The organism is Streptococcus sp. AS14, from assembly GCF_000286495.1.
In the GTDB taxonomy this organism is placed as follows: domain Bacteria; phylum Bacillota; class Bacilli; order Lactobacillales; family Streptococcaceae; genus Streptococcus; species Streptococcus sanguinis_P.
Window position 1 is genome coordinate 57672 of record NZ_ALKI01000018.1, and the last position, 230686, is coordinate 288357.

Below are 230686 nucleotides of genomic sequence, written 5' to 3' on the forward strand. Positions count from 1 at the left end.
ACGAGGTCAGCATCCGCACAGTCTGCATAAGTAGCTGCATAGATTTTTTTAGGTGAAGTGAAGGCAAGGGCATGACTAAGGTCTTCAGCATCACCGACAGCTTTTTCAAATAATTGAGGAATTTCAATGATACCAAGTTCTTGAGCAATACCTTGGGTTACAAGAGCAAATGCGTAAGATGAACCTACAGCACCGTCACCGACAAGGATGACTTTTTTATGTTGTTTAGTAGCAGTCATTTCTAAACATCTCCTTATTTTTTTAGGGAAGATTTCCCATACACATTCATTCTACCACTTTTGACATATTTTGTCACGGTCAACTTGTATATCTAGCGATGTAAACGTTTTTACAAACGGTTCAAAATACTGAAAAATTAAAGAAAATGTGGTATAATATAGGATAGTTCAATATGAAAGAAAGGCATTTTTTAATGCAAGACAGAAACTTAGTAAATGTTAATCTGACTAGTGAAATGAAGACTAGTTTCATCGATTACGCAATGAGTGTTATCGTGGCTCGGGCACTTCCAGATGTTCGTGATGGTCTCAAACCAGTTCACCGTCGGATTCTCTATGGTATGAATGAGCTGGGTGTGACGCCTGAAAAGCCTCACAAGAAATCAGCTCGTATCACAGGGGATGTCATGGGTAAGTATCACCCGCATGGTGACTCCTCTATTTATGAAGCGATGGTGCGGATGGCTCAATGGTGGAGCTATCGCTATATGCTTGTAGATGGCCATGGAAACTTCGGTTCTATGGACGGAGACGGAGCCGCTGCTCAGCGTTATACAGAAGCACGAATGAGCAAGATTGCTCTGGAGATGCTTCGTGATATTAATAAAAATACTGTTGATTATATTGACAACTATGATGCCAGTGAGAGAGAGCCTGTAGTTCTTCCTGCTCGCTTCCCTAACTTGCTTGTAAACGGTGCGACAGGGATTGCAGTTGGGATGGCAACCAATATCCCACCGCATAATCTTGGTGAGTCTATTGATGCAGTTAAGCTTGTCATGGACAATCCGGAAGCATCCACTCGCGATATCATGGAAGTCCTTCCTGGACCAGATTTTCCTACAGGTGCACTGGTTATGGGTAAGTCTGGTATTCACCGGGCTTATGAAACAGGGAAGGGTTCGATTGTTCTTCGTTCTCGCACTGAAATCGAAGAGATGAAAAATGGCCGAGAGCGAATTGTCGTAACTGAGTTCCCTTACATGGTTAATAAGACTAAGGTCCATGAGCATATTGTTCGCCTAGTGCAGGAAAAACGTATTGACGGTATCACAGCTGTTCGAGATGAGTCCAACCGTGAAGGGGTACGTTTTGTTATTGAGGTTCGTCGTGATGCCTCTGCACATGTCATTCTAAATAACCTTTTCAAACTGACTCAGATGCAGACCAATTTCAGCTTCAATATGCTGGCTATTCAAAATGGTGTGCCGAAGATTCTGTCTCTTCGTGAGATTTTGTTGGCTTATATTGAGCACCAAAAGGAAGTGGTGACTCGACGGACGGCTTTTGATAAAGAAAAGGCGGAAGCTCGAGCTCACATCTTGGCTGGTTTGCTGATTGCGTTGGATCATATTGATGAAGTAATTCGCATTATCCGTAATAGCGAGACGGACGCAGAGGCCCAAGCTGAATTGATGGCTAAGTTTGAGCTGTCTGAGCGCCAGAGTCAGGCTATCCTCGATATGCGTCTGCGTCGTCTGACTGGTTTGGAACGTGATAAGATTCAGTCAGAGTACGATGAGCTGATTGCTTTGATTGCGGACTTGGCTGATATCTTGGCTAAGCCAGAGCGCGTTATCGCTATTATCAAGGAAGAGTTAGATGAGGTCAAACGTAAATTTGCGGATGACCGCCGAACTGAGCTGATGGTAGGAGAAGTTCTTTCTCTTGAAGATGAAGATTTGATTGAGGAAGCGGATGTTTTGATTACCCTGTCTAATAAAGGCTATATCAAACGTCTGAATCAGACTGAGTTTACCGCTCAGAAACGTGGTGGTCGAGGTGTTCAAGGAACTGGTGTCAAAGATGATGACTTCGTCAAAGAGCTGGTTTCAACGAGTACTCACGATAGACTGCTCTTCTTTACAAATAAAGGTCGAGTTTATCGTCTCAAAGGATATGAAATCCCTGAGTATGGTCGGACAGCTAAAGGCTTGCCAGTAGTCAATCTCTTGAAGCTCGATGAAGGAGAGACTATTCAGACTATTATTAATGTCCAGCAAGACCGCAGTGATGATTCCTACCTCTTCTTTACTACTCGTCATGGGGTGGTCAAACGGACCAGTGTAACAGAATTTGCTAATATTCGTCAGAATGGTCTCAAGGCTTTGAATTTGAAGGATGAAGACGAGTTAATCAATGTCTTTCTGACAGACGGTGCTGCAGACGTTATTATTGGTACTAAGTTTGGTTATTCTGTCCGCTTCAATGAGAAAGCTGTCCGAAGCATGAGCCGTATAGCGACTGGTGTTCGCGGAGTTAATCTTCGAGATGGTGACCAGGTCGTTGGAGCTGGTGTGATTGCTGAGGGAGACGAAGTGCTTGTTATTACCGAAAAAGGCTACGGTAAGCGAACTCTTGCTAGCGAGTATCCAACCAAGGGCCGTGGCGGTAAAGGGATTAAAACAGCCAATATCACTGATAAGAACGGACCTCTTGCTGGTCTGATGACTGTTACTGGCGAGGAAGATTTGATGATTATCACTAATACTGGTGTCATCATTCGGACCAGTGTGGCTAATATTTCTCAGACCGGTCGCTCAACTATGGGAGTTAAGGTCATGCGTCTGGACCAAAATGCACAGATTGTCACCTTTACAAGCGTCGAAGCAGACGATAAGGAAGATGTAGAAGAGGAAGAAAACGAATCGTAAAAGAGGACCTCTATATGGTACAAGGAAAAAGAAGTCGAAAAAGAAAACAAAGAAGTAAAAGAAATATTTTTATCAATATTGTTGCGACCTTATTAATTATTGTGGCCCTTGGCTTAATCTTTAATGCGCAAATCCGAAACATGATTATGGTTTGGCATACCAACCAATATCAGGTCAGCAAGGTTTCTAAAGACTCTATTGATAAAAATAAAAATGCCGAAACTAGCTTTGATTTTAATAAGGTAGAGTCACTTTCTACAGAAGCAGTTATCAATGCTCAGTGGAAAGCTCAGCAACTGCCTGTTATCGGAGGCATCTCTATTCCAGAAGTATCCATGAACTTGCCGATCTTCAAAGGACTGGATAATGCTGGATTGTATTATGGTGCTGGTACGATGAAAGAGACTCAGCAGATGGGGCAGGGAAATTATGCCTTGGCTAGCCACCATGTCTTTGGCATCACAGGGGCTAGTAACATGCTCTTTTCCCCACTAGATCGGGCTAAGGCTGGTATGAAGATCTATATCACTGATAAAGAGCATGTCTATACTTATGTAATCACTAGTGTTGAAACGGTAACTCCAGATCGAACGGATTTGATTGAGGATACCGAAGGCGTTACAGAGATTACTTTGGTTACTTGTGAGGATGCTGCAGCAACCAATCGAACGATTGTCAAGGGAACGTTAGAAGGCTCTGTCGAGTATGACAAGGCTCCTAAGGATGTTCTTGAATCTTTCAGTAAGTCCTATAATCAAATGCAGATTTAAAGGCAAGAGACTAAAAAAATTTCACTCCAAAGGTTAGAAAGAACTCTAACTTTTGGAGTTTTTTTATATCAATTCTTGCTGATTTTGACTCTTTTTCCGAATAATAAGGTAAGGAGGTTTCTATGTATAGCATTTCATTTCAAGATGATATTAGCATGATGCCGCGGGAGCGTTTGATGAGAGAAGGGGCTGAAAAACTCAGTAACCAAGAGCTTCTATCAATTTTCCTCAGGACAGGCAACAAAAAAGAAACTGTTTTTCAAGTTTCTCAAAGAATTTTATCATCGATTTCCAGTTTGAACGATCTTAAGTATTTAACTTTGCAGGAATTGCAGACTATTTCTGGAATCGGTCCGATTAAGGCTGTGGAGCTGCAGGCCATTATCGAATTAGGACGTCGGATTAACCGAGCAGAGGTTCTGCAGAAAGAGCAGATTATGGGCAGTCAAAAATTAGCCCGGAAGATGCAGCAGGAATTGGGAGATATGAGGCAGGAGTGCTTGGTTGCTATTTATCTTAATAGTCAAAATCAAATTCTGCACCAGCAGACTATTTTTATGGGGACTGTCAGCAGAAGCATTGCTGAGCCGAGAGAAATTCTCCACTACGCTCTTAAGCATCTGGCGACATCTATCATACTGGTACACAATCATCCATCAGGCTCAGTCGTTCCTAGTAGAAACGACGATGAGGTGACCCAGCATATGAAAGAAGCATGTGAGATGATGGGTTTGGTCCTTTTGGATCATTTGATTGTGTCCAAGTCCAACTACTATAGCTATCGAGAGGAGACAGATATGATATAATTTGGTTTACTTGAATATAAAAAAACTTCTATTCGTGTAGAACAGAAGTTTATCTAGGAATAGAGGTTTTTAAAGAATATTGACAACATAATCAAACAGAGCTAAGTCTCCTTCTCTGGAGCCAAACAAGAACTCTGGGTGCCATTGGACGCCAAGGAAAGGACTGCCGTCAGTAGAAGTGATGGCTTCAATAATCTTATCGCGAGGATCATAGGCGATGACTTCTAGGCCAGCAGCTAAATCCTTGATACTTTGGTGGTGGAAGGAGTTGATTTCAGATGCTGGTCCATAGATTTCGTGCAGAATAGAACCGTTCTTGGTCACCATGCTTTGAGTTGTGTACTCAGCAGAGCTATCTTGCCAATGATCTTCAATATCTTGATGAAGAGTGCCACCTAGGGCTACATTATAAAGTTGGGTTCCGCGGCAGACGGTGAAGATAGGTTTATTTTGACGGCGAGCTTCCTTGATTAAAGCTAATTCAAAAATGTCCCGTTTGAGTAGATAATCATCGCTGTCAATGGCTTTTTCTTCTCCATAGAATTGCGGACATACATTCTGACCGCCTGTGATGATTAATTTGTCGACAATGGAAATATACTGTTTAGCCATTTCTTCATCACCGATTGGCAAAATCATTGGAATTCCGCCAACTTCTTTGACACCCTCAACGAATCCTGTCGCTGTATAGCTTATATGGATGAAGTGATCGTCTGGGATTTCTCTTTCATTTCCGGTTATTCCAATAATAGGTTTACTCATAGAGTGTTTAATACCTCTTTCAAATTAATAATCATTTTTTCTCATGAAGTAGAGCAAAGTCTGCAGTTCGCTAGTCAGGTCAACATACTGGACGACCACATCCTTAGGCAGGGATAGGTTTACAGGTGAGAAACAGAGAATGCCCTTGACACCAGCCTGAACTAAGATAGATGCGACTTCTTGAGCTTTTACGCTAGGTACAGTTAGGATGGCAGTTTGCACATTTCCTGACTGTATTTTTTCTTTGATTTGGGAAATTCCATAGATAGGAATCCCATCGCTGGTTGTGCTGCCAACTTCTGGATGGTCATCTGTGTCAAAAGCCATTACAACCTTCATTTTATTGCGCTCATGAAAACGATAGTGCAGCAGAGCCCGCCCCATATTACCAACACCAACAATCATGACATTGGTAATAGCATTGTCGTTTAAGAGGTCAGCAAAAAAGTTCATCAATTTCTTGACATCATAACCAAATCCTCTGCGGCCAAGTTCACCGAAATAAGAAAAATCTCGTCTGACAGTAGCAGAGTCAATACCAATGGCTTCTGCAATTTGTTTGGAGTTTGCTTTTTCGATCTTCTCAGCATTAAAACGTTTAAAAATACGATAGTAGAGCGAAAGCCTTTTAGCAGTAGCTCGGGGAATTGTAGTATTTTTTTCAGTTTTCACAAAATCACAACCTTTCTAATTCTATTTTATAGGAAGTTTGTGAAAAAATCAACTAATTAAGGATGTTTAATGCACTAAAAAAGAAAAGAGTTAACGTTTAAGTTATGTTGCAGTTGCGAAGAGATTAGTCCTAATAGGGAGTTAAGTCTAACTGGTACATCTGGCGGTACAAGTCTCCAATTAGCCCTGCAAAAGGCAGCTGGTGTCCCTTATACGTAACAGAAAGCACCTTGAGCGAGTCAGGAACCGTAACGCAGCCAGAGAAGGCTAGAAGAAATTCATCGAAATCTTCATAGGTAAGTGTTCGTTTTACCTTATATGAGTCCAAATAGGTCAGTTCAACCATCGTTAATCCTTTCCTTTGGTTCGATTAGTCATTTGATATTTTCAAGAGTTCTAAGCAGAAGTCAAGCTTGTTTGGTTTTTTAAAGAGTCTAAATCAAAAAAGCAAAATTGCGAGAATCTTGCTTATTGTGGTGTCTTTTCAAAAATATTTCTTTCAACCAAGCTATCCATCAAGAAATAAAATTTTTGCTGGATAATGTGATGGTCTTCTGATTTGAAAATATTGACCAAGCGCAGGCCTGATTTGTCAGTGATATTGATTTTGAAACCATTCAAATCTTTATTGACGATGATTTTCAGCAGAAAACCATTTCCGCTGTTGGGAACAGATTCCAGCAGACGAGAGAGTTCATAGTTGCCAACCTTGCTTTCAGCGAATGTATTGTCGCGCAAGGTAAATTTCTTGACATTTGGGTGAAGTGAATAGGTATATTCGCAGTTTGCTAAGCTAACAGATGTTTGAAAGGCCATCTTATCCTCCTAAAATTTCTTTTAATTTCTTTGTAAATGATTGAATCTCTTGCAAAGTCGTTTGGTCCGAAGTACTGATTCGAATAGACTCATGCAAGCGGTTGGAATCCTTGCCGTACATAGCCTGCAAAACATGACTGGGTTGTATAGCTCCGGCTGTGCAGGCTGATCCTGTTGAAATGGAAAAGCCATTTAAATCCATTTGAAGCAGAAGTAGATCATTCTTTTGATTGGGAAATCCCAAATTGATGACGTAAGGCAAGCTGGGCTGACTTTCATTTAAGTAAAAGTCAATGTCTGATAAGTCAGCAAGTAAGCTGTCTTTTAAGTCTTGCGCATGCGCTAGATTTTCCTCAAGATGTTCCGTGCTATCTGACAGAGCCGCCGCCATACCTGTGATAGAGATTAGATTTTCAGTTCCGGCCCGGTGTTTTTCTTCCTGGTCGCCACCGTGCATGAAATTGTCAAAATCCATCTTCTTGGCATAAAGGAAGCCAACGCCTTTGGGACCATGAAACTTATGCGCTGAAGCAGAGAGAAAGTCAATCCTTAGCTCGTCAGGGTAGATGGGAAGTTTACCAATTGCTTGGACAGCATCAACGTGAAAAGCAGCAGGATGTTCTTGCAGTAATTCACCAATTTCCTTAATGGGGAGCATGGCACCTGTCTCGTTATTAACCGCCATGACGGACACAAGAATAGTATCAGGCCTAAGAGCCTTCTTAATATCCTCCGCCCGAATCTGACCATCCACCGGCTGAACAAAAGTAGCTTCGAAGAAGAATTTATCTACTAGGTACTCCACCACTTCTAAGACAGCATGGTGTTCAATAGCAGTGGTCACAATATGCTTTCCTCGGTTCTGGTGACGAAGGGCATAGCCTTTGATAGCAGTATTATTGCTTTCAGTGCCGCCTGAAGTAAAAATAATCTTATTGCTTTGAGTATGCAGAGATTGAGCAATATCCTCACGCGCCTGTCTAAGGAGTTTACTAGCTTCTCGGCCATGACTATGCGTACTGGAAGGATTCCCGAAGACAGTCATCGTCTTGGTCATTGCTTGGATTGCAGCGGGCGACAAAGCAGTTGTAGCGGCATTATCTAAATAAATCACTCCGGTTACCTTATTTCTTTTGATAGGCAAAGAGTGGGCTGACTGGTTTTCTTTCTTGGATGCGGACAATGGCATCACCAATCAGTTCACTTGCTGTAATGTAGTGGAGATTCTTAGGTGTTTTTTCTTTGGTATCAACAGAGTCAGTTACAAGAATTTCCCTGATAGGAGAATTATCTAGCAATTCCGCAGCTTTATCCGCAAAGAGACCATGACTGGATACAGCATAGATTTCGACTGCGCCTTCGCGACAGACAATTTTAGCTGCTTCAGAGAAAGTCCGACCGGTATTTAAAATGTCGTCAATCAGAATAGCTTTCTTGCCCTCGACATCTCCAATGATATATCCCTCAGAGCGACCCGCCTCATCTTCGCCATAATCAATGATAGCGATAGGAGCATCCAGATATTCAGCCAGATTGCGGGCGCGTTTTACACCAGAGTTTTTAGGGCTGACGACAACGACATCATCGCCAGTAAGCCCCATGTTGCAGTAGTGTTTGGCAAAGAGTGGGATAGTGAAGAGGTTATCAACTGGGATATCAAAGAATCCTTGGACCTGCACGGCATGAAGATCCAGAGAAATCACACGATCTACTCCAGCTCCGACAAGCATGTTGGCAACCAGTTTAGCTGTGATTGGCTCGCGAGGGGCAGCAGTCCGATCCTGACGGGCATAACCAAAATAAGGCATCACAACATTAATCGTGTTGGCACTTGCACGCTTGCAGGCATCCACCATAATCAAGAGTTCCATCAAGTGATTATTGACAGGGAAACTAGTAGACTGAATGATGTATATATCATAGCCACGGACACTTTCTTCAATGTTAATCTGAATCTCGCCGTCCGAGAATTGGCGGGAGGAAAGTTTTCCCAAAGGAACCCCAGCAGCCTCAGCGATTTTTTCAGCTATGGAATGATTGGAGTTGAGGGAAAAAAGCTTCATATTTTTTTTATCTGACATGAGTTGGACCGTCCTCTTTTTGTGTCATTTCTATAATCTAATGCTCCATGAAATTTATATTTCAATAGTCTTTAGATTGCTACCTTTTATTTTACCAAAAAAATTAGATTATTTCAGCTATTTTGTGGTCGTTGATTTACAAGTTTTCAGAAAATCTTGCTATCTTGCTCTTACTAGGTTTGTAGTCGATGCAGTGCTGTTTTAGGAAGTTGAGGAAATTTTCTTTTCCTTTTTCGAAATCTTCAACTTCGACTTCGAGTTCGAAGTCTGTTTTGCCCAAGTAGTGACTCTCATCCAGAGCAAGCAGACCGATTTCGTCTTCTTTTTCATAGCGGATAGTCTCTAGAGAGCCTAAAACTTTAAAGTCTTGAACGGGAAGTCCTTTTTGAAGCAGCGTCTCTAAAAGCTCTCCCGTAGGAAATTCATTGTTCTGCAAAATATTTTCAGTTTCTTCTGGTGTCAAGTTCTGATTGAGTTCCAAGGCTCCGACTTCTTGAGGAATCTTGAGCGTCAGCTCTGCTTCGCGATGGTTAAAAGTCCGTACTCGAAAAGCCATGTGAGCGTGTCGGATACTCTGCTGGTCTGACTCGATATAGTAGTTGGTCTGGTAAACGGGAGTGATGTCTGCAAACAACTGGAGCAAACGGTCGTGCTCTTCTTTTGTCAGCATGGTTTTGAATTCAATTTCTAAGTGATTCATTTTCATATCCTTTTCTTTTTTTTGAAAGCGATTTATGTTATAATAACAGTTGTGTTTATTTTATACAAAAAATAATGATATGACAAGGTAAGTGTATGACAATAGAATGGGAAGAGTTTTTAGACCCCTATATTCAAGCGGTTGGAGAGCTGAAAATTAAGTTGCGTGGAGTGCGAAAGCAATACCGCAAGCAGCAGCGTCATTCCCCGATTGAGTTTGTGACCGGGCGTGTCAAGCCGATTGAGAGCATTAAAGAAAAGATGATTCTGCGAGGCATTCGCGAGGAAAATATCGAGCAGGAGATGCAGGATATCGCTGGCTTACGAGTTATGGTCCAATTTGTCGATGATGTGGATGAAGTTTTAGAAGTCCTGCGAAACCGGACCGATATGCGCATTGTCCAGGAGCGAGATTACATCAAAAACAAAAAAGCCAGTGGCTATCGGAGCTATCATGTAATCATAGAGTATCCAGTTGATACGATTAATGGTCATAGGCTTATTCTGGCTGAAATTCAGATTCGCACCCTTTCGATGAATTTTTGGGCTACGATTGAGCATTCTTTGAATTACAAGTATAAAGGAGAATTTCCCGAGGAAATCAAATGCCGCTTGGAAACCACAGCTAATCTTGCTTATCAGCTGGACGAGGAGATGGGTGCTATCCGTGACGCTATCCAGGAGGCTCAGGCCCTCTTTGACCCTCTTCACCGCAAGTTAAATGACGGTGTGGGAAATAGTGATGATACAGATGAAGAATACAGATAAAAAAATAGCGATTATACGCAATCGGAAAAGACAGAGTGAACAAGTTTATCAGGATTTGAAGCAGAAGCTGAAACAGAGCGGCTTTATTTTAACTCCTAAGAATCCCGACATCGTGATTTCGGTAGGTGGTGACGGCATGTTGTTGTCGGCTTTTCATATGTATGAAGAACAGCTGGATCGGGTCCGCTTTGTCGGTGTGCATACAGGACATCTCGGATTCTATACGGACTACCGTGATTTTGAACTAGATAAGCTGGTAGAAAATCTCAAATTAGATTCCGGTGCTCAGGTTTCTTATCCAATTTTAAATGTCAAAATTACTTTTGAAAATGGTGATACACGCATCATTCGTGCTTTGAACGAAGCAACAATCAAGCGCTCGGATCGGACTATGGTAGCCGATGTCATTATCAATCGGGTTCATTTCGAGCGTTTCCGAGGAGATGGGATTTCCGTTTCGACTCCGACTGGCAGTACAGCCTATAACAAATCTCTGGGCGGAGCCGTATTGCATCCGACAATCGAAGCCTTGCAAGTAACAGAAATTGCCAGTCTCAACAATCGGGTTTATCGGACGTTGGGCTCATCGGTCATTGTTCCCAAAAAGGATAAGATTGAGTTAGTGCCGACCCGCAGTGACTATCACACTATCGCGGTTGATAATCAGACTTTCTCTTTCAAAAATATTGTCCGCATTGAGTATCAGATTGACAATCATAAGATACATTTTGTGGCTTCGCCAAGCCATACCAGCTTTTGGAATCGTGTCAGAGACTCCTTTATTGGAGAGTGCCAGGAATGAGGTTTGAGTTTATTGCCGACGAACATGTCAAGGTGAAGACTTTTTTGAAGCGGCATGAGATTTCCAAAGGCCTCTTGGCTAAGATAAAATTTTCCGGCGGAAACATTCTCGTCAATCATCAGCCTAAGAACGCTGTTTTTCTCTTGGATATTGGCGATAGGGTAACGATTGATATCCCGTCTGAAAAGGGATTTGAAAGTCTGAAGGCTGTTGATAAGGACTTGTCTGTCATCTATGAAGATGAGCATTTCTTGATTTTGGATAAGCCGGCAGGGGTGGCCAGCATTCCCAGTGTTAACCATTCCAATACTATGGCTAATTTCGTCAAGGCTTACTATATTCGTCAGGGCTATGAAAACCAGCAGGTGCATATCGTGACGCGTCTGGATAAGGATACAAGTGGGCTCATGCTCTTTGCCAAGCATGGCTATGCTCATGCTAGATTGGACAAGCAGCTGCAGAAAAAGCTGATAGAAAAACGCTATTACGCTCTGGTTAGGGGTAGTGGACTCTTAGAAGAACAAGGCGAGATTATTGCTCCGATTGGGCGAAACCCTGAGAGTATCATTACAAGGCTCGTGACAAAGAATGGCAAGTATGCCCATACCAGTTACAAGGTCATAGAGCGATTTGGAGATGTCTATTTGGTTGATATTCATCTGCATACCGGGCGGACTCATCAGATCCGCGTTCACTTTTCACATATTGGCTTTCCGCTTTTGGGTGATGACCTTTATGGAGGGAGTTTGGAGCACAGAATAGAGCGTCAGGCTTTACATTGTCATTCTTTGAAATTTTATAATCCTTTTAGCGGACAGGAAGTTGATCGTGCAAGTCCTTTGCCGGAAGATTTTAAACAAGTTATCGAGAAATTAAAAGCTAAATAGATAAAGGAGTGTTAAGAAGCATGAAAATTTTTGACTCAATTCGTGAAGCCTTGAAGGATAAGGAAGTAAAGATTGTCTTGCCAGAGGGGGAAGAACCGCGTATTCTGCAGGCGACTAAACTATTGGTAAAAGAAACCAGTATTACACCAGTTCTTTTGGGTAATCCTGATAAAATCCGTATTTATCTAGAAATTGAAGGAATAAAAGAAGGGTATCAGGTTATTGATCCTTCAAACTGTTCTTGCTTTGAGGAAATGGTAGAAGCTTTTGTTGAGCGTCGTAAAGGGAAAATCACAGCAGACGAAGCACGCCAGTTGCTCAAAGAAGACGTCAACTACTTTGGTGTCATGTTGGTTTATCTTGGTAAAGTCCAAGGAATGGTATCTGGCGCGATTCACTCCACTGCAGCGACTGTTCGGCCGGCTCTACAAATTATCAAGACTCTGCCTTGGGTTTCTCGCACTTCCGGAGCCTTCCTTATGGTGCGTGATGACGAACGCTACATTTTCAGTGACTGTGCCATCAATATCGATCCAGATGCCAATATCTTGGCAGAGATTGCTGTTAACTCAGCCCTAACAGCGCAGATTTTCGGTATCGATCCTAAAGTTGCTATGCTCAGCTATTCGACCAAGGGCTCTGGTTTCGGAGAAAAGGTTGATAAGGTAGTAGAGGCAACTAAGCTAGCTCGGGAAATGCGTCCAGACTTGGTTATCGATGGTGAATTGCAGTTTGATGCAGCTTTCGTTCCTGCAACAGCAGAGCTGAAAGCACCTGGCAGCCCGGTGGCTGGTCAAGCGACCGTCTTTGTCTTCCCAAGTATTGAGGCTGGTAATATCAGCTACAAGATGGCAGAGCGTTTGGGTGGCTTTTCAGCAGTAGGACCTATCCTGCAGGGCCTTAACCATCCAGTTAATGACCTTTCCCGAGGATGTAATGCGGATGATGTTTATAAGCTGACTTTGATTACAGCCAGTCAGGCTGTCGGTCATTATTAAACGATAAGAAACAATTGGAGGGCATAAGCTCTTCAATTTTTCTTGCCTTATGCTATACTAGATTTATGTTAGATTTGAAAGAATACGGAATTGAGATGTGGGAGGTAGATAAAATTGCCTCTTTTAGAGAGAAATTATTAACTTGGTATGATGAAAATAAACGTGACCTGCCTTGGCGCAGAACAAATAATCCTTATCATATCTGGGTTTCCGAGATTATGCTGCAACAGACTCGGGTAGATACGGTGATTCCTTACTATGAAAGTTTTCTAGACTGGTTCCCGACAGTAGCTGACTTAGCACAGGCGCCAGAGGATAGACTGCTCAAGGCTTGGGAAGGGTTGGGTTATTATTCGCGGGTGCGAAATATGCAAAAAGCAGCCCAGCAGATAATGACAGATTTCGCTGGAAAATTTCCTGATAGCTATGAAGGAATTGCTAGCCTCAAAGGAATTGGGCCTTATACGGCTGGCGCCATTGCTAGTATCGCCTTTGGTCTAGCTGAGCCCGCGGTGGATGGCAATGTCATGCGGGTGCTGAGTCGATTGTTTGAAGTTGATTTAGATATCGGTCACCCCAGCAATCGAAAGGTATTTCAGGATATGATGGAGATTCTGATTGATCCAGACAGACCTGGAGATTTCAATCAGGCACTGATGGATCTGGGGTCAGATATCGAAGCTCCTGTTAATCCTCGTCCAGAAGACAGTCCTGTAAAAGAGTTCAGCGCAGCCTATTTACACGGAACAATGGATAAATATCCAATTAAAGCACCTAAAAAGAAGCCAGTTCCAGTCTATCTGCAAGGCTTGATTATCGAAAACGATCAGGGACAATTTTTGCTTGAAAAGAATGAGGCTGCTGGCTTGTTATCAGGTTTTTGGCATTTTCCATTGATTGAAATCGAGGAATTTCAAACTGAAAATCAGATGTCCCTCTTTGAGGTGGCAGAAAATCAGCCCAGTCTTGACTTGTCACCTCAAGAAAGCTTTGAGCAGGATTATGATTTGATTGTTGACTGGCAGCAGCAGCCCTTTTCAAAAGTGCAACATGTTTTCAGCCATCGCAAGTGGCATATCCAGCTGGCTTATGGCCGAGTTAAAGATAGCCAGCACGCAGCGGAGGGAGAGGTCTTGTGGCTTCATCCAGAAGACTTTGGCAATTACCCCTTTGCCAAACCCCAGCAGAAGATGTGGGAGGCTTTTCAGAAAGTTAGAAATTAATAAAAAATCTGAGACCCTTTTTGTCTCAGATTTTTGAATTGAATCAATTTTATAAGTTTGCAAAAGCTTTAATCTCATCTGCAGTCATAGAAGAATCACAACGAACAGAGACTTGGCCGTCTTGAACATGAACAAAACCAGGAACCGTCGGAATGCTATATTCAGAGCGGAAGGTTTGCAGTTTCTCTAATTCGCTGGCTTCTTCGCTATTGATAAAGAAAATATGTGCCTTAGTGTCAGCGACAACGCCAGCAAGAGTAGCAGCGAATTTACGGCAGTAAGGGCAAGTTTTGCGACCGACGAAGAAAGTTGCAGTCTCTTTGTCAGCAATCGCTTGACGAGCACGGTCAACAGTTGTAATTTCTAGGTCTTTAATATTTTGAGCAAATTGTTCCATAAATGATCCTCATTTCTTTTGATAAAACTAGTATGCCATAAAAAGCAGAAAAATGCTTGATTTGGAAACGAAAAACCAGAGAATGTGAAATTCATCCTCTGGTTGATTGGTTGATAGTGTTATTTTACTTGATAAAGGCATTAATCTCTGCTTCAATAGCAGCAATTTTTGCTTGAGCATCTTCATTACTATCACCGACAACGGCAATGTAGAACTTGATTTTTGGTTCTGTTCCAGATGGGCGGACAGCAATCCAAGAACCGTCAGCCAAGGTGTATTTCAGCACATCGCTTGGAGGAGTTGTCAGAGCTGTAACAGTACCATCAGCAGCGGTAGAAGTCTGCGCCTTAAAGTCTTCAGTAACAGAAATAGCAGTAGCGTTGAAATCTTTTGGACCATTGTCACGGAACTTAGCCATGATAGCCTTGATTTGCTCAGCTCCATCAACACCAGACAAGGTCACAGAGATAGTCTTTTCAGCAAAGTAACCATACTCTTTGTAGATTTCTTCAATACCGTCAGCCAGAGTCAAGCCACGTGAGCGGTAGTAGGCAGCAAGCTCAGCCACGACCAAAACAGCTTGGATAGCGTCTTTATCACGTACAAATGGCTTAATCAGATAGCCGAAGCTTTCTTCAAATCCCATCATGTAGGTGTGGTTGTGTTTTTCTTCGAATTCTTGAATCTTTTCAGCGATAAATTTGAAACCAGTCAAGACATTGAACATGGTTGCGCCATAGCTTTCAGCAATCTTAGTCACCAGGTCAGTAGAAACGATAGACTTGCAGAGAGCAGCGTTAGCTGGCAGAGTTCCAGCGTTCTTATGAGCTTCCAAGATGTATTTAGCCATGATAGCTCCGATTTGGTTACCTGAAAGATTGAGATAGCTACCGTCTTTTTGTAGAACTTCTACACCGACACGGTCAGCATCTGGGTCAGTTGCAACCAAGACATCTGCACCAACCTTACGGCCTAATTCCTCAGCCAAGGAAAAGGCTGCTTGGCTTTCAGGGTTTGGAGACTTAACAGTAGAGAAGTCAGGATCAGCTACAGCTTGAGCTTCAACAACTTCTACAGAATCAAATCCAGCTTGAGCCAAAGCGCGACGAGCCAACATTTCACCAGTACCGTGCAGAGGAGTGTAGACAATCTTCATGTCCTTACCGTATTCATCAATCAGTTTTTGGTTGATATTGACATCTTTAACTTCCTTGAGGTATTCAGCATCAATAGCATCGCCAATCACTTCAATCAAGCCAGAAGCTTTTTCAGCTTCAACATCAGCGACCTCAATAGCAAAAGGATTTTCAATAGCACGGATGTAGTCAGTCAATGCATCCGCATCATGCGGAGGCATTTGTCCGCCGTCTTCACCATATACCTTGTAGCCATTAAATGGAGCAGGGTTGTGGCTGGCTGTAATCATGATACCAGCAAAAGTTCCTAAATGACGTACCGCAAATGAAAGTTCTGGAGTTGGGCGCAGACTTTCAAAGACATAGGACTTGATGCCGTGCTTAGCTAAAACAGCAGCAGATTCAAAGGCAAATTCTGGTGAGAAATGACGGGAGTCGTAAGCAATCGCGACACCGCGTTTTTTGAACTCATCACCTTTTTCTTCAATCAAGCGAGCCAAACCTTCAGTTGCCTGACGGACAACATAAATATTAATACGGTTGGTACCAGCGCCTATCAAACCACGCATACCAGCAGTACCAAACTCAAGATTGGTGTAAAAGGCATCTTCCTTAGTTTTTTCGTCCATACTGTTCAAGTCTTGACGAAGATAGTCAGGAAGTTCAGCATAATCAAGCCATTTTTTGAAGTTATCTTGATAAGTCATAGGTGGAGTCTCCTTTATTTTTGAAATGAAGAGATGGAAATTTTAGTAAAAAATCCTGCTCTTAAATTTTCTTAATCGCTTTCATTGTAGCATATTTTCATTAATTTTGAAAGAGGTTACCTAGAAAACGATGAAATACTTTTCAAGCTATCGTTTCAAGGATTTCAGAATATTAGAGCAGAATTGCAGTATAAAAAAGACCAAAGCAAGGCTTGGTCCAGAAAACTAACTCATCATCATTTTTTGGCTTTTTCAAGCGCAGGAATGATAGTTGCTGTCAAAATCGCAGAAATGATTAACTCGGCAATGGAATTTGCTGATAGAATCACAGCCAGAAGTGCTTTGATATCACCTTGGTATACATTTGCAAAGAGAAAGAAGATACCGCCCAAGACGAAGATGGTATTAGTGGCAGAACCAACGGAGCCTGCTAGAATCAAGCCGGCTTTATTTTTCATTGCTTTATATACGAAATAAGGAGTGATACCGATGAGAATGCGAGGCACCATTGCAACAAGAAGCGAAGAAAGGCTTCCATTTGGTACAAAAGGACTAAAGAGATAGCTGGTTGGCAGCAGCACCAAGGTATTGGTAACAACGCTGATACATCCCATGAGGCCACCTAGAACAGCTCCGACTTTAGGGCCATAGAGGATACTGGCGATAATCACTGGAATGTGAATAATCGTAGGTTTAATCGGTACTGGAAGTAAGTTGAAAATGACTGAGCTGAGCAGGTGCAGTACCAACATAATGGCAAAGAAAATAGCAATTTGAGCAATTTTAGATTGTTTTTTCATAAATAAGTTCCTTTACTGTATCAATAATTGTATCAATTTCAGCTAGAGCACCTGTCCCCTGATCGCCACAGGCTAGAACAGCTTCGCGCGGTTGGATAATCTTCCATCCAAAAAGCTGCAGATGCTCCAAATTGTGCTGGGTTAGTGGATTTTCAAACATCTTAGTGTTCATAGCTGGAGCCAAAACTTTCTTGGTATGAGGCGGCAGAGCCAGAGCAGTAGCAGTCACCATATTATCAGCTAAACCGTTGGCTAGTTTAGCGATGGAATTGGCTGTTGCAGGCGCAAGCAGAAAGAGGTCAGACTCTTTAGCGATATCAATGTGATTGACCTTGCTAGGGTCAGGTTCTTGCATAATATCAATGGCAACTGGTCTTTGTGACAAGACCTGCAGGGTCAGCGGTGTGATAAATTCTGTTGCAGCATCTGTCATGAGGACAGCAACTTCAAAATTCTCTTTCTTTAGACGGCTAGTGATGTCAGCAGCCTTGTAAGCTGATATGCTGCCGCTGACGGCTAAGGTAATCTGTGTCATCATTTACCTCCTTATGGACTATGGATATGCAGGTAGAGGAGCTGAGCAATTTCTTCTTTGGATTGAGCTTGAGTCACAGTTTCTTTTCCGACAAGATAGGCTTTGTGCTCCTTACTAGAAATCTCTGTCAAATCATTGGCGACAATGATTTCTGCCTGATTTTTTATGAGAGTGGCTCTTGCGGTCTTGAATAACTCTTCCTTAGAAACATCAACCAAGAGTTTGAAGCCAATCAAGCGAATATCTGGCTTCCATTTTTTTACCAGACTGATGATTTTCGGAGTCTTTTTGAGAAAAAGGACTTGAACATCATCCTGAGAAGAAATCTTACTTTCTGAGTTAGTCTTATTCAGAAATTCAGTCATGTCAGAGCTAGCTGCTACAGCTTCCAAACCAGTCATGTAGACGGGTGTGTAGTCTGAGACAGCCATTGCATGAATCAATGCATCATGTGTGTGAACGAGCGGCTCCAAGTTTTCAAGCAGTTCTGCAACATTTTCAATCTGGATAATGGTAAGATTGGGGTGAGCAGCAGGGAGAACAGCCGTGGGAGTCGTCACCAGAGTCACCTGATCGCCCTTGTCTAGGAAAGTTTCAGTTATGATTTTGCCAAGCCAGCCTGTCGAATGATTGGTAATAGAGCGGACACGGTCGATTTTCTCGCTGGTCCCGCCAGAAGTAATCAATATGTTCATAGCACTATTTTACAAGAAAAAAGAAATTTAGTAAAATAATTCTAATTGCAGAGTGTCACAGCGGAAAAATTTCTCTAAAATCTTATATTTCAGAGGACAGGAATTTCTAATTTTTTGTTTTTCCCGAACATTAAAATATTTTTAGAGCTTAATCATGTTGATTTTGCTCTTTTTTGTTATAATCTTTATATTAATTGACAGAGGAGTTCTTGATGAAAACAGATATTGAAATTGCTCAAAGTGTTGAATTGCAGCCTATTGTGGATGTGGTGAAAAAAGTCGACATCGACTATGACGACTTAGAACTATATGGTAAGTATAAGGCTAAGCTTAGCTTTAATAAAATTCGTGAGGTTGAAAAAAATCCTGTTGGTAAACTGATTTTGGTAACGGCAATCAATCCGACACCTGCTGGAGAAGGAAAGTCTACCATTACCATTGGACTAGCAGATGCGCTCAATAAAATTGGCAAGAAAACTATGATTGCTATCCGGGAACCATCTCTAGGGCCTGTGATGGGTATAAAAGGAGGCGCAGCTGGTGGTGGTCACGCGCAGGTTCTACCGATGGAAGACATTAACTTGCATTTTACTGGTGATATGCATGCCATCACGACAGCCAATAATGCCCTGTCAGCTCTTATCGATAATCATCTTCATCAGGGAAATGCACTGGGAATCGATCAACGCCGCATTATCTGGAAGCGGGTGGTTGACCTAAATGACCGAGCTCTTCGCCATGTGACCGTTGGCTTAGGAAGTCCAGTTAATGGTATTCCGCGAGAAGATGGTTTTGACATTACGGTTGCATCTGAAATTATGGCGATTCTTTGCCTAGCTACGGATATTGAAGATTTGAAAAAGCGCTTGGCTAACATTGTCATCGGTTATCGCTATGACCGCTCACCAGTCTATGTTCGTGACCTTGAGGTAGAAGGAGCCTTGGCTTTAGTCTTGAAAGATGCGATTAAGCCAAATCTAGTTCAGACTATTTACGGGACACCAGCCTTTGTTCATGGCGGTCCTTTTGCCAATATCGCCCACGGATGTAATTCTGTCTTAGCGACTAGTACAGCGCTGCGCTTGGCTGATTATACGGTGACTGAAGCAGGGTTTGGTGCGGACCTTGGTGCTGAGAAATTCTTAGATATTAAAACTCCAAACTTACCGACTTCTCCAGATGCAGTCGTAATCGTTGCAACCTTGCGCGCCCTCAAGATGAATGGTGGAGTAGCTAAGGATGCACTTACAGAAGAGAATATTGAGGCGGTACGAGCTGGCTTTGCCAATCTCAAACGTCACGTTGAAAATATCCGCAAGTTCGGTATCCCAGTAGTAGTGGCCATCAATGAATTTGTATCTGACACGGAAGCTGAAATTGCTGCTCTTAAGGAACTTTGTGCAGAAATTAAGGTACCCGTTGAGCTTGCTAGTGTATGGGCTGATGGCGCTCAAGGTGGTGTAGCTCTAGCTGAAACTGTTGTCAAAACTATTGACGAAAAACCAGCGCATTACACTCGCCTCTATGACAATGACCTCTCTATTGAAGAAAAAATAGAGAAAATTGTCACAGAAATCTATCGTGGTTCAAAGGTGAACTTTGAGAAAAAAGCGCAGACTCAGATTAGCGAAATTGTCAAAAACGGTTGGGACAAGCTGCCAATCTGCATGGCCAAAACACAGTATAGTTTTTCAGACAATCCTGCTGCTCTGGGTGCGCCAGAAAACTTTGAAATCACCATTCGTGAATTGGTTCCAAAACTTGGAGCAGGCTTTATTGTGGCTTTGACAGGAGATGTCATGACCATGCCAGGATTGCCAAAACGTCCTGCAGCACTCAATATGGATGTGGCGACAGATGGCACAGCGATTGGTCTATTTTGATCTTGGTTTAAAAGGCTCTTTACGAGCTTTTTTTGGTATAATAATGAAAATATGAAGAATATGGACTGATTATGGATATCCGATTAGCTAAGCCATCAGATGCGAGATCTTTGTTAGATATATACGCGCCTTATGTAGAAAATACAGCCATTACTTTTGAATATGAAGTTCCGACTATTGAGGTTTTTGCAACTAGGATTGAGAGAACATTGGGAAAATATCCTTATTTGGTAGCTGAAGAAGATGGTGCTATCTTAGGTTATGCCTACGCTTCAACTTATTATGCGCGTGCAGCCTATGATTGGGCGGTGGAATTATCCGTCTATGTCAGTCAAGATGCTAGAGGAAAAGGAGTCGGCAGTAAGCTTTATGATGAACTTGAAGACCTGTTAGATCAGATGGGATATATGCATTTTCTAGCCTGTATTTCTCTGCCTAACGAAGATAGCATTGCTTTTCATACTAAGCGAGGCTATCAGCAGGTGGCGCATTTCCCTAAAATTGGCTATAAATTTAACCGTTGGCATGACATTGTTTGGCTGCAAAAGTCCTTAGACAAGCAAGCTGGACCAATTAAATTTTTAAAAGAAATGGAGTGGAAATGATGAAAAAGAAACATTTATTAATAATTCTTCTAAGTATTGCCCTTTTGATTTTGAGCGGCTGTCAGGCCGTTGAAAATTGGTTTAAAAATGCCAAAGAGGAATGGATTGGTTTAGAGATGACGGTTCGCACCTATGATGAGAATTCCCAACTCATAGACCAGATGTCGGGCAAGTCCCTATCCATCTCGCGTAACGAGGAGTTTGATTCAGTTGATGCGGAAGGAAATTCCAAGGAAGATTCTTCTGTGCTCAAAATCACCTTGGGTAAGTATGAGATTGACCATGTGGGCTCTTCCTTAATTGCAGAAGAAAAAGGCTTGAAAGATGTCTTTGCTCAATATCAAAAGACTGCAGATGTTGAGGAGAATAGCCATTCTGTCCCTGTTTTAAATCGAATGATTTCAGCTTTTAAAAACGACTTTACCGGAAAGAAAAAGGTTATTCTGATTCGCTCTCAAAACGGAACTCCGCTGGCTGCCTATGCTGGAGACCGTGTCTCTCTTGATAAGTCAGATGCTCCTAAAACCTCTGAATTGCTGATTGACGGCAAGCGCCTCGTGATTTACCGCTGTGACTACACTATTTATGACCGTGAATTGCTGGAGTAAACTATGGATGTAGAGGAATTAGAAAAAGAGTTAAAAGCTGTAGCTAACCCAGATGATGCGGTGGCTATGAAAGCCTATATGAAAAATAAATTTGAGTTTCTAGGAGTCAAGACTCCGGCCAGACGGAAGCTCACAAAGGCTTTTTTCAAACAGCAGACTGACTCCGTTATTGACTGGGATTTTATAAATGAAACTTGGAGTAATTCTTATCGAGAATTACAGTATGCTGCGCTAGATTATCTGGAAAGTCGCAAGAAACTATTGACTCCATCTGACTTGCCACGTTTGAAGAAGCTGGCTCAAACAAAATCTTGGTGGGATACCATAGACTTTTTGGACCGCTTGGTCGGATCAATCATTGCTCGATTCCCAGAAACCAAAGAGATTATTTTAGCTTGGAGTTGTGATGAGGATATCTGGCTGCGGCGCTTGGCCATTGACCATCAACTACTGCGAAAAGAGGAAACTGATACTGAACTGTTAGAAAAGATTTTAGTGAATAATTTAGGTAAATCAGAATTCTTCATTAACAAGGTTATCGGCTGGGCGCTGAGAGATTATTCTAAAACCAATCCAGACTGGGTCAGAGATTTCATAGAACGGCATCAGACAAAAATGGCTGCGCTTAGTATTCGAGAGGGAAGTAAGTATTTATGAAACATGTTTATTTAAAATATCTGGAAGAGAAGGATTACTCAGTTTGGCTGGAAGGATTTTCAAATAGACTACCATCCCAATCACCGTTTGATGACGGGCTTTTAGATATGACAATTTGTACAGAAAGTTGGTTTGCGGATTTGGTGGCAAAGCACCGCGATTTTCGAGAAAAAGATCAGCAGTATATTTGGGGAATTTACGATGCAAAAAGCGGAAAACATGTAGGTATGGTTAATTTATTTGTGCTAGCTAGAGACGATTTCCAATGGGCGGAAATAGGTTATACGATACATAATCAATTTTGGCGTCAGGGCTACGCCAGAGCTATGTTAGAAGAACTCAAGAAAGTTAGTCGCGAACTAGGATTTCATCGTTTAGAAGCACATGTTGATCTACAGAACATCCCTTCGCAAAAATTACTAGAGCAAGCTGATTTCTATCTTGAAGGAGTACGGAAACAATTCCAAAAAGAAGGGCAGGAGTGGAAGGATAGACAAGTTTTTGTTTATATTTTAGATTAAATACCTTGACAAAACGGAAAAAGATAAGGTAAACTATATCTCGTGCGATGAGTTGATATGCAGTTTTTCTGCAAATTGAAGCATGGGAGGTCATAACGCAGGAGCGGATCTTGATCAGTTGTGTGAACCTGCTGATCACACGAAAGTGCCCTTATCCCCAGTCTACGGATTGGGGATTTTCTATTGCTCTTGACGAAACGAGTCCGCAGGAGGAAATTGAGTCATAGAACAGTGGATGCAGTTTTGTTCGCAAGAACAAAAACTGTAAACCTTGAAAGCTTTCTTAGACAGGCAAGATCGTTAGTCGTAGCCGAGCTTAGAGACATTGATACTGAGACGGTCAACGTTGTGAGTGCTATTGCTCTTGATGAAACAACTTCGCAGAAGGCAGTTGAGTCCTAGAGCAGTGCGTAAATGCAGTTTATCTAAAATATCAAACATTTATTCTTTAGAACCATTTGCATTTTTCCCTAAAAATAGTATAATACTAACAATACAAAATTTTTTGAAAATTCAGAGAGGTTATCGCATGGGATATACAGTTGCTGTAGTAGGTGCCACTGGTGCCGTTGGATCTCAAATGATTAAAATGCTGGAAGAATCTAGCCTTCCAATTGATAAAATACGCTATCTGGCGTCTGCTCGTTCAGCTGGAAAAGTTCTCCAATTCAAGGGACAAGACATTACTATCGAAGAGACGACCGAGACAGCTTTTGAAGGTGTAGATATTGCTCTCTTCTCAGCTGGTGGTTCTACCTCAGCAAAATACGCTCCTTACGCAGTCAAAGCTGGAGCAGTAGTGGTTGATAATACCTCTTATTTCCGTCAAAATCCTGATGTTCCTCTGGTTGTTCCAGAAGTCAACGCCCATGCCTTAGATCAGCACAAGGGAATTATCGCTTGCCCTAACTGCTCGACAATTCAGATGATGGTAGCTTTAGAGCCTGTTCGTCAGCAATGGGGGTTGGAGCGCATCATTGTGTCTACCTATCAAGCTGTTTCTGGTGCAGGTATGGGAGCCATTCTTGAAACTCAAGCTCAATTACGCTCTGTTCTCAATGATGGTGTAAATCCTAAGGATGCAGAAGCCAACATCCTACCATGTGGCGGCGATAAAAAACATTATCCTATTGCCTTTAATGCCTTACCTCAGATTGATGTCTTTACAGATAACGACTATACTTACGAAGAGATGAAGATGACTAAGGAAACGAAGAAAATCATGGAAGATGATTCTATTGCTGTTTCTGCGACATGTGTCCGTCTTCCTATTTTGTCTGCTCACTCAGAGTCTGTCTACATCGAGACTAAGGAAGTTGCACCTATTGACCAGGTAAAAGCAGCAATCGCAGCTTTTCCAGGTGCTGTTCTGGAAGATGATGTAGCTCATCAGGTTTATCCGCAAGCAATCAATGCGGTTGGTAAGAAAGAAACCTTTGTTGGCCGGATTCGTAAGGATCTTGATGCAGAAAAAGGAATCCATATGTGGGTTGTTTCAGACAATCTTCTTAAAGGAGCAGCTTGGAATTCTGTTCAAATCGCAGAGACACTGCATGAGCGTGGTTTAGTTCGTCCGACAGCAGAAGTTGTTTTTGAATTAAAATAAAGTGACCAAGGAAACTTGACAGTACAGGGTTGAATAATCGTTCTTTCAACCCTCTTTTCGTATAATAAAGAGAGGTAAGTTTATGGCGTATGCGGATCTGAAAAACTGTAAAATCATCACAGCTTTTATTACTCCTTTTCATGAAGATGGTTCCATCAATTTTGAAGCTATTCCAGACTTGATTGAGCACCTTTTGGCGCATCATACGGATGGGATTTTGCTGGCTGGAACAACTGCTGAAAGTCCAACCCTGACTCACGATGAAGAGTTGGAATTATTTGCGGCTGTTCAAAAGGTTGTCAAGGGGCGCGTCCCTTTGATTGCGGGTGTTGGTACCAATGAAACGCGCGACTCTATCGAATTCGTCAAAGAAGTAGATGCATTTGGTGGTTTTGCGGCTGGTCTGGCAATTGTTCCCTATTACAATAAACCTTCTCAGGAAGGGATGTATCAGCACTTTAAAGCCATTGCGGATGCTTCAAACCTGCCTATCATTATCTACAATATACCTGGCCGGGTAGTAGTTGAGATGACACCTGAGACTATGCTGAGATTAGCAGAACATCCAAATATTATCGGCGTTAAAGAATGTACCAGTCTGGCGAATATGGCCTATCTGATCGAACATCGTCCAGAGGGGTTTCTGATTTACACTGGTGAGGATGGTGATGCCTTTCATGCTATGAATCTGGGGGCTGATGGAGTTATTTCAGTTGCTTCTCACACAAACGGTGATGAAATGTTTGCAATGCTGGATGCTATTGAGCACAATGACATCAAAAAAGCAGCAGCTATCCAACGGAAATTCATCCCTAAAGTCAATGCTCTTTTCTCTTACCCAAGCCCTGCCCCTGTCAAGGCAGTCCTTAATTACTTGGGCTTTGCGGCAGGCCCAACTCGCTTACCGCTTGTGCCTGCGCCCGAAGAAGATGCCAAACGCATTATCAAGGTCGTGGTAGATGGCGACTATCAAGCAACCAAAGAGACGGTTAAAGGTGTCCTGAGACCAGATTATTGATTGATAAAACTGAAAGAAATATTTCTAGAAAGGATTGCCCAGAGCGGTCCTTTTTCATATGGTCTTTTAAGGCTAAAAAAATGGAAGCATCCTTTGAAAAATATTGGAAAAAATTATATAATGTAAAGGTATGGTCTGACTTTGAGATTTCTTTTGGAGCAGACTATAGACAACTGGACTGGCAGCAGTCATGTTAGAGACATACATTAGATTAGAAATATATAATATAAAAGGAGTTTTTTATGCAAGTTATTAAACGGAGTGGTGAGGTTGTAGAATTTGACCCAGATAAAATCTATCAAGCGGTTTTAAAGGCAGCGCAGACTGTCTATGTGTTGACAGATGATTTGCGTCAGAATTTAGCGCAGGTTACAAAGAAAGTCGCTCTGGATTTGGAAGAAGCTAAGGTTGAACGTGCGACGATTAGCATGATCCAATCCATGGTTGAAAGCCGCCTCTTGGGTGCAGGTTATATTACCATTGCAGAGCATTATATCTCCTATCGCTTGCAGCGCGATTTAGAGCGCAACGGCTATGGAGATCATATCGCTGTGCATCTGCATTTTGAACAAGTAAGATAAAGTTAAAAAGGCCCAATAGGGCTTTTTTTACTCTTGAGGTAGAGAAGATCACTTTAGCATTCATCCGCTTAAATTCTAGAAATATGTTAAAATAGGTAAAGATATAAAATTTTATCAATGATATTCGTTGAAAGGATAAATTATGGCAACGATTCAATGGTTTCCGGGGCATATGTCCAAGGCACGGAGACAGGTACAGGAAAATATTAAGTTTGTTGATTTTGTGACGATACTGGTAGATGCGAGACTTCCTTTATCTAGTCAGAATCCTATGCTGACTAAGATTGTGGGCGATAAACCTAAGCTTCTGATTTTAAACAAAGCTGATTTGGCTGACTCTGTTCGTATTAAAGAATGGCAGAGCTATTTTGAAAGCCAAGGGATTCCGACCTTATCTATTAATTCCAAAGAACAATCTGCTGTTAAAAAAGTTACAGACGCAGCTAAGAATCTTATGGCTGATAAATTGGCGCGTCAGAAGGAGAGAGGAATTCGCATCGAAACCTTGCGTACCATGATAATCGGTATTCCCAATGCTGGCAAATCGACCCTCATGAATCGCTTGGCTGGTAAGAAAATCGCTGTTGTAGGGAATAAGCCAGGTGTTACCAAGGGTCAGCAATGGCTCAAGTCAAATAAAGACTTGGAAATCTTGGATACACCAGGGATTCTCTGGCCTAAGTTTGAAGATGAGACGGTTGCTCTCAAGCTCGCCCTGACTGGAGCTATTAAGGATAATCTGCTGCCTATGGATGAGGTGACGATTTTCGGCCTTAATTATTTTAAGGAGCATTATCCTGAGGAGCTGACAGCACGCTTCAAGCAGCTTGATCTAAGTCAGGAAGCACCTGAAATGATTATGGATATGACCCAGAAACTCGGCTTCCGCGATGACTACGATCGTTTTTACAGCATTTTTGTCAAAGATGTCCGCGATGGCAAGTTAGGTCGTTATTGTTTGGATACGGTTGGAGAACTAGATGGCAACGATTAAAGAAATCCAGCAACGTTTAGAGTTAGTGACAGATTTGACTGATCCTTTTCTGGCCGAAGCAGCTAATGACCAGCGGAGCGGAGTTCAAAAGGCGATTGAAAAGCGTAAAAGAGCCATTCAGGCGGAGCTAGACGAGGATTTGCGTCTGGAGCAGATGTTACGGTATGAAAAAGAGCTTTATCAAGCCGGCTATCGGGCGATCGCTGGGATTGATGAGGTCGGTCGTGGTCCTCTAGCTGGACCAGTTGTCGCTGCAGCTGTAATCTTACCTCCAGGATGTAAAATTAAGGGGCTCAACGACAGTAAGAAGATTCCTAAGAAAAAGCACCAAGAAATCTATCAAGCAGTCATGGATAAAGCCTTGGCAGTCGGTATTGGCCTGATGGACAATGAGATTATTGATCAAGTCAATATCTACGAAGCGACCAAGCTTGCTATGAAAGAGGCTTTGTCTAAATTGAGTCTCAAGCCGGATTATCTGCTGATTGATGCCATGAAACTGGATGTTGAGATTCCGCAAGAGTCCATCATCAAAGGTGATGCTAACTCTCTGTCTATTGCAGCGGCCAGTATTGTAGCGAAGGTTACTCGGGATAAGCTGATGACAGACTACGACAAGGAATTTCCTGGCTATGATTTTGCGCAAAATGCCGGTTATGGGACTAAAAGTCATTTGCAAGGATTGGAACGAAACGGCGTAACTCCTATTCATCGCAAGACATTTGAACCCGTAAAATCAATGTGTGAATAAACATGAAAAGGAGGATGCCATGCAAAGCGAATACGAAAAAATGATTGCTGGAGAGATTTACCGACCACAAGATGAAGATTTAAGAAAAATTAGAGCCCGATCCAAAGAATTTCAATATCGTTTTAACCAAGAGCAAGACAGCGACAAGAGAAGTGCTATTATCAAAGAATGGTTTGGCAGTACGGGAAATAATCTTGCTATGAAGCCAGATTTGGTTTGCGACTACGGAATTAACATTCATTTAGGAGAAAATTTTTGTTCTAACTGGAACCTGACTATGCTGGACGTTTGCCCGATTCGCATCGGAGACAATGCCCTGCTCGGTCCTAATTGCCAGTTTCTGACACCTCTTCATCCGCTTGATCCAGTGGAAAGGAATTCCGGAATTGAGTACGGAGCACCAATCACTATTGGTGATAATTTCTGGGCTGGCGGAGGTGTGACGATTCTGCCGGGCGTGACACTAGGGGATAATGTCGTAGTCGGAGCAGGAGCGGTTGTGACCAAGTCTTTTGGTGATAATGTAGTCTTGGCTGGCAATCCTGCTAAGATTATTAAGGAAATCCCTGTTCATAAAGAATAAAAGATGTGTTAAAGGCGATAGGCATAGAAACCAGCTATTGACAACATCAAATTTAATAGAATCGTAAAGAAGGAACTGTACTGCAGTTCTTTTTTTGAACTTTTTTACGAATAAGAAAGTGAGGTGAAAAAATGAATAATTTTGAAATTTATAAATTGAAAAAAGCTGGTTTGACCAATCATCAGGTTTTAAATGTTTTGAGATACGCCGAGAGTAAAGATGGCAAGCTTTCTCTGCGAGATAAGGCTGTCGTATCTGAGTGCCGCAATCCTGCCCTCTTTATAGAGAAATACAAGAGGCTTGATTTACCAGCTTTGAAGGAAGAATTTGAACTTTTTCCATCCTTTTCTATCTTGGATGATATCTACCCTTGGGATTTATGCGAGATTTACGATGCACCGACTTTGTTATTTTATCAGGGAAATCTAAATCTACTAGAATTGCCCAAGGCTGCAGTCGTTGGCAGTCGAGACAGCAGCAAGCAAGGAAATGCCTCTGTACAAAAGATTATCAAAGAGCTAAACAATGAGTTGGTTATCGTCAGTGGCCTAGCTCGTGGAGTAGATACGGCGGCCCATATGGCTGCCCTGCAAAACGGAGGTCAGACAATTGCTGTCATCGGAACGGGATTAGATGTCTTCTATCCCAAGGCCAACAAAAAACTACAAGCTTACATTGGCAAAAATCATTTATTGCTGACGGAGTATGGTCCAGGTGAACAGCCTTTGAAATTTCACTTTCCAGAGCGGAATCGTATTATCGCCGGTCTATGTCGAGGCGTCATCGTGGCAGAAGCCAAGATGCGCTCAGGCAGTTTGATTACCTGTGAGCGAGCCATGGAAGAAGGGCGAGACGTCTTTGCTATTCCGGGGTCAATTTTAGATGGAAAATCTGACGGTTGCCATCATTTGATCCAAGAGGGTGCAAAGTGCATTACATCAGGCTCTGACGTTCTTTCTGAGTTTGATTTTTAAAACAAGTTTTCCTATAAGAAAAGTTAGCAGTTGACATCTATCAAAAAATAGTTTAAACTCTATGAGATTTATTTCTTATAGAAGGTGTCTAAATTGGTAACAAAAACAAAGAAAAAGTCTACGACCAAGAAAAATCTTGTCATTGTAGAGTCGCCTGCTAAGGCAAAAACAATAGAAAAATATCTGGGACGAAACTACAAGGTTCTGGCCAGTGTCGGGCATATTCGTGACCTAAAAAAGTCTACTATGTCCATTGATTTTGAGAACAACTATGAGCCGCAATACATCAATATTCGTGGTAAAGGTCCGTTAATTAATGACTTGAAAAAAGAAGCGAAGAAAGCTAAGCAAGTCTTTCTAGCAAGTGACCCGGACCGCGAAGGAGAAGCTATTTCTTGGCATCTGGCCCACATTCTGAATCTGGATGAGAAAGAGAAAAACCGTGTCGTCTTTAATGAAATCACCAAAGATGCAGTCAAGAATGCTTTTAAAGAACCGCGCCAGATTGATATGGATTTGGTCGATGCGCAGCAGGCTCGCCGAGTTCTGGATCGCTTGGTTGGTTATTCCATTTCTCCTATTCTATGGAAGAAAGTCAAAAAAGGTCTGTCAGCTGGTCGGGTGCAGTCTGTCGCCCTCAAGCTGATTATCGACCGGGAAAATGAAATCAATGCCTTCAAACCAGAAGAATACTGGACGATTGACGGAACCTTCAAGAAAGGAACTCGTCAGTTTCAGGCCAGCTTCTACGGTATGAATGGTAAAAAGATGAAGCTGTCTAACAACGACGAGGTCAAAAACGTCCTTTCTCACCTCAAGGGTGATGACTTTATAGTCGACAGCGTCGAAAAGAAAGAGCGTCGACGCAATGCTCCGCTGCCCTATACGACTTCCTCTATGCAGCAGGATGCCGCAAATAAGATTAATTTCCGGACTCGTAAGACCATGATGGTGGCTCAGCAGCTCTATGAAGGGATTAACATCGGTTCTGGCGTACAAGGTCTGATTACGTATATGCGTACTGACTCGACTCGTATCAGTCCAGTAGCGCAGAATGAAGCAGCAAGCTTTATCACGGATAAATTTGGCGCTAAATATTCTAAACATGGCAGCAAGGCCAAAAACGCTTCTGGCGCTCAAGATGCTCACGAAGCCATTCGTCCTTCCAGCGTTTTCAATACTCCAGAAAGCATCGCAAAGTATCTGGATAAGGATCAGCTTAAGCTCTATACGCTGATTTGGAACCGCTTTGTAGCCAGCCAAATGACAGCAGCAGTCTTTGATACTATGAATGTTAAGTTGGGGCAAAATGGTGTCCAATTTGCCGCCAATGGCAGTCAGGTCAAGTTCGATGGCTATCTGGCTATTTACAACGACTCTGATAAGAATAAAATGCTGCCGGATATGGAAAAGGGGGATACCGTCAAACGTGTCAATACCAATCCAGAACAGCACTTTACCCAGCCGCCTGCTCGTTATTCTGAAGCGACTCTCATCAAGACTTTAGAAGAAAATGGTGTTGGTCGTCCGTCTACCTATGCACCGACCATTGAAACTATTCAGAAACGATATTACGTTAAGCTGGTTTCCAAGCGCTTTGAGCCGACGGAATTAGGTGAGATTGTCAATTCATTGATTGTCGAATTCTTCCCAGGCATCGTAAATGTGAAATTTACAGCCGAAATGGAAGCAAAATTGGATGATGTAGAAGTTGGCAAAGAGCAGTGGCAGAAAGTTATTGACGAGTTTTATCGACCTTTTGAAAAGGAAGTCGCTAAAGCCGAGACTGAAATGGAGAAAATCCAAATCAAGGATGAACCGGCTGGTTTTGACTGTGAGGTCTGTGGCAGTCCCATGGTCATCAAGTTGGGGAGATTTGGCAAGTTCTACGCCTGCAGTAATTTCCCAGACTGCCGTCACACTCAAGCTATCGTCAAGGAAATCGGCGTGACCTGTCCACAGTGCCAGAAAGGTCAAGTTATCGAGCGTAAGACTAAGCGAAATCGCATTTTTTATGGCTGTGATCGTTATCCTGACTGTGATTTCACATCTTGGGACAAGCCAGTCGGTCGGAACTGTCCAAAATGCGACCATTATCTGATCGAAAAGAAAGTTCGTGGTGGCGGCAAGCAAGTGGTCTGCAGCAATGGTGATTACGAAGAAGAAAAAGTGAAATAGTTATTTTTACATAATTTATATTATGTAAAATGTTTTTTCTGAAGAAGAGGTGCAGCTTTATGACAGATAAATTTGCAGAATTTCTAAAAATCGCGTCTCAACTGAACAAGATGGGAATTATTCCACTGCTAATGGGCTCCTTGGGGCTGGAGCAGGTTACTTGTCAGGACTGGCAGGCGCGGGATATTGATATTCATGTTCACGGTGATGAACGTGGCTGGGAAGCACCAGACGAAGAACGTATTTATGATATGGACAAGATTGAGCCTATGATGGAGTGCTTGGGCTATCGCTTAGTCGATTTGCACGAGCATGAATTTCAAAAAGAAGACTTATCTATTGAATTTGGAGTCATGGAAACCTTGGAGGCATTTTCAGGTGTGCCGCTAGAGAAGCTGTCTCGAAGAGAAGTAGAAGGTGTTCAGTTTCTACTGCCGACTGCGGAGCAATTTTTAGCTATCTACCGCGCTTCTTCCCAAGATTCTTACCGAAATGATAATAACAATCATAAGGATTTTGCTAAGATTGCTTATTTGGAAAAAATGACAAAATGATAGACATTCAGGAATTCTCCTGTCTGTCTTTTTTACTATCTTTTTGTTATAATGGTCAGAGTGAAAATCTAGAAATATCCAAGGGAGAGTATCATGTCATCATCCTATATCAATGTTATCGGTGCTGGTCTGGCTGGCAGTGAAGCAGCTTACCAGATTGCCAAGCGTGGCATCCCAGTCAAACTCTATGAAATGCGGGGTGTTAAGTCAACACCTCAGCACAAAACTGCAGACTTTGCAGAACTGGTCTGCTCTAACTCTCTGCGAGGAGATGCGCTGACCAATGCAGTCGGTCTGCTCAAGGAAGAAATGCGACGATTGGACTCGGTTATTTTAAAATCTGCAGAAGCGACTCGGGTGCCAGCAGGTGGTGCTCTAGCGGTTGATAGAGAAGGTTTTTCGCAGCTGGTAACGGAGCTAGTGACCAATCATCCATTGATTGAGGTCATTCGTGAAGAAATCACCGAAATTCCGGAGGATGCCATCACAGTTATTGCGACAGGGCCCTTGACCAGCGATGCTTTGGCGGAAAAAATTCACTCGCTCAATGGAGGCGACGGTTTTTATTTCTACGACGCAGCAGCGCCAATTATTGATGTTAATACCATTGATATGACCAAGGTCTATCTCAAATCCCGCTATGATAAGGGCGAAGCTGCCTATCTCAATGCACCTATGACTAAGCAAGAATTTATGGATTTCCATGATGCTTTGGTCAATGCTGAGGAAGCACCGCTCAATTCCTTTGAGAAGGAAAAATACTTTGAAGGCTGTATGCCAATTGAAGTCATGGCTAAGCGAGGGATTAAAACTATGCTTTATGGACCGATGAAGCCAGTTGGTTTGGAATATCCAGATGACTATCAAGGTCCTCGAGATGGTGAATATAAGACGCCATACGCTGTTGTGCAGCTTCGTCAGGACAATGCAGCAGGCAGTCTTTACAACATTGTCGGCTTCCAGACTCATCTCAAGTGGGGCGAGCAAAAGCGGGTCTTTCAGATGATTCCTGGTCTTGAGAATGCAGAATTTGTCCGTTATGGTGTTATGCATCGAAACTCCTATATGGACTCTCCAAATCTGCTTGAACAGACTTTCCGGTCTAAGAAACAGCCAAATCTTTTCTTTGCAGGTCAAATGACTGGAGTTGAAGGGTACGTAGAGTCAGCTGCTTCAGGTCTAGTTGCTGGTATCAATGCCGCTCGACTCTTCAAAGGAGAAGAAGCACTTGTTTTTCCAGAAACAACAGCTATCGGCAGCCTGCCTCACTATGTTACCCATGCTGACAGCAAGCATTTCCAACCCATGAATGTCAATTTTGGCATTATCAAAGAGCTGGACGGCCCTCGAATTCGTGACAAGAAAGAACGCTATGAGAAAATTGCTGTGCGAGCCTTGCAGGATTTACAGCCTTATTTGGATAAATAATCTATTTTCTATCATTATCTAATAAAAATCATCAAAAAGTTAGGAAATTCCTAACTTTTTTGCTTAATTTGTGATATAATAAATAAAAATTTTGAAAATAGAAAGTTTTCTGAAAATGAATAAATCCTATTTTTACCTTGAAATGAAGACACATGAGTTGGTCGTTCCTTATACTAAACAAAAACGCCGTGTCCGCATATTGCTTCCAAAGAACTATAGTCAGGACACAAATAAGACGTATCCGGTCGTTTATTTTCACGACGGCCAAAACGTTCTCTATAGCAAGGAGTCTTTCAGCGGCCATTCGTGGAAGGTGATTCCGACAATCAAGCGTAATCCAGACATTGAAAAAATGATTGTCGTGGCTATTGATAACGATGGTCAACGACGGATGAATGAATACGCAGCTTGGAAGTTCCAAGAGTCCAATATTCCCGGAATTCAGTTTGGCGGCAAGGGAACGGAGTATGCGGAGTTTGTCATGGAAGTCGTCAAGCCTTTTATCGACCAGCATTATCGGACCAAGTCGGATCGGCTGCATACAGCCATGATTGGGTCCTCTCTTGGGGGAAATATTAGCCAGTTTATCGGCGTTGAATACCAAGATCAGATTGGCTGTCTGGGCATCTTTTCATCAGCCAATTGGCTGCATCAGGAAGCTTTTGACCGTTATATTGAGAGAAAAACACTTCAGGCAGACCAGCGAATTTTCATTTATGTTGGTACAGAAGAGGCTGACGATACAGATAAGACATTGATGGCTGGCAACATCAAGCAGGCCTATATCAATTCATCGCTCAGCTATTTCCGACAGCTACTTGTGTCTGGAGTAGATTTGGCCAATATCCAGATTAAGATCCAGTCTGGAGCTATTCACAATGAAATCGCTTGGGCAGAGCACTTGCCAGACTGTTTCCGTTTTATCAGCGAGAAATGGTAATCTAGTCAAACAGTGAGAAAGAGGTAGAAACTATGCATGTAGAATTTTTAAGTCATTGGAGCGGCAATCTAGGCCGTGAAATGTATGTCAATCGCTATGGACATGCTGGACTCCCGATTATAGTCTTCGCATCATCAGGCGGCAGCCATAATGAGTATGCTGATTTTGGCATGATTGAAGCCTGTGCAGGTTTTATTGAGGCTGGTAAAGTCCAGTTTTTCACTCTCAGCAGCGTTGATAGCGAGAGTTGGTTGGCGGACTGGAAGCACCCACACGACCGAGCAGAAATGCATCGTGCCTATGAGCGTTATGTCATTGAAGAGGCGATTCCTTTCGTCAAGCATAAGACAGGTTGGTTTGACCCTATGATGACGACAGGCTGCTCTATGGGTGCTTATCATGCCCTTAATTTCTTCCTGCAGCATCCGGATGTTTTCAATAAAGTGATTGCCCTCAGTGGTGTCTATGATGCACGTTTCTTTGTCGGTGACAATTTGAATGACGAAGTCATTTATCAAAACTCACCAGCTGACTATATCTGGAACCAAAATGATGGCTGGTTTATTGACCGCTATCGACAGGCTGATATTATCGTTTGTACTGGCTTGGGCGACTGGGAGCAGGATGGCCTTCCTTCCTTCTACACGCTGAAAGAAGCTTTTGAGCATAAGAATATTCCAGCTTGGTTTGCTGAATGGGGCCATGATGTTTCCCATGACTGGATTTGGTGGCGTAAGCAAATGCCTTATTTCCTTAATGAACTCAATCTTTAAAGGAGGTTTCCTATGAATTATATCGTTATTTCTCCCTACTATCCGCAAAATTTTCAGCAGTTTACCGTGGAACTGGCTAACAAAGGAATCACTGTTCTGGGAATTGGTCAGGAGCCTTATGACCAGCTAGACCAGCCTTTGAAGGATTCATTGACTGAATACTTCAGAGTAGAAAATCTTGAAAATCTTGACGAAGTGAAAAGAGCTGTTGCCTTTCTCTTCTACAAGCATGGACCTATCGATCGGATTGAGTCTCATAATGAATACTGGCTGGAACTGGACGCTGAGTTGCGTGAGCAATTCAATGTATTTGGAGCAAAACCAAAAGACTTGAAAAAGACCAAGTTTAAATCAGAAATGAAGAAACTCTTTAAAAAAGCAGGCGTTCCAGTTGTACCGGGCCAGATTGTCAATACAGAAGCTGGGGCTGATTTGGCTGTCAAGAAACTTGGTCTGCCTTTGATTGCCAAGCCTGATAATGGAGTGGGGGCAGCTGCGACCTTTAAATTGGAAACAGCAGAAGATGTTGAACGTTTCAAGCAAGAATGGGATCACCAGACAGCTTATTTCTTTGAAAAGTTTGTCCAGTCTGGCGAGATTTGTACCTTTGATGGTTTGGTAGATAAGGACGGTCAGATCGTCTTTTCAACCACCTTTGACTATGCCCATACACCACTGGATTTGATGATCTATAAGATGGACAATTCCTATTACGTTCTCAAGGATATGGATCCAAAACTGCGTGCTTATGGAGAAGCGATTGTCAAAATCTTCGGTATGAAAGAACGCTTTTTCCATATTGAGTTCTTCCGCGAAGGTGATGATTATGTAGCCATTGAGTACAATAACCGTCCAGCAGGTGGCTTTACCATTGATGTCTATAATTTCGCCCACTCAATCGATCTTTACAGAGGCTATGCAGCGATTGTAGCAGGAGAGCCTTTCCCAGCTGCCCACATGGAGCCGCTGTATTGTCTGGCAACATCACGCCGTGCATCAACGAACTATGCTTACCCTGAGGCTGACTTGCTGGAGAAATACAGAGATAATTTCAAAGTTAAGAAAGACATGCCAGCTGCATTTGCGGAGCTGCAAGGTGACTACCTCTATATGCTAACAACACCAAGCCGTGAGCAGATGGAGCAGATGATTGCAGATTTTGCTAAACAGGCGGACTAATCAAAAGCATGCTCCGCTATTATTTTCGTATAACAGTTTCAAAGTAGTAAAAACTACTCTAGCACAAAAAGTTTGTGAAATTTCTATTTTGGCATCGAAAACCAGTTTATCCAATGGATTGACTGGTTTTTCTTTGTGAAATGCAAGTGAGCAAAAGTTTTGACAGTGCTTACAGCTTTAGATAGAATTAAATAGAAGAATTATGCTTAGAAAGGCAAAAAAATGGCAACTTTAGATAAAAATCTTTTGTTAGAGATGTTCCGTAAGATGGAAGAAATCCGTCGCATGGACTTAAAAATTGCTCAACTTGTAAAAAAAGGAAAGGTTCCTGGGATGACTCACTTCTCAGTAGGTGAGGAAGCAGCCAATGTCGGTGCTATGCTGGCCTTAAATGAGGATGATTTGCTGACTTCTAATCACCGGGGACACGGTCAAGCTATCGCCAAAGGAATCAACCTCAACGAAATGATGGCTGAAATCCTTGGTAAATACACTGGAACCTGTAAAGGAAAAGGCGGCTCTATGCACATTGCGGACCTAGATGCTGGAAATCTTGGTGCTAATGGTATCGTAGGTGGTGGCATGGGAATTGCTGTCGGAGCAGCTCTGACCCAGCAAATGCAGAAGACAGGTAAGATTGTTGTCTGCTTCTTTGGTGATGGTGCTACCAATGAGGGCGTCTTCCACGAAGCAGTCAACATGGCTTCTATCTGGAATCTACCAGTAATTTTCTATTGCATCAATAACGGCTATGGTATTTCTGCCGACATCAAGAAAATGACCAATGTAGAGCACATCCACGAGCGCAGCGCAGCTTATGGCATTCCAGGAATGTTCATCGAAGATGGCAATAATGTTTTGGATGTCTATGAAGGCTTCCAAAAAGCTGTAGAGCATGTTCGCAGTGGTAAAGGACCTGTCTTGATTGAGAGTGTGACTTATCGTTGGTTGGGACACTCTTCTTCCGACCCAGGTAAATACCGTACTCGTGAAGAAGTAGAAGAATGGAAGAAAAAAGATCCAATCGAAAATCTTCGTAAATACTTGCTGGAAAACAAGATTGCAAGCGAGGAAGAGCTGGAAGCTATCCAAGCTGGAGTCAAAGAAGCAGTAGAAGCATCTGTGAAGTTCGCAGAAGAAAGCCCATTCCCACCGCTTGAATCTGCCTTTGAAGATATTTACGCAGACTAAAGAGAGGAGAAAAAGAAAATGGAAACTAAAACTATGTCTTTTCGTGATACCATCATCCTCGCTATGTCTGAGGAAATGCGTCGCGATGAAAATGTACTCTTGATGGGAGAAGATGTCGGAGTCTTTGGTGGAGATTTCGGAACATCTGTTGGTATGCTGGAAGAGTTCGGGCCAGAGCGTGTACGTGACTGTCCGATTTCAGAAGCAGCTATTTCTGGAGCAGCAGCTGGAGCAGCTATGACAGGGCTGCGTCCAATCGTAGACATGACCTTTATGGACTTCTCTGTAATCGCCATGGATGCTATTGTAAACCAAGCCGCTAAAACGCGCTATATGTTTGGCGGAAAAGGGCAGGTGCCAATGACTGTCCGCTGTGCAGCAGGTAATGGAGTTGGCTCAGCGGCTCAGCACTCGCAGTCTTTGGAATCTTGGTTTACCCACATTCCAGGTCTTAAGGTTGTGGCACCGGGAACTCCAGCTGACATGAAGGGACTTCTCAAGGCTTCTATCCGAGACAACAACCCAGTCATTATCCTGGAATACAAGTCTGAATTTAACCAAAAAGGTGAAGTGCCACTGGATCCTGAGTATGTAATCCCACTTGGTGTTGGTGAAATCAAAAAAGAAGGTACCGATGTAACAGTTGTTACCTACGGAAAAATGCTTCGCCGTGTCATGCAGGCAGCGGAAGAATTGGCAGAAGAAGGCATCTCTGTAGAAGTGGTCGACCCACGTACATTGGTGCCGCTTGATAAAGATATTATCATCAATTCTGTTAAGAAGACTGGTAAGGTTGTTCTGGTTAATGATGCCCACAAAACAAGTGGCTATATCGGAGAGATTTCAGCGATTATTTCTGAGTCTGAAGCATTTGACTATCTAGATGCTCCAATCCGCCGCTGTGCAGGTGAAGATGTGCCAATGCCTTACGCACAAAACTTGGAAAACGCGATGATTCCGACTGTTGAAAGCATCAAAGACGCTATTCGGAAGACATATCATAAAGAATAAGGTATAATAAAGAAAAGGCTTTCTTATGGATTAGATTACATAAAATAGTTTATGTAATCTAATCTTGTGTAGAGGGTCAAAGTAACTAAAATTTTACTAATTGCAGACAATCGTTATTCGGACCGATTTTATCCGATGAACGAATTAGTAGGTCTACAAGGTTGGTCGCAGATAGCGGTAACTATAATAACTTTAGATACATTTGTATCCAAGTTACTTGTAGAGTTGCAACAGGAGAGAGTCGAATCGATAATATTCGACGAACGACTTAGTAAGTCTACTAGGTTGGCTGCCTGATAGCAGCAACCGAAGTAACTTGAGTTACGTTTTGTATCCAAGTTACTTGTAGAGTTGAACATGGGCTAAAGTCTGTGTGAAAAAGATAAACTTTTCTAGAAACGAAAATTTCTTCGTTAAGTTTTCTATTTTCACTTTGATTTTTAACGCCTTAGTATCATGTAATTGAATTCGGACGGAGGACTGCGAAAAAAAGATAGATTTCCTTGTGTTCATCGAACACAGCGTCAATCTCCTATTTTTTCATTGTCCTCTGCGTCCTTAATATCTTATAATAGAATTGGAGAGGTCATGGCTGATGATAAGCTAAGAGCGACTCCTGCGGCTAGAAAGTTAGCGGATGATTTGGGAATCAACCTCTATGATGTTTCTGGCTCAGGCGCAAACGGTCGTGTCCACAAAGAAGACGTGGAAACTTATAAAGATACAAACGTGGTGCGTATTTCACCACTGGCAAAACGAATTGCCCAAGAACACAATATTGCTTGGCAAGAGATTCAAGGAACTGGCCATCGTGGCAAGATTATGAAGAAAGATGTTCTTGCTTTCTTGCCTGAGAATGTTGAGAGCGATACAATCAAATCTCCTGCTCAAATTGAAAAAGTGGAAGAAGTACCTGATAATGTCACTCCTTATGGTGAGATTGAGCGTATTCCAATGACGCCGATGCGGAAGGTCATTGCTCAGCGAATGGTAGAATCTTACCTGACGGCGCCGACATTCACCCTCAACTATGATGTTGATATGACAGAAATGCTGGCCTTGCGTAAAAAAGTGCTGGATCCAATCATAGAAGCAACTGGCAAAAAAGTAACTGTCACAGACCTGCTTTCGCTGGCTGTTGTGAAGACTTTGATGAAACATCCTTATCTCAATTCGACCTTGACAGAGGATGGCAAGACCATTATCACACACAACTATGTCAACCTTTCAATGGCAGTCGGTATGGATAATGGCTTGATGACACCAGTTGTCTATAATGCAGAAAAAATGAGCCTATCAGAGCTTGTGGTAGCCTTTAAAGATGTAATCGGACGTACTTTGGAAGGCAAGTTAGCTCCGAGCGAGCTGCAAAACTCAACTTTCACAATCAGTAACTTAGGTATGTTTGGCGTTCAGTCCTTTGGTCCAATTATCAATCAACCAAACTCTGCTATCTTAGGTGTGAGCTCAACAGTGGAAAAACCTGTCGTTGTTAATGGCGAAATTGTTATTCGTCCAATTATGAGTCTGGGCTTGACCATTGACCACCGTGTAGTTGACGGAATGGCTGGAGCTAAGTTTATGAAGGACTTGAAGGCTTTGATTGAAGACCCAATTTCAATGTTGGTATAAAATTTTCTTTGCTAGTTTAAAAAGTAAAGAAACAAAACACTCAGCAAGTGAAAAAACTAAATTAGAAAAGGAAAGAAAAATGGCTTTAGAAGTAATTATGCCAAAAGCCGGCGTGGATATGACCGAAGGGCAGATTGTCCAATGGAATAAGAAAGTCGGCGAATTTGTCAAAGAAGGGGAAATCCTTCTGGAAATCATGACTGACAAGGTCAGCATGGAATTGGAAGCTGAAGAAGACGGCTACCTGATTGCCATTCTCAAAGGTGACGGAGAAACTGTTCCGGTAACGGAAGTCATCGGTTACTTGGGAGAAGAAGGAGAAAACATCCCAACCGCTGGCGGATCTGCATCTGCGGAAGCACCAGCTCCTACAACAGCGGCAGTAAGTACAGATGATGATAAGAGTGATGATGCTTACGATATCGTTGTTATCGGTGGCGGACCTGCTGGTTATGTAGCGGCTATCAAAGCAGCCCAGCTGGGTGGCAAGATTGCCTTGGTTGAGAAGTCTGAGCTCGGCGGAACCTGCCTGAACCGTGGCTGTATCCCTACTAAGACTTACCTGCACAATGCTGAAATCATTGAAAGCCTTGGCCACGCTGCTAACCGCGGTATCATCATCGAAAATCCAAGCTTCTCAGTGGACATGGACAAGGTTTTGGAAACCAAAAACAAGGTTGTCAATACACTCGTTGGCGGTGTTGCTGGCCTTCTTCGCAGCTATGGCGTAGATGTTCATAAAGGAATTGGTACCATTACTAAAGACAAGAATGTTTTGGTTAATGGTTCAGAATTGCTTGAAACCAAGAAAATCATCCTTGCTGGTGGTTCAAAAGTCAGCAAAATCAATGTCCCAGGTATGGAATCATCTCTCGTTATGACTAGTGATGATATTCTGGAAATGAACGAAGTGCCTGAAAATCTTGTAATTATCGGCGGTGGTGTTGTCGGTATTGAGCTTGGACAAGCCTTCATGACATTTGGCTCAAAAGTTACCGTTATCGAAATGATGGACCGCATTGTACCAGCTATGGATGCGGAAGTTTCTAAAAACCTTCGCCTCATCTTGGAGCGTAAGGGCATGACAATTCTAACTGAAACTAAGTTGGAAGAAATCATCGAAGAAAACGGCAAACTTCGTATCAAAGTTGAAGGAAAGGAAGATATCCTCGCAGATAAGGCTCTGCTGTCTATCGGACGCGTGCCAGACCTAGAAGGCATTGGTGAGGTTGAGTTCGAACTGGATCGCGGCCGTATCAAGGTCAATGAGTACATGGAAACTTCTGTTCCAGGTATTTACGCACCAGGAGATATCAATGGTACTAAGATGCTGGCTCATGCAGCCTTCCGTATGGGTGAAGTCGCTGCTGAAAATGCTCTGAAAGGTAACCACCATATTGCTAAACTCAATCTGACACCTGCAGCTATCTACACCTTGCCAGAAGTAGCAGCAGTAGGTTTAACAGAAGAGCAAGCTCGTGAGAAATACGATGTAGCAATTGGTAAGTTTAACTTCGCTGCTAACGGTCGTGCTATTGCTTCAGACGCAGCTCAAGGCTTCGTTAAAGTCATTGCTGACAAGAAGTATGGTGAAGTGCTCGGTGTTCATATCATCGGTCCTGCAGCTGCAGAATTGATCAACGAAGCATCAACCATCATCGAAATGGAAATCACCGTAGAAGAGATGCTTAAGACTATTCACGGTCACCCAACCTTCTCAGAAGTTATGTACGAAGCTTTTGCAGACGTACTGGGGTTAGCAGTTCACTCACCTAAGAAAAAATAATTTAAAAGATAGATTAGACTGGACATAAATCATTGTTCCAGTCTCTATCGTATAAAGAGGTAGCTTATGAAATACATTGTTAACTACTCAAATGATACAGCTTTTAATATTGCTCTGGAAGAATATGCTTTCAAACACCTCTTAGATGAGGATGAAATTTTCCTGCTGTGGATTAACAAACCCTCTATCATAGTGGGACGTCACCAAAATACCATCGAAGAAATCAACCGTGATTATGTTCGTGAGCATGGCATTGAGGTCGTACGTCGTATCAGTGGCGGTGGAGCTGTCTATCATGATCTGAACAACCTCAACTACACCATTATCTCCAAGGAAAACGAAGATCGTGCCTTTGACTTCAAGAGTTTTTCTACGCCGGTTATTAATACCTTGGCAGAGCTTGGGGTAAAGGCTGAATTTACTGGACGTAATGACCTGGAAATTGACGGTAAGAAGTTCTGTGGCAATGCTCAGGCCTATATTAACGGCCGTATCATGCACCATGGTTGCTTACTCTTTGATGTTGATTTGTCTGTCTTGGCCAATGCGCTTAAGGTTTCTAAAGACAAGTTCGAATCAAAAGGGGTTAAATCTGTCCGTGCACGCGTGACAAATATTGTCAACGAATTGCCAGAAAAGATTACTGTCGAAGAATTCCGTGACCTGCTTCTGGACTATATGAAGAAAGAGTATCCAGAAATGACAGAATATGTCTTCTCTGAGAAAGAACTAGAAGAAATCAAGCAAATCAGAGATAGCAAGTTTGGAACTTGGGACTGGAACTATGGTAAATCACCTGAATACAATGTCCGCCGTGGCACCAAGTTTACCAGCGGTAAGGTAGAAATCTTTGCCAATGTTGTTGAATCTAAGATTCAGGATATTAAAATCTATGGAGACTTCTTTGGTATTGAAGACGTAGCAGCAGTAGAGGATGTGCTGCGCGGTGTTAAATACGAGCGTGAAGATGTACTTAAAGCTCTTGAAAGGATTGATATTAGCCGTTACTTTGCTGGGATAAGCAGAGAAGAGATTGCCGAAGCTATCGTCGGTTAAAATATGACATAAAGAAAACCAAGCTCTCGAAGAGTTTGGTTTTTCATGTAAACAGTATATTTCAAATCAACAACATTCTTACGTTTCCTTAACCAGCTAGTTTTCTCTAGGCTTTATCTAACAGATATGATAAAATGATAGGGAATTAGAGAAAGGGGTGCCTTGATGCAGAAAGTCCCAGTAGAAAGCCTTGGTCTGTTTGAGCAGTTGGACCGCACAGTTGTAGCTTTTCTGAAGAAAAAACCATCTCCTAATCCAGACAATTTTTATGTTAGCATATCTCCAGAAGATTATGAGAAAAAGAAAGAAGAATTTGAAAAATCAGGCTATCAAGCTGTGAAATTACCGCTTGGCATGGCGTTGGATAATGTTATTCAGCAACCTTCTTTCCAAAACCTAGTCATTGGCGGGCTCTACATGGTAGATGTTTTCGTTCCCAAGGAAGACCTGATGCCCTTGAAGGATCTTGTAGACAGCTTTTGTATCATGTTTGCAGCAGCTAATAATCGAATAGAGAATATCAAGGCTTACGATCTGATGAAGAGTAAAACGGTCTATTTTATCGGAAAACTCTTCACGGATAATCCTCAGCCAGGCGATGAAGTTAGCTTCGAAGGGCTGAATAGAGAGACAGCAGAAGGCTCCTACGAAGCAGTCAAATGTTTCCTAACTAGAGAAAGCGCTGAAAAGTACAACTCCAAGAATCGACCTGTCACAGCAGCAAATCTGGAGCATCTCAAGCACTTCTGGGGCAGACCGCTTATTATTGAACCTCATCGGAACTATTGGATTGAATTTTTATAAAAGAAAGAGCGAAGCATCTAAACTAGATTTTCGCTCTTTTGTTGTTATTGCTGTCTCTGTTGTTACATATTTTAAATTATGTAATATTATAATTTATCCAAAGCATTCTTTTGCTCATCATTGACAATATGGGTGTAGAGGTCCGTTACCTGAGTGCTAGCATGCCCTAGCTGATGACTTACGAGAACTTGAGATTTGGTTGCATCATATAAGCGTGTAGCAAGCGTATGGCGGAGTTTGTGAGGAGTCACTCGCACTTTGAAGTCCTCAGAATACTTGGCCACCATTTTTTCAACACTAGAAGCATCAATTCTATTAGGAGTGCCACGGTATTCAGTCAAAAAGAAGGCTGTATCAGTCTTTTCGGCCTTGTATCGTTTGCTTCGAATACTCAGGTACTCCTCTAAATAGGACTTGGCAAAAGCAGCAACATTGACAGAGTCCCTTTTTCCGCCTTTTCTTGTCACTTCAATGACCATCATTTTGAGATTGATGTCTTTCAGATCCAGATTAACAGCTTCAGACAGACGAACGCCAGAGGCTAGTAGCAAGGCAATAATGGCTAGATCACGTTCCTTGTTCTTGTTGAAGGAGGACAGAGCTCGATTAGAGAGTTTCTTGGGGTACTCCGTATCAATATACTGGAGAAATTCTTCTGTCTCATCCCCTAAAAAGAGCTTCTGCTTAATATTCTCTGCACGGGCTGCCAGAGTTTCCTTTTTCTTCTTAGTAGCAACTTTTTTCATCACATTTCGATAGAAGTAAGGCTCGCCCTGTTCGTTTTCGACTTCCTCAGTCAAATATTTGTAGAGGCTAGATAAAGCCGAAAGAGTCCGGTTAATGGTTGTCTGGGAAACACCATTTTGAGTTGTATTGGCATTGAGAAGCGGCCGCTCGCGCAGATAAAGAATGAAGGCTTCCATGTCTTTTTTGGTCATATTTTCCAAGATTGAGAGAGGAATCTCAGCAATATGCGAAGCATCCGTGATACCAGATTCTAGCATCCAGTTAAAAAAGCGATCATATTCTTTGAGATATTCGTATAAGGTTGTAAAACTATAAGGCACCGCCAGCTTAGACTGGTAATATTCCAGAATGTACCAGGGCATAGTGGCTTTGAGTCTATCAATTCTTTCTAATAACAGTTCACGTCTCATCACATTTCTCCGTTTTTTCTATAATGGTAGTATAGCATATCTAGATATATTTTTCAAGAAAATTATAGTTTTTCGGAAAGATGACAGAGGGAAGTAAGCAATCTAACTTTAATACAAAAAAGATAATAAAAACAAGACAGAGTTTAGTTTCTCAACTCTATCTTGTTTTACCTAAAACTTATTCTTCTAATTTGATTTTTTTAAAATAATCCAGTTGCCATTTTTGTGTTGCCTGAGCTGTTTTATTTAAATTTGTGCACCAGGACGGATAAAACCGCATAGCCATCTTTCCTTTACAATCCTTTGTAGAAAGAATTTTTTTACTAATAGCCACCCCTTTGGGAATTATAAATATACCGCAATGACAGTCGTCAATAACGACAATAACTAGTTCATCACCCAAGTCTCTATCAGTATAAGGAATATTCTTGTTGTTTTGGTCTTTTTTCCAAAAGACTGTAAAGTAGCCTTCTTTTTTGGGTGTTTTCTTTGCCAAACGGCATCTTTTATATTCTTGATTATCCTTTGGCTTAATTAAAATGCTTTCATAGTCTTCGTTCCATTTTTCATTTACCAGATCAAAGTCACCATAATACCTATAAAGAATGTCTGTCATTTTCATTCTTTTATTGCCTTTCTGATTTTTACTAAAATTAAATTATGTAAAATATTTACTAGAATAAAAACTCCCTAATCAAATCAACTACCTGTTCATTTTGCGGCAAGGAAGAATGATGGGCGTCCTTGCCTACGATGACGACCTCTCTGTGTGAAGCGATTTTTCCTTTGTAAATCAAACTCCCAGCCTCTACACTGCTTTTATGGACAATTCCGTCGCCATCTCGGAAAAAGATTCCCAAAATTGACAAATGCTCCAGCTTCTTAGGCAGTTTTTCCTGGTTGTCTACAAAGTCAACTAACATCGCAACTCGATGATTGAGATTTTTCTTGTTCAGATTATAAGGACTGCCGATAGTCAGGAGCTTTTCCATCTCTAGCCCAGAATGGTTTGCAAGGTATTGCTGCAGGAATAATGTATAAACTAGACCACCGTTAGAATGTCCAAGCGCCTTAAAGCTGTTAAAAGAATACTTCTCTCGCAAGGCAGTCAAGACAGCGTCAAACATTGCTGCTTGATTCTTGATATTTTCATAACCATCGCGATTATTTTGAAAGCCAACTACAAAAATGGGATTTCTATCCTTTCGCTTCAAATGCCCTCGGTAAGTTATATGCCCGTCATTCCAAATTTTAATACGGAGCAAACTATGATGCGGATGCTGATTACGATTGAGTTTTTTAACCATTCGATTAAATCGATTCTCTGTCGCCGAACTACCTGGAATCATGATAATAGGATGTATTTTGACCTTGCTGGCAGGTAGATGAGAAATAGGGTGGGAAGGCAGCTTATTCAATAATTTTTGAAAGGTTTTAGCAAGTCGATGAATGCATCGAGTAAAAAAAGGCTTCATTATAGTCTCCGTATCTGAATCTGATGTTTCCAAAAACAAGCCACATAAAACTTAGTTATGCGACTTGTTTTTTTGTTATTACTTCCGCTTCTTCTTGTTTTTCTTCATTTGCTTGGCCATCTTGTTCATGCTGCGGCGCATCAGGAACTCTCCAGCCTTGCCCTTGAGTCCGCCGCCAAACATTTGGCTCATATCCGGCATGCCGGATCCTCCTAAGCCTGACATATCTGGCATACCGCCTTGACCCATCATGCCTTCTAGAGCTGACATGTCGGGCATTCCTCCGCCGCCAGGCATGTTCTTAGGCATATTGTTTGGATTGAGCCCCATTTGCTTCATCATCTTGCTCATATCGCCTGACAGAACGCCCTGCATCATCTGCTTAGCTTGATTGAAGTCTTTGATAAATTTATTGACATCGACGAAGCTGTTACCTGAACCATTGGCAATCCGACGGCGACGGCTAGGACTCAGCAAGTCAGGATTTTCCCGCTCAGCTGGTGTCATAGAGGATACGATGGCACGCTTGCGAGCAATTTCTTTCTCATCTACTTTGATATTCTTGAGAGCAGGATTATTGGCCATACCTGGAATCAGCTTGAGCAAGTCTTCCATAGGTCCCATGCCTTGTACCTGATCCAGCTGATCAATGAAGTCATTGAAATCAAAGGTGTTTTCCCGCATCTTTTCAGCCATTTCAAGCGATTTTTTCTCATCGTATTCCTGAGAGGCTTTTTCGATCAGAGTCAGCATGTCCCCCATGCCCAGAATCCGACTGGACATGCGGTCTGGGTGGAAGGTTTCGATATCAGTAATCTTTTCACCGGTACCAGTAAATTTAATAGGCTTACCAGTAATCTGACGGACAGACAGGGCTGCACCACCACGGGTATCGCCATCAATCTTAGTCAGGATAACCCCGGTCACCTCCAGTTGACTGTTAAATTCTCGAGCGACATTAGCCGCCTCCTGACCAATCATGGCATCTACAACCAAGAGGATTTCATTCGGATTAGCCAGCGCTTTGACATCTGACAGCTCCTGCATGAGCTTTTCGTCAATCTGAAGGCGCCCAGCCGTATCAATCAGGACATAGTCATTGTGGTTTGCTTTGGCTTGCTCCAAACCCTGACGGACAATCTCAACTGCTGGAACTTCCGTGCCTAAAGCAAAGACAGGAACATCAATTTGCTGTCCAAGTGTTTTCAGCTGATCAATAGCCGCCGGACGGTAAATATCCGCCGCAATCATGAGAGGACGAGCATTTTCTTCTTTCTTGAGCTTATTAGCAAGCTTTCCAGCAAAGGTGGTCTTACCAGCCCCTTGCAGACCAACCATCATGATAATAGTTGGAATCTTTGGTGACTTGATAATCTCAGCAGTATCAGAACCCAGAATAGTTGTCAGCTCTTCGTCAACAATCTTGATAATCTGTTGCGCTGGATTGAGGGTGTCGATAACTTCATGGCCGACAGCTCGCTCACGGACTTTCTTGATAAAGTCTTTGACAACTGGCAGGGCAACATCGGCTTCTAAAAGGGCCAAACGAATCTCTTTGGTTGCTTCCTGAACATCGCTTTCTGAGATTTTTCCTTTTCTGCGCAGATTTTTAAAGACGTTCTGCAAACGTTCCGTTAAACTTTCAAATGCCATTTTTTTATTCTCCTAGTTTCTATTTCGATCAATTCAGTGGAAATTTTCCAAAACGTGTTAAACAAGCGTATTCCTCAGCAGAGACTTCTTTCATAATCTCATTTGGGTAGCCCCAGCAGCTGAAGCCTTCTTGCATTGCCTTAGAAAGATCGTCAGGGGAGATGATTTGTACCCTGGCAGGAAAAGATTCTTCCAACTCTAACAACCAGCAAGACATTCCCTTGTAGATAACTTGTTTAGCCATGATTACTCTCGGTTGTCAATACCAGACAGAATCCCAATCTGCTCCTGCAGATAGCTGTCGTTAGGGTATTTCTCTGTAATCTGGTCAAATATCTGGCTTCTAACAATGTAGTCCGAGTACATGTGCAGCTTTTTCTCATAGTCTTCCAGAATCTTCTCCGTCCGCTTGATATTATCATAAACAGCCTGACGGCTAACACCAAACTCCTCAGCAATCTCTGCCAGACTGTAATCATCTGCATAGTAGAGCTCGATATAGTTCATCTGCTTGTCAGTCAAAAGCGCCGCATAAAACTCAAAAAGAGCATTCATTCGGTTTGTTTTTTCAATTTCCATAAGAAACATTATACCAGAAAAGCATGATAAACTCTAGTCTGACAAGGGAAATATACACTCGAAATATGAGATTGCAAAACTACAATCAGCTTTTTCTTCCGAGTAAAAGACAAGTTAAAAACCCTTGGTGATAACCAAGAGTTTTGCAATAATTAATTGTTTTCCAAATAAAATTCAAAACGATCGCCGACATACTGACTTTTTACATATTCAAAAGCTGTGCCGTCGTCAAAGTAAGAAATCTGAGTCAGTCCTAAGATGGCATGACCACGAGGAATATCAAGGTAATTGGCGATTTTTTCCTTAGCCAGCCGAGCATAAATCGTCTGCTGGGACTTGCCAATCTTATAGCCATGTTCCTGCAAGGTCTGAAAGAAATGACTTGTCACCTCTTCTTTTTTGAAATTCTTAATGAACTTCTCTGGAATTGAAGCTACCTCGTAAACCACTGGCAAATCGTCAGCGTAGCGAACCCGCTCCATCCGAATGACATTTTCTGTCTTATGGATGCCTAGCTTCTCCACTTCCTGCTCACTCGGCAGAGTGCGTCGATAAGAAATGAGCTGGCTGGACGGCGTTTTGCCTTGAGCTTTCATGATTTCCGTGAAGCTGGTGGTGCCGCGCATTTTCTCCTGAACGCGTGTGCTGGCTACAAAGGTTCCACTACCGACCCGACGCTCCAGCACCCCCTCCTCAACCAAGAGTGTGATGGCCTGACGCAGGGTCATACGGCTGACCTTAAAGGTTTCGGCTAGATCTCGCTCACTGGGCAGGCGCTCTCCAATCTCCCAAACGGCATCGTCGATGTCTTTCTTAATCTGATCATGAATTTTGATATATGCGGGCAACATGTTGACTCTTCTTTCTTATTTGGTACCTTCCTTTATTTTAGTACCAAATACTTCAAATGTCAAACTAAATGATAAGGATTAGCTCTCAAATACTTGCTTTTCTCACGATTCTAGCAGTTTTGTCAAATAAAGACTCATATTCGTTTTTTCAGCACTCTTGCTCCTTATTACCTTGGAAAAATTCCTTTTTTGTGATAAAATGAGGGGAAAAGATTACTTCTTTTAAGAAAGGGAACAGATGACAACTAGAACTGAATTGCAAGATGTCGAAAAGATCATCGTGCTTGATTACGGAAGCCAGTACAACCAGCTGATTTCACGCCGCATTCGTGAAATCGGTGTTTTTTCTGAGCTCAAGAGCCACAAGATTACTGCTGACGAAGTCCGTGCTATCCAGCCTGTCGGGATTATCCTTTCCGGCGGTCCAAATTCTGTATATGAAGACGGCTCCTTTGATATTGACCCAGAAATTTTCGAGTTGGGCATCCCGATTTTGGGGATCTGCTATGGTATGCAGCTTTTAACTCACAAGCTGGGCGGCAAGGTTGTCCCTGCTGGTCATGCTGGAAATCGTGAATATGGTCAGTCGACTCTGTCACATACTGCCAACTCCAGCCTTTTCAACGGAACACCTGAAAGCCAGCTAGTTCTTATGAGCCATGGAGATGCAGTAACAGAAATTCCCGCTGACTTTGTCCGTACTGGTACTTCTGCTGACTGTCCTTTTGCAGCAATTGAAAATTCTGCTAAGAAAATCTACGGCATTCAGTTCCACCCTGAGGTTCGTCATTCAGAATTTGGTTATGATATCCTGCGCAACTTTGCTCTTACTATTTGTGGAGCCAAAGGCGACTGGTCTATGGATAACTTCATTGACATGGAAATTCAAAAAATCCGCCAAACCGTTGGTGACAAGAAGGTTCTGTTAGGACTTTCTGGTGGTGTAGACTCTTCTGTCGTCGGTGTTCTCTTGCAGAAAGCAATCGGAGATCAACTAATCTGTATCTTTGTGGATCATGGCCTTTTGCGTAAAGGCGAAGCAGATCAGGTCATGGATATGCTGGGCGGTAAATTTGGTTTGAATATCGTCAAGGCTGACGCGGCTAAACGTTTCCTTGATAAACTAGCCGGCGTCTCAGATCCAGAGCAAAAACGTAAAATCATCGGAAACGAGTTTGTCTATGTCTTTGACGACGAAGCCAGCAAACTGAAAGATGTGAAATTCTTGGCTCAAGGGACTCTCTATACAGACGTTATCGAGTCCGGAACTGACACCGCTCAGACTATCAAGTCTCACCATAACGTTGGTGGTCTGCCGGAAGACATGCAGTTTGAGCTGATTGAGCCGTTGAACACACTTTATAAGGACGAAGTGCGTGCCTTGGGTACCGAGCTTGGTATGCCTGATGAAATTGTCTGGCGCCAGCCATTCCCAGGCCCAGGGCTTGCTATTCGTGTCATGGGAGAAATCACAGAGGAAAAATTGGAAACTGTCCGCGAATCTGATGCTATTCTCCGCGAAGAAATCGCTAAAGCTGGTCTTGACCGCGACATCTGGCAATACTTTACTGTTAATACTGGCGTCCGATCTGTTGGGGTCATGGGAGACGGCCGGACTTACGACTACACAATTGCGATTCGCGCTATCACTTCTATCGATGGTATGACAGCTGATTTTGCCAAGATTCCTTGGGATGTCCTGCAAAAAATCTCTGTTCGTATCGTCAACGAAGTAGACCATGTCAACCGCATTGTCTACGATATCACCAGCAAACCACCTGCAACTGTAGAGTGGGAGTAACAAACAAATCTTATTTTAAATGATAACTGTAGAAACAAACAAGGCTAGAACTAAAATGTTCTAGCCTTGTTTTAATACAGTCTTGGAATTAACCGCCAAACAATCCTTTAAAGAAGTTGACAATGGCATTCCAGATATTAGAAAAGAAATTACCGCCTTCTTGAATGAGGCCGTTTGCATCAAAGTTGAGGTTAATATTGTTAAAGGTATCCCCTGCCTTTGAAACAATGCTGTCTTTCAAGTCACTAAGGGTCTTCGTAAAGTCAGAATCTGTAATGACTCCACTGTTTGAAAGATTGATAGCAAAATTCACGATGAGGTTAATTTGGTCACTGGTCACTGACTGAGACAGGCCGTAGTTTTTCAAGGTTTCTTCAACAATCTTACGGACATCATCTGCTGTCAGATTGCTGTTGTTCTTCTTAGCGTTGGCGATAGCCGCTTTGATATCAGCCAGAGCTACGTTAAGCTTGTCCGCATCATAGCCTTCCTTACCTGTATTTTCAGCATTGATACCAGAAAGGGCAGCCAGTTCTTCCTGCGCTAGGTTTTTATTTTCCTGAGGAATGGTCGCGCCATTATCCTCAAGAGAGTAGTAAATCCCTGCCAAAGCACTCTCACCTGTTACCGGAATCGGTGCCGCAACGGTAATCTGCGCGTGCTGAACACCTAGAGTAACAGCCGCGTTGCGATACATATCTTCTGTAACCTTGGTGATGTTTTGTGGAGTGACAATTTTGACCTCTAATGGCTTATTGCTGCCTAACTTCTGGATTTTTACAGAAGAATAAAGCTGCAGGCTAGGGTCGTTAGCAACATCCATGATTTTAGAGTAGACTTCTGGAGTCATGGTCTTAAGTGGCTTGCTATCACTGGATGAATTGTAGCCAAGCATCTGCAAGGTCTGCTGTTTTTGGCTCTCATCTAAGGAGTAACCCAGCACATACTCAGGCTGCACGTATGTCTCATCAATGACTTTCTGAACATTTGAATCGGCAGCTGCGGTTGATACAGTAAACAGAGTAGCCAGTAAGGCTCCTACTGTCATTAAAATTTTTTTGAATTTCATATTTTTTCCTCTTTTCCTCCCGCTATAGTTTCCCAAATTCTATAGCTTTTTTATAGAGCAAACTTCTTTCTGAGTGCCTCGAATTTCTGTTTCTTGAGCTTGTGATTTTCGCTCCTTTTGATGTTTAGAGTGCTTCAGTTAAGTTGCTGCAATGATGGAGTTATTATTATCTCATCCATTGAGGGCTTGAGATAATAGATACATTTTACAACATTTCTCAAAGAAGTTCAAAGAAAAAACAGTCACTGGATTTGCTTGCCAGTAACTGCTCTTTCCTACTTTTTCCAAAGGAAGTCAATCAGTAATTCGTCTACTTCTGGATTCTCATGCAATTGGCTGTGCTGAGCCAACTGACCTGTGATTTTCTTTTCCTGGTAAGATTTGGCATTTTCAACCATGAGATATTTGAGGCTGCGAGAAGAAATATTGAGGACAGAACCGTCGGATTCGTTTTTAAAATCACCGTAAATGTTCAGAACATCTACTTGTTCTTGCGGGTAAACTTCTCGTAATCCCAGTAGTTTTTGATAAGTCTGGCTCATAGCACTAGGCTGGCCAGTTTGGTCGTCTAGAATTGTCAAATCTTCAGGCAAGTCCCTTCCTTCCAGACCATTAACATGGTTGGCAATATTGACCTGCTTTTGCAACTGAGGAAGATTTTCATCCTGACCGTTCTCTAGCATATAAAAGAGGATGGACATATTCCCCATCGAATGGCCTACCAGATTCATCTTATTAAAGCCATAAGTCTCTTGTAGCTTACGAATCACAGCAGCTGCATACTTACCATCTTGAGCATAGTCGGCATTGCGGTTATCTTCGTAGTTTACCTTAATAATGGGATTGATAGCACCTTTCGGTATCTCGCCTAATAAGCTTACTTGACCGTTTTTACTGACATTTGCTGTGATAATTGTCTGAGTGACTCCAGCTTTTTTGGCTGCCTCTGTCATATGATTTTCAGCATTAGAGCTGGATCCAAAACCGTGGAAAAACAAGGTCGGCGTTGTTGACTGAACATATTGTTTTGTATTGAGTCCACCGGCTTCTTTATGGTTGTAAAAAGCTGTTAGACCGGCAATTGTCACCAAAACTAGAATAAGGAGCTTAAAACCAAGTTTTTTGTTCATTTTTCATTCCTTTTTATGATAGATGTACAAAATTATATCATGTATCCATCGTGGTTACAAATATCCGGATTATTACTTCACCATCAAAAAAGAAAGAAGCTTGAAAACTTCTTTCTAAAACCATTTTAAGAGGCGCATGATATGCATGTTCATCTTGACCTGACGGGAATAATAATAATTACCGCCGTTGATATAGAGCTCTGGGCCGTGGAAAATAGAGATCAGGTTATAGTAGCCGTAGGTCTTGCCTGTTACATTCCCTAAGCTTGGCGCCACTACATCTTTTGAATATTTCTTAGCCAGCTCCAGCGTATTTTCGCCACCATTTTTAGCGACATAGTCGATATAGGCTTGACCGAAATTATAGGCTTGTACTGCTGTCCAAACGTCCACCTTTTTCTCGCTGGCTAACTCCAGGTTATCAGACAAGGTCTGGACGCCCTGGCGAATACTTTCTTTGTTATCCGTGATGGCATTGGTCTGACCAGTCGCGCTTTCACTGGACTGCATGACATCGGTGTCTTTTCCCTTGGTTTCTGTATAAATCATGGCCAGTACCAATTCTTCATTGGCCGCTGTGTCCTGTTCGTCTAGCACTTCTCTGACCAAAGTCTGATACTTCATGACCTGCTTGACATCATGATGAACCTGATAAATCTTATAGCCAGCAAAGAGCACGAAAAGGACTAGAATCAGTCTTCTTAGAAATTTAAACATTATTTATTTTGGATATCCTCGATGTTCTTAATCAAAATAGAATAGGTCCCGTTGTCGTTCTGGATAAATTCTACCGACTCTGCGTCCTGATAGATATTATTGGGAACGATGAGCTCAATTCCGTTTGAAAGGGAGAGTTTCTGATTTTCGAACTTTTTCTTCTGGCGGCTGCTGTCAATCTCATCAAACTTGACTGGCTCAGGAATAGCTTCCTTGACTTGGTCGATAAAGGTAAGACGGGCAGTCAGATTGCTGTCAAAAAGATCATCGGCCAGTTTCTCAGGCGACAGTTCGTCATTTTCTTCCAGATTTTTGAAAATACTGGATTTGACCTTGGACTGGAACTGAAAATCGTCTTTATTAAAGCTTTCTGCAACCTTCTGAGCCGTCTTCTCAAGCGCTTTGATTGATTTCTTGGCTGAGATTGTCGGATTGACCTGCAAGAGATTGTCTGACATATAATTGAGAAAGGCTCCGTTATACTTGATGCGTTTTTCAATCAGATGGTACTTGCGAGACTTGAGATTAATGACCAAAGCCTCGTCTGCCCCCGTACCAAAGCCAGGCAGATTATTCTGCGTCAGCTTGATAGGATTGTCCACCTCTCCACCCAAATGGGTCAGAGTTTCCCGTAGAGCAATCCGCAAAAAAGCGAAGTGCTCCACACCTTCTTTGTCAAACTGGACAAAAATCAGATCATTAGTTTTCTGGTTTTCACTGACAGAAAACTCCTCCTGCCAGAGCTTGGCCACTGTCACTGATGTTTCCAGTAGATCGTCTGAAAGCTGGGCTAAAAAGACGTTTTCGGGATCGAAAACACCTGTTTTAGCATCGTCAGAGTAGACCCGCTCAATCTTCTTGCGCAGGTACTCTTCAATCTTGGGAGTAATGTTGAGAAACTTATCCGCCAGCAGTAGTTCGGTATCAGCTGGGCTGAATTGATGAATAATGGCTTTTTTTACGTAAATATCCATCTTAGTTCAAGCCCTCATAGAGTGGAAAAGCGTCCGTTAGTTCGCGAACTTCCGCCCGCACCTGATTCAGCACCGCTTCGTTTTCAGCATTTTCCAGAGCCTTGATAATAAGCTCGGCCACCTTGATACTTTCTGTTACACCAAAGCCTCGAGCTGCAATAGCTGCTGTACCGATACGAATCCCGCTAGTCTTAAATGGTGACAAAGTTTCGTAAGGGATGGAGTTTTTATTAAGGGTAATATTAACCTCATCCAAGAGATTTTGTGCTACTTTTCCATTTTCTACAACCTTAGTAACATCTACCAAGAAAAGGTGATTTTCAGTACCGTCAGAAATCACACGGAACTTATCATGCTGACGGAAGACTTGAGCCATAGCTTGGGCATTGTCCAAAATCTGCTGAGCATAAACCTTGAAAGCTGGGTCAAGCACTTCTTTAAAGGCCACCGCTTTGGCTGCAATAACGTGTTCCAATGGTCCGCCTTGAATGCCTGGGAAGATGGCTGAGTTGATTTTCTTAGCCAATTCTTCATCATTTGTCAAAATCAATCCACCGCGAGGTCCGCGCAAGGTCTTGTGTGTCGTCGTGGTTGTGATATCCGCATAAGGTACCGGGCTTGGATGGAGACCTGCAGCAACCAAACCAGCGATGTGAGCCATATCTACCATCAGCTTGGCACCTACTGCATCAGCGATTTCACGGAATTTTGAAAAGTCGATGATATGAGAATAGGCTGAAGCCCCCGCCACAATCAGCTTAGGCTGCACTTCCTTGGCTTGCTGGAGGATAGCATCAAAGTTAAACAATTCTGTTTCTGGATCAACACTATAGGATACAAAATTATAGGTTTGACCAGAGAAGCTGACTGATGCACCGTGAGTCAAGTGACCGCCAGCAGACAGATCCATGCCCATAACTGTATCGCCTGGCTCAATCAAAGCCATATAAGCTGCACAATTAGCCTGGCTGCCTGAGTGAGGCTGAACATTAGCAAACTTGGCACCAAAAATTTCCTTGGCGCGTTCAATTGCCAGACTCTCAATCACATCCACTACATCTGTCCCACCATAGTAACGGCGACCTGGGTAGCCTTCAGCGTACTTATTGGTCAAAATAGAACCTTGAGCAGCCATGACAGCTTTAGAAACGACATTTTCTGAAGCGATCAGCTCAATATTATGCTGCTGACGTTCTTCTTCTTTGGCAACTGCTTCCCAAATCTCTGGGTCAAATGCTTTGTAGTTTTCTTGGTCAAAAATCATAAGGTGTCTCCCTTCTTTTGCGAAAATAGGACCTTAGGTCCTAAAGTTAAAAATTTATATCATTTACTTGGGCGAGAATATCCTCGCGCGTGATTGCCCCTTGGCGTAAAATGAGTGCCTTCTCTCCAGACAAGTCCAGAATAGTTGAATCCTGACCTGTCAAAGATGCATCATCTTCTACTCCCGAGACCTCCTCTTGAAAATCCATCATAATCTGCTGGAAAGAAGTTCCACTAGCTTTTCCAGAAAGATTGGCGGATGGACCAATCAAGGGCCCGTACTTGCGAATCAAGTCAAGCGTAACCGGATGCTTAGGAATCCGAAAGCCCACAGTTTCCATACCTGAGTTGATCCAAGTCGGCACTCGGTCATTAGCTTGAAGGATAATAGTCAAAGGCCCAGGCAGAAAGGCTTGATAGAGTTGCTTCAGATAACTGGGCTGTTTCTTAGAAAAAGCATAAATCTCTTCTAAACTCGCCACATTGAGATTAAGAGCCTTGTCACGAGGTCTTCGTTTTAATTCGTAGACTCGCTCAACTGCCTCTTCATTTAAAGCCTGAGCAAAGAGGCCATAAACAGTTTCTGTCGGCAGGACAACCGCTCCACTGGCCGCTAGAATCTTTTCTATCTTATCCATTGTCCATCGCCACCATCCTATCTTTGCCAAATTGATCTTTCAGGACTCGGATTCGTTTTTGAGGGAAGTTTTTTTCCAGCAACTCCCTGACACCGTCTCCTTGCTTGTAACCAATTTCCAGATAGATTTTTCCTATTTTTGTCAGATAGTCTCCTGCCTGCTCGGCTATTTTCCGATAGACGGCATAGCCATCTTCCTCAGCAAAAAGGGCCATGTGAGGCTCTGAGGTCAAAACATTGAGTCCGACTTCGTCTTTATCTGCTTCTGAAATATAGGGCGGGTTAGAGACGATAATGTCAAATTTTCCTTGAATTGCATCCAAGCAATCAGACTGGACAAAAACAAGGTTAAGTCCGCTGGATTGAGCATTTTCTGCTGCTAAGGCAAGAGCATCGCCAGAGAGATCAGAAGCAGTAATCTGCCAGTCTGGACGGCTGTTTGCCAGTGCCAAAGCAATGGCTCCGCTACCCGTTCCGATATCCAAGACAGACAGAGAACTTTCAGGATTTTCTGACAAAATCAGCTCCACCAGCTCCTCCGTCTCAGGCCTTGGAATCAGAACTCGCTCGTCCACCTTGAGAGTCAAGCCGTGAAAGTCACTGCTGCCAATGATATATTGAGCCGGCTTATGGGCAAGCAGCTGCTCTTGAATTGCTTTTAGCTGTTTACGGTCTTCCTGGCTGACTTCTGTCCAAAGTTTGAGAACAAAGTCGGTAAAGGAGAGCTTATTGAGAGCTCGATAAACGAAAGACAGGCTTTCTGCTTCTTCTCCCGCTGCTACTAACTCCTGCTCTAGCTCCACCAAATATTGAGCCAATGTCATTATTTATTCAGCTCTTCTAGTTTTTGCGTTTGGTCATAGAGAACCAGAGCGTCAACGACTTCATCCAGTTTGCCAGCTAAAATCGTGTCCAGCTTTTGCAAGGTCAAGCCGATACGGTGATCTGTCACTCGATTTTGCGGAAAATTATAGGTGCGAATCCGCTCTGAGCGATCACCTGTACCAATCGTGGACTTGCGCTCTGCATCCTGCTCATCTTGAGCGATTTGAGCAAAGTGGTCTGCTACACGAGCTCGGATGATTTTCATAGCCTTATCTCTATTCTTCTGCTGGGTCCGCTCTTCCTGCATTTCGACCTTGATATTGGTAGGCAAGTGAACGATACGAACAGCAGTTGCAACCTTATTGACGTTCTGTCCGCCAGCACCAGATGCATGGTAGATGTCAACGCGCAGATCTTTAGGATCAATGTCGTATTCTACTTCTTCGATTTCTGGCATAACCAAGACAGTTGCTGTGGAAGTATGAACGCGACCTTGGCTTTCTGTTACAGGAACCCGCTGTACGCGGTGAGCACCTGATTCATACTTAAGCTTTGAGTAGACCGACTGACCCGAAACCATAGCGACTACTTCCTTGATCCCGCCTACACCATTATAAGAAGCCTCCATGACTTCGAAGCGCCAGCCTTGGCTTTCAGCATATTTTTGATACATCTGCAAGAGGTCACCAGCAAACAACTGCGCTTCGTCTCCTCCCGCAGCCCCGCGGATTTCAAGGATAATATTCTTATCATCGTTTGGATCCTTCGGTAAAAGGAGGATTTTTAGTTTTTCCTCGTATTCCTCTTTTTCAGCCTTGGCATCTTTAAGCTCTTGCTTAGCCATTTCTTCCAAGTCAGCATCACCAGAGGCGTCTTTTATCATTTCTTCAGCGTCTGTGATGTTTTGAAGGACTTTTTTATACTCACGGTAAGTTGTCACTGTATCGCGGGTGCTGGCTTCTTCCTTAGAAAGCTCCATAAAACGCTTGGTATCGCTGACTACATCAGGGTCGCTTAGGAGTTCACCAAGTTCTTCATAGCGATCTTCAACTGCTTGTAACTGTTCATAGATGTTCATAGATTTTTCATCATCTCCTTTATTTCTATCATTGGATTATTTAATGTCAGGGTTAAAATAGTGCTTGCGGCAGACTGAGGTATAGGTCTCGTGGCCGCCAATTTTAATCTGTTCTCCGTCATAAACCGGCTTTCCGTTATCAGTCCGTAAAACCATGGTGGCCTTACGAGAGCAATATTGGCAAATGGTTTTAATCTCCTCAATCTTGTCAGCCAAGAGCAAGAGGTGTTTGGATCCTTCAAAGAGTTCATTGCGAAAATCATTTTTCAGACCAAAAGCCATAACCGGAACATCCAGCTCATCCACCACTCTAGCCAAATCATAGACATGATGGCGTTTCAAAAACTGGGCCTCATCAATCAAAACACAATAAGGCTTTTCAGGCAGCTGCTGGATATAGCCAAAAATATCCGTCTGATCTTCAATAGCCAGAGCATTCCGCTTCATGCCGATACGACTAGAAACAACACCAAAACCGTCGCGGGTATCAACAGCCGAGGTCATGATAACTACGCTCTTGCCTTGTTCTTCATAATTGTGGGCCACTTTCAAAATTTCAATGGTCTTGCCCGAATTCATCGTGCCATATTTGTAGTATAACTGAGCCATAATTTAAATCTTTGCTAATTCACTATCTCCATTTTTACTTCACATTATTTTACCATAATTCACTACTCTTTAAAACCTCATTTGTGATAAAATAATGATAAAGAAATAAAGGAGGCAGAAAATATGCCATTTGTTAGAATTGATTTATTTGAAGGTCGTACTCTGGAGCAGAAAAAAGCTCTCGCTAAGGAAGTAACTGAAGCTGTTATCAGAAATACAGGCGCACCTCAGTCTGCTGTCCATGTCATTATTAACGACATGCCAGAAGGAACCTACTTCCCACAAGGTCAAATGCGAGAAAAATAAAAAAGAAAGGCCGGCAGTGTATAGGAATATAAACTGCTGGCTTTTTTCTATGAATGGGTTCTACTGTTTTCTCTTTTGCTCTCAAATTCTTTAATTAATTTTTGATACCAGTAAAAACTATCTTTTCGAATCCGCTCTAGACTACCACCTTCTTCCTCATCACGGTCTACATAAACAAATCCATAACGCTTGCCATAGCCGTTGAGCCATGAAAGTAAATCTGTGAAAGACCATGTACAATAGCCGATGACTTGGCAACCATCTTCTATGGCATTTTGTACAGCTGTAATATGCTTATCAAGATATTCAATCCGATATGGGTCATGTATCTTTCTATCTTCCGTTAAGGTATCATACTCTCCTAGCCCATTTTCAGTTATCATAATCGGGATGTCATATCTACTGGTAATCCGCCGTAAAGCAATTCGCAAACCAATTGGATCTATTTCCCACTCCCAGCTAGTACGCTCTAAGTGTTCATTTGGCACATGCTTAAACTGGTCCGGCTCACCAGCTTCAGCATTCGGAACATTAGCAGCAAAAGTATGAGATTGGTAATAGTTGACGCCTATGAAATCTGGACGGCCTGCTTTTAAAATCTCTAAATCCCCTTCTCGAATATCTAATTCTATATCGAATTGATTTTTCAGATAAGCTAAGGCTGTCTTTGGATAACGTCCCAATAGATAAGCATCCATCCAGTACCAAACATTAATATCCAAGGATTTCTCCATAGCTAGAACATTCTCTGGCTGATTATCCAGAGCATAGAGGACAGGAAAAGCAAAGCTTGGACCGATTTGACCTTTTATTTTCAAATCATGGAATCGTTTGATAATCGTTGCATTAGCCAAGTTGACAATGTGATTTACCTGGTGCATTAACTGAATATTTTTGATTCCTGGTGGAAAACGACCATCCCGATAGCCTAGTCCAACAAAGACATTTTGCTCATTGAGTCCAATCCAATATTTCACTCGATCTCCAAAGTTTTTGAAGAGAACCTCTGCATAATACAGGAAATCGTCGATTATCTTTCTGGATTCCCAACCGCCGTACTCATCTTGCAATACTTGAGGTAAATCCCAGTGATAGATTGTGATAATGGGTTCAATATTATATTTGAGAAGTTCATCAATCAGATTTGAATAAAATTCAATCCCTTTCTGATTGACCTCTCCTCGTCCCTCAGGCAAAATACGGGTCCAAGCAATAGAAAAACGATAAGCTTTTAGGCCCATTTCGGCCATCAGTTTAACATCTTCTTTATAGTGATGGTAATGATCCACTGCCACGTTGCCAGTCGTGTTTTTAAAAGTCCTATTAGGCTGGCGAACAAAGACGTCCCATATAGATAGACTCTTACCATCTTCATCCCAAGCTCCTTCAACTTGATAGGCAGCTGAAGCCGATCCCCAGAGAAAGTCTCTGGAAAATTTTGTTACATCAATCAAGCTGCTGCACCTCCTTTGGCTTCTATTGCTTCCGCTTCAGCTTCTTGCTTAACCAATTGCTCTTCGTATTTCTTGAAGAATGGATAGTAGATTAACATAGCTGGTAAAATCAAGATATAGTCCCAAACGAAGTTTTGCCAACGAAGGGTTGTCAAGTAGTTGCTGAATCCCATTGGCAACTGCGCACTAACCACTATCCAAGCAGGAATAATAAAACCTGTTTGGTAAGCAAAATAAGTCAAGATCATCATAATTGGCACATTGAGTACATAAGGGATGCAAAGAATTGGGTTGAACATAATTGGCATACCAAATGTTACCGGCTCATTGATACCAAACCACCCAGGAATGAGCGAAATCTTAGAAACGGCACTAATTTGTTTGGATTTTGAGCGCAAGCCCATCAGGACTAGTGCCCAAGTATTCCCAGTACCGCCAACTAAAGCCATAGAAGTGTAGAGCAAAACTGGGAAGAATTGCATTGGCTGACCGTTCGCATGAAGAGCAGCATTGGTTGTTGCCGCTTGAATCCCAAGTGGAGAAATGATTGGAATAATGATGAGGGTACCATGAATACCGAAGCACCAAAGAACCAGCGCTAACATACAAAGCATCACAATCCCTGGAACAGATGATACAGCGCCAAGCGGTGCACGCAAGAGAGCCATAAAACCAGACGGAACGTTGTAAGCTCCTGCTGTCAAAGCACCAATACCAACATTCAGCAAGAGGAAAAGAGTAATGGAGAAAAATACTGGCAAAATAGAACCAAAACTATCTTGAAGAAATTGTGGCACTACATCTGGCATCTTAATTTTAATATCTTTTTCATAGCAGAATTTTTCAATCTGTACAACGACAAAGACAATGAAGAAGCTGATGAACATACCTTGTGACCCAAGATAGTCTAACTGTAGTCCGGAGAATTTTTCAGTATCAACAAAAGCTCCTGCTACCAACATGAAAGTAACTGCTGTATCAACCGCAGCCATAATAGGAGATTTCAATTTCAAATTCTTAGCATAATGATAAGCAAAGAAGATAGCAACCCAGATAGAGATAAAATCCATCGAATAACGGAAAGGCAAGGTCAATGTATTATACACTGCATCCCCTGTTTTGAACCAGCCTAAAGCTGTTTCATTTCCAATTGCAGCTAAGACTTGAAATAAGGAACCCACGGTAATCAATCCCAAGAGAGATCCTAATCCAGCTTGTAAAGACTGTATAAACACATTGTTGGCCAGTTTATAACCAATTTCCTGAAGTTTGGTCATAAATTTACTGTTAAAGAATTTTTCCATCAGAAAATCCTCCTTAAGATATTGCTTTAATTAATTGAAAGATATTCTTACAATCTCCCATTGCATAATCCATGGCTGGAATGGTGGCAACAGGTTTTGATACTGTCTCTTTGACCGAATCAAGTTTATAAGAGACCTGAGGGCCTAATAAAATCACGTCATAATCCTGAGCATAATCTTGATAGTCCATCAATCCGACCGCTTTGATATCGAGGTCAATACCTTGGTCATTTGCATATTGCTCCATTTTTTTCATCAGGATGCTCGTGGACATACCAGCCGCACATATTAATAAGATTTTCATTGTCTTTCTCCTTCTCGATTGGAATACAGCTCAATCATCTCAGTGATAAGGTCAATGGCCAAAAGACTGGTCATAAAATGGTCTTGCGCATGAACAAGCAGTATACTCAACTGATGACCGTTTCCTTGTGCTTCTTCCTGCAATAAATCTGTTTGGGAATGATGGGCCTTTAAAATAACACTATTTGCCTCATCCATTAATTCCTTAGCTGCATCAAATTCTGCTAGTTTTGCTTTTTTAAGTGCTTCAAAAGCTAAGGATCGGGCTGCACCAGAATTGGCAATTAAGGACATGGCAATAATCTCTGCTGAACTATTCCATTCTTCCATACAAGCTCCTCCTTTCCAGTTGACTTCTTACCCACAGTTTACTATAGCTCTATTCCACTGTCAAAAACGTTTACATTTTCTTGATATACAGTTTTCTATCTTAGTGTATCCATTTTCAAATGCCATTCATACTCAATTTGTTATAAAAAATTTACAGCAATAGTTTCTTGCGTGCTTTACCACTGGCACTCGCTATTTTTAAATAGTTCCCTTAATATATTTTAGAACCTATCGTAAAATTAGTGTATAAAAAATAATCGTTTTTTATGATAATGTATAACACAAAGCTAAAGAGTATAAAAAAGCGCTAAAAACCGTCTCATTTCCCTAAAGGGGTTACTTTCCACAAGGGCTTATTATATACTTAATTTATGAAGATTATTAGAGAACTCCAAGTCACTTCAGACGAATTTTATGACTTCTTGGAAAACGAGTTTCTGAATCAAATCAATCAAGCTGACAATCAAACAAAAAAGATAGATAGGTTAAAGAAAGGACTTCGTTACTCAAAATTGTCAGACAATATTTACACTAAGACTGATTATGAGATTCTGGACTATCGTCGCCATGAAACCTACGTTATTCAAATCTCGTCCCATAGTGAAAAAACGATTACTTCCTACAAGACCAAGCCTTGCGCAAAAGGGCTAGAAGTTACACTAGAACAAGAACAAAATAAATTGACAAAAAATTCAAAAAGCAAGCTCATCAAGTGGATGGGAGAGCTACTCTACTTTGGTCGTCTTTCGGAAAATCTTTATAAGATTCAAGGCGAAATCGAGAAGACTAGAAAAGAGAAAACTCAGTAACAGGCAAATCCGATTCATACCTTCTTTTTGCGCCCAGATTTATGACTTGCAGATATTCAGATAGTTCAAGGAGCAGATTATGAAACAAGGCATCACACCTCAATATTGGAAACAAGAAAACAACGGTCGCTATTTCACTAAAGAAACTCAAATATTCAGCCCTCTGCCTATTTTAACCGACACTTTACTGGCTCATCCAAAAGCAAGAAATGATGGCCAGCTGGCTTTCCCTGCTATTCATTTCATAGAAGGGATTTCCCGAGAAGTCGGACTAGAGGTCATGCAGTCCTTTTCACTTCCCTATCCATCCAATCCTGAAGCGCACATCGTAAAGATTGCTCAAGACGGCATTTTCGTTTATGCCTTGTCTCAGCGTGGCTTATTTTATGGGGCCATTTCAATTATCCAAATGTTGCAGGATGGCTACTTGCCTTATGGCTTGGCCTACGACGAACCCGTCTGTTCCGAGCGTGGTCTCAAGGTCTTTTTACCGTCTCGTAAGAATATGGATTTCTTCAAGCAATTTGTGGATATGCTTGCTTTTTTCAAGTACAATACGATTATGATTGAAATCGGCGGTGCTATGGAATATAAAAAACACCCTGAAATTAATCAGGAGTGGATTAAATATTGTGCTGATATGGCTGAATACTCTGGCAAGACCAAAGAAATCCAAGACTATACCTTCCCTTGGTACAAGAATGCCATTCACATGGAGAATGGTGACGGGGAGTTTCTAAGTCAAAATGATGTGAAAGATCTGGTCCTCTACTGCAAGGAACGATTTTTTGAGGTGATTCCTGAGGTTCCCTCTCTTGGACACTGTGACTACCTGATGCTTGGCCACCCTGAAATCGCAGAAATCCCTGAAGATCCTTATCCGGACACTTACTGCCCATCAAATCCTGCCTCTTATGAACTCCTATTTGATGTTCTGGATGAAATCATTGAGGTCTTTGAACCTGAAATCATCAATATCGGACATGATGAATACTATTCAATTGCCATGTGTGAGCGCTGCAAAGGGAAGGCTGGAGCTGATATCTTTGCAGAGGACATTATCAAGATTTATGACTACCTCAAGCAGAAAAATGTCCGAACCATGATTTGGGGAGACAAGCTTCTGAAAAACGCTATCGTTCCTGATGCAGGGCCTTTTGGTGGAGCAGAAATCATCATGTACACTCCCCAGTTCAAAAAAGATACAGGCAAAAAAGTTGGCATCATGCCGGCAACCTGGCAGGCCATTCACCAGATTCCCAAAGATGTCGAAATTCTTCATTGGCTCTGGAGTTTGGATGAAAAACTGGAAGATGAAGTTTTGGAAGAAGGCTTTAGCATCCGTTATGGTAATTTTGAAGGCAATCTCTTTCCACATTGGGCTGAGCATTTGAAGAAGGGGAGCAAGGGAGCTATCATCTCCAACTGGAGCACCTTAAACGAGGTAATCCTGCAGAGAAATGTCATTTTCTTCGGCTTGGCCTATGCTTACGAGATGTTTTGGAATCATGACTATCGTGATGAAGACTATGCGACTATCCGTGATAAAACCTTATCTTATCTCTTCCATTACCACTATCCCGACCTTCAAAACCACACGCGCAGTCTTGAAGCACTGGCTCACCCTAGCTGGATTGAAGTTGGCTATGCTACTGACTATTTTGTGGAATACCAATGGTTTGTGGACGGTGTCTTCCCTGAAATGGAAACCTATCAAATCGGCAATATCCTACTAACCTATGCTGATCAAACCGAGTTCACTCTTCCCATTATCTTTGGAGAAAACATTGGCAAAACAAGTGTTAACTGGGAACGGTCTAGCAATACTAACCCTCTACCTGGCGAACCCATCTATAAGGTAGATGAGCAATTATTTGAAGTCTCGCTTAGCACCAAACCTTATCAAAAAGACGGCCAGACTTTCTTTGCCTTTCCAATCCAAAATCCTTATCCAGAAAAGGAATTGAAGAATGTAGAGGTTCAAACAGAAGCTAATAAAGATTGTCAAATTTTTGTTGATCAAATTGCCTATTATCACTAAACTTGAGGCTTATTTCAAGCTATCAGGTAGAAAGAGCGAAGTTTATTCGGAGTCAGAATCATCCAATTCAAAAAGAACTACAAATTTCTAGATATCAGGTTACTAGACATACTGATTGCTTATCCTATTTGAAACGAAGGGAGGTGGGACAGTGAGTGAAAAGAAAACATTTCTGAAACAATTCTTACGTCTCAGTCTACCGTTTTCTCTTCAATTTCTACTGGCCAGCGCTGTCAATCTAGCTGATGTTGTCATGATTGGACAGCTAGGGGAAAAACAAATCGCAGCTGCTGGTGCTGCCAACCAGATTTTCTTTCTCTTGACTATTGTACAGTTTGGTATCGGTAGCGGAGCTTCTGTCTTCATGGCCCAATACTGGGGAGCCCAGCGAATTGCTGATATGAGAAAAACCTTGGGATTAGTCTATATGCTGAGCGGACTCATCTCCGCTTCCTTTACTTTAGTCGCTTTACTTTTTCCCAAGCAACTGATTGGTTTTTATATTCATGATACCGAAGCTATTGAGTTGGGCGCCCAGTACTTATCTATCGTCTCCTGGACCTACCTGATGACAGCTATTACAACTTCTCTGGCTACTATGTGTCGGTGCAGTAACGAAGTTTTCTTACCAACTCTTGCAAGTCTCCTATCCATGGCGACCAATATCATTGGCAATGCCGTCCTTATTTTTGGGCTGATTGGGTTTCCTAAACTTGGACTGGTTGGTGCCGCTATTGCTACCTTTATGGCTCGATTGCTAGAGCTTTGCTGGTTAGTCTTTGGTGTCTATCGAACAAGGATGGCTGGAGCCGCTAGCATAGCAGAACTCTTTGCTTTCCACAAAGACTTCGTTTATCAATTTTTGAAAAAAACCTTGCCAGTCGTCTTCAATGAAGGCGCCTGGTCTTTTGGAACATCAATTGGCTTGGCTATTATCGGATTATTAGGTACTGAAGTGGTGGCCTCCACTCAGATTGCTAGCGCCATTGCCCAAATTGGATTTGTCTTTGTACGCGGTGCGGGAAATGCCGTAGCTGTTATGCTAGGCAATACCATCGGAGAGAATCAAGTAGAAAAAGCCTTACAAGATGCCAAGCGCTTCTTACTTCTATTACCTCTCATCGGACTCACTGTCAGCATCCTACTCATCTGGGCCATGCCTTTAGCTCTGAAACTCTACAACTTAAGCAATCAGACAGAGCAGCTAACCATCTTGATGATTCAGTTAAATGCCCTGTTGTTTATTCCAAAAGCTTTTAGTGTTGTTTTAATCGTTGGGATTTTACGTAGCGGAGGCGATACCAACTATGCCTGCCTTCTAGATATTTTACCTGTCTGGCTCTTCAGCATTCCACTTGGCTATGCCTTGGTTAGCCTGCAGGCTCCCATTTGGCTAATCTTTCTTGTGATAAATGGCGAAGATGTTCTCAAACCAATCTGGGGCATCCCTCGTGTTTTCTCAGGAAAATGGCTGCATAATCTTGTGCACGAGCGCATGTAAAAAAGCATCTAAATCACAACATTACCACAGAAATCGGAAGTGTAAATCCCGACTAAAAAGGGTAATGAGAGTTAGGTGCTTTTTTATTGGTTTGCTACTCTAACATACAATTTTATAACTTGCGCAGCATCTGAATTAAAACACTAATCTCTGCGTCATCTATAAGAATCTTAAAGCTTCGCTCCACTGTTCGGATGATTTTCCTAACATGCTTATAGTCATCAGGGAATTTTTCGATAACACCAGCAATTTCTTTACTGCCCTTCTTCAGGCATTCTCCTGAAAGGGTTCGCTCCACCAGACACGCAATATGAACAAACAAGCCTATTGTTTGCTCCTCTGTCAGCTGATAATAAAAATCAAATTCATCTAAAATAGCAGGAAGAATCTTTTTAATCTTAGCTAAGGAAGTATAGACAAATTGCTCTTCTAAAAATTGGTAAACTTTCTCATAATCGTAGCTATTTACAGAGGTCGGTACAAACATCAATAATTTATCTAGGTGCTCCTTGGGCTGCTCAAAAACATCTTTAATAGAAATGAAAGGGATACCCATAATTTGGGGGTCGAAAGTTCCAACAAAAGCATGGACTTGATAGGTCTTTCTTAAAGCCATCACTTCCTCAATCAACATCTCCTTATTGGCAACTGACAAAGCAATGACACGGTAACCCAACTTTGAATACTGATCAAGATAGTGCTTTAGCTGAAGAGAACCGCCCTCGCTAGTATAACAGAGTGTAATGATGATTTTTTCCTGGTCCCTATTTTTATACAGCTGATTCATTTCCATATGAAAAGCATGAAAGACACTGTCAATATCATTTTCTATCAAACAACGCCGTGCAATCCCCATGCCAATCATAGTAATGGGAATTTCAAATTCTCTGATCTTAATCAGAGTTTCTTCTCGAATTTTATCCAGCATTTCTTTAATTGATCCCATATCATAGATGACGATGACACCTAAACCTTGGTCTAGCCCCTCAATTCTCTCTTTTAATTTTCGATAGCTTTCCTCTAGAGATTCTTCTAATAGAATATCAAAGCCATACACTTGGTTATTTTTAGTCAGCATTTTGGTTGACTCAGCCAAGGACTTGGCAACCCCTTTACCATGCAGGACGTAGAGCAAGATAGGTCGTAGACTATCTTGTTTCTTTTCGGATTCAATAATAAACATGGTTAGGATGACGATTTCATCTATTGGAACAGCTAGTTGAAATCTTGTTTCTAGTTGTCTGGCAAATTTAGAACATTGTGCATACTCAATTGGATAATCCCGAATCACTTTCACAATAGCATCATTATCCAACTGCCGATTCAACGAGCCTTTCTGCTTAATCATCGCATTGACATGAAGGCTGATGCCATAATATGCCGTCGAATTAAGCTCTAGATTGAGTTCTTTTTGAACAGATAGAACAAAGGCTTGTACCAACTGAATCACTTCAGCAGAAACAATCGTCTCAAGCTGATTAAGATTTTCCAACTCATCTTCTTTCTCGACAAAAGGTTTGTATTCAATATAACTTTGAATATAGTTTCTCACTGCCTCAAAAACATCATCCTGCTCAATGCCTCTTTCTGATAACTGAGTATATTCTGATTTAATTTTGTTATATAAATCATCCGACTCTTGCTCTGAAAAATCCAGCAATCCCAACTCCTTATCATAAATTAGCACCTTACGTTTTCCAATCAATTCATCGATTTTAACTACATTATGACTTCCTAAATGACGAATCCCTTGATAAGGAATGGGTAAATCGTCATTACTGAGTGTTAAATCTTTTAGCTCTGATCTCAGACTTCTTACAAAAGCATTGGCGCAAGCTGTTCGAACTGCATATTCTAATTCTTTTATATTGCTAATATTCGCTGATAGGATGAAGGAATGAATGACATCACGCGGCACTTGAATATCATGCGCAGAATTCTTTGATTCGATAGCTAAAAAGTAATTTAGTAACTCTAGCTTTTCACTAATCGGTCGATTCGGATAAGAAGGCAGCTGGATTACAACAGGAAGTTTATTGGATAAATGTTCAGATAGCTTAGCATTACTTCCGATAATTACCAAACCTTTCTTCTGACGTCTCTTTTGTTCTCCTTCTCTGTGATTCAGCCAGGAAATCAATCTATTTTGATCCGCCGAAGATAGAACCTGTATGTTATCTATAAATAAAATTCCTTCTGCCACTTTCTCAAATACAGACTTCGTCCCCTCTGAGCCAAATAACAACTTCAGCAAATCATCCAGAACATCAATATAGTCTAAGCAGTTAATTTTTTCAAACAACTGAGGTTTACTAATCGCTTGATTTTGAATGGCAAACTCCATCATTTTATTAACGAAGTAAGTTCTACCAGCACCGACCTCGGATAAAATGAGAACTGGAAGGGCATAATTTGGGTATAGAATAGCTGCCTGTGCTAACTGGATGGCTGTTCGCAAACTGCCATTTTCACCTATAATGCTTGGAAAATCCAAAGGATTTTCTACAAATATCTCTTTTAACTTGTATTGAACTGGCCTTGTATTTCCTTTAACAAGCATCCCTTCTTTTACCAATTGATTCAAAATGGTACTCACATTTGAGCGTTGCATTCCTAAAGCAGCAGCAATCACTTTTGTTTCAAGGCCTTGCTTATTATTCTTTAGTAATTCTTGCTCTAGATATTCTAAGACTAGTGTTTTGGCAACCTTCATATTCTACCTCACTGATATTTTTCTCCCATTATCGTCATTCAATTTATCTTATACTGCAGCTTGATTCACCTACTTAGAGCCTTAGAATTTACTCCCTATCATCCTGTCATTTCCTTATCTAAACATTATAAATTGAAGCAAGAGAATGATAGAATATATAAAAGCCAACTGTTAATGAGTGATATAAACAGCTGGCCTCTTTCTTTATCATTCAGGAATGAAATTCTTTATTCATTCTTTTATCAGAAAACCAAGTCGTAAGGAGATTCCAACTTGTCCGCTAAACTGGCTAGAAACTCCGCTGCAGGCTGACCATCTACGACTTGATGGTCAAAAGTCAGGCTGAGCGGCAGGAATTTCTGCTCATAGACCTGTCCTTGGCTGTCAAGAGCCAGCGCCGTTTGCAGGGCACCAACTCCTAAAATGGCCACTTCTGGAGTATTTAGGATAGGAGTGAAATATTCAACCCCTGCTGCCCCGAGATTGGTAATACTGAAGGTTGAACCTGAGTAAAGAGCTGGATCTAAAGTGCCTTTACGAGCTTGGGTGGCCTCTGTTTTGATAGCTAAGCCCAAGTCAGCCAGCGTTAGCTTATCCACGTGACGAATGACTGGCACCACCAGACCATCACTCAGCGCCGTCGCAATACCGATATGAATATCTTCTACTTCCTGATACTGACCATTGAAATACCAAGCGTTGAGCTGAGGGTGATCTTTCAATGCCTTGGCAACTGCCTTTGTCAGCAAAGTCGTGATGCTGATTTCTCCGTTTTCTAGTGGAGAAGCCACCTTATCCTTCATATCCTGTCTAAAGGCCATCAGCTGACTGATATCCACCTTACGGTGCAAGGTCACTTGAGCCGATGTCTGGAGACTGGTCATCATCCGCTCCGCAATAGTCTTGCGCATGCCTGTCAATCCTGCGCCATAGTCAGCCTGACTAGCCGGCTGAAGGATCGCAGAGCTATTTTCAGGTGTTTGGTTTGGAAGCGCCTCTGGTTTATAGTTTTCCACATCCCGTCGGGTAATACGGCCATTGCCTCCCGTTCCTGAAATCATGGAAATATCATATCCTTTTTCCTTAGCAATCTTGCGGGCCAGCGGAGTGATAAAAATACGTCCCTGTTCACTTTTTCCAACAGTGTTGGAACTTGCTGCCACAGTTTTTTCAGCTAGCTGTGGCTCTGAATCAACTGCTCCCTTATCACTTTCTGATTTATTCGCAGAGACTTCTTCCGTCTCCATACCTGGAATAGATTCTCCTGCTTCACCAATCCATGCAATTACTTTCTTGCACGGGACAGTATCGCCCGCCTGACTGATAATTTTTAAAATCACTCCTGCGCTTGGCGCCTCTACATCGCTGGTCAATTTTTCAGAACTGATTTCCAAGACAGGCTGACCAGCAGCTACGGTGTCGCCTTCCTTGACCAGCCAGTTATTTATCAGACCTTCGGTCATTGTTAAGCCTAGCTTAGGCATTACAATTTCTGTAGCCATACTTGCCTCCCTTCTATCTCTTCAGATCATCAATCAATTCTGCAGCAACAGTCAAAACCTTATCAGCATTAGGGATATAGAGCTGTTCCAAATTCACCGCAAATGGTACTGGCACATTTGGCGCGCAGACGCATTTCACTGGGCCGTCCAGATAGTCAAAGCATTTGTCTGTCACTGCTGCTGCAATATCCGTCGCTGTGTTATTATGAGGGTTGGATTCATCAACGATAATCAGCCGTCCAGTTTTCTTGACTGATTCAAAGACAGTCTCCTCATCCCAAGGGGCTACCGTTCTCAAGTCAATCACTTCAACCGAAACACCATCTTTTTCCAAGCGATCCGCTACCTCATAAGCAACATAAAGCATTTTACCGATAGTAACGATAGTGAGGTCTGTTCCTTCACGGCGGACAGCAGCCTTTCCAATTGGAACTGTATAATATTCTTCTGGTACCTCTCCCTTGATACCATAGAGAGTCTTATCTTCTGAATAAATCACGATATTGTCGTCTTCAATGGAAGCCAGCAGTAACCCTTTAGCATCATACGGAGTTGCTGGAACAACTACCTTTATACCAGGAATGGATCCAAAGAGACCGTAATATGAACCCGAGTGTTGAGCTGCAGCCGAAGCTCCTGCCCCATGCATGGTCCGCATTGTCATCGGAACCTTGGCCTTGCCACCAAACATATAGCGCATTTTTGATCCTTGCCCCAGAATGGCGTCAAAGCAGAAACCGATAAAGTCATTGAACATCAGCTCCGGTACTGGACGCAAGCCAGTCAGAGCCATTCCAACAGAAGCTGACACGTATCCGTGCTCTGAAATCGGAGTATCAATCACCCGCTCTCGGCCATATTTTGGCATAAGCCCTTTGGTTACACCCATTACACCGCCCCAAGCATCTTCGTTTTCTTCTTCCAAGTGCTTGATTGTTACACCGCCAGCAATATCTTCTCCCAGAAGGATTACGGTGTCATCTTTTGCCATTGCCTGATCCAGCGCTTCATTGATTGCTTTCATAAATAACAGTTGTCTAGCCATTTGATCAACCTCCTTCTATCAATCAGCAAATACATCTTCCAGCAGAGAGTCGGGACGAGGAATAGGACTGTCTTGAGCAAATTTGATAGCTTCTTCCACATCCTTTCGAGACTCTTCTAAGATGGCATCAAGTTCATCTTCAGTCAAGAGGCCATGCTCGATAGCGTAGTCACGGAAGACGTCCAGAGCATCCACATCAGCCCAGTCTTTTTCTTCACCTTCCAAAGCCTTATACTTCTGCTCATCCCCTTCAAAGTGACCATGATCGCGATATGTTACAGCTTCAATTAAGGTAGGTCCTTCACCTCTACGAGCCCGCTCTACAGCTTCCTTGGCTACTTGGTAGACAGCGAATAAATCCTTACCATTAACCCGAACGCCGGGCATATTATAAGCAGCCGCTCTCTCAGCAATGGTGCCAGACGCTGAAGAATACCATTGCGGTGTCGATTCTGCAAAGAAGTTGTTTTCATTGACAAAGATAACTGGCAGTTTCCAAATTGCTGCCATGTTGAGACATTCATGGAAATTTCCTTCATTGGCTGCACCATCACCGAAGAAGCAGACAGCTACACTGTCAGTTTTCAAATACTTGTTGCGCATAGCAGCACCAGTTGCTAGACCAAAGCCTCCGCCAACCATACCATTGGCGCCGAGGATTCCCTTGTCCAAATCGGCGATGTGCATAGATCCGCCTTTTCCTTTTCCAAGTCCAGTCTCCTTGCCAAAAATTTCTGCCATCATTCCCTTTAAATCACCGCCCTTAGCAACACAGTGACCGTGTCCTCGGTGAGTACTGGTAATATAGTCCTGGTCTGTCAGATTGGCACAGACACCCGTAGCAATCGCTTCCTCTCCGGCATAAAGGTGAACAAAGCCAGGAATCTGTCCTGCAGCAAAGAAACGCCGAGTATTTTCCTCAAAATTACGGATATCCCACATGGTTTTATACATGGTCTTGGCTTTTTCTTTGGAAATCTGCTCCACCTCAACTTCAGTAGCATCATGGACTTTTAAATCGACTAGCTCCGATACAGCCCCTTGGCTTCTTGTTTTGGTCAATAGTTGTGGTAAATCTTTATAATTTGACATATTTTTACCTCCTCATTAATCGTCCTGAACGAGTCTTTTAGCGACTTCTTGTATTAGTTCTGATGTGGTCGGATGAGCAAAGACCGTTTCAAGAACTTGATCCAGCGTTGCTTCGGCCTGCCTCAGCAAAATCAAATTCTGCAGAAGATCTGTACCGTTCGGACCGACGATGACTGCACCTAGCAGAAGATGGTATTGCTTTTCTGAGATTAGCTTGACATAGCCCTCCGTCTCACCTATTGCGATAGCCCGCCCATTATAAGAGAAAGGCAGCTTCTCGACCAGAACATCATAGCCGGCCTGCTCAGCCTCTTCCTTGCTGAGACCAAAAGAAGCTACTTCAGGATTGGTGTAGAGTGAACGGGGAACACCCAGCGGATCAACTGCTTCTTCAGCTCTCCGGCAGATAGCTCTTACAGCCTTTATCCCTTCTGCACTAGCTACGTGAGCCAGCATATAAGATTCCAAGAGATCACCGATAGCATAAACATGCTCTTTGGATGTTTCATAGTATTGATCAATCTTGATAAAATTCCGTTCTGTCAAGGCTAATCCCATATCCTTTGCTAGCTCTAGATTTGGTTTGCGGCCAGTAGCGACCAAAAGATGGTCAAAAGCAACCTGCTCATTCTCAAGCAAGACAGAATTACCAGTTACTTCCTTTATCTGCGCTCCCTGATAAATCATCACCCCCATTTTCTTTAATTTCTTTTGAATCACATGCCGCGCTTCAGCTTCTTCGGTCAAAAGAATTTCCGGCGCAACCTCAATAACAGTGACAGCAACACCCAGAGGAGCCATAGCGAAAGCTAGCTCAATTGCGATAACGCCACCTCCGATAATGACTAACTTCTCAGGAAGCTCCCTCAAGTCAAAAAACGTATCCGTCGTTAGATAGTCAACCTGTTTCAACCCCTTAATAGGAGGCACAAAAGGATAACTGCCAGTAGCCAAAATAACATCTTTACCACTGATTTCTTTACCATTGACGGAGAAGGTTCGGTCTTTGACAAACTTGGCCTGACCTTCTATATACTCAATGCCTAAAGACTTAAAGCTAGCATGAATTCCCGATTGCAAACTGGCAACAACTTGATTCTTTCGGTCTACCAATTTCTCAAAATCAATCCTTTCAAGCTTGCTCTCAATACCATAACGTCTGGCATCTTCCATTGTCAGCAGCCAATGACCGTGCTGGAGATAGGCCTTAGACGGTATACATCCTACATTCAGGCAGGTTCCGCCAATAGACTTCTTTTCTACCACAGCCACTTTCTTGCCCAAACGAGCTGCTTCTTCAGCAGCCACATAACCGCCCGGTCCAGCACCGATAATCAAAACATCATAAACAGACAAAACACTCCTCCTTTCATAAAATACAAAGGGTGCTCCAACAATCAAAATGATTGCTGTCGGCTATAGATACAAAAAGTATCTCATTATTTTACGTATACCTAAGACTCATTTCAAAATCTCAGGATAGAGTCTGCTCAGAAACCATGAACCCCCTTTCTTTGTTTTTCTTTGTATATACATAGTAAGCGCTTACTTTTAGAAGAAACTTATACCAAATAATTAAAATCCAGTTGCCTATCCTTCAAACTGACTTGAACTGTCATTTCAGTTGTTTCCTTATTTTCTACCAAATAACGAGCCAAAGGCGTTTCGAGATAGCGCATAATGCTTCTTTGAATAGGACGGGCACCAAATTCTGGTTGGTAACCTTTCTGGGCTAAAAAAGCATAGACTTCTTCGCTCAGATGAAGCTGAATCTTCTGATGTTCCAACCTTTCCTGAAGTTGCCGAACCATAATTTTTACGATATTGATCATATCTTCTGTCCTCAGAGGATTGAAAACAACCGTCTCGTCAATCCGATTTAAAAACTCTGGCTTAAAGCTATGTTGCAGCAAGGATAGAACTTCATCCTGCGTTTCAGAAGTCAGTCCCTGTTCACTTTTGAGACTTTCCAAAATCTGCTGGGAGCCAATATTGCTTGTCATAATCAAAATAGTATTTTTAAAGTCAATAGTACGGCCTTTAGAGTCTGTCAAGCGTCCTTCGTCCAAGACTTGCAGCAGAGAGTTGAATACATCTGGATGGGCTTTTTCAATCTCATCCAGCAAAACAATCGAATAAAGCCTCCTACGGACAGCTTCTGTCAGCTGTCCTCCCTCTTCAAATCCGACGTAACCTGGTGGCGGACCAACTAAACGAGCTACGGCATGTTTTTCCATGTACTCAGACATATCCAGCCGGACCATTTCCAGCTCATTACCAAACAGCCGCTCAGCAAGGGATTTTGCCAGAGCAGTCTTCCCGACTCCAGTCGGCCCCAGAAAGAGAAAGGACCCAATAGGACGCTTTGGATTTTGAATTCCTGCTCTCGAGCGCAAAATCGCCTCCGAAACCTTTTGAACAGCTTGGTCTTGCCCTACAATTCTCTGGCGCAGGAGCTTGTCTAGATTTAGAAGGTGTTCGCGCTCATTGTCCATGATTCCCTGCACTTTGATTCCCGTTATACGCTCTACGATACTAGCTATATCTTCACGACTGACGTCTGGCTGCTCAGTTTGCGCTTGACCTAGCTGGATTTTCTTAACAGCACACGCCTCATCAATCAAGTCCAGTGCCTTATCAGGCAAATAACGATCTGATAGATAACGAATTGAAAGACTGATTGCTGCCTGCAAGGCTTCGTCCATCAGCCTAACTCCGTGAAAATCCTGGTAATTCTCCCGCAGTCCTTGCAGAATTGTCAATGCCTTATCTTGATCGGGCTCCTCAATGCGAATCCGCTGAAAACGCCCCTCCAAAGCTTGATCTAGCTCGAAGCTTTCTCGATAAGCAGCAAAAGTTGTGGTTCCGATGATATTAATCTGTCCCTGAGCCAAGAGCGGCTTTAAAAGATTGCCTGCATCAAGAGAGCCCTCTGTCCGACCTGCTGTCACGATTTGATGGATATCCTCAATATAAAGAATAATCTTCCCCTTAGCAGCCAGCACCTCATCCAAAACAGCCTTGAAGCGCTCTTCAAACTCTCCTCTATATTTAGTCCCGGCAATTAGTCCGCCTAGATTTAACTTAAAAACTTCCTTTCTCAGTAAATGTTCAGGAACATCATCAGCAAGCAGTCTGCCAACAAACCCCTCTATCACTTTGGATTTTCCAACACCTGGAAAACCTAGGAGAATGGCATTACTTTTCTCTTTCCTACACAGCACACGGATAATATCGTCAATTTCGTCTTTTCGACCAATTACCTGTCTATCGGTCTGGTCAGCCAGCCACTGATTAAAGTTAGTCGCATATTTGCTCAGGGCTTGATAGCGACTCTCCTGACTGGAAGAGACAGCTCGTTTGCCTTGGCGAACCTTATTCAACTTTTTCGCAACTAGCTCCTTATCAATCCCTGCCTGCTTCAAAAAGACAGTTATCGGATTCCTTTGCTGATGAAATAGACAGAGAATCAGGTGTTCTACTGTTACTACCTCGTCCCTCAGTTCCGCCCTCTCAGCCACCGCATCATCCAAAAGATTCTTGAGACGCTGGCTATACTGACGTCCAAATCGGTTCGTTTCCGTATGTGAAAATACAGGAATCTTGGCTAGTTCCTGATTGATGACGCTGATAAATTCATTAATATCAAGGTCCAGACCGGCATAGAATTCCAAAGAAAAAGCCTGAGGCTGGGTCAGCACTGTCCAAACATGCGGAATGTCCACTTGATAATTGTGTTTTTGAATAGCTAATTCCTTTGCAGCATTTAGTACTTCTTGCAAAAGATGGGTATAGTGTTCGGTCATATAGTTTCCTCGCTTTTCTACTGAAAACCAAAGTCAACTGCAAACAATATTTTAAAAATTAACCTATTTTAACAAAAACTTAACTTGATAATCTTATGTTTATTATATCATTTTCACAATCAATATACTAGAAAAAATGTAAGCGTTTTTCATGTTTTAATCTAATTTTAACAAAAGATTGTGAAAAAAAGAGCACTAATTTATCCTAAAGGGACAAACCAACACTCTTTAATTTGTAATATTTTTAGCCAAACGATTAAGCCGCCACTGAAAGAGAATGCCACTCGTCACCAAGCTGGCAATGAGACCAATCCAGTATCCATAAGGGCCTAAACTAGTATAGTAATCTAAGAAGAGCCCCAGAGGCAGCGAAACTCCCCAATAAGCAATCAAACCTAAGTAAAATGGCACCTGAGTATCCTTGTAGCCCCGAAGAATGCCCTGCAAAGGAGCCGCAAAAGTATCTGCTAATTGGAAAAAGAGGCTGTAGGTCAGAAAAACAGATGTCATACGGATAAACTCGGTATCCGAACCATAGAGAGTAGCCACTCGGTCTCGTAAGATATAGAGAAAGAGAAAGGTAAATCCAGCAATTCCCAAGGCCGTCAAGCGCCCAAGTTTACAGAATTTCTTAACATCGTCAGGACGATTGGCTCCAATTTCATAAGAAACGATAATAGACATTGAGGTTGAAATACTCATAGGAAAGGCATACATTAAGTTTGAAAAATTCATGGCCGCCTGATGACTGGCAATGATTAATGACGAAAACTTAGCCATGACCAGGCCAACAACAGAGAAAATCACTACTTCAGCAAAAAAGGTTCCGCCGATAGGCAGTCCAAGTCGAATGCCTTCAATTAAGCCCTTTTTATCTAGCAGTCGAATCTTCCATAGTTCATAGACTCGGACTTTTGGATGTTTGACTGCTACTAACAAGGATATGAGAAGCAAAACCCAATAAGCCAAAGAAGTCCCAAGTCCGGCTCCAGCTCCGCCCATTTCTGGAAAACCAAATGCTCCGTAGATTAGGGCATAATTAAAAGTGCCATTCAAAGGTAAAAGTAAGAGCATGAGATACATGGAAAGCTTGGTCAACCCCAGAGCATCAAACAGAGAACGAATGGTGCTAAAGAGCAAAAGAGGGATAATGCCGAGCGCTAGATACCAAAGATAGTTCTTTGCCACTTCTTCTACCAAAGGCTCTAGGCCAAGGTGAGACAAAACTAGAGGAGCGCCCACAAATACCAAGGTAAATAAAATTAGCGATAGCCCCAAAGAAAGATAAATAAACTGATAAAAATCAGAAGCAATCTTTTCTTTTTTCCCCTGCCCTAAATGGTGCCCGATTATGGGTACCAAGGCAGACACAATCCCTATCAACAGGTCGAAAAATGGAATCCAAAGACTAGTTGCCATAGAAACACTAGCCAGATGCAAGGTGTCATACTGACCAGTCATGGTCGTATCAACAAATGAAGCAGAAAAATTGGCCAGTTGGTAGATCAAAATTGGCAAAAAAATAGAAATAAAGAGCCGCATCCGCTGATTTAAATTATGAGTTTGGTGCATAGAAATCCCTCAAAAACTTTTCCTACCCAAGTAAAATCAATGAGCTTAAATTTTTAAAATATCAACTATCTTTACTATACTATAAGCCAGACAGATAGTCAAAAGGAAAAGGAAATCATATATCTGCCTCAGTAAAGACAACCTGCCCCTTCTCAAAACCTGCGATTCGCGCCAAAGAAAGGACACGATAACCGGATGTTTCCAAAAGTTGACGGCCATTCTGAAAGGATTTTTTAATGACAATGCCAACTGCCTCAACCTGCGCTCCTGCTTGCTCGATAATGGTAATCAAGCCCTTGGCTGCCTGACCATTAGCCAAAAAATCGTCGATAATCAGCACCTTATCATCAGAGTTGAGAAATTTCCCAGCAATCGAAACGGTCGAAGTCACTTGCTTGGTAAAAGAATAAACTTCGGCCGTCAAAATCCCTTCTGTCATCGTGATGTTTTTGGCCTTCTTAGCGAAAATCATTGGTAGACCCAGTGCCTCTGCTACGTAGACAGCCGGAGCAATTCCAGAAGCCTCAATGGTCACTACCTTGGTAACTCCTGCATCCTTTACCGCCTCCGCAAAGACCTGACCAATCTCTTTCATCAATGAAAAATCAACCTGATGGGTCAGAAAAGAGTCAACTTTCAAGATATTTTCACCTAAGACTTGTCCATCTCTGAGAATTCGTTCTTCTAATGTTTTCATTTGTACTCCTTCCTTTCCAAAATCCATCTTGATTCTAGCAGAAAAAGCACAGATATCCGTGCTTTTCCTTTACTCTTTTTCGTTTTTATTCTCGGTCTTTTCTTCTTCTCCAGCATGATTAACTGCTTTTTTGAATTCTGAAAACATTTTACCGATAGATTGCCCCAGTTCGGGCAGGCGTTTTGGTCCGAAAATAAGCAGGGCTCCCAGAACAATAATGATTACCCCAGGTACTCCGATGTCTTTTAAAAGTCCCATTAGTTTCTCCTCATTGATTTTCTTTGATAAATGATGCGACTGAGCAAGATGCTGACTTCATAGAGCAAAATCAAAGGCACTGTCATAGACAGATCGCTGATAAAGTCGGCCGGTGTCAGGACAACAGCTAAAACTAGCAAAATGAAGTAAGCGTATCGTCTATATTTTACCAAAAATTTCGGATTGAGCAAACCAATAGAAGTCAGAAAGGACACAAGAACAGGCAGCTCAAAAAGGCAGGCAATCGGAATAGTGGTATGAAAGACGAAACTAAGATAATTCTGCGCTGTCAGTCGTGTCTCAAAGAGGCCCTCACCCAACGACAGCAAAACCTGCAAAATAGCTGGAGTTACAAAGTAAAAGCCGAAAGCCAGTCCCAGAACAAAACAGAGAAAGGTAGCTGGGATATAAGCGAAAACAGCCCGAGCTTCATTGGCCCGTAAAGCTGGTCGAATAAACTCCCAGACCTGATAAACAAGAAATGGCAAGGTTAGGGAAAAAGCGACCAGACTAGCCAGACTGATATAAATCCAAAGGATATCATCCGGCCCCAGCACCAGCAGCTTCTGCTCAAAATTACTAGTCAACCATCGATAAATATCAGCCGAAAAAAGCAAGTTGGCCAGAAAAACTACGAAGAAGCAAGCCAATACCGCTAGAAAACGCCGTCTGAACTCAATCAAATGCTCAATAATAGTCTGCTCTTTTTTATCCATGCTGCTGCTCGCTTTTCTGATTTTTAAAGCTAACATAAACGACTAGCAGGATAAAGAGGGCCTGACTGACAACTACTTCCAGGCTTGGATAAATCCCCATCCAGTCTACGGTCACAAAGCCATTGATTAGGTGAGTCGGTAGGATATTGGTCAGCTGAAGGGCATGGATGCTGACGCCCAGCATTTTAAAGGCCAAGGCATAGATTAGCCAAGTCAGCCAGAAGAAAATGCTGTGTGGTTTGAGAAGACCAGACGCCTTGCTCATGATAAAGGCTAGCAAGACCAAGACTAGAACGGCCAAGCCGATTCCCAAAAGAAAATCAGTCATAGTGATGCGCGGCAGAATTCCTGCATAAAAGAGGATAGTCTCAGCCCCTTCACGGAAAACTGCCAGAAAGCTAAGAGCAAACATGGAAAGAAAACTGCCTGTGACTGTTACAGCCTTCATTTGGCTTTCCATAAAGTCATTCCATTTCTCAATAGATGCCTTGCTGTGCAGCCAGATACCAACTAATATCATCATGGCGACAGCGAAAATTCCCACTGCACCTTCAATAATTTCACGATTGGATCCGGAAGCAACTGCTGGGAAAAGAAACTGCAACAAAGCTGCAATCACAGCGCTGGCTAGAACTCCACTCGCTGCCCCGGCATAAACCCATTTGAGCCCTTTTTTCATCTTAGAGGCTTTCAGAGTCGTTATCAAAGCCATGACAATCAAGAGCGCTTCTACACCCTCACGCAGCAAAATCAGCATAGCATCAAAGAAATGATAGGAAGCTGTCGTGTCAATCTGGGACAGCTCACTAATCAAGGATTCTAGCTGCTTTTGATACTTCTCTTCGCTCCCCTTGACCATAATAACAGGCGTCTGACTCTCAACCTTGGTATAAAGTGAAGGATTATTGACACTGACATCTCCTTCAATCGTTGGCCAAATGGTGATGAACTCTTTCATCTTGGCAGCAGCCTTTTTATCATCTCCGCTTTGAAAGAGACTCAAAGCCTCCTCTAGCAGCTTAATCCCATCTTTCAGCGTTAGATTGCCAGCAGTTTCTTGGACTTTCTCTCCTTTGACAAAATTATCAATGGCAGTTTTCAAATCATCAAAAGAAGACTGAATCATATCAAAGTCAGTAGGCTCCGTCTCAATGGCGCTGCGCAGGAATGAAATAGCTGTTTCTACCTTGCCATAATGAGCTGTGCTGTTGTCTCGCACCACGCTTTCATTGGTAGTCCAGGTGCTATTCATCTTCTTGTATGCTTCTCGTGTCGCTTCTAAATCCTTAGCACTAATAGCCTTTTGTAGATTTTCAAATTTTGGCTCTAGCTTACTGAGAAGCTTCTTTTTCTCAGCCTCTAAGTCGACTGGATTCTGCTCTTTCTCAAATTTCAAAAGGGCAGAAGAAATCTGTGTCAGCTTATCCTCAGTCACCTGACCCGATAAGTCTAGTGTCTTGCTTACCTCTTGTCCCGCTGCTGAGTCATGATTAGTCACCTTTTCAAAGTCAGTCTTGATTTCTCCGACTAGCTGCTCGGCTTTTTCCTGATCTTTCTGCTTGACGGCAGTGCTGGCATCAGTGATTTTGACGAATAAACTGCTGTAGCTCTCGTCCGCCAAAACCGGCTTAGCCAAAAAGATCAGCAAGAGCCCCAAGACAAGTAAGCTTTTATTCAAATAATTTTTGACCAAGGTATTCTCCTTTTTTCACTCCACCAAAGCAGGCAAACAAGCCACTGCCAATATGCGTGATGTATTCATTCATCTTATCTTGAGCGCCTAGATTAGTCAGAACTTTGACAAAGCTGTCAGGATCTTTCTGGAAGGAAAGAAAGAGTAAGCCTGTGTCGAACTGACCAGTAGTTTCATCAATCCCATCCGAGTAAGAATAAGACCGGCGATATATAGGCTTATCAACCTCCTTGGCCAGACGGACGTGTGAATCCTCTGGCAGCAATTTCAAGTCAACCTCATCAAACTCGTCTTTCTTGCCAAAAGGCGCTCCGCTATCTTTATAGCGGCCGAAAGTGTTTTCCTGCTCCTGCAGATTGGTCCGGTCCCAGGTCTCAAGGAACATCTGGATCCGGCGGACAGCCATGTAAGAGCCGCCCTGCATCCAGTCCTTGCTATCGCACCAAATGACCTTGTCAAAGTCTTTTTCCTTGGTCACATTGGCTGTGCCGTCCTTAAATCCAAAGAGATTACGAGGCGTTGACATCCGGTCTCCGATAGCTGCAAAGCCTGACTGACTCCACTTCATAGTGATGGCATTTCTCCCCTTGCGGACCAGATTGCGGACCGCATGAAAGGCTACCTGCTCATCATCCGCGCAGGCCTGGATGACAATATCGCCACCCGTATATTTTTCTTTAAGCTGCTCCTTTGGAAATGGCGGCAAATCACGAAAAGCTTTAGGTCGTTTGTCTGACAAGCCCATTTTTTTCAGAAAAGAGGCTGAGACCCCAAAGGTCAAAGTCAATCGATAAGGGTTGAGACCAACAGTTTCTCCAGTATCCGTTGGCGGCAAAAGAGCATTGGAATTATCTTTTTTGACCAATTCTCCATTTACCAACTTCTCGCTATAGGCTGTCCAGTCCTTAAAGAGCTGGATAATGGCTTCCCTATCTGTCGTATGCAAATCCAACACAACAAAGTAGATATTCTTCTGCATTGGAGTTGTGATCCCCGCCTGATGCTCCCCGTAAAAGCTGATTTCTTCCTCACCGTCAGCGAATTTCTTATCTTCCTTGGCCTGATTAGCGAAAAAAGCAGATGCACCAGAGACACCCAGTGCAAGACCAGCGCCTCCAATCCCTGCTTTTTTAAGAAATTCACGACGATCCATCTTTTTATTAAACCATTTTTCGTCGTTTGTCATATGATTACTCCCCGTTTAGAATGACTCCCATTTGTGAAAGAGGCTCACCCAGTTTGGTCACAGCTTCCGCCAACTCTTTGGTGTCTTCTTTTGTCAATTCTGTATAGAGTTTGTAGTTTTCAGAGTCAGTCATGTGCTTGTCTAAGAGACTATTGACGTTTTTAAACTCAAGTTCCAAGGTCTTGACGAGTTTCTCGTCCTTATCCTTAATCAATGGCTTAAAGAGCTCAAAAATCTTTTCTGCTCCTTCAATATTTGCTCGGAAATCATAGAGATCTGTATGAGAGAAAACTTCTTCCTCACCTGTAATCTTGCTGGTCGCTACTTCATTGAGCAAGTCAACAGCGCCTGTCAGCATCATATCCGGCGTCACTTCAACTGTTGCGATTTTAGCTTTTAGCTCCTTAATATCATTGACCAGCTGATCGGCATAGCTTTCCGTTCCCTTGGTCGTATTTTGCTCCCACATGATTTTTTCGATGCGGTGGAAACCAGACCAGCCTTCTTCAGTCTTGTTTTCATCCACATAGTCAACTAAGCGGAAGTCAATTTTAACATCTGATTCACCAAAGCTCTCAGCAATCGGTTCCGAGCGCTCGTAGGCCATACGAATAAGCGGATATTGCTTTTTAGCCTCATCAAGCTTGCCTTCTTTAAGGGTATCACGAAATTTCTCCGTATCTGTCAGGAGCTGATCGATTTGTCCTTGGACAAAAGATTTGTAATCCGCTGTCGCCTTGTCCAATTCTTTCTGATTGACAGCCGTTTGACTGCTAGATGCTTGACTGCTTGAGTCAGTCTTATTTGAAGAATTGTTGGCTGCACAGCCAGTCAGTAAAATTGCCGTTGAAAATAGGACAATGCCAATTTTTTTCATGGTGACTCCTTTGTTTTCTCTCTGATATGAGATTATTTCCTGTAAATTATACCAGTTTTTCTCTTATATTTCAAGAAATTGTCTGACAATTTAATCAAAAACTATATTTAGACCGCTAAAGCAGTGCTTCTTTAACTTTCCCGATTTCCGTCTTTTTCAGCACCAAGTAAATCGTATCTCCTAGATAGAGTCGCGTGCTACCATTGACCGTTTGAGTCTTTCCCTTGTGGACATTCATGGTAATCAAGACCCCATCAGGCAAGTTTAGCTCATGCACCTGCCGACCAGCAATCTTTTCAGAAACAGGGATTTCAATTAAAGTAGTATCTCCTTGGTCCTCGATACTATCTGGCAACATTTTTTCCAGCATGGCTTCATAGACTGGCGCTCCTTTTAGCAGATCCATGATAATGTAAGCAGTCAGAGTGACCAGTCCCAGCGGCATGAGATTACGGATGTCACCGACCATCTCTGTGACCAGAATCATAGCTGTCAGTGGAGCCTTGGAAATAGCTCCAAAGTAGCCACTCATGCCCAGAATAATGAAAATCGGAAATTGCTCCTGAGAAATCAAACCTAACTGAAGACAGACTGCCCCCATTGCTCCGCCCAGAAGTGAACCCAGAGCAAGGATAGGCAGAAAAATACCACCTGGTAGCCCGCTTCCGTAACTCAGCATGCTCCAGATAAAACGCAGAACAAAAAATAAGAGCAAGGTTCCCACAGTATAATGACTAGCAGTCAAAGATAAAATCAACTGATTGCCCCCGCCCAGCAAGTGAGGCAGGAAATAACCAATCGGAATAATCAAGGCAAAGGCCAGAATAGGATAATAAGCTTCTGAAATTCGAAACAAGCGCCCCAAAAACTGGTAAACCTGCTGAATATTCAAAATGACTTTCTCATAAATATAACCTGACAAACCTAGCAGCAAGCCCATGACTAGGTAAATCCAATACTGCTCCAGCTTCATGACCGGGATATTATCCGGCATGTCCAGCACTGGCGTTAGGCCAAACATGGAGAGTGAGACAAAGTTAGCAACTAGACTGGCCGCCAGCGTAGAAACCCAGAAAAAGCGTGAAAAATGACGGTAAACCTCTTCTACTACGAAAAGCAGGCCTGCGATTGGTGCATTAAAAGCTGCTGCTAAGCCTGCTGCTGCACCGCTAGCAATGAGCGCTCTCTCCTCAGCAGCACTCAAATTCAGAAATTTAGAGACGCCTTTGCCGCTCATAGCGCCTAGCTGAATACTTGGTCCTTCTCGACCCAACATCAGACCGCTAGAAATGGCTAAAATCCCCAATACAAACTTCTTCCAGAGAACACTCCACCAAGAAAGTGACATCAGGCCTTTCAGCGCTGCTTCAACCTGCGGAATCCCTGACCCCTTAATGTTTTTCTCCGACTTTACCCAGCGAGCGTTGAGAAAGACGATGAAAGCATAAAAGAACACCAAGGCCAGTAACCAAAGCAAAGACTGCTGACTCCTATGGTAGACATCCTGCACTAAATGAAAGATTTTTTCAATCAGAAAGCGGAAAATCCCGACTACCAGTCCAGCAAAAATCCCAACTAAGACACCTCGCAAAACCTGGGAAATAATCGAATGAGTTGTGAAGTTAAATTCTCTCTTAATATCGTCCTCTTGCGAGATAGACTCTTTTGCCATTCCCAATCTCCTCTAAATTGTTACTTTACCAATATTCTAGCACAAAGCAAGCCTGATAAACAGATGAAATATAAATTTCTTCTTTCAGTTTTCTTTTTACAGGCTCTACAAAAAAGTCTGGAAATTTATTCCAGACTCATTTTCTTATTTTGCTTTCAAAGCTGCTTGAGTAATGTAGTTGTACGGTTTGTTGAAGTGTGGCAGGAAGAAGAGATCCAGCAAGGCCAATTTATCAATTGTAACCTTTTCCTGAATGGCCAATGAGAACATGTGAATACCCATAGACATATCTTCTCTAGAAACCATCTGAGCTCCAAGAACTACACGCGTGTCCTTATCATAAACAATCTTAATTGTAACATCGTGGTGTTCAACTTTTTCAAGGAAGGTTGGTTTTTGAGTATCTTTAAACTCGACTACAGCTGGGCTGTAACCAAAGCGTTTTGCTTTTTCTTCAGTTAGACCAGTTGAAACCATCTTCAAACCAAAGATTTCGATACCGTTAGAACCTTGAACACCATTAGACTCCAATTCATGTCCGCAAGCATTATGAGCTGCTACGATACCAGAGCGCAGGGCGTTAGAAGCCAAGGCGATGTAGTTTGTATCATTGATAGAGTTATCGTAGACAGTCGCACAGTCACCGATTGCATAAACATCTTTGATGCTAGTTTCTTGCTTCTTATCCACCAAGAAAGCACCATTGCGGAATGTTTCCAGCTTGCCAGCACCAAGACCAGTGTTTGGACGGAAGCCAACTGCCAAGACAACCATATCTACATCATAGCTAGCCTTATCTGTTACAATGCGTTCTACCTTGCTTTCACCTTCAATAGCCTGAACAGTTTGACCAAAGGCTAATTGAACACCATTATCTTCAAGATTTTGACGCATCATTTCAGACAAGTCGTGGTCATAGTAACCCGCCAAGCAAGTATCCACAACGTCGATCAGAATCACTTCTTTACCAAGGCGTTTGAAGGCTTCTGCCAACTCAACCCCAATGTAGCCAGCACCTACTACTGCCACACGTTCGATATGTTTGCTCTTGTCTTGCAATTTTTCAATAACATCTGCAGCATTTTGATACAATTTAACAAACTGCAGATTTTCCAAGGTTGACTTAAATTCCCGACTGTTAGGATCCATTTCAGCACCTTTAATCGGAGGCAGAATTGGCTGAGAACCTGTTGCCAAAATCAATTTGTCATATGACTCTACATGCTCTTTACCGTCTACAATAGCTGTAACTTTTTTCGCATCATAATCAATTGACTCAACTGGTGAATTCATATAAACTTTTGCGCCTTTTGCTTCAAAAGTTTCTTTATCTGCATAAAAAAGTCCATCTGGCTTGCTGATTTGCTGTCCAATCCAAAGGGCCATTCCGCATGCCAAGAATGAAATGTTTGAGTTTTGGTCAAAAATAACTACTTCGTTTTCTGCACCATAATTGTCCAACATTGTATTAATACACGCTGTACCTGCGTGGTTTGCACCAACTACAACGATTTTACTCATAAGAATAGTCCTACCTTAATTTATAATTTACTAGACCAGTATATCATCTCCTGTGAGCGTTTACAAGAAATTTGCTCGAGATTTTCAAAAATTCTTATACAGCCTAAAAAGCTATACTACCGCTGTCTCATCGCTTCGAAAATACAGCTTTGTGCGAAAGTTAATTTTCTGAAAATATAACAATTTTAAGATTGTGAAACCGGTATCTTTTTGGTATAATAAGGTCAGAGAGGTTAATTTTAGAAAGGTTGTGATAATGTGGACTTTGCTTCTCGCTCGCTTCATTTGATGGGGTCTACAATTTGCATCTCTCTCTATCATGAGCGAGCGGAAATACTCTTAGATGAGGCGGTCCAACTGCTTCATCTCTATAAAAATCGCTTCAGTGCCAATGATGAAGACTCTGAACTTATGAGTATCAACCATCTGGCAGGAGTTAAAAGCGTCTCAGTTCATCCAGAGCTTTTTGAACTGATTGAGCTGGGAAAATATCACAGCCTAGCAGAAGGCAGCCACTTAAATATCACTATTGGCCCTCTCGTTCAGACCTGGCGGATAGGATTTTCAGATGCCCGTCTACCAAGTAGGGAGGAGATTCAGCAAGCTCTAAGTCTGACCGACCCAAACTTGCTTGAGGTGAATCCAGAAGATTGTAGTGTCTTTTTGACTAAGAAAGGCATGAAGCTGGATTTAGGCGCCTTGGCTAAAGGCTATATCGCTGATAAGATTAAGGACTATTTGCTAAGTCAGGGAGTAACTTCTGCTCTTATCAATCTCGGTGGCAATGTCCTAACGATTGGGCAAAATACAGTCAGTCAGCGCGCTTGGAGAATTGGCATCCAAAATCCCAAGCTGCCACGTGGCAATCACTCAGCTATACTAGCTGCCACCAATCAGTCAGTAGTCACATCAGGAATTTACGAGCGAACCCTTACAGTTGAAGGACAGAACTACCATCACATTCTAGATCGCAAAACAGGCTATCCTATCGAAAATCAATTGGCTAGTCTGACCATTGTTTCAGACAAGTCGGTAGATGGCGAAATCTGGACGACTCGTCTATTTGGTGAAAGTCCGACATCAATTCTGTCCCAGATTGAACAGCAAGCAGGGATTGAAGCCTTGATAATCACCCAAGACAGTCAGCTCTTCTGTAGCTCAGGTCTTTTAGAACAGATAATTCCTGCTTCTTAATTCTCAAAAGTGATGAATTCGCTACAGCACTAAGCGGTAACTCTATCGCTCTAGCTTTTATAAACAATGCCCATTTAAAACGCCCTCTTTTTCTTCAGGTTTTTACTTGCCTTAAGAAAAATAAATGCACCTACGAGGGATTTGTATCTTCATTTCAGAAAGGAAATTTTATGTTAAAACTTATTGCAATTGTTGGAACAAATTCTAAACGTTCTACAAACCGGCAACTTCTTCAATATATGTCTAAGCACTTTGCTGACAAGGCTGAAATCGAGCTGGTAGAGATTAAAGATATCCCAATGTTTAATAAACCTGCAGACAGAAATGTGCCTGAATTGGTATCAGAAATTGCCAAAAAAATAGATGCTGCGGATGGCGTACTTATCGGTACACCTGAGTACGACCACTCTATTCCAGCTGTGCTCATGAACGCCCTAGCTTGGCTTTCTTACGGAATCTATCCATTGCTGAACAAGCCAGTCATGATCACTGGTGCTTCTTATGGTACACTTGGCTCCTCTCGTGCACAGTTGCAGCTCCGTCAAATTTTGAACGCTCCAGAAATCAAGGCAACTGTCCTTCCAGATGAGTTCTTGCTTTCGCATTCTCTTCAAGCTTTTGACCAAAGCGGAGACTTGGTAGATCTTGATGTTGTCAAAAAATTGGATGCTATCTTTGATGACTTCCGTATCTTTGTCAAAATCACTGAAAAATTGCGCAACGCACAAGAATTGCTTCGCAAAGATGCTGAAGAATTTAACTGGGAAAAATTGTAAGATAGGAGACCGAAAGAATGAAATTTGTTGGAATTGTAGGATCAAACTACGAACAGTCATACAACCGAAAATTATTGGAATTCATCCGCCGTCAGTTCAAAATCAAATTTGAATTGGAAGTCTTAGAAATCGATGAGGTCCCAATGTTTAACCAGGATGAAAAATGGGATGAAAGCTTCCAGTTGCGTTATTTGTATAACAAAATCACACGTGCAGACGGTGTCATCATCGCAACTCCTGAGCACAATCATACTATCAGCGCTCCTTTGAAGAGCGTCTTAGAATGGCTCTCTTACGAGGTTCATCCTTTCGAAAACAAGCCTGTCATGATTGTCGGTGCTTCTTACTATGACCAAGGAACTTCTCGTGCTCAAGTTCACCTGCGTAAAATCCTAGACGCCCCTGGTGTCAATGCTTACACTCTTCCAGGCAATGAGTTCTTGCTGGGCAAAGCCAAGGAAGCTTTTGACAATGACGGCAATATTACCAACGAAGGAACTGTGAATTTCCTTGAAACATGCTTAGATAACTTTATCAAATATGTAGAGGTCGTTTCAAAATTGAAAAAGCCAAAACCAATCGAACCTGAAGACTTGGACTGCGGAAAACCAATCGCTACGACAATTACAGAAGTTGATCCAGATGATCCAGAATGGGTGGAAAAAGTCGCTGAAATCACTGGAGCTGTTTCTGGTGATACTTATGTCAAACTTGACCATGGTATCTTGACAGTTAACCAGATTGATATGTTCTTGAAAGCTATGCCATTTGAATTGACATACGCTGACGATAACAACCAATTCCTCTACTACAACAACGCCCACCAAGACCCAGACACCATGTTTGCCAAACGTGTGCCACCTCAATCAGGTAGCCGCATGTCAACTGTTCACGGCTCTCTTCCACCAGCTAGGATGAAGAATGTAGAGTGGGTTATCGGAACACTTCGCAACGGAAACCAAGAATACGTACGTACAATCGTCCCAGGTTCACCTGCAGGCGTTATCAATACCCACAACTACCAAGCTATGTACTATCCTGACGGATCATACGCAGGTATTAATGAAATTGTCTTTAATTTCCAACCATGGCTTGACTGGTACTTAAAAGAAACTGGTCAACGTTTGGTTGGAGGCAGCGGACCATTTGCTCCTGCCGGAGGTCATGGAGACGCAGACGCTACTTCTGGTGCTTCTGATGCCGGAGGTGATGGCGATGGAGGTCACGGAGGCGGAGGAGCCGATGCGACATCAGGTGCTAGCGCTTAATTACCTTACAAACTAAAAAAGAATGGATGATAAGTCCATTCTTTTTCGCTTTATTTCATTTCCTTGAAAGCTGCTTCTGCATCAGCATTACTGATAGCTCCAAACTGGATTTTACCGATTTTCCCTTGACTGTCAATGAGGATTTCAGTTGGGATGCTACGAATCTGATAGGCTTGGAAAATTTCTCCTGAAGTGTCAAATAGAACTGGTACATCTTTATAACCTTGTTCTTGAAACCATTTTGGAAATTCCTCGACTGACTTCTCTCCTTGGAGACCTGGTGCTACAACTGTCAAGATTTCAAAATCACGATCTGTTTTACCAGCCAATTCGACCAATTCTGGCATACTCTTCTTACAAGGTCCGCACCAAGAAGCCCAGAATTTTAGATAAACCTTCTTGCCTTTATAGTCAGAAAGTTTGACAGTTTTTCCATCCATAGACTGCAGAGTAAAGTCGGGAGCCTCTTGACTGACAGCTGCTTGAGTGACTGCGCTTGTCTGAGCTGTCTCACTAGACGAACTGCTGGTTGTGGGCATAGTCATAGGTTTATCCTCCTGCTCCGAGCAGGCTGCCAAAAAAGCTACTGCTGAAACAGTTGCTAATAATGTAACGATTTTTTTCATATTTCTTTCTCCTTTTATCCAAAAAGTCCAGACAGGGCGTTGAGCTGTCCTAGCATCAGCAGAATTCCCATCAGAATAATCAGGGCTCCGCCGATTTTCTTCATCAGGCCCATATAAGGCTTGATTTTATTGAAATACTGCATAACAAAGCTAGATGCCAAAGCTAAGATTAAGAAAGGCAGGGCCATTCCTAAGGTGTAAATCAAGGTCAAAATTGCTCCCTGGAATGCACCATTCCCACCCGAAGCTGCTAAGGCTAAAACTGAGCTGAGAATGGGACCAATACAAGGAGTCCAGCCAAAACTAAAGGTAATCCCCAGTAAGAAAGCAGACCAAAAATGATGTTTCTGACCGTTCTTTTTGAAAGTCAAACTCTTTTGAATCTGTAACTGGCGAATATTAATAAGCTCCATCTGGTGCAGACCTAGCAGAATGATGAGGCCACCCATCACATAACGCAAGGTTGGACTGTAAATAATAGTTCCTAAAAATCCAGCCCCAAACCCTAGCAAAAAGAAGACTGTTGAGATACCCGCAATGAAAAAGAGTGTTCTAACCATTCCCTGCCAAGCAAGCTCTCGGCCGAATACTTTCAGGGTCTTGACCTCCTTGTCATCCAACAAAATGCCAATATAAACCGGCAATAAGGGAAAAATACAAGGGGAAAAGAAGGACAAAATACCCGCTAAAAAAACTGAAACAAAAAATAAAGGTGACTCCATTTACTCTCCTCTAACTCCTTACCTAGGATATTCATTCATTTATCATTATAAATGAATCTTATAGATTTTTCACAAATCCGCTACGGTAATTTTCTGGTAAACATAATGTGACTAGGAAAATAGAAAAATTCGCTTGATGAACAGCAAAATCAGTACATTTTTTCAAACAGTAAAAAGCCGGAGAAAATCCTACCGGCTTGAATATTTTAAAACTTAATAGATTTAATCATCTGTAACTAGCGGTAAATAAAGACTAATCCGAGTGAATTTATCTGGTTCGGACTGGATTTCCATATGGTAGTCGTCTCCGAACTGCAATCTCAAGCGTTGATCGACATTTTTCAGACCGACACCGCCTAAGCGAGGGAGAGTCATGTCCGTAGAGTCGCGGAGTTCAAAACCACGGCCGTTATCATAGATAGACAGTATCAGCTGCCCCTCTTCTGCTGCTGACGTCACCCGAATCATGCCTTGTCGGTCAATTTCCTTGATACCATGGTAGATGGCATTTTCAACCAAAGGCTGAAGTACCAACTTGGGCAATTTATAATCAGCTATAGATTCATCCTCTTCAATCTCATATTGGAGCTTGTCACCATAGCGCTGCTTCTGGATAAAAAGATACTGACGAACGTGATCAATCTCATCTTTGAGAGCAATCTGTTCATGTCCTTGATTGAGCGCCAAGCGGAAATATTGAGCGAGTGATTTTGTTACCTCAACAACACGTTTGCTGTCATTAAACTCAGCCATCCAGACAATCGTATCTAAGGTATTATAAAGGAAATGGGGATTGATTTGAGCTGAAAGAGCACGGAGCTCATAGCGGCGGACATTTTGTTCTTCAGTCTTGACAGCTTCCATCAGTTGTTCAATTTGGTCCAGCATTTTATTGAACTGCTGAGCCAAGTCAACCAACTCTGGAGAACCCTTTGCTTCCGCTCGCAGATTTGAGTCGCCTGCTCCAATCTTCAGAATAACTGCTTGTAGATTCTGGAGAGGCTTAATCCACAAACGTAGGACAAACCAAATACCAGTCAAGCACAGCAGGAGTGCTAAAACGCCCATTCCCACAAAAGAATAAAGCATTTGTGACTGAAGCATCTGCAATTGCTCTAATGAGGCGACGCCAATTAAAGTCCAGTCACTATCTTGAATGTCAATCTGATAGACAAATGCCTGCTTCTGGTCTGCGTAACCATCCTTGACCGAGATATAGGGCTGCATAGCTTTCATTTCCTGACTAGAGGAATAAACACTCTTCTTGGGATGATAGACAAATTCATGCTGGCTATTGACAATAAAGCTAAAGCCCTTCTTTCCTAGCTGAAGCCTATCCAAATAGGCTTTGAGACTATTGTAGCCAATATCCAAACGTAAAACACCGAGATTCTGCCCTGCTTCATCCACCACTTCTTGAGTGACAGAAACAACCCACTTCTCCTTCTCAGATGATAGAGATTCTTTCCGAGCAGGAGTCAAGACAGGCATGGATTTGGTATGAACAGCTTCCTGATACCATTTTTCACTCATCATATCAGAGGATGTCTGCATGCTGATTTGAGTATCTGTCGAGACCACGCGCCCGTCCTTGGTAACCAATACTGCCGACACCAAATCTGGATCAGTCTCAATGATGGTTTTCATCAAAGCCTGTACTGACGTTTCGCTGCTTTCTTGATTCTGAGCAAACTTACGAATTGTTTCTTCCTTGCTCAGTGTGGAGGTGGTTTGTTTTAATTTCTGCAAATAGGAAGCAATGAACTGCCCGCTTTGCTCCATGCTATTTCGCGTCGTCCGCTCTGTCAGCTGCCGAATAGTCCCCGAGCTAGTCTGATAGTAAAGACTCCCAACAAATCCCAAGAGTAAAAGAACCAGCAGAAAAATATAGACAATCAACTGGATAAGAAGCGGATATCGTTTCATTTCTCCTCTCCTTTTTTAAACTGCCGAGGTGTCAGCCCGACCACCTGCTTGAAGCGCTGAGAAAAATAGTTCATATCTTCAAAACCTACCTGCTCTGCTATTTCATAAATCTTCAAATCTGTAGTCAGGAGTAAGAGTTTTGCTTTTTTCATCCGCTCTTGGATCAGATAATCTTGAAAGGGCAAGCCTAGTTCTTTTTTGATAAGAACGCTAAGATAGGACGGACTAAACCCCAATTGGAAAGCTAAACTTTTCAGGCTTAATTCTGAATCAACAAGACGCGCATGAATAGCCTCTTCCAACTCAGAGCGCTGCCCCTGATCGACCAAGTTTTGAATCTGGGCTCTTTTGCGTTCTTTATCAAGCTTGGTCTGAACCTTGGCCAACATCTCCTCAACATCATCCTTAGAAAACGGCTTAAGAAGATAGTCATCTGCACCTAGCTTAATGGCCGACCGAGCATAGTCAAAATCATCATAGCCCGTCAGAAAAACAATATGGCACTTAGGAGCCTGCTCTCTGACTAGCTTGGCCAGTTCAAGACCGTTCATCTGTGGCATATTGATATCGGTCAGCAGGATGTCAGCAGGATTTTCCTGAAATTTCTGCCAAGCTTCTATTCCATTTTCAGCCTGGGCAATGACTTGCATGCCAAACTGTTCATAGTCTACCAAGGACGCAATCCCCTGTCTTACCAGATACTCATCCTCTACAATCATAATTGAATACACAAGATTCAACTCCTTATTTATACTGGATTTATTATAGCAAATTTTCAATCAAAATGCTCTTAAACATAATCCAAAAGATAACCGTAGCCCTTCTCCTCCATTTCAGCTTTTGGAATGAACTTGATTGACAGACTATTGATGCAATAGCGCAAGCCACCCTTGTCCTTAGGACCGTCAGTGAAAACATGGCCCAGATGGGAATTTCCAACTCGACTGCGAACTTCTGTCCGTGTCATGTTGAAACTCTTGTCTTCTTTGTAAGTTGCAACATCTGGACTGATAGGACGGGTGAAACTCGGCCAACCGCAACCTGAGTCAAACTTATCCTTTGATGAAAAAAGAGGCTCGCCTGTCACCACATCCACATAGATACCAGCATCAAACTTATCCCAATAGCGGTTAGAAAAGGCCCGCTCTGTGTCATTCTTTTGTGTGACTGCATATTCTTCTGGCGAGAGCTTAGCCTTAATCTCTTCATCGCTAGGCTTAGGATAGCGACTAGCTTCGATAACTGGGTAAGCAGCTTGATTGACATCGATATGGCAATATCCATTAGGATTCTTTTTTAGGTAATCCTGATGATAATCTTCTGCTTTGATAAAGTTTTTCAGAGGTTCTTTTTCAACAGCTAAAGGCTTATCATATTTCTTAGCAACCTCATCAAAGACCTGGTTAATCGTATCTAGATCAGCTTCTTCCTTATAATAAACACCTGTCCGGTACTGAGTACCCTGATCATTTCCCTGCTTGTTTTTAGAAGTTGGATCAATGATGCGGAAATAATGCAGCAGAATTTCTTTGAGAGAGATTTTTTTGGCGTTGTAAGTAATGTGAACAGTCTCAGCGTGACCAGTTTGAGAGACCAATTCATACTTGGTCGTGTCTCCCTTACCATTTGCATAGCCTGATACTGCATCAAGTACACCTGGCACGCGAGAAAAGTACTCTTCTACTCCCCAGAAACAGCCGCCAGCCAGATAAATCTCCCGCTTGTCCTCTTCCTTGACATCTTCTGTCTTTTGTTTGGCTACCGCTTCTGTCTTGCTCATTGAAGCTTTCTTAATCTGTTCAGGTGACGATTGCTTACCATTCCCTGCAATCACATAGACCAGTCCAAAGCAGACAAGCAAACCAAGAAGAACCAGAAGAATTTTCCATTTTCCTTCCATGTTTATTGCTCCTTTTTACTTGATTTCTTTCAGTGTTTTCTCAATATCTTCCTTGCTCATGTAGCCAATATGTGTCTTGGCAAGAGAGCCGTCGCTGCCTACGAAAAGTGCAGATGGATAAGAGCGAATCCCGTATTCTTTCAGTAATTCACCCTTGGTGTCCATGAGAACTGGGAAGTCTTTGTAGTCCAAAGATTTGTACCATTCCTTGAAGTCATCGGCAGACTTTTCTCCATTAAAAGTCGGAGACACCACCGACAGGACAACATAATCTTTTCCTGACTGCTCCTTAGCCAAATCATTAGTATCACCAAGTGTGGATAGACAGATAGAACACCAAGAAGCCCAAAATTTTAGATAGACTTTCTTACCTTTGAAATCAGACAACTTGTAGGTCTTGCCATCTACTCCTTGCAGACTAAAGTCTTTTGCCATCTTGGTAGATTGCTCAGAATCAGCTTTTGTTTGCATATTGCTTTTATCACTTTTAGAAAGTTCTGAGTTCATTTTCTGATTTGAACAGGCTCCCAAAAAGCCGACACAAAGCAGACTGACAGTCAATATCGATAACTTCTTCATCTTTTTCTTTCCTTTCAAAATAAGGAGAAAGCCGACAAAAACTGACGACTTTCTTTCCTATGGTGGAATTCTTATTTGTCAGATGACATTTCGGATGAATCTTTCATGTCATCCTTCATGCTTGAATCACTTGATTTCATATCATCTTTCATATCAGACTTATCGTCTGACATCATAGAAGAATCCTTCATGTCATCCTTTTTCATTTTATCATCAGACATGCTGGAGTCTTTCATATCCTCTTTCTTCATGTCGTCTTTTTTCATGTCATCTTTCTTCATCATGCTGCTGTCATCCGTCTTCTTCATATCCGTATCTGACTTTTGACTAGAACAGGCAGCTAGGACAAAGATACTAAGTGCAGCGATTGTAAGTGTAGTGATTTTTTTCATGATGTGTCTCCTTTAATTATATAATTTTTATCCAAATAATGATGCTAAAGCGTTTAGATTTCCAAGCATCAGCAAAATTCCCATGAGAATGATGAGTACACCGCCGATTTTCTTAAGCGTTCCCATATAAGGTTTGAGTTTTGCAAAGCGCTGTACTACCCAGCCGGAAGCCAAAGCCATTGCTAGAAATGGAAGGGCTAATCCAAGTGTATAAACCAACATAAGCAAGCCTCCCTGAAGAGCGCCGTTGCCCCCAGAAGCTGCAATTGCTAAAACAGAACTTAGAACAGGTCCCACACAGGGAGTCCAACCAAAGCTAAAGGTAATACCCAAGAGAAAAGCGTTAAGAAAGTCACTTCTTTTACTATTCTTTTTAAGTTGGATGCTCTTTTGCTTTTGCAGCTGCTGGATATTGATGATCCCCATCTGGTGGATTCCCAGCAGAATGACAATCCCGCCCAAAACGTAGCGAAACCAAGGGGCATAGAGGACTTGCCCTAGAGCGCCAGCTCCATAGCCCAAAACTAAGAATACAGTTGATAAGCCAGCTATAAAGCAGAGAGTCTTAGCTAGACCATACCAGGAAATATCTTTTCCCATAAACCGAACCGTTTTCGGCTGATCCGAATCCAGCAAAATCCCCACATAGACTGGCATAAGTGGTAAAATACAGGGCGAGAAAAAAGATAGAATCCCCGCCAGAAAAACAGAAATAAAGAACAAAAAACTTGTTGCCATTTCAAAAACCTCTCTATCAATTTCTGACTCTAGTATAAAATAAAAATCCCCCTAAAAATAGAGAGAAAGATTTGAAAAAACTTGAATTTGATGTTATATTGCTTGAGATTTCTGGATTTGGCAAAAAAATCCACCACATTGTGGCGGATGTTATCTATTAGCTCTCCATCTCAAAACTCTCGCTCTTCTGCTTGTTTGGTAAAAAGAGAGAAAGTAGGATTCCAACTAGAGCTGGCACCAACCAAGGCAATGAAGCCTGAGCAAATGGAAGGGCATTTACCTTATCACTTACCCAAGCGATATGGAACTGCTGCCCAAGAATGCCCGCAAAGGAAATCACAGTCACTGCTGCTACTGTCAATTGCATACCGATTTTGGATAGTGGCAAGAATTTATTGACAATGACAATCAGTACGATAACAATGGTAATTGGATAGAGAATTTGCAAGACTGGAACAGAATATTGGATAATGGCATTGAGGCCAAGATTGGCAATCGCAAATCCAATCAAAGTAAAGACAGTTGCGTAAACTTTATAAGATACCTTAGGGAAAGTTTTATGGAAGAATTCCCCAGTCGATACAATAAGTCCCGCAGTTGTTGTAAAACAAGTCACAGTAACCATAGCTGCAAGGAAAATCTGTGCTGTAGGTCCAAAGATAGCCTGTGTCGCCTGCGATAGGACATAAACACCTGGATTGCCTTTGGCAATAATCTCGGCTGGAACTGGGAAATGATTGCCCAGAAAAGCCAAACCGATATACATGGCGCTAAAACCCAAGGCTACCATCAAACCAACAACCCAGATGGTTAAAACATATTCCTTTTTATTCTTGAAACCTAGCTGGTTAAGAGTTGTTACCGCAATGACACTGAAAGCCACAGAAGCCAAGGCATCCAAAGTGTTATAACCTTCCAAGAACCCTTGCCCAAAAGCTGACGCAGAATAAGCTTCCGCAGCCTGCTGAGGTGTCGTTGTTCCGTATTTCAAAGCTCCTAGAATGACTAAGATGATGATCAAAACTGCAAAAACCGGCGTCAGAATACGTCCAATTCGATCCAAAATCTTAGATGGATTCAAAGAAATCAGATAAGCAGCCGCAAAGTAAAGGGTCGTGAAAACAATCAACCCGATACCTGTCATATTTTTAGACAGCATAGGAGCGATACCAACTTCATAGGCCACCGTCGCAGTCCGCGGGATAGCAAAGAAGGGCCCGATTGACAGATACAAAGCTACAAGATAGACAATAGCAAACCAAGGCGCAATCTTCTGAGAAATCTCGTGGATATAGCCCTTAGGATTGAGCGTTCCAATAATCAAAGTCAGAACAGCAAGTCCAACCCCAGACAGAACAAATCCTGCAATAGCTGGCCAAAAATGCTGGCCAGATAATGTCCCAAGCGAGGGCGGAAAAATCAAGTTCCCAGCACCAAAAAATATTCCAAATAAGAGCAAGCCTGTCAAGGCACCTTTTTTAATCACAGGAATCTCCTTTAAATTTTTTCATGCCTTATCATTATATACGGAAATGGCCCGCTCCGCAAGACTTTTAACTTTTTCAGAATATTGATTCAAATCAAAAAAATATATGATTTAAATCGAATCATTTATCTGGAATTTTGAGCAAATTCCTCGCTTATTCACAGATTTTTTGGAGATTTTGAATGTTATAAAACGAAATAACGCTTTTTGTTTTAAATCGTATTCTGCTAACCCCACTATTACCTATATTTTAGATAGTTTACTTTCTTTAAACAGACATGCTCTACTGTTGCTGAATGCGAGAAAAATACAATATTGTACATCCTGATCCAAAACAAAATAAAAGAGATTTTTCATAGTAAAAAGGTTGAGACATCTTATCTCAACCTTTTAAAAATAACTATAAACCTTTTAGCACTCTTTACACATCGCTAAATCTTCTGTACTTAATTTCGAATTCAAAGAAGTTCTTCTCTTGCAGCATATGGAAAATATCTCGATAAGCCTCCTCATCAAAATGATGTCCCAAATACAAGATTTCAAAGCTTAACCCTTCATATTCCAGAAAGGCATTGGTCGTTCGAAAGCCATTACGCTTATAGAAGTCCATACGTGCTTGACGTTGCTCTAAATTATCACATTCTTCATCGACACGTTCTACCTCTAGAACCATGGTCTTTTGATAAAACTCTGTCAGTTTATGAATGATTTCTCCCCCATAGCCATGGCTGCGAAGGTGCGGCATAATCGCAAAGAAGCTGACATAGAACATTTTTTCGTTATAAACTGCAAAAGCAAAACCAACAAATTCTTCCTCATTATAGAAGGCAAAGAAATGAGACCGTTCATCATTGGTATAGCGGAGAAATTCATTAATAGGAACTCTCTCTTCTTCTGGAAAGGCTTCTCGATTAAGAGCTTCTACCTTATCTAAATCAGGAAATTCTGCTGTAATAATTTGACTCGTTAAAGACATTGCTACCTCACTTTGCTTATATTCTAGCAGTTATCAAATGATTTAGCAAACCTTTTAAACTTCTTCCGCTTTTTTAGAAAATTGACTCTGGTAAAGGTCATAATAGAATCCTTTATCTGCCAAGAGACTCTCATGATTGCCTTGCTCGATAATCTGACCATCCTTGAGTACCAAAATCTTATCTGCTTCTTGAATAGTCGACAGACGGTGAGCAATGACAAAACTGGTCCGACCCTGCATGAGTGTTTTCATAGCCTTCTGAATCAAGAGCTCCAGTCGTGTATCGACAGATGAGGTCGCCTCATCCAAAATCAAAATCTTAGGATTGGCCAAAAGAGCCCTCGCAATCGTAAGCAACTGCTTCTGCCCCAGCGAGATATTGCTGGATTCTTGGTTCATTTCCATGTTGTAGCCGCCTGGCAAGGTACGGATAAAATGATCCACATTAGCCGCCTTGGCTGCCTCTACAATTTCTTCATCAGTGGCTTGCAGATTGCCAAAACGAAGATTTTCCTTTATAGTCCCCTCATAAAGCCAGGCATCCTGCAGCACCATACCGAACTGTTTACGGTAGTCCTGACGGGACAGATGTCGTATATCATGCCCATCCACTGTAATCGCGCCTTTGGTCACATCGTAGAAACGCATAAGAAGATTAATCAGCGTGGTCTTACCAGCACCAGTCGGACCTACAATGGCAACCATTTCTCCAGGTTTGACCTCCAGATTGAAATTCCGAATGAGCGGCTTGTCTGCTACATACTGGAAGTCCACATCCTTGAAGCTAACCTGACCTGTCAGATCTTGATCCAGCTTTTCTGTCTCATCATTGACTTCGTCCGCTTCGTCCAGCACTTGGAAAATTCGATCCAAAGAAGACTTGGCACTCTGAAGCTGACCTGCCAGCTGAGTCAGGTTTTGAATAGGCTGATTAATTTGCCAGACATATTGAACAAAAGCCTGCATATTTCCGACTGTCAAGCGCCCAGCGATAACCTGAAGACCGCCCAGCAGAGCCAGCAAGAGATAGGTCAGATCTGAAATAACATTCAAAACAGGCATCATCAAACCCGAGATAAAGCTGGCTTTAAAACCTACTTTCTGCAAGTTTTGCGTAATTTGACGAAAATCCTCCTGGGAGCTTTCTTCTCTGACATAAAGCTTCAAGATATTAAAACCAGTCAAATTCTCCTGAACAAAGCCATTCATAGCTCCCAGTGCATCTGCCTGCTGTTTAAAGTAAGGCTGGGATTTCTTCACGATAAAGCGAGCACTAAGGTAGGTAATCGGAATCGAAATTACCACAATGATACCCAACTGCAGATTGAGTACTAATACCATGACGATAACCAACATTAGAGTAAAGACTGCGTTGATAACCTGCAGAAAGGACTGCTGCAAGGCATTGGAAACAGCTTCGACATCGCTGGTAAAACGCCCCAGCAAGTCACCAAATTGGTGCTTATCAAAGTAAGAAACGGGAATACGATTAATCTTATGACTAAGTTCATCTCGCAAGTCACGAATGGTAGCCTGTACTGCATTGGTCATAAAGTAATTAGAATAGTAAGAACCGATTTCATAAAAAATCGCCCGCACAAAATACAAGACCATGACCCAGCCAACATAGGACGCATTAATTTGGGCGCCAGCTACTCCCTTTGCCATATCCAGCAAATTATTTGTCAACTCTGTAATGGCTAGACCTAAGACAAAGGGCTCGACAACGCTCATAACGACACTGAGAATTTTGAGGAAGATGGCAAAGGCGACTGCAAATTTATAAACTTTTAGGTAGCTCCATAGACGAGCAAAACTTGATGTGTTTTTCATGTCAGTCTCCTTTCTATTCCTCTGTCAAAGCTTGATTCTTCAGCTGAGAATCTGCAATTTCACGATAAATATCATTGGTTTCCATCAGCTCTTCGTGCTTGCCGCGTCCGACGATTTCGCCCTGATCCAAGACGATAATCTGGTCAGCATCCATGATAGTTCCCACCCGTTGGGCCACAATCAGCACCGTTGCTTGACCTGTCACTTCCTTGAGACGACGACGCAGCACCGCATCCGTCTTATAATCCAGGGCAGAAAAAGAGTCGTCGAAGATATAAATTTCCGGCTTTTTGACCACCGCGCGGGCGATAGAAAGCCGCTGCTTCTGCCCTCCGGATAGATTGCTGCCTCCCTCGGCCAGATGAGTCTCAAAACGCTCTTCCCGACTCTCGATAAAGTCCTTAGCTTGAGCCACCTCAGCTGCCTGACTCAGCTCTTCCTGACTGGCCTCTTCCTTTCCATAGCGTAGGTTTTCTGCGATAGTTCCAGTAAATAGCAGAGCCTTCTGCGGAATAAAGCCAATCTTCTGACGCAAAGCCTTCAGATTGTATTCACGGACATCCACACCATCCACTAAAATCTTACCTAGTGTTACGTCGTAAAAGCGCGGAATCAGCTGCACCAGTGTTGACTTACCCGAACCAGTAGAACCGATAAAGGCAATTGTCTCACCCGGCTTAGCCTTGAAGGAAATATTATGAAGTACAGGACTCTCCGTCTCACCTGGATAAGCGAAGGTTACATTGTCGAACTCCAGATAACCCTGCGTATCAGTCTTGGTTATACCATCTTCATTAGGATTGATTGAAATGGGCATGTCCATGACTTCCTTGAGCCGCTGGCTCGATACCGCCGTCCGAGGATACATAGTAAAGAGATTGGCCAGGAAGAGGAAGGATAGCAGGGCGTGAAAGCTGTATTCGATAAAGGCAACGAGATTTCCGATTTCAAGACTGCCGTCCCGCAAAGGGTCTAGGGCAAACCAGACAATGGCCACAATCATCGCAATAATAATCTGCACAAAGAGCGGCTCAGTCAGACCAGTCAGCTTAAAGAGCTTATTGGAGTTTTGCGCATAGACCTCATTTTCGTCAGCAAAACGCTTCTCTTGAAATTCCTCTCTTGCAAAAGCTCGTATAACACGCAGACCAGTCAGATTTTCCCTCACATACTGGTTAATCTTATCAAGGGTCTTCTGCTGCTTTTCAGACAAGGGCTTGGTTTTAACCGCCACATAAATGACCACGACAGCCAAGAAAGGCACTGAAACAGCTACAATCCAGGCTAGAGATGGGCTGGTCAGAAAAATCATGAGAATACTGGACAGCATCATCATGGGAGTAATGACACCCATTTTCAGGGTTTGCTCTGCAAACTGCATGAGTACAAAAGCATCCGAGGTCAAGCGCGTGACTAAAGAGGATACACCGATTTGCTCATACTCATGATGAGAATACTCTTGCAGCTTGGCATAGAGATCATTGCGCATGTCCTGCACCATGGTCGTCGTTAACTTTCCAGCAGCATAAGCCAGAACGATTCGCCCCAGCACTCCTAAGATAATAACGCCAAACATGACCCAAGCCCAGAAAAAGAGCCGGTCTGTCTGCTTGGGATTGATTCCCTCATCAATCATCCGAGCCAGCACCGTTGGCAGACCTAGATTGACGATTACAAAAAAGATTGCCGCGACAAAGTCCAAGACCAGCCACTTAGGATATCTCTTTAAATAAGACCAAATGTATAACATAACTCCTCCTTCACCATCTATTCAAAAATAACTCACTCTAAAGCACTCAATGCCTTTAAAACACAGAAAAGAGCGCGCAAATGCACGCTTTAATATGAATATTATAACAAAAATATGAAGTAGGGTAAAGGTCATTTCAGACTTTTTTCTGCTTATCATCAGCCTCATAAATGACTGTCAGAAGCAAACTTCCTGAAAGCAGACCAGCTACAGTTTTAATTGCATGACTTATATAGAAAAACGAACCTAGTTCTCACTAGGTTCGTAATTTCTTATCTGCAAGAAAGTCTAAATCCAAGAGTAATTCAAGCTCTGCCCTAACATTTCAGGCTTGCAGCTCTGCAGACCATTTGACACACTCAAACCAATCACTTCTGGTTTTCAAAGATTGATTTTCTGAAATCATTGGTTTGATCGAGGTAAGCTTTGAAGACTGCTTTTTTGAGCTTGTGGACAGCACTGTTATATTCTGGTTTATAGCCGCTCCAAGAATACCAATTATCATTTGCATCTTTGAAAACTGCTTCATCCATCAAGGCTTGCAACTCTCCCACGGTGCTTATAGTCTTAGTAGCATAACTTGTCCATGGTTGTCTCGTATCATCAAATGTGACCTTGTTCAAGCTGTCGAACTTGTTTTTACGTTCTTCATACATAGCCTTCTTAAACTCGGTCCAATTATTAAACTGACCATTGAAGACCTTGCGTAAAACCAAGTCATCTGTTACCAGACCTCTGGTCTTACCATAGATACTGATTGTTTTCCCGTTTTGCTTGGCATCATCTTCATATTGATTAGAGATATAAGGGACCATACCATCTTTGAAGCCCTTGGCTGCCAAAAGCTCATAAGCCATACGCCGTCCCATAAGATCTCCAGGCGTTCCTTTTTCACTGCTTAATGCAGAATAAATCGGAGAGAAGAGTTTAATCGTATGGTAGCCATTTCTTTCAACGTCACCATTTTTGTATTCACGCGCTGAAAGAATATCATTTTCAATGAGACTGTCGAATGAGTTTAATTTTTGTGCATCCGCCATTGTAATATTTTTTATCACATTGGTTGCGTAAACATCATTTCCATCAGCATCTCGGACATATTTATTCTCAATCTTCCTCAGAGCACTCACTTTCTGCACATCAGATAGACGGTTAACGATTGACATCCCTTCTAGGTACTCCAACATATAAATGACATCAAACATGTTGTGAACATAATTTTTCAGATCATCCGCATTTTGGAAACGTTCAGTTGGATCCAGGACCTGCAAACGAGATTTTTCAGTTGCATCATTCTTGTCATATTTGAGAATTGAGTTGACCGTGATGGTCGCATCATCTGGATGGTCCGGTGCTTGCAACAAGCCCTTGGCAAAGAATTCTGGACCAAGTCCGCTTCTTCTTCCATATCCACCCAAATAGATCTCATTATCAGAATCATGGGTCATTTCATGGGTATAGGTAATAGCTCCGTCCTTGTCCAGCATACGATAGCCCATGTAGTAAACCCCGTCTCCAGTAGCGTAAGCTCCGTGCTTATTGTGTACAACCTTGTTTCCAACAGGTCCAAAGAAGTACTTCATAGCTGGATTAGAACTGTCAATTTGCGCCTCTGCTGTAGCTTTGCCGACAGTAGTATCATCTCCAAACTTATAGGCATCATAGACCAAGATATTTCGATAGAGCTTTTCACGGCCCTGCTCGTTTAATATTCTATACCAATAGTCATAATGATCGCGTTGGCGTTTTGCAGTTTCCTGAGCATTATCCTCAACAAACTTATTGAGTTCTGCTCCTGCTCTGTGCTCATTATTTCTATATCTGTCATAGGCACCAAAACCAAGACTGGATATAGTCGATATGACAAAGACAGATCTTTCAGGCATTGTCAGCAAAGGTAGAACCATATTTCGGTATTTCCAAGTGTCGCTGGTAATTCGATCATAAACCCCGATAGAGTATTTGCTGCCAGCCTGCTCTTGTTTGACCCTCACCTCATCAATAGCTGATTTTTCTTCAACGATATAAGCCTTGGTTTGCTCTTTGAACCATTGATTATTTGTTTTGTGTGGTAAAAATACCTCTCGATAATTGACAAGCGTGCTGAACAGTTCTTTTGTTCCATTATTGTTTGCTAGGCTGATGCTATAAGCATCTACGTTGTTCTTGGCCAGAAGATTGTTAAAGCCAGATTTCCCTAATTCAATGATCGTGTCTATCGGTGATACGTTGCCCTTACCAAAGAAATCCATGTGATACATGACTAAGTCTTTGACATTCACGTCACCATAGTTAAAGTTGTACCAGCGCTCTAAATAGGTCAAACCTAGAAGCAAGGCTTCCTTATTGCGTTTGATTTTATCTATAACGTAACCATTAATCATTTGATTTTCGCTGGCAATGACTGCATCGGCAGACAACAGTTTTTCCAGTGTATTTGCTAGATTTTCCTTTGTTTTGGCAAACTGCTCTTCTAAGTATAATTCCGTCAGTGAAACTCCTGAAGAAATACCTAAGGTGTTTCTGATAGCCTCTGACTGATAATCGACCGCTCCCAAATCAGGCAAAACTTCATTGATGATCGAACCATGACTATGCAAGAATTGATTTGGCGTATAGATGAGACCTGTATCTCCCACACGGTATTCCGCTAATTTACTAAAATCAGATTGGTAGGTGAGATCTAGCTTTTCAGATGAATGATCTTTATAATGAAGCAAGAGCTTATTTGCCGCCTCTTTATGTGAAGCAATATCTGTGATCACTTCATTATCCTTCATCATGACTGCAGATAAGACTTCTTTTTCATACAAGGCACTATCTTCTTTTACCAGATTACCGTATTTGACAATGGTTGCCTTATTATAAAACGGCAGTAATTTTTCAATATTCTTATATGCTAAAGCTCGACTAGCTTGATAATTTTCAACCTTAGAAAAATCACTTTCTTTATTAGTGCTAGTCAGAAAGGTTTCGACAGTCGGTACAGAAAGCGGGTTGATTTCAGTTTTCTTACTTGCGATTTGAGAAGCATCAAGGATTGTTCCTCTCTCTTCGAGAGATTCCTTAGTTACAACCTCATCCTTTTCAAGAGTCACTTTGTAGACTCTGTTATCTTTGTTGCTATATGAGTCGGTTATCCTCATTCCTTTATAGTTATAGCCACTAATCGCATTCCCGTTCATAACATTGACATCGCTAAGAACATTATGCAATCTTCCAGCGTGTCTCTCTTCGCTAGAATCTCTATCCCATAAGTAGCCAGCTATACCAGCAACGCTTCCAAAGCGCTTCACATTATTAATGTTGCCCTCAGCATAACTATTGCTGATAAGCGCATCTTTCTCGACAAGACCTGCAAGTCCGCCGACAGTTTGGTTTGTGCTATCCGCATTTGATGAGATGGTAATCGTAGCTTTTGACTTATCAACTACTGCATTGATGCCAGTTAGTTGACCTACTAATCCTCCAATATTGTATGGTGACCTCGTTTCATAGGAGTTAACAATTCTTCCCTTGAAACTGCTATTGGTAATCTTAGAATTATCTGCCCTCCACACTAAGCCACCAATACCTCGTTCACCAGCCAGAACACCGTCTACATGGACATTGTTAATCCTTGTTGCATTATTGGCTTCATTTGCAAGGGCCCCAATATCAGTTTTTCCTGAGATATTCACATCTTTAAGAGTCAGATTTTCTACAGTAGCAGCGCTCAATGTGTCAAATAAAGGTTTCTTCAAATTATAAATAGCATAATTTTTCCCGTCTTTGCTGCCAAAGAGCTTACCAGTAAATCTACCCTTTATATAACTGCTAGCACCATTTTCTAGTTCGACCTCGTTGGCATTCAGACTAGCAGCTAAATAATAAGTTCCATTGAGATTGTTATTTATAGCTTGAACCAAGTTACTAAAGGAAGTGAAGTTTGTGACTTCTCTCTCTGCCTTTTTAGCCAGATAAAAAGTAAAATTGTCCTCGTACTTATTGTTGACGTCCTGTTTTAATTTTTCAGCACTTGCCGTAATTTTATAAACCGGCTGACCATCTTTTGTGCTATCGACTATTGAAGAAATCGGCAAGAAAACATCTTTAAATTTAGAAGATTTTACTTTCACGAAATAATTCTCTTGATTGCTTGGAATGGCATCTAGAGAAACGTGCTGTTTGTATTTTCCATCAGCTAGACTATACAGCTCTACATCAGATACATTTCTTAACTCGATATTCTTTTCTGGTTCTTGCTTCTGCTCTTTCGGCTCTTGAGCTTTTTCAGTAGGATTTTCCGCTTCTGGCGCTGCAGGTTCGATGTTTCCAGTATATTCTTGCGGAGGCTCTACCTGCTCAGGCTCAACAATCGCTCCAGCTTGAGATCCTGTGTATTCAGGTAATGAAGCCACTTGTTCAGGTTCAACGATTGCTCCTGCTTGAACGCCTGTATATTCAGGCGACGGGGTGACTTGTTCAGGTTCTACTATGGCCCCAGATTGAGTTCCCGTATACTCTGGCAACGGAGTAACTTGCGCGGGTTTTACTATGGCCCCAGATTGGACGCCTGTGTACTCCGGCAATGGAGTAACTTGCGCGGGTTCGACAATCGCACCGGATTGCGTTCCTGTGTATTCTGGCAATGGAGCTACTTGTTCGGGTGACACTACCGCGCCTGCTTGAGTTCCTGTGTATTCAGGTAAGGGCGTCACTTGCTCAGGTTCTACTATCGCACCGGATTGGACACCTCCAATCTCCGGTTCAATTTGTTCAGGCTCAACGATGGCTCCAGATAGTGTACCTGAATACTCAGACAAAGAAGCCACCTGCTCGGGCTCAACGATTGCACCAGATTGGACACCTGTGTACTCTGGTAAGGGAGCAACTTGCTCAGGTTGAACCAAGTTAGAAGTTACTGGTTTTTCGCTAGGCGCTTCAAGCTTTTTAGTACCTTTTTCCACTATTTTAGGAGTCGCTTCCTCTATTTTTGTCGAAAGTACTTCCCTAGAAACTTCCGCATTATCTACAGTGAAAATCCGAACGACTTCGATTTTACGACCTGGTTTGCCTTCTTGTTTTACTCTTACAGTACCTTCGGCTAAATCCGGATTCTCTTGTATTTGTTCTCCATAGGCTATCTCAGTTTCAATAGACGTTTCTTTGTATAATAATTCTGGCTTAGCTACTCGGCCAGATAAGACTTCATCTTGAGGCTCAATTGTATTGACGCCAACCGTTTGATTTTTCAATCCATTCTTATCAAAAGAAACAGAATAATCTAGCTTCTTATTTTGGTTTAAAGCTTCTTTATCCACATTAGCATTCTGCTGATTATCAGGAATCTTATTGTCTAATAATTTCTTAATCGATTCATCTTTTATGTAGCCAACATAGGTATAGCCTGAGATTTCGCCTGGTGAAGGCAGACTTTCCCCAGCCGACACTTGATATTCCGCATTATACTGTAGCAAGCTCCCATTTTCCAGCGCATCGACAGATAGTATCAAACCTCCACCGACACTAGCCCCCACCAAAACAGTCAATAGGAACTTGCTTTGAACCTTTCTTTTTGACACAGCAAAAACAACCAATCCCATCGTCGTTAACAGACCAGCTGCCATCATAGTATTGGAATTGTTGTCGCCTGTATTCGGTAAGGTTTTTGCTCCAGCATTCGAGTTCAACCTGTAGACAAGATAGTAAGTCTCCTCATTTCCTTCAGGCATTCTAGGAACTCCACTTACAATCAACTCCTTTTCTTGCGGAGTTATTTCAGTATCTGTCACGTATTTATAGTGTACATTCAACTTTTCCTGCGCTTGAACAGAGTCAACCCCAACGATAGACACAAAAAACAAACTAGAAATAGCAGCCGAAACAAGCCCGACAGCTAATTTCCTAAAAGCAAAACGAGTTTGCTTCTCCCCCAAAAACTTTTTCATTAAAATCCCTTTCAAATTATTCTAAAAAGAATAACAAATCCTTTAACCAGAGAATGAGCAACAGTAAACCATTGCATTCATTCATCTGAATCCCCCTAATAGTACAAACTAGAGCTTCTATATAAAATATAAAAACAACGTATGTTTTTAAATTAAAATATAGCGCCTTTATCCCCTAAATAATTGAAGTATCAAAAAAATCTACTCTTTTCTTGCAACACACTCCTTTAAGTATTCAGACATATTGGAATAAAGCTTTTTACATGAGCCGTATTGCCATTCAAAGACAGAACCGTTAGTATCTAACAAAATTAGTATTCCATCAAATCCCAAATCTTCCAAAATAAACATATTTACTGGAAAGTCCGGATATGTTTCACGTGCCTCTAGCGTTGATTTTACAACATTCAGATATTCCGGTCCGTTCAAACCTTGCCATTCTGTTCCAAAGAAATTTACTACTCCGAACTCTCTTAAATAATCAATATAGTCTGTAGAAAATTTTATTGCAAGCTCGTTTTGAGCCTTTAAAATTTGTTCATCGTTCGCACCTTTGGTAGCTTCTAGTCCTGAGACCAGTTTCAATTCATCGCTAATTTTTGACATTATATTTCTTCTCCTCTCATTTTCCAATAATTTGCTTTTTCTTTTGCAAAGGCACTTCTATCAATCTGTGATGTTTGTGGAGGTACTTCGTGTAATAGTCTGTAATTCCCCTTATGCTCATCATGAGTTAATTCAGCCAAAGGAGAATCTTGTTTCTGTCCTATGTGATGAAGCTCAACTGGCTTGCCATCCATTAATGGAGCTTTTCCCTCAAGCATACGCTCTTTATTAGTTTTTCCGAATTCATCCGTTATGTTATAGTCAATATCTATTCTTTGGAAATAGGCTCGGCCATTTACATCTTTTTCGATTACATTTAATCCTTTATAAACAGCCGCCTCTTCTTTCCAGCGGATATTATCAACAATACTCTCTGACCATCCTGTCTCAGTTTTTAGCTCTTGCTTATCGTGCTGGTTAAGCGGAGTTTTTTCGTGAAGAGCTGACTCTTCACCTTTTAATTCAGATTCCCTATTTACTTCTAGCCTTTGATTAGGATTAAAAGAAGAATGCTCATTTTCTATTTTCGTCATACTAACTTTTAAATCAGACTGATTTGTTTTTTCGATACTCACAATAAACCTCCCTGTTGTTTCCATTCTTCTAAACTAGCATTATTATTTAGCTCATGAACATATAGCTGCGTTAAAATTGCTTGAATAATATTTAATCTCTCTTGCTGAGTAATCGGTCCATCTACTAGCCCATTGAACTCATTAACGACTTCATAGGTAATAGTTCTTTTATCCTTACTCTTTTGATTTGCTTCTCGCGCCTTTTCTAAAAGGCTCGGATAAAACTCCGAAATAATTGGAGCAACCTGAAGCATCTTTACCTCGTAAATCGCCTCATCAAGATACATTAAAATTTTACGAATAGATTTGCCACTGATAGGAGCTCCAAACAAATCATCTCTTAGTTTTTCAATATCTATATTCTCTATCTTTTCATTTCCGGTCAAAAATTTACTGATTCTCAAATAAACATCTGAATAAGATTTTGATTCAGTTAGTGATTCTTGGCTATATTGATAACTTTCGAGACTACTATCATACTTCTCCACCTTGCACAAGACCGGCTGAATCCATTCATTTTGATAAACTGCTGCAACACCTTTTGGTAATTTTGCTAATTCCAAAATTTGGTCATCATTTAGATTTGCAGATCTACCAACTAGCTCTCGGTCAGAGAAATCAGGAAGACGCATTATAATTTTAGTATTGGTATTACGGATAACAGATAAATCTAGAAGTCCTGGTGCTTGATCAGCTATAATAAACCCTTCTCCATAAGTACGTATTTCTGCAATAGCATTAGCGAGCATCTCAACACTTTTTCCAAGAAGGTTGCTTGATTCTGAAGACTGTTCAGTTGAAGTTCTTTTTAATAGATTATGGGCTTCTTCCAAGACGGTTAGGTGACGAAGCGAAGAATTCATCTCTGCTTGAGACATTCTATATTCTTGCAATTTTAAGACTAATATTCCCATTATTAATGATTTAGTCTCACTAGAACCAACCCGACTTAGGTCTATAATCACATTTGAATCAAACAATTGCTGCTCAGATAGTTCATCTTGAGAAAAAATGATACCATTTATACCATTTGTTAAAGATTCAATTCTAGTCAATAAAGAACCTTTATAAGCGCCTTTATTTTCGCTATCGTACTCACTTGAGTCAATAATTTCTTTTATATTTTCAGCAACATCTCTAAATGTTGGATAAATTGAACCATAAGAATTTCTTGATTGAATCAAGTCCCATCCACAATCTATGTACGACTTTTCAACTGCTTTTTTTAAGACGGCTGGCATAGCGGCATACATAGGCCAACATACATTGAAAATTTCAATTAAACGATCCAGATGTTCTAAAATATGAATTTCCTTAGAAAAACTAAAAGGGTTCAATCTGAGCAAAGGAGTTAATTTCGGATTCGTGCCATATACTGCTACATCCTTTTCCTGACCAAAGACATGTTTATACTCCCCTTTTGCAGGCTCTACAACAAGAAATTTGACATTATTTTCTCTTGCTTCGCTTAAAAGCTGGTAAATAGTATTACTCTTACCAGATCCTGTACTTCCTGTTATAAAAGCATGGGACGTTAAAGAATTCAAAGATAAATCTACCGAAACCCTTTCCTCGCGGTTCATATGAAAAATATTCCCTAAACGGATGTTTTGCTCAGATTTATCACTCAAATCATAAGAAACGATATTTCGACCAAATTCTGTACATTCTATGATAGGCAGGCCAGGTATAGATTTTTGAGGAAAATTCAAAGAATAAGCTAATTCTTGACTAGACAAAGGAACTGTCGGAGTAATCAAAGATGGATAGACATAATAAGTTTCATCGTTTTCTAAAACACTAGGATTCAATGCAAATATTGGATGTCGTAAATCCCTCAAATAGTGAACAATTTCTCGAGTATCGGCACTACTCTCTCCCATATCACCACGCCACAGATTAACGGATGATTTACTCATATAGGACTCTTCTCCCTGAGTCAGAGCTAGGTAAGTATGAGCGACATTATTAGCGATATTTTGGTCTTCGCTAAGTACATAAGCAGCAAACTCCCACATGCCCAGAGCAGTTCCTTTTTCAAATCGTTTCATCTGTTCATCCAAAACCGATAATGCATGATGAATATTGTGATTCATAAAGAACTGATTAATTCCTTCATTCTTACCAACCGTAGCTGTTACATTTGAGGCACGAGCAAAATTCGCTCCGATGTTAGAACCAAAATTTACCGCCCGAGAAACTCCCGCAGTCTTTCCCAAAGTTTCAGAGATAGCTCTACCAGCAGTTTTAGTAACAGCTTTTCCTACTGTCTTAGCGATGGTTTTGCCAGTTGAATCGGAAACAGAAGTACCTCTATTCCAAGAATGGTTATATTCAGCATGTGCGATATAATTCGCTCCTCCTCCAAAAGAATCTGATGAACCTTTGTTGCTACCACTAGTATGACTGCTGTTAGTCCCGTCAGTCTGACCACTTGAATCTGTCGTTGAATCTCCGCTAGATTGTATCTTCCCTAGGGATTGATTAGTCGATTGACTTTGGCCATGCTGAATCCCAGCACTAGCTCCAATATTAACTCCGAAAGTTGCCATGGAAGTCGTTGCGTCAGATTCAGTGAAAGTGTAGCTAGTCTGCCATTTCTCGAAAGGAGCTAAAGCAGAATATAATTCAGAAAGCCGCAACTTGCGATTTTCTACATCCTGAATAGGACTCGCCAAAAGAATCAAGCTATAATCTTGACTAGGTCCCTCAGGAATGATACCATCAATCAATTTTTCAATTGTTTGGCTAATAAATTTTTCAGATTTCGCAGTTGGAAGGTTAGATACTGTTGCTACAGAGTATGATTTTTGATTATTCAAGCAAGGAATACGCCCGCGACCGATCTCTTCTTTGACTGTTGAACCAGGAAAATTTCCTTTTATAGCTTCTAGAAGTCGCTTTTTATAATTGTCAACATTGACATTATCGCTAGCATTCTCCGTATTAATTACAGCTAGAAAGACTTTTGTATCATTCTCTGTGCGATGAAAGACCAGGGCAATATTACATCTTTCATTAGAAAGCACTTCATAGACATTTACTAATTTTTCTAGACTGTTTTCTCGCTTATCTGTAACCCATTTCGTTATATTAAAATAGCGGATATTGTAAGACGGATTAAAATCATCGTTAAATTCAGCTGAATTTTCTAAAGGAACATACAGTTCTTTTATTTGTTCCAAATATGAGCTGAACACTTCAACACCACACAATGCCAATTGCCTGCTAGTAAATTCCTCATCACTAATATCTGGTTGATCTGCAAGATATTTTTCCTTTTGCTCCTCGACAGCCTTTAGCTGCTCTGGACTCAAGGCAGATAATTTTGCTAATTTGTCTGCAGCTTTAGCTCCAGCCTTATTGATTAAATTTTTTATTCCCATAACTTTTCCCTCGAACTACATCTCCACTTATTTCCAAGATATCATCTGCTTGATTTCATTTACATAAGTTTTAATCTGCTTTTGCTGTTCTTCAAGACTGTAAATTTCTTTAATAACCTTTTGAATTCTCTGATCCAGTTCCTTCAGTTCCGGACTAAATTCAATAATATTGCTTTTGATAAGACTTCCCAAATCCTGCATCCAATTGTTAAACTTCCGTTCGTGTTCTGAGCGAATACTTTCACTGAATTCAGTAAATTTAGCTTTAAATTCTTTATTATAAGTATTAGTCAGACCTGAAATATTTATTTTATTTGATTTTAGTCGATAGTCACCAATTCTAAAAATGTAACTTAATTCATCTCTATTAAATTTTCCTAAATCAAATTGATTAAAATCTATTTCTTCATAAGAAATAATGATTTCCGAAATAGCTTTTCTTTTCTCTGGCTGAATATCCAAATCGCCTGAAATAACCTTCTCCAATTCTTTTCGAACATCAGATGTAGCATTAAGCCAAAATTCTTTTGAAAATTGGTTAAAACTCTCCTTTGCTATAACCAAATTTTCACTGAACTGCTGTTTGATAACATTTAGCACTTCTGTTGAAGCCTGTTCTTCAAGCTTTCTTCGTCTAGCTTCACCTAACTTATAATTATTAAATGAATCTTCTATACGCCCTTTCAATTTTGAAAAAGCATCTGATTCTGAATGAATATCATCAACAATCACTTCAGGATATTCAAGAGCTATATGTTCATAGAAATCCTTATACAAAGATTCTGCTTTTTCTTTTTTTAAATTCTGGGTCAAACTTTGTAAATAACTCAGCATTTCCTCAGGGTATCGGCTAGTATAGTCTTCCCTTTCATGAGATATGCTTTTATCAATTGTTTCAAGAATTTCAGATTTTTGAGAATCAAGTTTATTCTGTAACTCTACCCTGCGACTACCCAATTCCTGATTTTTCTCTTCGATTTCTTTATCAGTAATACCAATCAATTGATTCAAAGTATCTCTAGCTTGCTGGCACTTATCATAATGCGAATATTTATTTACAAAACTCTTGATTGTATCTTCAATTGTTAATAATCCACTATTAGCATAGATTATGTTAGAATTGGATTCTGCAGTCTCAACCATTGAAGAAATCATCTGCCTAGGGAGAATATTAAAATCAAACAATCTCTTGTAATAATCGTTTTCTGGATCTGAATATTTAGCTTTATAAGTATTGAATAATTCTGAGTAGAATTCCCCCTTAAGATTCCCATCCAGTTTAGCCCCCAAACCAAGTATGGATGAAACATAAAATATCCCTTGAGCATAAAGTTCACGTGGTATCGATTGATTCATAATTTTTTGTTTAAAAGATTCTTTTTTAAATCTTCTCAAGCTAATATCTGCAGTTTCTGCTTTATTTACTACAATCATAGTAAAACGACTGTCTAAACCTGCAACTTTCTTTAACTTATCTTTTAAATTATCATTATCTGTACTGTCCATCGAACTGCTATCTGTCACAAAAATAGGAAGACCATTAGACATCCCTTTCATGGCCTTATCCAAAACATCTGAATGTTGTAAATTAGTAGAAGAATTTGAACCTGGAGTATCAAAAATAGCAATTTTATAATTTATATCATCTAGAGCACTTCTGCTAAAAGGTACTTCTATCTCAATCAAATCTCCTATTTCAGAATCTGAAATATCATTCAATTCCTCTAAAACTAAACGTACCTTTTCAATAATTGAAGCCGGCTTCTCCTCATCTAAAGCCTCTTTGATTGATGTTAATAATTCTTCCCCATCAGTCAAACCATCCACGACTAACTGATAATCTCGAAATTGAATTTTAGCATCTTTTCCTTTAAATGTAATTCTGATACTTGCCCTATCATCATGAGGTGTGGAAGATATTTTGTAAACTTTCGCTGTGACAGGTGTTTCAGCACTTGGTAATAATTCGGAACCAATTAAAGAATTAATAAACGTTGATTTACCGGCACTATAAGTTCCTAAAACACAAATTGGTACAATATCATTAGAAGCATCTGAAAATCTCTTTAATTGTTGCTGAATCTCGCCACTCTCATCCTCAATATTTTTAGTTATCAAAGGATCTAATTTTTGAAAAATTCGATTTATTTCAGGCAAAACATCTCTAGCATTTTCTAAATAATTTTCTGATTTTTCGAGTTGAATATTCTCAAACTTAATATCCGTAACCAAACGTTCTAGTTCTTGATACTCATCGTCACTACCTGAAAAACAGATAGACAATACATCATCGGGATTAGAGTATTCAGTAATTATTTGATTTATAATCTCATAAACTTTAAAAGGAAAAAATCCAATTTGATACTCACTACAAATCAGTTTGCTATTAGAATTACTATCCTCGTCAATAGATGTCCATGAATTCAGCTGATTATTCCAACGCTCAAATAAAACCCTTTTTTCATAAGGATTGCTGATGATTTTTATCTTATTCATAATATCTCCTAAATCGCAATAATCTGTCTAAATTATATCATACAATCCTATTTTTTGTTAGCGTTTTAACATAAAAATGATTTTCGGATACAAAAAAACCAAGTCTTTCGACTTGGTTGATTTCTATGATTGGAAACTCTATTATTTAAGAGTAACTGAAGCTCCAGCTTCTTCCAATTTAGCTTTAAGTTCTTCAGCTTCTGCTGCAGCAACGCCTTCTTTGATAACGTTTGGTGCACCATCAACAAGTTCTTTAGCTTCTTTCAGGCCAAGACCAGTGATTTCACGTACAACTTTGATAACGCCGACTTTCTTGTCGCCAGCAGCAGTCAATTCGATATCGAATGAATCTTTAGCAGCGGCAGCTTCACCAGCACCAGCAGCAGCTACAGCTACAGGAGCAGCTGCAGTTACACCAAATTCTTCTTCGATAGCTTTTACAAGGTCGTTCAATTCAAGGATTGAAGCTTCTTTAATTTCAGCAATAATGTTTTCAATGTTCAATGCCATTGTTATTTCCTCCAAATAATTTTTAAATTTATAATATTTTTTTCGTAGCTAGGCTACGCTGCGTAGCTTAAGATTAAGCTGCGTCTTCTTTGTTGTCTGCAACTGCTTTGACAGCAAGTGCAACGTTGCGAACTGGCGCTTGAAGTACAGAAAGGAGCATAGAAAGAAGTCCTTCGCGGTTTGGAAGAGTTGCAAGTGCAAGAATCTCTTCTTTTGATGCGACAGCGCCTTCAATTGCACCACCTTTGATTTCAAGTGCATCAGCGTTCTTAGCAAAGTCGTTCAAGATTTTCGCTGGAGCAACAACATCTTCGTTAGAAAATGCTACTGCAGATGGTCCAACAAAAACAGATGCCAAGTCTTCAAGTCCAGCTTTTTCAGCTGCACGACGCAAGATTGAGTTTTTGATAACTTTGTACTCAACTTCACTTCCACGAAGCTCACGACGAAGAACGGTATCTTGCTCAACAGTCAAACCACGAGCGTCAACAACGACGATAGATGCAGCAGCTTTCATTTTCTCAGCAACTGCGTCAACCAGTTCCGCTTTTTTAGCAATAATAGCTTCACTCATTTAGTGTTTCACCTCCGTAATTATTTTGCTTGGGAATTTTCCAAAAGAAAAACGCGCCCAAACCTAGACACGAAAGTACAATACGCTTCTTTTTACATGATACGTTTTGTCCTCGGTAGGATCTTTATGAGTCGAGCTCCCCTACTGTCTTAGGCAGTTTTTTCAAACCATTGATAATTATAGCAAAAGAAAAAAAAGATTGCAAGCTTTTTATACAATCTTTTTAAATTTAGTCATTATTTTCTGCAAATTTCTTACTTGACTAATATCTACTTCTTTCCCTTAGTCGAAAGTTTCGAGTTCAATATAATCAAAGTTCTCTCTTATATAATCAAATAAGGCATCTTTACAAGCTTTCTGATTAATTCCGGCAAAACTTCGCAACTCATTTGTACGGAGTTCAGATTCACTGCCATCAAGATACCATGCAGAAAAATGAACTCGTCTCACCTTATAACGACTACCTAAACGATACATCTTCATAAATGCATCTATCTTAGAACATTCTGGAAGGTAGGCAATATCAAATGTCCTGTAACAAATGAGATGATCGCCATAAACCAAAACTTGCAAATCTTTGTCAAGGTAGTCCGCATCATTAAGATTTTGCCAGTCCTCCTCAAGCTCAGGATAACAATCTCTCAATTCCTGAATATTACTGTTTAACAAAAGATTATTTTTTATCATTCTATAGATAGACTTGACTAAACTCATATTGAACCAAATAAAGGAAAGAACCAACATAAAATCTTCACGAATCATATCTAGCCAAAATGATAATCCTACTTTTAATGTATGATCAATAAAACTACACGAACCCAAACCAAAGAAGATAGCGCAAAACATTGGACTGACCATCATCAAAATTCTAGCTTTTAGCGGAGAAAACTTAATCCTTTTTCCCATTTCCCCCAGCTCCTCCTAAACTCAATTCTTTATCGCCTTTTATATCGCATTCCTCCTCTTGTGTATTTAACTTTGTTTCCATCTGGCGACTGAACAGTGATCTTATTCATAACATTTGCTTTTGATTGCGTAATATACCAAATTAATTTAACAAACTTAAGCATTTTTTACTGGGGAGGTTAAGTAAAACACATACGCTGTCAATTCACTACTCATTATCATTCACCTCTCTATATTCATTTATTATAGTTTCTGATTTTAGGGAACGCGAAGTAGACATATTAACTTGAACATATTTTCTATCATCACTGATATTTCTGGTAAACGAAAGAACAAAATTTTCATTTTGATTTCTCCAAGATGAATCCAAGTGATTCTTTTTTGCTAATTCCTCATCCAAATAATATGCCAAATGATAGGCAGGAACTTCAGGGGTATATCGACTATTAATCAATTTATAGCCGGCCAATATTTTTTCAGAAAAAACATTGGATTGAAAGAGAAAAGTGATGTTTTTCGTTTCTTCCTCCATAACATAATCTGAATCTAAACTCTCCCACCCTTGAGCAGAATATTGAATATTGTGTTTGTACTCAATCTCACTAGTTTTATCATCTTCAAAAAACTGTCCAGTTTTTTTTTCAATAAATCCTTTAATGGATTTATCAATAGGATTCCCTGAAACATTTATAGAATATTGAACATCTTTCCCAGTCTCGTCAAAATTTGAAACTGTATAAATAATTTCAAATCCTTTTGGATAAAATTTAAACAAGTCCAAAACATTTGCAGTAGAATAAATTTTTTCTAAATCCACAAACTGACTTTCCACATGAGCTCGGCTATTTTTATCACAACCGAACAAATTTGTCATCATTACTAAACCTCCTAAAATTATAATGAATATTTTTAAAAATTTCTTCATAACCTTCTCCTTTTCCTTAGCCATCATCCCATTGTTTGAAAAACCATGGTTTATCCTTGTGATTTTATTCCATTATCTCCTCCTTCATCTTGGTCAGTACCTTAAGCATTTCTTGAACTTGGTGCAGGAAAAGACTGATAGAATCCTGACCAGCAGGTTTTTCACAGGGGTTTATTCATTTATAAATCGTCTGATTAGAGATGCCATACTCTTTGACTAATTCCGAGAATAGCTTACATGAATCATGTAAACGAACAAGGGGTTCCTTGAATTCTTGGCTGTACTTTTGTGATATGTAAACATCTCCCTTAGTTATCTACTATTCTACAAAATGCGTCCGTGCAATCATGCTAACATCATCATTATCTAATAGAAAATAACTATTTATTTCTATATAGTAACGGATATGAAATCTATCTCCCAAATCTTTATACTCTTTACATAAATCTCCTTTTATAACATATTAACCTACATCCTATTATAGATTACTTTGATTGTTTTGTAAATCAATTTGGAAGATAAATACGAACTTTTAATTGTGTTATAATTTTATAGTTCGTGTTTAGAAAGTTTTGCCAATGTCAAAAGGTTATCAAATTTGTCCATAGGGTTCTATTTGTTTTAATGAGACGTCAAAAAAAGGATTCGAAAATCCTTTTTTGTCAGTCCACATAATTACTTTCTTCCTTATTAAACCAAGCGTATGGCAAACCTATGAGTAGGCCCCCACCGATGAGGTTACCGATAAAGGTTACGCCCCAGTGGCGCAGTATATTTCCAATACCAAAATTTTGCACTTCCGCTGCTGCTGAGCTGAATTTCACGATAGCGAAGGAAGCAAAGTTAGCAGCCAAGTGTTCGTTAGTCAGGAATACAAACATATAAATGGCTGATATAACTAAGAAGAGCTTCGCTGTACTATCCTTGACCAAAACGAAGGAAAGAATAGCAATATTAACAAAGATATTGGCCAAGACTCCCTCGAGCAAAATCAACTCATTAGATCGAGCAAGCTTCATCTGCACAACACCTGAAATGAAACTATCTTTGCTAAGTCCCGCATAAGCAGCCGAGTTAGCAAAGAGCCAGCCGGCAATCAAGGCGCCAATCAGATTAAAAAAGGTACAATAAAGCAAAATCATCAAGGCTTTTTTCCAGTCAATCTTCTTCAAAAAGGTACCAGCAGTCAGAAACATCATGTTGGAAGTCACTAACTCTGCATTTAGAAAGACAATGTAAGCCAATCCCCAAGCAAAGATGAAAGGAAAGAGAAAACGCCCAGTTCCTGGAACGATCTTATTCGTCAAATCTGCCGCAATGGCTCCAGCACCAGTACTGAAGGTTAGGAAAGCTCCAGCAAAGATGGAACGAACAGCGTACTTGGCCTTGCTTGTATCAAACAATGCTTCTTTCTTGCGGCAAGCTGCTTCAATTTTCGGGATAAATGTCGATTCAGGCATAAAAGATTCTCCTATTAATTTAAACTATGTATAGTATATCACAAAGTTCTTTCTTTTGATAGCGTTTTCGAGAACCTTTTTAAATTTTCTAAAAAAGGATTGAAAAATAACTTTTCAACCCTTTAATCCTCTTGCTAACTGAGCAATATCTTCTGGCCGTGTTCGGCAGCAACCACCAAAAAGCTGCACTCCTTGCTCTTGCCAAAGTTTACTATTTTCCAGCAAGCTCCGCTCCTGCTCTGGATCGTCATGCCAAGTCTTGGTCAAGCCATTATAAGTTTCGCCAGAGTTTGGATAGGTCAGAAAAGGTTTGTTGCACACTTGTCCAAGCACATCTAATAGCGGAGCAATTAAATGTGGAGCTGTACAGTTAAAACCAACTGCCAGGACTTGTGGACTTTCTTGAGCCAAATTCCCTAATTCCTCAATCTTAGTGCCATCTGATATAGCATTCTCCGACTGGGCGACAAAGGACAAATAAGCCTCAGCCTGCGGAAATTCCTCAGCTAAAAGTCGGAGGATCGCTGCCGCCTCTGCTCCATTTGGAATCGTTTCAATAGCCAACAAGTCACTCCCAGCTTCTAATAAAGCTTGGATACGCGGACGGTGAAAATCTCGAAATTCTTCCTCACTCAGCTGGTAGTCTCCCGTATACTCGGAACCATCAGCTAAATAGGCGGCATAAGGGCCTACCGAGCCTGCAACTAGAGGATAAGGTCTCTGTTTCTGCTCTTCAGGAGATAATCCCGTCCAGACATTTTCGATTGCCTTTTGTGCTAAGAAGACTGTCTCTTTTAAAAGATTATAACCCTTTTCAGGAGTTAGTCCTGCCTCTATAAATGCTGGAATGCTAGCCTGATAACTGGACGTAGTGATGATGTCACTGCCAGCTCTTACATAGCTTTCATGAACATCTTGAATAATCTGAGGCTGGTCTAATAGGTATTGAGCGGACCAAAGCTTACCAGATACATCATAACCCAGGCTTTCCAACTCTGTACCCAAGGCTCCGTCTAAAATAATAATTTCTTGCTTGTCAAGCAAATCTTTAAATTTTCCCATGAAATACTCCTAAAATCTACGATTAAACATAAAAAGAGGTCTCCCTCTTTTTTGTAGTTTTCGTTAAAATCTATTTGCCCAGGCAGTATCGACATCCAAGATATCTTGAGTAGTGTATTGCTGACGATAAGGATTGTAAACGATATAGCCAGCTCCAGACTCATAGAGTGGCGAATCAAAGCGTGTCAAATCATATTTTTCAATAATATAATTCAATTTAGTATTGTAACTAGTATCTGTCGCATAGACACCAGTCAGGGCAGCTGTTGCATCCTGATAGGTTGGCGCATTACTCTTCCATGCGCCTGCAAAATGCCCCTGTTTGAGAACCGCAACATAGTCTTGCAGAGACTCTACATAGCTAGGATATGAACGGAAACTATCGTTGATGGTATAAGCATTTCCCTCTCCATCATCTTCCCAAGTCTCCATATTAGCAGACTGACCATCATAGTTACCTTTGATACCGAAAAGGTTATAATGAGGTTCACCTGATAGACCAGACTGTCCTGAGCCACTTTCCAAAATAGCCTGGGCAATCATAACAGAGGCATAAAGATCGTTGTCCTGTCCCAACTGACGCGCGGGCTCACCGATTTGTGAAATGAAATAGTCTGTTTGATTCATAGGCTGCTGATCGCTATTATTAGCACTAGCAGGATTAATATGCTTTGCCAAGACAAAACCAACAGCAATCGTTGTTGTCATGATGAATAAAGCTGAAAGGATTCTCTTACCTTTTTTTGAAATTCTCTTTTTCACAGCACTTCTCCTGAATAAGATGTTAATGATACCATTGTAACATACTAAAGATTAAAAAAACACTATTGATAATTTACAAGTATATGACATTTTTCGTTTTATTTCAAAAAATCCAACTCGTTTTTTGAGTTGGATTTAATTCGTATTATTAAATTTTTGACAAAATCGCGTCCCAAGAAGCATCTAAGCCATCCTTGGTGACTGAGGAAAAAAGAATGAAATCATCATTTTTGTCAAAGTCCAGCTTTTTCTTAATAGCTGACTCGTGCTTATTCCATTTTCCGCGAGGGATTTTATCAGCTTTGGTCGCTACTAGAATAACTGGAATGTCATAATATTTCAGAAATTCATACATCTGCACATCATCTGCACTAGGATCGTGCCGAAGATCGACAAGGCTGACAACCGCTCTGAGATTTTCACGACTGGTCAGATACTCCTCAATCATCCGACCCCATTTTTCACGCTCTTTTTTTGAAACACGGGCATAGCCATAACCTGGCACATCGACAAAACGCAGCTTGTCATCAATGTTGAAAAAGTTTAGCAGCTGAGTTTTTCCAGGTTTTCCTGAAGTTCGCGCTAAATTCTTACGATTAAGCAGTGTATTGATGAAGCTGGACTTTCCAACGTTGGAGCGGCCAGCCAAGGCAATTTCTGGAATATCATCTTGAGGGTAATGCGATTTATTGGCTGCACTCAGCAAAATCTCTGCATTGTGTGTATTGATTTCCATAAGCACCTCGTTAGGCAGTTTCTAGAATAGGCTTATCTGTTCCATCTACTGCTTCTTTGGTAATGCGGACAAGTTTGACATTTTCCTGACTCGGAACTTCAAACATGACATCCATCATAGTTTCTTCAATGATAGAGCGAAGCCCTCGTGCACCTGTTTTACGTTCAATCGCTTTATTGGCAATCTCCTGCAGAGCATCTTCGTCAAATTCAAGCTTAACATCATCATAAGACAGAAGTGCCTGATACTGCTTAATAAGGGCGTTTCTAGGCTCTTTCAGAATCCGGACCAAATCATCAACTGTCAGTTGCTCCAAAGCAGCAAAAACAGGCAAACGACCAATCAACTCAGGAATAATTCCAAATTTTTGAACGTCTTCTGAGATGATTTCCTGCATATAGGAACTATCTTCGTCGATTGCTCGGTTGTTCTGACCGAAACCGATGATTTTCTCACCCAGACGCTGTTTTACGATTTCTTCGATACCGTCAAAAGCACCGCCAACAATGAAGAGAATGTTCTTAGTATCAACCTGAATCATTTCCTGCTGCGGATGCTTGCGTCCACCTTGCGGCGGTACACTAGCTACGGTACCTTCGATAATCTTCAGCAGAGCTTGCTGAACTCCTTCACCCGAAACATCACGGGTGATAGAGACGTTCTCTCCTTTTTTAGCAATCTTGTCAATCTCATCAACATAGATAATCCCGCGCTCAGCACGCTCAATATTAAAGTCAGCCGCCTGCAAAAGCTTGAGGAGGATATTTTCCACATCTTCACCGACATAACCAGCTTCAGTCAGAGCAGTTGCGTCCGCAATGGCAAAAGGCACATTAAGACTGCGAGCCAGAGTCTGCGCTAGGAAGGTCTTACCTGACCCGGTCGGACCAATCATCAAAATATTTGACTTTTGCAGTTCCACATCTTCTTCTTCGCGGCTGTCATGGTAGTTAATACGCTTGTAGTGATTATAGACCGCTACTGCTAAGGCACGCTTAGCTCGGTCTTGCCCAATAACATAGTGGTTCAAGATATTCAGCAGCTCCTGAGGTTTTGGTACCTCAGATAGATCTGCCAGCACTTCCTCGGCTAGCTCTTCACGGATGATTTCCTGTGCCAGTTCCACACATTCATTACAGATGAAGGCATTGTTACCAGCAATAATTTTCTGCACCTCATCTTGGTTCTTCCCACAGAAAGAACAAAAAACCATCATATCATCATTACGACTTGTAGGCATTGTTTACTCCAATTCTAAAATTCTAAATCTATTTATTTTCTTTCGTACATGTTAAAAAAGTGTCATATAAAATGCATGAATGGAATTTACCAAGTTTGTAAAAGCATTCAGCAAAAATAAAGCTGCCAGTCCAAACCGCTTTTTCCGAAAGGTTTGAACGGCACAAATAAGACAAATGACACATAAAAAGGCCGTAAAAAAACCAAAAATACTACGTTCCATTCTTACGAGTCCTTCCTTTGGTATCTTTTTATTGTAAAATCATAAGGATTCTTTTCATCTTTGGCATGAAATTCACTGCTAACTTCCTGATAAGGAGCCCAGTCAAATGTCTCAGGGAAATAGGTATCTCCTTCCAACTTAGCAGCAATCTGAGTCTGAATCAATTCTTCCAAATACGGCTCAAAAGCCCTGATAATCTGCGCTCCGCCAATAATATACAAGTTTCTATCCTGCTTGTGGTACCAATCCAAAACATCTTCCACCTCACTGAACAGCAAGACATTTTCATTGTCAACTTGATAGTTCTTGTCCTTGCTCAAAATCAGACTGATCCGATTTGGCAGAACGCGACGCTGCAAACCATCAAAGGTCACTCGACCCATCAAAATAGCATGTCCAGTGGTTGTTGCTTTAAAATGCTGCAATTCTGCCGGGAGATGCCAGGGCATGACTTTGTCTTTTCCAATCAGACCATCCTCTGCCTGAGCCCAAATGGCAATAATCTTCTTTGTCATCCTTTTATCCTTTGTATTAGTAACTCTATTCTATCAAATTTGCTGTAAAAAGGCATGTTTAAAGTATGATTCAAGCAGAACTTTTGCAGAGGTTGGCGGTTTTCGCATACACTTATCAAAATCGTTAAATAGCCAAATCGAACTTCAGCTGAGGTTTAACGGGATTATAGTCCAGCAAGTCAAAATCTTCTGCCTTGATATCAAAGAAATTGGTCCCATCGGGTACATTTAAAACGAGTCGAGGTTGACAGTCGCTAGGTTCCCGGCGTAATAGTTCCTCCGCCTGCTCGAACTGATTATCATAGATGTGCAAGTTATTGATAAAGTAAAAGAACTTACCGACCTTCCAGCCGAAATGCTTGGCAATCATCATCTGCAGAGCCACATACTGCATAGCATTGATATGGTGAGCAACCAACATATCATTTGAGCGCTGAGTCAGAGTTGCATCCAGATAAATGTCTCCATCTACACGCCGAACGTCAAACATGGTTTGAAAAGCGCATGGGAGCAAGCCATCTGTTTCTTCAAAAGCTTCATAATCCCAGAGAGAGATGATATTGCGACGATTCCAAGGATTGGCTTCCAGCTGTTGGAGAATTTTATTGATAATATTGTGCTTCTTGACAACAGCTCCGTAGCGCTGGCCAATGGTACCTGTATCGCCAACTTCCCAGTCATTCCAGTAGTGAACATTATACTTGTCGTTGAGCAATTCCAGGCTATTAGACTGGTCTTGATAGATCCAAAGGACTTCCTTGATGGCAGACTTAATAGCAATAGGGCGCAGAGTTGTGATTGGGAACTCGCCCTTGCTCAAATCGTATTCCGCAAAAGAACCAGTGATATATTTGGAATTGGCCACATTTCCATCCTTGTAGCGCGGACGAGCATTTTCAGAAAAAACACCCTGCTCCATAATTTTTTTAATATTCTCTTTGAAAATCGTATCTGCTAGCGTCATGATTTCTCCTTCGTTCAGTGAGCTTTTTCTAGTATAGCAAATTTTCAATAAAAATTCTCCTACAGACCTTTCTGCAGGAGAACAAATGAAGCATACTTGTTGAATTATTGTAAGACCAATGAAGCTGCCCCGATAACGCCAGCATCATTTCCAAGAGTAGCCAAGGCCAACTTGGTTGAAGTACGAACCTGCGGGAAGCTATTCTCTTCATAAACCTTGCGAACGCCATCAAGTAAGAAATCACCTGCAGCTGATACGCCACCTCCGATAACGATTGTAGATGGATTTAGGATAGAGCCGATATTGGCACAGGCAATACCTAGATAGCGAGCGAAATTGCGATAGACAATCAGAGCCAGCTCATCGCCCTCTTTCGCCAAGTCAAAGACAACTTTTGCATTGACATCTTCACCGTTGTCAATCAGTTTTTTCAGCTCAGCATCACCAGCATACTCATCAGCATAGCGGCGAGTCAGATTGACAATACCAGTCGCGGATGCAACCGTCTCCAAGCATCCCTTCTTGCCACAGGTACATTGAATCGGCTGATCGAAGTCAACAGTGATATGACCCAACTCTCCTGCTGCTCCAGCAAGTCCGTGCAAGAGCTTGCCTTCTGCAACGATTCCTCCGCCAACACCTGTTCCTAGTGTCATGAAGACAACATCAGGCTGGTTTTCTCCAGCGCCCATCCAGCGTTCGCCCAAAGCAGCAACGTTAGCATCGTTGTCAATATAGAAAGGAATCCCAGTCGCTTTTTCAATCTTATCCTTGACTGGCTGCAGCGTCTTCCAATTGAGGTTGTAAGCACCAATAACAGTGCCCTTTTCTCGGTCAACAACTCCTGGCGATCCCATACCAATTCCGATAAAATCCTCTGCTGAAAGCTGAAGCAAGTCCAAACGATGCAGGATTGACTCAATCATATCCTCTACGATGTGGCTTCCTTCGTCCAAAATATTGGTTTTAATGGACCATTTTTCTTGAATTTCGCCCTCTGAAGTCAAAATAGCAAACTTAATAGATGTTCCACCAAGGTCAATTCCGATTATTTTTTTCGACATGATATTCTCCTCTGTGTTTTATTTATCATCATTATATCAGATTTTTTCAGTAAGGAAAAGGTTTGCATAAAGAAAAGTAAAAATCAACAAAAATCTAACTTTGCTACTTCTCTTAGCCACTTTTATCCTTTACTTTCTTGTACTAGTAATTTCTTTTTCTTAACCAATGGCTTATGGTTAGATTCTATCCTCCACTCTCTTTCATAATACTTCATTGAATCATATATACGTTCCAGAAACGTTTCTTCAAGAAAAATCAACGGGATAATTAAATCAACTTTATTTTTAAAGACGCGCTTCTTATTTTTACGTACAATAGTTGAAGTTTTACAAAGTCCCTCGACGTCATTAAAATTTATTTCAATTCTGTAAGAAGTTGTAAACCTGTTTCGTATTATACGAAAATTCATCTCTGACACATCTTTCCATGAAAAAAATTCTCTATCTGCCACTAGAGAAGGCTTATAATAGAAACCGTTCACCGTTAGTCTAATGAACTCTTTGTCAGCAAAAAGAAGACACCAAGAAGCGAACAAAATTAGATATAAAATCAAAAGTAATACTAATAAAATGTAAGAATAAAAATATGTCAGTCGATTTTCCAAAACGATAAAACAGACAAAAAAATAAGACAAACAAATAGAAAATAAACTATTAAGAATTGCCCAAAAAAGTATTTTTTTCGAACTTCTTTTTATTATTCTTTCTTGCACTATTTTTCACCAATAATCTTTTCTATATTTACTCATCCTAACTCACAACTCTTTTGTATAATAATATCTTTCACCAGTATACGGATAGTCTTTCAGCGCAAACACTTCTGTATAGCCGTGCTTTTTATAAAAATCTGGGGCTTGAAACTGATACGTATCCACAAACGAATATTTGCATTTCCTTTCTCTAGCTTCCTGTTCAGCCTTGCACAGTATTTCTGAGCCCATGCCTTGCCCTCGCAAATCCTCGCTCACATACAAATACTCAATCTCCAGCCAATTTCCAAAAGTTTCGGCCGCCATACCAGCCAGCAGATTTCCTTGTTCATCTTCTACATAGATATTAAGAGGCTCACTTTTGGATGGCTCCCTCTTAGATTGATTGTAGGCTCTGATTAAATTTCCCAGTTCTTGTGTTGTCTTTGAGTCGTTATTTTCCAATCTTAGTTTCATAGATGCCTCCGTTTCATCTCTAAAGGTTTTAGATTAACAGTATATGAAACTGTTCGGACTATATCTTCACCTTAATTATCCTTCTGACTTGCTCGCCATTGATTATGGTAATCCATCATCGTTTCATAAATATGTTTTGGCTTCTCTTTTTTCAGTAACATAAGAGTAATTTCTAACGACTCAGGGATTCCAAACTTCATTTTTTTACTCTTTCTATAAGCAGTTCTTCTTCTTTTTAAAAGAGGAAGATTTACAGAATGGAAATGAACTGTCAAAATATGTCTCTTATTGAATAATTGGATCTTCCCATAATGTCGAATACGTTCAATTCTATAGTCTATCCTCTGGATTTCTTCCCAACTATAAAACGAAACTTCTCTAAAAAGAAGGGGTCTGAAGTAAAATCCCTGTTCCGTTAGATGAAAAAAACGTTTATCTCTAAACAAACAAAGCCATACTAAAATAGACAGAAAATCAAAAACAATTGTACCTATCACCAAAAACATTTTTTCAATCACAGAAATATTGGAGTCAAATAATAGGTATCCGTTTTTAGATGGTAATACAAGAACTGCAGTCATAAAGACAGCAAGAGCGCTCGCCAATAAAGCAAAAAGGAATATTTTCAACCAGCTCTGTCTAAACACTACTTCTTTCATCCATCTAACCCACTTAGGTATTCATAGCGCTCGTATTTTTCCAACAATTTCTCATTCTGTTCATCCAGTTCTTGCTGGAGTTCAGACAGGCGAGCAAAGTCAGAACCATTCTCCTGCATGACCACTTCAATCTCAGAAATCCGCTCTTCCAGCGCCTCGATATCAGCCTCAATAGACTCCCACTCCTGCTTTTCAAAGTAGGACATGCGCTTTTTCTCCTCGCGCACCTTGGTTGATTTTTCCTTTTCAGTCTTTTGAGAAATAGCAGATCTTTCTGCTAGAAAGGCTTTTTCATCCAGGTAATCCGTGTAATTCCCGAAAAACTCTCTGATACTTCCATCCTCAAAAGCCAAAATCTTGCTCGCTACCTTGTCTAGGAAATAGCGGTCATGGCTGACTGTAATGACTGGACCTGCAAAGCCTTGCAGAAAGTTTTCCAAGACTGTCAGAGTTGCGATATCCAAATCGTTAGTCGGCTCGTCCAGAAGCAAGACATTGGGCTTTTCCAAGAGAAGTTTGAGCAGATAAAGACGCTTTTTCTCTCCGCCAGAAAGCTTTTCGATTAAAGTTCCATGTGTAGAGCGTGGAAAAAGAAATTGCTCCAAGAGCTCTGCAATGGAGGTCGTTCCACCGCCTATCTTGACCTCCTCGGCCACTTCTTGCAGGTAATTGATGACCCGCTTAGACTCATCCAAGCCTTCGATCTGCTGAGAGAAATAGGCGACTCGGACTGTCTCTCCGATAATGAGCTGACCAGCCTGAGGCCGAAGTTTACCGACAATCAGATTGAGCAAGGTTGACTTGCCGACACCGTTATCTCCGACAATCCCAATACGGTCCTTGTTCTGAATCAAAAGACTGAACTGAGAGAGAATAGGCTTCTGATCATAAGCAAAGTCTACATTTTGAAACTCAATGACTTTCTTACCGATACGACTGGTTTCAAAGTTCATTTCCAGATTACTGTCAGTCGTCTGACCGACCAAATCCTTCTTGAGGTCATGGAAACGATTGATACGAGCCTGTTGCTTGGTTGCCCGAGCCTGAGGCTGCCGCCGCATCCAGGATAGCTCCTGCTTGTACAGCTGCTGTTTCTTATGAAGCAAGGCCGCATCCCGCTCATCTTGCTCCGCCTTGAGACGGACATAGTCTTGATAATTTCCTTGGTATTCAATCAAGCGACCGCCATCCAGCTCAAAAATCCGAGTTGAAATATTATCCAAGAAATAGCGGTCGTGGGTGATGAAAAGGACGGTCTTCTTTAAATTTTTCAAGAAATGCGTCAGCCATTCAATGGTATCAATGTCTAGGTGGTTAGTCGGCTCATCCAGTAAGAGCAAATCTGCATCACCTAAGAGAACCTGGGCCAGCTGAACTCGACGACGAAGACCTCCTGATAACTGACCGACCTTAAGCGACAGATTTGTCAGACCAAGCTTGGACAGGACCGTCTTGACCTGGCTTTCGATTTCCCAAGCATGGAGCGAGTCCATCTCGGCCATAACCGCTTCTAGCCTAGACTGTTGACTTTCATCATAAGCCGTCAGGAGCAGCTCATACTCTCGAATCAACTGCATTTCCCGTAAATCACTAGACAAAACAGTGTCAAGCACCGTCTGCTCCTCATCAAAATCAGGCTCCTGAGTCAGATAAGCAATCTTATAGCCTGTCTTAGCAGAAAAAGGGCTGACATCCCCGTCAAAGCCCGACTTGCCCGACAAGACATCCAGCAGCGTTGTCTTTCCAGTTCCATTGACACCAATCAGACCAATCCGGTCTAGGTCATGAATGATAAAGGAAATATCCCGAAAAACAGTCTTATCTCCTACTGATTTGGTTAGCTTGTCAACGATAAAATCGCTCATTTTTTCTCCTTGATATAGGCGTAAATAGCCTCTAAGTCATTAGGCAAATGGCCATCTACAATAGCGTATTCCAACTCTTTCAGAATTTGGCCCAGTTTTGGTCCTGGCTCAAAGTCAAACTCCCGCATCAGCATGCCACCATTGACCACCATTTCCTGCTTGTTATGAATAGTCAGACTGGTGTCAATATTCTGAATAGCAGAGAAATCCACTGCCAAACCTTGCGCCTGCCGAAGCTCTTCTGCTTGTAGCAATAAGTCAATATCATAGTCATAGCAGTCGCGCTTGGTCAAGTCTCGTTCTGAGCGAATAACCGCAATCTCAACCAGATCTTCTACTTTATTGGCAAATTCACGAGAAGTCTTCCATTTTTTCAGAAAACCTTTGACATTTTGCACATCCAAGGCCAGTAAAAGAGCTGCCCAAGCCTGCTCTGACGCTGAAAATCGGAAATCTGAAACCAAGTCAAAGAGCCTTTCTAACTTAGCTCTGCTTCCCTTCAAATCTGGCAAAAATTCTATGGCACCGCTTGTCAAGAGTGCCTCTAAACCCTTGCGCCAAAATGGAGCCAGCAAGAGCTTGTCAAACTCGATAAAAATTCGTTCAACCGAAATCTTTTCAAGCAAGGGGGCACAATCCTTCATAGCCGCAAAAGTATCTTGCTCCAGATCAAAATCCAAGGCGGCCTGAAAACGAACCCCCCGCATGATGCGTAGAGCATCTTCATTAAAGCGTTCTGCAGCAGTCCCAACTGCCCGCAAAATCCGATTTTTCAAATCATCCAAACCTTGGAAAAGATCGATGACTTGACCGTTTTCATCCAAAGCTAGAGCATTGATGGTAAAATCACGTCGCTTGAGATCTTCCTCCAAAGAGCGCACAAAAGAAACCTTGCTTGGCCTGCGGTAGTCCACATAGACATCCTCGGTCCGGAAAGTCGTCACCTCGTATTCACGGTTATTTTCCAGAACCAAGACGGTTCCATGCTCAATTCCCACATCAACTGTCCGGTCAAAGATACGCTTGGTTTCCTCAGGATAGCTAGAGCTAGCGATATCCACATCGTGAATAGGTCGCTGCAAAAGGGCATCTCGAACAGAGCCCCCAACAAAATAAGCTTCAAAGCCAGCTGCTTTTATCTTCTCTAATACTGGCAAAGCCTCCTGAAATTCAGAAGGCAGAGTTTCTAATCTCATAGTAAATGTTCCAATCCATAGACTAATTCTGAGCGTTTGACAACTTCTTTAATGGCAAGATTAACTCCTGTCATAAAGGAAGCACGGTCATAGGAATCATGTCGCAGGGTCAATCCCTCTCCCTGGCTGCCAAAGATCACTTCCTGATGGGCAACCAGACCTGGCAAGCGAACCGAATGAATACGCATGCCATCAAAATCAGCTCCGCGGGCGCCAGCTATAGACTCTTCCTCATCAGTAGCTCCCTGCTGCTTGATTGATCTGACTTGGCTGATGAGCTCGGCTGTCTTAATAGCTGTCCCACTCGGTGCATCCTTTTTCTGGTCATGATGTAGTTCAATGATTTCTACATTCGGGAAATACTTGGCTGCCTGTGCTGCAAACTGCATCAGCAAAACAGCTCCCAAAGCAAAATTCGGAGCAATCAATCCGCCCAGCTCCTTTTCCCTAGACAATGTGATTAACTCTTCCAACTGTTCTGGAGTAAAACCTGTCGTTCCGACCACTGGGCAAAATCCCTGTTCCAGAGCGAAGCGAGTATTTTCATAAGCTACTTTAGGGGTTGTAAAATCAACCCAGACATGGGCTTCCAGTCCAGCCAATTCTTCCTTAGCATTGAAAACAGGAACACCAGCCACTTCTTTTTCATCCGTGAAAGGATCCAGCAGTCCAACTAATTCTAGTTCCGAATCTTCTGTCACCATTTTATAGGCTGCTTGACCCATTTTCCCTTTAAAACCAGCAATAATAACTTTGATACTCATGTTTCTCCTCCTTACAGAGACAAGCTCAGGCACTCAGACAATCAAACCACAGGAATATAAGCAAGTGCAACGCTCCCCTTGCCTAGATGCGTTCCAATGACGCTGCCAAAGGTTGCGATAGGAACTTCGCCAGTAATACCGCTGTCTAGCAGATTCTGCTGAAGCTCGGCTGCTTTTTCTGGCGCATTGCCATGGATAACCATAATCTGATAAGCACCGCCTGCTGTTCTTTCTTGGACAAGTTCCAGCATACGCTTAGTTGCCTTCTTCTCCGTCCGAATTTTTTCAAAAACCTCTATTACACCATGATCGTTAAAATACAGAATAGGCTTGATGCTGAGCAGATTTCCCAGAATAGCTGCGCCGTTAGACAGGCGTCCTCCTTTGACCAAGTGGTTCAAGTCGTCTACCATGATAAAAGCGCTGGTGCCATCAATCTGCTTCTGGACATTAGCTAAAATTGTGTCAAACTCCAGCCCTTCTTCCGCCCACTCTAGAGCAGATTGAACCATAATACCAAGCGGAGCGCTGGTAATCTTAGAATCTGGAAAGGAGATTTTCAAACCATGAAATTCATCTTTCAGATACTGGATATTTTGATAAAAACCAGAAATTCCGCTAGATAGAAAGAGCCCCAGAACATGGGTATAGTCTTTGCCGTCTAGAATGGTGAGAATCTCTTCTAAATCAGCAATACTAGGCTGACTGGTCTTGGGCAGTTCATCTGACTGAGCCATTTTTTCATAAAATTCACTGGCTGTTAAGTTTCTGCCTTCGACATAAGACTCACCGTCAATCACGACCGGGATGTCCAAGACGAAAAGATTTTCATTCTCCAGCAGCGAAGCCGGCAGATAGGCCGATGAATCTGTGATAACCGCTAACTTCATGATTAAAACTCCAAATTAATGCCCGGCAAATCCAGAGCAATTTCCGTCACTTCATAAGTCAAGCGATTGAGCATAGTTAGGCAAGGCCGAGCCAGCTCTTCTACTTCATCGTGGTCAAATTCACTCGGTTCCTCAATAAGTCGACCGTGAATATGGTTGGCTTGCGAAATGGTTCCGCTGATAACAAAATTCTCAAAAACAATCATAAAAGTCAAAATCACGATCAATGAAGTTGTGTGGGCTTCGACATCTCTTTTGACCAATTGGAAATTCACATCAACCTTGGTTTCAGGTGTTCCATTTTCTTTTTCCCACTCAAAATTTCGGGCGTCAAAATGGTACTGACTAACAAATTCTTTTTCGCGCTGTATGTTCATTTTTATTCTCCTAAAAATATGCGATAGGCCCATTATACCATATATCGAGCGAAGTTTCCATGCTAAAATTTGCAGGCTGGAAAACACAAAAAAGAATCTCACTAACAAAAGCGAGATTCTTTTAAATATTATTTTTCAAGTGGTTTGCGCAGGTAACCAAAGATAATACCGCTGACTACTGCACCAATCAATACATATACCAAGTAAAGGATTGGATTGTTTGTCAAACCGATAACGAAGATTCCTCCGTGAGGAGCCATGAGCTTGATACCTGACAATCCTACAAGAGCACCTGTTAGAGCTGAACCTACGATAAAGCTTGGAATAGCACGGGCTGGGTCAGCAGCTCCAAAAGGAATCGCTCCTTCTGTGATGAAAGATAGTCCCATGACGATGTTTGTCAAACCTGAATCACGTTCTTCTTCAGTAAATTTATGTTTGAACAAAAGAGTTGCAATAAATACTGCCAAAGGCGGAACCATACCAGCTGCCATAACTGCTGCCATAACAGGTGAACCACCAGTTGAAACAGTGCTTGCAAGTGTACTAGTACCAAATACATAAGCCGCCTTATTAACTGGCCCACCCATATCGACAGCCATCATACCGCCTACCAAGAGGCCAAGAAGGACAGCAGAGCTTCCGCTCAGACTTGCCAAGAAATCGTTCAAGGCCGTATTGATTGCTGACATTGGAATATTGACCGCCAACATCACAAATCCAGTCACAAGAACGCCCAGAAGAGGCAAGAGCAAGATTGAACGGATACCTTCAAGTGAACGAGGCAGACCTGCAAGAAGCTTGCGAAGAAGCAAGATAACACCACCGGCTAAGAATCCTCCTACCAAAGCACCAAGGAAACCTGATGATACACCAACTAAATCAAGAGTTTTCTGACCGCCTTCAGCATAGGCAACACCGCCAAATGATGCACCGCTGCTCGCAATTGCGCCAGCTACGAAACCAGAAACCAGACCTGGCTTTTCAGCGATTGAGTAAGCGATATAACCAGCTAATACTGGCAACATGAAGCCAAAGGCTGCTCCACCAATTGCTTTAAACTGAGCTGCAATCTCATGGTAACTTCCTAGATTAGAAAGCTGATCTTTTGGCACTCCTAAGATCTGATCCAGCAAGAATGCAATGGCAATCATAATACCGCCACCAATAACGAATGGCAACATTTGGGAAACACCGCTCATCAAGTGCTTGTAAAAAGCGCCACCCAGACTAACTTTCTCATTGCTGGATTCTGCAGCACCACCACCGTTAGCTGCCTTGTAAACCTCAGCATTTCCAGAAAGGGCCAGATTGATGAGTTCTTCTGTCTTACGAATACCATCTGCAACTGGACGATTGATCAACGGCTTGCCGTCAAAGCGATTCATCTCTACGGCCTTATCTGCCGCGATGATAACAGCTTTAGCTTTTTTAATATCTTCTGCTGTCAGCTTATTCCCAACACCACTAGCACCGTTGGTTTCAACCTTGATGCCGACACCCATTTCAGCTGCAACCTTCTGTAAAGCCTCTTGAGCCATGTAGGTGTGTGCAATCCCTGTCGTACAAGCTGTTACAGCTACAAGGAAATCTCCGCCTTCATTGGCAGGTTCAACAACAGCAGGTTCTTCTGCTTTTTCTGAAGCTTGGTCAAAAAGCTCAATCACCTGATCAGGCGAAGTAACTTGGCGCAGTTTATCCGCAAAGCCATCTTTCATCAGGTATTGGGACAATTCAGCCAAGGCTGCCAAGTGAGTGTCGTTAGCACCTTCTGGAGCTGCAATCATGAAGAAAAGATCAGTTGGTTGGCCATCCAAACTTTCATAATCGACACCTTTATTTGACTTGGCAAAAAGGACAGTCGCTTCTTTCACTGCGGAATTTTTGCTGTGAGGCATAGCGATTCCATCACCCAGACCTGTAGAAGTCAAGGCTTCACGAGCCAAAATCCCTTCTTTGAAAGTCTCGAAGTCTGTCACATAGCCATGATCCACTAGGCTTTGAATCATTTCTTCGATAACAGCTTTTTTCTCGGTTGCCTGCAAGTCCAGCAACATCACATCTTTTCTTAGTAAGTCTTGAATTTTCATATTTTTTCTACCTCTACTTTTTCATAGATTTCTTTTATATAATCAGCTGTCGCCAAATCATCTGAGAAGGTGGTCGCCGTTCCACAGGCCACTCCCCATTTGAAAGCTTGAATAACATCGCCAGAGCGGACAAACTCTCCGGTAAATCCAGCCACCATAGAGTCGCCAGCACCAACAGAATTTTTCACATTGCCCTTGATAGGTTTAGCGAAATAAGCACCCTCTTGAGTTACCAGTAAAGCACCGTCACCAGCCATGGAAATAATCACATGCTGGGCACCCTTGTCTAAGATTTGACGGGCATAACTCTCAATCTGATCCAAGCTTTCGAGCTTGACTCCGAAAATATTACCTAGTTCGTGATTGTTTGGTTTAACCAAGAGCGGCTCAAACTCTAATGAATCAAGTAATGTCTGTCCTTCAAAATCACAGACGACTTGTGCTCCCGTCTTTCTGGTTAATCCAATCAGCTCCTTGTAGACAACATTTCCTAGATTTTTAGGACTGCTACCCGCAAAGACTACTGTATCTTCTGAAGTCAGAGAAGAAAGGAACTTCTCAAGTTCTTCTAGTTTCTGACTGGAAATTTCTGGACCAGGTCCGTTAATTTCTGTCTCAGCATCTGCTTTAATTTTGACATTGATACGAGTATCCTGCTCAACTTCTACAAAATGGCTTGAGATTCCTTCCTCTTCCAGAGTATCTGTGATGAACTTGCCAGTAAAACCACCGATAAAGCCAGTCGCTGTATTCTCAATACCTAGACGTTTGAGAACTCGGCTAACATTGATTCCCTTTCCGCCAGCGAATTTATCGTCACTGTCCATCCGATTGACGCTTCCTATAAGGACCTTGTCCAGACGGACAATATAGTCGATGGAAGGGTTTAGTGTGACAGTATAAATCATACCTCAATCACCTCCGTTTTTTCTTTCAGCGCTTGAATCACTTCTGATTCCGTTTGATTAGTAATAATGCTTGCTTTGGCAAGAGGAGCAACCTTGACAAAGGACGTCTGTCCTAGTTTAGAAAGATCAGCCAAGACATAAGTCTTCTTAGCATTCTCCAAAATAGCTCTTTTGACAGCTCCTTCCTCCATGTCTGGAGTGGTAAAGAAGCCATCGTCAATGCCATTCATTCCAATAAAGGCTTTATCGAAATTCAACTGACCGATTTGATTTAGGGCAACACCGCCAATGCTGGCATCTGTTGAGCGCTTGACCTTTCCGCCGATAATGACCGTCGGGATATTGCGCTCTACCAACTTGGTCGCATGGTGAATGGAGTTGGTGACGACTGTCACTCTAGGGTCATGCAGCTCATTAACTAAAAGCTCATTGGTTGTCCCCGCATCAATAAAAATCACATCATGCTCTTGAATCAAGCTTGCTGCCATCTTGGCAATAGCTGTCTTTTCTTGAATGCTTTTGATAGATTTTTCCTGATTACTCTCCTCTTCTTGTAGAAAATGAAGGCTCTCGGCTCCACCATGAACTCGTCGCAGTTTATGCTCGCTCTCCAGTTCATCCAAATCTCTTCTGATAGTTGATTCTGAAGTGTTTAAAGCATGTACTAGATAGTCTAAAGAGACAAATTTTTCTCTTATGACTGTCTCTAGAATAACTTGCTTTCTTTCCGACTTCAGCATAAAGCACCTCCTTTGGAATCGTTTACGATTATTATTATACCTCTTTAATTTTCAATGTCAAGCATTTTCTATCAAAAACTTTCAATTTCTATCTTTTTACCGAACAAAAAAAGAGCTGGACTATATCCAACTCCTTACATATCGTTGCATAAATGCCAAATAAAAGGCAATTAGCTATTATTAATCAATGATACAAGATAGGCTGCCATGACAGGCAGAAAAGTTCCAAGAAAAGTAAACACAACCAGAACCCAGAACCAGACTGACTTAAAAGCCTGTCGGTAGGTCCCTGGGAGCGAACGATTGGCGTCAATGTATTCCTTAAATTTTGGCCACTTCAAGATTAAAAGCAAAAGAAATACTGTGCTGCCAGCGATTAATAGGCCGTAAAAAACGATGTTAACAATAGGCTCTGGAGCTTTTTTTGAAAGAAAAGCTATCCCTTCTGCTATGACAAAGTTATTGAGAGCATGAAAAATGATAGACCAGATAATCGAATACTCAAAAGCGATATAGCCAAAACCTAAACCAATCAAACTAGCAAAATAAAACTGATAAAGATTTTCGTGAAAAAGGCCAAACAAAATCGCAGTCAAAAGAATGGCAAAAACCTTTCCATGCTTCTCTAACGCTCGCAATCCAGCACCTCTAAAAATGATTTCCTCCGTAACAGGAGCCATCAAAGATGAATAAATCAGCATAGTCAGTGTCTCAGAACCGCCGCTCCCTGATTCCATTCCAGAAAGATCCAGATTGAAGAGCTGAATGATAGCCTCCATGAGCTGATTGACAACAGCTGTAAACAATTGGGCGAACAAAAGGAAGCAAATCATATAAAAGAAAACTTTAGGAGTCATTTTCCGCCCCTTGCGACGAAGGTCGTATTTAAAGAGCTGCTTACCCCTAGACACCGTGAAAGTAAGAACCCCAAGACAGGAAGCTAGAATATAGGCTCCGCCGTCCTTTTCCATGAATTTGGTAACAATGTCTTGCGTCTTTTGAATGTCCATACCTTGTCCTGGCATGATGACAAAAAAGGCAACAAATACGTAAATGAAGACAGCAGCAAGCATAACCCATAAATAAGTAAAGCAAGTCGCTGAAAATCGTCCTAGATCTTTTTTAGGATTTAAAGGTTCGGGTATATAATACATAAAATCTCCTATATTAAGCTTGCTCTTTACTCTTTCTGCTCAGGAAATACAAGGTCAAAAAGATTCCCTCATAAAGCAAAGCATAAAGAATAAAGGCGTGCATGAAAAATTCTTCTGGCAGAATCCAAATGACTGGATCCTTGGCTGGATCAAACATCCAGGTATTGTCTCCGGCAAAGAGAACTTGATGAAAGAGTGTAAAAAAACTATTAAAGCCAATCAGAAAGGCCAGTACACCTAAGACAAGCGGCAAGAGACTAATCACCAGAAAAGCCCGTCTGTAAAGACTCAAAAATCCCTTTTTAACCACTTTTTTGATAAAGAAAATCAAAGCCGGCAAAGTTATTAGAAAAATAGCTTGCGCCAAGTGAAAAAGATACTTGACCGCCTGAAAATGATGCAGCCCTGCTGCTGACGAACGAAAATCTGGCATCGCCAGTTTCTGATTAAAAGGATTGGTCAGGTAATTCATCAAAATATTAAAATTATACTGGATGGTCTCTGCTTTCAAATATACTTTATCTGGCAAGTTGAAATAAGAAATCTCCATCGGGTATAAGAGCCAAGCCAGATAAATGGTTAGCAATATCGCTGCTGCCAACAAGCACAAAGCGCTGGCTGAAAATCTCAACTTATCACGCATCGAAATCCCACTCCGCTAGACTGGACAAGACATGCGTCGGTTGGATCGGCAGATTGGGCACTTCTTCTGGCAGGGTAAAACCTGTCGTAACCAATAGAGTCGGAATGCCGTTGTCGATTCCTGCTCGAATATCTGTCAGATAGTTATCGCCCACCATGACCACTTCTTCACGCGCCAACCCTAGATGCTCTATGGCTTTTTCCATGATGATGGCATTGGGCTTGCCGATAAAGGTCGGTTCAACCCGAGTGGCTGCTTCCAAGAGGGCGTTGATTGCGCCAGCTCCCGGCTGCAAACCTCGCTCAGTCGGAATGTTTAGATCTGGATTGGTTCCGATAAAGTGAGCACCCTTTTGAATAGCCAGAGTCGCTATTGTCAGCTTCTCGTAATCCACTTCCCAGTCCAGCCCCACTACTACATAGTCTGGATTTTCTGTATCCTCTATGTATCCAGCTTCTTCTATGGCATGTTTAAGCCCGACATCACCGATAACGTAGACTTTCTTGCCCAGTTTTTTCTCCTGCATATAGTCAATGGTAGCCAGAGTTGCTGTGTAAATGGTATCAAGTGGCGTCTCAATATTGAAATTTTCAGCCAGCATGGTCTGCACTGCTTCTGGCGTTCGCGTGGTATTATTGGTTACGAAAAGATAGGGAATCTTGCGCTTCTGCAGCTCATGCACAAAAGCTTCACCAGCCGGAATCCGGCTCTTGCCCTTATAAATCGTCCCATCTAAATCAATCAAATATCCTTTATAAGTCATTTCTGCTCTTCCTAACTTTCCTGATTAAACTCTTGCCAGGTCACTAAAGCCTGGGCATTGACTTCGCCGTCACTGGAAATCCGATGATTGCTTTGCAGACCTTCTAGGTCATAGCTAGAAGCAATCATGCCGCCTGGTCGAACTTCCTTGACATACTTTAGATGGACCTTCTTAGGAATATGCTTCGTAAGGAAGTCTGCCCCCATAACCTCGAAAATCCAGTCCAGATACTTGCTGTTGTTGACATGTCCGTTCATATCCAAGTCGTAAAAGCGCACATGGTAGTCCTTGCTGACAGGATTTTCCAAGTCTGGATACTTAGGACCTCGCAGTAATTTCTTGGAAAAGTCTGATTGATATGGCGCTACAATCTCCGGATCAACGGCACGAACCTTGCGGCTATCTCGATCCATAAGAACAAAGGTTGCCATCATCTGTATAATGGCTTCACCCGCTTCATCAAAAATCGTAAAGCGACGGTAGCAAAAGAGCCGATTATAAGTTAAGGCTTCTGTTTCGATAGTAATCTCCTCTGCAAATCGTGGCAGACGTGTCACATCAATATCGTAGTCCGTGATAATCCAGACTAGGTTATACTGCTCCAGCATATCCTTGTCACTGACACCAAGCTCGATCGACTGCATCCCCGATACCTGCAAGGACAGCAGGATGACATCCGGCAGCTTGATATGGCCATTCATATCTGCCATATCAAAAGGAATTTTCATTTTCATTTGATAAGTTAAGCCCATTATTTACTCCAATATAAATTTCTCAGCAACCGTATCCCCCAAAAAGAGGCCTTGTTTGGTCATGCGCACGATGTCTCTGTCCGGCACTAGCAAGCCCTGCTCAGTCAGCTCAGACACAACAGCTCCGTATTGATCTTCAAAGGAGAGACCGAATTTTTCCTCGAAGCGCTTTTTAGAAACGCCTGATTTCTTACGTAAGCCCAGAAACATCTCTTCTTCCATCTTTTCATTCAGCGTCAGCACTTCTTCCTGCACACGGGCATTGCCCGCTTCCACCGCCTGCAGATAATGACGAATGGGGCCGTGGTTTTTATAGCGAACACCATCGACATAGCCAGAAGCTCCAGCTCCAATACCATAATATTCCGCATTGTCCCAGTACATGAGATTGTGGCGACTCTCAAAGCCTGGCTTGGAAAAGTTTGAAATCTCATAATGCTCAAAACCGGCCTTTCCCAGCTCAGCTATAATGTAGTCAAACATCTCCGCTTCCAAGTTCTCCTTGGGCAGAGGCAGCTTCCCCCGCCGCATCCGATTCATGAAGACCGTATGATTTTCCAAAATCAAGCTGTACAAACTCATGTGGGGAATGTCTAGGGCAATAGCCTTAGCTACATTGGTTTTCACATCTTCCATGGTCTGCTTGGGCAGGGCATAAATCAGGTCAATCGAGATATTATCAAAACCCGCTTTTTTGAGATTGGCAATATTCTCATAGATGTCCTTTTCTGAGTGACTGCGGCCAATCTGCTTGAGCATGCGGTCATTGAAAGTCTGTACGCCCAACGAAACCCGATTGACAGGCGACTCTTTAAGTACAGCAATCTTCTCCTGGTCCAAGTCCCCGGGATTGGCTTCAATGGTCAGCTCTTCTAGATAAGACAAGTCCAGCTTGTCTGTCAGCTTTTCAAGCAAAAAAGCCAACTGACACGCCGATAGAGCGGTCGGAGTCCCACCACCGATATAGAGGGTACGGAGCTTTTTGATGTCGTAAGAATTATACTCCTCAATCAAATGCTCCAGATAACTATCTACCGGCTGATTTTTGATAAAAACCTTGGAAAAATCGCAGTAATAACAAATCTGAGTACAAAAAGGAATGTGCACATAAGCAGAAGTCGGTTTGGTTTGCATAGTACTTATTATACCACAGTTTTAAAGAGAGGACTTATTTGATTATCAAACAAAGAAAAAAAGAGTGATCCTGTAAAGACAAAAATTGTCCTCTCATGTCACACCCTTTCTATAATCTAAAAAAATGAAGATCTAAATCACTTCTTCCCCAACTCCTGCGTCCTCTTGTAGGCGGCTTGAACGGCATCCATGACTGTTCCTCGAAAGGCATTTTCTTCCAGACTGGCTACCCCGGCGATGGTCGAACCGGCCGGACTGCAGACCTGGTCTTTGAGTTGAGCCGGATGTTGCCCGCTGACCCGACTTAGCTTGGCAGCACCTAAGAGAGTTTGATTGGCCAGTTCAAGTGATATATCGCGACTGAGTCCTGCCCGCACCCCAGCGTCCGCTAAGGCCTCTATAAAGAGATAGACGAAAGCTGGTCCACAACCAGCAAGAGCTGTCGCTGCATCCAACTGTTTTTCCTCTAGTTTGACTAAAAGGCCAGCCGAAGACAGAAGCTCACCCAACAAGTCTTCGTCTGCTTGATTTGCCTGCTGAGATAAGTTATAGGTAATAACACCCTCGGCAACAGCTACTGGTGTATTAGGCATGATTCGAATCCAACGATGCTGGCCAGGTGTAAATTTTTCTAATAGCTCTAAGGTTAGACCAGCAGCCATTGAAACCAACAAAATAGACTCCCGTTTTTCTAGAATTGCCTGATACTCAGCCAGCAAGTCAGTAAATTGAGCCGGTTTGATACCCAGAAAAATCACTTCTGCCTGAGCAAAAACCTCTTCATTACTAACCGGTTGTCCACCAACTTCCGCAGCAATCTTTTCAGCCTTGTCACGACTGCGATTGGCCAGGAGTAATTCGCTTCTAAATCTTTCATCTTGGGAAACTAGGCGAGCAAGACTACTCCCCATATTTCCCAGACCGATAAATCCAATTTTCATCTTTATTTCCTCACTTGACCAGTCCCTTGGATGACGTATTTATAGCTGGTCAACTCTTTCAGTCCCATAGGACCTCTGGCATGTAGTTTTTGAGTAGAAATCCCCATTTCGCAACCAAGGCCAAACTGACCGCCATCTGTAAAGCGGGTTGAAGCATTGACATAAACGGCCGCACTATCGACCTGCTCTGTGAAATAAGCTTCCGCTGCATCGTTCTCCGTCACAATGGCATCCGAGTGATGGGTGCTGTGAGCCTCAATATGCTCCACCGCTTCTTCCAGCGAAGAAACTAGCTTGACCGCTAAGACATAGTCCAAAAATTCGGTATCAAAATCTTCCGGTCTAGCTTGCGAGCCTGAGATATACTGAGCCGCTTTCTCATCCAAACGTAATTCAATAGTTTTTTCTTGCGCAGCAACACGATCAGTCACCAACATCTTCTGCAAACGTGGTAAAAATCTTTCTGCAATCTCTTCATGAACCAGCAGTACCTCCATGGCATTGCAGACAGAAGGGCGACTGGTCTTGGCATTCTCAATAATCGCCAAAGCCTTGGTTTGATTAGCATCCTTATCTACATAGACATGGACAATTCCAGTACCCGTCTCAATAACCGGCACAGTCGCATTCTCCACAACCGCCTGAATCAGTCCAGCACCTCCGCGAGGAATGAGTAAATCCAGATATCCCTTGGCCTTCATCATGGCCTGGGCGGAAGCCCGACTGGTATCAGAAACCAACTGGATACAATCCGGCGAAATCTTCGTCTGAGCCAAACCTTCTTTCAAAGCTGTGACAATGGCTAGCGCTGTCTGATAGGCATCCTTGCCGCTTCTGAGGACGACTGCACTACCACTCTTTAGAGCCAGAGCCGCAGCGTCAGAGGTGACATTAGGCCGACTTTCGTAGATAATCCCAATCACGCCCATGGCCACCCGCTTTTTACTGATGACAAGACCGTTCTCAAGCTCGGTTTTTCCCAAGACTTGCCCTACAGGATCCTCCAAGTCAATCAGCTGGCGAATGCCCTCAGCCATGGCAGCAATGCGATCCTCGTCCAGATAGAGGCGGTCCAGCATCACATCTGAAATCTTACCTTTAGCCGTGGTCATATCCAATTCATTGGCTGCTAAAATATCCGCACGAGAAAGCAAGAGCTGCTTTGCCATTTCTTCTAAAGCATGGTTTTTCTCAGCCGTTGTGGCCGTATTAATCGTCTTCTTGACTTTCTGAACCTTTTCAAAAATCGCTTGTGTTGAGGTCATCGCTTCTCCTTTCCTCGTCTTCTAAAATTCTGCAAATAAATCATTCAACTCCGGTGTCAGAGAAATCCAGTCATCCCGATGAATCACAACACCCTTAGGCTTATTGGACTTGAGCATATCTTTAAGTGCTGACTTGCCAAAACGCACGCGCCCTTTACCAAGAATAGCTCCACTGCCTTCTTCATAAACCGTCACCGTATCCTGATAGGCAAAGCTCCCCGATACAGATACAAGACCGGATACCAACAAACTTTTTCCCTTATTTTTGAGGGCGTCAGCTGCTCCTTGGTCTACATAGATTTCCCCTTGACTTTTAGCATAGAAAGCCAGCCATTGCTTCTGCGTTTTTAGACCTTTTTCCTGAGCCAAAAAGAGACTGCCATCCTTGGTTTCCTCCGCAGCTTCCTGCAGAGCATCAGTCTTGAGTGAGGAGCAGATATAGACCGGAACACCAGACATGGTTGCCAACGTTGCTGCCTTAATCTTTGTCAGCATGCCACCAGTCCCGTTGCTCGTTCCTGCACCGCCTGCCATATCAATCAGCTCAGAAGAAATCTTCTCAATCTTGTCAAGCCGCTGGGCATCAGGATTGGTAGACGGATTAGCCGTGTAGAGTCCATCTACATCTGTCAAGAGCACCAGGAGGTCCGCCTGAACCATGGCTGCCACCTGCGCACTCAGTGTATCATTATCTCCGACCTTGAGCTCCTCGATGGCCACCGAGTCATTTTCATTGATGATAGGAATAGCTCCGCGATTCAGTAAGACAGATAAGGCTTGATGGGCATTCTTGTAACGCCGCTTATCTGCAAAATCATCCTGGGTCAAAAGAATCTGAGCAGAAATGATTTGCTTCAAAAGAAGATTGGTTGTATATTCCTCTAGAAGCAAGCCCTGTCCAACCGCAGCTGAAGCCTGTTTATCCGCCACCTTGGTCGGTCGCTTTTTAAAGCCTAGAGAAGAAAAACCTGCCGCAATAGCTCCTGATGAGACCAACATTAACTCATGTCCCGCCTCATGCAAGAGAGCCAACTGTCGAGTAATTTCCTTTACCTTGGCGCGTGACAGACTGCCATCTGCATTTGTCAATGACGAAGTCCCCACCTTAAATACGATTCGCTTTGCTTTCATTTCCTTTTCCTTCACTGCTAGATTGTCTTATTATACCACGATTTACGGAAAATAAAAACGACCGCGATTGAAGCGGTCAAAGGAAAATTTGTATTTTAATAATGAATGAACTTGCTATCCTTGTCGCAGCTTTTCCAAAGTTTCTTGGAAAATGACTGGCACTTCAGCTGTAAATTCCAGCACTTCACCAGTTCGAGGATGGGTGAAGCCCAAAGTTCGCGCGTGCAGAAATTGGCCATGTCCTTTTAAAGTCTTACGCGGTCCATAGACTTCATCTCCAGCCACAGGATGTCCAATGTAAGCCATATGGACGCGAATCTGATGAGTTCGGCCTGTTTCCAGCTGAAGCTCAACCAAGCTATAGTCACCAAAACGTTCCAAGACTTGGAAACGCGTCAGAGCTGGCTTGCCTTTAGCCGTCACAGCCTGCTTCTTGCGGTCTTTTTCACTGCGGCCAATCGGAGCCTCAATCACCCCACGGTCATTAGGCAGATTTCCATGAACAATAGCCCAATACTTGCGTAGGGATTTCTTATCCTTGAGCTCATCAGCCAGAGCCACATGGGCTTGGTCATTTTTTGCAATCATGAGAAGCCCTGAAGTGTCCTTGTCAATTCGATGAACAATCCCCGGCCGGAGGACTCCATTGATGCCAGAGAGGTCATTGATGTGGTACATAAGAGCGTTGACTAGTGTGCCGCTGGTATGGCCTGCCGAAGGATGGACGACCATTCCCTGAGGTTTATTGACGACTGCCACGTCCTCATCTTGATAGACGATTTCTAGCGGAATATCCTCAGCTACATACTCAACCACTTCCGGCTCAGGCAGCTCATAGGAGATGATGTCACCTTCTTTGACAGCATATTTGGCTTTTTTGGCTTGTCCATTAACCAAAATCCTGCCGTCCTTAATCTGCTCATTAGCCAAACCCCGCGATAGGTCTGTCAGCTCAGCAACCGCCTTGTCCAATCGCTGACCAGCTACTGAAGCCTCAATTCTTACTTCCATCTTTTTCTTCCTTCAAAATCATCAACAGTAAAATAGCTACACCAAAGGTTAGATACATATCCGCCACATTGAAAATAGCAAAATTGATAAAATCTAACTGAAACATATCCACGACAAAACCTTGGCGTATCCGGTCAATAAAGTTCCCCAAACCACCAGCAATCACCAAGGTCAGCCCAGCCAACATCCACTTTGAGGCGTGGAGGTGTTTGATGAGGTAGTAAACAGCTCCGCCAATAACCAGAAAAGTCACCAAAGTAAAGAGCCATTGCTGATTTTCCAGCATGGAGAAGGCTGCACCGGTATTCTGGAGATAGGTCAGACTCACCAGATGCGGAATGAAACTCTTGACCTGCCCCAGCTTAAAATCGCTGACAATATATAACTTGACAAGCTGGTCCACAGCAATAAGAACCAAGACTGCAAAAGGAATAATAATTTTTCTTTTCATACTTTATTTTTTCTGTGCAAAATACTCTTTCATAACTGATACAAAGTCTTCTCCGACCTGGGTCAACTCCACATCTTCACGCTTGACATAGACCATGTGGTTGTCCAAATTGTCACGAAGCTTGATGACAGTAATACCATTTACACTGTTGCTGTCCAAAAAGCCAGATCCGGTCGCATAAGCATCGGTTCGCTCCAAAATCCCATTCAAAGTTGCACGGTCCGTCACATTAAACATCTGTGAGCTGGCACTGGTATCGACAAAATTCTCTGAATAATAGAGATACTCGTCCTTTTCCTGAGTGAAGCGAACAGTCGGCAAAGCAGCCAAATCTTCCATGACCAGCTCCTCCTTTTGTGTCAGAGGATGATCCTCCCGCAGGTAAATATGGGTCTGAAAAGGAATCAGCTCAATTACTTCTAAGCCTAGCTTTTCCACCCGCTGCATAATGCCTTTGGTATTTTGATTATTAAGGTAGATAATGCCGATTTCACTGTGGCCTTGCGCTACTTCATCCAGAATCTGCACAGTTGTTGACTCAAAAATCCGGAAGTTCTTATATTCTGGATAGGTCTGAGAAAATTGAGTAATCAAAGGCGGCAAAAAATCATAGTGCTGACTGGCAATTGAGAACTCATCCCGCTCTTCCTCGGGATTGGCATATTGGTTTTGGAAGACATCAAAGCCCTTGACCAAGTCTTGAGCCTTCTCATAAAACTCCATTCCTCGGCGAGTCAGAAAAGTCCCGCTGCTGGTCCGACGAAAAATCTTGAAGCCCAGCTCTTTTTCCAGATCACGGACAGAGATAGACAGACTAGGCTGGCTGACATACATTTTTTCCGCAGCTTCTCGAAAGGTCCCACTGTTAGCAATGGCGACCACATAACGCAATTGTTGAATATTCATAACATTTTCCTTCTTTACATATCGTCTCATTATACCATAAACCAAGGCAGAACAAAAGAAACCAGCTGTAAGAAGCCGGTTTCTCCTTTTAAGTTCGTGAGTAACCTGAGACAAATTTGCTATTTTTCTTTTAGATAGACAACCTCTGTCATCTCTTTAAAACCTAGCTTTTTATAAAGTTTCAAAGCTCGACTATTCTGCTTTTCTACGACAATCTGAAACTCCTGTCCATTGAGCTCATTCAAATCCTGCATACTTGCAAGCAAGAGATAGCTTCCTAGCCCCTGCCCCTGAAAGTCTTGATCAACCGCCAAGCCAAAGAAATAATTGGTACCAAAATCCGTATCAACCGACACAGAAGCCACAACTCTACCATCTTTCTTCAAGATATAAAGCAGACTGGAGCCACTGTTCATGGATTCTTGGGCGTATTTCAAGGTAACATCTAGCGGTGTCTCAAAGACTTGGGACTGAAAGGCTGCAATCTCTTCTGCCAAGTCCAAACTTCCCTGCAAGACCTCTATCCCTTCTCTCTTTTCCAGAGGAAAAGTTTGAGCAGGCTGTGCCAGCCAGATTTCTGCTTCATCCGCTTGGTAATCAAATCTCCGAACAAAATCGGGATGACCGTTCAAAAATACCAGCTCTGCTACATACTCAAGCTCGGTCAAATCATACTTATCACCTACTTTTAAAAAAGCAGCCAGAAGCTGATTAGCCATACCCTGACGGCGATACGTCGGCAGAACATAGAGAGAAACCTCTGCTTGACCAGGTTCGTCCGCATAGACTGATAAAAATCCGATGGTTCGGCCATCCATCTCAGCTAAGAAAAAGGCTGGCATTTCAGGAACTGCATTATAATTATTATCCAGATAGGGCAGCCGATAGCCTCCATCTACCTTATTACACTCTTGAACTAATTCAAATAATTCCTGCTTTTCTTTCTCAGGTAATGCACTATAAATACTTATCTGCATCTGTCTCACTTCTTTCCAGTCTTTCTTTCTATTCTACCACGAATAGCCCGACCAAGCCATTCAAAAAGGGGCTGGAAAAATCCAGCCCCAATCTCGCTAAGTTAATCGTTTTTTATTTTTCAACGTGGTCTGCAAGTTCTTCCTGGGCTTTTTTATTTGCCGCAGTAGCTTCTTCTTTCCATTTTTTCTTAGCTGCTTCGTATTTTTTGGTTGTTACTACATCCTTCTGAAGCTGGGTCAGCTTGAAGTTGTATGCTGAACCTTTGACACCAACTGGTGAGTAGGCCTTTGTAAATGGCACTGATTTAGTAACCGACGGCGTTGCTCCTTGTGAAACAGTCGGGATAATCAAGCCGCTATCTAGCAACCAAGCTTCCGCTTCTGCATACTTTTCGTAACGCAGTTGCACATCATTGGTTTCTGCATTGGCTTCTTCCAGCATCTTAGTATAAGTATCCAAGCCTAGCTCTTTTATCTTATCATTGTCTTGACCTGGTTCAAATCCAAAGTTTTGCAAGCTTCCACCGTTCTTGATATTGAGAGTATCAAGGTAGGTAGATGGGTCTTGATAGTCACCAGTCCAGCCACCAGTAGACATATCATAGTCTTTCTGAGCAGCAGAGTTAGCAAAATAAGTGATATTATTAAGATCGTCTGTGCTCATCTTTTGCAGGTCAATGACGACATTTTCTGCTCCAAGAGCTGATTCGATAGACTGTTTGGTTGAGCTAGCCCATTGAACGCCAATCGTGCTAGACTGATCCACTGGCATATCTAAGTGAATCGGGAATTCAACTCCCTTAGCCTGCAAGGCTTGCTTCGCTTCTGCAAATTTCGCCTTAGCCTTTTCAGGATTGTAGTAAGGGTCTTGAGCGTCAGAGAGGTCAATTCCTTGCCATTGGCTGCCATAGTTGACTAATTTTTCTCCAACAACAGTTCCAAAATCCTTGTCGCCAATTTGAACAAAGCTAGGTGGTACTAAGGTATTTCTCAAGACCTTAGTCGCTCCGTCTTCACCATTTCCTTGCGCACCATAAGATGTACGGTCAAAGGCAAAGTTAATAGCCTGACGGAAGTCCTTGTTCATGATTGCTTCGTTGGTAGCAGATTTTTGAGCGTCTGTTGTTTTAGAAGTATGATTGTAAGACTGACGGTTGTAGTTGAAATTATAGTAATAAGAAGTAGAATCTTGCGGGCTGTATACGATATTGTCCGCATATTTCTTCTTGACTGAAGCAAAGCCTGAGCTATTCGGATAGAGACGAGCTGTGCTGTAAACGCCATCGCTGAAGTTACGAATCAGCGCTTCCTGATCATTTCCATCATAGTAGGTCAGCTTGATACTATCCAGAGTGACATTGTCTTTGTCGTAGTAATTTGGATTTTTGACAAATTCCATCACAGACTTGGAAGTCAGAGACTTGAGCAAGTAAGGACCATTATAGAGGATGCTAGATGGCTTGACAGATCCAAAATTGCTTCCTTCTGCTTTCAGAAACTCTTCATTGACTGGGAAAAGAATCGAGCTGGTCGTTTTAGAGTTCCAATATGGCTCAGGGCGCGCCAGAGTGTATTGCAGGGTATGGTCATCAATAGCCTTGACACCAACATTTTCAAAATTCTTATCTTCACCCTTGATATAAGCATCCAAGCCCTTCACAGAGTCCTGAACTAGATAAATAGCTTCAGAATTTTCATCCGCTGCATACTTCAAGCCAGTCACAAAGTCCTGAGCTTTTACTTCTGCATATTCTTCACCATCGGATGTGTACCATTTAGCATCATCACGGAGCTTATAAGTATAGGTCAAACCATCCTTAGAAACTGTCCATGACTTCGCGATAGAGGGAACCAAGTTCCCGTATTTGTCATTTTCAAAAAGTCCATCAACCAAATTGGAAATGACATCACCTGTCGTTGCACGGTTTGTAGCAAGATAGTTCAAGCTGTCAGGGTCTGAACTATAAACGTAAGTATAATTATTTGTGCTAGATGAAGACTGGCTACAAGCTGTTAGCAATAGCCCGGCGCTCAGTGCAACTCCAGTCGCAATCAGCCACTTTGATGCTTTCATGGATAGAACCTCCTTTGATGTTACATTTTATAACATGAACTATTATACCAAAAAGCGTATAAAAAGTAAATAGTAAACCGATGACAGATGAGTAAAATATTCAAGCCTGTGTGTTTTTAGGAAATACACAAATCTTTCTGTTACCGCATTCCTGCAAATTTCCAAGCAAAAAAAGAAGAATCCGCTTTTACCGCAAACTTGCTTTGGATTCTTCCTTTTTGTTATGTTATCAAGAATAAGTAAAACTGTGAGCTCTTCAACACTGCTCGCTCGTTCTTTTATTGCTTATAGTCTGCGAGAGGACAAGTCATACAGATAGACAGCCCCAAACAAGAACAAGGCACCCAGCGAGACTAAGAACAAACTGCTGCCGTCTCCCGTTTTAGGAAGCTGATTAAACTGTGCAGCCTGCTGACTTAGCTGCCGACGAGAACTTACAGGTTCAACAGAACTCAAACTCAACTGAGGAGGAGTTTGTTGGCCTGGAATCGTGTTCTGCCCAGCTGCAGCAATCTGAACAAGCTCCTTGTAATAACCTTCTCCCATGCTGAATTCTCTGCCTTGACTGTCAATCAAGGTTAGGGAAAGCACTGGACTGAACTGACCTTCTACTAAGCCTTTCAAGCCAATCTCAACCGGATTGGTATCATTGGCTTTTTTAGAAATCAGAACAGTATCGCCAGAGATGGTATAGTCAGGACTTGGCAGGATGCTGAAGTGCTGAGTATCCATCTTAAGGGCAAGACGGTAGTCATTTTTCTCTAGACCGTTTAGTCCAATCAGGGTAACCGTAGCTGTAAAAGGCTGATCTAGCTGGGCAGATGCAGGGACATTCACTTTTATTTCCTTAACTGGATCGGTATAAAAGATACCATGCCCGATAGGATAGGCAACCTCTGTCTCAGACATGATACCATCCTTGATACTCGGCACATTTACTGGTAACTTCCCAACATGATTTTGACCATTGAAAATGACTTCCACACCTGCTGGGATATTAGGACCGAAGGCATTGTCTGGCTTCAAAGACTCAGTTGGATCCATGCCCTTGTTTCCATAAACCGCTACTATAGCCTTGGCATTAGGATAATTCGCTACATCATAAGGTTTAGAAATGCTCATGATAGCTGCTTGTTTTCCAGTTGCGTTTGCATAGTCCACGACTTCTGTCGGAACTCTTGTCAGCCAGAAATCGCTGGCTAGTTGAGATTGTCGTCCAATTTCAGAAATCAAGACTAGGTGAGTTGCTTGGTCAATCTTCCCTTTCAAATCTTCTAACTTGGTTGTTTTGCTGTAGTTTAGCGCTTCGTATGTGACACCTGCTGGAATCACTCCGTCCGCTATCAGACGCTTGACACCCAGTTCTAGTCCAGGCACTTCATCGTCATAAGCGGCTAACATCAAAATCCTGTCGCCAGATTTGACCTTAAAGGGCAGAACAGTATCTTCGTTTTTAACTACCGTCACTGCACTAGCAGCGATTTTTCTCTCGGTATCTCTGTTTAGCTCTGATCCAACAGTTGCTTCAGCCTTAGCTTGGGTACGCTCAGATGGGTCAAAGTCTAAAATACCCCGTTTTTCTTTTAGATTCAAGATGCGAGTCACTGACTCATCCAATCTGCTGACTGGAATATCGCCTCTCTGAACTGCCTGCTCAATATCATTGATAATCTTATCAATCTTGGCCAAATCACTCTTGCTACGTAAGACAGTTGGCATCAGCACCACATCTACACCTGATTTGATTGCCATGATAGTCGCTTCAGATTCTCCAAAGTTTTTGGCAATCGCATCCATCCCCATAGCATCAGACACTACCACACCCTTGTAGCCAAATTTCTTGCGAACAATGCCGGTAATAATGTCATCAGACAAGGTGGCAGGGATATAGATGGTTTCCCCAGTTTGTTTAGATATAACCGTGTCTTTTTCGATCTGAGGATATTGGATATGGGCAGTCATCAGCATATCAGCGTTTTTGTCAATGGCAGCCTTGAAAGGCAGCAGCTCCAGCGCTTCTAGCTCCGCATAGGACTTATCCACCAGAGGCAGGCCAGTGTGAGAATCCACCGCCGTATCGCCATGCCCAGGGAAATGCTTAGCCGCTACTGCAACATTGTATTTCTGAATACCTTCCATCATAGCCGTTCCCAAACGGGCAACCACCTTGGGATCTGAAGAGAAGGAACGCAAACCAATAACGGGATTCTGCGGATTGTTATTTGTGTCAAAAACTGGGGCAAAGTTGACATTCAAACCTAGAGCCGATAGTTCCCGTCCGATGATTTGACCTGCTTGGTTAGCCAATTCTGGATCTCGCGTCGCGCCAACTGCCATGTTGCCAGGAAGAGCAGTCCCACTGCCCAAGCGATAGACAATACCACCTTCTTGGTCAATAGCGAGCAAGAGTGGCAACTTGCCATTATTAGCTTGGTTACTGATAGCAGCTTGCTGCAGGGCCTGCGTCAAGGCTAAGGTTTGAGCAGTTCCCTTCACATTTTCAGCAAAAAGAATAACTCCGCCAAAGTCGTATTTATCAACCGCTTCTGCAACCTCTTTATTTAGCTCCGTCATATCAGACTGAGAGGCCTGGCCCTCTTGCTGCCATTTTCTGAAGTCTGGCATCAGCATCTGGGTAATCTTCTGACGAAGCGTCATATCCGCCACAAGCTCCTGTACTCTCTTAGAAGCAGAAGGTGCATCACTCGCTGCCTGACCTTGAGCTTGATTAGCTTCTGAGGAAGCTTCTGCAGGCTGAGCAGTCGCTGGTTTGGCAGAATCTTCTACCAAATTATCAGTATTGCCTTCTTGATTTGAAGCAACCGTCTCAGTATTTGAAGCAGCAGTTTCAGTAGCTGCAACTGCCGAAGTATCAGAGACCGGAAGAGCTTTTGCAGCAATCTGACTATCCTGACTTGGCGTGCCACTAGCTCCTACACCACTATCAGAAGAGTCCGTTACAACTGCAGCACTTGCTTGTTCAGACTGGTTAGCAGGTTCCGGCGGCTGATTAACCGTATCTGCCTTTATAGCTCCCAATGGCCAAAAAACCAGCAATGACAAGGCAAGCGTCAATAGCAATTTATACCTTTTCATCATAGGCATTCTCCTTTCATCCCTATAATAATAGCACAAAAAACAATGTTTGTAAACGTTTACATATTATCTAATTGTTGTTTGTTTTTATCACCAATTAGTAATATAATCTCTATAAAAATGAAATAGTATTACAATATTATAGAAATGTTACAGAGGTATAATTTTATAGAAATAACATAACCTAACTGTTAAAAACAAGATTCTTTTATCTTGTGCTAACAGTTGCATAGAAAGGATTTGCTATGAGACAAGAAAAGAACACCAAAGCAATGTTCAACCGCCGCTATTGGCTGGGCCTCTCTCTCGCTTCTGCTGCGACTTTGGCCGCTGCTTTGATTTCCACCGGAACAGTTCGAGCGGAGAACAAGTCAATCCCTGACTGGGCTTCTAGACGTGAAGTTGGTATTTACGATCCTAGTGTACCAGACATTGAGGACGACCCTACTATCTTTGATGATCCAGGACCTATCAAGGTTCCGGAAGCACCTAAGCGTGACCTTCCTAGCATTATTGATGAAGAAACTGGTGAAAGGATTAGAAATAGAATCGTTCTTTACAAGGGTAAATACTATGCACTTGATCCTATTAGATCTATATACGAAGTTCGGGATGATCCAGGAGAACAAATTCCGACGAATCTAAAAAACTCTTTCTATACTAGCCCAACAGGTAAGGTCTATTATTTTGACGAAAAAGGACGAAGGGTCATCAATCTTTACAGTGTAGACGGCAAGCAATACTTCTTTGATTCTTACGGAGAAATGGTTAAAAACAGATTTGTTAGTTACTCTGAATACACTTATTACTTTAGAGAAGATGGAACACCTTATAAAAACGGACTTTATAAGATTGGCAAGTACTATTATTACTTTGGTGAGTACGGTGAACTTTATAGGCAATCTATTGTCAACTACAACGGAAAGACCTATTATGCAAATTGGTATGGCGTTGTTAATATAAAAGATGAAGAAGTTACACCATAACGAAAAATACCAGAAATGAGGACGTATGTCTTCGTTTCTGGTATTTATTTTATTCAAAATCACTCAAATAGAAAATTCATTTTTTATAAGCAGATGGTTATTGTTCTTTTGATTTTCTTACACTAATATCTAGCCCCAATCCAGCCAGAAGCAAACCAAGCCCCACAACACTATAGACTGCCTTTTCGCTACTTCCTGTTTTAGGAAGAGACTGTTCTGATTTAGCCAAAAGTGTTGGTGCCTGAACATGGTAGACGGTAGATGTAGGCATTGTAGTACGACGCTCAAGATAGAATTGATAACTATCTTTTATGATCTTATAGTAACGAGCTTCATTGACACTTTCAACAATCCATGAAGTGGTTCCCTTTGTCAGAGCATCAGCCAAGTTATTTTCGATATCAAGCACTCTGCCTTCTGTTGCAAAATTTTTGTAAATTCCCTCAATCGCTTTTACCGTCGCTACGGTTCTTTCTATACCAGCAACTTTTAGAGCAGCAAGTGTATCAGCAACCGTTGGAATTGAAGGGTCTTCTTTCATTTCAGCATCTGTCAATAAAACGACGAATTTCTTATTTTTAGATGACTTAGACCAATCATAGGTTGAAATAATCTGGTTCAGGGCAGGAGTTGGTGTTTCTGGAGTATCTCCTCCACTCGCTATACGAATTGCAGCCAACGCTTTTTCGAGCTCAGCCGGATCAGTTGTAAAATAAGATGACCCAAACCGTGTTAGAACCGTATCTTCATCTTTGCTGCCAGAATTACGGCCGTAGACTTCATCGCTAAATGTTGCCAGACCAAAACGTGCTGTAATACCCTCTTTAGTAATATTTCGCACAAATTCATTAATATTTGCACGAACAATATCAATTGTGCTGCCCATGGATCCTGAACGGTCGACAACAAATACAATATCAGCTGAACCAGCTTTTGTCACAGTTGGTGGCGTTGAGGTGTAGGTAATAGTTGTAGTCTTATCTACTCGCTCATACTGCGTATAGGGATTCCCACTTTCATCTGTGCCAGATAAAGTATTTTCAGTACGTCTAGTTATTGGATCTGGCGCCTTATCAACCTTTCCTGGAGCCACTTCCGTCTTTGTAACATCAACGGTTGCCGTTTCTACACGGACTGTTTGATTGCCTTCTTGACTTTCTTTGACATCAACGGGTGATACATTTTTTGAGACATCGATCAAATCTCCTGGTTTCGCTGCAGATTCTTCAACAACAGGTTTCGTCGTATCAGCAGCAATTTCAGCACCAGCAGCTTCAATCGGAGAGCTTACTGCTTCAGTTTTTGCTATACCGCTTGAAGGTGGTGTCCCAACCTGGTCTGCAAAAACATGCGAAGCTTGTGAAAAGGCAAATAGAAGAGTTGCTGATGCTAATCCAACTTTCAATTTGTACAATGAAAAGCCTGGAAGTTTAAATGATTCTTTTTCCATAATTTCTCCTTATCTTTTTAGATTTAGAAACATGATTGCATCTATTTTATATAGAATAACATAAAAAAATAGGAACTACAAGCGATTTCAAATATTTATTAGTCTAAAAATTAAAATTTTAGAATATTATCAGAGTTTGTATGCTAAAATTGATGAGCATCATCATGAATCATTAAACAAATGCTTTATCGTGCCGTCTCTAATAAGAAATCCCCATGCTCAATTATCCGAGCATGGGGATTTCTTATTAATTATTTAGCGATTGGGTAAACAGAAACTTGTTTCTTATCGCGTCCTTTGCGTTCAAAGCGTACTACGCCTTCAACCTTTGCGAACAAAGTATCATCTCCGCCGCGTCCAACATTGACACCTGCATGGATATGAGTGCCGCGTTGGCGGTAAAGGATAGAGCCGCCTGTTACGGTTTGACCGTCAGCTGCTTTAGCTCCCAGACGTTTCGCTTGTGAATCACGTCCGTTAGATGTAGAACCTCCACCTTTTTTGTGGGCGAATAGTTGCAAGTTAGCAAGATTCATTTTTAACATAATGTTTTTCCTCCGTGTTAGTTTTCTGTGATAACTCTGGTCTGGACGAACTCAGAAGAGTCCTCCGATAAGTTTGCCATTCCTAGGAAAAATGATTCAAAGAAAAGCTGAGTCATTTCTCTTTGGTGTGACGGTATATCCTGAGGAATTTCAACCTTCAGATAGCCGCCTTCTATTTCGTTTAATTCTAAGTTTGGTTCGTAGCCTGCGAATTTCTCAACTGAATTGACAAAATTAATGGCGAGCGTCGAAACGGACGCACATACGACATCAAAGCCGTATTCACCACTCGCGGCGTGACCTGTGATTTCTGCACGCCTCAGTTCGCCATCTTCGGCTCTTTCAAAGACTGCTTGTATCATTTAATCTCCTTAAAATTAAGCGTTGATAGCGTTGATGACAACTTTTGTATATGGTTGACGGTGACCTTGTTTACGATGGCTGCCTTTTTTAGGTTTGTACTTGTAAGTAACAACCTTCTTTTGCTTGCCTTGTTTTTCAACAGTTCCGACAACAGAAGCTCCAGCAACAAGCGGAGTTCCGACAACAGTGTTTTCACCACCAACAAGAACAACTTCGTCAAAAGTAACGTCTTGACCAGCTTCAGCGTTCAACTTTTCAACGTAGATTGCTTGACCAACTTCAACTTTAACTTGTTTTCCGCCAGTTTTAATGATTGCGTATGTGCTCATTATGCACCTCCTATGTTTTTTAGGGTTTCCCCGGATTTTGTGAAGACTCGCCTAGCATCGTGGGACGAACCACTTAAAAGAAGAGCTCTAAGTATAACAAAGAATAAACTAGGAATTGAGCCGAAAGCATAACTTGTGTTAGACAAGGCGATAATGACGAAGTTTAAATTTGTTATACGACGAGCAACGATGATCGTGCGGTTGCACAGGAATGTGCATAGTCAACTCTATAAGTATAGCACTTCTGCTGCTCTTTAGCAAGCTTTTTCATCTCATGAAAACGGATTTTCAAGGATTATCTTTAAATTTTATCTACTAATGAACAAAGACTATTTCTGTTATTCTCTAACTGCTTTATTAAATAATTATTAGTTCAGAAAATTTCTAAATATAACGCCGCACCCTATCTTGATAGTCTAGATAAGATTTCCCGAATTTTTCAAGACACCAGCGCTCCTCAGAGAGGATAATCCAGTGGGCCACAGTCTGAAAAATCACTAAAATCAGAAAGAAAATCATTGACTTAGTCAAAAAAGCTATTCCCAAAAAACAAACAAAGTAAGCTACATACATGGGATTACGGGAATAGCGATAAAGACCCTTTGTATTCATGCCGTTTGCATCTGGTCTAGCGAAGTCCCTCATACTGATAGCACACAAAGCCAAACCAAGCAGGTAGATAGCCACTCCAGCATAAAAGTAAACAGAAAAATCAAACTTAATTTCAAGCAGAAAAGAAGTTATGAACAAGGCTAGATTGCTCAATTGATAAATCATATAAGCTATCTTTTCTTTTCCTTGGACAGGTGCAAAATAAGCTGCGCGTGATAAAGCGTTTTTGCTGAAATGACTCAATAAAGGAAAACGAATCAGTAAAAAAGGAATCAAGAGAAAAACAGCAAGCATAGACGTCACCTTCTCTCGCTTTTACAACAGCCCCTCAATCAGCTCGTCAACTTCATCAGCCTCTGCTTGTGGTGTGATTTCTGTAATCATGATGCCTGCAACAGCGCGCTCAACCAAGCCTTCAACATCTAGGTAAGTTTCGTACTTCTCAGCATTCTTGATTTTCGGATTGGTCTTAGGACGGTCTGGAGCAAAAATAGTACAGCAGTCTTCAAATGGCTGGATAGAGATTTGGAAAGTATCAATTTTCTCTGCAATCTCAATGATTTCCAGCTTGTCCATCGTCACGACAGGACGGATAACCGGTGTATTGGTCACGGCGTTGATAGCCTGCATACTCTCGATCGTTTGACTTGCCACCTGACCTAGACTTTCTCCGTTGATAATGACTTGACCGCCTCGATCCTCTCGAATCCGGTCTGTAATGCGCATCATAAAGCGACGTGTCAGTGTCATGAGGTAGGCTTCTGGAGCGTTGGCCTTGATTTCCTCTTGAATTTCTGTAAAAGGCACTTCGATAAACTGGATATTGCCGCCAAACTTGGTCAGTTTTCGAGTCAAATCCTGAGCTTTTTTCAACGCACCTGGACTGGTGTAAGGCGGACTGGCAAAGTGAACCGCCTCGATGTCTACACCTCGCTTGAGAGCCAGATAGCCAGCCACTGGTGAGTCAATCCCACCTGACAACATAAGCATTCCTTTTCCTGAAGTCCCGACTGGCAGGCCTCCAGCACCACGAATCGTCTCGTAAGAGATATAGGCCGCTTCTTCACGGATCTCGACACGAAGCTCAATATCAGGCGCTTTCATCTTGACCTGAACGTTTGGAATAGCCTCAAAAACAGCATCACCAAGTGTCTGGTTAAGCTCGCGGCTATCCAATTCAAAGCTGTGGTCACTGCGCTTGCTGGTAATCTTAAAGGTCATGCCTTCCTGATAGACTTGCTTCATAATGGTTTGAACAGCTTCAATCAAGGCTGGTACAGACTTTTTAACCCTATAAGATGGCGAGAAATTCTGAATCCCAAAAATCTGCTTGAGTGATTCAGCGACAGGCTGATAATCGGTTCCTTGCAGATAGATATGAGTGCGGTCACGGTCAGCCTTGACATGAACCCGCGGATAGATCGATAAGACAGCTTGGATATTGCGTTTGAGTTTGTTGATAAAGCGCATGCGGTTCTTGCCCTTAGTAGACAGCTCACCGTAGCGCACCATAATTTCTGAATATTGCATTGTTTACCTTACTTTTCTGGTTTTTTCGTAAATGATTTTAAAAGTTGTCAAAAACTGCTCCATCTGGCTCATATCGTTGTCAAGATCCAAACTGATACGAACAGCAGTCTGAGCGAGAGATTTCTCGACGCCCATAGCGATTAGGGTACCTGCTGGCTTTCCAGCCTTGGAAGAACAAGCGCTGGTAGTCGAGATATAAATCTCGTAGTCTTCAAATGCATGAACGACGACTTCACCCCGCACTCCCTTGATACCAAAGGTTAGTATATGAGGCGCAAAATTTTCCATGTCTGAGAAAATCACCACATCTGGATACTTCTGCAGCTCTTCAAGGAGAATCTTCTTCATCTGAGCCGTCCGCTGGGCAAATACTTCTTGCTCTTCCATGGACAAACGCAGAGCCTTAGCTGTTGCTGCAATGCCAGCTAGATTTTCCGTCGTCGAGCGCTTGTCCGACTCCTGACCGCCACCAGTCAAGAGGGGACTGATTTTCTTGCCAGACTTGATATAGACAAATCCTACGCCCCGGACACCGTGAAATTTATGACTGGAAAATGTCGCAAAATCCACGCGATCCGTCAGATAAGCAGCTGTCGGAATCTTCGTAACGGCCTGCACAGCGTCCACATGAAAGGAAATAGTCGGCTTGTCTGCTAGCAGTTCGGATATTTTCTGAATGGGCTGGATACTACCAATTTCATTATTGACAGCCATGATGGAGATTAGAGTGGTGTCTGGTCGAATCAGCTCCGCTAGCTTATCTACCTCAACAAAACCAGACTTATCCACTGGGGCAAAATCTATTTCAAACCCTTGACTCTGCAGCCAGAGGGCTGATTCTTTAACCGCGGGATGCTCAATATTAGATACGATGATGTGTTTGCCAAAAGGAACCTTTTCAAAAGCAACTCCCTTTAGCACCCAGTTGTCCCCTTCAGTTCCTCCAGACGTAAAAAAAATCTCCGAAGAAGACTTGCCTAAAAGCTCTGCAATTTGCCTGCGTGAAGCTTCTAAGAGACGGGTTGCCTGACTGCCTAAACTGTGCAGACTGGATGGATTGCCCCAGATTTTAGAAGCTACTTCTGTGTAAGCAGCCAAAGCCTCGGGATAAGGCTTGGTTGTCGCTGAATTATCTAAATAAATCATGTTCTTTCCTCTAAATTTCAATACTCCTATTGTAACACGAAAGAGAAACTGGAACAAGAAAGAAAAAGCCCTAAATTCTGTAAAAACTTAGGGCTAAATATCATCGGTCATAAAACTCATGCAGCAAGCTAAAGAGTTCCTGTTGTTGAGCTAACAAGCTCTGACCAATGGTAGTAGATTTGATAAGGGTTCGTTCCTCTACATTTTCAATCACCTTTTTCAGGGAGGTTTGAGCAAAAGGCGATTCAACGACTTTTTGAGCATTTTGGAAAGGCTGATGAGTCACCAACTGGAAGCCATAGGAATTATTGAGCAGTGAATAGCCAGCTGTTCCAGTCTTCTTCTGATAGGCCTTGCAGAGGCCGCCATCAATGACAAAGAGCAAACCGCCGCCACGGATAGGCGACTCTCCCTTGCCCGTCTTAACCGGAGTATGGCCATTGACCATCCTAGACTCTTGAGAAAAGAGGCCGAATTCTTCCAAAATCAGCTGGCAGACTTTCTCAGAATTACGATAAGAAAAATAAGAATTTTCCACTTCCTTGTGGGTGCCCTTATCTTCAATGAAATAGCGCTCCAAGGTAGTCATCTTTTCTTTGCCAAACAAAGGCGACAGCTTACCTTTCCAGCAATACCAAATCAAGTCAGTCGACAAATCATCGCCCACTTCCTTGTTCTTGGCCGCCTGTCGAATATGATACTCAAAGAAATCCAGCAATTCCTTGCCAGAGTAATGGGCTTGATTGAGAATGAAAGGCTGGAATTCTCCTGACGGCTCCAGAGGAATGCAGCCGTGAAAAAGCAAGTGCTGGTTGTAAATCTTATACATAGAGCCCTTGTTCATCAGAAGACTCATATGTTCTGCCATCTTAAGAGAACTTTGGAACGAGGCCAGCATACTGTCTACAGCTTGATTTTCTTCTGGTGTCAAAGCTGACGGATTTTCAGGATTGATAGTTTGGAAGCAGGTATTAACCAGGGCATGCTTGGTATCGTCAATCGTAACACTTTCTTCCCAATAGTCAATCTTGTCCAGCATAACATGATCCTGCATCTGGAATTCAGGTCGTCGTTTGATGAGCTGATTTTCCAGCTTGAACTGGATAATCGCTAAGGCTTGGTGAACCTTTTCCAGCTGCAGAATTTCCTCTTCAGAAAACTCCTGCTCTCTGCCACCAAGAATAGGCCTAAACTTAGGATTAGACTGGTAAGTCTTGTCCGCAAAAAGAGTCAAAGAGCGCAGGTTTAAACCATAATCTTTCTCAATATCCCAGAGATAGCCATAGCGAGCTGCGATGCGCAGCACATTGAGTAAGCAAGCCTTAGAGCCAAAAAAGGCTCCCATCCAGATAATGTCGTGATTGCCCCACTGAATATCGAGCGAGTGAAAATGCTGCAGTTCATCCATGACCTGAGCACTGCCAGCTCCTCGGTCAAAAATATCTCCAACCACATGCAGATGGTCAATCAACAACCGCCGGATACTTCGAGACAAGCCTAGGATAAAAGGCACAGCTTCCCGCAATTCAATCACATAAGTCAGGATATTCTCAAAATAGGACTTTTTATCAGCTAGAGCCCTATCACTATAGAGCAACTCCTCGATAATATAGACATATTGTGGTGGCAAGGCCTTTCTGACCTTGGAGCGACTGTATTTGGCACCTGCAAAAGCCAGCAAGTTCAAGAGCTGGGGAATGGTTTCCTGATACCAGTCTTTGCCTTTAGTTTCTTCCCCCAACACAAGTTCAGGATAGGAAACAAGCGCTGACAGGCGGTCCTTATGAGCTTCTGACAAGCTGTCCCCAAAACAGTCCTTAATCTTCTCATTGAGGATACCTGCACAGCTTCTCAAAATATAGTCAAAAGCAGCAAACTCCCCGTGAATGTCACTGATATACAGCTCCGTTCCTTTGGGCAGGTTCAAAATTGCCTCTAGGTTGGTCAGCTCTGTAATGATCTTCTGCCGACTATCAAATTCTTTCAATAAAATACGCTTATATTGCTCCATCTTATGCCCTCACTCTATAACCGCTTTTTGCAATCTTCTCTCTTATCTCAATTTCTTCAAATGGTCTTCAATCAAGAAAGCCGTCTCCTCAATTGATTTATCCGTGATATTGATGACATGAGCCCTATACTTTTTAAAGACTTCTTTTGAGTAGTCTAGTTCTTCGTATATCTTTTCCAGATCTGTGTAGCTGGTCGACTGGGTTAATCCCAGAGAATTCAAGCGATTACTGCGTATCTTAGACAGTTTTTCTGGCTCACATAAGAGGCCGATAATCCGCTCCGGATCAACCTTATCCAAGACCTGAGGCAGAGGGACTTCTGGAATCAAAGGCAGGTTGGAAACCTTGTAGCCTTTATTAGCCAGATAAATACTGAGGGGTGTTTTAGAAGTACGTGAGACGCCCAGGAGGACCAAGTCTGAATCTAAAAATCCTTGTGGTGCCTTGCCATCGTCGTATTTGACTGCAAACTCAATAGCGGAGATTTTATTAAAATACTCAGTGTCCAGCCGGTGCAAGGTACCCGGCACCTCTATAGGACTGGTGCCCGTCTTTTCTCTGATAATCTCAAAAAATGGATGCATCAAATCCAGATAAGCAAGGCCATTGGCCTGACTGAACTCTCTAGCTGCAGCTGCTAGCTTGCCATCAACCAGAGTACTAATAACAAGGGCATCGTCCTTGATGGCATCGCGCAGAATATCCAGCAATTCTTCTTCTTTGTTGATAAATGGAAAACGATAGCTGTTATTAAAAATAATATCTGGGTACTGGGCTGTCACTGCAGACAATAGCTTCTGCGAAGTCCCACCCAAAGAATCTGAAATGCTGTAAACAATAATTTCTTTCTTCATGTTCATTCCTCTTATCTATTAACCTCAGCACTTCTGGCCTCTTGAATAATATAGTCCAGCAGAGCTGACTTGGTCACAGTTCCTAAAATTTTACGCTCATTATCCTTATCCACTACCGGCAGTGAATCAATTGCAAAATCCTGCAAAACTGCTGCCGCTTCCAAAATATTCATATCCTTGTAGCAAGTTTTAATATGGGGCATTCGGGTCATGCAGACCGCTACGGGTGTGCTGTCAATGTTGGTATTGAGCGAGGCCCGCAGCAGGTCCTTACGCGACAAAATCCCCAAGAGCAGCTTATGCTCATCAATGACATAGAGAACATCCGCATCATACATAAATAAGGTAATAATGGCATCTTGAATAAAAGAATCATGAGATACCAAAACAGGCGAAGTCATAATCTCTGCCACTTCCTTTCGAAAGGTATCGAAAAAGAAAAGCGTCTCTAAATCCGAGCCCGAGTATGTGTAACCAACTTTAGGCGTAGCCTTCAAAATCCCAACCAAGGTCAGAAAAGACAAATCCGAACGCAGAGTCGCTCGAGAAATATCGAGTAATTCTGAAATTTTCTCGCCGCTGAGTGGCTGGTGTTCTTTAACAATTTCTACAATTTTCTTTTGCCGTTCACTTAATTTCAAATAGGTCTGACTCCTTCGTTCTTTATAATAGATGATTAGCCTGATTTCGCTTAAAATTTAGGAATTATCGCTCATATTTCATTTTCAGATATTTAAATAATCATCATTTTGTAACACATTATAACAGATAAAGAAAAATTGTCAATAAAACAGGATACTTTTTTCGGTTGACAAATATATGTGATGTATATTACAATGTAGTTGTCCTACAATATGACACATATTTCATAATTTTGGAGGTAAATATGGCGAAATGGATTTACTCCTTCGAGGAAGGATGTGCAGATGACAAAGCTCTTCTTGGCGGAAAAGGAGCCAACCTAGCTGAAATGACCAATTTGGGACTGCCTGTCCCTCCAGGTTTTACTATTACTACAGAAAGCTGTATCGAATATTTAGAAAGCCCTTATTTCTTTGAATCTTCTTTAAAAGAAGATGTTTTGAAAGCGGTTACTGATTTAGAAGAGAAAACAGGTAAATATTTCAGCGGCAACGACTCTGCCTTGCTCTTAGTGTCTGTTCGAAGCGGAGCCAAGTTTTCCATGCCGGGCATGATGGACACTATTCTCAATCTAGGTCTAAACGATTTAAGAACCCAGACTCTGGCTGAGCAGACCAATGCTGACTTTGCCTACAACTGCTACCGCCGTCTGCTGCAAATGTTTGCTGATGTGGTTTATGGCATTTCCAAGGATGAGTTCGATGACCTATTGGGCTATTTTGAAAAGAATGCTGGCAAACAGGCCAAGGATTTCACATTGGAAGAACATCAAGCGTTGATTGACCAGTACAAGCAGCTTTATCGTGAGCATCATCAAACCTTCCCGCAAAGCTCAAAAGAACAGCTCTATGCAGCTATCAAGGCGGTCTTCAAGTCTTGGAATAACCCTCGAGCTAAGGTTTACCGCAACTTGAATGATATTCCTCATGACTTGGGAACTGCGGTGAATGTCCAAGCCATGGTTTTCGGAAATAGCGACCAAGCCAGTGGTACAGGAGTTGTCTTTACGAGAAACCCTGCCAGCGGTGAGCATCAGCTATTTGGCGAATTTTTGCTCAATGCTCAAGGAGAGGATGTCGTAGCCGGCATTCGAACTCCTGAGCCTATTGCTGCACTTGAGACGGCTCTCCCTCAGGCCTATGCAGCCTTCCAAGACTATGCTAAGATTCTCGAAAACCACTACAAGGACATGCAAGATATCGAATTTACCATCGAAAAGGGTAAACTCTATATTCTCCAAACTAGAAACGGTAAACGTACCGCCAAGGCATCTTTGAAAATCGCCTTAGATCTGGTAGACGAGGGCATTATCAGCAAAAAAGAAGCTCTCCAGCGCGTATCTCCTGCTACTATTAGCCAGCTCATCCATCCTGTATTTGAAGAAAAAGCTCTGCTAGATGCTCCTTTCTTGGCTCAAGGATTGCCAGCAAGCCCTGGTGCTGCAACTGGCGAGATTGTCTTTACAGCTGAGCGTGCCAAAGACTACCACTCCTTGGGTAAAAAGGTCATTTTAGTCCGCCAGGAAACTTCACCTGAAGACATTGAGGGCATGGTTGTCAGTCAGGCCATCGTAACCAGTCAGGGCGGTATGACCTCTCACGCAGCTGTCGTAGCCCGGGGAATGGGAACCTGCTGTGTGGCTGGCTGCAGTGAGCTGAACATCAGCGAGGAAAGCAAGACCGTTTCCTGCGGAAATCTTGTCTTGACCGAGGGTGACGTCATTTCAGTTGATGGCAGCTCTGGACGCATTTATAGCGGAGAAATTCCGACCGTCCTAATCGAAAATGACCAAGAACTCCACCGCTTGCTTTCATGGGCAGATGAGTTCGCACAGCTCAAAGTCCGTGCCAACGCAGAGACCGTTCAGGATCTGAAAACAGCTATTAAGTTTGGGGCAAAGGGCATTGGTCTGGCTCGTACCGAACACATGTTCTTTGGTCAGGAACGGATTCTGGAAATGCGGCGTCTGATTCTAGCCGACAACGAATTGGAAACCAGATCCGCCCTCAAAAAACTGCTGGAGTTCCAAGAAAAAGACTTTTATCAAATGTTCCAAGCAGTTCAGGACAAACCTATGATTATCCGTCTTTTGGATCCGCCGATGCATGAATTTCTACCTAAAGATTCACAGGAAATCAAGGCTTTGGCTGACAAGCTGCACAAGTCACCAGAAAAGCTGACTCGCCGCATTGAGCAGCTGCAAGAAAGCAATCCTATGCTGGGCCACCGCGGCTGCCGTCTGGGGATTACGCAACCAGAGATTTACAAGATGCAGGTCGAAGCCGTCTTCAAGAGTGCTATCAAGCTGAGTCAAGAAGGATTGACTGTCAAGCCAGAAATTATGATTCCGCTGATTGCAGACAAGGCCGAGCTAGACTCTGTCAAATCCTTTCTCATCCAACATATCAACAAGCTCTTTAGGCATCAAGGTCTGGAGCCTTTCCCTTATGAAATTGGCACCATGATTGAACTTCCGCGTGCCTGTCTGGTTGCAGACCAGCTGGCTCAGGAAGCGGACTTCTTTAGCTTTGGTACTAACGACTTGACCCAGATGACCTACGGTTTCTCACGAGACGATATTGGAAAATTCATCGGCCATTATAAGGAGAAAGAAATTCTTCCTTTTGATCCTTTCCAAAGTATTGACCAGGACGGCGTTGGTGAATTGATGCGCATAGCTATCAGCAAAGGGCGTCAAGTCAAGCCTGACCTTCCTATCGGCATCTGCGGTGAGGTCGGTGGCGATCCGGCTTCCATCCCCTTCTTCCAAGAAATTGGTGTCACCTACGTTTCCTGCTCTCCTTATCGGGTTCCAGCAGCTAGGCTGGCTGTCGCTCAAGCGGCACTCCAAGATGAGAAGGCGTAATTACTTTGCTATTCTAGCTCAAGAAGCTGCTCAATCTAAATTTGGGCAGCTTCTTTTCTTAAGAGCAATCTTCTGTGTGCGTTTTCATAAATAAAAATTTGATTTTTTAAAGACATTTTCAGATAAAAAACGTATAATGAGAGATAAGAAATCATTGAAATTTTAAAAGGAGATTCTTGCAAGCATGGAAAACTATTCTCGTAGTAATAAAAATAAGACAAAATCATCTAAAAAACCTACTAAACAGCATATTAAAACCGGCCTTTCAGCCTTCCAAAAGACTATTGCAACGGTTGCCAGTATCTTGTCTATCATCATTGCCAGCATCACGATCATGAATCTGACTGGCCAAAAGGATGAAAAATCAAAAACTGATACCAGCAGCTCTACTGCAACGACTACCATCATCAAGGAAATCGAAAAAGAAACTAGCAACCCTGCTTCAACAACTGCAACTGATACAGCAGCTTCCAGCAGTGATACAGCAGCTGTTGAGACTAGTTCGTCTAGCTCTGCTGCAGATACAGCAGCAGGCGACACTAGTGCCTCTAGCTCTGCTGCAGATACAGCAACCAACACTCAGACAGAAGCTTCAAACTAAGCAAGCAGAAAACGCCTAGCTCATTGAGCCAGGCGTTTTTCTTGTATTCATCAAGTAACCTTATTTGACTATCACTTACGATACATCTTGACTTGAAGATAGAGGTCATTGTAGGTTCCCAACCATTTAGGGCCCAACTGCTCATAAACTTCCAGATGTTTCATCGTTTCCTCAGTCGGATAAAAGGCCTCATCTTCCTGAATCTCCTTAGGCAACATGGCCTTGGCAGGAAGATTTGGTGTCGAATAACCAACATAAAGGGCGTTCTTATAAGCATTTTCCGGTCTCAGCATAAAGTTAATAAACTGATAGGCTGCTTTTTTATTTTTGACTGTTTTGGGAATGACAATATTATCAAACCAAAGATTGCTGGCTTCTGTAGGCACGACATAGCGCAGGTCTTCATTGGCCTCTAGCATCTGACGAGCCTCACCAGAAAAGGTCACACCGATAGCTGCATTGTTCTGAATCATGTATCCCTTCATCTCATCAGCCACAATGGCCTTGATGTTTGGCGTCAGAGTGTAGAGCTTGTCGACAGCCTCCTGCAACTGATTTGCATCTTTGGAGTTTAGACTATGGCCATCCGAGTTCAGACCAAGTCCCATGACTTCACGGGCTCCGTCAATCATCATGATGGAGTTTTTGTATTCAGGACGCCAGAGATCGTTCCAATGCTCCGGAGCTTTATCAACCATTTTTTCATTGTAGACAATGCCCAGCGTTCCCCAAAAATAAGGAATCGAATACTGATTTCCAGGATCGAAAGGCTGGTCTAAAAAGTCAGATCCGATATTTTCCAAACCTTTAATCTGGCTATGATCTAGCTTTTCCACCAAGCCTTCCTTCATCATCTTGGCAATCATATATTCACTGGGAATAGCAATGTCGTAGGTTGTGCCGCCCTGCTTTACTTTCGTATACATGGCTTCATTGGAGTCAAATGTATCGTACTGGATTTGGACACCAGTTTCCTTAGTAAACTCAGTCAGCAGCTCAGGATCAATATAGTCACCCCAGTTGTAAATAACTAACTTATCGCTTTCCTTACTCTGCGTCCGACTTTCGATCTGGTAACTAACACCCCACAAGACTAAGATAATCAGCAGAATCCCCGCTAAAAATGAATAGAGCTTTCTCATACGGCCTCCTCCTTCTCACGGGTGATAAAGTAATACCCAATTACCAAAGCAATGCTGAAGAGAAAGACCAAGGCTGACAGGGCATTGATTTCCAGAGAAATTCCCTGACGAGCGCGGGAGTATATCTCAACAGACAGAGTCGAGAAGCCATTGCCAGTAACGAAGAAGGTCACAGCAAAGTCATCTAGCGAATAGGTAAAAGCCATGAAGTAGCCTGCGATGATGGCTGGAGTCAGATAAGGCAGCATGATTTCTTTCAGCATTTGCAATTGACTGGCGCCTAGGTCATAGGCTGCCTTAATCATATCATCATTCATTTCCTTCAGACGCGGAAGAATCATCAACACCACAATCGGAATAGAAAAGGCCACATGGCTAGCCAGCACAGAAAGAAATCCCAGCTGGAATTTAGCCGTGGTAAAGAGAATCAGGAAACTAGCCCCAATCATGACATCCGGTGCCACCATGAGGATATTGTTGATAGACAGAAAGGCATCCTGATATTTCTTGCGGGCTTGATAGATATAGATGGCTCCAAAAGTCCCAATCAGAGTCGCAATTAATGAAGACAGGAAAGCCAGAAAAAAAGTCTGAACCAAAATCAGAATCAGCCGTGAATCCTCAAAGAGATTCTGGAAATGGCTGAGACTGAATCCTGTAAAACGATTCATGTCTTCCCCAGCATTAAAAGCATAAGCAATCAGGTAAAAGATGGGGATATAAAGCACCAAAAAGACAAAAGCCAGATAGAGATTTGCAATTTTTTTCATCGCCCTCTCCTTTCCTTGGTTGCCCACATGGTAAAGAGCATAGCAACAATCAGTACCACACCGATAGTAGAGCCCATGCCCCAGTTTTGAGTAGTCAGGAAGTGCTGCTCAATGGCAGTTCCCAGAGTAATCACTCGATTACCACCGATTAAGCGAGTTAGCATGAAGAGACTGAGACTAGGGATAAAGACTGACTGCACTCCGCTTCTGACACCATTCAAGGACAAAGGGAAAACAACCCGGCGGAAAGTCTCCCAGCGATTGGCTCCCAAGTCGTAGCTGGCATTGATAAGATTAGGATCCAAATCATCTAGAACGTTGAAAATGGGCAGAATCATAAAGGGCAGCTCGATGTAGCTGGCTACAAAGATAAATGAAAAGTCCGTAAAGAGAATCTGCTGCGGTCCTACTCCGATAAAAGTCAGAAATTGATTAATTGAGCCATTCTGACCAAAAATTCCGATAAAAGCATAAGCTTTAAGCAGGAGATTGACCCAGGTCGGAAGGACAATCAGCATCAGCCAGAGCTGCTTGTGCTTGAGCTGAGTCAAAAAGAATGCGGTCGGATAAGAAATCAGCAGGGTTACAACAGTAATAATCCCCGCATAAAGGACCGAGTTCAGACTCATCTTGAGATAGGTCCAGTTCTGCGACGTAAAGTAGGTCTGGTAATTTTCCAGCGTAAACTGCCCTTCAATGTTAAAGAAGGATTTCCAGATAATCATGACAACAGGTGCCAGTACAAAAAGGAAAATCCAGAGCAGGTATGGCAAGAGAAAAAGATTAGAGGTTGTTTTCTTCATCTCGTTCCTCCTCAATGGCATTGATCAGACCCGCTTCTTGCTCTTCTACTTCTACATATTCTTCGATACGGGCATCGAATTCTTCTTCAGTTTCATTGAGACGCATGATGTGAATATCCTCAGGCTCGAAATGCAGACCAATTTCTTCACCAACAATGGCCTTGCGAGTCGAGTGAATCATCCATTCATTGCCCAGTTCATCATAAGCAATAATCTCATAGTGAACGCCACGGAAAAGCTGGGTATCAACTTTAACCTGTAGCTTGCCTTCTTCTGGCAGAGTAATCCGCAAGTCCTCCGGCCGAATCACCACTTCAACAGATTCATTTGGACGCATCCCGCCATCCACTGCTTCAAAGCGCTTGCCATTAAACTCAACCAGATAGTCCTCAATCATCTTACCTGGCAGAATATTGGACTCGCCAATGAAGGTTGCAACAAAGTGATTAATAGGCTCGTCATAAATATCAACAGGCGTCCCCGACTGAACAATTTCACCGTCATTCATAACGAAAATCCAGTCGCTCATAGCTAGGGCTTCCTCTTGGTCATGCGTGACAAAGACAAAGGTAATACCCAGACGCTGCTGCAATTCCCGCAGCTCATACTGCATGTCCGTGCGCAGCTTCAAATCCAGAGCAGAGAGCGGCTCATCCAGCAAGACAACCCGCGGCTGATTAATGATCGCCCGCGCGATGGCTACACGCTGACGCTGACCACCCGACAGTTTGCGAATAGAACGGCGCTCAAAGCCTTCCAGCTGAACCATTTTCAGTACTTCAGCAACCCGCTCTTGAATTTCTTTTTTATCAACATTGCGCAGACGCAGTGGAAAGGCAACATTTTCAAAAACATTCATATGCGGAAACAGTGCATAGGACTGAAAAACCGTGTGGACGTCTCGTTTATTAGTGGGAATATCATTGATGCGAACACCATCAAGAAAAATATCGCCGTCTGTCGCGTCCAAAAGACCAGCAATAATGTTCAGAATCGTTGATTTTCCAGAGCCAGAAGAGCCCAGCAAAGTATAGAACTTTCCTTCTTCCAGCTCGAAATTAATATCTTTCAGAACGACAGTATTATTATCTTCAAAAACTTTTGAAACGTTTTTAAACTCGATGATTGGTTTTTTCAATTGTCATAAATTCCTTCTTTCTCGTATTAACAGATTAAGGGTTCTGTCAGACCGCTGCTACCTCGTGAGGGCTGTAAAGGCCCTTTATAAATTCCGTGTCGATAGGCTTTCACCCCCTTACTAAGTTGCAGCCAGCTGCAGTACCTGATCCAGCATACTTCTACTGGAAATCAATCTGTCTTACAGAGATTCACCAATGATGCGGACTTCGCGCTCCAGAGTAATACCTGAATTTTCCCGTACCCTTTCAATCACATGGGCAATAAGATTTTCATAATCTTGAGCCGTTCCTTTATCGACGTTAATCATAAAGCCAGCATGCTTCTCGGATACTTCTACACCGCCGATACGATGCCCCTTGAGACCTGCCTCACTAATGAGTTGACCAGCAAAGTGACCCAAAGGACGCTTGAAAACAGAGCCACAGGATGGATATTCCAAAGGCTGCTTGAGCTCCCGCAGATGGGTTAAGCGCTCCATTTCCTGACGAATCGTTCTGTGAACACCAGGCGAAAGAGCAAACTTAGCAGAAATAATAATGTCGCCTGTTTCCTGAACTAGTGAGTGACGATAACCAAACTTCATATGTCGAACGTCCAGCGTTTTGACTTGACCCTGAGGAGTCAGTACCTTACAAGATACCAAAACATGAGCAATCTCGCCGCCATATGCCCCAGCGTTCATAAAGACAGCTCCGCCGACGCTACCAGGAATTCCACAGGCAAACTCAAAGCCAGTCAGACTATTCTGCAGGGCGATATGGGTTGTCTGAATTAGATTAGCTCCAGCCTCTGCCTCAATCATATAGCCATCTACCGCTACATTGTTGAGCTTGTCAAACATAATAACGAAACCTCGGATACCGCCGTCTCGCACAATGATATTACTGGCATTTCCCAGCACCATCCAAGGAATGTCTTCATGATTGGCAAAATTGACAATGCGAGCCAGCTCAAAACGATTGCGGGGGAAAACTAAGAAATCAGCTCCGCCTCCGACCTTTGTGTAGGTGTATTGACTCAAAGGCTCATTGAAGCGAATGTCGATTCCTTCTAATTCGGTTTTTAATTTCTCTAGTTTTTGCATGATTTTCTCTCTTTTATGTAAACAAAATACACTCTATTATATCAAAAATCTATGGCATTTACGATAGATTACAAAGAAAAAGCTGAGAAAGGTCAGCTTTTTAATGATTATAATTGCCTAGTAGCAAAACGTTGTGTTTGAGTAGAAAGAGCATTCCTGATGGCACCGAAAGCTCCCGCTCCAGTGAAAACATAGAGCAAGATCAAGTTGAACCAATAGTTATCTGGGATGATTCCATTAAAAATTGATTCGTTGACAGCTGAAAATGCATCAAATACATTCGCATCTGGATATTCTCGAACAAGTAACAAAGCATAGTCAAACTGATTGACTAAGAAAGTCACCAAGACCATAAACACGATACTAATAGCAATACCTGCTTTAGATAGCTTTTTACCTAGCAACTCATACCCTTTGATAGTACAGTAACCCATGGCCAACCCTCCAGCAACAGCCACATAGTTCATCTGCGCAATCAACAAGATCACCGCTCCTCCGATGAGACTGCCAACAAAAGCACCAACAATACCACCAACGATACTTTCTTTTTGATTGTCATAGTTCTGATTTTCCAGCGAAAGACCTGAACTCAGAGTCTCAAAGCTTTGCCGTGACAAAATCAGGATATTTCCTCCCAATTGATAGACATCAATCTGCCCAGGCTCACCACTCTGCTCACAAACATTTACAAATCCTCTTTCCTTGAAAAAGACAAGTGCTTCTTGAACAGCTTGTGCAAGAGCTTGATTAGTCTTGGCCTTAGCATAAAGTACGAGCTTGTAGTGATTCAGTTGGCTACTGGTTAGAACCTCTGAGTTTTTAATCAAATCATCAAAGGCATTTGGCGCAGTAAAAGCATCGCCAGCCTTAACAGAAAAACAAATCCTATATTGCTTTCTTTTCTCTGTGGGCTCAATATAGAGCGTGTAACCTTCTATCTGTCCGAAGACAAGAGACGAAAATTCATCAAACTGTAGGCCTAGCTCAGTCGCTAGAGCCTGTAATTCTAAATGATCCATAAAGTGAATTATCCTCCTTTAAGCTAGCCCCATTATAGCACAGTTAGGTATAAAAAGATAGGGATATCAACTCCATAGCTTAGAAATGAAAAAAGAGGCTCATGGTGAACCTCTTGATGATTTATTTTTCTACTCGCACACCCTCAGTATCCACCTGAAGCCGGAAGATTTGTCCCTTGAAATTCTGTTTTTGCAGAAGCTGATAAATCATCTCCGTCTTGTGCTTAGGCGATAAGACCATAACAGTTGGTCCCGCTCCTGAGATATAGGTTGCATAAGAGCCTTTTTTTCTGGCTAAGAACTTAATATCTGAAAATTCCTTGATCAAAGGTTGACGGTATTTTTCGTGGAACAAATCAGACTCGATAGCCCGACCAGCGATTTTCATATCACCTTTTAAAAGGGCTGCAATCGCAACATTGGCAATAGAGCTAGCCGCAACAGCTTCCTTGTAAGAAAGCCGATTTGGTAAGACTTGGCGGCTCTCAACCGTCCGAAGCTCATAGTCTGGGATATAGGCGATGAAGTCTGCGTCCGGAAAGTCCGCTACCACAGCCGATACCTGATTCCTAGACGAGCTAGATACGACCAAATTACCATAAATCGCTGGCGCAACATTGTCAGGATGACCTTCAATCTTTGTAGCGATTTTTAGCTTCTGATAATCCGACAAATTAAGGTGAGCCAGCTGGTTGGCCAATTCAATCCCAGCCACAATGACCGAGCTAGAAGACCCAAGTCCACGAGCCAATGGAATATCACTAGACATTTTCAAACGGCGTGGCTGAATATCTGGAGCCAACTGCAGGGCAATCTTAACCAGTAAATTGCGCCGGTCCTTAGGAATTCTCGGATTGAGGTCATGTTCAATCACCCACTCCTTACTTTCTTCCAAGACTTCAATTTCCAGATATTTTGACAGAGCTACCCCAACGGAGTCAAAGCCAGGACCGATATTGGCACTGGTCGCTGGTACAATAATTTTCATCTTAATCTCCTAATACTTTGAAGGTATTGAGCAAGTCAAACTCAGCAACTTCTTTGAGCTTAGCAGTGACATTTTCCAGCTGTGTCTTGCTGACAGCATGGGTAATAATCACCACGCGCGCTTTCTCACCGTCCGTACCTTCCTGTAGAATCTGCTTAAAGGAAACATCCTCAGCATTGAAAATCTCAGCCAAATGCAGAACTTGACCTTTCGAGTCAGGAGCCAAGATAGAGAAGTAATAGCTGCTCTTCACATCTTCAGGCTGAGCCAGTACTAACTCACGACTAAATTCATTAAAGGACTTGCCAACTGTTCCTTCATTCAAACGGCGGCTGATACGGACAATATCCGCCACGACACTAGTTGCAGTCGGTTTTTGACCAGCTCCCGGTCCATAATACATGGATTCTCCGATACCGATGGACTCAACAAAGACAGCGTTCATCACCCCATTGACACTAGCAAGCGGATGCGCTTTTGGCAGAAAAGTTGGAGCTACTTCTGCTGCAATACCAGATGCTGTTTCTTCGATAGAACCTACCAGCTTGACTACATAGCCCAGGTCTTGAGCAACAGCCACGTCTTCTGGTGTGATATGACGAATTCCCTGATGACCCACATCTTCAAACTTAACATTCATACCAAAAGCGAACTGGCTAAGAATGACCATCTTGTATGCCGCATCAATACCATCTACGTCATTGGTTGGGTCGCTTTCAGCAAAGCCAAGGCGTTGCGCTTCAGCAAGAGCATCTTCATAAGACCAACCCTCTTCTACCATCTTGGTCATCATAAAGTTAGAGGTTCCATTGACCACACCCAAGATACGAGTGATTTTGTCAGAAGCCAATGAATTAACCAAGGTACGGAGGATTGGAATTCCGCCGGCAACAGCTGCTTCATAGTAGAGAGCCACATTTTGCTTTTGAGCAATTTCCAGCAACTCCGCTCCGTGAACAGCCAGTAAGTCCTTATTAGCTGTGACCACATGTTTGCCAGCTTCAAGAGCACGAGTGATGAAAGTTTTCGCTGGCTCGATTCGTCCCATCAATTCTACAACGATAGTAATCTCAGCATCCTTCAGAATTTCTTCAACATTTGTGACAAAGTTAAAGTTATTTCCAGCTACTAAAAGACGCTCTTTTTCAGCATCATCTTTGACCAATACTTTAGCAACCTCAATCTCTGAATGAGCTGCTTGAACGATTTTTTCTCCGTTTTCTTTCAGCAAAAAAGGCACACCGCTGGCCACTGTTCCAAAACCAAGTAAAGCTATTTTAATAGACATGAAGCACTCCTTGAAAATTTCTTGTATAAAAAATATTATAACAAAATTATATAAAAATGCCTACAAAACTACTTCTTTATTTGTTATAATAGATGTAAATTTCCGCAAGGAATTGTAATTTTTTTTTAAAAAAGGAGATATTATGACAGGAAAACACAGAGGAAATCGCATGCAGCAACGCAAAGCTAGGAAACGAGCTATTTTACTTTCTCTGACAAGTTTATTACTTTTTCTCGTCCTGATTGTAGGTGGCTTTTCTTTACTAGCCAAGCTGCAAAACTCGCACAACCAAAAAGAAGCTAATAACGTGTCAACGAACCAGGTTAATACTTCATCTAAAACTTCGTCAGCACCGACTCGGGAAAAAAAGACAACTTCGGATGACAACAGTAAAGACAAAGTCAAATGGGTCAAGCAAGACCAGCCAGTTCAAGTTCCTATCTTGATGTATCATGCCATTCACATCATGGACCCATCAGAAGCAGCTAACGCCGGTTTGATTGTGGACCCAGCAACATTTGAAAGCCATCTGAAAGCCTTGAAAGACGCAGGCTACTATCCACTAACACCAGCAGAAGCATACAAAGTACTGACGGAAAACGTCCTGCCAGAAAATAAAAAAGTCGTCTGGCTGACCTTTGATGACAGTTTAAAGGATTTCTATACTAATGCCTTTCCGCTTCTCCAGAAATATGACATGAAAGCAACCAATAATGTCATTACTGGATTTGTTCAAGCGGGTCGTGAAGATATGCTGACGCTAGATGAGATAAAGGAAATGAAGGACAAAGGCATGTCTTTTGAAGACCATACCGTCAACCATCCCGACCTCTCAGCGACTGCAGAAGACCAACAAAAAATTGAGTTAAAAGACTCCAAGTCTTACTTAGACAAAGAACTGTCTCAAACAACAACAACCGTTGCCTATCCATCTGGACGATACAGTGATGCAACCTTGCAGATTGCTGAAAGCCTTGGCTATAAAATGGGACTGACAACCAATAACGGTCTAGCTTCTCTATCCAATGGCTTGCTCACACTCAATCGCGTTCGCGTTAACCCAACCACTACTGCAGAAGACCTGCTAAATGAAATCGCAACAAACTAATCTTAAAAGCTTGCTTCACCTGAAGCAGGCTTTTTTTATTCCTATGATTATAGCTACTTTCAAATATCAAAAAACACCAGTTGCAAAGAACTGGTGTAAAGGTTTATTTAGACTTGATGTAGTTGATACCATCCGCTTTCGGAGCAACTGATTTACCAAAGAAAGCGGCTAAAACAATGATTGTCAATGCATAAGGCGCAATACGAAGATAAACCGCAGGTATATGAGCAAGGAAAGGAATCTGAGTAGAAACAACAGCTAGGGCTTGGGAAAGTCCAAAGAAAAGACTTGAAAGCATAGCACCTATTGGATTCCATTTACCAAAAATCATAGCAGCTAAAGCGATAAATCCAGGGCCAACAATCGTCGTAGCAGAGAAATTAACCGAAGCAGATTGAGCATACAAAGCTCCACCTATTCCTCCCAAAAACCCTGAAATCAACACTCCATAGTAACGCATAAGATAAACGTTAATCCCTAATGTATCAGCAGCTTGAGGATGTTCACCTACTGAGCGTAAGCGAAGCCCAAATTTCGTCTTAAACATGATGAACCAAGCTAAAAATGAGAATCCAACAGCTATGTAACCCATCAAGCTAGTATTTTTAAAGAAAATATCTCCAATAACAGGAATATTAGACAAAATCGGAAAATCAAATTTACCAAAAGATAAATCAATATTATTAGTTTGTCCTTTTCCATAAATAGCCTTCACAAGAAAGACGGCTAAAGCTGGCGCCAGCAAGTTCAGTACAGTACCACTAACAACATGATCAGCACGAAAATTAATGGTTGCTACTGCATGAATCGCAGAAAAAATGAGACCAACTAAACCACCTGCGAGAAGAGAAAGCCAAATAGTCATTCCTCCTAAGCTTCCAGCGAAAGTCAGGTTAAAAACAACTCCTGTAAAAGCTCCCATGACCATGATGCCTTCCAAGCCAACGTTAACAACACCAGCATGCTCAGAGTAAGCACCTCCAATACTGGTGAAAATGAGAGGAGCTGCATAGACCAGCATATTTGATACAAGTATTGTTAGAATAGCAACAATATTCATCTTTACTCTACTCCTTTCATTCGTTTTTTCGGTTTGATATATTTTTCAATAATGTAGTGAGCACTTACAAAGAAGATAATAGAAGCTGTTACAATATTGACAAGTTCTGGAGGAATAGTAGCCGTTGTCATACCAGGCGCACCAGTTTGTAATGTTCCAAGTAGAAACGCAGCAAAAATGATTCCGATAGGAGAGTTGCTAGCAAGAAGAGCAACTGCCATACCATTAAATCCAACAGCCAGAGATCCTGCTTGAACATAAACATTCTGGAAAGTACCTATACCCTCAACTGCTCCTCCAATACCACAAAGAGCTCCAGAAATCACCATTGAAAGAATAATAGTACGTTTCGCCGACATCCCTGCATAATCTGAAGCATTTGGATTGAGACCTACTGAGCGAATTTCGAATCCAAGTGTGGTTTTCTTTATGATAAACCAAATTACAGCGACAGCAATCAAAGCAATGAAAATTCCAATATTCATGCGTGACTTAGTAAGCTCTGTAAGAAAGTCTAGACGATAGCTAGCGTTTGCCGAAACAGGAATACTTGATTCGGAATCAACCATTAGTTTTTTAGGAAAATTCCGAATAATTTCATTTCCAGCAAAAAGAACAATATAGTTCATCATAATGGTAACAATAACTTCGCTTGTACCTAAAAATGCTCTTAACAAACCCGGAATTAAACCGATTAAACCACCAGCAACTGCTGCTACAAGGACAGTCAGCGGTAACATTGCAAAACGAGGAATGGTTGGAAAAGATAGGGCAAACCAAACAGCTGCAATCCATCCTGCCAAAGCTTGACCAGGTAAACCTACATTGAAAAAACCAGCACGGCTAGCCACTGCAAACCCAAGAGCAATCAAAATTAGAGGCCCCATGGTTCGGAAAATTTCTCCAATATTTTTAATGGAACCAAAAGCTGTTTTGAACAACTCTTCATAACCCCACAAGGCATCATAACCAAAAATCCACATGATGATGGCGCCAAGTAAGATTCCTAAAAGAACTGAAATAAAAGGAATAGCAATTTGCTGTGTTTTTTTATCCATTAGAACCCTCCTTGATTTTTCCACCAGCCATGAGAATACCAAGCTCTTGCTTATTAGTTTCAGATGGTTTTACAATTCCTTGAATCTTTCCATCGTGAATAACAGCAATACGGTCTGATAAATTAAGAATTTCATCTAATTCAAAGCTGACAACAAGAACGGCTTTCCCTTTATCACGTTCAGAAATTAAGCGCTTATGAATATACTCAATCGCACCAACATCCAATCCGCGAGTAGGTTGACTGACAATTAATAGATCTGGATTACGATCAACTTCTCGAGCAATAATAGCTTTTTGTTGATTTCCCCCCGACAAAGCACCTGCTGGAACAAGTTCACTAGCTGCTCTAACGTCAAATTCTTCCATTAATTTACGGGCATATGAATTAATTTGATTATAATTCAAAACACCTTTGTTACTGAGCGGTTCTTTATAGTAAGTCTGGAGGGCAATATTTTCAGAAAGCATCATTTCAAGTACCAAACCATCACGATGACGATCCTCAGGTACATGGCTTACTTGCATTTCTGTAATCTTTCGTGGAGAAAGTCCTACAACTTCCCTTCCTTTGATTTTAATACTTCCTGATTTTACTTTTCGAAGTCCTGTAATAGCCTGAATCAACTCACTCTGACCGTTACCGTCAATCCCAGCAACTCCTACGATTTCACCTGCATGAACATCAAGCGAAAGCTCTTTAACAGCTGGTACACCACGATTCTCATTCACTATCAAATCAGAAATTTGAAGTACAACGTCTTTCGGTTTAGCTTCTTCCTTTTCAGTAACAAAAGAAACCGAACGTCCAACCATCATTTCAGCCAAATCTTTATTTGAAACGCCCTCAATGCTAACAGTTTCAATTGATTTTCCACGGCGAATAACTGTGACACGATCCGCTACTGCTCGAATTTCATCTAGTTTATGAGTAATCAGGATAATAGATTTCCCTTCTTTAACAAGAGTTTTCATAATATCCATTAATTCCAAAATTTCAGCAGGAGTCAATACTGCCGTTGGCTCATCAAAGATCAAAATCTCGGCACCACGATAGAGGGTCTTCAGGATTTCTACACGTTGTTGGGCACCCACAGAAATATCTTCAACCTTAGCTGTTGGGTCAACAGCTAAGCCATAGCGTTCTGATAATTCAAGGATATCTGCATTAGCTTTTTTCAAATCTAATACACCTTTATTCGTTATTTCGCTACCAAGAATAATGTTTTCAGCAACAGTAAATGCTTCAACCAACATAAAGTGCTGATGAACCATTCCTATTCCGAGAGCTGCAGCCCTAGAAGGAGAATCCAATTTTTCCGATTTTCCGTTGACAAAAATTTCTCCACTAGTTGGCTCTAAAAGACCAGCCAACATATTCATCAAGGTAGATTTCCCAGCTCCATTTTCACCAAGAAGTGCATGAATCTCACCTTTACGCAGTTGTAGGTTGATTTTGTCATTTGCGACAAATTCACCAAAAACTTTGGTTATCTCACGCATCTCAATGACATTTTTATGTGCCATTAGAGTATTCCTTTCTAGAAAATTATATTTTATTTCAGTAGAGCCTACTAATCAAGTTAGTAGGTTCTATTGAGACAAAATGTCTCAATACCCTAAAAAAGCAACCCAAGAAGGTTGGGTCGCTTCTGGATCTTTATTATTTTTCAGGTGCTTTTACACTACCATCAATAATCTGTTTCTTAGCATCTTCTACAGCTTTTTTAGCATCTTCAGATAGGTTAGAAGTTGTCAATTCAACTCCACCATCTTTCAAACCAAATGTAATTACTTTTCCACCCGGGAATTTACCATCAGCAGTTTGAGTAGCAATATCTTGAACAGTTTTGCCAACTTGTTTTAAGCTGGAAGCAAGTACAAAGTTAGATTCCTTGCCATCTTTAGACTTGTATTTGCCTTCTTCAGCTTGATCACGATCGACACCGATTACCCAAACTTTTTCGTCTTCATTTTTCTTCTCATTCAAGTCTTTTGCTTCTTTAAAGACACCTGCTCCAGTACCACCAGCAGCTTGATAAACTACATCAGCTCCTGCGGCATATTGGGTTGCAGCAATAGTTCTTCCTTTTTCAGGATTATTAAAGTCTTCAGCATATTGAATATCAACTGAAATATCTTTGTTAACAGACTTCACTCCTGCTTCAAAGCCTTTTTCAAAACGAGTTATAACTTCGCCACGTGCCCCTCCAATAAAACCAACTTTGTTAGTCTTCGTAGTTTTTGCAGCAGCAACACCTGCAAGATAAGCAGCTTCATTATCAGCAAAAACAGCAGATGCTACATTCTTCTTGTCTTTGATAACAGAATCAATAATAACATAATTAATATCAGCATTTTCATCAGCAGCAGCTGTAACAGCAGGTGCTAATTTATAACCAACGCCATAAACTAATTTATAGCCATTTGTAGCTGCTTGACTGAAGTTATTTGCAAAATCCGCTTCACTTGTAGACTGGTAGTAAGTAAAGCCGTTATCTTTAGAAAGACCGTTTTCTTTACCCCAAGCTTGCAGACCTTCCCATGCAGACTGGTTAAATGACTTATCATCAACACCGCCAGTATCAGTTACGATAGCAGCCTTCAAATCAGTTTTCGCGTTTGAAGAATCTGAGCGAGAAGCACGGTTTCCACATGCAGCAAGTCCGAATGCTGCGACAGTTACTAGACCAAGACCTAGCCATTGTTTTTTGTTCATTTCTGAACCTCCTAAATAAGATGTGCAACACAGTTGCAAGTTTGAGTTTGGTCAGATGACCGATAACAGACTTATGTTAAATCTGTAAAAGAATATGGAAGTAATTCCTTGACCGTCATCACGACCGTCGATTTATCTTTAGCGACCAAGGTCACTTTTAGATCCTCAGCAAAAAATTCTGCCATTACTTGGCGGCAGGCACCACAGGGCGATATGGGTTTTTCCGTCTCACCATAGACAATCAGCTCCTCGAAGTCTAAAGCTCCTTCTGAAACCGCCTTAAATATAGCTGTCCGTTCTCCGCAGTTGGTCAGACCAAAACTGGCATTTTCAACATTAACGCCGGTAAATACCCGTCCGTCTTTAGCGACTAAAACCGCTCCGATAGGGAAATGAGAATAGGGAACATAAGCATTTTTGCTTGCTTGGACAGCCAAGTCAATCAACTCAGTAGTCGCCACTAGCTTCTTCTCCCTTCATAATCGCCACACCAGCTGAAGTTCCGATACGAGTCGCACCTGCTTCAATAAAGGCCAGCGCATCTTCATAAGAACGAGCACCGCCAGAAGCCTTGACTCCCATGTCAGGACCAACTGTTTTTCTCATAAGGGCAACATCTTCAACTGTCGCACCGCCAGTTGAAAATCCCGTAGAAGTCTTAACAAAATCAGCTCCAGCTTTCTGAGCTAATTGGCAGGCCTTAACCTTCTCCTCATCTGTCAGCAGGCAAGTTTCCAGAATCACCTTGACCAAGGTACCGTTTGCAGCTTCTACAACCGCACGGATGTCTCGCTCTACCAAATCATAATTTTTAGACTTCAGAGCGCCGACATTGATGACCATATCCACTTCGCCCGCACCCTTTTGGATTGCGTCCTTCGTTTCAAAAGCCTTTACATCGGAAGCGTTGGCTCCTAAAGGAAAACCAATTGGCACACAAACCTTGACATCTGAGCCTTTCAGCTGCTCCGCAGCAAACTCTATCCAGGTTGGATTGACACAGATACTGGCAAAATCATAAACTTTTGCTTCTTCAATTAACTTCAGAATCTGCTCTTCTGACGCTTCAGGTTTTAAAAGCGTATGGTCTATGTATTTGTTTAATTTCATGTTTGCTTCTCCTAGAATTAAGCAATAACCTCGATAATCTCGTTTACTGCAACGCTTTCATCACCTATTTTAACATTTTTTTGAAATTCTGTAACTAGTTCTTGAGAAATTTTTTCATTTGAATAAATTTTTGCGAAAACTTCTCCAATTTCAACCTTGTCTCCGACTTTCTTTTCGAAAACAATTCCTGTTTCATAATCCAAGTCGTCAGATTTAACTGCCCGTCCTGCTCCAAGTCTCATAGCAAAGAGTCCGAATTCCATAGCAGGCAGTTCAGTGATATAACCTGCCTGTTCTGCTTTCACTTCTATAATATGAGCTGCACTTGATGGACGATAGAGGTCTTCCAAGTCACCGCCTTGAGCAGCAATCATAGCTTCAAATTTCTTCAAAGCAGCGCCAGTAGTCAACTGTTCTCTCACTTCTTCCACAGTTTTCTCAACATCTGCCAGTCCGAGCATAATCTGAGCCAACTCACAAATGAAAGTTGTGATATCCTCACGGCCCTTGCCCTGCAAGATATCCAAGGCTTCTAAGATTTCCAAACGATTGCCAATGCTGGTTCCCAAAGGCTGACTCATATCTGTGAGAACAGCTACTGTTTTTCTGCCGACAGCCTTGCCCAAATCTACCATAGTACGTGCTAGTACACGAGCGTCATCAATATTTTTCATAAAGGCGCCTTCACCGACCGTCACATCCAGAAGGATACTGTCTGCACCAGCAGCAATCTTTTTACTCATGACAGAGCTCGCTATCAGCGGAATCGTATCAACAGTTGCGGTTACATCTCGCAAGGCATAGAGTAATTTATCCGCTAGCACCAACTGATCAGACTGACCAATAACGGACAAACCGATTTCCTGCACCTGCTTGATAAAGTCTTGCTGATTGCGCTCTACCTGAAATCCTTTAATGGATTCCAATTTATCAATGGTTCCTCCAGTATGGCCCAACCCGCGGCCGCTCATTTTAGCAACAGGCACACCGAAACTAGCTACCAATGGTACCAAGACCAGAGTTACTTTATCACCAACACCGCCAGTAGAATGTTTATCTACTTTTATTCCCGCGATTTCTGACAAGTCAAACTGCTCTCCAGTTCCAACCATGGTCATGGTTAAATCCGAAATTTCCCGAGTCGTCATGCCCTTAAAATAGACAGCCATCGCAAAGGCTGCCATTTGATAATCAGGCACCGTCCCGTCCACATAACCCTCAATCAGCCACTGGATTTCCTGACTGGTCAGTTCCAGACCGTCTCTCTTCTTTTGGATAATATCTACAGCACGCATCCTATTTTTCACTCCTTAGTATATAGTAGCCTTTGTCCTTCTTAACAATCTCACAATTACCGAAGATAGCTTCCATCTTCGACTTGGCACTGGGTGCTCCCTGCTTTTTCTGAATCACAAGGGTCAAATCTCCGCCTTCTGTCAAATGCTCATAGCTTCCGCTGATAACCTCATGTACAACTTGCTTACCAGCACGGATAGGCGGATTACTGATAATATGGTCGAAAAAGCCACTGACCTTTTCATAAACATTCGACTGGAAGATATGAGCAGATACCTGATTCCTCTCAGCATTCTTCTGAGCCAAGTCCAAGGCCCGCTGGTTGATATCTACCATGGTCGCAGCCACTCCGTACGCTTTGGCTAAGGTCAAACCTAGAGGCCCATAGCCGCAGCCAACATCCAGCACCCGTTCTCCAGCTTCAAAGTCCAAGACAGACAAAAGAACCCGACTGCCATAATCAATCATCTTTTTACTGAAGACACCAGCATCTGTCAAAAAAGTCAGCTGCTGTCCTAACAGTTCTACATTTAATTCATGAATATCATGTTTGGCATCAGGATTTTCTGCAAAATACATTTTAGTCATACAACCATTTTATCATAATTTTCCTAGATTTGTAAATCGTTTTCATTTCTCCTAAAAGTATGTTATACTAAAGTCCATCATACAGGAGTAACTTATGACTAACGAATTTCTTCATTTTGAAAAAATCAGCCGCCATACATGGCAAAACCTGCATCGTAAAACAACTCCGCCTCTGACCCAGGCCGAGCTTAACTCTATCAAGAGTTTCAATGACAAGATCAGCCTGCAAGACGTGACGGACATTTACCTCCCCTTGACCAATCTCATTCAGATTTACAAACGTTCTAAGGAAGACTTGGCTTTTTCCAAGGGGATTTTTCTACAAAAGGAAAGCCGGAAACAGCCCTTTATCATTGGAGTTTCTGGCAGTGTGGCCGTTGGGAAATCTACCACCAGCCGTTTGCTGCAGATTCTGCTTTCTCGGACTTTTTCAAATGCGACAGTCGAGCTGGTTACCACAGACGGTTTTTTATTTCCCAATCAAATTTTAGAAGCTAATGGCATTTTAAACCGCAAGGGATTTCCTGAAAGCTATAATATGGAGTTACTTCTTTCCTTTCTGGATAGCATAAAAAACGGTCAGGATTTCCAAATCCCCGTATACTCGCATGAGACTTATGATATCGTCCCTCAGGAAATGCAGGAGGTAAAGGCTGCAGACTTTGTTATTGTTGAAGGGATCAATGTTTTCCAAAATCCTCAGAACGAGCGCCTCTATATGACAGACTTTTTTGACTTTTCTATCTATGTCGATGCAGAAGTCGATAATATCGAAAATTGGTATCTGGATCGCTTTAAAAAAATGCTGACTCTGGCTGAAAACGACCCCAAAAACTACTACCACCGCTTCACCATGCAATCAGAAGAGGAAGTAGTAACCTTCGCCCATAATGTCTGGAAAAGCATTAACCTTGTCAACCTGCTAGACTACATTGAGCCAACCCGCAATCGGGCAGAAATTATCCTGCATAAAGCCGGAAATCATGAAATTGATGAAATTTACTTAAAAAAATAAAAAAGCTTGTCAAATCCTAACTTTTCATATATAATTAGATAGTTAGTATTTTCAATGGAGGTGAAACAACTTGGCAAACATTAAATCAGCTATCAAACGCGCTGAATTGAACGTGAAACATAACGAAAAAAACTCAGCTCAAAAATCAGCTATGCGTACTGCAATCAAAGCATTTGAAGCAAACCCATCTGAAGAACTTTTCCGTGCTGCTAGCTCAGCTATCGATAAAGCAGAAACAAAAGGTTTGATCCACAAAAACAAAGCAAGCCGCGATAAAGCACGCCTTTCAGCTAAACTTGCTAAATAATGCATACAAAGGGAGCTCTCAGGAGCTTTTTTTGTTTCTCACATAAAGGAGGTAGGGATGAAAATAGCAATTATTGGTTATTCCGGCTCTGGCAAATCCACTCTAGCAGCACAACTGTCCAACCACTATTCCATTCCCAAACTTCACATGGATAGATTGCAGTTCCAACCTGGCTGGAAGGATAGCGACCGTGATTGGATGAGTGAACAGATGGATAATTTTTTGTCAAAAAATACCGACTGGATCATTGACGGCAACTACTCCTGGTGTTTTTATGAACGTCGGATGGCAGAAGCAGACCAAATCATCTTTCTGAACTTCTCTCGCTGGAACTGCCTTTATCGAGCTTTCAAACGCTATCTAAAATACCGCAATCGGACCAGAGAAAGCATGGCTCCAGGCTGCCCCGAAAAGTTTGACTGGGAGTTTATCTGCTGGGTTCTTTGGAAAGGACGACGTCAGACTGCACTGGCAAGATATAAGAAAATCCGACAAACTTTTCCTCAGAAATTCTACGAATTAAGAAATCAAAAAGAACTGACCAACTTCTTACAGAACCTTAAAACAAGCGAGCCCTAATGACTCACTTGTTTTTATTTGATTTTCTTTTTCTGGGGAAAGAGGGGCAGACCTAAAGAAGCTATTTTTTCAGCTGGAACCTTCATGCCGTCCTTAATCCACTTGGAAAGAACGGAAACAACTGCCGAACTCCAGAAGGAATTCATGTAAGAGTTAGTCGTTTTCTTAGCATTGCGATTGCGCTTTTCCAAAAAGTCAAATACAGCCTGAGTCAGTAGCTTTTCAAAATTATAGTCGATGGCTAGGCTGATAACCCGAGCTTCTTTCTTAGCTTCCTTAAAAAGAAAAAGCCAAATTTGGTACATCTCAGTTTTAAAGTTAAACTCTTCTAATTTATCCGTAATACCTTGAACAGTATTTTTAAAAATCTCTTCCAGAATCTGCTCTTTAGAGCTATAATTGCGGTAAAATGCAGCGCGGGAAACCCCTGCTCGCTCAACCAGCTCTGAAATCGTAATTTTTTTGAGTTCTTTCTTCTCCAACAGCTGCATGAGAGAGATTTCCAGAGACTCTCTCGTGATTTGATTGGATTCCTGATTGTATTTCTTTAAATTCGCGAGTGATTTTTCCGATATTTTCTTTTCCGACATAACAATTTCTTCCCTCTTGTCTCAGCTGACAGTTTCCGCTTTCTAGTAAGCATTCTTCATGTTATAATTGTAAAAAAAGACAGGTTTTTTGTCAATTTTTTTATTGTACATACTTGACAAAAAAAGGAGAAAAATATGACTTGGAAAATTATAGCTGACTCTGGCTGTGACTTTCGTGAAATGGCAAACTTGGCTAAAGACACACAGTTTGAAAGTGTTCCCTTGACCATTCAAGTGGAAAATGAAATCTTTGTAGATAATAAGGAACTTGATATTGACCTGATGATGGAGAAGATGTATGCTTCTTCTGCTGCTTCAAAGTCCGCCTGCCCTAGTCCAGATGACTATCTCAAAAGCTTTGAGGGAGCTGACAAGATCTTTGTGGTGACTATCACTGGAACTCTATCTGGCAGCAATAATAGTGCTCAGGTTGCTAAGAAAATCTTTTTAGAAGAACACCCTGATGCCCAGATTCATGTCATTGATAGTCTTTCTGCTGGCGGCGAGGTAGACTTACTTGTGACTAAACTCAACGAACTCATTCAGCAAGATCTTAGCTTTGATGAAGTTGTTGAAGTCATTAGTCGCTATCAAGAGAAAACTAAACTTCTCTTCGTTCTGGCAAAGGTAGATAACTTGGTCAAAAACGGCCGGCTTAGCAAGCTTCTGGGAACCGTTGTCGGCTTGCTCAATATCCGCATGGTCGGTGAAGCTAGCCAGACTGGTACTCTCGAGCTTCTACAAAAGGCACGCGGTCCGAAAAAGGCTCTTGCTTCTGCAATCGAAGAGCTACTGAAAGCTGGTTACAAGGGTGGCCGACTCATCATCGCTCACCGCAATAACGAAAAGTTCTGCCAGCAATTTAGCCAACTGGTACAAGAAAAGTATCCCCAAGCTCAAATCGAAATGGTGCCGACTTCAGGACTCTGCAGCTTCTACGCTGAGGAAGGCGGAATCTTAATGGGCTACGAAATTTAATACAATATCTAAAAAAGTAAAGGATTAGGTTAAGATAATTGATCTAATCCTTTACTTTTTCGATTTAATTCGCTATAATTGAAACAAGTAAAGGAGTTGATATTATGGCCAGAGGAAGAGGCGCCGCAAGCCCCCAAGACAAGGAAGCAAGTCTTCTCATTTCTAAAAAGCTCAAAGAACTTCTCAAGGAAACAGGTAAAAAACAAGTCGAACTATCTCGTGAAACAGGCATTCCTGCTAGTACACTGACTGGCTATATCAAAGGAACATCTCTGCCTATTGCAGCCAATCTAGAAAAGATTGCAAGATTTTTTGAGGTAGAGGTTGAAGAAATTGACCCTCGTTACCGACTAATTGCAGACATCCCTCAGCAATTCCCCGATTTAAATCGTATTTATCAACAACTTGATCAAGACAGACAGGGGAAAGGATTAAAGCTACTGGAAGCTAGCCTGACTGAGCAAGAAACACATGCCAGCTTAAAGGACGACTACTTCCCCTACTTGGTCCATGAAAACTACTACCTCTCTCAGCATAAACCTGAACAAGCTGATTTAGTCTGGTTGGACAGAGAAATTGACTACGATATTGCTCTTTGGGTACGAACAGACTCGTTAGAGCCCAAGTATCCGAGGGATTCCGTAGCGCTAATCAAGCAGACTCATTTTGAGCTTGCCGGTGCTATCTATGCTATTGACTATGACGGCCAAACCATTATAAAAAGGGTCTTCAACGATCCATCCGGTATTCGTCTGATTTCCCTTAATAAAAAATATAGTGACAAGTTTATTCCGCATGAGGAAGAGCCTAAGCTCATCGGCCGAGTCATGGCGACTTTCATGCCACTGGATGTAGAAAAAATACAGAAAAACAATTAACAGCTCTGCGAATGTGCAGAGCTGTTATTTTTACAGTCAAAAAATCAGAAAGTCTTTCGACTTCCTGATGCTTGTTTAATAAAATACTACTAGCTCTTCATTCAGCTTTTTCATGTAGTGTTTGTGGACTATGTAAGACAACACAGCTAAGCCTGCTAAAACTAGAGCGACTATCACATAAATTACCAGAGGCGCAAGAACATTGGATATAAAGAAGAGAAGAGTAATGACAATCACCATTCCTAAAATCAGAGCGATGGCTAAGAGAGTTTTCACCATATTATTATCTCGGCTCATCAATTCTGTGACATTGGACCAATTAGTCACCAGATGCTTGTAGTCTCGGTAGTAACCCCAAGAACTCCACATTAGACTAATCAAGGCCCAAACAATCACCATGCCCAAGAAAGTCAATGGATGCATACCGGAAACAAGGCTGGTTATCAAAAGCAAGGTCAAAGGCAGGATAGACTGGACGGCAAAGAGTTGCCAAAACTTCAGATGAATATATTGCTTCAAATCAAAGGGGAGAACCTTGAGATAATCAAAATTTTCCCTTTCCAGAGAAATCCCAATAGCCGTAAGGTTGCTGCCGCCTGAGTTTAGAGTTGCAATCAAAACAGCCAGAGCCATCATTGGCAAGAGGAAACGTGGTCCCAGATAAGAAGTCAAAGACAGGCCACCTTGTATCATGCCCATTCCCATACTGAAAATGACAATGTAAGGGAGAAAGGCCGACATAAAGATAGCTTGCATAATGACAGAACCCTCGCTCAAGAGCCTGATATTGTAATGCCAGACAAACTTTTTGAGATTTTTTGCTTCCGCAATATTGATGTCATGCACGCGCTCCCGCTTTCCTACTGAAGAGCCCGTCATGAGAGCTGCCTCATAAAACTCTGGAATCACCTTGGTCTTTACGATGAAAAATAGAAGAGCCGCAACTGCAACCCATCCCAAAAATCCCAGCAAGGAAGCTGTATGAAAAGGATGAAGGATAAAATCATAAAAGGCCTGAACTGGCGGAAAGAAAGCTTTGACCTCTGTACGATTTACAACGCTTCTGCTGTTCATTTGATTAATCATAAAATAGAGGAAAAAGGATCCAACGGAAACAAGAGCCAGAATGACATTGGACAGGATGGTCTTGTACTTCCTGAAAAAGACTGTCTTGGTAATGAAATGGACGGCAATCAGAATCAGAAAGGTGATGACTGAACTTAAAATCAGAATAGCAAGCAGAGCTAAGGGCAGGCCCAAGAAAGGATTACCACCTTGGAAAGTCAGAACCAAGAAATAACTGAACATAGGCAAAATGGCAATCAGCAAGGTCAGAATAACTGAAATGCTTTTGCCGACGATGATTTCTGCTTCGCTAAAAGCGTAGGGACGATAAGACTGCAAGTCCTTGCTTTCATAAAAGACATTGTAAAAAACCAGAAAGCCCTGAGACATAGAAAAGAGAGCAAAAGCAGAAACCAAATTGGCAAAGAGACCAGGATTGCCAACCAGTTGGTTCAGGGAGCCCATCAAGCCGAAAAGAAAGAGATAGACCAGTCCTAAAATCAGATACATGCGGATGGCCTTCAGCGATACATTGACCTTGCGCTCAGGATTCTTAGCTTGCATCTTGCGGTACTGTTGCAGCTGAGACGGCTGAATAGCATAGAGGATGTTGATATCAACGAGTTTTTTTATAGCTTTAATGCGCATCAGGACTCACCTCTTCTCTACGGCCTGCCAGACCAAGATAAATGGTTTCAAGAGACTGTTCTGGATGTTGGCCTTTTAGTTCTTCAATCGTTCCGTAGAAAATCAATTTCCCTTTTTTGAGAATGGCCACCTTATCACAGAGCTGCTCTGCAACTTCCAAGACATGGGTTGAAAAGAGAACTGTATTTCCTTTATCTGCATGTTCCCGCATCATTTGTTTGAGGTCAAAAGCTGCCTGCGGATCAAGACCAGTCAGCGGCTCATCCAGCACCCAAATATCCGGGTCAGACAAAAGCGCCGCTATGACGAAGACTTTTTGCCTCATCCCATGAGAAAATGAATCAATGACCTCATACCGATGAGAGCCAAAGTCGAAAATATGGAGCAGATTTCCCAGTCGCTCTTCGACTTCAGCATTTGTCATATCGTAAGAAGTCGCTACCAGTTCCCAGAACTCATTGGCAGTTAGGCGCAAAAATAAATCTGGTGAATCGGCTACATAGCCGATTTTTTTCTTGACTTCCAAGCGATTAGCTGATAATTCTTTCCCATCTACAATAATCTGTCCACTACTAGGATTGATGACGCTGACCAATGACTTAATGGTGGTAGATTTTCCCGCGCCATTGTGACCAATCAGACCGACGATTTCTCCGCTCTGCAAGGTTAGATTCAGCTGATTGAGAGCTACCGTTCCTTCATAAACTTTAGTGACATCTTTAAATTCAATCATAAGAGAGCTCCTTTACCGATTTCTATACAGATTAGTATACTCTTTTTGCGGCTTTTTGTCTCAGCTAAAAATGTTTCATTTTCAATTTTAAAAATATTTTTCAAATTATAAAAGAGTTAAATATCTATGAGAGTGAAAAAACGCAAACGATTGCGCCTTTCTGCTTCTTTTGGTACAATAAAGCCAATCAGTGAGAATGAAGAGGAAAATTTATATGGAAAACCAAACCTTAATGCAGTATTTTGAATGGTATCTGCCAGATGACGGTCAGCATTGGAACCGCTTAGCGGAAGATGCACCAAACTTAGCAGCGAAAGGAATTCGCAAAGTCTGGATGCCGCCAGCTTTCAAAGGAACTGGCTCTAATGATGTCGGATATGGTGTATACGACCTTTTTGATTTGGGAGAATTCGACCAAAAAGGGACCGTCCGCACAAAGTATGGATTGAAGGAAGAATACCTCCGAGCGATTGAAGCGCTTAGCCAAAACGGTATCGAAGCTATTGCAGATGTGGTTCTCAATCACAAGGCTGCAGCTGACTATAAAGAGCGCTTTACCGTTGTTGAAGTAGATCCTAACGACCGCACAAAGGTCTTGTCAGAACCTTTCGAAATCAAAGGCTGGACTAAGTTTGTCTTCCCAGGCCGCAAAAAAGCCTACAATGACTTCGAATGGCACTGGTACCACTTCACTGGCACTGACTATGATGCTAAAAACAACAGGTCAGGCATTTTTCTCATCCAAGGCGACAATAAAGGTTGGGCAAATGACGAGCTAGTGGATAACGAGAACGGTAACTACGACTATCTGATGTATGCGGATATTGATTTCAAGCACCCTGAAGTCATCCAAAATCTCTACGACTGGGCTCATTGGTTTATTGAAAGCACTGGTGTACATGGCTTTCGCTTAGATGCTGTCAAGCACATCGATTCCTTCTTTATGAAGAATTTCATCCGTGATATTACTGAGAAATACGGCGATGATTTCTATGTCTTTGGGGAATTTTGGAATAGCGATGAGAAGGTCAATAATGATTATCTAGAAAATATTGACTACCGCTTTGACCTAGTCGATGTTAAACTTCATCATAATTTATTTGATGCCAGCAAATCTGGAGCCGACTATGACCTACGAACTATTTTTGACCAAACACTTGCAAATAATCATCCTGAATCAGCTGTAACCTTTGTGGACAACCACGATACTCAGAGAGGGCAGGCCCTGGAGTCTACAGTTGAAGAATGGTTCAAGCCTGCGGCCTATGCTCTCATACTTCTAAGAGAAGCTGGATTGCCATGCGTCTTTTACGGAGACTACTATGGCATTAGCGGTGAATTTGCTCAAGAGAGCTTTCAAGAGCTACTGGATAAACTCCTAGACATCCGTCTCAATCTTGCTTATGGTGAGCAGACCGACTACTTCGACGATGCCAACTATATCGGCTGGACTCGTCAAGGCAAGGACAACGGTCAGCCAATCGCTGTCCTTATCAGCAATGCACAAGCAGCTAGTAAATCCATGCTTGTCGGTACGGAATGGGCTGGCAGAGAATTCAGCGACTATCTGGGCAACAGCTCTCAAATCGTAACCATTGACGACCAAGGCTGGGGAAAATTTCCTGTGGAGGAAAAATCAGTTAGTGTCTGGAGTGTCAGATAAGTCACAGCAAAATATGGAAACAGAAAAATAAGACCAAATTGGCCTTATTTTTTTTGTTCTTTCTTGGAATATAGTAAGCTAAAGGAAGCCAAAAGGCTGATGATTGCTGCTCCCAAGAATGATGAATTTTTGCTTCCAGTATTTGGTAATTGATGTTTGGACACTCGAGCCAGAACAGGAGTAGTCTCAGAGTTTTCAACCCTTACAGGACTCTTCTGCTCAGAAATTTCTGTTCCCAAAGCTATTTGAGTCTTCGTTTTTGGCGCGTATACATAAGTTCGAACGCCATTTGCATCCGTTACAGAAACAAAACCATATTTTTCAAAATCCTTTGCATCAAGTAAACCAAATTCTGCTGCTGCCAATGGCCGTCCATCTACATCTAGGAAACGAGTGATTTCAATAGCCGGCTTATCCACAATCGGAGCGTCTGATGGCAACTCATGAACACTTGCTCGGTAAACATGAGTGCGGATGCCGTCCTCGTCGCTGCTGGACTGGAAGTCATAGTTAGCAATACTCTTAGATGCCACTAAACCTCGCTCTGGGTCTGATAACTCTTGACCACTTTCATCTACAAAGCGAGTCATTTCCAAGATTGGTAGGTCTTTACTTGGAGCTTCTGACGGTACTTCATGCACGCTGGCACGATAGACATGAGTGCGAATGCCATCCTCCTCAGTACTAGACTGGAAATCATAGCCAGTAATACTCTTAGATGCCACCAAACCTTGCTCAGGAGCTGATAATTCTTGACCTGATTCATCAATAAAGCGGGTCATTTCCATGACGGGCTTGTCTTCACTTGGAGAGTCTGACGGTACTTCATGCACGCTGGCGCGATAGACATGAGTGCGAATGCCGTCCTCGTCACTGCTGGACTGGAAGTCATAGTTGATAATACTCTTAGACGCCACCAAACCTTGCTCGGGAGCTGATATCTCTTGGCCGTTTTCATCTACAAAGCGAGTCATTTCCATGACTGGGCGCTCTTCGCTTGGAGCGTCATTTGGAAGTTGGAACTGATTACGCATGTATACATAAACGATTTCTTTAGTCATTCCTGCCTCATACTCTCCAGACTCATCATAAGTGTTTGCTAGGCGAGATTTATAAGTATAGAGCTGATTCTTATAGGAAATAAGAGGTTTAGGGCTGACAGTGTATCTGGTCTTACCCGGTTGCTCATCAGTAATAGGGTTAGCAATGACATTGCCCTGCTCATCTTGGTAACGGACAAGCACTTTACCTGGATCTGTCTCTCCTTCCCTGACCTTCTTAACATCTGAAAGTTTAAAGACAAAACCATCAGTTTTTACCGACCTGAAAAGTTTATCTATCTCATGTTGGTCAGGCTCATAGCCACCTACTGTATAACTCCCCGATTCATAATGTTCATCTACCTTTTTAAGTCCACCATCCGGTGTCTCTATCATCCAAGGGAAACCTGCTATTTCAATAGTATAATCTCTATCAATGTAATAGCGTGTCTTATCACCTGGTTTCATAAGATACAATTTATAGTGAAAGGTCTTTACATTATCACGTCCAAACCATGGATTAGTGAGAGATGGGTTATTTCCTAGCCAATCAATATAAACCATATTACCAATATCGCTCTCACTTCCAAAAAAGTTATTCTTCCTATTATATTTTCCTAAATCCCAGCTTATTGGCATCATACCGCTATAATCAAAAGGTGAGTAACGAATTGCAACATCGGAATATCCATTCAGTCTTGGATCTATTATAACAGGACTTATTTCACGATTATAAAGCGAATCATAATACTTGATTTCCTTTCCATTGAGAAAAAGTTTTTGAAAGAAAGGATTAATAGCGTGATATAAAGTACTACTTCCAGCGTCAATTCGGAACATATCTGGGTTTTTAAGAAAGATTTGTTTAATCTCTTTCATAGATAATACTCTATTATTCGAATCAGGTAAATAAATTCTTGAAAACCCCTCCTCAAATGTCATACCTGAAACTCTTCCGAATAGCATATTCAAAAATTTGTTGATATGAATCGTATCATCTAGAGTCAAATCCAATTCTGAGCGCGGAATAATAGCTTTTGGTATCTTAGCTACTTCTTCTGGCGTTGGATTTGGATTGAATATAGACTCCCACTTATTCAAAAAGAAGAGTGCTGTATTGTTTTGAATAAGTGATTGTTCCGGATATATATAACTTGAACGAACTTCCTGAAAATTATCATCTTTAACTAGATTTAAATTTTCTACTTGCTTCAAATCAATGTATTTAAAGACCCCATCCATCTTGCGGATAGCATAAGCATGATCATACTTTTTAGCTTCTTCTTCTATTTGCTCCACAGACTGTATCTCTGGCATGACAGATGTCATGGTTGCAGCTTTTGTAAATTCCTCTATCTCTCCCTTAGTATGAAAATCATAAAATTCTTGAGCTAACTGTTTGATTTCAGGAGAGACTTGAGCCGCGCCATTCTCCCCTTGTTCTGAAATGGTCAGACCAGAAGATCCCTCAGTCTGATTTGGTGTATTTTTGATTGTCCCATCATTTTGCAGTTCTTGATTGACAGGAGGTGTCGCCTGGTTATTCTGGACTTGATTCCCCTCTGTTTCATTATTTACCTCATCTGCTTGTACAGTCACTGCCATTGTCCCAGCAAGCAGTAAAGACAGAGGAATTGGAACTAATTTCATTCCCATTTCTACTTTTTTCCCTAAAGTCTTTTTCATATTATTCTCCTTTTAATCTCCTATTTTTGACATTTTAAAAACTTTTTCCCATAGATTGATTAGCAATTCTTTGTTATAGCGATGGGCAAGTTCTTTGGATCTTGCCGAAAATCCCCCCCATTCTTTTTCTCCAAATTGGCTAAATTGCTCTAGATGGGCAATATATTGATTAGCATCATTTTGCGGTATCAGCCAGCCATTCTCTCCATGCTTAATATAAGCGCGATTGGCATAACGCACATCCAAACCTATCAGAGGTAAGCCATTAACTAGAGCTTCGTAAAGCGATGTCGCAAAGGCTTCCGATAAGGAGGTGCTAATATAGACATCATAAGCTTGAAAAGCCACCTGAGACTGATAGCCCTTAAAATGAACCATATCTTCCAAATCATTGAGCTGAACGACATCTTGCAGCATAGGCATATCTGGACCATCTCCATAGATATCTAACCTAAATTGCTCATACCCTTTAAATTTGAGCAAAGCCATGATTTTCAGCAATAACAGAACATTTTTCTCCTCAGACAAACGACTAACTGTCACCAAGCGAATATCCTTAGGATCAAAGACTCTCTCTCTTAGATATTGGACCACTTGATCTGCATAGGTTGTTGGAATAAAGAGGGCCTTATCCCTCATCTTTTGAGGCAGATAAGCCTCTTGGCCTTCCCCAACCAAAATCAAAGAGTCTAATACATCCTGATCCAGCCAGCTCATCACCTTTTTATTTAACTCTTGTCCGAGGGCAATCATATGATCCTGATGAAGGACGCGAGCTACATGAAAATCTTGCTCACGTCTCAAGAGAATATTTTCTGGAATATCCAGACGCTCCATCATCAGCCAGTCTTCTGGCTCAAGCTCCTCCTCAGCAAACTCCTGCAGACTCCTACCAGCTAATTCTAAGCCCAGAAAACGGACTTTACTCCTATCAATTCCCAAGGCTTCATAACTGTCCAACACAATCTGCCTAGAAGAGGCATTAGCATATATATCTGTATCCGCTTCAGAAACCCACAATTCATAAGGCACTTTCATTTCTTCAAAAAGTTCAAATCGATTGCGGAGGGCAATGTCAATCCCAAACGCCCTAGAACGGATACAAGCATCCACACAAACTACTTTCATTTTCTCCCTTTTAACCTAAAGTAATTCTATATAATAATATCTCACAACTTACAATTTTATGCAAGCGTTTCAGATGATTTTTTAAAAATTTGATTTCTCACTCCACCAAGCCACTCCTTAGATAAGCATCCACCATGCGCTCTGTCGCAACAACTGAATCAATATGGGTACGCTCATAAGAGTGGCTAGATTCGATACCTGCCCCTAGCAGGGCATGCTTGACTTCTGCTCCTGCACTCATGGCTGCAGAGGCGTCTGACCCGTAAAATGGATAGATGTCCAATTTGTATGGAATGCCCTGCTCCTTAGCCAAATTTACCAAATGCTGGCGGAAGCCATAGTGATAAGGCCCTGAAGCATCCTTAACACAGATGGAAACCGTATACTCATCCGTCTGCTGGTCATCACCCATAGCGCCCATATCAACAGCCAGATACTCTACCGCTTGCTCCGGCAGGCTGGAATTAGCCCCATGACCAACCTCTTCAAAGACACTGAAAGCAAAATGCGTCGTCACTGGCAGCTGAATATTTTCCTCTTTATAAACGCGCAAAAGATTGAGCAAAATAGCTGCGCTGATCTTGTCGTCCAGAAAGCGAGACTTGATAAAGCCTGACTTGGTAACTGTGGTACGAGGATCAAAGGAAATAAAATCCCCGACTTCGATTCCTAAATCCCGCGTTTCTTTCTCACTTGTCACCTTTTCGTCCAAACGGACTTCCATATTGTCCTGAGTTCGCTCAACCGTCCCAGCATCCTTGTAAACATGGCAGGAAGTCTGGTGAACTAAGATAGTCCCACTGATAGTCTTTCCACTGCTGGCCACATGGACCAGACAGTTTTCTCCTTCAATCATGTTCCAAGGGAAACCGCCAATCCGATCCAGCTTGAGGCGACCGTCAGACTTAATAGCCCGAACAATAGCCCCCAGTGTATCCACATGGGCAGTCACTACCCGATACTGGGCGTCATTTTCCCCCTTAACCACGACATGGACGCCGCCTTTATTGGTCCGAACAGGCTCATAGCCCAATCCTTCCAGCGTTTGTACCAAATAGTCTGCCACCTCAGCCGTAAAACCCGTTGGGGAAGGGATAGCCGTTAATTCTTGTAAATATTGAACAGTTTGATTCATGAATGTCTCCTCATCGTTTTTCTTTATTATAGCACAAAGAAAGCCTGAGCAAATAGATTTTCAGCAGGCTTTTAATGATTTTGAGAAATTATGACACCTCAATTACTATCGCCGTACTGCTACTCTTTCTCCTCCTGGACTTCAATCTTTTGCAAATCCCAAAAGAAGAGATTGCCCAACAATCCTAAGAGAAAAAGCAAGAGAGGAATGGCATAAGGTGCTAAGGGATTATAAGCTTCTCCAGCACTAATTTTCATCTGAGGGCCATATGGAGCTATCAACTGATAATAATTAAGACCGCAAAACAAAATCGAAAAGAAAAAGATAGAAAAGTAAAGCCGATAGAGATGCCCTAGCAGCTGTCCTTTGAATAAATAAGTAACTTCCCCCATCAGTGTTGCAAAATTCGTAACAGCAAGTACAAAATAAGCAATGACAACAGGAACTAATAAAAGAAAAAGGTAAAGATAACCATAAGCAACCCCCGGCTCTGGCTCAATTCCCGAATAACCGTACAAATACACCAGTAGATACAAAACTAGGGGCAAAAAAGGAATCACCCTAAACTTCCTATTTTTCATCAACATCTCTCTTTAAACAAAGAAACTTTTTCTTATTTTATTATAACAAATCTTCTTAATAAAACAAGAATTCACTTTTATTTTCAAGTATTCATTGACTGTAAAATCAAGCTTAGCAAATATTAGCCACCGTAAAAACATCCATTTGAACGACTACTTATTTTAGAGTTTATAAATTTAACCGTCAGTACATTATCAAGGATAGATGATGACAAAGACAAGAAAAAATCATCTCAGCTCGCTGAGATGATTCGTTTGGCTAATATTAATTAGCTTTTTTGAAACGATAGACAAGAGCTGATAAAAGAATCAGAGCAAATCCTGCTGCTATCGCAAAGATAGATGTTTCACTGCCTGTTTTCGGCAAAACTTTTTTGCCAGTTGCTGATCCAGTAACATCTTTTCCATCTTTATCTGACGAATTACCTGGTGTTCCATCAGTCGAACCAACTGGTTTGTCACCAGATGATGACGGTGGTGGTGTCGAACCTGAAGAAGGTGGCGGTGTACCTGGTCCTTGTGGACGTCTAGCTTCAAATGTCCATGTGCCTGTAAATTTGACATCTTCGCCTGCAATAGTTTTACTATCTGCGTCATATTTGAGGAATTTCCAAGTACCATCACTTGCTTCAACAGTTTTCTTAGCTGGCTGAACCGCTTGAACGGCAGCACCGTCTGCATATTCAGTGGCATCGGTCGGCAACAATTCTGTTACCTCTGCTGGTAAAGCGCGATTCGGATCTGCGCTTACAAATTCATACGTTACCTTATATTTCGGTGCTGGAGTGAAATTCCATTTACCAGTAAATTTAAGGTCTTTATCTGCAACAGTCTGGCTATTCGTTTCCGCATAGCCTTCGAAAGTCCATGTGCCTTCAGTAACTGTAACACTTGTTTTAGCAGGCTGCTTAGCGTCTACATTAGTACCACTAGTGTAGCGATTAGTATCTGCTGGAAGCAAATCCGTTACTTCTTTTGGCAGGTTTGGATAGGCTGGGTTAGAGCTGAGAAACTCATAGCTGACACCATAGTCTTTATAACTGTTGGTGAATGTTGGATTGTTGTCTGTTACAGCAGCTTCCAACTTGGCATTGTTTTCAGTCACTGTGACAGTCACAGTATGTTCTGTACTGTCATACGTCACTCCAGCTTCACTTCCAGCTATTTCTTTCAGCTTGTAGGTATAAGTTCCTTCTTTATCATAGTTGATTTCAGGAAACTTGATATTACCATCGGCGTCATTTGTTGCTTGAAGTTCCACGTTATTTCCGCCAACCTCAGTCAGCTTGAAACTGTACTTACCAGCTTCAAGTGCTTTACCATCCAGAACTTTCTTAGCGGTAATCGCTGCGGTTGCTGGCTCTAACTTGTATGTATTGGTGAAAGCATCACGGTCATAGGCAACAGTTGCTGTCTTAACGCCGTTATTGTCTGTTACAGTAACAGTAACATTGATGTCTGAATTGGCATCGTTTGTCACACCTGGCAGATTGCTTGCGCGTTCACGAATGACGTAGTTAAAGGTTCCTTCTTTTTTGAAACGAAGTTTCTTAAAGGTTACGGCACCAGCTTTATTAGTTACCGTTTGAACAACTTTGTCGTTGTCATCCTTATTAATCAAATCAAAAGTAAATTCACCATCTGCCAAATTGCGGCCAGTCAATTCCTTTTTGACTTTAAAGATAACTTCATCAGAACGGGTACCTTCGCCAACACCATCAAGAGTTGTCAAAGGCGCGAATGGACGTGCTAACAAATCAGGCATCTTTTGCCCATTAGATGTAACGGTTACATCGTTAAAGGCTTTTTTGGTTACCTTATCTACTGGCTCAGTCAAACGGGTCCGGTAGATAACATAAATACCTCTTCCACTCAAATCCCCAGCATTAACTGTGAAATGATTGGAGTCTGTAATAGAAACAACGTCGCTCGGGTTGAAGGATTTACGTGTACCAGAAGCACCTTCCCACTCAGTAAAGTAGTAACCTGTAATCCCTGCATCTTCATCCAGCTCTTGGCCTTCTGGAATAGCGTCCTCAATGACAACTTGACCAAGATTTTGGACATCGCGATTGACACGGATACGCCAGTTGACGTAGTTTGGATCCTTAGAATCCTGAACACCCCACTTGGAATAACCCTGAGGCTCCTCATCAACCTTGATGCGCTTCAGCCTATAGGTTCTAGCACCTGGGAAATTAACTTCTTGCTCTTGGTCATAAGGCATATTATCAGCCCAAACCACTGTGAAAGAAGATTGAATAAGCTTGGTATCTGGCATTTTCGCAAAATACTCAGCATTTGTGACAGTAATGGTTGCTGTATTTGTAACAGGATCTGTCACCAACTTAGCAACAACAGTGCCATCCGGTGCGCTTATGTTTTCCTCCAAAGTTCGCTCAATTTTGAACTGTGATGGAACACGATAAACCATGGTATCACCATTATTTAATACTTTGCTATCTGCAAATTTATAGGTCGGTGCAATGTAAAATTTACCTTCACCGTAGCCTGTATCCTTTAAAGGATTAGTATTAATGGTGACGTTTGTAGTTAGTTGATAGTCGCCATCACCTAACTCTGCAGCAGAAACCCTAGGACTTGAGCTTAACAAGGGAATAAAGGTTGATACCAAAAGCAGCAAAGTCATCAGAGCATGAGACACTTTATGATAAGTTTGTTTCACCTTGAATGCGGTCCTCCTTCTTTTTATATTTTATTTTAGACAAATGCTGGCAGGCACACCATCATCTGTCTACCCCCTCATTTTCAGTCGATTCTAAATCAAGATTTATTACCAAACTAAAAATGAATGTATTTGTATATGATAAGCAAATATGACATATACATATCAATTATAACATAAAATATTATAATTGACTCTTTGTGAACTACTTTTTTTAGAGGCAATTATCTATTCTTTGTCTACTTTCATTACAAAAAAGTTACAGATTATTTTTTTAATCTAACTCGGATGGATTATTATTGATTTATTAGAAATAAATAGCAGAAAAAATACCTAGACTTTTTACAGTCTAGGCATTTTTAAACATATACGGAAAACAACTTATTACTTACTTATTAAAGATAGACTGTCTGAAGTCGTCTGTCTCACGTAGATAAGCATTGTAAATCTTCTTCTTAAGCAGGTTGACCCAGCTGGCATCAACGCGGCTTGTAGCATTGGCAATGTTGCTCACATCCTCTGCTACTGCAGCGTCCATCAGCCTTTGCATGTCTGCATAAGAGCGAATGGTTACTTTCTTGGTACTGCTTGGATTTCTGAGTTCGTACTCGATGGTGATTGGTTTAAGCTTGGTCAGCTGATCAATCCGCTCCTTATACATCGCCTTCTTGAAGGCTAGCCAAGAGTCATATTCACCCTTGAATACATTTTCCAAGACTTTCTGGTCAGTCACGAGACCAACATCTCTTCCGGACCATCCATCCCACGTTTTCTTACCTTCATCAAAGGCTTCCTTAGAGTACTTACCAGAAACATAAGGGATAAATCCTTCATGGTAACCCTTGGCTGCTAGCAACTCATAAGCTGTACGACGGAACATGACATCGCCCGGTGCTCCATTTGGATTGCTCAAGGCTGAGTAGATTGGTGAGAAGAGGCTGAGACTGAGGTAGCCATTTCGTCCATATCTACCACTGTCCTTGTTCTCCCGACGAGTGATGACATCATTGTCAATCAGAGAGTCAAAAGTCTTCAGCTGCTTGATTTCTTCAGCAGTAAAGCTTCGCGTCTGGTTTCCAGCATGGGTCTCCTTACCATACTTATCTGTAACATAGTAATTCTCCATCTTCCTGAACCACTGAAGCTTAGCATCATCGCTCTGCTTCAGCATAGAGGTACCTTCTAGGTAATCTAGGGTGTAAATCATGTCAAACATACCATGGACATAGTGTTGCAGGTCTTCTGCATTTTGAACGCGCTCCTTGAAGTTATATGTGTGTAGACGCGTCTTAGAATCCTTGTCCACCTTGAAGAGGGTATTGAGTGTAATGGTTGCCTCATCTGTACTTGGAGTGGACTGCAGGAGTCCGCGAGCATAAAGCTCAGCTCCCAGACCTTCGCGGCGGCCATTGCCCTCAAAGTAAATGCCACCGTCAGAATTATGGGTCATTTCATGCGTGTAGACAGAGTTACCATAGTCTTCTAACAATTTAGCTGCATCAAAGTGGGTTACACTTCCTGTAGCATAGGCATTATAGCCCTTGCTAGGATACCACTTGCCGGCTGGTCCAAAGAATTCCTGCATAGCCAGTGATTTTTTGTCATTAGCTGGAGCCCAATATTTTTGACCATTCTTGTCAACCAATGAGAATCCATCGTAAACCAGAACAGAACGGAAGAGCTTGTCCTTGCTTTCATCGCTTAGAATCTTATACCAGAAGTCATAGTGATCGCGCTGGTATTCAGCTGTTTTTCTCACTCGGTCTTCGACAAATTCAGCTAGCTCTGCATCTGTCCGGACCCTGCCATTGGCATCAAGACGATAGCGATCGTAAGCCCCCATAGAGATGGTAGACATATTAGAAATAGCATAGACGCCCTTGTCAGTCATGGTCAAGAGTGGCAAGAGCATGCCCTTGTGTTCCCAGTTATCAGCAGTAATCTTGTCATAAACGCCGACAGAATACTTACTCTTGTCCTCGGCTGCATCCTGAAGCTGTCTCGCTTCTGCTAAATCCGACTTAGCCTCAACGATGTAGGCTTTTGTATTGGTCTTGAGCCATTCATTATTGGTCTTGTCTGGCAGGAAGAGCTGACGATAACCTTCTAGATAATTGAAGAGCCCTCGTTTACCAGTCGCTTCAGAAAGCGAGGCATCATAAGCCATATAGTTGTTCTTAGCTTTAAGATTGTTCATGCCTGACTTACCAAGTGAAATGATGGTATCTAAGGTTGAAGCATTATGATTTCCAAAGAAGTCAAATTTATAGGCTGACAAATCCTTGACATTGATATTGTCATAGTTGATATTATACCAACGGTTGAGATAGGTCAGACCAAGTAAGAAAGCTTCTTTATTGTCTTTAATTTGCTGAGCTATATAGTCTGCTACAACATTGCCTTCCGTATTGATAGACTTGTCCATAGCCAGTACCTTGCGTAACTCTTCTGATAGCTTGGTCTTGACTTGGTCAAAGGCAGTGTCCAGATAGAGATCATCCAAAGAAGTGTCAGCATTTACGCCTAAAACAGTCCGCATAGCTGGCGAATCAAGGACAACCTTGTTCAATTCCGGCAGCACTTGATTGAGAACTCTGCTATAGTCTGATAGGAAGGCTTCTGGTGTATAAAGAAGGTCTAGGCCATTTACAGTATATTCTGCAATTGCCTTATATTTGAAATCTCCCTTATAGGTCAGATTCAGGTATTCAACTGTATTATCCTCGAAGTGCAGCATCAAGCGATTAATCGCTGTCTTGTTGCTATTGATATCAGTGATAACCTGGTCGCCCTTCATTGGAACAACATCCAGCAAGTACTCTTTATTGAGCTTGTGGTTTTCTGTAAGTTTATTTCCGTAGGCAACAATGGTTTCCTTATTGTAGAATGGCAGGAGTTTTTCCATGTTAGCATAAGCTATCAGACGGTCTTCTCGAGCATTCTTTTCCTGAGCATAATTGACAGAATAAAGGTTGAGATTCGTGTCTTCTAGCGTGGTCGTAATGTCTAAGCTAGCCAGCTTCTCTTCTGCCTGGTCCAGAGTCAGTGTTGATGTGACAAACTTGTCATTTTCCAGTGTTTTATTTCCTTCAACGGCATAAGCTTCTGTGATACGGTTATTCTCATATCCCTGGTCGCCTGAAATACTGTAAACATTTGTTCCGCTGACATTACTGATGACATTATCAATCAAGCCATTGAAGTAATTGGAACCAACCACACCACCAATCTGACCGTTCTTAGTAGAGTTTTGAATCTTTCCAGCTACATAAGAGCGGCTGATGCGGGCATTGTTTTCTAAACGGCCGACTAAACCGCCAAAGCGTTGGTTGTTGGCTCTAGCGCCTGCTAGAATGGTTACATCTGCCCTGCTTTGGCTAATCAAGGAGTCTCCTCCCTTAAGATTGGCAACCAAACCACCGACATTGTATTCCTTACCCTGTTTATCATTGGACACGATAGTTCCAGTAAAGGAGCTATTGGTAATTTGGGTATTGTTAGCAATAACAACCAAACCTGCCACCTGTGAAGCATTTTCTTTTACTTCTACTCTACCTTGGACTGAAACGTCTGTGATTCGAGCATTTTCTGCATTGCGGGCCAAAGCCGCTGAGTCATAGGTGCCTACAATATTGACCTCTTTCAGGTCCAGATTAGAAATAGAGGAACCACTCTTGAGGTTTTCAAATAAAGGCTTGGCTAGATTATAAATCGCGTACTGCTTGCCATTATGATTACCTGTCAGACTGCCTGTGAAGTTCCCTTTTAGGTAGACATAGTCCGCAGGTGCCAGACTGACCTCGCTAGCATCCAAATCTGCTCCCAGAACATAGTTGCCAGCCATATTTTGCTTCATGGCCTCTATCAAACCAGCAAAGCTGGTGTAGACATTATGCTGGCTAGGGACTGCCTTACTGATATAGAAGTCATAGCCAGACTTATAGCTTGTCTCACCTTCTTGAACTAGCTCAGGTAGAGAGACTGTTACTTTATAGACATCCCTGCCATCTTTATGGCTTTCCGCTATGCTGTGAACCGGCAGGAGCATTTCCTTAGATTTACTTGATTTGACTTTGACAAAATAGGTAGACAAATCTGTAGGCATAGAGCTCATGGACACGACGCGCTTAAACTGGTCGTTTTCTTTTCTGTAAAACTCTGCCGAATCAATATCTCGGAAGGCAATCTTCTTGTATTCCAATTCAAAATTGCGGCTGTCCGTTTCAAGGTCTGTGAAGCTGCCATTATCCAGTTCATAAGTCAGCTTGGTTTTTAGCGTATAACCTGTGTAGTAGTCTAAGTCGCCAATCTTCAGACTTCCTGCGAAATTGGTAATCGGAAGAGTGCGAACAAGCTGATCTCCCTGGTACAATTCTGCAGTCGCTGAACGGAAGGACTGGGTCTGGTCTTCCAGTCTATATTGGACTGTAATCGACTTGTCATCAGGATTTTCTGTCAGACTTAGAATGGAAACCGTTGGCTTGACTTTAGGCACTCCATTTAGAGCTTCTTTGGCTGCTGTCAGGCTAGCAAATGCTTGGTTGACCTGCACCTGTGTGGCAGTTTGATTGTTCAGAACTCCTTCTGCTTTGGCTAATTCGTCAGTATAAGATGTCTGCTTCTCTGAGTCAGCATTTTTATATTTTGGAGCTGTTTTGATAGTTGGATTTAAATCGTATTCATTTTGAAGAGCGGTTTTGACAACCTCAAGTCCGCTTAACTGTGCCTTGGCTTGATTGATTTGTTTAACAAGCTGGTTGACTTCTGCTTGGCTGGCTTGGGATTGGTTGAGAATCGCTTGACCAGATACCAAAGCGGTATCATAGCTAGCCTGATGCTCCTGACTATCATTGAAATAACGTGCCTGAGCTTTAATCTGATCCGCTTCCGCTAATAGATTGTACAGTGGAATTAAATCGAATTCTTCTAAGGCTGCTGCTTTTGGTGCATCATTCGGTACCATATTTGGCTTAGCGGTACCGACTTTGACGACTTGCGTTACCGGAGCTAGAGTTTCTTCATTGGACAGTTCTTGACGATCAACTTCTTGACCATTGGAACTGTAGACACGAGTCTTAATCGTCCGTTCGCCCTCAACACCTGGGGTGGCAATTTGACGGGCATCGCGAACTAACTCGTCGGTCTCTTCTTCTCGAGTTGAGAAGTTAATTCTTTCAACTCTAGTTTCGTCGGTATAAGTCAACGGATATTCTGGAAGAGCCTCTGCTTTCGGTGCATCGTTTGAAACCATGGTTGGCTTAGCCGTTCCAACTTTGACAACTTGCGTAACTGGAGCTAAGGTTTCTTCGTTGGACAACTCTTGGCGATCGATTTCTTGACCATTAGAGCTGTAAACGCGAGTCTTAATGGTACGCTCACCTTGCACACCTGGAGTCGCGATATGACGAGCATCTCGAACCAACTCGTCCGTTTCTTCTTCACGAATAGTGAAGTTTATTTTCTCAACTCGAGTTTCATCCGTGTAAGTTAGCGGATACTCTGGCAAAGCCTCTGCTTTTGGTGCATCACCTGGTACCATGGTTGGCTTAGCAGTTCCGACTTTAACAACTTGTGTTACTGGAGCCAAGGTTTCTTCATTGGACAACTCTTGGCGGTCGATCTCCTGACCATTGGAGCTGTAAACACGAGTCTTGATTGTTCGCTCGCCTTGCACTCCTGGAGTCGCAATCTGACGAGCATCTTGAGGCAATTCATCGGTGTATTGTTCCTCGATGTTGAAGTTTATTTTCTCTACACGAGTTTCGTCCGTATAAGTCAACGGGTATTCTGGCAAAGCCTCTGCTTTCGGTGCATCACTTGGGACCATGGTTGGCATAGCTGTACCGACTTTGACAACTTGCGTTACCGGAGCCAAGGTTTCCTCATTGGACAGCTCTTGCCGGTCAACTTCTCGACCGTCTGAACTGTAGACACGAGTCTTGATAGTTCGCTCACCTTGCACACCTGGGGTTGCGATTTGACGGGCGCCCTGTGGTAATTTATCGGTGTATTGTTCCTCGATGTTAAAGGCTACTTTCTCTACACGCGTTTCATCTGTGTAAGTTAGCAGATATTCTGGCAAAGCGTCTGCTTTTGGCGCATCGTTCGGAACCATGGTTGGCTTAGCCGTTCCGACCATAACAATTTGAGTAACAGGAGCTAAGGTTTCTTCATTGGATAGTTCCTGACGGTCGATTTCTTGGCCGTTTGAGCTATAGACACGAGTCTTGATGGTTCGTTCACCTTGGACACCTGGGGTCGCAATTTGACGGGCATCGCGAACCAACTCATCCGTATATTGCTCTTCGATGTTAAAGCCAATTTTCTCAACACGCATTTCATCTGTATAAGTCAGTGGATACTCTGGCAAAGCTGCTTCTTTTGGTGCATCTTTTGGCACCATGTTTGGTTTAGCCGTTCCGACTTTGACAATCTGCGTCACAGGAGCTAAAGTTTCCTCGTTGGAAAGTTCCTGACGGTCAACTTCTTGACCATTAGAGCTGTAAACGCGAGTCTTGATGGTATGCTGGCCCTCAACACCTGGAGTGGCAATTTGACGGGCGTCCTGTGGCAATTCATCAGTGTATTGTTCTTCAATATTGAAGGCAATTTTCTCTACACGCGTTTCATCCGTGTAAGTTAGCGGATACTCTGGCAAAGCGTCTGCTTTTGGTGCATCATTTGGTACCCTATTTGGCTTAGCAGTACCAACTTTGATGACTTGCGTCACTGGAGCTAGAGTTTCCTCATTGGACAACTCTTGGCGGTCAATTTCTTGACCATTAGAGCTGTAAATACGGGTCTTAATGGTACGTTCACCCTCAACACCTGGGGTCGCGATTTGACGGGCGTCCTGTGGCAATTCATCAGTGTATTGTTCTTCAATATTGAAGGCAATTTTCTCAACACGCGTTTCATCTGTGTAAGTCAATGGATACTCTGGCAAGGCGTCTGCTTTCGGTGCATCGTTTGCTACCAAATGTGGCTTAGCCGTGCCTACTTTGACAACTTGCGTTACTGGCGCTAGAGTTTCCTCATTTGACAGCTCTTGACGTTCAACCTCTTGACCGTTGGAAATGTAGACACGGGTCTTGATGGTTCGCTCACCTTGCACACCTGGAGTCGCAATTTGGCGAGTACCTTGGACTAGCTCGTCAGTCTCTTCTTCACGAATAGTATAGTTGATTTTCTCTACGCGCGTTTCATCCGTGTATATTAATGGATACTCTGGCAAAACGTCTGCTTTTGGTGCATCACCTGGTACCATGGTTGGTTTAGCGGTACCGACTTTGACAACTTGCGTCTCTGGAGCCAAGGTTTCTTCATTGGACAACTCTTGGCGGTCAATTTCTTGTCCATTGGAACTGTAGACGCGGGTCTTAATAGTCCGTTCACCCTCAACACCTGGAGTCGCAATTTGACGGGCATCCTGAGGCAATTCATCAGTGTATTGTTCCTCGATGTTAAAGGCTACTTTCTCTACACGGGTTTCATCCGTGTAAGTTAGCGGGTATTCTGGTAGTTCTTCAACCTTTGGAGCATCAGCCGGAATCAGGCTTGACTTACTTGTTCCGACCTTAATAATCTGTGTGACTGCTGCAAGAATTTCTTCATCTGATAAAACTTGGCGGTCAACTTCTTGGCCATTCGAGGTATAGATACGAGTGGTAATAGCCCGCTCACCCTTTACTCCTGGTGTGACAACTTGGCGACTGCCTTCTGGAATCTCATCAGTATACTGTTCTTCAACAGAAAAATCTATCTTTTCTCTTCTTGTTTCATCCGTCGCAGTCAGCTCTAATTCTGGGGCTTGATGCACGGGTGCTTCATCTGGTGCGGTACCATAAGTTGTTAGTTCCGGAACTTCTTGGACTGGAGCGGTGTCTGGTGTAGTGCCATAAGTTGTTAGTTCTGGAACTTCTTGGACTGGAGCGGTGTCTGGTGCAGTGCCATAAGTCGTTAGCTCAGGTACTTCTTGAACTGGTGCAGTATCTGGCGTTGTACCATAGGTCGTCAATTCTGGAACTTCTTGCACGGGTGCGTCATCAAGTGCGGTACCATAGGTTGTCAACTCTGGGACTTCTTGGACTGGCGCTGTATCAGGCGTCGTGCCATAGGTCGTTAATTCTGGAACTTCATTTACAGGTGCGGTATCTGGTGTCGTACCATAAGTCGTCAATTCCGGGACTTGATGCACTGGTGCTTGTTTTGGTATAGATTTTACTGCAGCAGTACCGACCAACACAATTTCCGAAACTGGCTCTGCAGTTACCTGATCTGAAATCACTTCGCTTTTTACAATTTCTTTACCTGCAATATAATTGCGTGTGACGACAGTGCGTGTACCAGCGACACCTGCGCGAATGACCTGAGATTGCCCCTCTGCGAGTTCATTTGAATATTGATATTCTGTTTGATAAGGCAGGACTTGGGTTTGGCTGCTTTCTTGGCTCTTGAATTCCAGTTCTGGTACTTCAGTGACTGGAGAAAGCCGAGCAAATTCGCGTTCTTTGGCAGCAATAATCTCTTTTTCTTGCTCTGTCAGTTTCTCTGTTTCAGTAGATACAGGCTTGTTGGCAGTACCCTGATTCCCAGAAAGACTAGCAGATTTACCTGCCTGCTGATCGACTTCGACAGCTGACAAGTCCTTCTGTGCCGTAGGAAGCTGATGACTTCCTGCTGCATTCTCCTTGCCCTGTTCACCGCTTTTCAGATAGCCAACATATTCGAAACCAGCAATCTCTAAAGGTTCAGGCAGCTTATCTCCCACTGTCAAATTTAGCCTTTGATTGTAGGCGGCTAATTCAATATTGGTCACTGCAAATACAGAAGGAGCTAGGAGAATAGAGCCTAGACCTGTCACCAGCAAAATAGAAGACAGGTATTGCTTACCATTTCTACCTCGTGCAATTACTAAGACTGCTAAAGTCAGCCCAGCAGCTGCAAAAGTTGCTTCCCACAGACTTGAGTAGCCTGTCTTTGGCAAACTTTTTGCCGAAAGCCCCTGGGTCTTTGGACGGTAAACCAGATAATAAGCATCAGAGTTTTCTTCCACAAACTTTGGAAGCTCCTTAACAACTGCATTCTTCTCAGCTTCAGTGAGTTCAGACTCTACTACGTAGTGATACTGGACTGGAACGGTTTTGCCAGCTGAGACTTCTGCAGCCTCAACCGTGCTTATATTTCCCCCTATGGCGGTACTCAAAAAGAAGCTTCCGATAGTGGCAGAAACCAATCCTACTGATAACTTTCTAAAAGAATAGCGCTGGAGCGTATCACCAGTGATTCTTTTTTCCATAATAATTCCCTTTTCTTCATATAATAATCTCTTAAAATTTTACAGAATTTCCTACAAAAATTCAATGCTTTTGCTTAAAAATATATCTTTGAAGACTGAAATCATCATGTTTTTGAACAGCCTGAAAATAGTGTTCATTTTTACTAAAAAATAAAAAACAAATCTTCAGTTAGAAAATCTGTTTTTTAAAATGTGATTTATTTTGTTACAAATCCAACTCAAAGAGACCATACTCATGCTTGTCTCCTTGCAGTTCTGCCGCATAGTGGCGCGTGACAGTTTTTTGATGAATCAAGGCTCCAATAGCTGAAGTCTGTCGCTTCTGTACCTCTTTAAAAATCGGATAGGCCAAGGCAGAGCCCAACCCCAAGAATTGTTCATCTACTCCTAAATACATAATCATATAGCGTTTGGGAAAGCGCTTGGTCCAAAAAAGCTTGGCTAGGTTGAGAGGAGTCAGTTTTTGATAAACCAGAGATCCGTAGTCCGGCATGGCAATCAGAAAACCTGCTAGCTTGCCCTCCTTATAGGCCAGCTTAACCATAGAAAAATCAAGAATATACTGGTATTTTTGAAAAATCTGACTGAACTGCTGACTAGAAATTGACCGATAAATCGGAAAATCTTGATAGAGGCGATTGAGGAGCTCAAAAACCTGCAGCGAAGCTTGATCCCACTCCTTCTTTTTGGGAGAGCAAATGGTGAATCCCGCTTCCTCAAAAGAGTCAAAGCGATGAGCCAGCTTATCCTGATGAGTTTGATTGCTGACCTTGGGATAAAAATTAGATAGATAGCGCTCCTTAAGCTCAAAACCAGCAGCCTTCCATAACTCAGGATAATAGTCTGGATTATGAGGTTCCCCAGTAAAAGGGAGCTCCTCTGTTCCAGTCAGCTGCATTCGATAACCCAGCCAAAAACTTGCCTGTACGGGACCGATTATCTTAATCGCTCCGAGACTGCGAGCAAAACCTGCTAAATGTTCGATAAAAGCAGATGAAATCTGCCGGTCATTGATCGACTCGAAAAATCCCAAGTAAGCAGCCTCATCATCTGGATAAAAGGTCAGAAGTCCGCGAATACAAAGCTGACTCTCCTCATAGCCAATAAAGGCATAGGTTTCTAAGTCAGAACTCAGCGGGTGACTGCCCTCAATCAAAGCTAACTCTTCCTCTTCCGACTGCATAAGGTGGTCTGGCTGGTAAATCTGCTTGGGCAGGGCTAGAAAATCGGCCAGCTCTGCAGTATTGGGTTTGACTGGTTTAATTTGCAGCATGGTCTTCCTCCTTGATCAGTCGAATCTTGCCAGTAAGGCCATCCATCTCAATCCAATCACCGTTTTGCAGCTGGCTGCAGGCACCTCTGACATTGACAATGGAAGGAATACCTAACTCGCGGGAAATAATTGCCGTGTGCGAGAGCAAAGACCCCTGCTCGGCAATGACACCCTTGGCTTGGGTCAGAAGATAGACCCAGCCCGGATCGGTCATCTTGGTCACGATAATCCGGTCCTGAGCAGACTCAATCTCCTGCACATCTTTCACGACCAAAACCTGAGCCTTGACGCAGCCAGGTGAGCAGCCAATCCCTTGTAAGGCTTGATTGCCCGTATTATGACTGCTGGTACGGTTTTGCGGTTTCAGATATTTCTCAAAGACCTGTCCAGCAAAAACGTAGCGACTAAAGGTTGGCAGCTCCTTATCAGCCTCCAACTTCTCTCGACGCTCGGCTATCAAGCCGCTAACATCTCTGGGTTTTCTGGTCAGCTCAAACAATTCTTCCTTTGTCAGGTAAAAAACATCGTCAGGCGTAGCCAGCAGTCCTTGCTCGGCTAATTGCTGCCCAAGCGTTCGGAAAATCTGCCGCATCATGCCGTAGATTCGTGTGCGGTTTAAGCGGGAGCTTTCCCGATATTTAACACCGGTCATGGCTCGCTTGCGAAGAAAATTCGTCCACCAGCCTGATTTTTGCACCTCTTCTTCAAGTTTCTGAGGTGCCAACTTCTTCTCCTCTTGCTGGCACATTTGCAGCAGGAGCTTGAGCAGACGATCTGGGTGCGTTCGAAAGGTTGGAGTTTCTAATTTCAACTCTTCCGGAGCCCGATCACCAAATTCATGGATAAAATGGGCAATTTCTTGGACCAAAGGGTGCTGGCGACTTAGAAAGACTGCTGGACTTTCACTTGCCATGGCCTGTCTAATCTCTGCATTTTCTTCTGCTTTCAGCTGAGCTGTTAAAGCCTGCAGAGCCAAAGCCGGCTGCATACTTTCAATCTGCTCAATTCCTGCAATCTCAGCCTGAACAGCCCCGCCGCGACGCGACTTCTTCAGGAGTCCGGTATAGACAAAAGCATAGAGATCATTTACCAGGGTAATGTCCCAGTGAGCCAGAATATCCTCTTTTAGCTTATTGACCAAGGCAATCAAGGTCTCAGCATCTGCGTCGGGAGAAAAGTTCGCTTCGTATTCGCGCTGAATCTGGGCAAACTGCTCTTCCAATTGCCGCATTTGCTTGGGCGCTGTCCAGAACTCTCGAATGATTCGGAGCATGATTTGCAGGCGTTTGAAAGCAGACAGGTGCACTGGCATCTGAGGCACCTCTGTCTCTCTCACTCCCAGCATATCCTGCCAGATAGGAATGATTTTCTTAGAAAAAGGCAGAAGCTGCAAGAGCTGATACCAGCTCTGAATCTGGTAATAAACACGACTATTGACCGGCTGCAGCATATTTTGAAAGGTGGCTTCATAGGCAGCCAACTCAGGGGCACCCTTGCCAACCAAGCGCTGGGCCAGACTGCGGAAAATGCTGGCATAAGCCTCTTGGATAAAACTAATAGTCAGAGGACTGGAAACGCCCGGATAGCTCTCGACAATGTTGCTGTTATCCAGAATAATCCGCTGACCCTCTGGCAAGGTAGTAATAGGTCGTGCCTGCAAGAGATAGAGCTGGCCATTGGCGAAGGTAAACTCCATATCCATATAAGGTCCGAAAAGCTGACTTACCTGACTTGCCAAGCCTTGTAACTCCGCGAGTTGTTCCTGTGATAAGTCTGGAGAGTTCTCCATCTGCTCTGTATAAAAGAGCTGGTCCTTGGGATGGAGGGTCACCATTGTTGTAGGAATCTTATCCTCGACAACCTTATTGCCCAAGCCCCTACCAATGACAATGATGTGCTCATTCAAAATGCCCTTGGGATTAGCTGTGAAGTAAATCCCAGACAAGTCTCCCTCCTGCATAACCTGAACAAGGCAAATCATCTGCGCCTGCTTCAACGATAGGCCTTGCTCAAATAGATAACTAAGAGCCGACTCCTGATAAAGAGAGAGCAAGGTCGCTTGGATAGCTTCTTTAAGTCCATCCGGCTTCACATTGAGCTGACTCTCAAACTGACCGGCAAAGGATGAATCCTTGCCATCCTCAATGGTTGCTGATGAGCGAACTGCAAAGCGACAGTCTTTCTGAGAAAACTCCTTCCGGATCCAGTTTTCTGCCGCTGTCAGATCTTCTTGCGCAAACTGCTCTTTAGCCCAGTCCTGGAGCTGCTGACTGAGTTGGGACAAGTCCAACTCTCCAGACCGATAAGCTTCTTCCATCCGCTCCAAGTCAGCAGAGCTGGCAGATTCTTGAAAAAAGTCAAAAGCAAACACTGCAAAGTCAGGAATCGGCAAACCAGTAGCCTGCATTTTCAGCAAATGATAGGCCTTGCCTCCGACCTGGTCAAGCCCTGTCTGCTTGATCCTTTTCATCAAAGTACCCCCATCAAGAGATAAACAGCAACAGACAGAACCATGGTCGTCTCCGTGATATAAGTATAACGCTCCACCCGCTCCCGGATATTAAAGCGAGTCGGATCCTTGATAAACTGCTCAAACTGGACGGTCATCCAGATGACATTCAGCACTAAGACCACTACTCCGACATGGGAAATATTCCAGAGAAGGGCGAAATTGGTCAAGATATCCAGCAGAGTCACCACCTCGATAAAGCGAGTGGCTTTTTTGTAACCAAAAAGCTTAGAATAGGTCACATACTCTGTCTCGTCTTTTGGCGCCCGAATCTTGCGACAGACTTCCCAGATCAGACTTGGGAAATACATGGTAAAGGCCAGCAAAACGGTCGGTAAAGACAAGAGAGGCAGATTGTACTTGTAGCAGACAAAGGAAATAGTATAGAGATTCAAAATCATCATGACTGGATTATGGGTCACCAGAGCCAATGGCAGAGAATTTTGAATCTTGTCACGCTTGAAGAACCAGAAGGACATGAGAGTTCCGTAGATATAGAGAAAGAGAAACCAGCCAATATTGTTCATAAAGAGAACATTGAGAAGTACAGATACAGCTACGATAAAGCTGAGGGCAACAGCCAGGTCCTTCTTTTTCACTCGTCCAGATGGCAGAGCCCGATGAGGAAAGAGCCGCCTGTCGGTCTCGTAGTCCTTGAAATCATCTGCGATCCGCAGAATCATCAGAAAGACAAAAATCGTAAAAATTCCGATCAACTCCTGATGGTCAAAGCGAAAGGTGGTCACTCCGTCATTGAGTAGAAGGACAAAATAAATCTCAAAAAACATGATGGCAGCCACAAAAAAGCGTGGCAGCAAAGGAAACATTTCCTTATAATAAACAGCTAATCGTTTAAACATAGCTTTTCTCCAATCTTTTCACCCATTTGAATCTGGGTTTCTATTCCGAGGTCTGAGTAAGTCAGGATATCCTGATCCAAGCGAATCGTGCCTGCTGGATAGAGGACAAGGATGGTTGAGCCACCCAGACCAAAGCAGCCCTTCTCCTGTCCTCTGACCAAACGGTCCTGACTGTGATTGTATATTCTTCCGACCAGCAGAGCCCCTACTTCCATCTGCAGGACAGGTCCTAGGTCGGTATCTAAAAGACAGTATTCTCTTTTATTTTCCTTGTAAATCAAGCGCCGCTTCTGGGCTACCTGCCGGACCGTATGCAGGCGGCCCTTGATTTTTCGTCTTTGGGTAATTCTGCCGGATTCAGCCGCCAGATAGCGGTGCAGGTCTTCTACTCCCAAGCGATAGACCAGTGCTGCTCCACCACTAAACAGCTGAGCTAACTCTTCATCCAGCAGTAAGTCAGATAGCCTGTATGTCTGCCCCTTAATCATCAGCTGCAAGTCCTGACTGATGGTAAAAGCCTCTAGCTTGGCATCTGCCACTGCCAGTACTTGACTGTCAGGACAGACTGGACGCAGAGCGGGATTGATTCTCCGCTGGAAGAAAGCCGCAAAGCTAGAATAGGAGCCATCTTCATAGTCAGCCAGATTCAGCTGATAATTTTCCACAAAAGCTGCTATTTTCTTGCGAGAAAAAGCAGTGTAGTCTTTCAAGGTTAGAAGATAAGACAGGCTAGGTCGGGTCAAGATAGGCAATAGGAAGCGGCTCCAGGCAGTACCATAAAGCTTGTCTAACAGACCCGCCTTGTATTCTGTCGGTTCAACTACTTGACCAGTCCTCCTCTGATAAACCTTAACCATATGAGAGAAACCCCAGACCAATCAAGCTAGCAACAGCTAAAATCGCAAAGACCAGATAGGCCAGCTTATTGGGCTTGGGAATTCGGCAGTTGTAGACAAATAAGAAGGTCAGCAAAAGAGACAAGCACAGCCACACCCAGGCAAAGAGGCCAGGCGCCAGCCATTGACAGACCAGATAGGTCAGAGGGAAAACGAGGGCGCTGTAAGTCACGGGCAAGCCGATAAAATAAGAGCCAGATCCTTCATCATGTTTGACCAAGCGATTAAAATGAGCCAAGCGCGTAACCGCAGCTAAGACATAGAGGACAGCCAAGATGATATTGGCTGCTCCCAAGGGCAGCTGGGTCATGAGGAGCACAGCCGGAAGAGCTGCAAAACTAATCATGTCACAGAGCGAATCAATCTCAATGCCGAAGCGCTTCTGGCTTTCAGTCCGCTTCATCCGCCGCGCCACCACACCATCAAAAAGGTCACAGATACCGCTAACGATAAAAGCCATCATGGCTAGCCGCAGCTGGGACTGAATGATGGCATAGACTGCCAACAGTGCAAAAGCAGCGCCCATATAAGTCAGGATAACAGATTTATCGTATTCACCGATAAACAAAGGTTCATTCTTCTTCATGAATTCTTATTTCTCCTCTTCTTCCATCTAAAGTTACCAGCATGCCAGTTTCTAGCAGCTGAGTTGCATTCTTAGCGCAGACAAGAGCTGGAATCCCGCATTCCCGAGAGACAATGGATGCATGGCAGAGAACCCCGCCGTACTCTGTCACAAGACCACCTAGAATGCCGAAAACATAACTCCAGCCCGTATCTGTATAGCGAGTGACAAGAATTTCTCCCGGCTCAATCGTCTCAATATCAGCCAAATCCAAGAGGACTCGAACCCGACCTGTCACCTGACCACTGCTGGCTGGCATTCCCGTAAGAAGCGCTTGGCTATCACGGGACACCGCTTCCAGACTCATCTCTTTGTCAGTCAAATCACCTACTGGCTCAAAATTTCGATAGGCCTGGCAATAATGCTGATTATCAGCTGCTTCTTCTTGAAGCTGTTCTGCAGTCTTTTGCCCTTCCATAAAGGCAGTCAGACTTTCTTTCTTAAGGTAAAAAATATCTTGAGAATCTTTCAGAAAGCCTTGCTTTTCGTAGGCCTGGCCGAGTTTGAGACTAATCTGACGAATGAGGTGGTAATAGCGCGTGGAAATATCCTTGAACTCCTCTCGCCACCAGAGCAAGTTCCGCAAGTCTTGACTGATTTTTTCTATCTTTTTCTGCTTAGCTCGAGATAGATGGGCAAGATCAAGTTCAGACTCTGAGACAGGACTAAGCGAAGCTTTGGCCGCCTGGTAGTAAGCTGAATCAGCAACCAACTGCTGAACCGCTGTCAGAACCTGATGAGCATCTTCTTCGTAGCTTGGCACTCGCAAGTCCAGCTCCCGAGCCGAGTGATAGCCAAAGTCCTTTTGAAAATTCTGAATCTTGATAAAATCAGCTCGCTCAGGATATTGCGCTGCCAGTCCCTGCAACTCTTGCACAGATAGCTTCAGCCAATCGTCTGTCAGCTTCTCGTCTGCCAAAATAAGATCCGCAGCTTCCAGCATTCGAGTCAAAGGCTTGGTATGCGAAACATTTCCCAACTTAGCAATTAGTTGAAAAAATTCATCGACCGTCAGCCATTTGAGGAGAGTTGTCTTTTTCATTGACAGCTGGACCGTATTGATGTAGGCCTGCCAGAAATAAGTTCCCTCACTGTCTAAATAAGCCTGATTTAGCACTAACTGCCAAAGACTCTCGACTTGCTGGAGCGGGCTTTGGTCGTTTAGTTCTTGGATTTCTTGATTCAGGCGGGTAAATTGCTGACGCAGCTCTTGCAGCTTGTCTGGCGCCTGATGCAGAAAGGTTTTAGTTACTTTTTGTGTTTTTAAAGCTACCCGCAGGAAATTCAAGAGCAAGGCTGGACTTAATTTGCTGGTAAAACCTTGATCTTGGTAGTCTTTATTAACTCCCAACTCATCATCAAAGTCTCGCTCAATATAGCCCGGAATCTGCTCCATACCTTGCTTGACAACGCCTAAGTTCCAGAAGGGCCGAGCATAATGCAGGAGCATCAATGGCGGCATCACACCTTCAGGCTCTAGGCCAATTGCCAGCAAAAAGCTGGAGAGAGCCTCTTGCCAAGAATGGCGATAAAGGCTCCACATCAGGTTGGGACAGGGCTGAGCCGCCACGCCTCCGTCCCGAAAATTCGCCGTTGTCCAGCGACCACTGTCGATTTTAGTTGGTACTGTCGTGATGGGCCGAGCCTGCAGCAGATAGACTTGCTCTTGGACAGCACACCACTCAATATCCATAGGCCGACCAAAATACGCCACAATCTGCAAAACTTGCTCGTGCAGCTTCTGCAAGACTGCCAAAGGGATTTCAGCCTTTTCAAACTGGCTCCAGTCTGTCTTGTACCAAGGGAGAGTCAGCTGCTCAGGATTAATTTGACCGCTAACCAAGCTCTCAGCCGAGCCTTTTACATACTCAAGCAGCATAGACTGGTCCTGATTAGTCGCCACATCTAGGGAAAAGCAGACACCGCTGAAGTCAGGCTCTATCTGCTCCTGAATCAGCACTGCCATAGCAAAATCCTGCTCTGCCAGACCCTGACGCTGCCAGTAAGCCAAGGCCTCTGGATTAAAGAGGGAAAGCAGACAAGAACGAATGCCCTGCTCAATTTCTGAAAGTGTCCGGCAGTTGCCAATCGAGTCATATTGCCCAGCAAATGACATGGCCTGTCCGTCTTCTAAGAGGGCACTGCTGCGAACGATATAGGCTTGATTTTCCTGACAAAAATCTGCTAACTCCTGTAGCCAAGCTGACTCCAAGGGATACTGCTGCAAACGCTTCGCAATTTCCTCTTTGCCAAGTTCGATTAATTCTTTAAGTCCCTCTTTTGAGTATTCTGGCAGAGCTGCTCTTAGCCAATCCATTACTTGGTCCGCAGGCAAAATCAAACCCTTAGGAACCGAAAACCCCAGTTGACAGAGGTTGATTAACTGATTGATTTTACCGCCATAGACGGCCGAAGGCTCCTTTTCCAGCCATAGTTCTTTCATCAAAAGCTCCCATCTTACATACGATTTTTTCTAAGTTTAGCCCAGTAGAGCAGACGATTGACTCCTAGATGAGTGCCCGCCCCTAGTATTAGAATGCCCAGCATCTGCTGCCAGGACAGAGGAATATAGAAAAGCAAGAAAATGATACAGCCAATCAAGGAATCAATCTGGTCTATCCAGATAAAGGTCCATTTCCAGCCATTCTCCGCCGTCTTGCCCTCTCTGATTTCCAAACGACGCTTGATAAAGCTATTGGGCAGCTCAAACAAAACATAGGCCAGCCCCAAAAGAGCTCCAAGCACCAGATTAAACAGGACGGTATTTTCGTAGAAAGCATAGACCAAGTGCAGCGTCTCTAGAGTGGGAATACCCTTTAAGAGCAATCCCCAAAAGATCTGCGCCAAAGCTCCCCAGACAATCATGCCAAAGAAACCTTTCCAGGTCTTGTTAGCCCCAAAAAGCCTCTTCCCATCCTTTAAAATCAGCCCAGCATCCATTGGTCGATAAGCCGCCTCTAGCAGTGAAGACCTGCAAAATATCATATTCAGAACTCCAGCCAGAATGACCGGCATCAGGGTGATATATAAGGCAAGAATCGAGTGCATACTTATTTCCTATTCTTTTTATGAAAATCAGCTTGAAAAGATTAAGAGACTTCTCAAACTTTTATGAATTCATTATATCATAAGTCTCTAAAGCCCTTACACAACAAACTGTCAACATCTGTCTCATCTGATAGTGGTTCAAAAAATTCGCTATTCTACACTCTTATTTCTCCTTGCACTGTAACTACCATGATTTTTAAAATATACTAATAATTAGTAGCAAATAAACAAGATTACAGATAATATGTCAATCAATCTTCCTTTTATTATAAAAGGCTTTTAAAAATTTGTAAAGAAGGGATTTCTGATTCAAAGTAAAAAACCAGCCTTTCTAGCTGGTTTGTCAGTTTATCCTCTATCATCATAGCCATTTGGATGACTGGAATGCCATTTCCAAGCAGTTTCGATAATGCTTTCGATATTGTCAAATTTCGGCTGCCAGCTCAGAATTTTTCTTGCTTTCTCAGAGGAAGCAATCAGCGTATCCGGATCCCCTGGGCGCCGCTCTGCTATTTCCAAAGGAATAGGATGGCCGGTCACCTTTCGGGCTGCTTCTACAATCTGCAAGTTGGAAAAACCAGTCGAAGAGCCAAGGTTAAAGGCATCTGAAGGCTGTCCCGCACGCAGATGCTCAACAGCCAGAATATGGGCGTCAGCCAAGTCGAAAGGATGGACATAATCACGGACATTGGTCCCGTCTGGAGTATCGTAATCGTCTCCAAAGACGGCAATCTTCTCACGTTTGCCCTGAGCCACCTGAAGCACAATGGGCAGGAGATGGGTTTCAGGCCCGTGGTCCTCTCCGATTGAACCGTCAGGTTTGGCACCAGCCACATTGAAATAACGCAGAGCTACAAACTTGATACCATAGGCCTGGTCTGCCCAGCGCATAATGGTCTCCATCATGAGTTTGCTCTCACCATAAGGATTAATTGGCTTTTGCGGAGTCGTTTCCAGAATCGGAACTTCCTCAGGAATGCCATAAGTCGCCGCTGTCGAAGAAAAAACAATATTTTTAACGCCGCATTCCTGCATGACCTCCAAAAGAGAAACCATGCCTGCTGTGTTATTGTCAAAATACTTGAGCGGATCCACCATAGACTCTGCCACCAGTGAAAAAGCAGCAAAGTGAATGACTGCATCGATAGATGGATGTTTGGCAAAGACATCACGCATAAAGTCCTTATCCGCCAAATCCCCCTCATAAAAGACCGCTTGCGGATGGACGGCTGCCCGATGGCCAGTTACCAAATTATCAACGACGACTACGTCTTCCTTGCCTGCCGCTACCAGACGGTCTACCATGTGCGAGCCGATATAGCCAGCCCCACCTAATACTAAAATTGCCATAAAACTTCCTTTCCCTGTTACGCTAGATTCATTATAACACATTTCCTAGGGCTGGATGCCAACGGATTGGACGAAGCGCATGAAAGCCTCCTGACCCTCCTCCGTTCGCTTGTAAACTCCCGCATCTTCCAGTACTCGGCTGAAAATTTGTCCAACCGAGGCCTGAACTACTCCTTCCACTGTCTCAGCGGTAACATCTGGATTCTGGTCTTTGAGTTGATTGGCCCACTCCTGATGATAGGCCGCAACCTGACAGTCTTCTCCCAGCAAGAAAAGTTCCACCTGCTTGAGTTCTTCCTTGAGCCGAGGCGGCAAAATAGCCAGTCCCATAACCTCAATCAGACCGATATTTTCTTTCTTAATGTGCTGCACATCCCTATGAGGATGGTAAATGCCGTCCGGATGTTCTGGGGAAGTTTGATTGTCCCGCAAGACTAGGTCTAGCTCAAAACGTCCATCTTTTCTGCGGGCAATCGGTGTGATAGTGTGATGTGACTCACCCTCAGACTCTGCTAACACCTGCACACTTGGGTCAGAATAAGTTCGCCAAGCTTGCAAGATCTTGTCAGCCAACTCAATCAACAATTCCTTCTTCTCAGACCTCAGACGAATGACGGACATGGGCCACTTGACAATACCCGCCTCTACCTCTTCAAATCCGCTAAAAGTAAAGCTGCAATCCAGCTCTGCTATTTCCATAGGGAAGATATGACGTCCGCCCTGATAGTGGTCGTGGGTCAGGATGGAGCCACCGACAATAGGCAGGTCGGCGTTGGATCCTGCGAAATAACCTGGAAAGGTCTCGACGATGTCCAGCAGGCGCTCAAAGGTCAGCCGACTGATATCCATAGGAAGGTGTTGACTGTGCAGAAAGATACAATGCTCATTAAAGTAGGCATAGGGCGAATACTGAAAACCCCACTCCTGTCCAGCTAAGTCAAAGCGGATAATCCGATGATTGGCTCTGGCTGGGTGGTCCAAGCGGCCTTGGTAGCCTTCATTTTCCATGCAGAGCTGGCAGGCTGGATAATTACTATTCTTAGCCTTTTTAGCTGCCGCAATTTCCTTGGGATCCTTTTCTGGCTTAGAGAGATTAATGGTAATTTCCAAATCTCCATATTCAGTTGGCGATTTGAAAGCAATGTTTTTAGCAATAGCCTTGACCTTGATATAGTCATTCTTTTGACTAAGCTGGTAAAAATCAGCCACAGCTTGCTCGGGACTTGAGGCATAAGAAGTCCAGAAGTCCCGATTGAGCTGGCTAGGGGCTGGCGTGATTAAGTTCATGAGCTCAGCTCCCAGTATATCCTGCTCAGCCAGAGTATCACCAATCTTCCCATTCTTCACAGCCACAGCTACCAAGTCATCCTTAAGGTCAATTAGCTGCTCAGCCTCAGTCTCCTGCTCTGCCACTGTCTCTCCAACTAGAGCCATGACACGATTGCTCAGATAGATGGTGTCCATTTCTTCAAAAGTACTATTGTCAATCACTGCAGATACAAAAGCAGTCAGTAACTTCTTGGACATAGATCTTCCTTTCTTTTGCTAGTAAAGAGAGTTGGACAGAAATCGGTAATTCGTTAGAATTCGATTTCGTCGTCCCACCTCCGCACAGTTGATTAGGGCTGTAAAAGCTGATAAAATCAGCGTAATAGAGCCCACTTAACCACTGCGTCTTGCTCGACAATCCAAAGACAATTGAGAGGCTAGGACTTTTGTCCCAGACCCAAGTTCCTTTTCTGTGAATTAGTCCAGCACTCGGCTTCCGCCAGCTACTTCTGCAATGTAAAAGCTAGGGGCATAGCCAACAACCTCTTGATACTTGCGGCCAACATTTTCTTTGAAAAATTCCACCACATCCTTATGAACTAAAGCAATGGCGCAGCCACCAAAGCCTGCTCCAGTCATACGAGCCCCCAGAACACCTTCTTGCTCCCAGGCCGTGTGAACCAAGGTGTCCAGCTCTAGACCAGTCACTTCATAGTCATGCTCTAAAGAAACATGGGACGCATTCATGAGACGGCCGAATTTGTCAAGATCACCTGCCTGCAAAGCTGCCCGTGCTTGCAAGGTCCGTTGATTTTCCAAAACAGCATGGCGAGCCCGTTTGAGACGATTCTCGTCCTCAATCAGATAGCTATACTCGTCAAAGGACCACTCGTCCAACTCACCCAAGGTAGAGATAGACAGCTTGCGGTTAAGTTCCTCAACAGCTTTTTCACACTCCGCCCGACGCTCATTGTACTTAGAGTCCGCCAACTCACGTCGCTTATTGGTATTCATAATCACTACGACATTGTCCTGGAGATCAAGCGGCACCAAGTCATATTCAAGAGTATTGGTGTCAAGGTAAATAGCCCGCTGGTCAGCTCCCATTCCAATAGCGAACTGGTCCATAATGCCAGAATTAACTCCGATAAATTCATTCTCAGTTAATTTACCGATTTTCACTAGATCCAAACGTTCCAAGTTCAAATCAAAGAGCTTCTCAGCAATAACACCCGTCAAGAGCTCTAGAGATGCAGAAGAAGACAAGCCCGATCCGTTGGGAATATTTCCATAAACATAGATATCCATTCCTCGGTCAATCTTATGACCCGCCTCCTGCAGAAAATACAAAACTCCTTTTGGATAGTTGGTCCAGTTATGCTCAGGCTCAAAGTGCAGTTTTTCCAATGGCATTTCAATAATCCCTTTTTCTTCAAAATTCCCTGAGAAGAATCGCAAGAGCTGATCGTCCCGCTTGCGAGCCGCTCCATAAGTTCCTAGGGAAATAGCTGCAGGAAAGACATGGCCGCCATTGTAGTCGGTATGCTCACCAATCAGATTGATCCGACCGGGTGAAAAGAATGTGTGATCCGCTTCTACTCCAAAAACTTTGGCAAAATCTGCACGGATTTGCTCCGTTGAAATTAGGTTTGACATAAGCTAAACTCCTTTAAAATGAATGATCGATATTGTAATCGTTTTCTTAATTTTATTATAACTGTTTCCGAGTAAAACTTCAATAAATTTAGTAAAATTTTAGTTAACAAATTACCGCAATAATATTTACTAAATTCTTCTTTGTTATTTACTAATTTTTGAGTTATAATTTATGTAGACAGTAAATTAAAAAGGACCAAATCAAATGGCTACTATCAAAGATATCGCCCAGACTGCTGGTGTTTCTCCCGCAACTGTTTCGCGGGTTTTGAACTATGACAAGTCCATGTCTGTCAGCGATGAGACGCGTAAAAAGATTTTCGATATCGCTGAACAGCTCAACTACAAAAAAAGCAAAAGGCAGAAAAAGACTTCACCTCAAACCCATCGCATTGCTATCGTGGAATGGTACACCGAGCTGGAAGAGCTGGATGATCTTTACTACTACTCCATCCGCTTAGGCATTGAAAAGAAAGCACGGGAACTGGGCTATGATATCGTACGGATTTTCAACAACGACTCTCTGAGCCAGCTAGAACAGATTGACGGCATCATTGCCATCGGAAAATTCAGCAGCAAGCAAGTCAAGGAGCTGGAGCAATACAGTCCTGCCCTGGTTTTCGTTGATAGCGATACGCTCAACCAAGGTCACAGCTGTGTGACAACGGACTTTGAGCATGCCGTTACTCATGTTCTCGACCATTTTCTTGAGCAGGGCATTCGAGGAATCGGAATGATTGCTGGACGTGAAGAGACTTCAGACGGGACGACAAGTCTTGACGATCCGCGCTTGGCCTGCTTCTGCCGTTACCTTAGTGACAAATGTCTTTATCAGCCGGCCTATGTCAAGATAGGAAAGTTTTCCTCAGAGTCGGGCTACCAGCTGATGAAAGACTTAATTGACCAGCAAAAAGAGCAGATGCCCAAAGCATTCTTCATAGCCAGCGATGCTCTGGCTGTCGGTGCCCTCCGTGCTCTTCAGGAAGCAGGAACAGCTGTTCCCCAGGATGTCCAGATTATTTCCTTTAATGATACATCCATCGCCAAATACGTCTATCCGCCTCTCAGCACTGTGACAGTCTTTACAGAGGAAATGGGTAAGCAAGCTCTGCAGATGCTGGACCAATTCATCAAAACAGACGAAAGCCCCATCCCTTACATGATTAAGCTCTCTACCAAGCTGACACTAAGAGAAAGCAGCCATTAAGCTAGAAAGAACGCCTATGAAAACCTACGAAAAAATCTTTGACATCCTCAGCCAGGCTGACGACTATGTGAACGGTGAAAAAATAGCTCAAGAATTGGGCATTTCCCGAACTTCCATTTGGAAGGCTATTCAAAAATTGGAGAAAGAAGGCATCCAAATCGAATCCGTCAAGAACCGGGGCTATCGACTGACAGCGGGTGACCTATTGATTCCTGATTGGATTGAGACACACTCACCTGTTCAGGTCTCCTTCAATACTGACTGCCAATCCACTCAGATGGATGCCAAGGCTGGCATGGAGGCCGGACGCCCGGCCAACACTCTCTATCTGGCTGCAGCTCAATCCGCAGGCCGTGGCCGCTTCGGTCGTGCCTTCTTTTGCCCCAGTCAAGGCGGCTTTTACATGTCTCTCCACCTCAAGCCCGACCTCCCCTTCGACCAGCTCCCCTCCTATACTATCTTGACCGCGGGAGCTATCTACAAGGCGGTGAAAAATCTAACCCTCATGGAGATTGATATCAAGTGGGTCAATGACATTTACTATCGAAACAAAAAAATTTCCGGCATCCTAACTGAAGCTACAACTTCTATCGAGACGGGTCTCGTCACCGATGTCATCATCGGTGTTGGCTTTAATTTTTTCATAACAGACTTTCCAGCCGACATCAAAGAAAAAGCTGGCTCCCTCTTTGAAGAGAAACCAGCCATTAGTCGCAATGAGCTCATTGCCGAGATTTGGAAATGCTTATACGAAAATGACCCAGAAGAGCTCATCTATCTCTACAAGCAGCGCTCCTTAGTGCTAGGACGGCAAGTGACCTTTAGCCAAAAAGGCGCAAACTACCAAGGTTTGGCCAAGGATATCTCAGACAGCGGGCAACTTTTGGTCCAGCTGACAGATGGTCAGGAAATCTGGCTCAACAGCGGCGAAGTCTCGCTGACCAGTTGGTAATCAAAAATTTCATTTCAAAAGGACTGAGTTTTAATGACTCAGTCCTGTTTTCATTATTTCGGTCCTAAATGTTTATCGATTTCATCCACAATCCGCCCCATGACATAGGAAATCTGTAGATTGCGCAGCACTAAAACAGCCCAGAAAGCAGCCATAAAATAGCGCCCCGCCATGATAGATTCATTGAAAAAATAGGTTTCTAAGGCCGTAAAAACAGCCATTACAATAAATTGTCGTCTGTTCATAGATTTATTATAACACGAAAGCCTAGAAAAATCTTTTTTTAATCCTCTTGAATGGTAATTTTTTCTGCTAAAAAGTCAAATCCCTCTGGAATCAAACTTTCCTCTTCCTTCTCTTCAACCTCTGCCTTGCTATTGCGGCTGCGAGCCGAAAAATCCGCCCGAATCTTGGTCCACTCTTCCAAGGAAATGGCCAAAATCTCTGGTGAAAATCCCGCCGCATTGCTGAGGATATTGCCAAACATGGTATTGAGGTTGTCCCGCTTCATGGTCTGCTCAGCGTTGAAATTAGACTCAAAAGCTAAGATAGCATGACTTTCATTGGCGGCCACCGGCTGCGAGCCTGCCAGCAAGGCCTTGTCAGCTCCAGCCAGACTTTCGATAATCTCACCCCAAGCATTCTGTAGCTTGGTCAGGTTGCCGCGAGCCAGACTAGGATTCTCAACAGCCTCTTCTAGTATGGCATTGACCTTATTGCGGTCTGCTCGGTAGCCCTTAGATTTCTGCGGTCGAATATCCGAAGTTTTGACAGCTGCTACAGGTTTCCCATTGCCATTAGCCAGCTGCTGCTTAAGACTATCAATCTCTTGCCTCAATCCCTTGAGTTCATCAGCTAGATTATCCGGAATAGCTGCCAACGTAGAATGGCTACTGATCTCTGCCAGTCGAATGGTCATCATTTCTGTATAAATCTTGGGCTGCAGGCTGTTCTTGATGTCTGCCAAACTCTTGGTCGCCATATCTATCATGGCAAAGAGAGTGTCCTGCGGTGTCTTGAGATTTTCCAGAAAGAGCTCGCTGGCATGATGATTTTCCCCGCCAGTTTTGACAATAATCAAGTCACGCAGGTATTGCAGGAGGTCCGTTACGAAACGGGCCATGTTTTTACCGCTATCAAAAATCAGATTGAGATTATCCAAGGCTGCTACTGCATCATGAGCAATCAAGGCTGCTACATAGGTATCTAAGGCTCCCAAACTGATAGAGCCAGTGATTTCTTCGGCAATGTCTGTGGTCAAACGATTTTCCTGGGTTAAGCTAAGAGCCTGATCGAGGATAGACAAGGCATCCCGCATACCACCTTCCGCTCGACGGGCAATAATCTGCACACCTTCTTGCTCAAAATCAATACCTTCCTGCTCTAAAATCCACTCAATATGACCAATAATGTCCTGCGTCTTGATAGACTTAAACTCAAAACGCTGGACGCGGGAAAGAATGGTCGCTGGAATCTTATGTAGCTCTGTCGTCGCTAGGATAAAAACCACATTTTCCGTTGGCTCTTCCAAGGTCTTGAGCAAGGCGTTAAATGCTCCTGTTGAGAGCATGTGCACCTCGTCAATAATATAGACCTTGTGCTTAGCTAGACTGGGCGCATAGGTGGACTTGTCCCGAATATCACGAATCTCATCTACCCCATTATTAGAAGCTGCGTCGATTTCTATGACATCTTCAAGGCTCCCCTCAGTAATAGCCTGGCAGATATAGCAGTCATTGCAGGGCTCACCGTCCTTTTGATTCGGACAATTCATAGCCTTGGCAAAAATCTTGGCAACACTGGTTTTTCCTGTTCCACGTGGACCAGAAAAGAGATAGGCATGGCTGATTTTTCCTTGCTCCACAGCCTGACGCAGAGTGGTAGCCACTACTTGCTGTCCCACCAGCTGACCAAAGGTCTGACTGCGATATTTCCGATATAAAGCTTGATACATTAGGCTTTTTCTCCAAACATTTCAAAATTCCAAATCGTTTTTTCAAGCAAAATCTGGACAAACTTTTCCAGATATTCCTGATCTACCTTATCATAATCACCCGTCAAGGCTGAGTCCAAATCTAGCACTCCAAGCAGGCGACCATCTTTTACCATGGGCACCACAATTTCGCTCTTAGCCCGGCTATCACAAGAGATATAATTGGCATGCTGGGTCACATCATCTACGATAATCGTCTGCTCTTTTTCCGCAGATTCCCCACAGACACCCTTGCCTATCGTAATATGGACACAGGAAACACCGCCCTGAAAAGGCCCCAAAATTAACTCCTTCCCATCAAAAAGATAGAAACCCGCAAAAACAGAATTAGGAAGAGCTTGATTGAGCAGAGCGCTAGCATTGGAAAGATTGGCTAAAGCATTGGTCTCACCCTCCAACAAGGCTTCTAGCTGAGCCAATAAAAGTTGATAATTTGAAATTTTTTCTTTTGTGTTCATAGAGTCTATTATATCAAAAAGCCGGTCTTTCAACCAAGCTTTTCTTATTTTTTAGCTTGAAAATGTGGTTCAGTACTTAACATGACTCAAAATAAAGAAGAATCAAACTCTCACACCCTTCATTTTGTTAGCTTACCAGATAACCTCCTCCAAAACCTTCTCTTCCTCATCCTCCACCAGCACTGCTTGGCGATTATTGAGGGGAAGCAGATTCAGTTGGTCGCTGTATGTATCCAGAGTGGCCTGGGAACTTTCGACAAAGGGTTCTTCGCCAACATGAGGCAGGACATAAAAATCCACCTCCTTTAACGCCACCGTATCAGACAGTTCCCCTGCTACTTCCTTATCGTCCATAAGTCTAATGTAGTCAATATCCTCAGCTGTGATGATAGCACCAGCAGATTCCCCCACATAAACCATGCCATCCGCAATCTGCTCTTTTATC

At 42.4% G+C, this 230686-nt stretch carries 203 protein-coding genes and 1 other annotated feature (2 of these 204 only partly in view); of the genes, 53 read left to right on the forward strand and 150 right to left on the reverse strand.

Annotated features, from left to right (window positions below; translation table 11 throughout):
- Window positions 1-239, reverse strand: partial view of an L-lactate dehydrogenase gene (locus tag HMPREF1150_RS01720; protein ID WP_009660370.1) — the 5' portion only. Its footprint begins 748 nt before the window's first position; 239 of the gene's 987 nt are visible here — the first part of the coding sequence; the start codon lies at window positions 237-239; the stop codon falls past the left edge of the window.
- A gap of 194 nt (window positions 240-433) precedes the next feature.
- On the opposite strand from HMPREF1150_RS01720, the gene gyrA reads away from it, so the two are divergent.
- The 3 genes from gyrA to radC all read left to right on the forward strand — a co-directional run bounded on the left by gyrA (window position 434) and on the right by radC (window position 4469).
- Entirely contained in the window at window positions 434-2893 is a 2460-nt protein-coding gene (gene gyrA, locus HMPREF1150_RS01715) for a DNA gyrase subunit A (RefSeq protein ID WP_032905752.1), read from the forward strand.
- A gap of 14 nt (window positions 2894-2907) precedes the next feature.
- Window positions 2908-3663, forward strand: a complete 756-nt coding sequence (locus tag HMPREF1150_RS01710) for a class A sortase (RefSeq protein ID WP_009660518.1) — start codon at window positions 2908-2910, stop codon at window positions 3661-3663.
- Window positions 3664-3785: 122 nt separating this feature from the next.
- Window positions 3786-4469 carry a DNA repair protein RadC gene (radC, locus tag HMPREF1150_RS01705; protein WP_009660453.1) on the forward strand — a complete coding sequence of 228 codons (684 nt, stop codon included), beginning with the start codon at window positions 3786-3788 and terminating at the stop codon, window positions 4467-4469.
- A 69-nt stretch (window positions 4470-4538) separates the two neighbouring features.
- Here the strand turns inward: radC and HMPREF1150_RS01700 are convergent, their stop codons facing one another.
- The 7 genes from HMPREF1150_RS01700 to HMPREF1150_RS01670 form a co-directional block, all read right to left on the reverse strand.
- Window positions 4539-5231 (reverse strand): gamma-glutamyl-gamma-aminobutyrate hydrolase family protein, encoded by a 693-nt coding sequence (locus HMPREF1150_RS01700; protein WP_009660346.1) that lies wholly within the window; start codon window positions 5229-5231, stop codon window positions 4539-4541.
- A 24-nt stretch (window positions 5232-5255) separates the two neighbouring features.
- Window positions 5256-5903 (reverse strand): redox-sensing transcriptional repressor Rex, encoded by a 648-nt coding sequence (locus HMPREF1150_RS01695; protein WP_002900304.1) that lies wholly within the window; start codon window positions 5901-5903, stop codon window positions 5256-5258.
- Between the two features lie 130 nt (window positions 5904-6033).
- On the reverse strand, window positions 6034-6249 hold the full coding sequence (locus HMPREF1150_RS01690) for a DUF4649 family protein (RefSeq protein WP_009660373.1): 216 nt from the start codon (window positions 6247-6249) through the stop codon (window positions 6034-6036).
- Window positions 6250-6371: 122 nt separating this feature from the next.
- Window positions 6372-6719, reverse strand: a complete 348-nt coding sequence (locus HMPREF1150_RS01685) for a DUF1831 domain-containing protein (protein ID WP_002902952.1) — start codon at window positions 6717-6719, stop codon at window positions 6372-6374.
- Between the two features lies 1 nt (window position 6720).
- On the reverse strand, window positions 6721-7833 hold the full coding sequence (locus HMPREF1150_RS01680; RefSeq protein ID WP_032905754.1) for a cysteine desulfurase family protein: 1113 nt from the start codon (window positions 7831-7833) through the stop codon (window positions 6721-6723).
- A 10-nt stretch (window positions 7834-7843) separates the two neighbouring features.
- Window positions 7844-8800 (reverse strand): ribose-phosphate diphosphokinase, encoded by a 957-nt coding sequence (locus HMPREF1150_RS01675; RefSeq protein ID WP_002897526.1) that lies wholly within the window; start codon window positions 8798-8800, stop codon window positions 7844-7846.
- A 136-nt stretch (window positions 8801-8936) separates the two neighbouring features.
- Window positions 8937-9500, reverse strand: coding sequence for a CYTH domain-containing protein (locus HMPREF1150_RS01670; protein ID WP_009660445.1), 564 nt, complete (start codon window positions 9498-9500; stop codon window positions 8937-8939).
- A gap of 95 nt (window positions 9501-9595) precedes the next feature.
- Between HMPREF1150_RS01670 and HMPREF1150_RS01665 the strand changes: the two genes are divergently transcribed.
- The 5 genes from HMPREF1150_RS01665 (at window position 9596) to mutY (ending at window position 14177) form a co-directional block, all read left to right on the forward strand.
- Window positions 9596-10267, forward strand: coding sequence for a GTP pyrophosphokinase family protein (locus HMPREF1150_RS01665; protein ID WP_002930530.1), 672 nt, complete (start codon window positions 9596-9598; stop codon window positions 10265-10267).
- A complete protein-coding gene (locus tag HMPREF1150_RS01660; protein WP_009660300.1) occupies window positions 10242-11069 on the forward strand; it encodes an NAD kinase in 828 nt (275 codons plus the stop codon). Before HMPREF1150_RS01665 ends, HMPREF1150_RS01660 begins: the two co-directional genes overlap by 26 nt.
- A complete protein-coding gene (locus tag HMPREF1150_RS01655; RefSeq protein ID WP_009660520.1) occupies window positions 11066-11956 on the forward strand; it encodes an RluA family pseudouridine synthase in 891 nt (296 codons plus the stop codon). Before HMPREF1150_RS01660 ends, HMPREF1150_RS01655 begins: the two co-directional genes overlap by 4 nt.
- Before the next feature lie 20 nt (window positions 11957-11976).
- Complete coding sequence (pta, locus tag HMPREF1150_RS01650; protein WP_009660434.1) at window positions 11977-12954, forward strand: phosphate acetyltransferase; 978 nt, start codon at window positions 11977-11979, stop codon at window positions 12952-12954.
- Window positions 12955-13019: 65 nt separating this feature from the next.
- Window positions 13020-14177, forward strand: coding sequence for an A/G-specific adenine glycosylase (mutY, locus tag HMPREF1150_RS01645; protein ID WP_009660366.1), 1158 nt, complete (start codon window positions 13020-13022; stop codon window positions 14175-14177).
- A 49-nt stretch (window positions 14178-14226) separates the two neighbouring features.
- Here the strand turns inward: mutY and HMPREF1150_RS01640 are convergent, their stop codons facing one another.
- From HMPREF1150_RS01640 to HMPREF1150_RS01620, 5 genes are all read right to left on the reverse strand, one after another.
- Entirely contained in the window at window positions 14227-14574 is a 348-nt protein-coding gene (locus HMPREF1150_RS01640) for a thiol reductase thioredoxin (protein WP_009660487.1), read from the reverse strand.
- Window positions 14575-14698: 124 nt separating this feature from the next.
- Complete coding sequence (locus tag HMPREF1150_RS01635; protein WP_009660464.1) at window positions 14699-16417, reverse strand: phospho-sugar mutase; 1719 nt, start codon at window positions 16415-16417, stop codon at window positions 14699-14701.
- A 236-nt stretch (window positions 16418-16653) separates the two neighbouring features.
- The gene (locus tag HMPREF1150_RS01630; protein ID WP_009660390.1) at window positions 16654-17217 is read right to left on the reverse strand and encodes an ECF transporter S component; all 564 of its coding nucleotides are present in this window, start codon (window positions 17215-17217) and stop codon (window positions 16654-16656) included.
- Window positions 17201-17752 carry a phosphopantothenoylcysteine decarboxylase gene (gene coaC / locus HMPREF1150_RS01625; protein WP_009660446.1) on the reverse strand — a complete coding sequence of 184 codons (552 nt, stop codon included), beginning with the start codon at window positions 17750-17752 and terminating at the stop codon, window positions 17201-17203. The genes HMPREF1150_RS01630 and coaC overlap by 17 nt, the downstream gene beginning before the upstream one ends.
- 11 nt (window positions 17753-17763) lie before the next feature.
- Window positions 17764-18447 carry a phosphopantothenate--cysteine ligase gene (locus HMPREF1150_RS01620; RefSeq protein ID WP_009660397.1) on the reverse strand — a complete coding sequence of 228 codons (684 nt, stop codon included), beginning with the start codon at window positions 18445-18447 and terminating at the stop codon, window positions 17764-17766.
- 212 nt (window positions 18448-18659) lie between these two features.
- Here HMPREF1150_RS01620 and HMPREF1150_RS01615 point away from each other — a divergent pair, with 212 nt between their 5' ends.
- The 25 genes from HMPREF1150_RS01615 (at window position 18660) to HMPREF1150_RS01500 (ending at window position 43760) form a co-directional block, all read left to right on the forward strand.
- Window positions 18660-20330 carry a formate--tetrahydrofolate ligase gene (locus tag HMPREF1150_RS01615; protein WP_009660323.1) on the forward strand — a complete coding sequence of 557 codons (1671 nt, stop codon included), beginning with the start codon at window positions 18660-18662 and terminating at the stop codon, window positions 20328-20330.
- Between the two features lie 71 nt (window positions 20331-20401).
- Complete coding sequence (locus tag HMPREF1150_RS01610) at window positions 20402-20935, forward strand: GNAT family N-acetyltransferase (RefSeq protein ID WP_009660504.1); 534 nt, start codon at window positions 20402-20404, stop codon at window positions 20933-20935.
- Window positions 20932-21543 (forward strand): DUF5052 family protein, encoded by a 612-nt coding sequence (locus HMPREF1150_RS01605; protein WP_009660412.1) that lies wholly within the window; start codon window positions 20932-20934, stop codon window positions 21541-21543. Before HMPREF1150_RS01610 ends, HMPREF1150_RS01605 begins: the two co-directional genes overlap by 4 nt.
- A gap of 3 nt (window positions 21544-21546) precedes the next feature.
- Complete coding sequence (locus HMPREF1150_RS01600; protein WP_009660391.1) at window positions 21547-22200, forward strand: DNA alkylation repair protein; 654 nt, start codon at window positions 21547-21549, stop codon at window positions 22198-22200.
- A complete protein-coding gene (locus tag HMPREF1150_RS01595) occupies window positions 22197-22721 on the forward strand; it encodes a GNAT family N-acetyltransferase (protein WP_009660315.1) in 525 nt (174 codons plus the stop codon). Before HMPREF1150_RS01600 ends, HMPREF1150_RS01595 begins: the two co-directional genes overlap by 4 nt.
- Before the next feature lie 243 nt (window positions 22722-22964).
- Entirely contained in the window at window positions 22965-23123 is a 159-nt protein-coding gene (locus tag HMPREF1150_RS12180) for a hypothetical protein (protein ID WP_198002708.1), read from the forward strand.
- 127 nt (window positions 23124-23250) lie between these two features.
- A complete protein-coding gene (locus HMPREF1150_RS01590; RefSeq protein ID WP_009660479.1) occupies window positions 23251-24327 on the forward strand; it encodes an aspartate-semialdehyde dehydrogenase in 1077 nt (358 codons plus the stop codon).
- A gap of 82 nt (window positions 24328-24409) precedes the next feature.
- The gene (dapA, locus tag HMPREF1150_RS01585; RefSeq protein ID WP_009660393.1) at window positions 24410-25345 is read left to right on the forward strand and encodes a 4-hydroxy-tetrahydrodipicolinate synthase; all 936 of its coding nucleotides are present in this window, start codon (window positions 24410-24412) and stop codon (window positions 25343-25345) included.
- 242 nt (window positions 25346-25587) lie between these two features.
- On the forward strand, window positions 25588-25926 hold the full coding sequence (locus HMPREF1150_RS01580; protein WP_002909723.1) for an ATP cone domain-containing protein: 339 nt from the start codon (window positions 25588-25590) through the stop codon (window positions 25924-25926).
- Window positions 25927-26068: 142 nt separating this feature from the next.
- A complete protein-coding gene (ylqF, locus tag HMPREF1150_RS01575; protein ID WP_009660436.1) occupies window positions 26069-26920 on the forward strand; it encodes a ribosome biogenesis GTPase YlqF in 852 nt (283 codons plus the stop codon).
- Window positions 26907-27671, forward strand: a complete 765-nt coding sequence (locus HMPREF1150_RS01570; RefSeq protein WP_009660303.1) for a ribonuclease HII — start codon at window positions 26907-26909, stop codon at window positions 27669-27671. Before ylqF ends, HMPREF1150_RS01570 begins: the two co-directional genes overlap by 14 nt.
- A 19-nt stretch (window positions 27672-27690) precedes the next feature.
- Entirely contained in the window at window positions 27691-28254 is a 564-nt protein-coding gene (locus tag HMPREF1150_RS01565) for a sugar O-acetyltransferase (protein ID WP_009660282.1), read from the forward strand.
- Between the two features lie 131 nt (window positions 28255-28385).
- The gene (gene dprA / locus HMPREF1150_RS01560; protein ID WP_009660432.1) at window positions 28386-29228 is read left to right on the forward strand and encodes a DNA-processing protein DprA; all 843 of its coding nucleotides are present in this window, start codon (window positions 28386-28388) and stop codon (window positions 29226-29228) included.
- Between the two features lie 84 nt (window positions 29229-29312).
- Window positions 29313-31406, forward strand: a complete 2094-nt coding sequence (gene topA / locus HMPREF1150_RS01555) for a type I DNA topoisomerase (RefSeq protein WP_083842688.1) — start codon at window positions 29313-29315, stop codon at window positions 31404-31406.
- A gap of 59 nt (window positions 31407-31465) precedes the next feature.
- Window positions 31466-31960, forward strand: a complete 495-nt coding sequence (locus HMPREF1150_RS01550; protein ID WP_009660431.1) for a hypothetical protein — start codon at window positions 31466-31468, stop codon at window positions 31958-31960.
- A gap of 93 nt (window positions 31961-32053) precedes the next feature.
- Window positions 32054-33388, forward strand: coding sequence for a methylenetetrahydrofolate--tRNA-(uracil(54)-C(5))-methyltransferase (FADH(2)-oxidizing) TrmFO (gene trmFO, locus HMPREF1150_RS01545; protein WP_009660383.1), 1335 nt, complete (start codon window positions 32054-32056; stop codon window positions 33386-33388).
- 115 nt (window positions 33389-33503) lie between these two features.
- Window positions 33504-34328 (forward strand): alpha/beta hydrolase, encoded by an 825-nt coding sequence (locus HMPREF1150_RS01540; RefSeq protein ID WP_009660302.1) that lies wholly within the window; start codon window positions 33504-33506, stop codon window positions 34326-34328.
- A gap of 32 nt (window positions 34329-34360) precedes the next feature.
- Entirely contained in the window at window positions 34361-35101 is a 741-nt protein-coding gene (locus HMPREF1150_RS01535; protein ID WP_009660368.1) for an esterase family protein, read from the forward strand.
- Window positions 35102-35113: 12 nt separating this feature from the next.
- Entirely contained in the window at window positions 35114-36280 is a 1167-nt protein-coding gene (locus HMPREF1150_RS01530; protein WP_009660321.1) for an acetyl-CoA carboxylase biotin carboxylase subunit family protein, read from the forward strand.
- Window positions 36281-36502: 222 nt separating this feature from the next.
- Window positions 36503-37471 (forward strand): thiamine pyrophosphate-dependent dehydrogenase E1 component subunit alpha, encoded by a 969-nt coding sequence (locus HMPREF1150_RS01525; RefSeq protein WP_002897566.1) that lies wholly within the window; start codon window positions 36503-36505, stop codon window positions 37469-37471.
- Between the two features lie 18 nt (window positions 37472-37489).
- Complete coding sequence (locus HMPREF1150_RS01520) at window positions 37490-38482, forward strand: alpha-ketoacid dehydrogenase subunit beta (RefSeq protein WP_009660433.1); 993 nt, start codon at window positions 37490-37492, stop codon at window positions 38480-38482.
- A 588-nt stretch (window positions 38483-39070) separates the two neighbouring features.
- Window positions 39071-40114 carry a dihydrolipoamide acetyltransferase gene (locus HMPREF1150_RS01515; RefSeq protein ID WP_009660467.1) on the forward strand — a complete coding sequence of 348 codons (1044 nt, stop codon included), beginning with the start codon at window positions 39071-39073 and terminating at the stop codon, window positions 40112-40114.
- Window positions 40115-40193: 79 nt separating this feature from the next.
- Window positions 40194-41900: a dihydrolipoyl dehydrogenase gene (gene lpdA, locus HMPREF1150_RS01510; RefSeq protein WP_009660307.1), complete on the forward strand. Its 1707-nt coding sequence runs from the start codon at window positions 40194-40196 to the stop codon at window positions 41898-41900.
- Between the two features lie 66 nt (window positions 41901-41966).
- Window positions 41967-42956, forward strand: coding sequence for a lipoate--protein ligase (locus tag HMPREF1150_RS01505; protein WP_009660420.1), 990 nt, complete (start codon window positions 41967-41969; stop codon window positions 42954-42956).
- A 165-nt stretch (window positions 42957-43121) separates the two neighbouring features.
- Complete coding sequence (locus tag HMPREF1150_RS01500; protein ID WP_002921210.1) at window positions 43122-43760, forward strand: hypothetical protein; 639 nt, start codon at window positions 43122-43124, stop codon at window positions 43758-43760.
- Window positions 43761-43846: 86 nt separating this feature from the next.
- Here the strand turns inward: HMPREF1150_RS01500 and xerS are convergent, their stop codons facing one another.
- The 7 genes from xerS to HMPREF1150_RS01465 all read right to left on the reverse strand — a co-directional run bounded on the left by xerS (window position 43847) and on the right by HMPREF1150_RS01465 (window position 49475).
- Window positions 43847-44917, reverse strand: coding sequence for a tyrosine recombinase XerS (gene xerS / locus HMPREF1150_RS01495; protein ID WP_009660527.1), 1071 nt, complete (start codon window positions 44915-44917; stop codon window positions 43847-43849).
- 178 nt (window positions 44918-45095) lie between these two features.
- Window positions 45096-45539 carry a MepB family protein gene (locus tag HMPREF1150_RS01490; protein ID WP_002909740.1) on the reverse strand — a complete coding sequence of 148 codons (444 nt, stop codon included), beginning with the start codon at window positions 45537-45539 and terminating at the stop codon, window positions 45096-45098.
- Between the two features lie 52 nt (window positions 45540-45591).
- Entirely contained in the window at window positions 45592-46392 is an 801-nt protein-coding gene (locus tag HMPREF1150_RS01485) for an alpha/beta hydrolase (RefSeq protein ID WP_002909741.1), read from the reverse strand.
- Between the two features lie 78 nt (window positions 46393-46470).
- On the reverse strand, window positions 46471-48045 hold the full coding sequence (ffh, locus tag HMPREF1150_RS01480) for a signal recognition particle protein (RefSeq protein ID WP_002909742.1): 1575 nt from the start codon (window positions 48043-48045) through the stop codon (window positions 46471-46473).
- Between the two features lie 28 nt (window positions 48046-48073).
- Window positions 48074-48289, reverse strand: coding sequence for a hypothetical protein (locus HMPREF1150_RS01475; protein ID WP_004191299.1), 216 nt, complete (start codon window positions 48287-48289; stop codon window positions 48074-48076).
- Window positions 48290-48291: 2 nt separating this feature from the next.
- Window positions 48292-48624 carry a putative DNA-binding protein gene (locus tag HMPREF1150_RS01470; protein ID WP_009660419.1) on the reverse strand — a complete coding sequence of 111 codons (333 nt, stop codon included), beginning with the start codon at window positions 48622-48624 and terminating at the stop codon, window positions 48292-48294.
- A 152-nt stretch (window positions 48625-48776) separates the two neighbouring features.
- Window positions 48777-49475 (reverse strand): GntR family transcriptional regulator, encoded by a 699-nt coding sequence (locus tag HMPREF1150_RS01465; protein ID WP_002909746.1) that lies wholly within the window; start codon window positions 49473-49475, stop codon window positions 48777-48779.
- Between the two features lie 238 nt (window positions 49476-49713).
- On the opposite strand from HMPREF1150_RS01465, the gene guaA reads away from it, so the two are divergent.
- The gene (gene guaA, locus HMPREF1150_RS01460) at window positions 49714-51276 is read left to right on the forward strand and encodes a glutamine-hydrolyzing GMP synthase (RefSeq protein ID WP_009660508.1); all 1563 of its coding nucleotides are present in this window, start codon (window positions 49714-49716) and stop codon (window positions 51274-51276) included.
- A gap of 88 nt (window positions 51277-51364) precedes the next feature.
- On the opposite strand, the gene HMPREF1150_RS01455 is transcribed toward guaA, so the two are convergent.
- The 9 genes from HMPREF1150_RS01455 to HMPREF1150_RS01415 form a co-directional block, all read right to left on the reverse strand.
- On the reverse strand, window positions 51365-52345 hold the full coding sequence (locus HMPREF1150_RS01455; protein ID WP_009660514.1) for a DUF1002 domain-containing protein: 981 nt from the start codon (window positions 52343-52345) through the stop codon (window positions 51365-51367).
- A 275-nt stretch (window positions 52346-52620) separates the two neighbouring features.
- Complete coding sequence (locus HMPREF1150_RS01450; protein WP_009660299.1) at window positions 52621-53475, reverse strand: alpha/beta hydrolase; 855 nt, start codon at window positions 53473-53475, stop codon at window positions 52621-52623.
- A 114-nt stretch (window positions 53476-53589) separates the two neighbouring features.
- Window positions 53590-54192 (reverse strand): lysozyme family protein, encoded by a 603-nt coding sequence (locus HMPREF1150_RS01445; protein ID WP_002915229.1) that lies wholly within the window; start codon window positions 54190-54192, stop codon window positions 53590-53592.
- The gene (locus tag HMPREF1150_RS01440) at window positions 54192-55166 is read right to left on the reverse strand and encodes a nucleoid-associated protein (RefSeq protein WP_002915230.1); all 975 of its coding nucleotides are present in this window, start codon (window positions 55164-55166) and stop codon (window positions 54192-54194) included. Before HMPREF1150_RS01440 ends, HMPREF1150_RS01445 begins: the two co-directional genes overlap by 1 nt.
- Window position 55167: 1 nt before the next feature.
- On the reverse strand, window positions 55168-56430 hold the full coding sequence (gene glyA, locus HMPREF1150_RS01435) for a serine hydroxymethyltransferase (protein WP_009660377.1): 1263 nt from the start codon (window positions 56428-56430) through the stop codon (window positions 55168-55170).
- 46 nt (window positions 56431-56476) lie between these two features.
- Window positions 56477-57067 carry an L-threonylcarbamoyladenylate synthase gene (locus HMPREF1150_RS01430; protein ID WP_009660301.1) on the reverse strand — a complete coding sequence of 197 codons (591 nt, stop codon included), beginning with the start codon at window positions 57065-57067 and terminating at the stop codon, window positions 56477-56479.
- Window positions 57060-57890: a peptide chain release factor N(5)-glutamine methyltransferase gene (gene prmC, locus HMPREF1150_RS01425; RefSeq protein WP_009660500.1), complete on the reverse strand. Its 831-nt coding sequence runs from the start codon at window positions 57888-57890 to the stop codon at window positions 57060-57062. The genes HMPREF1150_RS01430 and prmC overlap by 8 nt, the downstream gene beginning before the upstream one ends.
- Window positions 57890-58969 (reverse strand): peptide chain release factor 1, encoded by a 1080-nt coding sequence (prfA, locus tag HMPREF1150_RS01420; RefSeq protein WP_009660266.1) that lies wholly within the window; start codon window positions 58967-58969, stop codon window positions 57890-57892. The genes prmC and prfA overlap by 1 nt, the downstream gene beginning before the upstream one ends.
- 36 nt (window positions 58970-59005) lie before the next feature.
- Window positions 59006-59578: a thymidine kinase gene (locus tag HMPREF1150_RS01415; RefSeq protein ID WP_009660308.1), complete on the reverse strand. Its 573-nt coding sequence runs from the start codon at window positions 59576-59578 to the stop codon at window positions 59006-59008.
- A gap of 105 nt (window positions 59579-59683) precedes the next feature.
- On the opposite strand from HMPREF1150_RS01415, the gene HMPREF1150_RS01410 reads away from it, so the two are divergent.
- The gene (locus HMPREF1150_RS01410; RefSeq protein WP_260468138.1) at window positions 59684-59884 is read left to right on the forward strand and encodes a 4-oxalocrotonate tautomerase; all 201 of its coding nucleotides are present in this window, start codon (window positions 59684-59686) and stop codon (window positions 59882-59884) included.
- Window positions 59885-59931: 47 nt separating this feature from the next.
- Here the strand turns inward: HMPREF1150_RS01410 and HMPREF1150_RS01405 are convergent, their stop codons facing one another.
- Genes HMPREF1150_RS01405 through HMPREF1150_RS01390 form a run of 4 tightly spaced genes read right to left on the reverse strand, consistent with a single transcriptional unit; the run spans window position 59932 to window position 63275 of the window.
- The gene (locus HMPREF1150_RS01405; RefSeq protein WP_009660328.1) at window positions 59932-61338 is read right to left on the reverse strand and encodes a glycoside hydrolase family 1 protein; all 1407 of its coding nucleotides are present in this window, start codon (window positions 61336-61338) and stop codon (window positions 59932-59934) included.
- A complete protein-coding gene (locus tag HMPREF1150_RS01400; RefSeq protein ID WP_002924728.1) occupies window positions 61335-62642 on the reverse strand; it encodes a PTS sugar transporter subunit IIC in 1308 nt (435 codons plus the stop codon). The genes HMPREF1150_RS01405 and HMPREF1150_RS01400 overlap by 4 nt, the downstream gene beginning before the upstream one ends.
- A gap of 13 nt (window positions 62643-62655) precedes the next feature.
- Entirely contained in the window at window positions 62656-62946 is a 291-nt protein-coding gene (locus HMPREF1150_RS01395) for a PTS sugar transporter subunit IIB (RefSeq protein ID WP_002909758.1), read from the reverse strand.
- Complete coding sequence (locus tag HMPREF1150_RS01390) at window positions 62943-63275, reverse strand: PTS lactose/cellobiose transporter subunit IIA (RefSeq protein WP_002895529.1); 333 nt, start codon at window positions 63273-63275, stop codon at window positions 62943-62945. The genes HMPREF1150_RS01395 and HMPREF1150_RS01390 overlap by 4 nt, the downstream gene beginning before the upstream one ends.
- 371 nt (window positions 63276-63646) lie before the next feature.
- Between HMPREF1150_RS01390 and HMPREF1150_RS01385 the strand changes: the two genes are divergently transcribed.
- The 3 genes from HMPREF1150_RS01385 (at window position 63647) to HMPREF1150_RS01375 (ending at window position 67626) form a co-directional block, all read left to right on the forward strand.
- Window positions 63647-64084: a DUF3284 domain-containing protein gene (locus HMPREF1150_RS01385; protein WP_009660409.1), complete on the forward strand. Its 438-nt coding sequence runs from the start codon at window positions 63647-63649 to the stop codon at window positions 64082-64084.
- Window positions 64085-64163: 79 nt separating this feature from the next.
- The gene (locus HMPREF1150_RS01380; RefSeq protein WP_009660313.1) at window positions 64164-66125 is read left to right on the forward strand and encodes a family 20 glycosylhydrolase; all 1962 of its coding nucleotides are present in this window, start codon (window positions 64164-64166) and stop codon (window positions 66123-66125) included.
- A gap of 115 nt (window positions 66126-66240) precedes the next feature.
- A complete protein-coding gene (locus HMPREF1150_RS01375; protein ID WP_032905764.1) occupies window positions 66241-67626 on the forward strand; it encodes an MATE family efflux transporter in 1386 nt (461 codons plus the stop codon).
- Between the two features lie 112 nt (window positions 67627-67738).
- Here HMPREF1150_RS01375 and HMPREF1150_RS01370 read toward each other — a convergent pair whose 3' ends face one another.
- The 15 genes from HMPREF1150_RS01370 to nox all read right to left on the reverse strand — a co-directional run bounded on the left by HMPREF1150_RS01370 (window position 67739) and on the right by nox (window position 87976).
- Window positions 67739-70339: a PRD domain-containing protein gene (locus tag HMPREF1150_RS01370; RefSeq protein WP_009660263.1), complete on the reverse strand. Its 2601-nt coding sequence runs from the start codon at window positions 70337-70339 to the stop codon at window positions 67739-67741.
- 242 nt (window positions 70340-70581) lie between these two features.
- Window positions 70582-71841: a dihydrolipoamide acetyltransferase family protein gene (locus tag HMPREF1150_RS01365; protein WP_009660459.1), complete on the reverse strand. Its 1260-nt coding sequence runs from the start codon at window positions 71839-71841 to the stop codon at window positions 70582-70584.
- A 13-nt stretch (window positions 71842-71854) separates the two neighbouring features.
- The gene (locus HMPREF1150_RS01360; RefSeq protein ID WP_004186958.1) at window positions 71855-72886 is read right to left on the reverse strand and encodes an alpha-ketoacid dehydrogenase subunit beta; all 1032 of its coding nucleotides are present in this window, start codon (window positions 72884-72886) and stop codon (window positions 71855-71857) included.
- Between the two features lie 18 nt (window positions 72887-72904).
- Window positions 72905-73978, reverse strand: coding sequence for a thiamine pyrophosphate-dependent dehydrogenase E1 component subunit alpha (locus tag HMPREF1150_RS01355; protein ID WP_009660421.1), 1074 nt, complete (start codon window positions 73976-73978; stop codon window positions 72905-72907).
- 15 nt (window positions 73979-73993) lie between these two features.
- Window positions 73994-75334, reverse strand: a complete 1341-nt coding sequence (lpdA, locus tag HMPREF1150_RS01350; protein ID WP_009660494.1) for a dihydrolipoyl dehydrogenase — start codon at window positions 75332-75334, stop codon at window positions 73994-73996.
- Between the two features lie 206 nt (window positions 75335-75540).
- Window positions 75541-77784: an ATP-dependent Clp protease ATP-binding subunit gene (locus HMPREF1150_RS01345; protein WP_009660281.1), complete on the reverse strand. Its 2244-nt coding sequence runs from the start codon at window positions 77782-77784 to the stop codon at window positions 75541-75543.
- A 228-nt stretch (window positions 77785-78012) separates the two neighbouring features.
- The gene (locus HMPREF1150_RS01340; RefSeq protein ID WP_009660371.1) at window positions 78013-79356 is read right to left on the reverse strand and encodes an MATE family efflux transporter; all 1344 of its coding nucleotides are present in this window, start codon (window positions 79354-79356) and stop codon (window positions 78013-78015) included.
- A gap of 115 nt (window positions 79357-79471) precedes the next feature.
- Complete coding sequence (locus tag HMPREF1150_RS01335; protein ID WP_009660529.1) at window positions 79472-80053, reverse strand: xanthine phosphoribosyltransferase; 582 nt, start codon at window positions 80051-80053, stop codon at window positions 79472-79474.
- 69 nt (window positions 80054-80122) lie between these two features.
- Window positions 80123-80311, reverse strand: coding sequence for a twin-arginine translocase TatA/TatE family subunit (locus HMPREF1150_RS01330; RefSeq protein ID WP_002906601.1), 189 nt, complete (start codon window positions 80309-80311; stop codon window positions 80123-80125).
- Window positions 80311-81027: a twin-arginine translocase subunit TatC gene (tatC, locus tag HMPREF1150_RS01325; RefSeq protein ID WP_009660330.1), complete on the reverse strand. Its 717-nt coding sequence runs from the start codon at window positions 81025-81027 to the stop codon at window positions 80311-80313. The genes HMPREF1150_RS01330 and tatC overlap by 1 nt, the downstream gene beginning before the upstream one ends.
- Window positions 81020-82720 (reverse strand): FTR1 family protein, encoded by a 1701-nt coding sequence (locus HMPREF1150_RS01320; protein ID WP_009660532.1) that lies wholly within the window; start codon window positions 82718-82720, stop codon window positions 81020-81022. Before HMPREF1150_RS01320 ends, tatC begins: the two co-directional genes overlap by 8 nt.
- Window positions 82698-83906 carry an iron uptake transporter deferrochelatase/peroxidase subunit gene (gene efeB / locus HMPREF1150_RS01315; RefSeq protein ID WP_009660465.1) on the reverse strand — a complete coding sequence of 403 codons (1209 nt, stop codon included), beginning with the start codon at window positions 83904-83906 and terminating at the stop codon, window positions 82698-82700. Before efeB ends, HMPREF1150_RS01320 begins: the two co-directional genes overlap by 23 nt.
- 4 nt (window positions 83907-83910) lie before the next feature.
- Window positions 83911-84783, reverse strand: coding sequence for an iron uptake system protein EfeO (gene efeO / locus HMPREF1150_RS01310; protein ID WP_009660262.1), 873 nt, complete (start codon window positions 84781-84783; stop codon window positions 83911-83913).
- Between the two features lie 115 nt (window positions 84784-84898).
- A complete protein-coding gene (locus HMPREF1150_RS01305; RefSeq protein WP_009660312.1) occupies window positions 84899-86455 on the reverse strand; it encodes a ClC family H(+)/Cl(-) exchange transporter in 1557 nt (518 codons plus the stop codon).
- Between the two features lie 144 nt (window positions 86456-86599).
- Entirely contained in the window at window positions 86600-87976 is a 1377-nt protein-coding gene (gene nox / locus HMPREF1150_RS01300; protein ID WP_002900394.1) for a H2O-forming NADH oxidase, read from the reverse strand.
- Between the two features lie 258 nt (window positions 87977-88234).
- Here nox and HMPREF1150_RS01295 point away from each other — a divergent pair, with 258 nt between their 5' ends.
- The 3 genes from HMPREF1150_RS01295 (at window position 88235) to HMPREF1150_RS01285 (ending at window position 91214) form a co-directional block, all read left to right on the forward strand.
- Window positions 88235-89170 (forward strand): FAD:protein FMN transferase, encoded by a 936-nt coding sequence (locus tag HMPREF1150_RS01295; RefSeq protein WP_009660440.1) that lies wholly within the window; start codon window positions 88235-88237, stop codon window positions 89168-89170.
- 170 nt (window positions 89171-89340) lie between these two features.
- The gene (locus HMPREF1150_RS01290) at window positions 89341-89946 is read left to right on the forward strand and encodes an NADPH-dependent FMN reductase (protein ID WP_009660388.1); all 606 of its coding nucleotides are present in this window, start codon (window positions 89341-89343) and stop codon (window positions 89944-89946) included.
- A gap of 17 nt (window positions 89947-89963) precedes the next feature.
- Window positions 89964-91214, forward strand: coding sequence for an NAD(P)H-dependent oxidoreductase (locus tag HMPREF1150_RS01285; protein ID WP_002921244.1), 1251 nt, complete (start codon window positions 89964-89966; stop codon window positions 91212-91214).
- Between the two features lie 50 nt (window positions 91215-91264).
- On the opposite strand, the gene sdbB is transcribed toward HMPREF1150_RS01285, so the two are convergent.
- The 53 genes from sdbB to HMPREF1150_RS01015 all read right to left on the reverse strand — a co-directional run bounded on the left by sdbB (window position 91265) and on the right by HMPREF1150_RS01015 (window position 155037).
- Complete coding sequence (gene sdbB, locus HMPREF1150_RS01280) at window positions 91265-91840, reverse strand: thiol-disulfide oxidoreductase-associated lipoprotein SdbB (protein WP_009660474.1); 576 nt, start codon at window positions 91838-91840, stop codon at window positions 91265-91267.
- A gap of 14 nt (window positions 91841-91854) precedes the next feature.
- On the reverse strand, window positions 91855-92562 hold the full coding sequence (gene ccdA2, locus HMPREF1150_RS01275; protein ID WP_009660450.1) for a thiol-disulfide oxidoreductase-associated membrane protein CcdA2: 708 nt from the start codon (window positions 92560-92562) through the stop codon (window positions 91855-91857).
- A 222-nt stretch (window positions 92563-92784) separates the two neighbouring features.
- Window positions 92785-94488 (reverse strand): sensor histidine kinase, encoded by a 1704-nt coding sequence (locus HMPREF1150_RS01270; protein ID WP_009660517.1) that lies wholly within the window; start codon window positions 94486-94488, stop codon window positions 92785-92787.
- On the reverse strand, window positions 94485-95219 hold the full coding sequence (locus HMPREF1150_RS01265; protein WP_009660295.1) for a response regulator: 735 nt from the start codon (window positions 95217-95219) through the stop codon (window positions 94485-94487). The genes HMPREF1150_RS01270 and HMPREF1150_RS01265 overlap by 4 nt, the downstream gene beginning before the upstream one ends.
- A 59-nt stretch (window positions 95220-95278) precedes the next feature.
- On the reverse strand, window positions 95279-96388 hold the full coding sequence (msrB, locus tag HMPREF1150_RS01260; RefSeq protein WP_009660364.1) for a peptide-methionine (R)-S-oxide reductase MsrB: 1110 nt from the start codon (window positions 96386-96388) through the stop codon (window positions 95279-95281).
- Between the two features lie 15 nt (window positions 96389-96403).
- Window positions 96404-96967 (reverse strand): redoxin family protein, encoded by a 564-nt coding sequence (locus HMPREF1150_RS01255; protein ID WP_009660284.1) that lies wholly within the window; start codon window positions 96965-96967, stop codon window positions 96404-96406.
- A 71-nt stretch (window positions 96968-97038) separates the two neighbouring features.
- A complete protein-coding gene (locus HMPREF1150_RS01250) occupies window positions 97039-97359 on the reverse strand; it encodes a hypothetical protein (protein ID WP_009660362.1) in 321 nt (106 codons plus the stop codon).
- 27 nt (window positions 97360-97386) lie between these two features.
- Entirely contained in the window at window positions 97387-98097 is a 711-nt protein-coding gene (gene ccdA2, locus HMPREF1150_RS01245) for a thiol-disulfide oxidoreductase-associated membrane protein CcdA2 (RefSeq protein WP_009660416.1), read from the reverse strand.
- Between the two features lie 157 nt (window positions 98098-98254).
- Entirely contained in the window at window positions 98255-99583 is a 1329-nt protein-coding gene (gene brnQ / locus HMPREF1150_RS01240; protein WP_009660447.1) for a branched-chain amino acid transport system II carrier protein, read from the reverse strand.
- Window positions 99584-100004: 421 nt separating this feature from the next.
- Window positions 100005-100559: a GNAT family N-acetyltransferase gene (locus tag HMPREF1150_RS01235; protein WP_002895565.1), complete on the reverse strand. Its 555-nt coding sequence runs from the start codon at window positions 100557-100559 to the stop codon at window positions 100005-100007.
- Window positions 100560-100613: 54 nt separating this feature from the next.
- Entirely contained in the window at window positions 100614-102392 is a 1779-nt protein-coding gene (locus HMPREF1150_RS01230; protein ID WP_002900411.1) for an ABC transporter ATP-binding protein, read from the reverse strand.
- A 13-nt stretch (window positions 102393-102405) separates the two neighbouring features.
- Window positions 102406-104142, reverse strand: coding sequence for an ABC transporter ATP-binding protein (locus HMPREF1150_RS01225; protein WP_002900412.1), 1737 nt, complete (start codon window positions 104140-104142; stop codon window positions 102406-102408).
- 368 nt (window positions 104143-104510) lie between these two features.
- A complete protein-coding gene (locus tag HMPREF1150_RS01220; protein WP_032905765.1) occupies window positions 104511-110072 on the reverse strand; it encodes a ZmpA/ZmpB/ZmpC family metallo-endopeptidase in 5562 nt (1853 codons plus the stop codon).
- Window positions 110073-110273: 201 nt separating this feature from the next.
- Window positions 110274-110678, reverse strand: coding sequence for an SMI1/KNR4 family protein (locus HMPREF1150_RS01215; protein WP_002913591.1), 405 nt, complete (start codon window positions 110676-110678; stop codon window positions 110274-110276).
- Window positions 110678-111277, reverse strand: coding sequence for an HNH/ENDO VII family nuclease (locus HMPREF1150_RS01210; protein WP_002902866.1), 600 nt, complete (start codon window positions 111275-111277; stop codon window positions 110678-110680). The genes HMPREF1150_RS01215 and HMPREF1150_RS01210 overlap by 1 nt, the downstream gene beginning before the upstream one ends.
- Window positions 111250-114639 carry an ATP-binding protein gene (locus HMPREF1150_RS01205; protein WP_002902865.1) on the reverse strand — a complete coding sequence of 1130 codons (3390 nt, stop codon included), beginning with the start codon at window positions 114637-114639 and terminating at the stop codon, window positions 111250-111252. Before HMPREF1150_RS01205 ends, HMPREF1150_RS01210 begins: the two co-directional genes overlap by 28 nt.
- Before the next feature lie 27 nt (window positions 114640-114666).
- Window positions 114667-117135: a dynamin family protein gene (locus tag HMPREF1150_RS01200; protein ID WP_002900418.1), complete on the reverse strand. Its 2469-nt coding sequence runs from the start codon at window positions 117133-117135 to the stop codon at window positions 114667-114669.
- Window positions 117136-117276: 141 nt separating this feature from the next.
- Window positions 117277-117645 carry a 50S ribosomal protein L7/L12 gene (rplL, locus tag HMPREF1150_RS01195; RefSeq protein WP_002900419.1) on the reverse strand — a complete coding sequence of 123 codons (369 nt, stop codon included), beginning with the start codon at window positions 117643-117645 and terminating at the stop codon, window positions 117277-117279.
- Between the two features lie 73 nt (window positions 117646-117718).
- Window positions 117719-118219: a 50S ribosomal protein L10 gene (gene rplJ / locus HMPREF1150_RS01190; RefSeq protein ID WP_002897628.1), complete on the reverse strand. Its 501-nt coding sequence runs from the start codon at window positions 118217-118219 to the stop codon at window positions 117719-117721.
- A 36-nt stretch (window positions 118220-118255) separates the two neighbouring features.
- Window positions 118256-118391 (reverse strand) — a sequence feature (ribosomal protein L10 leader region).
- A 110-nt stretch (window positions 118392-118501) separates the two neighbouring features.
- Complete coding sequence (locus HMPREF1150_RS01185) at window positions 118502-119125, reverse strand: hypothetical protein (protein WP_002900420.1); 624 nt, start codon at window positions 119123-119125, stop codon at window positions 118502-118504.
- 208 nt (window positions 119126-119333) lie between these two features.
- Entirely contained in the window at window positions 119334-120050 is a 717-nt protein-coding gene (locus tag HMPREF1150_RS01180) for a hypothetical protein (RefSeq protein WP_223330903.1), read from the reverse strand.
- Window positions 120051-120712: 662 nt separating this feature from the next.
- The gene (locus tag HMPREF1150_RS01175) at window positions 120713-121510 is read right to left on the reverse strand and encodes a formate/nitrite transporter family protein (protein ID WP_002897632.1); all 798 of its coding nucleotides are present in this window, start codon (window positions 121508-121510) and stop codon (window positions 120713-120715) included.
- A gap of 114 nt (window positions 121511-121624) precedes the next feature.
- Window positions 121625-122572 (reverse strand): homocysteine S-methyltransferase, encoded by a 948-nt coding sequence (gene mmuM / locus HMPREF1150_RS01170; RefSeq protein ID WP_002900424.1) that lies wholly within the window; start codon window positions 122570-122572, stop codon window positions 121625-121627.
- A gap of 63 nt (window positions 122573-122635) precedes the next feature.
- A complete protein-coding gene (locus HMPREF1150_RS01165; protein ID WP_009660350.1) occupies window positions 122636-123334 on the reverse strand; it encodes a glucosaminidase domain-containing protein in 699 nt (232 codons plus the stop codon).
- 148 nt (window positions 123335-123482) lie between these two features.
- Window positions 123483-124070, reverse strand: a complete 588-nt coding sequence (yihA, locus tag HMPREF1150_RS01160; protein WP_009660426.1) for a ribosome biogenesis GTP-binding protein YihA/YsxC — start codon at window positions 124068-124070, stop codon at window positions 123483-123485.
- 10 nt (window positions 124071-124080) lie between these two features.
- Complete coding sequence (gene clpX, locus HMPREF1150_RS01155; RefSeq protein ID WP_002895582.1) at window positions 124081-125310, reverse strand: ATP-dependent Clp protease ATP-binding subunit ClpX; 1230 nt, start codon at window positions 125308-125310, stop codon at window positions 124081-124083.
- Window positions 125311-125534: 224 nt separating this feature from the next.
- Window positions 125535-126047, reverse strand: a complete 513-nt coding sequence (locus HMPREF1150_RS01150; protein ID WP_009660318.1) for a dihydrofolate reductase — start codon at window positions 126045-126047, stop codon at window positions 125535-125537.
- A 124-nt stretch (window positions 126048-126171) separates the two neighbouring features.
- Window positions 126172-127011: a thymidylate synthase gene (locus tag HMPREF1150_RS01145; protein ID WP_009660379.1), complete on the reverse strand. Its 840-nt coding sequence runs from the start codon at window positions 127009-127011 to the stop codon at window positions 126172-126174.
- A 104-nt stretch (window positions 127012-127115) separates the two neighbouring features.
- Window positions 127116-128075, reverse strand: coding sequence for an ROK family glucokinase (locus HMPREF1150_RS01140; RefSeq protein WP_009660448.1), 960 nt, complete (start codon window positions 128073-128075; stop codon window positions 127116-127118).
- Between the two features lie 755 nt (window positions 128076-128830).
- Window positions 128831-129241, reverse strand: coding sequence for a GNAT family N-acetyltransferase (locus HMPREF1150_RS01130; RefSeq protein WP_009660530.1), 411 nt, complete (start codon window positions 129239-129241; stop codon window positions 128831-128833).
- 71 nt (window positions 129242-129312) lie between these two features.
- On the reverse strand, window positions 129313-129900 hold the full coding sequence (locus HMPREF1150_RS01125; protein WP_009660439.1) for a hypothetical protein: 588 nt from the start codon (window positions 129898-129900) through the stop codon (window positions 129313-129315).
- Window positions 129897-131765 (reverse strand): ABC-F family ATP-binding cassette domain-containing protein, encoded by a 1869-nt coding sequence (locus HMPREF1150_RS01120; protein ID WP_009660389.1) that lies wholly within the window; start codon window positions 131763-131765, stop codon window positions 129897-129899. Before HMPREF1150_RS01120 ends, HMPREF1150_RS01125 begins: the two co-directional genes overlap by 4 nt.
- Window positions 131762-132961: a CCA tRNA nucleotidyltransferase gene (locus tag HMPREF1150_RS01115; protein WP_009660413.1), complete on the reverse strand. Its 1200-nt coding sequence runs from the start codon at window positions 132959-132961 to the stop codon at window positions 131762-131764. The genes HMPREF1150_RS01120 and HMPREF1150_RS01115 overlap by 4 nt, the downstream gene beginning before the upstream one ends.
- Complete coding sequence (dapB, locus tag HMPREF1150_RS01110) at window positions 132958-133725, reverse strand: 4-hydroxy-tetrahydrodipicolinate reductase (RefSeq protein WP_009660475.1); 768 nt, start codon at window positions 133723-133725, stop codon at window positions 132958-132960. Before dapB ends, HMPREF1150_RS01115 begins: the two co-directional genes overlap by 4 nt.
- A gap of 41 nt (window positions 133726-133766) precedes the next feature.
- On the reverse strand, window positions 133767-134615 hold the full coding sequence (locus tag HMPREF1150_RS01105; protein ID WP_009660293.1) for a DegV family protein: 849 nt from the start codon (window positions 134613-134615) through the stop codon (window positions 133767-133769).
- 2 nt (window positions 134616-134617) lie between these two features.
- Window positions 134618-134992, reverse strand: a complete 375-nt coding sequence (locus tag HMPREF1150_RS01100; RefSeq protein WP_002915309.1) for a DUF1149 family protein — start codon at window positions 134990-134992, stop codon at window positions 134618-134620.
- 128 nt (window positions 134993-135120) lie between these two features.
- Complete coding sequence (locus HMPREF1150_RS01095) at window positions 135121-137082, reverse strand: fructose-specific PTS transporter subunit EIIC (protein WP_009660519.1); 1962 nt, start codon at window positions 137080-137082, stop codon at window positions 135121-135123.
- On the reverse strand, window positions 137079-137990 hold the full coding sequence (gene pfkB, locus HMPREF1150_RS01090) for a 1-phosphofructokinase (protein WP_009660276.1): 912 nt from the start codon (window positions 137988-137990) through the stop codon (window positions 137079-137081). Before pfkB ends, HMPREF1150_RS01095 begins: the two co-directional genes overlap by 4 nt.
- Window positions 137987-138730, reverse strand: coding sequence for a DeoR/GlpR family DNA-binding transcription regulator (locus tag HMPREF1150_RS01085; RefSeq protein ID WP_009660338.1), 744 nt, complete (start codon window positions 138728-138730; stop codon window positions 137987-137989). Before HMPREF1150_RS01085 ends, pfkB begins: the two co-directional genes overlap by 4 nt.
- Before the next feature lie 170 nt (window positions 138731-138900).
- Window positions 138901-139884: a CPBP family intramembrane glutamic endopeptidase gene (locus HMPREF1150_RS01080; protein WP_009660387.1), complete on the reverse strand. Its 984-nt coding sequence runs from the start codon at window positions 139882-139884 to the stop codon at window positions 138901-138903.
- Window positions 139885-139897: 13 nt separating this feature from the next.
- A complete protein-coding gene (locus tag HMPREF1150_RS01075) occupies window positions 139898-140527 on the reverse strand; it encodes a TIGR01906 family membrane protein (RefSeq protein WP_009660495.1) in 630 nt (209 codons plus the stop codon).
- Window positions 140520-141290 (reverse strand): TIGR01457 family HAD-type hydrolase, encoded by a 771-nt coding sequence (locus HMPREF1150_RS01070; RefSeq protein ID WP_009660325.1) that lies wholly within the window; start codon window positions 141288-141290, stop codon window positions 140520-140522. Before HMPREF1150_RS01070 ends, HMPREF1150_RS01075 begins: the two co-directional genes overlap by 8 nt.
- 11 nt (window positions 141291-141301) lie before the next feature.
- On the reverse strand, window positions 141302-142042 hold the full coding sequence (locus HMPREF1150_RS01065) for an acyl-[acyl-carrier-protein] thioesterase (RefSeq protein ID WP_009660378.1): 741 nt from the start codon (window positions 142040-142042) through the stop codon (window positions 141302-141304).
- 3 nt (window positions 142043-142045) lie between these two features.
- Window positions 142046-143176 (reverse strand): radical SAM family heme chaperone HemW, encoded by a 1131-nt coding sequence (gene hemW / locus HMPREF1150_RS01060; RefSeq protein WP_009660414.1) that lies wholly within the window; start codon window positions 143174-143176, stop codon window positions 142046-142048.
- Between the two features lie 137 nt (window positions 143177-143313).
- The gene (gene proC / locus HMPREF1150_RS01055; protein ID WP_009660521.1) at window positions 143314-144117 is read right to left on the reverse strand and encodes a pyrroline-5-carboxylate reductase; all 804 of its coding nucleotides are present in this window, start codon (window positions 144115-144117) and stop codon (window positions 143314-143316) included.
- Between the two features lie 2 nt (window positions 144118-144119).
- The gene (locus HMPREF1150_RS01050; protein WP_009660437.1) at window positions 144120-145382 is read right to left on the reverse strand and encodes a glutamate-5-semialdehyde dehydrogenase; all 1263 of its coding nucleotides are present in this window, start codon (window positions 145380-145382) and stop codon (window positions 144120-144122) included.
- A gap of 21 nt (window positions 145383-145403) precedes the next feature.
- A complete protein-coding gene (gene proB / locus HMPREF1150_RS01045; RefSeq protein WP_009660525.1) occupies window positions 145404-146513 on the reverse strand; it encodes a glutamate 5-kinase in 1110 nt (369 codons plus the stop codon).
- A gap of 114 nt (window positions 146514-146627) precedes the next feature.
- Window positions 146628-147524, reverse strand: a complete 897-nt coding sequence (locus tag HMPREF1150_RS01040) for an RluA family pseudouridine synthase (protein WP_009660506.1) — start codon at window positions 147522-147524, stop codon at window positions 146628-146630.
- Window positions 147508-147975, reverse strand: a complete 468-nt coding sequence (gene lspA, locus HMPREF1150_RS01035) for a signal peptidase II (RefSeq protein WP_009660454.1) — start codon at window positions 147973-147975, stop codon at window positions 147508-147510. The genes HMPREF1150_RS01040 and lspA overlap by 17 nt, the downstream gene beginning before the upstream one ends.
- Before the next feature lie 3 nt (window positions 147976-147978).
- Entirely contained in the window at window positions 147979-148881 is a 903-nt protein-coding gene (locus HMPREF1150_RS01030; protein WP_009660400.1) for a LysR family transcriptional regulator, read from the reverse strand.
- Window positions 148882-149000: 119 nt separating this feature from the next.
- Entirely contained in the window at window positions 149001-149858 is an 858-nt protein-coding gene (locus HMPREF1150_RS01025; RefSeq protein WP_009660480.1) for a GNAT family N-acetyltransferase, read from the reverse strand.
- A 112-nt stretch (window positions 149859-149970) separates the two neighbouring features.
- On the reverse strand, window positions 149971-151932 hold the full coding sequence (locus tag HMPREF1150_RS01020) for a peptide ABC transporter substrate-binding protein (protein ID WP_009660311.1): 1962 nt from the start codon (window positions 151930-151932) through the stop codon (window positions 149971-149973).
- Window positions 151933-152217: 285 nt separating this feature from the next.
- On the reverse strand, window positions 152218-155037 hold the full coding sequence (locus HMPREF1150_RS01015) for a glycoside hydrolase family 3 N-terminal domain-containing protein (protein WP_032905766.1): 2820 nt from the start codon (window positions 155035-155037) through the stop codon (window positions 152218-152220).
- A 236-nt stretch (window positions 155038-155273) separates the two neighbouring features.
- On the opposite strand from HMPREF1150_RS01015, the gene HMPREF1150_RS01010 reads away from it, so the two are divergent.
- On the forward strand, window positions 155274-156014 hold the full coding sequence (locus tag HMPREF1150_RS01010; protein ID WP_009660296.1) for a hypothetical protein: 741 nt from the start codon (window positions 155274-155276) through the stop codon (window positions 156012-156014).
- Between the two features lie 97 nt (window positions 156015-156111).
- Here the strand turns inward: HMPREF1150_RS01010 and HMPREF1150_RS01005 are convergent, their stop codons facing one another.
- The 10 genes from HMPREF1150_RS01005 to HMPREF1150_RS00960 form a co-directional block, all read right to left on the reverse strand.
- On the reverse strand, window positions 156112-157464 hold the full coding sequence (locus HMPREF1150_RS01005; protein WP_009660423.1) for a vWA domain-containing protein: 1353 nt from the start codon (window positions 157462-157464) through the stop codon (window positions 156112-156114).
- Between the two features lie 251 nt (window positions 157465-157715).
- On the reverse strand, window positions 157716-158009 hold the full coding sequence (gene rpmA / locus HMPREF1150_RS01000; RefSeq protein WP_002895619.1) for a 50S ribosomal protein L27: 294 nt from the start codon (window positions 158007-158009) through the stop codon (window positions 157716-157718).
- A 17-nt stretch (window positions 158010-158026) separates the two neighbouring features.
- The gene (locus HMPREF1150_RS00995) at window positions 158027-158371 is read right to left on the reverse strand and encodes a ribosomal-processing cysteine protease Prp (protein WP_002900460.1); all 345 of its coding nucleotides are present in this window, start codon (window positions 158369-158371) and stop codon (window positions 158027-158029) included.
- A 15-nt stretch (window positions 158372-158386) separates the two neighbouring features.
- Complete coding sequence (gene rplU, locus HMPREF1150_RS00990) at window positions 158387-158701, reverse strand: 50S ribosomal protein L21 (RefSeq protein WP_002904398.1); 315 nt, start codon at window positions 158699-158701, stop codon at window positions 158387-158389.
- Window positions 158702-159085: 384 nt separating this feature from the next.
- Window positions 159086-159607 carry an isoprenylcysteine carboxylmethyltransferase family protein gene (locus tag HMPREF1150_RS00985; RefSeq protein WP_009660342.1) on the reverse strand — a complete coding sequence of 174 codons (522 nt, stop codon included), beginning with the start codon at window positions 159605-159607 and terminating at the stop codon, window positions 159086-159088.
- Between the two features lie 21 nt (window positions 159608-159628).
- Entirely contained in the window at window positions 159629-160843 is a 1215-nt protein-coding gene (gene thiI, locus HMPREF1150_RS00980) for a tRNA uracil 4-sulfurtransferase ThiI (protein ID WP_009660511.1), read from the reverse strand.
- Window positions 160844-160846: 3 nt separating this feature from the next.
- Complete coding sequence (locus HMPREF1150_RS00975; RefSeq protein ID WP_009660305.1) at window positions 160847-161989, reverse strand: cysteine desulfurase family protein; 1143 nt, start codon at window positions 161987-161989, stop codon at window positions 160847-160849.
- A gap of 100 nt (window positions 161990-162089) precedes the next feature.
- Complete coding sequence (locus HMPREF1150_RS00970; RefSeq protein ID WP_009660304.1) at window positions 162090-164000, reverse strand: fructose-bisphosphatase class III; 1911 nt, start codon at window positions 163998-164000, stop codon at window positions 162090-162092.
- A gap of 42 nt (window positions 164001-164042) precedes the next feature.
- Window positions 164043-164861, reverse strand: coding sequence for a pyruvate, water dikinase regulatory protein (locus HMPREF1150_RS00965; protein ID WP_083842693.1), 819 nt, complete (start codon window positions 164859-164861; stop codon window positions 164043-164045).
- Between the two features lie 5 nt (window positions 164862-164866).
- Window positions 164867-165496, reverse strand: a complete 630-nt coding sequence (locus tag HMPREF1150_RS00960) for a CBS domain-containing protein (RefSeq protein WP_002900467.1) — start codon at window positions 165494-165496, stop codon at window positions 164867-164869.
- A 245-nt stretch (window positions 165497-165741) separates the two neighbouring features.
- On the opposite strand from HMPREF1150_RS00960, the gene ppdK reads away from it, so the two are divergent.
- The gene (gene ppdK, locus HMPREF1150_RS00955) at window positions 165742-168363 is read left to right on the forward strand and encodes a pyruvate, phosphate dikinase (RefSeq protein ID WP_009660488.1); all 2622 of its coding nucleotides are present in this window, start codon (window positions 165742-165744) and stop codon (window positions 168361-168363) included.
- Window positions 168364-168547: 184 nt separating this feature from the next.
- Window positions 168548-168964: a DUF6556 family protein gene (locus HMPREF1150_RS00950; RefSeq protein WP_004187116.1), complete on the forward strand. Its 417-nt coding sequence runs from the start codon at window positions 168548-168550 to the stop codon at window positions 168962-168964.
- Window positions 168965-169035: 71 nt separating this feature from the next.
- On the opposite strand, the gene HMPREF1150_RS00945 is transcribed toward HMPREF1150_RS00950, so the two are convergent.
- From HMPREF1150_RS00945 to HMPREF1150_RS00910, 8 genes are all read right to left on the reverse strand, one after another.
- Window positions 169036-170106, reverse strand: coding sequence for an ABC transporter substrate-binding protein (locus HMPREF1150_RS00945; protein WP_009660359.1), 1071 nt, complete (start codon window positions 170104-170106; stop codon window positions 169036-169038).
- Window positions 170103-170876 carry an ABC transporter permease gene (locus HMPREF1150_RS00940; protein ID WP_002924949.1) on the reverse strand — a complete coding sequence of 258 codons (774 nt, stop codon included), beginning with the start codon at window positions 170874-170876 and terminating at the stop codon, window positions 170103-170105. Before HMPREF1150_RS00940 ends, HMPREF1150_RS00945 begins: the two co-directional genes overlap by 4 nt.
- On the reverse strand, window positions 170873-171679 hold the full coding sequence (locus tag HMPREF1150_RS00935) for an ABC transporter permease (RefSeq protein ID WP_002909869.1): 807 nt from the start codon (window positions 171677-171679) through the stop codon (window positions 170873-170875). The genes HMPREF1150_RS00940 and HMPREF1150_RS00935 overlap by 4 nt, the downstream gene beginning before the upstream one ends.
- Window positions 171660-172817 carry an ABC transporter ATP-binding protein gene (locus tag HMPREF1150_RS00930; protein WP_009660477.1) on the reverse strand — a complete coding sequence of 386 codons (1158 nt, stop codon included), beginning with the start codon at window positions 172815-172817 and terminating at the stop codon, window positions 171660-171662. The genes HMPREF1150_RS00935 and HMPREF1150_RS00930 overlap by 20 nt, the downstream gene beginning before the upstream one ends.
- 180 nt (window positions 172818-172997) lie before the next feature.
- On the reverse strand, window positions 172998-173903 hold the full coding sequence (murB, locus tag HMPREF1150_RS00925; RefSeq protein WP_009660283.1) for a UDP-N-acetylmuramate dehydrogenase: 906 nt from the start codon (window positions 173901-173903) through the stop codon (window positions 172998-173000).
- 107 nt (window positions 173904-174010) lie between these two features.
- Window positions 174011-174922 (reverse strand): hypothetical protein, encoded by a 912-nt coding sequence (locus tag HMPREF1150_RS00920; RefSeq protein ID WP_009660329.1) that lies wholly within the window; start codon window positions 174920-174922, stop codon window positions 174011-174013.
- 121 nt (window positions 174923-175043) lie between these two features.
- Complete coding sequence (gene thrB / locus HMPREF1150_RS00915) at window positions 175044-175910, reverse strand: homoserine kinase (RefSeq protein WP_009660269.1); 867 nt, start codon at window positions 175908-175910, stop codon at window positions 175044-175046.
- Window position 175911: 1 nt separating this feature from the next.
- Window positions 175912-177198, reverse strand: a complete 1287-nt coding sequence (locus HMPREF1150_RS00910) for a homoserine dehydrogenase (protein ID WP_009660498.1) — start codon at window positions 177196-177198, stop codon at window positions 175912-175914.
- Between the two features lie 142 nt (window positions 177199-177340).
- Between HMPREF1150_RS00910 and HMPREF1150_RS00905 the strand changes: the two genes are divergently transcribed.
- Complete coding sequence (locus HMPREF1150_RS00905; RefSeq protein ID WP_009660361.1) at window positions 177341-178306, forward strand: polysaccharide deacetylase family protein; 966 nt, start codon at window positions 177341-177343, stop codon at window positions 178304-178306.
- Between the two features lie 103 nt (window positions 178307-178409).
- On the opposite strand, the gene HMPREF1150_RS00900 is transcribed toward HMPREF1150_RS00905, so the two are convergent.
- The 8 genes from HMPREF1150_RS00900 to HMPREF1150_RS00865 all read right to left on the reverse strand — a co-directional run bounded on the left by HMPREF1150_RS00900 (window position 178410) and on the right by HMPREF1150_RS00865 (window position 186135).
- On the reverse strand, window positions 178410-179366 hold the full coding sequence (locus HMPREF1150_RS00900; protein ID WP_009660512.1) for an ABC transporter permease: 957 nt from the start codon (window positions 179364-179366) through the stop codon (window positions 178410-178412).
- Between the two features lie 2 nt (window positions 179367-179368).
- Entirely contained in the window at window positions 179369-180424 is a 1056-nt protein-coding gene (locus HMPREF1150_RS00895; RefSeq protein ID WP_002906683.1) for an ABC transporter permease, read from the reverse strand.
- The gene (locus tag HMPREF1150_RS00890; RefSeq protein ID WP_009660337.1) at window positions 180417-181949 is read right to left on the reverse strand and encodes an ABC transporter ATP-binding protein; all 1533 of its coding nucleotides are present in this window, start codon (window positions 181947-181949) and stop codon (window positions 180417-180419) included. The genes HMPREF1150_RS00895 and HMPREF1150_RS00890 overlap by 8 nt, the downstream gene beginning before the upstream one ends.
- A 136-nt stretch (window positions 181950-182085) precedes the next feature.
- Entirely contained in the window at window positions 182086-183141 is a 1056-nt protein-coding gene (locus HMPREF1150_RS00885; protein ID WP_009660277.1) for a BMP family protein, read from the reverse strand.
- A 71-nt stretch (window positions 183142-183212) separates the two neighbouring features.
- Complete coding sequence (locus tag HMPREF1150_RS00880) at window positions 183213-183602, reverse strand: cytidine deaminase (RefSeq protein ID WP_002906685.1); 390 nt, start codon at window positions 183600-183602, stop codon at window positions 183213-183215.
- Window positions 183589-184251, reverse strand: coding sequence for a deoxyribose-phosphate aldolase (deoC, locus tag HMPREF1150_RS00875; RefSeq protein ID WP_009660297.1), 663 nt, complete (start codon window positions 184249-184251; stop codon window positions 183589-183591). Before deoC ends, HMPREF1150_RS00880 begins: the two co-directional genes overlap by 14 nt.
- A gap of 17 nt (window positions 184252-184268) precedes the next feature.
- Window positions 184269-185546, reverse strand: a complete 1278-nt coding sequence (locus tag HMPREF1150_RS00870) for a pyrimidine-nucleoside phosphorylase (RefSeq protein ID WP_009660385.1) — start codon at window positions 185544-185546, stop codon at window positions 184269-184271.
- 1 nt (window position 185547) lies between these two features.
- The gene (locus HMPREF1150_RS00865; protein WP_032905767.1) at window positions 185548-186135 is read right to left on the reverse strand and encodes a class I SAM-dependent methyltransferase; all 588 of its coding nucleotides are present in this window, start codon (window positions 186133-186135) and stop codon (window positions 185548-185550) included.
- A gap of 94 nt (window positions 186136-186229) precedes the next feature.
- On the opposite strand from HMPREF1150_RS00865, the gene coaA reads away from it, so the two are divergent.
- The 3 genes from coaA to HMPREF1150_RS00850 all read left to right on the forward strand — a co-directional run bounded on the left by coaA (window position 186230) and on the right by HMPREF1150_RS00850 (window position 188036).
- Window positions 186230-187150 (forward strand): type I pantothenate kinase, encoded by a 921-nt coding sequence (coaA, locus tag HMPREF1150_RS00860; protein WP_009660476.1) that lies wholly within the window; start codon window positions 186230-186232, stop codon window positions 187148-187150.
- Window positions 187151-187220: 70 nt separating this feature from the next.
- Window positions 187221-187457 (forward strand): 30S ribosomal protein S20, encoded by a 237-nt coding sequence (rpsT, locus tag HMPREF1150_RS00855; RefSeq protein WP_002895661.1) that lies wholly within the window; start codon window positions 187221-187223, stop codon window positions 187455-187457.
- A 57-nt stretch (window positions 187458-187514) separates the two neighbouring features.
- Entirely contained in the window at window positions 187515-188036 is a 522-nt protein-coding gene (locus HMPREF1150_RS00850) for a DNA topology modulation protein (RefSeq protein ID WP_009660499.1), read from the forward strand.
- 14 nt (window positions 188037-188050) lie between these two features.
- On the opposite strand, the gene HMPREF1150_RS00845 is transcribed toward HMPREF1150_RS00850, so the two are convergent.
- Window positions 188051-188626: a TetR/AcrR family transcriptional regulator gene (locus tag HMPREF1150_RS00845; RefSeq protein WP_002895666.1), complete on the reverse strand. Its 576-nt coding sequence runs from the start codon at window positions 188624-188626 to the stop codon at window positions 188051-188053.
- 135 nt (window positions 188627-188761) lie between these two features.
- On the opposite strand from HMPREF1150_RS00845, the gene HMPREF1150_RS00840 reads away from it, so the two are divergent.
- Together HMPREF1150_RS00840 and HMPREF1150_RS00835 are read left to right on the forward strand one after the other, a co-directional pair.
- On the forward strand, window positions 188762-189604 hold the full coding sequence (locus HMPREF1150_RS00840) for a DegV family protein (RefSeq protein ID WP_009660352.1): 843 nt from the start codon (window positions 188762-188764) through the stop codon (window positions 189602-189604).
- Between the two features lie 104 nt (window positions 189605-189708).
- On the forward strand, window positions 189709-190482 hold the full coding sequence (locus HMPREF1150_RS00835; RefSeq protein WP_009660399.1) for an XRE family transcriptional regulator: 774 nt from the start codon (window positions 189709-189711) through the stop codon (window positions 190480-190482).
- 75 nt (window positions 190483-190557) lie between these two features.
- On the opposite strand, the gene HMPREF1150_RS00830 is transcribed toward HMPREF1150_RS00835, so the two are convergent.
- Window positions 190558-192195 (reverse strand): hypothetical protein, encoded by a 1638-nt coding sequence (locus tag HMPREF1150_RS00830; RefSeq protein ID WP_009660466.1) that lies wholly within the window; start codon window positions 192193-192195, stop codon window positions 190558-190560.
- The gene (locus tag HMPREF1150_RS00825; RefSeq protein WP_009660324.1) at window positions 192185-192928 is read right to left on the reverse strand and encodes an ABC transporter ATP-binding protein; all 744 of its coding nucleotides are present in this window, start codon (window positions 192926-192928) and stop codon (window positions 192185-192187) included. The genes HMPREF1150_RS00830 and HMPREF1150_RS00825 overlap by 11 nt, the downstream gene beginning before the upstream one ends.
- Before the next feature lie 196 nt (window positions 192929-193124).
- Between HMPREF1150_RS00825 and HMPREF1150_RS00820 the strand changes: the two genes are divergently transcribed.
- Window positions 193125-194591 carry an alpha-amylase gene (locus HMPREF1150_RS00820; protein WP_083842694.1) on the forward strand — a complete coding sequence of 489 codons (1467 nt, stop codon included), beginning with the start codon at window positions 193125-193127 and terminating at the stop codon, window positions 194589-194591.
- A gap of 44 nt (window positions 194592-194635) precedes the next feature.
- Here the strand turns inward: HMPREF1150_RS00820 and HMPREF1150_RS00815 are convergent, their stop codons facing one another.
- From HMPREF1150_RS00815 to HMPREF1150_RS00740, 16 genes are all read right to left on the reverse strand, one after another.
- Window positions 194636-197317, reverse strand: coding sequence for a MucBP domain-containing protein (locus tag HMPREF1150_RS00815; RefSeq protein WP_002912309.1), 2682 nt, complete (start codon window positions 197315-197317; stop codon window positions 194636-194638).
- Between the two features lie 12 nt (window positions 197318-197329).
- Window positions 197330-198445: a glycosyltransferase gene (locus HMPREF1150_RS00810; RefSeq protein WP_009660435.1), complete on the reverse strand. Its 1116-nt coding sequence runs from the start codon at window positions 198443-198445 to the stop codon at window positions 197330-197332.
- A gap of 97 nt (window positions 198446-198542) precedes the next feature.
- Window positions 198543-199580: a M42 family metallopeptidase gene (locus tag HMPREF1150_RS00805; protein WP_009660515.1), complete on the reverse strand. Its 1038-nt coding sequence runs from the start codon at window positions 199578-199580 to the stop codon at window positions 198543-198545.
- A 119-nt stretch (window positions 199581-199699) separates the two neighbouring features.
- On the reverse strand, window positions 199700-200167 hold the full coding sequence (locus HMPREF1150_RS00800) for a hypothetical protein (RefSeq protein WP_032905768.1): 468 nt from the start codon (window positions 200165-200167) through the stop codon (window positions 199700-199702).
- A 259-nt stretch (window positions 200168-200426) separates the two neighbouring features.
- Window positions 200427-202847 carry an SHIRT domain-containing protein gene (locus tag HMPREF1150_RS00795; RefSeq protein ID WP_009660472.1) on the reverse strand — a complete coding sequence of 807 codons (2421 nt, stop codon included), beginning with the start codon at window positions 202845-202847 and terminating at the stop codon, window positions 200427-200429.
- Window positions 202848-203235: 388 nt separating this feature from the next.
- The gene (locus HMPREF1150_RS00790) at window positions 203236-212145 is read right to left on the reverse strand and encodes a ZmpA/ZmpB/ZmpC family metallo-endopeptidase (protein ID WP_009660417.1); all 8910 of its coding nucleotides are present in this window, start codon (window positions 212143-212145) and stop codon (window positions 203236-203238) included.
- Between the two features lie 205 nt (window positions 212146-212350).
- On the reverse strand, window positions 212351-213418 hold the full coding sequence (locus HMPREF1150_RS00785) for a hypothetical protein (protein ID WP_009660355.1): 1068 nt from the start codon (window positions 213416-213418) through the stop codon (window positions 212351-212353).
- A complete protein-coding gene (locus tag HMPREF1150_RS00780) occupies window positions 213405-215888 on the reverse strand; it encodes a phosphoenolpyruvate synthase (RefSeq protein ID WP_009660427.1) in 2484 nt (827 codons plus the stop codon). The genes HMPREF1150_RS00785 and HMPREF1150_RS00780 overlap by 14 nt, the downstream gene beginning before the upstream one ends.
- The gene (locus tag HMPREF1150_RS00775; RefSeq protein ID WP_009660349.1) at window positions 215888-216787 is read right to left on the reverse strand and encodes a UbiA family prenyltransferase; all 900 of its coding nucleotides are present in this window, start codon (window positions 216785-216787) and stop codon (window positions 215888-215890) included. Before HMPREF1150_RS00775 ends, HMPREF1150_RS00780 begins: the two co-directional genes overlap by 1 nt.
- Window positions 216772-217644 carry a phosphatidylserine decarboxylase gene (locus HMPREF1150_RS00770; protein WP_009660406.1) on the reverse strand — a complete coding sequence of 291 codons (873 nt, stop codon included), beginning with the start codon at window positions 217642-217644 and terminating at the stop codon, window positions 216772-216774. The genes HMPREF1150_RS00775 and HMPREF1150_RS00770 overlap by 16 nt, the downstream gene beginning before the upstream one ends.
- Entirely contained in the window at window positions 217637-218269 is a 633-nt protein-coding gene (locus tag HMPREF1150_RS00765; RefSeq protein WP_009660489.1) for a phosphatidylcholine/phosphatidylserine synthase, read from the reverse strand. Before HMPREF1150_RS00765 ends, HMPREF1150_RS00770 begins: the two co-directional genes overlap by 8 nt.
- Complete coding sequence (locus HMPREF1150_RS00760) at window positions 218256-220751, reverse strand: PEP/pyruvate-binding domain-containing protein (RefSeq protein ID WP_009660322.1); 2496 nt, start codon at window positions 220749-220751, stop codon at window positions 218256-218258. Before HMPREF1150_RS00760 ends, HMPREF1150_RS00765 begins: the two co-directional genes overlap by 14 nt.
- A gap of 14 nt (window positions 220752-220765) precedes the next feature.
- On the reverse strand, window positions 220766-221356 hold the full coding sequence (locus HMPREF1150_RS00755; protein ID WP_009660392.1) for a CDP-archaeol synthase: 591 nt from the start codon (window positions 221354-221356) through the stop codon (window positions 220766-220768).
- A gap of 348 nt (window positions 221357-221704) precedes the next feature.
- Window positions 221705-222706: a UDP-glucose 4-epimerase GalE gene (gene galE, locus HMPREF1150_RS00750; RefSeq protein ID WP_009660396.1), complete on the reverse strand. Its 1002-nt coding sequence runs from the start codon at window positions 222704-222706 to the stop codon at window positions 221705-221707.
- 45 nt (window positions 222707-222751) lie between these two features.
- Window positions 222752-224233 carry a UDP-glucose--hexose-1-phosphate uridylyltransferase gene (gene galT / locus HMPREF1150_RS00745; protein WP_009660376.1) on the reverse strand — a complete coding sequence of 494 codons (1482 nt, stop codon included), beginning with the start codon at window positions 224231-224233 and terminating at the stop codon, window positions 222752-222754.
- Window positions 224234-224452: 219 nt separating this feature from the next.
- Window positions 224453-225631 (reverse strand): galactokinase, encoded by a 1179-nt coding sequence (locus tag HMPREF1150_RS00740; protein ID WP_009660339.1) that lies wholly within the window; start codon window positions 225629-225631, stop codon window positions 224453-224455.
- A gap of 205 nt (window positions 225632-225836) precedes the next feature.
- Here HMPREF1150_RS00740 and HMPREF1150_RS00735 point away from each other — a divergent pair, with 205 nt between their 5' ends.
- Window positions 225837-226838 (forward strand): LacI family DNA-binding transcriptional regulator, encoded by a 1002-nt coding sequence (locus tag HMPREF1150_RS00735; protein ID WP_009660534.1) that lies wholly within the window; start codon window positions 225837-225839, stop codon window positions 226836-226838.
- Window positions 226839-226854: 16 nt separating this feature from the next.
- Window positions 226855-227790 (forward strand): bifunctional biotin--[acetyl-CoA-carboxylase] ligase/biotin operon repressor BirA, encoded by a 936-nt coding sequence (birA, locus tag HMPREF1150_RS00730; protein WP_009660395.1) that lies wholly within the window; start codon window positions 226855-226857, stop codon window positions 227788-227790.
- A 53-nt stretch (window positions 227791-227843) separates the two neighbouring features.
- Here birA and HMPREF1150_RS00725 read toward each other — a convergent pair whose 3' ends face one another.
- The 4 genes from HMPREF1150_RS00725 to HMPREF1150_RS00710 form a co-directional block, all read right to left on the reverse strand.
- Window positions 227844-228035 carry a DUF3272 domain-containing protein gene (locus tag HMPREF1150_RS00725; RefSeq protein ID WP_002895701.1) on the reverse strand — a complete coding sequence of 64 codons (192 nt, stop codon included), beginning with the start codon at window positions 228033-228035 and terminating at the stop codon, window positions 227844-227846.
- A gap of 38 nt (window positions 228036-228073) precedes the next feature.
- Window positions 228074-229744, reverse strand: coding sequence for a DNA polymerase III subunit gamma/tau (gene dnaX, locus HMPREF1150_RS00720; RefSeq protein ID WP_009660275.1), 1671 nt, complete (start codon window positions 229742-229744; stop codon window positions 228074-228076).
- Complete coding sequence (locus HMPREF1150_RS00715; protein WP_032905796.1) at window positions 229744-230241, reverse strand: GAF domain-containing protein; 498 nt, start codon at window positions 230239-230241, stop codon at window positions 229744-229746. The genes dnaX and HMPREF1150_RS00715 overlap by 1 nt, the downstream gene beginning before the upstream one ends.
- A 132-nt stretch (window positions 230242-230373) precedes the next feature.
- A protein-coding gene (locus tag HMPREF1150_RS00710; protein ID WP_009660418.1) for a Type 1 glutamine amidotransferase-like domain-containing protein crosses the window boundary here: on the reverse strand, window positions 230374-230686 show its final stretch. The gene runs 314 nt beyond the window's last position; the window shows 313 of its 627 coding nt (coding positions 315-627); its start codon lies off the right edge, out of view; the stop codon is at window positions 230374-230376.

Bases quoted from the DNA above. Each gene is read 5' to 3' on its own strand.
- gyrA (WP_032905752.1), top strand. From the start codon at position 434: ATGCAAGACAGAAACTTAGTAAATGTTAATCTGACTAGTGAAATGAAG.
- HMPREF1150_RS01710 (WP_009660518.1), top strand. From the start codon at position 2,908: ATGGTACAAGGAAAAAGAAGTCGAAAAAGAAAACAAAGAAGTAAAAGA.
- radC (WP_009660453.1), top strand. From the start codon at position 3,786: ATGTATAGCATTTCATTTCAAGATGATATTAGCATGATGCCGCGGGAG.
- HMPREF1150_RS01700 (WP_009660346.1), bottom strand. From the start codon at position 5,231: ATGAGTAAACCTATTATTGGAATAACCGGAAATGAAAGAGAAATCCCA.
- HMPREF1150_RS01690 (WP_009660373.1), bottom strand. From the start codon at position 6,249: ATGGTTGAACTGACCTATTTGGACTCATATAAGGTAAAACGAACACTT.
- HMPREF1150_RS01685 (WP_002902952.1), bottom strand. From the start codon at position 6,719: ATGGCCTTTCAAACATCTGTTAGCTTAGCAAACTGCGAATATACCTAT.
- HMPREF1150_RS01675 (WP_002897526.1), bottom strand. From the start codon at position 8,800: ATGTCAGATAAAAAAAATATGAAGCTTTTTTCCCTCAACTCCAATCAT.
- HMPREF1150_RS01670 (WP_009660445.1), bottom strand. From the start codon at position 9,500: ATGAATCACTTAGAAATTGAATTCAAAACCATGCTGACAAAAGAAGAG.
- HMPREF1150_RS01665 (WP_002930530.1), top strand. From the start codon at position 9,596: ATGACAATAGAATGGGAAGAGTTTTTAGACCCCTATATTCAAGCGGTT.
- HMPREF1150_RS01660 (WP_009660300.1), top strand. From the start codon at position 10,242: ATGATACAGATGAAGAATACAGATAAAAAAATAGCGATTATACGCAAT.
- HMPREF1150_RS01655 (WP_009660520.1), top strand. From the start codon at position 11,066: ATGAGGTTTGAGTTTATTGCCGACGAACATGTCAAGGTGAAGACTTTT.
- pta (WP_009660434.1), top strand. From the start codon at position 11,977: ATGAAAATTTTTGACTCAATTCGTGAAGCCTTGAAGGATAAGGAAGTA.
- mutY (WP_009660366.1), top strand. From the start codon at position 13,020: ATGTTAGATTTGAAAGAATACGGAATTGAGATGTGGGAGGTAGATAAA.
- HMPREF1150_RS01640 (WP_009660487.1), bottom strand. From the start codon at position 14,574: ATGGAACAATTTGCTCAAAATATTAAAGACCTAGAAATTACAACTGTT.
- HMPREF1150_RS01635 (WP_009660464.1), bottom strand. From the start codon at position 16,417: ATGACTTATCAAGATAACTTCAAAAAATGGCTTGATTATGCTGAACTT.
- HMPREF1150_RS01630 (WP_009660390.1), bottom strand. From the start codon at position 17,217: ATGAAAAAACAATCTAAAATTGCTCAAATTGCTATTTTCTTTGCCATT.
- coaC (WP_009660446.1), bottom strand. From the start codon at position 17,752: ATGACACAGATTACCTTAGCCGTCAGCGGCAGCATATCAGCTTACAAG.
- HMPREF1150_RS01620 (WP_009660397.1), bottom strand. From the start codon at position 18,447: ATGAACATATTGATTACTTCTGGCGGGACCAGCGAGAAAATCGACCGT.
- HMPREF1150_RS01615 (WP_009660323.1), top strand. From the start codon at position 18,660: ATGAAAACAGATATTGAAATTGCTCAAAGTGTTGAATTGCAGCCTATT.
- HMPREF1150_RS01610 (WP_009660504.1), top strand. From the start codon at position 20,402: ATGGATATCCGATTAGCTAAGCCATCAGATGCGAGATCTTTGTTAGAT.
- HMPREF1150_RS01605 (WP_009660412.1), top strand. From the start codon at position 20,932: ATGATGAAAAAGAAACATTTATTAATAATTCTTCTAAGTATTGCCCTT.
- HMPREF1150_RS01600 (WP_009660391.1), top strand. From the start codon at position 21,547: ATGGATGTAGAGGAATTAGAAAAAGAGTTAAAAGCTGTAGCTAACCCA.
- HMPREF1150_RS01595 (WP_009660315.1), top strand. From the start codon at position 22,197: ATGAAACATGTTTATTTAAAATATCTGGAAGAGAAGGATTACTCAGTT.
- HMPREF1150_RS01590 (WP_009660479.1), top strand. From the start codon at position 23,251: ATGGGATATACAGTTGCTGTAGTAGGTGCCACTGGTGCCGTTGGATCT.
- dapA (WP_009660393.1), top strand. From the start codon at position 24,410: ATGGCGTATGCGGATCTGAAAAACTGTAAAATCATCACAGCTTTTATT.
- HMPREF1150_RS01580 (WP_002909723.1), top strand. From the start codon at position 25,588: ATGCAAGTTATTAAACGGAGTGGTGAGGTTGTAGAATTTGACCCAGAT.
- ylqF (WP_009660436.1), top strand. From the start codon at position 26,069: ATGGCAACGATTCAATGGTTTCCGGGGCATATGTCCAAGGCACGGAGA.
- HMPREF1150_RS01570 (WP_009660303.1), top strand. From the start codon at position 26,907: ATGGCAACGATTAAAGAAATCCAGCAACGTTTAGAGTTAGTGACAGAT.
- HMPREF1150_RS01565 (WP_009660282.1), top strand. From the start codon at position 27,691: ATGCAAAGCGAATACGAAAAAATGATTGCTGGAGAGATTTACCGACCA.
- dprA (WP_009660432.1), top strand. From the start codon at position 28,386: ATGAATAATTTTGAAATTTATAAATTGAAAAAAGCTGGTTTGACCAAT.
- HMPREF1150_RS01550 (WP_009660431.1), top strand. From the start codon at position 31,466: ATGACAGATAAATTTGCAGAATTTCTAAAAATCGCGTCTCAACTGAAC.
- trmFO (WP_009660383.1), top strand. From the start codon at position 32,054: ATGTCATCATCCTATATCAATGTTATCGGTGCTGGTCTGGCTGGCAGT.
- HMPREF1150_RS01540 (WP_009660302.1), top strand. From the start codon at position 33,504: ATGAATAAATCCTATTTTTACCTTGAAATGAAGACACATGAGTTGGTC.
- HMPREF1150_RS01535 (WP_009660368.1), top strand. From the start codon at position 34,361: ATGCATGTAGAATTTTTAAGTCATTGGAGCGGCAATCTAGGCCGTGAA.
- HMPREF1150_RS01530 (WP_009660321.1), top strand. From the start codon at position 35,114: ATGAATTATATCGTTATTTCTCCCTACTATCCGCAAAATTTTCAGCAG.
- HMPREF1150_RS01525 (WP_002897566.1), top strand. From the start codon at position 36,503: ATGGCAACTTTAGATAAAAATCTTTTGTTAGAGATGTTCCGTAAGATG.
- HMPREF1150_RS01520 (WP_009660433.1), top strand. From the start codon at position 37,490: ATGGAAACTAAAACTATGTCTTTTCGTGATACCATCATCCTCGCTATG.
- HMPREF1150_RS01515 (WP_009660467.1), top strand. From the start codon at position 39,071: ATGGCTGATGATAAGCTAAGAGCGACTCCTGCGGCTAGAAAGTTAGCG.
- lpdA (WP_009660307.1), top strand. From the start codon at position 40,194: ATGGCTTTAGAAGTAATTATGCCAAAAGCCGGCGTGGATATGACCGAA.
- HMPREF1150_RS01505 (WP_009660420.1), top strand. From the start codon at position 41,967: ATGAAATACATTGTTAACTACTCAAATGATACAGCTTTTAATATTGCT.
- HMPREF1150_RS01500 (WP_002921210.1), top strand. From the start codon at position 43,122: ATGCAGAAAGTCCCAGTAGAAAGCCTTGGTCTGTTTGAGCAGTTGGAC.
- xerS (WP_009660527.1), bottom strand. From the start codon at position 44,917: ATGAGACGTGAACTGTTATTAGAAAGAATTGATAGACTCAAAGCCACT.
- HMPREF1150_RS01490 (WP_002909740.1), bottom strand. From the start codon at position 45,539: ATGAAAATGACAGACATTCTTTATAGGTATTATGGTGACTTTGATCTG.
- HMPREF1150_RS01485 (WP_002909741.1), bottom strand. From the start codon at position 46,392: ATGAAGCCTTTTTTTACTCGATGCATTCATCGACTTGCTAAAACCTTT.
- ffh (WP_002909742.1), bottom strand. From the start codon at position 48,045: ATGGCATTTGAAAGTTTAACGGAACGTTTGCAGAACGTCTTTAAAAAT.
- HMPREF1150_RS01475 (WP_004191299.1), bottom strand. From the start codon at position 48,289: ATGGCTAAACAAGTTATCTACAAGGGAATGTCTTGCTGGTTGTTAGAG.
- HMPREF1150_RS01470 (WP_009660419.1), bottom strand. From the start codon at position 48,624: ATGGAAATTGAAAAAACAAACCGAATGAATGCTCTTTTTGAGTTTTAT.
- HMPREF1150_RS01465 (WP_002909746.1), bottom strand. From the start codon at position 49,475: ATGTTGCCCGCATATATCAAAATTCATGATCAGATTAAGAAAGACATC.
- guaA (WP_009660508.1), top strand. From the start codon at position 49,714: ATGACAACTAGAACTGAATTGCAAGATGTCGAAAAGATCATCGTGCTT.
- HMPREF1150_RS01455 (WP_009660514.1), bottom strand. From the start codon at position 52,345: ATGAAATTCAAAAAAATTTTAATGACAGTAGGAGCCTTACTGGCTACT.
- HMPREF1150_RS01450 (WP_009660299.1), bottom strand. From the start codon at position 53,475: ATGAACAAAAAACTTGGTTTTAAGCTCCTTATTCTAGTTTTGGTGACA.
- HMPREF1150_RS01445 (WP_002915229.1), bottom strand. From the start codon at position 54,192: ATGTTTAAATTTCTAAGAAGACTGATTCTAGTCCTTTTCGTGCTCTTT.
- HMPREF1150_RS01440 (WP_002915230.1), bottom strand. From the start codon at position 55,166: ATGGATATTTACGTAAAAAAAGCCATTATTCATCAATTCAGCCCAGCT.
- glyA (WP_009660377.1), bottom strand. From the start codon at position 56,430: ATGATTTTTGACCAAGAAAACTACAAAGCATTTGACCCAGAGATTTGG.
- HMPREF1150_RS01430 (WP_009660301.1), bottom strand. From the start codon at position 57,067: ATGGATAAGATAGAAAAGATTCTAGCGGCCAGTGGAGCGGTTGTCCTG.
- prmC (WP_009660500.1), bottom strand. From the start codon at position 57,890: ATGACATTGGCTCAATATTTGGTGGAGCTAGAGCAGGAGTTAGTAGCA.
- prfA (WP_009660266.1), bottom strand. From the start codon at position 58,969: ATGAACATCTATGAACAGTTACAAGCAGTTGAAGATCGCTATGAAGAA.
- HMPREF1150_RS01415 (WP_009660308.1), bottom strand. From the start codon at position 59,578: ATGGCTCAGTTATACTACAAATATGGCACGATGAATTCGGGCAAGACC.
- HMPREF1150_RS01400 (WP_002924728.1), bottom strand. From the start codon at position 62,642: ATGGAAAAATTCTTTAACAGTAAATTTATGACCAAACTTCAGGAAATT.
- HMPREF1150_RS01395 (WP_002909758.1), bottom strand. From the start codon at position 62,946: ATGAAAATCTTATTAATATGTGCGGCTGGTATGTCCACGAGCATCCTG.
- HMPREF1150_RS01390 (WP_002895529.1), bottom strand. From the start codon at position 63,275: ATGGAAGAATGGAATAGTTCAGCAGAGATTATTGCCATGTCCTTAATT.
- HMPREF1150_RS01385 (WP_009660409.1), top strand. From the start codon at position 63,647: ATGAAGATTATTAGAGAACTCCAAGTCACTTCAGACGAATTTTATGAC.
- HMPREF1150_RS01380 (WP_009660313.1), top strand. From the start codon at position 64,164: ATGAAACAAGGCATCACACCTCAATATTGGAAACAAGAAAACAACGGT.
- HMPREF1150_RS01370 (WP_009660263.1), bottom strand. From the start codon at position 70,339: ATGAAGGTTGCCAAAACACTAGTCTTAGAATATCTAGAGCAAGAATTA.
- HMPREF1150_RS01365 (WP_009660459.1), bottom strand. From the start codon at position 71,841: ATGGCTACAGAAATTGTAATGCCTAAGCTAGGCTTAACAATGACCGAA.
- HMPREF1150_RS01360 (WP_004186958.1), bottom strand. From the start codon at position 72,886: ATGGCTAGACAACTGTTATTTATGAAAGCAATCAATGAAGCGCTGGAT.
- HMPREF1150_RS01355 (WP_009660421.1), bottom strand. From the start codon at position 73,978: ATGTCAAATTATAAAGATTTACCACAACTATTGACCAAAACAAGAAGC.
- HMPREF1150_RS01345 (WP_009660281.1), bottom strand. From the start codon at position 77,784: ATGACCGAACACTATACCCATCTTTTGCAAGAAGTACTAAATGCTGCA.
- HMPREF1150_RS01340 (WP_009660371.1), bottom strand. From the start codon at position 79,356: ATGCACCAAACTCATAATTTAAATCAGCGGATGCGGCTCTTTATTTCT.
- HMPREF1150_RS01335 (WP_009660529.1), bottom strand. From the start codon at position 80,053: ATGAAAACATTAGAAGAACGAATTCTCAGAGATGGACAAGTCTTAGGT.
- HMPREF1150_RS01330 (WP_002906601.1), bottom strand. From the start codon at position 80,311: ATGGGACTTTTAAAAGACATCGGAGTACCTGGGGTAATCATTATTGTT.
- tatC (WP_009660330.1), bottom strand. From the start codon at position 81,027: ATGGATAAAAAAGAGCAGACTATTATTGAGCATTTGATTGAGTTCAGA.
- efeB (WP_009660465.1), bottom strand. From the start codon at position 83,906: ATGACAAACGACGAAAAATGGTTTAATAAAAAGATGGATCGTCGTGAA.
- efeO (WP_009660262.1), bottom strand. From the start codon at position 84,783: ATGAAAAAAATTGGCATTGTCCTATTTTCAACGGCAATTTTACTGACT.
- HMPREF1150_RS01305 (WP_009660312.1), bottom strand. From the start codon at position 86,455: ATGGCAAAAGAGTCTATCTCGCAAGAGGACGATATTAAGAGAGAATTT.
- nox (WP_002900394.1), bottom strand. From the start codon at position 87,976: ATGAGTAAAATCGTTGTAGTTGGTGCAAACCACGCAGGTACAGCGTGT.
- HMPREF1150_RS01290 (WP_009660388.1), top strand. From the start codon at position 89,341: ATGTTAAAACTTATTGCAATTGTTGGAACAAATTCTAAACGTTCTACA.
- HMPREF1150_RS01285 (WP_002921244.1), top strand. From the start codon at position 89,964: ATGAAATTTGTTGGAATTGTAGGATCAAACTACGAACAGTCATACAAC.
- sdbB (WP_009660474.1), bottom strand. From the start codon at position 91,840: ATGAAAAAAATCGTTACATTATTAGCAACTGTTTCAGCAGTAGCTTTT.
- ccdA2 (WP_009660450.1), bottom strand. From the start codon at position 92,562: ATGGAGTCACCTTTATTTTTTGTTTCAGTTTTTTTAGCGGGTATTTTG.
- HMPREF1150_RS01270 (WP_009660517.1), bottom strand. From the start codon at position 94,488: ATGAAACGATATCCGCTTCTTATCCAGTTGATTGTCTATATTTTTCTG.
- msrB (WP_009660364.1), bottom strand. From the start codon at position 96,388: ATGGAAGGAAAATGGAAAATTCTTCTGGTTCTTCTTGGTTTGCTTGTC.
- HMPREF1150_RS01255 (WP_009660284.1), bottom strand. From the start codon at position 96,967: ATGAAGAAGTTATCGATATTGACTGTCAGTCTGCTTTGTGTCGGCTTT.
- HMPREF1150_RS01250 (WP_009660362.1), bottom strand. From the start codon at position 97,359: ATGAAAAAAATCACTACACTTACAATCGCTGCACTTAGTATCTTTGTC.
- ccdA2 (WP_009660416.1), bottom strand. From the start codon at position 98,097: ATGGCAACAAGTTTTTTGTTCTTTATTTCTGTTTTTCTGGCGGGGATT.
- HMPREF1150_RS01235 (WP_002895565.1), bottom strand. From the start codon at position 100,559: ATGTCTTTAACGAGTCAAATTATTACAGCAGAATTTCCTGATTTAGAT.
- HMPREF1150_RS01230 (WP_002900411.1), bottom strand. From the start codon at position 102,392: ATGAAAAACACATCAAGTTTTGCTCGTCTATGGAGCTACCTAAAAGTT.
- HMPREF1150_RS01225 (WP_002900412.1), bottom strand. From the start codon at position 104,142: ATGTTATACATTTGGTCTTATTTAAAGAGATATCCTAAGTGGCTGGTC.
- HMPREF1150_RS01220 (WP_032905765.1), bottom strand. From the start codon at position 110,072: ATGAAAAAGTTTTTGGGGGAGAAGCAAACTCGTTTTGCTTTTAGGAAA.
- HMPREF1150_RS01215 (WP_002913591.1), bottom strand. From the start codon at position 110,678: ATGTCAAAAATTAGCGATGAATTGAAACTGGTCTCAGGACTAGAAGCT.
- HMPREF1150_RS01210 (WP_002902866.1), bottom strand. From the start codon at position 111,277: ATGGAAACAACAGGGAGGTTTATTGTGAGTATCGAAAAAACAAATCAG.
- HMPREF1150_RS01205 (WP_002902865.1), bottom strand. From the start codon at position 114,639: ATGGGAATAAAAAATTTAATCAATAAGGCTGGAGCTAAAGCTGCAGAC.
- HMPREF1150_RS01200 (WP_002900418.1), bottom strand. From the start codon at position 117,135: ATGAATAAGATAAAAATCATCAGCAATCCTTATGAAAAAAGGGTTTTA.
- rplL (WP_002900419.1), bottom strand. From the start codon at position 117,645: ATGGCATTGAACATTGAAAACATTATTGCTGAAATTAAAGAAGCTTCA.
- rplJ (WP_002897628.1), bottom strand. From the start codon at position 118,219: ATGAGTGAAGCTATTATTGCTAAAAAAGCGGAACTGGTTGACGCAGTT.
- HMPREF1150_RS01185 (WP_002900420.1), bottom strand. From the start codon at position 119,125: ATGGGAAAAAGGATTAAGTTTTCTCCGCTAAAAGCTAGAATTTTGATG.
- HMPREF1150_RS01180 (WP_223330903.1), bottom strand. From the start codon at position 120,050: ATGAAGAAATTTTTAAAAATATTCATTATAATTTTAGGAGGTTTAGTA.
- HMPREF1150_RS01175 (WP_002897632.1), bottom strand. From the start codon at position 121,510: ATGCCTGAATCGACATTTATCCCGAAAATTGAAGCAGCTTGCCGCAAG.
- mmuM (WP_002900424.1), bottom strand. From the start codon at position 122,572: ATGGGAAAATTTAAAGATTTGCTTGACAAGCAAGAAATTATTATTTTA.
- yihA (WP_009660426.1), bottom strand. From the start codon at position 124,070: ATGGAAATCAATACACACAATGCAGAGATTTTGCTGAGTGCAGCCAAT.
- clpX (WP_002895582.1), bottom strand. From the start codon at position 125,310: ATGCCTACAAGTCGTAATGATGATATGATGGTTTTTTGTTCTTTCTGT.
- HMPREF1150_RS01150 (WP_009660318.1), bottom strand. From the start codon at position 126,047: ATGACAAAGAAGATTATTGCCATTTGGGCTCAGGCAGAGGATGGTCTG.
- HMPREF1150_RS01145 (WP_009660379.1), bottom strand. From the start codon at position 127,011: ATGACGCTAGCAGATACGATTTTCAAAGAGAATATTAAAAAAATTATG.
- HMPREF1150_RS01140 (WP_009660448.1), bottom strand. From the start codon at position 128,075: ATGTCGAAAAAAATAATCGGAATTGACCTTGGTGGAACATCTATTAAG.
- HMPREF1150_RS01130 (WP_009660530.1), bottom strand. From the start codon at position 129,241: ATGAAACTAAGATTGGAAAATAACGACTCAAAGACAACACAAGAACTG.
- HMPREF1150_RS01125 (WP_009660439.1), bottom strand. From the start codon at position 129,900: ATGAAAGAAGTAGTGTTTAGACAGAGCTGGTTGAAAATATTCCTTTTT.
- HMPREF1150_RS01120 (WP_009660389.1), bottom strand. From the start codon at position 131,765: ATGAGCGATTTTATCGTTGACAAGCTAACCAAATCAGTAGGAGATAAG.
- HMPREF1150_RS01115 (WP_009660413.1), bottom strand. From the start codon at position 132,961: ATGAGATTAGAAACTCTGCCTTCTGAATTTCAGGAGGCTTTGCCAGTA.
- dapB (WP_009660475.1), bottom strand. From the start codon at position 133,725: ATGAGTATCAAAGTTATTATTGCTGGTTTTAAAGGGAAAATGGGTCAA.
- HMPREF1150_RS01105 (WP_009660293.1), bottom strand. From the start codon at position 134,615: ATGAAGTTAGCGGTTATCACAGATTCATCGGCCTATCTGCCGGCTTCG.
- HMPREF1150_RS01100 (WP_002915309.1), bottom strand. From the start codon at position 134,992: ATGAACATACAGCGCGAAAAAGAATTTGTTAGTCAGTACCATTTTGAC.
- HMPREF1150_RS01095 (WP_009660519.1), bottom strand. From the start codon at position 137,082: ATGAAAATTCAAGACTTACTAAGAAAAGATGTGATGTTGCTGGACTTG.
- pfkB (WP_009660276.1), bottom strand. From the start codon at position 137,990: ATGATTTATACTGTCACACTAAACCCTTCCATCGACTATATTGTCCGT.
- HMPREF1150_RS01085 (WP_009660338.1), bottom strand. From the start codon at position 138,730: ATGCTGAAGTCGGAAAGAAAGCAAGTTATTCTAGAGACAGTCATAAGA.
- HMPREF1150_RS01080 (WP_009660387.1), bottom strand. From the start codon at position 139,884: ATGTATTATATACCCGAACCTTTAAATCCTAAAAAAGATCTAGGACGA.
- HMPREF1150_RS01075 (WP_009660495.1), bottom strand. From the start codon at position 140,527: ATGCGTGATAAGTTGAGATTTTCAGCCAGCGCTTTGTGCTTGTTGGCA.
- HMPREF1150_RS01070 (WP_009660325.1), bottom strand. From the start codon at position 141,290: ATGACTTATAAAGGATATTTGATTGATTTAGATGGGACGATTTATAAG.
- HMPREF1150_RS01065 (WP_009660378.1), bottom strand. From the start codon at position 142,042: ATGGGCTTAACTTATCAAATGAAAATGAAAATTCCTTTTGATATGGCA.
- hemW (WP_009660414.1), bottom strand. From the start codon at position 143,176: ATGCAAACCAAACCGACTTCTGCTTATGTGCACATTCCTTTTTGTACT.
- proC (WP_009660521.1), bottom strand. From the start codon at position 144,117: ATGAAAATTGGATTTATCGGTCTGGGAAATATGGGGAGTAGTCTTGCT.
- HMPREF1150_RS01050 (WP_009660437.1), bottom strand. From the start codon at position 145,382: ATGACCTCAACACAAGCGATTTTTGAAAAGGTTCAGAAAGTCAAGAAG.
- proB (WP_009660525.1), bottom strand. From the start codon at position 146,513: ATGAAAGCAAAGCGAATCGTATTTAAGGTGGGGACTTCGTCATTGACA.
- HMPREF1150_RS01040 (WP_009660506.1), bottom strand. From the start codon at position 147,524: ATGGAAGTAAGAATTGAGGCTTCAGTAGCTGGTCAGCGATTGGACAAG.
- lspA (WP_009660454.1), bottom strand. From the start codon at position 147,975: ATGAAAAGAAAAATTATTATTCCTTTTGCAGTCTTGGTTCTTATTGCT.
- HMPREF1150_RS01030 (WP_009660400.1), bottom strand. From the start codon at position 148,881: ATGAATATTCAACAATTGCGTTATGTGGTCGCCATTGCTAACAGTGGG.
- HMPREF1150_RS01025 (WP_009660480.1), bottom strand. From the start codon at position 149,858: ATGCAGATAAGTATTTATAGTGCATTACCTGAGAAAGAAAAGCAGGAA.
- HMPREF1150_RS01020 (WP_009660311.1), bottom strand. From the start codon at position 151,932: ATGAAAGCATCAAAGTGGCTGATTGCGACTGGAGTTGCACTGAGCGCC.
- HMPREF1150_RS01015 (WP_032905766.1), bottom strand. From the start codon at position 155,037: ATGCCTATGATGAAAAGGTATAAATTGCTATTGACGCTTGCCTTGTCA.
- HMPREF1150_RS01010 (WP_009660296.1), top strand. From the start codon at position 155,274: ATGAGACAAGAAAAGAACACCAAAGCAATGTTCAACCGCCGCTATTGG.
- HMPREF1150_RS01005 (WP_009660423.1), bottom strand. From the start codon at position 157,464: ATGGAAAAAGAATCATTTAAACTTCCAGGCTTTTCATTGTACAAATTG.
- rpmA (WP_002895619.1), bottom strand. From the start codon at position 158,009: ATGTTAAAAATGAATCTTGCTAACTTGCAACTATTCGCCCACAAAAAA.
- HMPREF1150_RS00995 (WP_002900460.1), bottom strand. From the start codon at position 158,371: ATGATACAAGCAGTCTTTGAAAGAGCCGAAGATGGCGAACTGAGGCGT.
- rplU (WP_002904398.1), bottom strand. From the start codon at position 158,701: ATGAGCACATACGCAATCATTAAAACTGGCGGAAAACAAGTTAAAGTT.
- HMPREF1150_RS00985 (WP_009660342.1), bottom strand. From the start codon at position 159,607: ATGCTTGCTGTTTTTCTCTTGATTCCTTTTTTACTGATTCGTTTTCCT.
- thiI (WP_009660511.1), bottom strand. From the start codon at position 160,843: ATGCAATATTCAGAAATTATGGTGCGCTACGGTGAGCTGTCTACTAAG.
- HMPREF1150_RS00975 (WP_009660305.1), bottom strand. From the start codon at position 161,989: ATGATTTATTTAGATAATTCAGCGACAACCAAGCCTTATCCCGAGGCT.
- HMPREF1150_RS00970 (WP_009660304.1), bottom strand. From the start codon at position 164,000: ATGGAGCAATATAAGCGTATTTTATTGAAAGAATTTGATAGTCGGCAG.
- HMPREF1150_RS00965 (WP_083842693.1), bottom strand. From the start codon at position 164,861: ATGAACATGAAGAAAGAAATTATTGTTTACAGCATTTCAGATTCTTTG.
- ppdK (WP_009660488.1), top strand. From the start codon at position 165,742: ATGGCGAAATGGATTTACTCCTTCGAGGAAGGATGTGCAGATGACAAA.
- HMPREF1150_RS00950 (WP_004187116.1), top strand. From the start codon at position 168,548: ATGGAAAACTATTCTCGTAGTAATAAAAATAAGACAAAATCATCTAAA.
- HMPREF1150_RS00945 (WP_009660359.1), bottom strand. From the start codon at position 170,106: ATGAGAAAGCTCTATTCATTTTTAGCGGGGATTCTGCTGATTATCTTA.
- HMPREF1150_RS00940 (WP_002924949.1), bottom strand. From the start codon at position 170,876: ATGAAAAAAATTGCAAATCTCTATCTGGCTTTTGTCTTTTTGGTGCTT.
- HMPREF1150_RS00935 (WP_002909869.1), bottom strand. From the start codon at position 171,679: ATGAAGAAAACAACCTCTAATCTTTTTCTCTTGCCATACCTGCTCTGG.
- murB (WP_009660283.1), bottom strand. From the start codon at position 173,903: ATGCAAAAACTAGAGAAATTAAAAACCGAATTAGAAGGAATCGACATT.
- HMPREF1150_RS00920 (WP_009660329.1), bottom strand. From the start codon at position 174,922: ATGGATCATTTAGAATTACAGGCTCTAGCGACTGAGCTAGGCCTACAG.
- thrB (WP_009660269.1), bottom strand. From the start codon at position 175,910: ATGAAAATTATTGTACCAGCGACCAGTGCCAATATCGGTCCTGGCTTT.
- HMPREF1150_RS00910 (WP_009660498.1), bottom strand. From the start codon at position 177,198: ATGTCTATTAAAATAGCTTTACTTGGTTTTGGAACAGTGGCCAGCGGT.
- HMPREF1150_RS00905 (WP_009660361.1), top strand. From the start codon at position 177,341: ATGACAGGAAAACACAGAGGAAATCGCATGCAGCAACGCAAAGCTAGG.
- HMPREF1150_RS00900 (WP_009660512.1), bottom strand. From the start codon at position 179,366: ATGAATATTGTTGCTATTCTAACAATACTTGTATCAAATATGCTGGTC.
- HMPREF1150_RS00895 (WP_002906683.1), bottom strand. From the start codon at position 180,424: ATGGATAAAAAAACACAGCAAATTGCTATTCCTTTTATTTCAGTTCTT.
- HMPREF1150_RS00890 (WP_009660337.1), bottom strand. From the start codon at position 181,949: ATGGCACATAAAAATGTCATTGAGATGCGTGAGATAACCAAAGTTTTT.
- HMPREF1150_RS00885 (WP_009660277.1), bottom strand. From the start codon at position 183,141: ATGAACAAAAAACAATGGCTAGGTCTTGGTCTAGTAACTGTCGCAGCA.
- deoC (WP_009660297.1), bottom strand. From the start codon at position 184,251: ATGAAATTAAACAAATACATAGACCATACGCTTTTAAAACCTGAAGCG.
- HMPREF1150_RS00870 (WP_009660385.1), bottom strand. From the start codon at position 185,546: ATGCGTGCTGTAGATATTATCCAAAAGAAGAGAGACGGTCTGGAACTG.
- HMPREF1150_RS00865 (WP_032905767.1), bottom strand. From the start codon at position 186,135: ATGACTAAAATGTATTTTGCAGAAAATCCTGATGCCAAACATGATATT.
- coaA (WP_009660476.1), top strand. From the start codon at position 186,230: ATGACTAACGAATTTCTTCATTTTGAAAAAATCAGCCGCCATACATGG.
- HMPREF1150_RS00850 (WP_009660499.1), top strand. From the start codon at position 187,515: ATGAAAATAGCAATTATTGGTTATTCCGGCTCTGGCAAATCCACTCTA.
- HMPREF1150_RS00845 (WP_002895666.1), bottom strand. From the start codon at position 188,626: ATGTCGGAAAAGAAAATATCGGAAAAATCACTCGCGAATTTAAAGAAA.
- HMPREF1150_RS00840 (WP_009660352.1), top strand. From the start codon at position 188,762: ATGACTTGGAAAATTATAGCTGACTCTGGCTGTGACTTTCGTGAAATG.
- HMPREF1150_RS00835 (WP_009660399.1), top strand. From the start codon at position 189,709: ATGGCCAGAGGAAGAGGCGCCGCAAGCCCCCAAGACAAGGAAGCAAGT.
- HMPREF1150_RS00830 (WP_009660466.1), bottom strand. From the start codon at position 192,195: ATGCGCATTAAAGCTATAAAAAAACTCGTTGATATCAACATCCTCTAT.
- HMPREF1150_RS00825 (WP_009660324.1), bottom strand. From the start codon at position 192,928: ATGATTGAATTTAAAGATGTCACTAAAGTTTATGAAGGAACGGTAGCT.
- HMPREF1150_RS00820 (WP_083842694.1), top strand. From the start codon at position 193,125: ATGAAGAGGAAAATTTATATGGAAAACCAAACCTTAATGCAGTATTTT.
- HMPREF1150_RS00815 (WP_002912309.1), bottom strand. From the start codon at position 197,317: ATGAAAAAGACTTTAGGGAAAAAAGTAGAAATGGGAATGAAATTAGTT.
- HMPREF1150_RS00810 (WP_009660435.1), bottom strand. From the start codon at position 198,445: ATGAAAGTAGTTTGTGTGGATGCTTGTATCCGTTCTAGGGCGTTTGGG.
- HMPREF1150_RS00805 (WP_009660515.1), bottom strand. From the start codon at position 199,580: ATGAATCAAACTGTTCAATATTTACAAGAATTAACGGCTATCCCTTCC.
- HMPREF1150_RS00800 (WP_032905768.1), bottom strand. From the start codon at position 200,167: ATGTTGATGAAAAATAGGAAGTTTAGGGTGATTCCTTTTTTGCCCCTA.
- HMPREF1150_RS00790 (WP_009660417.1), bottom strand. From the start codon at position 212,145: ATGGAAAAAAGAATCACTGGTGATACGCTCCAGCGCTATTCTTTTAGA.
- HMPREF1150_RS00785 (WP_009660355.1), bottom strand. From the start codon at position 213,418: ATGCTGCAAATTAAACCAGTCAAACCCAATACTGCAGAGCTGGCCGAT.
- HMPREF1150_RS00780 (WP_009660427.1), bottom strand. From the start codon at position 215,888: ATGAAAAGGATCAAGCAGACAGGGCTTGACCAGGTCGGAGGCAAGGCC.
- HMPREF1150_RS00775 (WP_009660349.1), bottom strand. From the start codon at position 216,787: ATGTTTAAACGATTAGCTGTTTATTATAAGGAAATGTTTCCTTTGCTG.
- HMPREF1150_RS00770 (WP_009660406.1), bottom strand. From the start codon at position 217,644: ATGGTTAAGGTTTATCAGAGGAGGACTGGTCAAGTAGTTGAACCGACA.
- HMPREF1150_RS00765 (WP_009660489.1), bottom strand. From the start codon at position 218,269: ATGAAGAAGAATGAACCTTTGTTTATCGGTGAATACGATAAATCTGTT.
- HMPREF1150_RS00760 (WP_009660322.1), bottom strand. From the start codon at position 220,751: ATGAAAGAACTATGGCTGGAAAAGGAGCCTTCGGCCGTCTATGGCGGT.
- HMPREF1150_RS00755 (WP_009660392.1), bottom strand. From the start codon at position 221,356: ATGCACTCGATTCTTGCCTTATATATCACCCTGATGCCGGTCATTCTG.
- galE (WP_009660396.1), bottom strand. From the start codon at position 222,706: ATGGCAATTTTAGTATTAGGTGGGGCTGGCTATATCGGCTCGCACATG.
- galT (WP_009660376.1), bottom strand. From the start codon at position 224,233: ATGTCCAAGAAGTTACTGACTGCTTTTGTATCTGCAGTGATTGACAAT.
- HMPREF1150_RS00740 (WP_009660339.1), bottom strand. From the start codon at position 225,631: ATGTCAAACCTAATTTCAACGGAGCAAATCCGTGCAGATTTTGCCAAA.
- HMPREF1150_RS00735 (WP_009660534.1), top strand. From the start codon at position 225,837: ATGGCTACTATCAAAGATATCGCCCAGACTGCTGGTGTTTCTCCCGCA.
- birA (WP_009660395.1), top strand. From the start codon at position 226,855: ATGAAAACCTACGAAAAAATCTTTGACATCCTCAGCCAGGCTGACGAC.
- HMPREF1150_RS00725 (WP_002895701.1), bottom strand. From the start codon at position 228,035: ATGAACAGACGACAATTTATTGTAATGGCTGTTTTTACGGCCTTAGAA.
- dnaX (WP_009660275.1), bottom strand. From the start codon at position 229,744: ATGTATCAAGCTTTATATCGGAAATATCGCAGTCAGACCTTTGGTCAG.
- HMPREF1150_RS00715 (WP_032905796.1), bottom strand. From the start codon at position 230,241: ATGAACACAAAAGAAAAAATTTCAAATTATCAACTTTTATTGGCTCAG.